The sequence below is a fragment of the Pseudomonas sp. HP_08 genome (genome assembly GCF_055284095.1).
The window spans coordinates 115,344-288,228 of the sequence record NZ_JBTOQC010000052.1 but is presented as its reverse complement, the minus strand read 5'-3'; the positions used below and the strand labels follow the sequence as shown (position 1 = coordinate 288,228).

Below are 172,885 nucleotides of genomic sequence, written 5' to 3'. Positions count from 1 at the left end.
ACTGATTGCCAGCCTGAGCGAACAAGGCTTCCCGGTGGTCGACCTGACCGATAACGAACTGGCCAAGCTGCATATCCGACACATGGTCGGCGGCCATTCGGAGCGGGTCAGCGATGAGCTGGTGCTGCGTTTCGAGTTTCCGGAGCGGCCGGGCGCGCTATTCAATTTCCTCAACAAGCTCGGCGGGCGCTGGACCATCTCGATGTTCCACTACCGCAACCACGGCGCGGCTGACGCTCGAGTGGTGGCCGGGCTGGTGGTGCCGCCAGAGGAGCGTCACCTCGTCGGTCAGGCGCTGGACGAAATCGGCTACCCGCATTGGGACGAGACGCAGAATCCGGCGTATCGTCTGTTTTTGGGCTGAGGCCAAAAGGGGCGTCACCATGAACCTTGTCATCGCACTGAAAACCTTGCATATCGCAGCCCTCCTGGCGCTGTTGCTCAGTGGCATCGGCCTTGCGGCCTGGCTGGTCAAGGGCCGGCACGCCGGGGACAAGGTTATCCACAGCCGCCTGCTGCAGCGCCCGCAACGCTGGGTCTGGGTGGCGATGGCGGTCTGTCTTGCGGTGCTGCCGTTCAGCGGCGGGCGGCTGGTTCACGAACTGGGCCTGTCGCTGGGTCAGACCTGGATTCTGTCCAGCAGCGTGCTCTATACCTTGGGGCTGATGGCCTGGGCCTGGCTGGTGATGCGCCTGTTCGCGCCGGTCGGCCGGGCCCGCTTCAGTCAGGTACTGGCCGGTGTCGCGGGGCTGTGCTTTGTCGCCATGGCGGTCTTGCTGGTGGCTCGGCCGGGCTGAAGGCTGTAATCAATCGCGCAGGCTAATCACCGGCCAGCCGCGTTGCTCGGCTTGCGCGCGCAGCTTAGGGTCCGGGTCGACGGCCACCGGGTGGTCGACCTGCTCCAGCAACGGCAAGTCGTTGAGCGAGTCGCTATAGAAGTAGCTGCCTTGCAGGGTGTAAGCATTTTCTTCGAGCCACAGGTTCAAGCGGGTGACCTTGCCTTCACGAAAACACGGGATACCGGTGGTGCGCCCGCTGTAGCGGCCGTCGAGCATTTCGCACTCGGTGGCCAGCAGGGTCTCGATGCCCAGCCGTTCGACGATCGGTGCAGTGACAAAACGGTTGGTGGCGGTGATCACCACCAGTTTGTCGCCGGCCTCGCGGTGTCTGGCGATCAGTTCCAGCGCCTTGGGCAAAATGATCGGTTCGATGCAGTCACGCATGAAATCGCTATGCCATTGCGCCAGCTGGGCCATGTCGGTACGGCCAAGGATTTGCAGGCTGAAATTCAGGTAATCGGTCAGGTTCAGGGTGCCAGCCAGGTAATCCTGATAGAACTCATCGTTGCGCGCCTTGTAGGTCACGCTGTCGAGAATGCCGCGCCGGCACAGGTAATCACCCCAGGCGTGATCGCTGTCGCCGCCCAGCAGGGTGTTGTCGAGGTCGAACAAGGCCAGGCGCATGCAGTTACTCACTGAAAAGATTGAAAAAGAGCGCAAGGGTACGAGCTTTTCACAAGACTTCATATAAGGTGTCAAGCCTCGTTGCTGCTTCACCGGGCTTTGTGGAACAATGCGTCAACATGCGTTTGCGAGGTTGTTGCCGTGATCGACCCCGATGGTTTCCGTCCTAATGTCGGGATTATTCTGACAAACGATTCTGGTCAGGTCCTATGGGCTCGGCGTATCAACCAAGATGCCTGGCAGTTTCCGCAGGGGGGTATCAACCCTCAGGAAACGCCGGAAGACGCGCTATACCGTGAATTGAATGAAGAAGTCGGTCTCGAGCGCCAGGACGTACAGATTCTTGCCTGTACCCGGGGCTGGTTGCGTTACCGCTTGCCGCAACGACTGGTGCGCACGCACAGTCAGCCGTTGTGCATTGGCCAAAAGCAGAAATGGTTTCTCCTGCGCCTGATTTCCAACGAGCAACGGGTGCGGATGGATTTGACCGGCAAACCGGAATTCGATGGCTGGCGTTGGGTCAGCTATTGGTATCCGTTGGGTCAGGTGGTGACATTCAAGCGCGAGGTTTATCGACGCGCCCTTAAAGAGCTTGCTCCGCGCCTGATGGCGCGTGACTGACACGGAGTTCGACCCCGAGCCATGCTCAATACGCTGCGCAAGATCGTCCAGGAAGTTAACTCCGCCAAGGATCTCAAGGCGGCGTTGGGCATTATTGTGTTGCGTGTCAAGGAGGCCATGGGCAGCCAGGTCTGCTCGGTCTATCTGCTCGACCCCGAGACCAACCGCTTTGTGCTGATGGCCTCCGAAGGCCTGAACAAGCGTTCGATCGGCAAGGTCAGCATGGCTCCCAACGAAGGCCTGGTCGGCCTGGTCGGTACCCGCGAAGAGCCGCTGAACCTCGAAGACGCCGCCACGCACCCGCGTTATCGCTACTTCGCCGAAACCGGTGAAGAACGCTACGCCTCATTCCTCGGCACCCCGATCATCCACCACCGCCGCGTGGTGGGCGTGCTGGTGATCCAGCAGAAAGAGCGCCGCCAGTTCGACGAAGGCGAAGAAGCCTTCCTGGTGACCATGAGCGCTCAGTTGGCGGGGGTTATCGCCCACGCCGAAGCCACCGGCTCGATTCGCGGCCTGGGTCGCCAGGGCAAGGGCATCCAGGAAGCCAAGTTCGTCGGCGTCGCCGGCTCCCCGGGCGCCGCAGTCGGCGTGGCGGTGGTCATGCTGCCGCCGGCCGACCTTGAGGTGGTGCCGGACAAGACCGTTACCGACATCGACGCAGAGCTGGCGCTGTTCCAGAACGCGCTCGAAGGTGTGCGCAACGACATGCGCAACCTGTCCAAGAAGCTGGCCACCCAGCTGCGCCCCGAAGAGCGCGCGTTGTTCGATGTCTATCTGATGATGCTCGACGATGCCTCGCTGGGCAGCGAAGTCACCAACGTCATCAAGACCGGCCAGTGGGCGCAGGGCGCCTTGCGCTCGGTGGTCACCGAACACGTCAACCGTTTCGAACTGATGGACGACGCCTACCTGCGCGAGCGCGCTTCGGACGTCAAGGACCTGGGCCGCCGCCTGCTGGCCTACCTGCAGGAAGCCCGGCAGCAAACCCTGGTCTATCCCGACAACACCATTCTGGTCAGCGAGGAACTGTCGCCGGTGATGCTCGGCGAAGTGCCCGAAGGCAAGCTGGTCGGCCTGGTCTCGGTGATGGGTTCGGGCAACTCCCACGTGGCGATTCTGGCCCGCGCCATGGGCATTCCCACGGTCATGGGCCTGGTCGACTTCCCGTATTCGAAGGTCGATGGCATCGAGCTGATCGTCGATGGCCATCATGGCGAGGTCTACACCAACCCCAGCGAGATCCTGCGCAAGCAGTTCAGCGTGGTGGTCGAAGAAGAACGCCAGCTGTCCCAGGACCTCGATGCCCTGCGCGAATTGCCGTGTGTCACGCTGGACGGCCATCGCATGCCGATGTGGGTCAACACCGGCTTGCTGGCCGACGTGGCCCGTGCCCAGCAGCGTGGCGCCGAAGGTGTCGGGCTGTACCGCACTGAAGTGCCATTCATGATCAACCAGCGCTTCCCCAGTGAAAAGGAACAGCTGGCCATCTACCGCGAGCAGCTGTCGGCCTTCCACCCGCTGCCGGTCACCATGCGCAGCCTAGACATCGGCGGCGACAAGGCGTTGTCGTATTTCCCGATCAAGGAAGAGAACCCGTTCCTGGGCTGGCGCGGCATTCGCGTGACCCTCGACCACCCGGAAATCTTCCTGGTCCAGACCCGCGCCATGCTCAAGGCCAGCGAAGGCCTGAACAACCTGCGCATCCTGCTGCCGATGATCTCCAGCACCCACGAGGTCGAAGAGGCCTTGCACCTGATCCACCGCGCCTGGGGCGAGGTGCGCGACGAAGGCGCCGATGTGCCGATGCCGCCGGTCGGCGTCATGATCGAGGTGCCGGCCGCCGTCTATCAGGCCCGCGACCTGGCCCGGCAGGTGGACTTTCTGTCGGTGGGCTCCAACGACCTGACCCAATACTTGCTGGCGGTAGACCGCAACAACCCGCGGGTTGCCGACCTCTACGACTATCTGCACCCGGCCGTGCTGCAAGCGCTGCAAAGCGTGGTGCGCGATGCCCATGCCGAAGGCAAGCCGATCAGCATCTGCGGTGAAATGGCCGGCGACCCGGCCGCTGCCGTGCTGTTGATGGCGATGGGTTTCGACAGCCTGTCGATGAACGCCACCAACCTGCCGAAAGTGAAGTGGATGCTGCGCCAGGTCAAACTGAGCATGGCCAAGGATTTGCTCGCCCAGTTGATGACCAACGACAACCCGCAAGTCATCAGCAGCTCGCTGCAACTGGCCCTGCGCAATCTGGGGCTGGCGCGGATGCTCAATCCAGGGTCTGTGAAAGGGCATTGATGCCCTTTAACCGCCAATATCCAGCGCAACCTCGCCCAGGCGCACACCGTTCGCGCCGAAACTGCGTTCGACCAACCGTTGGCGTCCGTCGGCCTCGACAATCAGCGCCGTGCTGGCCCGCGTGCCGTAATGGCCGCTGGCAATAAATACACTCGATAACAACGTCTCGGTCGCCAGGCCCACGCCGGTATCGGGCAGCTCGCCAATCGCTGCCTGATCGCCATCGCTCAACAGCTCGAGCAATGCCAGCGGCTGCGGATCGGCGACCTGCGCCGCCAAGGCAGCACGGGCCTTGCGCAGTTTCGGCCAGGGCGTATCAAGGCCGGCGTTGGATAATCCGTAGACACCTTCTTCAAACCGCCTCGGCAGCGCTTCAAGCGAATTCAGGTAATACAGCTCGCCGGGAATGCCCAGCAGCAGGTTGAAACCGGTGTAGTGCTGCGCGCGCTCTGCCACCTCGGCCATATACGCCTCGGGCGATTGCTCGCCGGCCAGAAAGGCCGCTACCAGCTCGCCCCGCGAGCGCGACCCCGGCGATTGCGCAGGGTCTCGAATATTGGTCAGCGCCGCAAAACGCCCGCTGGCCGTCACGCCCAGCCAAGTGCCGCCGGCCTCAAGATCGCGCCCGGCATACACCTGCGGCGCATCCGGCCACTGCGCCAGGGCTTGCGAAGGGCGGGCATAAAATTCGTCACGATTGGCCGCTACGATCAATGGCTGCGGGTGCCCAGGGCGCCAGGCGAACACGATCAGACACATGGGGTACTCCTTTAGAACATGAACTCTGCTTATCTTCGGTCAGTCGCGGCTAGAGCGCCAAGCCTCGCTCCGGTAACATGCGCCGCTGATCACGTTGCCGTACAGGCATCCCATTAAGGAGTCGCAATGCTGCCTTACCCGCAGATTGACCCGGTAGCGGTTTCCCTCGGCCCGCTGCAAATTCACTGGTACGGCCTGATGTATCTGGTCGGGATCGGAGGCGCCTGGTGGCTGGCCTCGCGCCGTTTGAACAGCTTTGATCCGACCTGGACCAAAGAAAAACTCTCCGACCTGATCTTCTGGCTGGCCATGGGCGTCATCGTCGGTGGACGCCTGGGTTATGTGCTGTTCTATGACCTGGCCGCTTATCTGGCCAATCCGCTGCTGATCTTCGAGGTCTGGAAAGGCGGCATGGCCTTCCACGGTGGCTTTGTCGGCGTGATGCTGGCTGCGTGGTGGTTCGGCCGGCGCAACGGCAAGAGCTTCTTCCAGATCATGGATTTTGTCGCCCCACTGGTGCCGATCGGCCTGGGCGCGGGGCGCATCGGCAACTTCATCAACGCCGAACTGTGGGGCAAGCCGAGCGACGTGCCATGGGCCATGGTCTTCCCGCCGTTCAGCGACCCTGCGCAACTGGCGCGGCACCCTTCGCAGCTGTACCAGTTCGCGCTGGAAGGCGTGGCGCTGTTCATCATCCTCAACCTGTTCGCGCGCAAACCGCGTCCGACCATGGCCGTTTCCGGGATGTTCGCGCTGTTCTACGGCATTTTCCGCTTCATCGTCGAGTTCGTGCGGGTGCCCGATGCCCAGCTGGGTTACCTGGCCTGGGGCTGGGTCACCATGGGCCAGATTCTCAGCCTGCCGATGATCATCGCGGGTCTGGCGCTGATCTGGCTGGCCTACAAACGCGCGCCGATCGCCAACAAGGCAGCGGTTTAATCCTGAAACGCCGGGCCACAAGCCCGGCGCGTTCAACGAAGCAGGTGATTTATGAAGCAATATCTGGAACTGGTCGCCCATGTGATCAAACACGGGACCTTGCAGGCCAACCGCACCGGGGTGAACACCATCAGTTTCCCCGGCGCGATGCTGCGCTACGATCTGCAGGAAGGCTTTCCGGCGATCACCACCCGGCGCATGGCGTTCAAATCGGCCATCGGCGAGCTGGTCGGCTTTCTGCGCGGGGTCAACAACGCGGCCGAGTTTCGCGCGCTGGGCTGCAAGGTCTGGGACCAGAACGCCAACGAAAACGCCCAGTGGCTGAATAACCCGTTCCGTCAGGGCGAAGATGACCTGGGCGAAATCTACGGCGTGCAATGGCGCAAGTGGCCGGCCTACAAGCGCATCCCGGCCAGCAACCAGGCCGCCATCGAGCGCACCCTGGCCCAGGGCTACCGGCAGATCGCCGAGTCCGAAGAAGACGGCCAGGCGTTCGTGGTGCTGTACAAGGCAATCGACCAGATTCGCCAGTGTGTCGACACCATCATCAACGACCCCGGCAGCCGCCGTATCCTGTTCCACGGCTGGAACTGTGCCCAGCTCGACGAGATGGCCCTGCCGCCGTGTCACCTGCTGTACCAGCTGCACCCCAACCCGCAGACCCGGGAAATTTCCCTGACCCTGTACATCCGCTCCAACGACCTGGGCCTGGGTACACCGTTCAACCTCACCGAGGGCGCCGCCCTGCTGAGCCTGATCGGCCGCCTGACCGGCTACACGCCGCGCTGGTTCACCTACTTCATCGGCGATGCCCACGTGTATGAAAACCACCTGGACATGCTCAACGAGCAGATGACCCGCGAGCCGTACCCATCGCCGAAGCTGGTGATTTCGGATCGCGTACCGGAGTTTGCCAAGACGGGTGTTTACCAGCCGGAGTGGCTGGAACTGATCGAACCATCGGACTTCAGCCTTGAAGGCTATCAGCACCACGCGCCACTGACCGCGCCGATGGCGGTTTAAAGGCACTGCACCAACCGCTGCGCCAGTGCCGACGCCTGTTCGGCACTGGCCACATTGGTAAACCCCATCACCAGTCCCTGCCGGGTTGCATCCCCCAGATACCACTGCGACAGCGGTTCTATCGATATCCCCAGCGCCTTGGCGCGTCGGGTGAATTCAATGTCGTCACCCTCGACCATCCCGGCCAGCACGTGCATGCCGCCGGCCTGCGGGTTGATCTGCAAGCGTTCGCCGAATGCCTGTTGCAGCGCTTCGACCAGCCACTGGCGCCGGCGCGCATACAGGTTGCGCATCTTGTTCAGGTGCCGGGCGAAATGGCCTTCGTTGAGAAATGCGCTGACGGTGGCCTGTAGCAACTGCGGGCAGTGGTTGTGCAGCCGGTCGGCCTGGCGGGCGAAGGCGTGGCTTTGTTCGGTCGGCACCACCAGATAGGCCAGGCGCAGGCCGGGGAACAGCACCTTGCTGAAGGTTCCGGTGTAGAGCACGCGGCCTTGTTGGTCGAGGCTCTTGAGCGCTGGCAGCGGTTTGCCTTGATAGCGGTATTCGCTGTCGTAGTCGTCCTCGATGATCCAGCTGTCGTTGCGCGTGGCCCAGTCCAGCAGTGCCAGCCGGCGTGGCAACGACAGCGACACGCCCAGCGGGCTCTGGTGCGTCGGTGTGACCACGGCAAAGCGCGCGTGCGGGGCGCGGCGGATGCCTTGTTCAACGTCCAGGCCCTGTTCATCCACAGGCACCGGAACCAGCTGCGCGCCGGCCTCCAGCAGGGCATTTCTGGCCATGAAATAGCCGGGCTCCTCCAGCCAGCAAGGGTCGCCGGGTTGCATCAGCGTGTGGCTGATCAGGTCCAGGCAGGCGCGGTAACCGGCGCAGACGAAGACCTGCTCGGCCCGGCAGGTGATCCCGCGAGAAATCCCCAGATAGGTGGCAATCGCCGCGCGTAAGGGCGCATAACCCTGCGGGTCGGGATACACCAGCCCTTCAAGCCCGGCCTGGCGCAACTGACGCCCGGCCAGGCGGGTCCAGAGCTTGCGTGGAAAGGCATCCAGCGCCGGCAGGCCCATCTGCAAGGCGTTCGGTAGCGTGCCGCGATGGCTGGACGCGAAGGTCTCGGCAACACTGCGCACGGCTGGTACCTGTGCAGCGACGGCCGGCAATTGCGGCGTGACAACCGTGCCGGCGGCGCCGCGGGCGAGCAGATAACCCTCGCCGATCAACAACTGATAAGCCGCCTCCACGGTGCCCCGCGACAGGTTCAGCTCTGCCGCCAGGGCGCGCACGGCTGGTACCCGGTCGCCGGGGCGCAGGCGGCCATCGGCGATGGACTCGCGAAAGCGCTGGTAAAGCTGGCGGTAAATCGGTGCCGGCTGGTCGCGGTCAAGCTCGAAGGGGATCAACATGGCCTGGTCATTTATGCATTTTTTGGCCCTGTAGCTTAGGTCATTGGCCGCCTAAAGTGAGCCATCTCTTCACGGCGGGCCACCTTATGTCCTACACCTTCCTGCACCTCGACAACCGGCAAGACCTGGCGGCCAGTTTCGAGCTGATGCGCGTCCTGCGACCGCACCTGGCCAGCGCTGACGTTTATGTCGAGCAACTGCTGCGCCAGAGCGGCCAGGGCTACCGTTTGCTGGCCGTACTGGACGATAAGAAAATCGTCGGCCTGGCCGGCTACCGCGAGCTGGAGAATCTGCTGTATGGGCGCTTTGTCTATGTCGACGATCTGGTGATCAGCCCCGCTCTGCAACGCAATGGCCTGGGCGCACAGTTACTCGATGCCGTGCGCCAAGAAGCATTGCAACGTGGTTGCCAACATCTGGTGCTGGACACCGGCCTGCACATGCCGCTGGCCCAGCGCTTCTATTTTCGTCAGGGCCTGCTGGCCCATGGCATGCACTTCACTGAACGGTTATCCACAAGGAGCGCGGCATGAACAAGGTCCTGCTGATCAATGCCAGCCCGCAAGGCCAGGCGTCCCATGCACAGCGTCTGACGCTGGAGCTGGTCACCACCTTGCGCCGGCAGCAACCGGATCTTGAGCTGATCGAGCGTGATCTGGGCGCGCAACCATTGCCGCCGCTTGACCTCGATTATGCCCGCGCCCTGACCACCGTCACGCCGTTCGACGCGCCGGTGTTCGATGTCTCCGAGCAACTGATTACCGAGCTGGAAAGCAGCGATGTACTGCTGATCGCCACGCCGATGCACAACTTCACCGTGCCGGCGGCGCTCAAGCTGTGGATCGATTATGTGCTGCGCATCCACCGCACCTTCAGCGCCGGCGCCGAAGGCAAGACCGGCCTGCTGCGTGACCGTCTGGTGTATGTGCTGGTCGGCTCCGGCGGTTTTCATCAGGGCGAGCGGGCGCGGCAGCCGGACTTTCTGACGTCCTACCTGCGCCATGTGCTCAATACCCTTGGTTTGTTCGACCTGCACTTCAGCTATCTACAAGGCCTGGTTTTCGGCGATGAAGCCGTCAGCCGCGCGCTCGACGATGCGCGCGCACGGCTGGCGCTGGAGCCACTGTTTCGTCATCTCGTTTGTCTTCCTGCAGGAGCTTCATCATGAGCCAACTCAGACTGCCATTTCCGTCGCTGTCGCCCGCCGCCTATCAAGGCCTGCTTGCCACCAACAAGGCGCTGACCGAAGGCCCGCTCGGCCTGGCGCTGCTGGAACTGGTGTTCTTGCGCGTCTCGCAAATCAACGGCTGCGCGTTCTGCCTGGGCAAGCACTCGCAAACCCTGCGCGAATGCGAAGTGCCGCAGGAAAAGCTCGATTGCCTGGCCGGTTGGCGCATCAGCGAACTGTTCGACGCGCGTGAGCGTGCCGCACTGGCGTGGGCCGAAACGCTGACGCATGTCAGCGACAAAGGTGCGCCCGATGAGCTGTACGAGCCGTTGAAGGCACACTTTTCCAATGCTGAAATCAGCGACCTGACGCTGGCCGTGTCGCTGATGAATGCCTTCAACCGGCTGGCGGTGGGGATGAAGCTCTGACCAGCATCAAGGCCGTTTGCCGATCTCGACCGTTTGTGCGGTCCAGGCCTTGACCTGTTCGCTCAACGACAGGCCCAGGCCTGGGCGGGTCGGCACCAGCATGCGCCCGTCGCGGGTTTCCAGGCGTTCGTTGAACAGCGGCTCCAGCCACTCGAAATGCTCCACCCACGGCTCGGTCGGGTAGGTCGCGGCCAGGTGCACATGCAGCTCCATGGCAAAGTGCGGGGCCATCATCACGCCGGCCTGTTCGGCCATGGCCGCGACTTTCAGAAACGGCGTGATGCCGCCGACCCGTGGCGCATCCGGCATCAGGTAGTCGGCACCGCGCAGGCGGATGAACTCGGCGTGCTCGGCAACGCTGGTGAGCATTTCGCCGGTGGCGATCGGCGTGTCGAACTGCTGCGCCAGGGCGGCGTGGCCTTCGGCGTCGTAACAGTCCAGCGGCTCTTCGATCCACACCAGGTTGTAGGCCTCGAACTGCCGGCACATGCGCTGCGCAGTCGGGCGGTCCCATTGCTGGTTGGCGTCGACCATCAGCGGAAAGTTATCCCCAAGGTGTTTGCGCACCGTGCTGACCCGCTGGATATCCACAGCACAATCGGGCTGGCCGACCTTGAGCTTGATGCCGCCGATGCCCTTTTCCCGCGACAGGTCGGTGTTCTTCATCAGTTGATCGAGCGGGGTGTGCAAAAAGCCGCCCGAGGTGTTGTAGCAACGCACCGAATCACGCTGCGCACCGAGCAGGCGGGCCAGCGACAGGTTGGCGCGCTTGGCTTTCAGGTCCCACAACGCGACGTCGAAGGCGCCGATGGCCTGGGTCGACAAGCCGCTGCGGCCCACCGACGCGCCGGCCCAGCAGAGTTTTGTCCACAGCTTGGCGATGTCGCTGGGGTTTTCACCGATCAGCGCCGGGGCGATTTCCTGGGCATGGGCAAACTGGCCGGGGCCGCCGGCACGTTTCGAGTAGCTGAAACCCAGGCCGCTGTGACCGTCGGTGGTCTGGATCTCGACGAACAGCATGGCGATTTCGGTCATCGGCTTTTGCCGGCCGGTCAGCACCTTGGCGTCGCTGATCGGGTTGGCCAGCGGCAGGAACACCGACGACACCTTGACCCAGGCAATACGGTCGTGGTCGGCGGATGGCGTGTCTTGTTGTTGTAGGGTCATGACGTTCTCCTTGAGGGTGTGGATAACTTTCAGTGCTTGAGAGCAGGCGATTCGGTCGAGAGGCTGGCTATTCCTGTTACTTCATCGAACTCCATGCGCTTGAGCGGGCCGACGATAAACAGGTAGGCGAAGGCGCCCAGCAGGCCCATGGCCGAGACATAGATCAGCGCCCAGTCGAAAGAGCCCTTGCTGACCAGTACGCCGATGGCGATGGGGGTGACGATGCTGGCGATGTTGCCGCAGAAGTTGAACATCGCGCCGCTGATGCCCATGGCTTGCTTGGGCGAGACATCGCCGACGATGCACCAGCCCAGGTTGCCGACGCCCTTGGCGAAGAAGGCGAGCGACATCACCGCAATCACCAGCACCACCGATTGGGTGTAGTTGGCGACCACGATGGCGCTGGACAGCAGCAGGCCGCAGATGATCGGGGTCTTGCGCGCGGCGGTCAGGCTGAAGCCTTTCTTGAGCATCCAGTCGGACCACACGCCGCCGACCATGCCGCCGATAAAGCCGGCCAGCGGTGGAATGGCGGCCACCAGGCCGACCTTGAGCATGGTCATGCCCTTGGCTTCGACCAGATAGGTCGGGAACCAGGTAAGGAAAAACCAGGTGATCGACGTCAGGCAGAACTGGCCCAGGTAAATGCCGAGCATCATCCGGTTGCCGCCGATGGCGCGAGCGCGCTGCCAGCTGAACGGGGTCTTGGTGTCGCCGATGCCGGGCATGCCGCCACCGGCTTCGATGTACTCGATTTCGGCGGCATTGACGCGCTTGTCCTTGCGCGGCTCGTGAACCATCTTGAACCACAGCAGGCCGACCAGAATGCCCGCCGCGCCGGTCCAGAAGAACACATGCTGCCAGCCAAAACTGTTCAGCAGCAGGACCATCAGCGGCGTGAAGGCGGCCAGGGCAAAGTACTGCGCCGACTGGAAGATCGCCGTGGCCAGGCCGCGCTCGTTACGCGGAAACCACATCACCGTCAGCCGGTTGTTGGCCGGAAAGGCCGGCGACTCGGCCACGCCCATCAGGAAGCGCAACACGAACAACGCCACGAACGCCGAGCTGAACAGATCGACATAACCCTGCAGGAAGGTCAGCGTCGACCAGACGATCAGGCTCACGCCCAACACCACACGCGAGCCGTAGCGGTCGAGAATGATGCCGCCCGGAATCTGCATGCTGGTGTACGCCCAACCGAACGCCGAGAAGGCGATGCCCATGGTCAGCGCATCGAAACCCAGGTCCGCGCGCATGGCGGGGGCAGCGATGGACAGCGTGGCGCGGTCGACATAGTTGAACACGGTGACGATGAAAATCATGGCCAGGATCAGGTAGCGCACGTTGGTCCTGGCGGCGGACGCAGTGGGTGAGGTCACGTTGTTGTTTTCCTTATTGTGATTTGATTGCGCAATCATTTTGCTCGGAAAAAAATCAGAGCACGGTGTTCTGCCGAGGACTCTGATGGCCCGAGCATACTATGATTGCGCAATCATTCAAGCGTCCGTTGGTCGCCATGACGGGTTTCGGCTTAAGTGGTCTGACGGTCGATAAGGCTGAATCCGCTGTCGATGCGCACCGGATCAAAGACGTTGTCGACAGAGTTAAAGCGGTTTAGCAGCGCCTTGGCGATGTGTTCACCGATCATCCGGCCGTCCACCCGCACCGTGGAAAGGGCGGGGTAAACCTGCGCTGCGCTGCTCAGGTCGCCAAAGCCCATCACGGCCAGATCCTGCGGTACACGCAGGCCACGGCTGGCGGCTTCGGCCAGTACGCCTTGGGCGATGGTGTCGGAACTGCACACCACCACCTCGGGTTGCGCGCCTTGATCGAGCAGTTGGCACAAGCCGTCGCGGCCGGTCTTGAGGGTGGCCGGCGGGGTCATGATTTGCACCGGCACCTCATCGATGCCATGGCTGGCAAGCGTACCGATCAGGCTGTTGCAACGCCGCAAGCCGCGAGGGTCGGCGAGGGTGATCACTGAAAAACGGCGGTAGTTGCGCTCCAGCAAATGCCGGGCAACGGCCTGGCCGACCTGCTCGTGAGAAAAGCCGACCAGCATGTCCAGCGGGTCGTCGGTCAGGTCCCAGGACTCGACCACTGGAATCCCCGACTGGGCCAGGCGCAGGCGGCTGGCTTCGGTGTGCAGCGTGCCGGTCAGCACGATGCCGTCCGGGCGGCGGCCGAGAATGGCTTCCAGCAGTTTTTCTTCCTGCTCGGGCGAATAACCGGTCAGGCCCAGCAAGGTCTGATAGCCGGCGTCGGTGAGGCGGTCCATCAGCGCCTGCACCGTGTCGGCAAAGATCGAGTTGGCGATGGTCGGCACAAAAATCGCCACCAGCCGGCTTTTATTGCTCGCCAGGCTGCCGGCCAGCATGTTCGACACATAACCGGTCTTGCGCACCGCCTCCATGACTTTCAGCCGGGTCTGCTCGGTGACCAGCTCCGGGCGGCTCAAGGCCCGCGACACGGTGATCGGCGAGACGCCGGCGACCTTGGCGACATCGATCAGGGTCAGGTGGGTGGCTTTGTGGCCGGGCTGTGACGGGTCTGCCTTGGCAGGTTTTTTCGGCATGAGAGGTCCGGGAATCTGGGGCAGTGCGGTGCGGCGGGGCGCAAATGTATCACGCGCCCGCCGCTGGATTCACTCAGTGTCCGTGGCTGCGGCCCACGTGCGAAGGCTCGCCTTCGGGCGGCGCGACGGCGCCGGTGACTTCCAGGCGTTCGAGGATTGCGCAATGCTCCGCGCCGTTGTCACCGCAACGCAGGCGCAGGTCGTGCAACTGCACTTGCAGGGCTTGCAGGCTGGCGACCCGTGCATCGACATGGGCAATGTGTTCATCGATCAGCGCGTTGACGCTTTCGCACTGGTCCTGCGGGCTGTCGCGCAGGTTCAGCAGGCGGCGGATTTCTTCGAGGGTCATGTCCAGGCTGCGGCAATTGCGGATAAACGTCAGGCGCTCGACGTGGGCCTGGGTATAAAGCCGGTAATTGCCTTCGCTGCGATGGGGAGCCGGCAGCAGTTTTTCGCGCTCGTAATAGCGCACGGTTTCGACCTGGGTGTCGGTCAATCTGGCCAGCTCACCAATCTTCATTGCAGAAACTCCGTCTTGAGTGCTTGACCCTATAGTGACTACAGGGTGTTCACTTGGCAATATCCAGAATCGGAGGACCGCACCATGAGCCAGTTCACTCGGCTTACGCCCAAGCAGGACGTTCACGACCACCACGCTCACAGTTGCTGCGGCTCGCATGACGAAGCCGCGCCTGCCGACGCGGTGCCCGCTGTAGTGACCTTCGACAGCGACGATGGCCAGGCACGCCTGAGCGAGTTCCGCATCGAGCAGATGGATTGCCCCACTGAGCAGACCCTGATCCAGAATCGCCTCGGCAAGCTGGCCGGTGTGCAGCGTCTGGAGTTCAACCTGCTGCAACGGCGCCTGGGCGTCTGGCATGCACTGCCCGACACTGCGCCGATTCGCGAGGCGATCGATTCGCTGGGCATGCAGGCGCAACCCCTGGAGGACGGCGTTGATCCGGCGCCTGCACCGGCGGCGAAAAAAAGCGGCTGGCAATTGCTGACCCTGTCCGGCCTGACCGCGCTGGGTTCTGAAGTGGTGCACTTCACGGCCGGTCCCGAATGGCTGGTCATGCTGCTGGCGTTTGTGTCGATCCTCAGTTGCGGCCTCGGCACCTACAAAAAGGGCTGGATCGCCCTGAAGAATCTGAACCTCAATATCAATGCGCTGATGAGCATCGCCGTGACCGGCGCCGTGTTGATCGGCCAGTGGCCGGAAGCGGCGATGGTGATGTTCCTGTTCACCGTGGCCGAACTGATCGAAGCCCGCTCGCTGGACCGGGCGCGCAATGCCATCAGCGGCCTGATGCAACTGACCCCCGAAGTGGCCACGGTGCGTCAGGCCGACGGCAGCTGGCTGGAGCAGCCGGTCAAACAGGTGGCGCTGGAAGCGGTGGTCCGGGTGCGGCCCGGCGAGCGCATCGCGCTGGATGGCGAAGTCGTTAGCGGACAATCCAGTGTCGATCAGGCGCCGATCACCGGCGAAAGCCTGCCGGTTGAGAAGTCTGTGGGCGACAAGGTGTTTGCCGGCACCATCAATCAGGCCGGTTCGCTGGAATACCGGGTCAGCGCCGCCGCTGGCCAGTCGACCCTGGCGCGCATCATCCATGCCGTGGAGCAGGCCCAGGGCGCGCGGGCACCGACCCAGCGTTTCGTCGATCAGTTTTCGCGCTACTACACGCCCGCCGTGTTCATTACCGCACTGGGCGTGGCATTGATTGCGCCGCTGTTCTTCGCTGGCACTTGGTTCGACTGGGTCTACCGCGCGCTGGTGTTGCTGGTGGTGGCGTGCCCGTGTGCGCTGGTGATTTCCACGCCGGTGAGCATCGTCAGCGGCCTGGCGGCGGCGGCGCGCAAGGGCATTCTGATCAAGGGCGGCGTGTACCTGGAAATGGGCCGCCAGCTCGACTATCTGGCCCTCGACAAGACCGGCACATTGACCCACGGCAAACCGGTGCAGACTGACTTTATTGCACTTAAAGAAGACCTGGTGAATACGCAGGCCCTTGCCGTCAGCCTCGCTGCACGCTCAGACCACCCGGTTTCCAAGGCCATTGCCCAGGCCGCCGATCCGCAGCAAGCGGTGCAGGTTGTGGATAACTTCGAGGCGCTGGGCGGGCGTGGCGTGGCCGGCGATATCGACGGGCGTCGCTACCATCTGGGCAACCATCGGCTGGTCGAGGAACTGGGCCTGTGTTCACCCGAGCTTGAAGCACGGCTCGATGCCCTGGAAAGCCAGGGCAAGACCGTGGTGCTGTTGCTCGATGACAGCGGCCCGCTGGCGCTGTTTGCCGTGGCCGATACGGTCAAGGAAAGCAGCCGCGAGGCCATTGCCCAGTTGCATGAGCTGGGTATCAAGACGCTGATGCTCACCGGCGACAACCCGCACACGGCGCGAGCGATTGCCGATCAGGTCGGCATCGATCAGGCGCAGGGCAACCTGTTGCCGACCGACAAGCTGCAAGCCATCGAAGCGTTGTATGCGCAAGGGCATCGGGTCGGCATGGTCGGTGACGGCATCAACGATGCGCCGGCACTGGCCCGTGCGGAAATCGGCTTTGCGATGGCGGCGGCCGGTACCGACACCGCCATTGAAACCGCCGATGTTGCGCTGATGGACGACGATCTGCGCAAGATCCCGGCGTTTATCCGCCTGTCACGCGACACCTCGGCAGTGCTGCGGCAGAACATTGCCCTGGCGCTGGTGACCAAGCTGTTCTTTCTGTGCCTTACCTTTGCCGGCATGGCGACCATGTGGATGGCGGTGTTCGCCGACATGGGCGTGAGCTTGCTGGTGGTGTTCAACGGCTTGCGGTTGCTCAAAAAGTAACCGCAATGGCATCGGTGCGGGGTTACCCACCGAACCGGTGTTTACCCCAGGTGATAAAGGTTTCCAGCAAGCGCTTTATCACCTCCTGCGTTGGCGCTGCCAAATCTGGCCGATAACGGAATGGCGCAAACTCTTCCATGTAATTGCTCTGCGCCAGTTCCAGCTGCACCGCGTGAATGTTGTTCGCCGGATCGCCGTAATGGCGGGTGATGTGCCCGCCCTTGAAGCGGCCGTTGAGCACATGGCTGTAGTCTTTCGCCTCGGCGCAGACCTGCTTCAGCTGTTCGGCCAGTTGCGCATCGCAGCTGGCGCCGTTGAAGGTGCCGAGGTTGAAGTCCGGCAACTGGCCGTCGAACAGGTGCGGCACATGTCCGCGAATCGAGTGGGCATCGAACAGCAGCGCATAGCCGAACTCATCGCGCAGGCGCTGCAGTTCATCGTGCAGGGTCTGGTGATACGGCGTCCAGATCTGCTGCAGATAGCGCGCCCGCTCGGCGGCATCGGGCGCCAGCTCGTCCTTGAACAATGGCACGCCGTCGAACAGGATCGAGGGAAACAGCCCGGTGGTCGCGCCGGCATACAGCGGCTGGTCATCGGAAGGCCTGTTCAGGTCGATGACGAAACGCGAATACTCGGCGGCCAGGGTGCTGGCGCCCAGTGCTTCGGCAAAGTCGTACAGGCGCGGCAGGTGCCAGTCGGTGTCCGGCAGACTCAGGGCTTCATCGACCAGCCCGGCTTCGACGGCGGGCGTCAGTTTCAGGCCCGCGTGCGGCATGCTGATCAGCAGCGGGATGCGCCCTTTGCTGAATGTCAGAACTTTATCCACAGTCTTCTCCTTGCTCAGAACGACGATTCGACGCCGTGGCGAATGATGCGTTTGTCCAGGTCGCCGCCCAGCCAGTAGGCCAGGTCCGCCGGCCGCTCGATGTCCCAGGCAACGAAGTCGGCGACCTTGCCCACCTCCAGCGAGCCATGGCTGGCGCCCAGTCCCAAGGCTTTGGCGGCATTGAAGGTAATGCCGGCCAGGGCTTCTTCGGGAGTCATGCGAAACAGCGTGCAGGCCATGTTGAGCATCAGGCGCAGCGACAGGCCAGGCGAGGTGCCGGGGTTCATGTCGGTGGCGATGGCGATGGCAACACCGTGTTTGCGCAAGGCGTCCATCGGCGGCAGCTGGGTTTCGCGCAGGAAGTAGTAGGCGCCCGGCAACAGCACCGCCACCGTGCCGGCCGCCGCCATGGCAATGGCGTCGTCTTCGGTCATGAACTCCAGATGGTCGGCAGACAGCGCCTGATAGCGCGCCGCCAGGCTGGAACCGCCCAGCGATGACAGCTGCTCGGCATGCAGCTTGACCGGCAGGCCCAGTTGCTGCGCGGCGATAAACACCCGTTCGACCTGTGCCGGAGAAAACGCCAGGTATTCACAGAAGGCATCCACCGCATCGACCAGGCCTTCGCGGGCCAGTGCCGGCAGCATCTCGGTGCAGATGTGCTCGATGTAGGCATCGCTGCGTTCAGTGAATTCCGGCGGCAGGGCGTGGGCCGCCAGGCAGGTGCTGCGCACGGTGACCGGCAGGGTATTGCCGAGCTGGCGAATGACCCGCAGCAGCTTGCGCTCGCTGTCCAGGTCCAGGCCGTAGCCGGACTTCATTTCGACCGTGGTCACGCCTTCCTTGAGCAAATGCCGCAGTCGCCGCTCGGCGCTGGTGTACAGCGTCTCGCTGCTGGCGGCGCGGGTGGCGCGCACGGTGCTGGCGATGCCGCCGCCGGCCGCGGCAATCTCGGCATAGCTGACGCCTTGCAGGCGCTGCTCGAATTCGCCGCTGCGATTGCCGCCGAAGACGATGTGGGTATGGCAGTCGATCAGCCCCGGCGTGACCCAGGCGCCGCCTAGGTCCACCGTGTGTTCGATGCCGCTCTCACTTAGGTCAGCCCTGGGACCGACCCAGTGAATCCGCTCTTCACAGGTCACGATGGCGGCCTCTTCGATGATCGAGTACGTGCCGTGTGCCATGGTTGCGATGTGACAGTTGTGCCAGAGCGTTTTCATTGGGTCTCCAACGTTGTTTTGGACGTTATTTTGGCCGGGTCAGGGCCTTGGGCCTGACCCAGATGTAGTAGGCAATCACCAGCAGCGCCACCCAGGCGGCGCCGACCAGCAAGGCGGTGCGGCTGGCCGGGAACCAGCCCAGCACGCCGAAGATAAACACCATGAAGACGATGGCCAGCGCCGGGCCCCACGGCCAGAACGGCACCGGGAATTGCAGCGTGCTGACCTCGTCTGCGCTCATCGAGCGGCGCATGGCCACTTGCGTGATCAGGATCATCAGCCACACCCACACCGTGGCGAAGGTCGCCACCGAGGCGATCAACAGGAACAGGTTGTCCGGGATCAGGTAGTTGAGCACCACGCCCGCCAGCAGGGTCACGCCCATGACCACGGCGGTCATCCACGGCACGCCCTGGCTCGACAGACGAGCGAAACCGGCCGGTGCCTGACCGTCCTTGGCCATGCCGTACATGATGCGTCCGGCGCCGAAGACATCGCTGTTGATGGCCGACACGGCGGCCGAGATCACCACGATATTGAGCACGGTCGCGGCCTGCGACAGGCCAAGATTGCTGAAAATCTGTACGAACGGGCTGCCCTGGGTACCGATCTGGGTCCACGGGAACAGGCACATCACCACGAACAGGGTCAGCACATAGAACAGCAGGATGCGCAGCGGCACGGCGTTGATCGCCGCCGGCAGGCTGCGTTTCGGGTCCTTGGCTTCGCCGGCGGTGATGCCGATGATTTCGATGCCGCCAAAGGCGAACATCACCACAGCCAGCGAGGCAATCAGCCCGCCGATACCATTGGGCATGAAGCCGCCATGCGCCCACAGGTTGCTGATGCCGATCGGCGTGTCGCTGCTGACGCTGCCCAGGCCGAACAGCATGATCCCGGCACCGCCGAGAATCATCGCGATGATCGCGCTGACCTTGAGCAGCGACAGCCAGAATTCGGCCTCACCGAAGACCTTGACGTTGCACAGGTTCAGGGCTGCGATGAAGAACACGATGCTCAGCACCCAGATCCAGCGCGGCACCTCGGGAAACCAGAAGCCCATGTACATGCCGAAGGCGGTGATGTCGGCCAGGCAGACGATGATCATCTCGAAGGCATAGGTCCAGCCCAGCACAAAGCCCGACAGCGGCCCCAGATAACGGCTGGCGTAATGGCTGAACGAGCCCGAGACCGGGTCGTGCACGGCCATCTCACCCAGGGCGCGCATGACCATGAACACCGCAGCGCCGCCGATCAGATAAGCCAGCAGTACGGCGGGGCCGGCCTGCTGGATGGCGGCGGCCGAGCCGTAGAACAGGCCTGTGCCGATGGCCGAGCCCAGGGCCATGAAGCGGATGTGGCGGGCGGATAACCCGCGTTTCAAACCATCTTGTGACGTCATTTCAGGTCCATTCATTACTGGTATGGCAAATGGCTGCGAGAAACACCTTCCTGCAACCATTGGCCATGACGGGCTCTGTCAGACGGGTTTAAGCGTCACAGGCTCGGCAGCAGATGGGCAGGAACCAACGGGTTCAGGCATGTCGAGGACAACAGCGCGATTGCAGCTTCGATGTCCGGTGCGAAAAAGCGGTCCTTTTCATAGGACGGCACCTTGCTGCGCAGGGTGGCGCGGGCTTGCTCCAGCACGGGCGAGGTTTTCAGCCCGTTGCGCAAGTCCAGACCCTGGCACGCAGCCAGCCATTCTACGGCAAGAATGCCGCGAACGTTTTCCGCCATTTCCCACAGCCGCTTGCCGGCCGCCGGTGCCATCGACACATGGTCTTCCTGGTTGGCCGAGGTCGGCAGGCTGTCGACGCTGTGCGGGTGGGACAGTGCCTTGTTTTCACTGGCCAGCGCGGCGGCGGTGACCTGGGCAATCATGAAGCCCGAGTTGACCCCGCCATTGGCCACCAGAAACGGCGGCAACTGCGACATGTGCTTGTCCATCATCAACGAAATACGCCGCTCGCTCAGCGAGCCGATCTCGGCAATCGCCAGCGCCAGGTTGTCGGCGGCCATGGCAACCGGTTCTGCGTGGAAGTTACCGCCAGAGATCACTTCGTTTTCGGCGGCGAACACCAGCGGGTTGTCGGACACCGCGTTGGCTTCGATCTGCAGCACCTCGGCGGCCTGGCGCATCTGGGTCAGGCAGGCGCCCATGACCTGGGGCTGGCAGCGCAGCGAGTAAGGGTCCTGGACCTTGTCGCAGTTGCGGTGCGACTCGGACACTTCGCTGCGCGGGCCAAGCAGGTCGCGGTAGCCGGCAGCCACATCGATCTGCCCGCGCTGGCCACGGGCGGCGTGAATGCGGGCATCGAACGGCGAGCGCGAGCCCAGCACCGCCTCGACGGTCAGCGAGCCACAGACCATGGCGCCGGCGAACAGATCTTCGGCCTCGAACAGGCCGCGCAAGGCAAAGGCGGTCGACACCTGGGTGCCGTTAAGCAGTGCCAGACCTTCCTTGGCCGCCAGCGTCAGCGGTTGCAGGCCGGCCACCGCCAGCGCCTCACGGGCTTCGAGCCACTGGCCTTTATGCCGCGCTTTGCCTTCGCCGAGCAGCACCAGCGACATATGCGCCAGGGGCGCCAGGTCGCCGGAGGCGCCCACCGAACCCTTGAGCGGAATGTGCGGGTAGACCTCGGCGTTGATCAGCGCGACCAGCGCGTCGATCACCAGCCTGCGGATACCGGAGAAACCCCGCGCCAGGCTGTTGACCTTGAGCACCATGATCAGGCGCACCAGCGCATCGTCCAGCGGCTGGCCGACGCCGGCGGCATGCGACAGCACCAGCGAGCGTTGCAGGTTCTCGAGGTCTTCGCTGGCAATGCGCGTCGAGGCCAGCAGGCCGAAACCGGTGTTGATGCCGTAGGCGGTACGGTTTTCGGCAAGAATCTTCTCGACGCAGGCCACGCTTTGCTCGATCTGCTGGTCGGCGCTGCGGTCCAGGGTCAGCTTCACTGGCTGACTGAGGAGGTTGCGCAGTTGCACCAGCGAGAGTTGGCCGGGAATCAGCTCCAGGGTGTGGGCAGTGGGGGTGTTCACGATGCGGTTACTCCTGTTTGACCCAGTGCTTGTGGCACCTGATCGGGTGTCGATTGGCAGTGTTGGTAAATGCGTTGCAGCGCAGCGGGCTGCCTGAGCAGGGCGGCGCTGCTGGCGATATCCGGGGCCAGCCAGCGGTCTTGAGCATAAGGCTCGACCCGCTCACGCAGCAGGCGCCAGGCCAGGCCGGTGCCTGCGCCGAAGCCTTGCGCCTGGAGAAATTCGAAGGCCTGGGCGGCGAGCAGGTACTCGATGGCCAGAATCTGGGTCGCGTTGGCCAGCACCTTGTGCAGTTTCAGGGCAGCGCTGGTGCCCAGGCTCAGGTGATCTTCCTGCAGGCCGGAGGTGACGTAGTTATCCACAACCGCCGGTTGTGCCAGCTGGCGGTTTTCGGCGCACAACGAGGCGGCGACGTACTGCACGATCATCATCCCCGAATTGACGCCCGGCGCGCTGACCAGAAAGGCCGGCAGGCCGCTGACCAACGGATTGATCAGCCGGTCCAGGCGGCGCTCGGCAATCGAGCCCAATTCTGCGACGGCGATGCTCAGCAGGTCGGCGGCCATGGCCACCGATTGCCCGTGGGGGTTGGCCTGGGACACCACCCGGTAAGCCTGCGGGGTGCCCAGCAGCAGCGGGTTGTCGGTGGCCGAGTTGAGTTCGGTCTCGATCTGCACAATGGCATGGGCCAGTTGATCGCGGCTGGCGCCATGCACCTGCGGAATCGAGCGGATGCTCAAGGCATCCTGTGTGCGAATGCCCTGGCTGGTCGCCAGCACTTCACTGCCGGCCAGCAAGGCGCGCAGGTTGCGACCCACCTGCTGCATGCCGGGATGTGGCTTGAGGCTGAGAATACTGTCGTCGAAGGCATCGAGCTGGCCGCGCAAGGCTTCGAAGGTCATGGCACCGATCACATCGGCCCACTGCGCCAGCTGTTCGGCATCGGCAATCGCCAGGCAGGCAAGGCCGGTCATGCACGGCGTGCCGTTGACCAGGCACAGCCCGTCCTTGGCACCCAGCTCCACCGGCGTCAGGCCTTCGGCTTCAAGCGCCTGGCTGGCGGCGACGATCTGCCCGCGATGGCTGACCTGGCCGACACCCAGCAGGGCAATGCCGACATGGGCCATATGGGTCAGATAACCCACAGAGCCCTGGGACGGCACGTGCGGGGTGATGCCATGGTTGAGCAGGGCCAGCAGGCCTTCGACCACCTGGCGATGCACACCGGAGTGGCCCTGGCTGTAATTGATGATCGCGGCACAGATGATCGCCCGGGTCTGCTCGTCGGCCAGCGCCGGGCCGACGCCGCAGGCATGGCTGAGCAGGGTATTGCGCGACAGCTGGCTGAGCTGGGCGTCTTGCAGCGACACATTGCACAGCGCGCCCAGGCCGGTGTTGACGCCATAGGCGCGTTCGCCGCTGGCGACGATGCGTTGCACGATGGCCTGGGCATTGTCGATGCGCGCCCAGGCGGCGGTCGACAGTGCCAATGGCGCACCGTCGCGGGCAACGGCCACCACGTCCTGCCAGGTAACCTGCGCCTCACCGATGAGAATCTGTTGTGCTCGCGGCATCGACCGTTGTCCTTACAGGGTTGCCACGCGCCGCTGCACGAAACGATCGACATAATCGTCAGCAGGCGAGTGGAGGATTTCTTTGGGAGTGCCGACCTGGATCAGCCGGCCATCCTTGAGGATCGCAATGCGGTTACCGATGCGCACCGCTTCATCGAGGTCATGCGTGATGAACACGATGGTCTTGTGCAGGGTCGATTGCAGTTCGAGCAACTGGTCCTGCATCTCGGTACGGATGAGCGGGTCGAGGGCGCTGAACGCCTCGTCCATCAGGATGATGTCGGTATCGGCCGCCAGTGCCCGGGCCAGGCCGACCCGCTGGCGCATGCCGCCTGACAGCTGGTGCGGGTATTTGCCCTCATAACCCTTGAGCCCGACGGTGGTGATCCAGTGCAGGGCGCGCTCCTTGCTGAACGCCTTGTCTTCGCCGCGCACTTTCAGGCCGTAGGCGACGTTGTCGAGTACGGTCTTGTGCGGCAGCAGGCCGAAACTCTGGAACACCATGCTGATCTTGCGCCGCCGAAACTCGCGCAGGGCTTCTGTGTCGTAGCGCAGGATGTCTTCGCCATCGACCAGAATCTCGCCACTGGTAGGATCGATCAGCCGGTTGAAATGGCGCACCAGCGTCGATTTGCCGGAGCCGGACAAGCCCATGATGACGAAGATTTCGCCGCTGGCGATGCTCAGCGACAGGTCGTTGACCCCGACCACGCAGCCGGTGTCGGCCAGAACCTGATCCTTGCTGCGGCCCTGACGAATCATGGCCAGGGCGGCGTCGGGACGGTTGCCGAAAATCTTGAAGACGTTGTTGATGACGATCTTGCTGGCAGGCTCGCTGATCATTTGTGTGCCTCATGCCGTGGCCGGCCATAGGCCTGAGTGATGCGGTCGATGACGACCGCGAGAATGACAATCGCCAGACCCGCTTCCAGCCCGCGACCCACGTTGAGGGTCTGGATACCGACCAGCACATCTTCGCCCAGGCCGCGGGCACCGATCATCGAGGCGATCACCACCATCGACAGGGCCATCATGGTGGTCTGGTTGATGCCGGCCATGATGCTTGGCAGGGCCAGGGGCAATTGCACGCCGAACAGTTGCTGCCAGCGATTGGCACCAAAGGCGTTGATCGCTTCCATGACTTCGCCGTCTACCTGGCGGATACCCAGGTCGGTCAGGCGGATCAGCGGCGGGGCGGCGTAGATCACCGTGGCGAAAATCGCCGGCACCTTGCCCAGGCCGAACAGCATCAGCACCGGGATCAGGTACACGAAGCTGGGCATGGTCTGCATGATGTCCAGCAGCGGCATCAGCACCGAGCGCAAGCGGTTGCTGCGCGCCGACAGGATGCCCAGCGGAATGCCGATCAGCACCGCGATCAACGTCGACACCAGCATCAGCGCCAGGGTCTGCATCAGCTTGTCCCAAAGCCCCACGGCGCCGACCAGAAACAGCAGGCCGACGATCACGGCGGTGGTGAAGACCTTACGCGTGGCATGCCAGGTAATCGCGCCGACAATCAGCAGCATCAGCCACCAGGGCGCCATGCGCAGCAGGCTTTCGAGGTTGACGATGGCCCAGAGCAGGGTGTCGGAAATGTGCCTGAACACATCGCCGTACTCGGTCACCAGAGAATCGACCCCGGCATTGACCCAGTCGGCGATGGAGAACGTAAAGCTTTCGGGGAACATAAGCGGCTCTCAACGTGGGAGTGGCCAGCCGGCCCGGCGCAATGGCCGGGCAGGCCTTGGATTACAGCGCTGCGTCGATCTTTTTCGCGGCGTCTTCGCTGACCCATGAGTGCCAGATTTGCGGATGTTCCTTGAGAAAGATCTTCGCCAGTTTAGGCGCTTCGATCCGTTCCTTGGCCATGCGGCCCAGGTTCTCGTTGAGCAGGTCGATCGGCAGGTTGACCTTCTCGAGCACCGCGATCAGCTCCGGCGCCTGTTCATTGAACGCTTTGGACACGCCGACCTTGATCTCGATGGTCTTGTTCACCCCGGCTTTCTCTTCCAGGCGCACCAGGTCAACCTGGCCCATCAGCGGCGTCGGTGACCAGTAATAGGTCAGGATCGGCTCGCCGCGCTTGTAGCTGGACAGGATCGCGGCATCCAGCGCAGGGCCCGTGCCGGGACGGAAGTTGGTGTAGCTGCTTTCCAGGCCGTAGCTCTTGAGCATTTCGCTGTTGTCCAGCTCGCAGGTCCAGCCGGCCGGGCAATTGTAGAAACGGCCCTTGCCCGGCTCTTCCTGATCCTTGAACACACTGGCGTAACGTGGCAGGTCGCTGACCGCCTTGAGATCGGGTGCTTTGGCTGGCAGCTTGCGCTTGGCATCGCCTTCGATCACATAGCGCGGCACATACCAGCCCTCGACCGCGCCGACCACCGGGGCGCCGATGCCCACGACCTTGCCGGCAGCGGCGGCCTTGTTCCAGACCTCGCTGCGCCCGACCCATTCCTCGGCGAACACCTGGATATCGTTGGTGCCCAGCGCGTTTTCCATGGCAATCGAGTTACCGGGCAGGGTATCGACCTTGCAGTCGTAACCCTTGTCCAGCACCACCTGCATGATTTCGGTCAGCAGCATGCCGCTTTCCCAGTTCAGGCCGGCGAACTTCACCGGCTTCCCCGATTCACACCAGCCTGCCGCCTGGCTCGCGCCTGCGCTGGCGAACAAACCTGTGACAACCAGCGTGCGCAGCAGGTTTTTCTTGATCTTCATTGTCGATGCTCCTAAGCCTCAAAAAGGATGACGGCAGTGCAAACAGGCATCCGGCCTGCGGACCTGTGGCGCCCTTCCCGGGCGCCGGTGCAACCTTCAGATCATCGGCAGGTTCAAGCCCTGCTCTTTGGCGCAATCGATAGCAATCTGGTAACCGGCATCGGCATGGCGCATGACGCCGGTGGCCGGGTCGTTATGCAATACGCGGGCAATGCGCGCAGCGGCCTCGTCGGTGCCGTCGCAGACAATGACCATGCCCGAATGCTGCGAGAAGCCCATGCCCACGCCGCCGCCGTGGTGCAGCGACACCCAGGTCGCGCCGCTGGCGGTGTTGAGCAGGGCGTTGAGCAGCGGCCAGTCGGAGACGGCATCGGAGCCGTCGCGCATGGCTTCGGTTTCGCGGTTGGGGCTGGACACCGAGCCGGAGTCCAGATGGTCGCGGCCAATGACCACCGGTGCCGACAGCTCGCCGCTGCGTACCATTTCGTTGAACGCCAGACCCAGCTTGGCGCGCTGGCCCAGGCCGACCCAGCAGATGCGCGCCGGCAAGCCCTGGAAGCTGATGCGCTCGCGGGCCATGTCGAGCCAGTTGTGCAGGTGCGCGTCGTCGGGGATCAGTTCCTTGACCTTGGCGTCGGTCTTGTAGATGTCCTGCGCATCGCCCGACAGCGCCGCCCAGCGGAACGGGCCGATGCCACGGCAGAACAGCGGGCGGATATAGGCCGGCACGAAGCCTGGGAAATCAAAGGCGTTGCTCACGCCCTCTTCCTTGGCCATCTGGCGAATGTTGTTGCCGTAGTCGAAGGTCGGTACGCCGGCCTTCTGGAAGGCCAGCATGGCCTCGACGTGTTCGGCCATCGACTGCTTGGCGGCCTTGACCACGGCAGCAGGTTCGCTGAGGGCGCGGGCGCGGTACTCGTCCCAGCTCCAGCCTTTGGGCAGGTAGCCATTGAGCGGGTCGTGGGCGCTGGTCTGGTCGGTGACCATGTCCGGGCGCACGCCACGGCGGACCATTTCGGGCAGCAGTTCGGCGGCGTTGCCGTGCAGGGCAATCGAGATCGCCTTGCCTTCGGCGGTGTAGCGGGCCAGGCGCGCCAGGGCGTCGTCGAGGTTGTCGGCCTGTTCGTCGACATAGCGGGTCTTGAGGCGAAAATCGATGCGGCTCTGCTGGCACTCGATGTTCAGCGAGCAGGCGCCGGCCAGGGTCGCGGCCAGCGGTTGCGCGCCGCCCATGCCGCCCAGGCCTGCAGTCAATACCCAGCGGCCCTTGAGGCTGCCGCCGTAATGCTGGCGCCCGGCTTCGACGAAGGTTTCATAGGTGCCCTGAACGATGCCCTGGCTGCCGATGTAGATCCAGCTGCCGGCGGTCATCTGGCCGTACATGGCCAGGCCCTTGGCATCCAGCTCGTTGAAGTGTTCCCAGTTGGCCCAGTGCGGCACCAGGTTGGAGTTGGCGATCAGCACCCGTGGCGCATTGCTGTGGGTCTTGAACACGCCGACCGGCTTGCCGGACTGCACCAGCAGGGTTTCGTCGTCTTCAAGATGGGTCAGGCTTTCGACGATCTTGTCGTAGCACTCCCAGTTGCGCGCCGCACGGCCGATGCCGCCGTAGACCACCAGTTCGTTGGGGTTCTCGGCCACTTCCGGGTCAAGGTTGTTCATCAGCATGCGCAGCGGGGCTTCGGTCAGCCAGCTCTTGGCGGTCAGTTGCGTACCACGGGCAGCGCGCACTTCAACGTCACGGTGGCGGGTCCAGTCTTGCGTGCGGTCCTGATTGTTCTGGGTCACAAGAAAATCCTCGGCGGTCGATCCAAACCAGCCCGCGACGGGGCGGGAAGCAGTGGGAGAGTAGTCAGGTTCAGACTGGCGGTAACAGGCGTAACCTGTGCACTCAGTTGAACACGTCTCTACTTGTACATACAAGCATATGCAATTGAAGGGCCAGTTGTAAATCAGACCACGAGGGTTTGCGGCAAAGCCCCGTATTCAAAGGGGATCGGCGAAAGAGAAGGGCAGACAAGCGAGAGGCGATAACGCGGTGATCGAGAGGGCGCGCATCGAATTGGGGCGTTGAGTAACAGAATGGTGCGCGTGATGTGTGGAGCGGCGCACCTTCTGTTCTGCAAGAAACCGGCTTAAATCACCTTCACGGCCCGGCCAATGAACTGGATCGGTCCGGTCGGTTTACCGGTCGGTGAGCCGGTCGGGTTTTCCAGGGTCAGCTCGAACAGCTGGTTAGGCTGCAAGGCGGGCAGTTGGTCCAGTGGCACGCGCAAGGTCTGGCCTGGTTTGACCAGGCCCAGCGAGACCGGGCCTTGCCAATCGTCGCCCTTGGTCCAGAACTCCAGCGCCTTGTCGCTCGGCACTTCGGTAACGCCCAGCGGAATCAGTTGAATCTGTTGCGTGTCGCGGGTCTGGATGACCCAGCCCGGCGCCTTGTCTTGTGGCGCTACCAGCACCACTAGATACGACGGCTGATCGACCGGCGGACGAATCAACAGCATCGTGCCCAGCACCAGCGAGGCTGCCAGGCCTGCGCCCGCCAGCCCGCGCCACAAGCCCAGGCTGTCGCGCCAGCGCCGTGCGCTGGAGATCGGTCGCACCGAATCCGGCAGGCTGCGCTCGATGCGTGTCCACAGGCTGGCCGAGGGTTGCACCGGTTCGGCCAGATCGGTCAGCGGCAGCAACCGTGCTTCCCAGGCATCGACTGCCGCCTGCAACGCCGGCTCAAGCGGCAGGCGCCGCTCGACCTCGGCGCGTTCGGCCGCCGATAAGGTGCCCAGCACATATTCGCCCGCCAGTTCATCGAGTTCGCGGTCGGGTGTTGTATTCAACCCATGCACTCCCGCAAGGCAGCCAGGCTGCGTTTGATCCAGGCTTTGACCGTGCCCAGTGGCGCGCCAACCTTCTGCGCGATCTGTTGATGCGTGTAACCGTCGACATAGGCCTGGCACACGCAGTGACGGCGTACCGGCTCCAGTTGGTCCAGGCAATGCTGCAAACGCCCGGGATTGACCTGCCAGTCGAAGGCATCGCTTGCGCCCTGCCAGCCTTCCAGCGTTGCAGCAGCCGAGGGTTCATCGTCTTCGGCCGGCACTTCGCGAGCGCTGTTGCGCACCTGGTTGAGGGCCAGATGGCGCGTAATGGTAAAGATCCAGCCCCGCGCCGAGCCGCGTTGCGCGTCGAAGCTGTGGGCCTGGGTCCAGACCTTGATAAAGGCGTCATGCACGATGTCTTCTGCCCGTGCCCGATCACGCACGATGCGCAGGACAACGCCCAGTAGCCGGGCGCTTTCCTGATGATAAAGACGCTGCAGGGCCTGGCGCTCGCCGCGCGCGCAGGCCTGGAGTGTGGCTTCGTAGTCGAACTGCGATTCGAATGAGGTCAAGTCAATCCGCCGTCAATGGATTACTGCGACCTCGATCGAGGCTGCCGCGCAGCAGCATAGCCTACTGGCAGCGCGGCATCATCGTCGTGAAACACAATCAGTTGCTGGACCAGAAAATGTAGTCGGCCTGGTACTTGACCACTTCCTTGGCGCCCTTGTTGCTCTCGCCGCAGGCGCTGCTCGGGGCCACGCCGCCTTTGAGGGCCGTGCGCTGGATGTGGGTCACGCCGGTCAGTACGCCCTTGCCTTCGGCCGGGTTGGCCTTGACCAGTTGATAAGGCAGGTTGCCAGCGCTGGACGGTGCCACGGCGAGCTGGGTGCCGGTCAGCTTCGAGCCGTCCTTGCTTTCCCAAGTGGCGGGCGGGCCGTAGTAGCTGCCGACGGCCTTGCCGCTGCGGTCATTGAGTACGGCTTTGGGGCCGACGAAGGTCCATTCCAGCTTATTGGCGTTGGCGGCGTTGACCTTGCATTCGTAGGTGATTTCACCCACGCCCGTGGTTTCCAGAGTGACCTTGTGGCCCGCCGGCACCCGCACGCTTTCGGGCAGATCGGCCTGGGCAAAGGCCGCCGGGGTCAGGCAGGCGAATGTCAGGGTGGTTGTAGCCAGGCAGAGCAAGCGTTTTGCGTTCATGCACATTTCTCCAGAAAGTTGGACCGCGCTCAGCAACTCATGGGCTGCTGTGAGGTACTACACGCGGGACAACGATCTGGATGCAGCTGATTGAAAATATTTTTTCAGCCCGTATTTTCAGCCCGGCTTATGCGCGCTGCGCAGCACCAGCATGCCGACGATGGCGGCCAGGAACGAGCCCATCAATACGCCGACCTTGACCTCGTCGATCAGGTGCGGCGCGCCGGGGAAAGCCAGGTTGCCGATGAACAGGCTCATGGTGAAACCGATGCCGCACAGGATCGCCACGCCATACAGTTGCAGCCAGTTGCTGGCTTGCGGCAACACCGCAAGGCCTGCACGAATCGCCAGCCAGGCTGCGAGAAACACGCCGATCTGCTTGCCGACGAACAGCCCCAGCGCCACGCCCAGCGGCACCGGGTCGATGAGGTTTTCGGCGGAAATGCCGGCCAGCGATACGCCGGCATTGGCAAAGCCGAAGATCGGCACGACGGCAAACGCCACCCAGCCGTGCAGTTTTTCTTCAAGGAACAACAGCGGCGAGCGCGCTTCGTCTTTCTCGCTGTTGAGCGGAATGCACAGCGCCAGCGCGACGCCGGCCAGTGTCGCGTGTACGCCGGACTTGAGCACCAGCACCCACAGCAGCGCGCCGAGCAGCAGGTAAGGCAGCAGGCGATTGACCTTCAGGCGGTTCATGACGATCAGCACCGCCAGAGTGGCGAAGGCGGCCAGCAGCATCGGGATGTTCAGGCCGCTGCTGTAGAACAGCGCGATGATGGTCACCGCGCCCAGGTCATCGAGGATTGCCAGGGCGGCGAGGAAGACTTTCAGCGAGGTCGGCACCCGTTTACCGAGCAGCGACAGCACGCCCAGGGCAAAGGCGATGTCGGTGGCCGCCGGAATCGCCCAGCCGCTCAGGGTCTGCGCGTTGCCCCAGTTGACCGCCAGATAGATCAGCGCCGGCACCAGCATGCCGCCCAGCGCAGCAAAGCCGGGCAGGGCGCGTTGCTCCCAGGTGGCCAGGCCGCCGGCCAGTACTTCGCGCTTGATCTCCAGGCCGACCATCAGAAAGAAGATCGCCATCAGCCCGTCGTTGATCCAAAGCTCCAGCGACAACCCCAGCCAGACCGTGTGCAGGGCGGCAAAGTAACTGTCGGCCAGCGGGCTGTTGGCGACGATCAGGGCCGCCAGCGCAGCCAGCATCAGAATGATGCCGCCAGCGGCCTCGGAGTGCAGAAAACTGGTCAGCAGGGCAATGGCGCGAGGGGATTCTTGGCGGGGGAACTGGCTCATGGGTTTCCTGAAAAGCGGTACAGCGCGAGCGTCAATGCTCGCCCAGGGCGGTGAGTTCGATCAGGCAGCAGCGGCTGGCGGCCGGCGCCTGTAGCTCGATGTCCAGCAGGTTGCCGGCGTTGTCGATGCGCAGGCAGTCATGATGGCCGAGAACATCCCAGGGCCCATCGTTGACGCTGCTGGCCAGTTGCTGGGCCGCGCTGAACAGCAGCAGTGTGCTGGCCGAGCTGAACAGGCGTTGCGGCTGGCGCACATCCAGCCAGTGCAGGCGGGCGGCAAAGCGCCGCGGATTATAGATCAGATTGAAATCACGGATCGGCCCACGCAACAATTTGCAATCGACCTGGCTGTCACCGCTGAAGGCCAGCGGATCGGAAGCCTGAAGAGGCCTGCTGTCCTTGCCGTCGACGGTCAGGATCATGCCGTTGCCTTGCAGCACGGTGATGATCCGCTGGTAGCCTGCGAACACCGAGAAGCTGCCGCTGGCTTCGATATCGGCAATCGACACGCGCCAGCCAAAACCGTCGAGCGCGTTGCCTGCGTCGCGGGTGATTTCTTCAGTGCTGCCGCCGCCGTTTTTCCAGGGCATGCGTGGGTAGTCGGCGGCGCGGAGCAGGGTCGTCTTGGTCAATTGCTGAAGCGTCCTTCCAGGCGGTGGCGGGAACCCGGGTGGATCAGCCGCGCGGCGGTGACCGGCTGGCGTCCTGACCAGGTACGACGGCGAATCAACAGGCACGGCTCGCCGGCCTCGATTTGCAGCAGCTTGCATTCATCGGCATCGGCCAGAATCGCCTCGACCACGTGCTCGCCTTCGGTCAACGGCGCGACCTGGGACAGGTAGGCGTAGGGCGTCTGGCGGGTGAAGTCTTGTTGCAGATAGTCGGGGGCGACCAGCGCGTTGACGAAGCGGTCCTCGATCTGCACGGCAATGTCGTTCTCGTAATGCACGATCAGCGAGTGAAAGACCTTCTGGCCCTCGCGCATGTCCAGCGCCACGGCGCGCTCGGAACCGGCCGGTTCTTCTTGCAAAAGGATCACCCGGCAGCTGTGGCGATGGCCACGGGCGGCGATCTCATCGGCGATGTTATGAACCTCGAACAGTGCCGACTGGGTCTTGGGCTCGGCCACAAACGTGCCGACACCCTGCATGCGCACCAGCAGGCCATCGGCGGTCAGCTCGCGCAGGGCGCGGTTGATGGTCATGCGGCTGAAGCCCAGCTCGGTGACCAGCTCACTCTCCGACGGTACGCGATGATGCGGCGGCCAGGTTCCGCTCTGGATCTGCTGGATGATCATCTGCTTGACCCGGGCGTACAGCGGCGCCGGACTTTCGCTCAGATGGGCAGTCAGCGGCGAGGTGGCGGGCGGGGTCGGCAAAGTGAAAGTCCTTGTGTGAGGATCGAAACAGCCACCACGCTAACCATTAACCCGGGGCGCGGCAAGTACGCCGGAGTTTACCGGCTGAGCAAACGCCTGTATATGTATATACAAGTGATTTCCCAATGAGGTGTTAAGTCGATGGCTGCCTATTTTGCCGAGTGTGCTTTGCTGCCAGAAGGGTGGGCCCGCGATGTGCGGCTTGAAGTCGACGCGCAAGGCGTATTGACCTCGATTCAGGCCAATGCTGCGCCCGAGGGCGCCGAGCGCCTGGCGGGTCCTGTGTTGCCAGGCATGCCCAATCTGCATTCGCATGCTTTCCAGCGGGCCATGGCGGGGCTGGCCGAGGTGGCCGGGCGACCGGACGACAGCTTCTGGACCTGGCGCGACCTCATGTACCGCCTGGTTGGCCAGATCAGCCCCGAGCAACTGGAAATCATCGCCCGCCAGCTGTACATCGAGATGCTCAAGGCCGGCTACACCTCGGTGGCCGAATTTCACTATGTGCACCACGACGTCAATGGCCAGCATTATGCCGACCCGGCCGAGCTTGCCTTGTGCATCAGCCGGGCGGCGCGCAGTGCCGGTATCGGCCTGACCCTGCTGCCGGTGCTTTACAGCCATTCAGGCTTTGGCGGCCAGGCGCCGAATTCCGGCCAGCGACGTTTTATCCACAGCACCGACAGTTATCTCGACCTGCAGGCGCGCCTGCACACCGCTCTGGCGCAGCAGCCGGCGCAGCGGCTCGGCCTGTGCTTTCACTCGCTGCGCGCGGTCACGCCCTGGCAGATCGACGAAGTGCTGGTGGCCGGCCACCGCCAGAGCCCGGTGCATATCCACATCGCCGAGCAACAGAAAGAAGTCGACGACTGTCTGGCCTGGAGTGGCCGGCGGCCTTTGCAGTGGCTGTTCGAGCATGCGCCGGTGGACCAGCGCTGGTGCCTGGTACACGCCACCCACGCCAATCCCGATGAAGTGCAGTTGATGGCGCAAAGCGGCGCGGTGGCCGGCTTGTGCCTGACCACCGAGGCCAATCTGGGCGACGGGATCTTTCCCGCCGTGGATTACCTGAGCCAGGGCGGACGCTGGGGCATTGGCTCGGACAGCCATGTGTCCCTGAGCGTGGTCGAGGAGCTGCGCTGGCTGGAATATGGCCAGCGCCTGCGTGACCAGCGCCGTAACCGTTTGTACCGCAGCGACCAGCCCATGGTCGGCCGCACGCTGTACGACGCCGCCCTTGCCGGTGGCGCGCAGGCGCTGGGCCAGCCGGTCGGGCGCCTTGCGGTCGGGCAGCGTGCCGACTGGCTGGTGCTTGATGGCCAGGACCCTTATGTGGCCAGTGCCACGCAGGATGCGATTCTCAACCGCTGGCTGTTTGCAGGCGGCGACCGGCAAGTGCGCGACGTGATGGTCAACGGCCAATGGGTGATCCGCGAAGGACACCACGCACAAGAACGCCAGAGCGCCGAGGCGTTCGGGCGGGTGTTGAAAGCGTTGTTGTAAGTGGCAAGGTGAGTGAAAGCGCAGTCGCCTATGGGGGGAATGCCTCTAGAGTGGCGATTGGCGTGCAACGAAAAAACCCACCGAAAGGTGGGTTTTAGTGAAGCTCTTTTTCATCTGTCCGTGGGGGGAGGTTTTCACCCGCGTTACCCTCGGCTAGTGAAGGCACTCTAAGGACAAGCAGTCGTGACGTCAATCAATAGCTCTCTGCCAGAGGCCGTCCTTCGGCGCCTGCTTTCTACCCCGCGGTTTGAAACCTATACCCAGGCCGCGCAGCGTGCGGGCTACCAGGCTGGAGATGCAGTTACGTTGTACGCCTGGAATGCCAGGGTTGCCGGCGCAATGCTCGCCCCCCTTCATCTCTGCGAGATTGCTATTCGCAATGCTGTAGCTGAAGCGCTTGAAATAGTGCACGGCCCGCGATGGCCCTGGATCCGTGGCTTTGAGGTGAGTCTGCCAAACCCGGGAAAAGGGTATTCGCAACGACAGGATTTAAACCTGACACGCAGTCGAGCCCAAACCACTGACAGGGTTGTCGTAGAACTCAAGTTTGCATTCTGGGAAAGCATGTTTACCAGCCGGCATGACAATCGGATCTGGAGTCCTCACTTGTTTACGGTGCTGCCAAACCTCGCATCTTCTCTAGCTGTGCCGACACATCGACTTCAGTTAGCGGCCGATTTAAAGGCCATTCGGTTGCTTCGTAATCGGATAGCGCACCACGAGCCGATATTCGTCCGTAATCTTGCAGATGACCTTGCGAAAGCCCATGCGCTTGTCGATGCACGCTGTCCGGCAACAGCCGCATGGCTAATAAGCGACACGACGGCAACGGCCGCGATACAGGCACGACCGTTTTAAGGCAATAACAAGCAGTTGCCATTTATCGCTAGCAGCGTTGTTTTCCACAGGCCTGCGTCAATCCTCAGCCGATCGGGATTGTTATCAACGGGCAATTTTCGAGTCCGGCGTACGCCAGATCAGGCGGCTGGTGTCGTAGCCTTGCTGGCGGGCGTTGCTGAGCATTTCCTGCTTGAGCCATTCCGGCACGGTCGGGGTGCGCGACAGCAGCCACAGATATTTGCGATTCGGGTTGCCGACCAGTGCGGTCTTGTAGTGCTCGTCGACGTGCAGCACCCAGTAATCGCCCTTGGCGACCCAGGGCAGCAGGCTGGTGAACCAGTTGTCGAACACCACCCACAGCTTGTCGGTCTTGCCCGGCACTTGCGGGGACGCGGTACCTTTGGCTTCTTGCCACTCGCCGTCCAGCGTGCGGCAGCGGTTGGTCACCGCGACATTGCCGTCGTCCTTCAGCGCGTAATGAGCTTCTGACTGGGCGCAATCGCGCTGAAAGTACAGCGGCAGACGCGCCAGTTCGTACCAGGTGCCCTGATAGCGTTTCAGGTCGATCTGGCCTGCGGTCTTGGGGTCGAGATTTTCGGCTGACTGAGCGAAGCCGATGACCAGAAAGCTTGCCAGCACTACAAGGGCAAAATTCAGCAGTCGGATCGCCATGCTTATTTCAGGCCTTGCCCGGAGAACATCACCACCTTGTCGCCCGCGTATTGCACGCTGATGAAGGTTTGTTCGTTGCCCCACGTACAGCTTGAAATGCCAAGGGCGCCTGAGCATTCGGTCGGGCTGCCGAGTAATTCATCGACCTGCCCTTTAGGCATGCCGGCCGACAGTTTCGAATAGTTTTCCTGGTTGATCTTGTTGCACGCGCCCAACAGCACAAGCGATGCCAGCAACGCTACGTAACGCAAAAACATGGGGTCAAGCTCCTGAAGGGATGACGCGGCGCAGCCTGATGAGGCTGTACCGAGAGCTTGGAGGCGTAAAAGTCGATCTGGTTCCCACCGCAGAAAAGGATTTCTCCTACAGCAGCTCTGCCGTCTAGAAGCCTGAGCCAGGCGTCTTGAGAAACTCGGTTTCTTCTGGCGTAGAGGCGCGGCCCAGAAGGGCATTGCGATGTGGAAAGCGCCCGAAACGGGCAATGATGCGCTGGTGGCGTTCGGCGTAATCCAGGCTTTGCCGGAAGTAGGCGCGCTCGCTGTCGGGCAGCAGCTGCACGAGGCCGGCAAAACAGGCGATGGCCCGATTCTGGTCGTCCAGGTCTTCGCTGTGTTCCAGCACCAGGTACACGAATGTGCGTTGCAGGGGTGTCAGTTGCAGGTCCAGCCCGGTGTGCAGGCCTTCGCGCAGCAGCGTTTGCGCACGGGCATCTCCGGCATAAGCCTGTGCGGTGTCGCGGTGGATCATGCGCGGCAACTGGTCGAGCAGCAGAATCAGCCCAAGCCAGCCTTGAGGGTGCGTGGCACAGTCCTGCAGGCCGCCCGCCAATGCGTTTTGCACCAGCACACCGAAGCGCTCGCGCGCCTCGGTGTCATTGGCTTCACGCTTGCCAAACCACAGCGCGCCCTTGGCCCTGGCCGCCTCGGCAGGCGATTCGGCCGGGCCGAACCACCAGAGCAGCAGCGGATCCCAGGGCGCGCTCATGATTCAGTCCTTGTGGTAGCCGGTGACGCGCTCGACTTCCTCTTTGGAGCCGAGGAAGACGGCCACGCGCTCGTGCAGGCCTTGCGGTTTCAGGTCCAGAATGCGCTCGCGACCGTTGGTCGACGCACCGCCCGCCTGCTCGACCAGGAACGACATCGGGTTGGCTTCGTACATCAGGCGCAGTTTGCCCGGCTTGGATGGCTCGCGGGCATCGCGCGGGTACATGAACAGGCCGCCACGGGTCAGGATGCGGTGTACATCGGCAACCATCGAGGCGATCCAGCGCATGTTGTAGTTCTTCTTCAGCGGGCCTTCTTCACCGGCCAGCAGTTCGTCCACGTAGCGCTTGACCGGGGCTTCCCAGTGACGCTGGTTGGACATGTTGATGGCAAATTCCTGGGTGGTCTCCGGAATGCTGATGTTTTCGTGGGTCAGCACGAAGCTGCCCATTTCACGGTCCAGAGTGAAGCCTTTGACGCCATCACCCAGGGTCAGGATCAGCATCGTTTGCGGGCCGTAGATCGCGTAACCGGCAGCCACCTGCTCGGTGCCTGGCTGCAGGAAGGCTTTTTCGTTGAGGCTTTCGTTCTGGCTCAGGTACTCGTTCGGGCAACGCAGAACCGAGAAGATGGTGCCGACTGACACGTTGACGTCGATGTTCGACGAACCGTCCAGTGGGTCGAATACCAGCAGGTAGGCGCCTTTAGGGTATTTGCCCGGGATCTGGTAGGCATTGTCCATTTCTTCGGACGCCATGCCGGCCAGGTGACCGCCCCATTCGTTGGCTTCGAGCAGGATTTCGTTGGAAATCACGTCGAGCTTCTTCTGTACTTCGCCCTGCACGTTCTCGGTGCCTTCACTGCCCAGCACGCCGCCAAGGGCGCCTTTGGATACCGCGTGGCTGATTTCCTTGCACGCACGGGCCACTACTTCGATCAGGAAACGCAGATCGGCAGGAGTGTTGTTGCTGCGGGTCTGCTCAATCAGATAGCGACTCAGGGTAACGCGGGACATGGATAGCTCCGAAAGGGGGGAGGGGAAAACCCGCGCAGTTTAGCGCGAGTCGCCGGTGAATACTGCCTTGTCAGACTGGGCATGGCCCATTTGAGTTCAGGCACCGGCTCAGCGTAGCTGCAAAAGGGCCGGATGATGGCGCCGTGTATCACGATCGCGGGCGCGAGGCGCGTAAGGTACTCCAGGCCATCCAGGCCAGCAGTACCGCGCCCAGAATCAGTATTGCCCACAGGCCCAGACGCTTGTAGTCCACAGGTGGCTCGCTCATTGGCAGCGGCGTCGCCAGGTTGGTGGTCGGCGGTGCCATGGGCTGGGCCTTGCTCAAGGTGGCCAGGGTCTGTGGATTGAGGTCGGGAATCAGCGTGCTCAGCGGCAGGTTGGCCGCCCTGGCGGTCGTGTTGCCCACGGCCAGTACGAACGGGCCTTTGTCCTTGGCCAGGAAAACGACCTGGGTGGCCTGCACGGCAAAGCGCAATTTAGGGGCTTTTTCGCCAAGGCCGCCGCCGCGTTCGTCGATTTCCAGCTTCAACTGACGCACCACCTGGCCGGCCAGTTGAATCTGGTCCTGCACCACTTCTTCGCCATTTTGCGGCAGGCGATACAGCAGGCTGCTGCCGATCATCTGCCAGGGCTGTGTTGCATCGAGCCGGCCATAAAGGATGCCGGGCGCCAGACTGTTAGGTTCATTGATGTCGATGACCACGCGCTGCAACGGCAGGCTGGCCGGCAGTTGCCAGACATACTGGCCGGGTTGTTCGACGTTGCCGCCCACCTGGCCCGACCAGGTCAACGGCAGCGCCGGGCTGTCCGGGCGGGCGCTGAATACATGGGCGGCGGTGAGGGTCGGCGCACCTTGCGGCGAGTGCCAGAGCAGGCGCAAATAGCGTGCGTTCAGGCCCGGCAGTCCGACTTCGCGCTGCTCGACAACCTCATCGGCGAACGACAGGCGCGCCACATGGCCTTCGCCCCAGGGCTGCCAGGTCTGCAAATCGTCGCTGGCCTCGATGGTGAATTGCTGAAAGCCGTCGCGCTCGGTGCTCCAGTCGATCAGCAGCTGTTCCAGCGGCGCCTGGACCGCGCTGGCATCGAGCAGCCAGCCGCGCAGCACTTCTTCACCGGCTTCGATGGCCACTTGCGGCTGGACCTCGATCACCGTGCCGTTGCTGGAGCGCTGGATACGAATGCCCGGTGCGCTTTCATCACTGTCGGCGGCGCTGTACAGCGGGAACCACTTGACCGCGACCGGCTCGGCTTCGGCCTCGACCTGCGCGGGCTCGCGGGCAAAGGCATAGGCCATGGCCTGGCCTTGAGCATTGAATACCCGCAGGTCGGCAAGGTCCGGCTGGCGAGCGTTGAGCTGCACCGCCAGCGGTAATTCGAGGCGGTACCACGGGCCTTCGCCGCTGAGGGTCAGCGGCGTCTGGCTGGCGAAGTCGGCCGGTTTGTCCTGGGCATGGGCAATCATCGCCGTCCAGGCCAGGCCCAGTACGGCAATTTTCATGATCAGCGGACGACTCAAGAACGATTCCTCACGATTTGGCTGGGCCCGGCTCTTCGCCCAATTGTATGACAGAAGATTTCGGCGGTAGTGGTGCGAAATATCCCACTACCAATAGCAATATGCCAACACCTATGAACGAAACAATCCGCGCCATGGAGCCCCGGTCGCTCAGTTCGACGAAGAACAGTTTGACCACCACCACGCCGATCAGCGCCGCACCCGCCAGCCACACCTCGCGCCTTGCCTTGAGATGCCCGCCGACCATCAGCGCCAGGGCCATCAGGGTCCAGGCGATGGAAAGGCTGGCCTGAACCGTCATCGAGTCCAGCAGCGCGCCGGTATTCCACGCCACGCCGCTCCAGTGATGAACGCTGCGCATGACCATCGCGGTCAGCAGGGCAAACAGCGAGGCGCCGGCCACCAGCCACACGGCCTGACGGGCTTGTACCGGGCTGGCGCCAAGCTGCGGCAAATAACGCTGCAACCACAGCAAGGTGCCGCCCAGCGCCAGCAACAGGCCGAGCTCCAGCGGGTTGAGCAGGGGTATATACGGCAACGGTTCGGCGCTGCCGTCGCTGACGATGTTGGCCAGCCAGAACCAGGCCAGCATCAATGCCGCCAAGGGCGCCGCCGCCCACAGTCGATACGCGCGCGGGTGCGTGGCCACCGGCCACGGCCATTCGCGCCGCGCCGCCATCGCCCACAGATACAGACTCGGCAGCAGTGCCCAGCCCAGCCAGCGCCAGGCATTGCGCTGTTCGGCCAGGTGCAGCAGGGCAAAGCGCAACTCTGTCGCCAGTACCCCGAGCAGCACCCAGCAGCCCAGTACATGCACGCCATCCACAATGTGCGCCGGCAGGCTCGGGGCCAGGCGGCGCAGGCTCAACAGGTGTACGGCGGCCACCAGCAGCCAGGCCAGCCAGCCGCCATGGGCAAAGGGGTGATAATCGCTGTCCAGCGCGCCGAGCAGCAACAGGGCGCTGGCCGGCATCAGTGTGCAGCACAGCAAGGCCATTGCCGGCCAGCGCAGGCGCAGGGCAAGCACACTCCACAGCGCCACGCTGAGGGCCGCCGCGAGCAACAGCCAGGTCAGTTGCCAGTCAGGCGACGCGAAGCGCAGCACCGCCAGGCTCAGCGACAGCGCCCACCAGAAACCACTCCAGGCCAGCAGCAGGTGGCCGAGCAGTTGCGGGTTGTTGCGCAGCGATTCCGGCCAGCGCTGGCAGCACCAGGCGCTGACCAGCCCGGCCAGCGCCAGGATCATCGGCGTCCAGAAGTCGCCATCGAGCTGCCAGGGCGAATAGCCGCTGTTCAGGGTCTCAAGGAACACCAGCCCGGCGGCCGCTTGCAGAAACAGGCCAAAGCCCCGCGCCAGGAGGCGTTGCTGGCGCAGGCCGAGCCAGAAGATCGCCGCCCCTTCGATGGCCCACGCGCTGGTGGTCCAGCGCGCATCCAGGCCCAGCGGAATCGCTAGCGAGGCAAACACCACGCCCAGTGCCAGGCAGGCCTCGACCAGCAGCGTGGCACGTTCACTGACCCGGCTGACCAGCAGGCGGGCAATGCCCATGTACAGCAGGCCCAGGGCCAGGGCGCTGAACGCCGCGCCAAACTCCATGTGTTCGACCAGCGCATATTGCAGGCCAAAACCCACCAGCGGTGTGCCGAACAGCAGGCTGCCGTCGACGTAATCGCCTTGTCTGGCGGTCCAGCGCAGCAGCGCTGCATGGCTGTTGTCGGCAGGCGCGCTGTCGGCCTCCTGCAGTTTGCGCCGGGCAAACAACAGGCCGATGGCCAGGTACATCAGGAAGAACAGCACCAGGAAGGGTTCGGTGCTCCAGAACAGTGCGGAGGTGTAGCTTTTCAGGCCCCAGGCGAAGCCGATGCCGAAGGTGCCGACAAAGCCGATCAGGTTCAGCAGGCGCCAGGCCTTGAACCAGGCGATGGCGAAAATACCGGCATTGAGCAGGGCGAAATAACTGAACAACGCGACATGACTGCCTTGCCCGGTCGAGGCCAGCAGCGGCGCGGCAAAACCGCCCAGCGTTGCCGCGCAGGCCAGCGCCAGCGAGTCCTGGGTCACGGCCAGAATGGCCGAGCAGGCCATGATGGCAACCAGCAAGCCGAAGCCCAGCGTCGGGTCGAGCAACGGGTGCAGTTTCATGGCAGCAAACACGGTCAGGTACAGCACGCCGATGCCGGCCCCTTGCACCATCAGGGCAAAACCCGGATTACGCCCGCGCAGCCACCAGCCCAGCCCCAACAGCGCCAGGGCGGCTGCGGCTACGCCGGTGTAGCGGGCTTCGATCGGTACGACCATGCCTTCGGTGGCATAGCGCAGCAAAAATGCCAGGCCGAGAAACAGCAACACCAGGCCGACGCGCAGCACCGTATTGCCGCCCAGCAGCCAGTCGCGCGCCGAGGCGACAGCCTGGTCGACGATGTTCGGTGCGGGTGGCGAGGGCTTTTGCGCAGGCGTTGGCGCAGGTGCTGGCGCCGCCTGTGGCGTCGGTGCCGGCGCGGGTTTCGCAGCCGGTGGCGGTGTGGCAGCAGAGGGTGCGGCTGGCAGGGTCCAGGTCAGTTCGGCCTCGGTGGCGGGCTGGTAGAAGGTGACCTTGGGGGGTGCCTTGGCCGGTGTTGCCGGCGCAGACGTTGCGGGATTTTTGGTGGTAGTGCTCTGAGTGACCGACTCCAGTTGTGCCAGGCGCTTTTGCAAGGCCTCGACCGTCTGCTGCGTGGCGCTTAATCGGTCGGCCTGTTGCTCGGCTTTGCGCGCCTGCGTCCTCAATTGCACCGCCTGCCAGGTCAACCAGCCGACGAGTGCGGTAATGATTGCAGTGAAGTCATTACTGAGCACGGCATAACCCAGCAGAAGCACTGCAGGTAACAGAACTAACCAGGGCACGTGACGACATCCTTTTCGAGCAGGCGGTAATTAGAGAGGGGAGTGTAACGGGGGTTGGACCGCGCGACGAGGAGATCGTCGCGCGGGAGGGTTATGGAATTTTCAGCCTCTTAATCCAGCGCTTTCCAGATTTCACCGGCGTATTCGCGGATGGTCCGGTCAGACGAGAACCAGCCCATGCGTGCGGTGTTGAGTACGGCCGAGCGCCACCATTTCTTGGAGTCGTGCCAGGTTTCCTCGACCTTGGCCTGGGCGTCCCAGTACGAGTCGAAGTCGGCGCACACCAGGAAGCGGTCATAGGCCAGCAACTGGTCGATCAGCCCCACATAACGGTTCGGATCGTCCGGCGAGAACACCCCGCCACGAATCGCCTGCAGCACATCGTTCAGGCGCCCGGAGGCGGCCACATCGGCATTGGCGCTGAAGTCGCCGGCGCGTTTGCGCGCTTCGACCTGTTGCGCGCTCATGCCGAAGATGAACATGTGCTCCAGCCCGATCTGCTCGCTCATTTCGACGTTGGCGCCGTCCAGCGTGCCGATGGTCAGCGCGCCATTAAGGCCGAACTTCATGTTGCTGGTGCCCGAGGCCTCAAGGCCGGCAGTGGAAATCTGCTCGGACAGGTCGGCCGCCGGAATGATGCTTTCCGCCAGGCTGACGTTGTAGTTGGGCAGGAACACCACCTTGAGCAGGCCGCGCACGGTCGGGTCGTTGTTGACGGTGCGGGCGATGTCGTTGGTCAGCTTGATGATCAGCTTGGCCGAGTGATAGCTGGCCGCCGCCTTGCCGGCAAAGATCTTCACCCGCGGTACCCAGTCGGTGCCGGGCTCGGCGCGAATCGCCTGGTACAGCGCCACGGTGTGGAACAGGTTGAGCAACTGGCGCTTGTACTCGTGGATCCGCTTGACCTGCACATCGAACATCGCCGCCGGGTTGACCACGATGCCCAGACGTTCCTGAATGATCGCTGCCAGGGCACGCTTGCTGTGCAGGCGCTGGTCGGCGAACTGTTTGCGGAACGAGCTTTTCTCGGCAAAGGGCTCCAGCTCGATCAGGCGGGTTTCATGGTTGTCCAGAATGTCTTCGCCCAGGCTCTCGACCAGCATCTTGGTCAGTTTGGGGTTGGACTGGAACAGCCAGCGGCGGAAGGTGATGCCGTTGGTTTTGTTGTTGATGCGCTCCGGGTACAGCTTGTGCAACTCGGCAAACACGGTCTTGCGCATCAGTTGCGTGTGCAGGGCCGACACGCCATTGACGCTGTGCGAGCCGAGGAACGCCAGGTTACCCATGCGCACGCGGCGGCCGTTGTCTTCCTCGATCAGGGAGACGGCGCGCAGCACCTCGAAATCGTGGATGCCCTTGGCGCGCAAGGTGTCGATGTGCTGGGCATTGATCAGGTAGATGATCTGCATGTGGCGCGGCAGCATGCGTTCCATCAGGCCTACCGACCAGGTTTCCAGCGCCTCGGGCAGCAAGGTGTGGTTGGTGTAGGCCAGGGTGCCGACGGTGATTTTCCAGGCCTGGTCCCAGGCGATGCCATGGGTGTCGATCAGCAGGCGCATCAGCTCGGCCACCGCGATCGAGGGGTGCGTGTCGTTCATCTGGATGGCCGCGTGCTCGGCCAGGTCGGTCAGGGTCGCGTGCATGTTCAGGTGGCGACGCAGCAGGTCCTGAAGGGACGCCGAGACGAAGAAATACTCCTGACGCAGGCGCAGTTCCTGGCCGGCCTCGGTGGCGTCGTTGGGGTACAGCACGCGAGAAATACTCTCGGCGCGCACGACCTCGGCCACTGCACCAAAATGGTCACCGGCATTGAAGCGTTCCAGATGCAGGTCGCCAACGGCCCGGGCGCGCCACAGGCGCAGGGTGTTGACGCTGGCACCGCGCCAGCCGACCACCGGGGTGTCGTAGGCGATGGCGCGTACGGTTTCGCCCGGACGCCAGATCTGGCTGGTTTCGCCGGCCTCGTTCTGCACGGTTTCGACATAGCCGCCAAAGCCGATCGGGTACACCACTTCAGGCCGCTCGAATTCCCACGGGTTGCCGAAGTCCAGCCAGTTTTCGGTCTGCTCCTGCTGCCAGCCGTCGACGACAGCCTGACGGAACAGGCCGTGTTCATAGCGAATGCCATAACCGTGAGCGGCGATGCCCAGGGTCGACATGCTTTCCATGAAGCACGCCGCCAGACGGCCCAGGCCGCCGTTGCCCAGCGCTGCGTCGGGTTCGAGCAGGCGAATGCGCTCGATGTCCACGCCCAGCTCGGTCATGGCCTCGCGGGCGATTTCCAGCAGGCCCAGGTTGCTCAGGCTGTCATACAGCAGCCGGCCGATCAGAAATTCCAGTGACAGGTAGTAGACCCGTTTCTTTACCTCACGATAAATCTGCCGGGTATGGTCCATCCAGTGTTCGACCATGTGGTCGCGGGCGGCCAGGGCAACGGCCTCGAACCAGTCATGCTCGAATGCATGGTCAGGGTCCTTGCCCACCGCATAAGTGAGTTTGGCAAGGACAGCGGCGCGAAATGCAGCCACTTCAGCGTCACGAACAAGGGGTTCCTGAGACATCGGTACGACCTCAAGTAGTCAGGCGAATGGAAAGAGGATCTTTAGACTGTAGGCGTGTCGCCGGTAATTTCCTGAAAAAATCGCAATGAGTCATGACACGCAACACGCTCTGACCCGATGCAGCCGTGCAGGTTCGCAGCTTCTGGCCTGGCAGCGTGCTTGCATCTATCGTTCCAGTCTGATGCTTGATGCACAGCATGCTGATTAATGATTTCGGGTTTATGATGCCGGCAATGGCTTTGCCGAACACGCCCACGAAACGGACCATGGAGCACCTATGCAGACTTTGTACCCGCAGATCAAACCTTATGCCCGGCACGATCTGGCCGTAGAAGCTCCGCATGTGCTCTACGTGGACGAAAGCGGCTCGCCGGACGGCTTGCCGGTAGTGTTCATTCATGGCGGACCGGGCGCGGGCTGCGATGCTCAAAGCCGCTGCTATTTCGACCCCAACCTGTACCGTATCGTGACCTTCGACCAGCGTGGCTGTGGTCGTTCGACCCCGCATGCCAGCCTTGAAAACAACACCACCTGGCACCTGATCGAAGACTTGGAGCGCATCCGCGAGCACCTGGGCATCGACAAATGGGTGTTGTTCGGCGGCTCGTGGGGCTCGACCCTGGCGCTGGCCTACGCCCAGGCTCATCCCGACCGAGTACACGCGCTGATCCTGCGGGGTGTGTTCTTGTGCCGTCCGCAAGAGATTCAATGGTTCTACCAGTGCGGCGCAAGCCGTCTGTTCCCCGATTACTGGCAGGATTTCCTGGCGCCGATCCCGGTCGAGGAACGCGACAACCTGCTGGCCGCCTACCATCGGCGCCTGACCGGTCCCGACCAGATCGCCCAGATGCATGCCGCCAAGGCCTGGTCGGGCTGGGAAGGCCGCACCGCAACGCTGCGTCCCAACCCGCAAGTGGTCGACCGCTTCTGCGAACCGCAACGCGCCTTGTCGATTGCCTGCATCGAAACCCATTACTTCGTCAACAATGCCTTCCTGGAAGACAACCAGCTGCTGCGTGACATGCACAAGATCGCGCACCTGCCGGCCATCATCGTGCATGGCCGCTATGACGTGATCTGCCCGCTGGACAACGCCTGGGACCTGCATCAGGCCTGGCCGGGCAGCGAGTTGCAGATCATCCGCGACGCCGGCCACTCGGCCGCCGAAACCGGCATCGCCGACGCGCTGGTGCGTGCCGCTGCACAAATCGCCGAAAACCTGCTCGACCTGTCGCCCGAAGAAGCGTGAACCAGGAAGCGGCATGAAAAAGGAAGTGGCATGAAAAAGGAAGTGGCATGAAAGGCTTGTTGCAGCGCGTGCGTGGCGCGCGTGTCGAAGTGGATGGTGAAGTGGTCGGTGCCATCGACCAGGGATTGCTGGTGTTGGTAGGCGTCGAGCCTCAAGACACGCCAGCCAGTGCCGATAAGTTGCTGCACAAGCTGCTTAACTACCGGGTGTTCAGCGATGCCGACGGCAAGATGAACCTGTCTTTGCGTGATGTAGAGGGTGGCTTGTTGCTGGTGTCGCAATTCACCCTGGCAGCCGACACCCGTAGCGGTATGCGCCCGAGCTTTTCAAAAGCGGCACCGCCATCGCTCGGCAAGGAAATGTTCGACTATCTTCTGAAACAGGCCCATGCCGCTCATCCGCAGGTGGCTGCGGGCCGTTTTGGTGCGGACATGCAAGTGCATCTGGTCAATGACGGCCCGGTGACCTTCCTGCTCGATACCTGATAAAGCCATTGGTTCCAGCATCCCTGTAGTCATTACGTACCAAGGCGATAAAAACTTTGTCACAGGTGATGCGTTGTCACGCGCGCTACAGGATAATCGCGCGCTAAATGGCCATTACGGATGGCCTGCCGGAGGGAAGTGCGCAGACGGTTCGGCATCGAGTTGGGGAATCATTAAGCCCTTTCGGAGTCCGAACAATGCTCGCCAACCGGCACTGGATAGCTGGCCGTTGGTTCTTTAATCTGTTTTTCGGCGAGGGTTGCTCGTGATTGTTAGTCCCTGTGATGCTCCAAAGACACCTGTCGCCCGGCTGCGTAATGCGCTGATGGCTAGCACTGCATTGGTCTGCCTTTTTGGCTCGGGCCAGTTGTGGGCATTCAATCTTGATGATGTGGCTGCAAGGGCAAAAGACCTGGCCGGGCAGAAGTTCGAGGCTCCCAGAAGCAACCTGCCTGGTGAATTCCGCGAGATGAAATTCGCGGACTACCAGAAAATCCGTTTCCGTGAAGACAAGGCCGAATGGGCGGGCGAAAAGACCCCGTTCAAACTGTCTTTCTATCACCAGGGCATGCATTTCGACACCCCGGTCAAGATCAACGAAGTCACCGCTACCACGGTCGACGAGATCAAGTACGACCCTGCGCGTTTCGACTTCGGTGAACTGAAGTTCGACCCCAAGGCCACTGAAAAACTCGGCTATGCGGGCTTCCGTGTCACTTACCCGATCAACAAGGACGACAAGCAAGACGAAATCATGACCATGCTGGGCGCGAGTTACTTCCGCGTTGTCGGCAAGGGGCAGGTTTACGGCTTGTCGGCCCGTGGCATGGCCATCGACACCGCCGTGCCTTCCGGTGAAGAATTCCCGCGCTTCAAGGAATTCTGGATCGAAAAACCCAATGCCGAAGACGGCCATCTGGTCATCTACGCACTGCTTGATTCGCCACGCGCCACCGGTGCCTACCAGTTCATCCTGCGTCCGGGCTCCGATACTCGCGTCGATGTGAAATCGCGCATGTACCTGCGTGACAAGGTCACCAAACTCGGCGTCGCGCCGCTGACCAGCATGTTCCTGTTCGGCACGCACCAGCCGCCACGTGTCCAGAACTACCGCCGTGAACTGCACGACTCCAGCGGCCTGTCGATTCAGGCAGCCAATGGTGAATGGCTGTGGCGTCCGCTGAACAACCCGCGTCACCTGTCGGTCAGCAGCTTCTCGGTTGAAAACCCGCGTGGTTTCGGCCTGCTGCAACGCGGCCGCGAGTTCAGCCAGTACGAAGACCTCGACGACCGTTACGACAAGCGCCCAAGCGCCTGGATCGAGCCGCGCGGCGACTGGGGTAAAGGTGTGGTCGAGCTGGTCGAGATTCCGACTGCCGATGAAACCAACGACAACATCGTGGCCTTCTGGAAGCCTGAAACCCTGCCTGCCGCTGGCGAGCCGGTGGATTTCAACTACCGCATCCACTGGACCATGGACGAAAACGCGATTCACTCGCCTGATCTGGGTTGGGTCAAGCAGACCCTGCGTTCGATTGGCGATGTGCGTCAGGCCAACCTGATTCGCCAGCCTGACGGCACCATGGCGTTCCTGGTCGACTTCGTCGGTCCCGTGCTGTCGGCGCTGCCGGAAGACAAGACCATCCGTAGCCAGGTGACCACCGATGAGAACACCGAGCTGGTCGAGAACACCCTGCGTTACAACCCGGTGACCAAAGGCTATCGCCTGAACCTGCGGATCAAGGTCAAGGACACCAGTCGCCCGATCGAAATGCGTGCCTACCTGCTGCGTGAAATCCCGGCCGAACCTGGCAAGGAACCTGCGCTGCTGGTCTCGGACGAGAAGAAAGCGCCGAACAAGCCTGCAACTCCGGGCGCGGTGAAAGACGAGAAAGCCGTGGCCAAGGCCGACGCGGTCAAAGTGGCCGAAGCGGGCAAGACTGACGCTGCCAAGGCTGAAGCCGCCAAGACTGACGCTGCCAAGCCAGAAGCGGGCAAGGCGCCAGTGGCTCAGGCTCCGGCCGATGCCGCCAAAGCCGACGCTGCCAAGCCTGAAGCCGGCAAGCCGGACGTGGCCAAGGCCGACGCTGGCAAAGATGCCAATGCGACCCAGCCGCCTGCAACCGAAGCTGCACCCACCCTTCCAGAGCCCGCCAAGACCTTGCAAGTCCTGACCGAGACCTGGAGCTATCAGTTGCCTAGCGATGAGTAATTCACAACCGGCGCCAGAGTCTCTGAACGAGTACCTGGCACATTTGCCCATGAGCGACGAGCAGCGGGCCGAACTGGCCAGCTGCTCCAGCTTCTCCGAACTGCACCAGCGCTTGTCGGCGCAGTCGGGCGCTTTGTCCACCGAGGCCGCCCAGGCTTCGGTGGGTACACGCCTGACCCTGGCCACCGCTGACGAATTGCGCGAAGCCGAAATGCTCGCCGTTGATGCCAGCGGCCGCATCTGCCTGAAGACCGCGCCGCCCATCCGCCGTACCCGCGTGGTGCCAGAGCCCTGGCGCACCAACATTCTGGTACGCGGCTGGCGCAGCCTGACCGGCAAGAGCAACCCGCCCAAGCCGGTCGACGACCTGCCGCGCGACTTGCCCAAGGCGCGCTGGCGCACCGTCGGTTCGATCCGTCGCTACATTTTGCTGGTGCTGATGCTGGGCCAGACCATCGTGGCCGGCTGGTACATGAAAGGCATTCTGCCGTATCAGGGCTGGTCGCTGGTTTCGCTGGACGAAATCACCCGCCAGACCTTTGTGCAGACTGCCATGCAAGTGCTGCCGTATGCCTTGCAGACCAGTATCCTGCTGCTGTTCGGCATTCTGTTCTGTTGGGTGTCGGCCGGTTTCTGGACCGCATTGATGGGCTTTCTGGAACTGATCACCGGGCGCGATAAATATCGTATCTCCGGCGCCAGTGCCGGCAACGAGCCCATCGAAGCGGGCGCCCGCACTGCGCTGGTCATGCCGATCTGCAACGAAGACGTGCCGCGTGTGTTCGCAGGCTTGCGCGCGACGTTTGAATCGGTGGCCGCCACTGGCGATCTGGACCGCTTCGATTTCTTCGTGCTCAGCGACACCAACGACACCGACATCGCCGTGGCCGAGCAGCAAGCTTGGCTGGACGTGTGCCGCGAGACCAATGGTTTCGGCAAGATCTTCTATCGTCGTCGTCGCCGTCGCGTAAAACGCAAAAGCGGCAACCTCGATGACTTCTGCCGCCGTTGGGGCAGCGACTACCGCTACATGGTCGTCCTCGATGCCGACAGCGTGATGAGCGGCGAGTGTCTGACCAGCCTGGTGCGCCTGATGGAAGCCACGCCAGACGCCGGCATCATCCAGACCGCGCCACGAGCGTCGGGCATGGACACGCTGTATGCGCGTCTGCAGCAGTTCGCTACGCGGGTCTACGGGCCGCTGTTCACCGCCGGCCTGCACTTCTGGCAACTGGGCGAATCGCACTATTGGGGCCACAACGCGATCATTCGCATGAAGCCGTTCATCGAGCACTGCGCCCTAGCGCCGTTGCCCGGTAAAGGCGCGTTCGCAGGTTCCATCCTGTCTCATGACTTCGTCGAAGCGGCCTTGATGCGCCGCGCCGGCTGGGGCGTGTGGATTGCCTATGACTTGCCGGGCAGCTACGAAGAACTGCCGCCCAACCTGCTGGACGAACTCAAGCGTGATCGTCGCTGGTGCCACGGCAACCTGATGAACTTCCGCCTGTTCCTGGTCAAGGGCATGCACCCGGTGCACCGTGCGGTGTTCCTCACCGGCGTGATGTCGTACCTGTCGGCGCCGTTGTGGTTCTTCTTCCTGGTGCTGTCGACCGCGCTATTGGCGGTCAACACACTGATGGAGCCGACCTACTTCCTGGAGCCGCGCCAGCTGTATCCGCTGTGGCCACAGTGGCACCCGGAAAAAGCCGTCGCACTGTTCTCGACCACCGTCGTGCTGTTGTTCCTGCCCAAGCTGCTCAGCGTGATCCTGATCTGGGCCAAGGGCGCTGTCGGCTTTGGTGGCAAGTTCAAGGTCACGGTGTCGATGTTCGTCGAAATGCTGTTCTCGATGCTGCTGGCACCGGTGCGCATGATCTTCCACACCCGCTTTGTACTCGCCGCCTTTTTGGGCTGGGCCGCGACCTGGAACTCGCCACAACGTGACGACGACTCCACGCCGTGGTCCGAGGCGGTCAAGCGCCATGGTCCGCAAACACTGCTGGGCATCGCCTGGACCCTGCTGGTGGCGTGGTTGAACCCAAGCTTCCTGTGGTGGCTGGCGCCGATCGTGGTGTCGTTGATGCTGTCGATTCCGGTGTCGGTGATCTCCAGCCGTACAGGTCTGGGCCTGAAGGCGCGTGACGAGAAGCTGTTCCTGATTCCCGAGGAATACGAAACGCCCAAAGAGCTGCAGTCCACCGATCAGTACACCCACGAAAACCGCTGGCATGCGCTTAACGACGGCTTTGTTCGCGCCGTGGTCGACCCGCAGCAGAACGCCCTGGCCTACGCCATGGCGACCTCGCGCCACCGCGTGGCGGCACCGATCGAAGCCTTGCGTGCCGAACGTATCGAACAGGCCCTCAAGGTCGGTCCCGAGAAGCTCGGCAACCATGAGCGGTTGATGCTGCTCAGCGACCCGGTGGCCCTGTCGCGCTTGCACGAGCAGGTCTGGAACCAGCGTCACCCCGAATGGCTGGCCGCCTGGCACGCCTCCATCGAGGCTGACCCGCATGCACCGCTGCTGCCCTTGCAGCCGGTGAATGCGCCGCCGGTGCCGCTACCGGCTTGATGCAACCTGCAAAAACGCCCCTGATTCAGGGGCGTTTTTGTTTGTGGCTCTGTCATGAGCGCAGGCACAGGTCACACCTTGAAGCGCCCCACCAACTCTTTCAAATGATTGCCCAGCCGCGCCAGCTCGACACTGGCGGTGGCCGTCTCTTCACTGGCCGCCGCGGTCTGCCCGGAGATATTGCGTACATTCACCACGCTGCGGTTGATCTGCTCGGCCACCGTGCTTTGCTGTTCGCTGGCGGTGGCGATCTGGCGGTTCATGTCCTGAATGCTGGCCACGGTGCGGGTGATCTGTTCCAGCGCGCTGCCGGCGCGGCGGCTCAGGTCCACGCTCTGGTTGGTCAGGCTGCGGCTGTTGTCCAGGGTCGTGGCCACTTGCTGGGTGCCGCTTTGCAGGGCCGCGATCAGCTCTTCGATTTCCTCGGTCGATTGCTGGGTGCGCTGTGCCAGGCTGCGCACCTCGTCGGCGACCACCGCAAAGCCGCGCCCGGCTTCACCGGCCCGTGCCGCTTCGATGGCGGCGTTGAGCGCCAGCAGGTTGGTTTGTTGGGACACCGACTTGATGACATCGAGCACGCCGACGATCTTGCCGCTTTCTTCCTTGAGACGGTTCATCGCCTGGGTCGAGTGGCGCATTTCGCCGGCCAGCTGCTCGATCTGGCCAATCGCTTCGCCGACCACCCGATCACCGTCGCGAGCCTGCTGGTCGGCGTGGGCTGCGGCCTGTGAGGCTTGCTGGGCATTGCTGGCGACCTGCAACACGGTGGCGGCCATCTGGTTGATGGCGGCGGCAACCTGATCGGTTTCCTCTTTCTGATTATTGACCCCGACGCTGGTCTGCTCGGTGACCGCCGACAGTTGCTCGGCGGCGCTGGCAATCTGCGTCACGCCGTCGCCGATGCCGTTGATAAGGCCGCGCAGGTTCACGGTCATGCTCTGGATACTGGCTTGCAACTGGCCCATCTCGTCGCGGCGCAGGCTGTGCAGGTCAAGGCTCAAATCGCCCTTGGCAATGCGCCCGGCCGCTGCCAGCGCCTGGCGCAGCGGGACGATGATCTGCCGGGTCATGATCCAGGCGGCCAGCAGCCCGAAAAATAGCGCCAGTGAGGCGACGCCGGTCAGGGTGCTGCGTGCCAGGCCTGCTTCGGTGTCGCGCAACGAGCCTTGCAGGCCGATCAGTTCGGCCACCGATTCGAGCATTTTGTCGCCCAGGGTTTCCATGCTTTCCTGGTTCTGCTCGACCTTGACCTGCGCCTCGCGAAACGCGCCCAGCGCTGTCTTGTACAGCTGCAGCGCGGCGTCGGCAGGTTTCAGTGCCTGCAGGTTGTCCTCGGCCTGATCCTCAGCGATCTGCGCAATTTCTTTCAGGGCTTCGTCGAGGGCCGCCATGGCGGCGGTTTCATCGTCCTGCTTGCCGGTAAAGGTGTAGGTCTGCACCTGAAAGCGCGCCAGCTGGATCTGCTGTTTGAGCTGCGAGAGGTTTGTGAACTCGTCCAGCCGGTCACTGTTGTCCTGTTCCTGACTGACGGCCTTGAGCACCTCGGCTTCTACCTGAGCGACCGCCTTGACCGCCACGGCTGCTTGCTGGTGCAGCGTATGTGCGGCTTCATCGCGCGCCTTGCGCTGTTGCGCCAGCTCGGCAAAGGTCTTTTCCAGGCTGGCAATCACACGGCTCTGCGCGTCCAGCAGCTCCAGGCTGCGCCGGTCCTCGACGTCCTTGCGCACAAGGTTCAGGTGTGTTTCCAGTTCGTTGAGGCGGTCTTCGACACGGCTGGCGCTTTGCGCTGTGTTCTCCTCGCGAAACAGAATGCGCTCGGCGCGCAGGTCCTTGGTCAGGTTGCTGAGTTGCGCGATGGCAGAGATCGACCCGGAGCGGTCGATCATGGTGTCCAGCCCGTACCAGCCGGTCAGGGTGATGGTCAGGGTCAACGACAGCACCAGGCCGAAGCCCAGCGCCAGTTTGAGCCTGATACTCAGGTTGTCGAGCGAGTGATTGATCCAGCGGAACATAGGGTTTCTCCTGCGCAGGGATAGCGTCATGAACGCATCGGCAGGAGCGGGCAGTGCGCGACCTGAATAGGTCGTAGGAGATTTCCGAGCGATTAGGCAAGGTGAAACAGGTCACACAATGGGCGCCGTGCGGCGCCCATCGGGCTCATCAAACGATAAAACGGCCCACCAGTGTTTGCAGGTGATTGCCCAGGCGCGCCAGTTCGACGCTGGAGGCGGCGGTTTCTTCGCTGGCCGCCGAGGTCTGTTGCGAGACATCGCGCACGTTGATCACGCTGCGGTTGATTTCTTCGGCGGTGGCGCTTTGCTGTTCGGCCGCCGCGGCGATCTGCTGGTTCATCGACTGGATGGCCGACACCGTGCGGGTGATGCTTTCCAGCGTGCCACCGGCGCGACGGGTCAGTTCGACACTGCTGTCGGTCAGGGCCAGGCTGTCGTCGATGATGTTCGAGACCTGCTGAGTACCGTTCTGCAGCCCGGCGATCAGCGCCTCGATCTCTTCGGTGGATTTCTGGGTGCGCTGCGCCAGGCTGCGCACCTCATCGGCCACCACGGCAAAGCCGCGCCCGGCTTCACCGGCGCGTGCCGCTTCGATGGCGGCGTTGAGGGCCAGCAGGTTGGTTTGCTGGGCCACCGACTTGATGACGTCCAGCACGCTGCCGATCTTGTCGCTTTCGCGCTTGAGTTCACCCATGGCGGCGGTGGAGTTGCCCATCGCGGCAGACAGTCGCTCGATCTGGCCGATGGCCTCGTTGACCACCCGGTCGCCTTCACGCGCCTGCTGGTCGGCGGCCAGTGCGGCTTCTGAAGCTTCTTCGGCGTTGCGCGCCACTTCCTGCACGGTGGCGGTCATTTCATGCATGGCGGTGGCCACCTGATCGGTCTCGACCCGCTGGCTGTTGACGCCGGCGCTGGTCTGCTCGGTGACCGCCGACAGTTCTTCGGCAGCGCTGGCGATCTGGGTCACGCCATCGCGGATGCCGCCCACCAGTTCGCGCAGGCTGACGGTCATGCGCTGGATACTGCCTTGCAGCGTGCCCAGTTCGTCCTTGCGGTTGATGTTCAGGTTATGGCTGAGATCGCCTGAAGCCACGCGCTCGACGGCCTTGAGTGTGTCCTGCAACGGGGTGGTGATTTGCCGGGTGATGATCCAGGCCGCCAGCACACTGAGCACCAGGGCCAGAAGGGTGGCCAGGCTGATGGTGAGGATGGCCTGGTTGCTGTCACTGTCGCGTCGGTCGTTCTGCTCTTTGATCAGATCGGCGTTGATTTTGATCAACAGCTCGCCCAGCGGCGTCATTCTGTCCTGCGCCGCTTTACCGGCGGCCTGGGCATCGCGGTACTGACCGACGGCGGCGCGATAGCCTTGCAGGCCGGCGAGTGCTGCCTGCAGGGTTGGCAGAAAATCAGCAGGAATGTCGCCGGCCAGTGAATTGATGCCGGTCATGGCTTCGTCGATGGCCGCGTTGGCGTTCTTTTCGAATTCGGCCCGGCCGCTGTAGGTATAACCGCGTACCTGGAAGCGCGCCTGCTGGAGCAGCTTGCTGACGCCAACAATGTTGTTGAACGCCAGGATGTCATCGTTCTTGAGCAGTTCGGCCTCAAGCTTGTTGATCTCGGCGACCGCCTTGTCGGCACTGTCGCCCATCAGGCTGCGCGTGCCTTCACGGGTTTCGATGGCCCGGGCCATGTCCGTGAACGCCACGCGATAGTCTTTGGCCGTCTGGATCTGTGTGTCCAGGCGCTGCTGGTTGACGGTGGTGCGCATCAGGCTCTTGGCTGTTTGCAGATCGGTTTCCAGCTGGTCCAGCGCCGTAGTCACGTTTTTGGCAGCTTCGGCATTGAACACCGCTTCATAGCGTTGGCGCTGGATACGCAGGTCCAGCGTCTGCTCGTTGACCTCATTGACGGCGTTCACCCGGTCGCCACGCTCGATCAGCGTCTGGATGCTGTTCCAGCCGGTGGCGCTGATGGCGAGTGTCATCAGCACCACCAGGCCGAAACCGAAGGCCAGTTTGCGACTGACGCTCGCGTTGGCGAGACTTTGGGTAATGGACATGAGGACTCCTTGCCGTGCAGGTGTTATACGAACCCTGTATATCGGCAAGAATCCTACAAGCTGAAGCGAATCAGGTGACCGATCGGTGACTAAAAAAGCCGCGCCAACAGCGCGGTGACGGCGGTTTCGACCCGCAGGATCCGCGCCCCGAGCTGCACCGGTTGCAGCCCGGCCTTGCCCAGCAATTCGACTTCGTAGGGAATCCAGCCGCCTTCCGGGCCGATGGCCAGGGTCACCGGCTGTTCGACGGCGCGCGGGCAGGCCGGAAAGTCGCCGGGATGGCCGACCAGGCCGAGCGTGTCCTGGGCCACGGCGGGCAGGTGGTCCTCGACAAACGGCTTGAAGCGCTTCTCGATCAGCACCTCGGGCAGCACGCTGTCGCGGGCCTGCTCCAGGCCCAGGATCAGGTTCTCGCGAATAGCCTCCGGTTGCAGAAACGGCGTCTGCCAGAAGCTTTTCTCGACCCGGTAGCTGTTCACCAGAATCAGGCGCGGCACGCCCATGGTTGCCACGGTCTGGAACACCCGGCGAAGCATTTTCGGCCGCGGCACGGCGAGGATCAGGGTCAGTGGCAGCTTGGCCGGCGGCGGGCTGTGCAGGACCACGCGCAGCTCGGCCTCGCGTGGCTCCAGGCGCAGCACCTCGGCTTCACCCAGCAGGCCGCCGATGCGACCGACCCGCAGGCTGTCGCCGACCTCGACCCGTTGCACCTCTTGCATGTGTTTCAGGCGCCGGTCGCGCAGCACCACCACATCAGGCGCGATGAAATCGGCCTCTTCAAGGAGCAGCAGGTTCACGGCAGCGGCGCTGGCGGCTGGTCGCGCTTGAGGTCGTCAGGGTGTTCGCCACGCTTGCTGATCAGGCTGCTGCACAGGATGCCCAGCTCGAACAACAACCACATCGGCACCGCCAGCAGGGTCTGCGAGAAGATGTCCGGCGGGGTGAGGATCATGCCGACCACAAAGCAGCCGATGATCACGTACGGGCGGATCTTCTTCAGGTACTTCACATCGACCACGCCGATCCACACCAGCAGCACCACGGCCACCGGGATTTCAAAGGCCACGCCGAAGGCGAAGAACAGGGTCATGACGAAGTCGAGGTAGCTGGCAATGTCGGTCATCATCGACACGCCTTCCGGGGTCACGCTGGCAAAGAAGTGGAAAATCAGCGGGAACACCAGAAAGTAGGCGAACGCCATGCCGGCATAGAACAGGATGATGCTCGACACCAGCAGCGGCACCGCGATGCGCTTTTCATGCTTGTACAGGCCCGGCGCAATAAAGCCCCAGACCTGATGCAGGATGATCGGCATGGAGGCGAACAGCGCGACCATCATGGTCAGCTTGAACGGCGTCAGAAACGGTGAGGCCACGTCGGTGGCAATCATCGTTGCGCCTTCAGGCAAATAGGCGCGCAGCGGGGCGGAGACCAGGGTGTAGATCTTCTGCGCAAAGTAGAACAGGCAGGCGAAGACCACAAACACCGCAGCCACGCAACGCAACAGGCGCGTGCGCAGTTCGGTCAGGTGCGAGACCAGCGGCATTGGCTGGTCGTTTTCCGGGATTTCAGCGCTCATGGGGCTCGCGGTGGCAATGACGGGTCAGTGAGGGCGGCGGGCTGAACGACGGCTGCAACCGGCCTTGGGGCCTTGTCCAGGCTCAGGCGCGGTTTGTCCGGCTCGGCAATGGCGTCGGGCGCGACAGGCTCAGGTTGCAGCTCGATCGGCTGTGGCGTCGGCTCGGCGGCAGGCGCATCGCGGTTCAGCACGTCTTCGTTGGGCGGCGAGAACAGCTTGCGGGCCTCTTCTTCCAGCGACAGGATGTGCTCGTTGTGCAGTTGCCGGCGAATCTCGTCGGCACCGATCTCACGTTCCACTTCCTGCTTGATGGCATTGAAGCTGCGCCGCAAGCGGCCTATCCACAAGCCTGCGGTACGCGCGGCACCCGGCAGGCGCTCGGGGCCGAGCACCAGCAGGGCGACCAGGCCGACCAGCAGCAGTTCGGAAAAGCTGATACCAAACATGGATCAGACCTGATCCTTGCGCACCGGCTCCTGAACCCGCTGCGCCTGGGCGTCGATGGTGTGCGGCGGCTCGGGTTGCGGGTTGTGCGCGGTGGTTTGCGCCGGTTGCGGTTGTGGCTGCGGTTGCGGCTGGGCGGCGGTGTCGGCCGGCTTTTCATCGTCGTTCATGGCCTTGCGAAAGCCCTTGATCGATTCGCCGACGTCACTGCCCAGGCCCTTGAGTTTCTTGGTGCCGAACACCAGCACCACGACAACCAGGATGACGATCCAGTGTTTCCAGTCAAAAATACCCATGAAGCAATCCTCTTGAGGTTCAGGCTCGAAATCAGGCTTGGCCTGTGGTCCGGGCAGCTTTTTCCGCATGACCGGACACGCCGACGCGGCGCTCCAGTTCGTCGAGCACAGCTTGTGGATGCAGGCCCAGGGCCGAGAGCATCACCATGCTGTGGAACCACAGGTCAGCGGTTTCATAGATGACATCGCTGAAGTCACCGCTGACGGCGGCGTCCTTGGCGGCAATGATGGTTTCAACCGACTCTTCGCCGACTTTTTCCAGGATCTTGTTCAGGCCCTTGTGATGCAGGCTGGCGACATACGAGCTGTCAGCCGCCGCGCCCTTGCGCGATTCCAGCACGGCGGCCAGGCGGGTCAGGGTGTCGGTCATGTTCAGTGTCCTGCTTGATAGATGGCGTCGGGGTCCTTGAGCACCGGGTCGACGGTTTTCCAGTCGCCGTTCTCGAAGACTCGATAGAAGCAGCTTTGCCGGCCAGTGTGGCAGGCGATGCCGCCCAGTTGCTCGACCATCAGGATGACGACGTCGGCATCGCAGTCCAGGCGCAGCTCGTGGAGTTTTTGCACGTGCCCGGATTCTTCGCCCTTGCGCCACAGTTTGCCGCGCGAACGCGACCAGTAGATGGCGCGGTTTTCGGCGGCGGTCAGGGCCAGCGCCTCGCGGTTCATCCAGGCCATCATCAATACGCGGCCGGTCTGGTAATCCTGAGCGATTGCAGGCACCAGACCGTCGCTGTTCCAGTGAATCTCGTCCAGCCAGTCTTTCATACTTACTCCGGCTGCCGGGGTTCTCGCCCGGCGGGTTTGACAGTGTGCCAGCGCCTTGGGCTGCTGGCTATCGACGAACGATCAGATACAACCCGGCTACCAGCATGATCCCGGCCGGCACACCGGTCAGCCCGGGCAGGGTGGTTCCTGCCGAGCTCAGGGCCCAGGTCTGGATCGCGCCACCGGTCAGCAACGCGGCGCCCAGCAGGCGCAAGGCCCAACTGTCGTTACGCTCGCGCCAGGGTTGCGGCGGGTCGTTGGCGTGCGGCTGCGAGAGGCGTTCAAGCAGGTCGCGGGTCATGCCGGCAATATGCGGTAACTGTTCTACCTGCGATTGCAGGTTGCCCAGCAGCGTCTTGGGGCTCACCCGGTCACGCATCCAGCGCTCCAGAAACGGTTGGGCGGTGCTCCACAGGTCCAGGTCGGGGTACAACTGACGGCCCAGGCCTTCGATGTTGAGCAGGGTTTTCTGCAGCAGCACCAGTTGTGGCTGCACTTCCATGTTGAAGCGTCGCGCGGTCTGGAACAGACGCATCAAGACCTGGCCGAAAGAAATATCCTTGAGCGGTTTCTCGAAGATCGGTTCGCACACCGTGCGGATAGCGGCCTCGAATTCGTTGAGTTTGGTTTCTGCCGGCACCCAGCCCGAATCGATGTGCAACTGCGCCACCCGGCGATAATCGCGCTTGAAGAAGGCAAACAGGTTACGGGCCAGATAATCCTGATCCTGCGGCGTCAGGCTGCCGACGATGCCGCAGTCGATGGCGATGTACTGCGGGGCCCAGGGCGTGACGGTACTGACGAAAATATTGCCCGGGTGCATGTCGGCGTGGAAGAAGCTGTCGCGAAACACCTGGGTGAAGAAGATCTCGACGCCGCGTTCGGCCAGCAGCTTCATGTCGGTGCGCTGGTCGGCCAGGGTCGCCAGATCGGTGACCTGAACGCCGTAGATGCGCTCCATCACCAGCACCTTGGGGCGGCACCAGTCCCAGTAAACCTGCGGCACGTACAGCAGGTCCGAGCCTTCGAAGTTACGCCGCAGTTGGCTGGAGTTGGCCGCTTCGCGCAGCAGGTCCAGCTCGTCGTAGATGGTCTTTTCGTAGTCGCTGACCACTTGCACCGGGTGCAACAGGCGCGCATCGGCCGACAGCCGCTCGGCGATTCGCGCCAGGATGAACAGCCAGGCCATGTCCTGGGTGATGATCGGGCGCAGGCCGGGACGTACGACCTTGACCACCACTTCTTCGCCGGTTTTCAGCCGCGCCGCATGCACTTGCGCCACCGAGGCCGAGGCCATTGGCTCGACATCGAAACGGCTGAAGACCTCGCTGATTTTCGCGCCCAGCTGCGACTCGATCAGTTGCACCGACAGTTGCGGGTCAAACGGCGGCACACGGTCCTGCAGCAGCATCAGCGCATCGGCGATGTCTTCGGGCAGCAGGTCGCGGCGGGTCGAGAGCAACTGACCGAACTTGATGAAAATCGGTCCCAGGTCCTGCAACGCCAGACGCAGGCGCGTGCCGCGATCCAGCTCGGAAGGCTTGCGCGGCAGCCAGCGCCACGGCAGCACAAAGCGCACCGCCAGCAGCCACCAGGGCAACGGCAGGGCGAACAGCAGGTCATCGAGGCGGTAACGGATTACGACACGCTGGATGCGAAACAGGCGGCGGACGGCAAGCAACTTCATTCGAGATCGCTATTGCTGGGTTTCAGGGAGTGGGAAAGGCGTGCAACCCGGGCTTCCAGACGTTCCAGATCGAGCTTGATCCGGTCCAGTTCGCTGAACTGCGCCTCGGCCTCATGTTTGCCGACCAGGGTGCGTGATTCTTCGCTCAGGTAGTCGGCCAGGTTCTGGCCCAGGCTGGCCATCGCGCTCCGGGTCCAGCGCGCGCGGCTGCGCAGGTGGCTGCCCAGCAACTGGCTGGCCACGGGGCCCAGCCAGCGCGACAACTCGTATTCCCAGTCCAGTTCAAGGTCCTGGAGAATGCCGGTCAGTTCCAGCAATACGCCGCTGTCGCCTTCAAGCTCGACCTCCGGGCCATGCAGCACGGCAGTCTTGTCCTTGCTCAGGGCCAGACGCAGCAGGCTGGCAGCCGGGGCACGCAGCGTGCAGTCGGTATCGCTGGCCCAGTCGGCGGCCAGGAACAGGCCTTCATCACTGGGCAGGATGAACAGCTTCAGGGCCGGGTCACGGCAATCGATGGCAATCACCGTGCCGGCCAGCGCACCCAGGCGCGGCAACGCGGTGCCGTCCATGCGCAGCACCCGGTTGATGCCGTGCTCGACACTGGCCAGCAAGCCTCGCAGCAGCATCAGGGCTTGATACCCCGGTGCAGGGCGACGATCCCGGAAGTCATGTTGTGATAGGTCACGCGGTCGAAACCGGCCTGAACCATCATCGACTTGAGGGTTTCCTGGTTGGGGTGCATGCGGATCGATTCGGCCAGGTAGCGGTAGCTTTCCGAGTCATTGGTGACCAGCTTGCCCATCAGCGGCATGAAGGCGAACGAGTAAGCGTCGTAGGCCTTGGACATGAAGGTGTTGGTCGGCTTGGAGAACTCCAGCACCAGCAGGCGACCGCCGGGCTTGAGCACGCGCAGCATCGAACGCAGGGCGTCTTCTTTGTGGGTCACGTTACGCAGGCCGAAAGCGATGGTCACGCAATCGAAATGGTTGTCCGGGAACGGCAGCTTTTCGGCGTCGGCCTGAACGAACTCGATATTGCCCGACACGCCTTTATCCAGCAGGCGGTCACGCCCGACCTTGAGCATCGAAGCGTTGATGTCGGCCAGTACCACATGGCCGGTCGGGCCGACCAGTTGCGAGAACTTGCGCGCCAGATCGCCCGTACCACCGGCAATGTCGAGCACCCGGTTGCCGGGCCGCACGCCCGACAACTCGATGGTGAAACGCTTCCAGAGCCGGTGCATGCCACCGGACAACAGGTCGTTCATCAAGTCGTATTTGGCGGCTACCGAGTGGAAAACCTCAGCGACCTTCTCCGCCTTCTGGCTTTCCGGCACATTTTTGTAGCCGAAGTGGGTGGTGGGTTCGGCATCGCTGCCTTTGCGCTGATCGGTCATATCGCTGTCACCGGAATAGAATGCCGCCATTCTAATCATCAGGGCTGGCTTTGTCTTGACAAGGCGCATGACAGGTAAAGGGGGCTTGCTATAGTGCCCTCAGGATTTACCTTCGAACGAGGACCATTGGCATGTCGAAAATCATCGTTGAGCGCCCGCATGAGCTGGGCCACGAGCAGGCCCGCGCCAAGGCCGAACATCTGGTGCAGAAACTGGCCGCCAAGTACGGCCTGGAACATGAATGGGACGGCGACACGGTATCGCTGCACGGCAAGGGCGCCAAGGGCCGTGTCGACGTCGAAGCAGCGCTGATCCGCGTCAGCATCGAACTGAATTTCTTCCTCTCGGCGATGAGCGGCACCATCAAGAGCGAGATCGAAAGAGTCCTCGACCGCGAACTCGCTTGACCGGTAGGAGCGCGCTTGTCCCGCGACCGAGTGCAAAGCGCTCGCAGAAATCCATGACGCGCTGAGAATACGACTGCTCACGCAGCCGGTCGCCGGCAAGCGGGCTCCTACAGGGCTCTTTAGGGTGTCGATTCTAATTTTTCCTTCTACTTTGGCTTTACTGTCCTCTGAAGGACGTTCTCTTCAACTATCAAGCGTGAGGTGAACCATGGCCAAAGTCAGTGTGAAAAGAAAGATCGAAGTCGACCTCGAACAGGACGGCAAGCTTGCTGAAGTCAAACAGTACGCCCGCAAGATCTGGCTGGCGGGCCTGGGGGTTTATTCCCGGGTCAATGAAGAAGGCAGCGAGTACGTCAAAGAGCTGATTCGTACCGGCGAGCGTGTCGAGAAGGACGCGAAAAAGGTCATCGACGAAAAGGTCGAGGCCGCCAACAGCGAGATCGATTCGATCAAGGGCGAAGCGTCCGAGGTCAAGAATCGCTTCGAAGCGCAACTGGACAGGATCGAAGGCCTGTTCGACCGGCGCATCGCCAAGGGCCTGCATCGTATCGGTATTCCGTCTAAACATGACGTTGAAGCACTCTCTGCTAAGCTCGATGAACTGACGGCATTGCTGGAACGCGTCGGGCCTCGAAAGCTCGAGCGCCCAGAGCCTAAAAAGCTCGCGCGCGTCGGGTCGGATCAATAAGGAGAGCAGGATGGCTGGCAAGAAAAAAACCGAAAAACAAAGCAGCTCCTGGATCGGCGAGATCGAGAAGTACTCTCGCCAGATCTGGTTGGCTGGGTTGGGCGCTTACTCCAAGATCAGCAATGACGGCAGTAAGCTTTTTGAAACGCTGGTGAAAGATGGCGAGCAGGCCGAGAAGCAGACCCAGGCTCAGGCCGAGCAGACGCTGGACGAGGTCAAGGACGGAATCAAGGCGGGCAAGTCCCGGGTTGGCGACGTCAAGGACCTGGCAATCGGCAAGTGGAACGAGCTTGAAGGCGCATTCGATAAACGCCTGAACAGCGCCATTTCACGCTTAGGCGTGCCGAGTCGCAACGAAGTCCAGACTCTGCACGACAAGGTCGATCAGTTGACGCGCAAGATCGAGCAACTGACGGGCGAAAAAGCCAGGCCGGTGACCTCCAGGGCTGCCGCGTCCAAACCGGCTGCCGGCAGCACGGCCAAGCCGTTGATCAAGGCCGCTGCGAAAACGGTCGCCAAGACCGCCGACAAGGTGGCCGACAAGGCCGCTGCCGCCAAGCCAGCGGTGAAAAAGGCCGCCGCCAAGCCGGTTGAAGCTGCCAGCAAGGCAGCGTCTGCAACGGCCAGCAAGGCCAAATCGATCGCCGCTTCTGCCGAAGCGAAACCCGCCAAAAAACCTGCGGCACGCAAGCCTGCCGCCAAACCGGCCGCGGCCAAGGCGCCCACCCGTACCAAGGCTGCGGCCAAGCCTGTAGCAGAGCCTGAATCTGCAGCGCCGGCGGCGTCTGCAACTGCGGCGCCTGCAGCAGACTCTGGCGCTTCCGCCAGCCAGTCCTGATTCAGGACGGGCAAGCCCGATCTGCTCCGGCAGATCGGGCGGTCTTATCGCTCAAGGCTCTTATTTTCCAAGCCTCTTACCCTTCAAGGCTCTTATCTTTCAAGGCGCTTATCCTTCAAGCCTCTTATCTTTCAAGATAGTGCAGCGCCAGTTGCTCGACGCTCTGGCGTGAAGGCGCGATCAAATGTGGCGCGACCAGCATCATGATCTGGTAGACCACCACCCGCACCTCGGCGTCACGGCCGAGAATGCGCTGGTAATCCAGCGAAAACAGCAGCGTCAATGTCACCTGTTCGACCAGATGCCCCAAGGCCTGGGTGTCGCTGATCAGTTGTCCCTGGGATTTGAGATGAGCCAGCAATGACGCCAACGTGCGCTTGAGCGCATTGAGCAGGTTGCGAATGCCGCGTGCCAGCTTGGGCAGGCGCCCGGACAGGTTCGACAGGTCCTGGAACAGAAAACGGTAATGCGCCAGCCGCTCGACGATCAGGTGCAGGAACAGCCAGTAATCCTCGGCATCCAGCCGCGCATGGGCCGGCGGGTCGAGCAGCGGTGCCAGCTCCGTCTGGAAACGTTCGAACAGGTTGAGAACCAAGGGCTCCTTGCCGTGGAAGTGGTAATAGAGATTGCCAGGGCTGATGCCCAGTTCGTTGGCGATTTCCAGGGTCGAGACGTTCGGCTCGCCATCGCGGTTGAACAGTTCCAGAGCACATTCGAGTATTCGGTCGCGGGTCTTCATCCAGCCCTCTAGCCAGGGTTTAAACGCGGGTGTCAGCCATTCATTCAGCGCACATGCACATAGGTGCCTGGCGCAGCCTCCATCGGTGGATAGGTGTCGTTGCCCAGGTTCATGCTGGTTTCACGCAGGGTGCCGGAACGCTCCTGAGCCCAGGCCAGCCAGGTTGGCCACCAACTGCCTTCCTGCACCTTGGCGTCGTAATACCAGGCGCGCGGGTCACTGCTGAGCTGGTTGCTTTCGACGAACGTGGCCTTGGGATTGCCCGGCGGGTTGAGGATGCTTTGCACATGCCCGCTGCTCGACAACACAAAGCGTCGCTCGCCGCCCAGTAGCAGGGTGGAGCGATACACCGCGTCCCAGGGCGTGATGTGATCGTTGATGCCGGCCACGCTGAAACTGTCGACCGTGACCTTTTGCAGGTCGATCGGTGTGCCGCACACTTCAAGGCCGCCGGGATGGCTCAGCGGGTTGTGCTTGAAAAAGTCCAGCAGGTCGCCGTGCAGGGCGGCGGTCAGGCGCGTGGTGTCGTTGTTCCAGTACAGGATATCGAAGGCCGGCGGCGCCTTGCCCAGCAGGTAGTTGTTGATCCAGTAATGCCAGATCAGATCATTGGGGCGCATCCAGGAAAATACCCGGTTCATCTCACTGCCTTCCAGCACGCCGCGCTGGTACGAGCGCCGCTTGGCCGCTTCCAGGGCTTCTTCATCGATGAACAGCGTGGCCGGGCTTTCGATCTGGCTGTCGAGCAGGCTGACCAGGTAAGTGGCGCTGGCCACCCGGCGCATCTGCCGCTTGGCCTGCAAGTGACCTTGCAGGGCGGCAACGGTCAGGCCGCCGGCGCAGGCACCCAGCAGGTTGACCTCGCGGGCGCCGGTGATTTCCCGGCAGACATTCATGGCCTGTTCGGCGGCTTCGACATAGCTGGACAGTCCCCACTCGCGATGGCGGACATCGGGGTTGCGCCAACTGATGACGAAGGTCTGCAGGCCGTTTTTCAGGGCGTACTGCACGAAGCTGTTGGCCGGGCTCAGGTCGAAGACATAGAACTTGTTGATCTGCGGCGGCACGATCAACAGCGGCCGGCTGTACTGCTTCTCGCTCATGGGCTTGTACTGGATCAGCTCCAGCAGTTCATTGCGAAACACCACCGCGCCTGCGGTGGTGGCCAGTGTCCGGCCGATCTCGAAGGCGTCTTTGGTGGTCTGACTGGGCAGGCCATTGTTGTGCAGCAGATCGCTGGCCATGTGGTTCAGGCCCTTGATCAGGCTGCTGCCACCGGAGTTGAACAGCTCTTTGATGGCCATCGGGTTGAGCAGGGTATTGGTGGGCGCCAGCGCATCGTTGATCAGGCTGAACAAAAAGTGTGCACGCGCCCGGTCGTCGCTGCTCAGGTCGCTGTCGTCGATCCAGTGCTTGAGCTGATGCTGCCAGCTCAGGTAGGCCTGCAAGCCGCGACGATACAGCGGGTTGAGGCTCCAGGCCGGGTCATTGAAGCGGCTGTCGCGAGGGTGGGGTGAATGCGGTGTTTCACCCAGGATCATCACCCGTCCCAGCTGGTTGCCCAGCGCCAGGGCATGACGGGCACTGCGCAACGGATGCCGCCAACCCTGGCTGGCCACATTGCGCAGGGTCGAGAGCAGGTCACGGCCGCGCAGGCCGGTAATAGCGCTTTGTGCATTGATGTAGGTGGCCGGGGTGGTCTCGGCATGCTTCACAGGTTTTTCTCGCATCTGGCAACACTCCTTCGTCAAGCCATCAGTGAAAACACGGGGCGCAGGGACGCTGCGTCGTTCTGCGCGATTCGACGATCCTGTCAGGGCGCACAGCGGGGTAGAGCGAATGGCCCCTCGTCAGAGGCGACCAGAATCAACGCGTGGTGGATGTGGGGTGCGGATGCATGACTGCACGCTGACGTTCCTGCTGCAGGAAGTTCATGATGATGGGCGCCACGGCTTCGGCCCGGGTAATCAGGAACAAGTGACCGTCATCAATTATGTGTAGCTGGGCATTGGGTATCCGCCAGGCCAATAGCCGCATATTTACCAGCGGAATCAGCGGGTCGTCGTCGCCCGCCAGCACCAGGGTCGGCTGGCGAATCTTGTGCAGCCAGTGGATGCTGGTCCAGCCCATGCCGGCAAACAGTTGCCAGTAGTATCCGAGCTTGCCGGACGAGCGAACCTTGGCGGCATGATTGGCCGCCAGGTGCGGGTCGCGGCGAAACGCACCGCCATAGATTTCCGGCGCAATGCGGATGACGTGTGAAGGCTGGATATAACGCCGCGGGCTGGCCATCAGCATCAACACCCGAGGCTTGCCCGGCACCATCACCATGCCCGCCGCCGTGGCCGCCAGCACCAGCTTCTTGCAGCGCTCCGGGTAATCGTGAGCGAACTGCTGGGCCAGCGCGCCGCCCCAGGAAACACCAATCGCATTGACCTGACCGTAGTCGAGGTAATCGAGCATGCGTGCGGCCAGTTTGGCCAGGCCCGGAAAACGGTACGGCCGCCTGGGCGTCGAAGAGCCGCCGACCCCCGGTACATCGAAGGCAATGACTTCCATGTCCGGGTCCAGCGCGTCGACGAACGGAAACACCAGTTCAAGGTTGGCGCCGATGCCGTTGAAGATCAGCAGCGGCGTCATGTGGCTCTTGCCGGGCCGTACGGCGGTACGAATGGTGTGGCCGTCCAGGTCAATGGAGCGAAATACAAACGGATGCGGCATGCCGGAGCCCTGTGGGTTAATACGCTGGAAAGCGGTCCTGCGCCTTTTCCAGACCGACCGAGGCATGGCCTCTTGCGTGTCAACGTGTGCGCAACGAGTGCGGCCAGTACTTCCCTGCTGCCCTGGCCGCGTCGTTTGAATAAAGCTTAGCGTTCGTGGACGTAGGTGCCCGGTGAGGCTTCGCCTGCCGGATACGCCTTGTTGCCCAGGCTGGAGGGTGCCTTTTTCAGCGTGCCAGAGCGCTCGCCGAGCCACGCCTGCCAATGCAGCCACCAGGAATCGGTGTGCTTGGTCGCATTTTCCTGCCAGGCGGTCGGCTCGGCCGGCAGCTCGCTGTTGGTCATGTAGCGCGCCTTGGGGTTGCCCGGCGGGTTGAGGATGCTCTGGATATGGCCACTGCTCGACAGCACGAACTCGGTCTTGCCACCAAACAGCCGCGCCGATTTGTAGCACGACAGCCAGGGCGTGATGTGGTCATTGGTGCCGGCCAGGCAGAACACATCGTTGGTGACCTGCTTGAGGTCGATCGAGGTTCCGCACACTTCCAGTGCATTGGGGCGGGTCAGCGGGTTGTTCTTGAACATCTCGATCAGGTCGCCATGAAACGCGGCCGGCAGGCGGGTGGTGTCGTTGTTCCAGAACAGAATGTCGAACGCCGGCGGCTGGTTGCCCAGCAGGTAATTGTTGACCCAGTAATTCCAGATCAGGTCGTTGGGGCGCATCCAGGCAAATACCTTGGCCATGTCGCGGCCTTCGAGTACACCGGCCTGGTAGGAGTGGCGCTTGGCCGTTTCGAGGGTCTGCTCGTCGACGAACAGTGCCACTTCGTTGTCCATGGTGGTGTCGAGCACGCTGACCATCAGGGTCATGGCGTTGATCTTTTTCTCGCCCAGCGCCGCGTAGTGACCCAGCAGCGCGGTGCAGGTAATGCCGCCGGAGCAGGCGCCGAGGATATTGAGATCCTTGCTGCCGGTGATCGCCGTGACCACATCCACCGCTTCCTTGAGCGCCTCGATGTAGGTCGACAGACCCCACTCGCGCTGCGCCTTGGTCGGGTTGCGCCAGCTGACAATGAACGTCTGTACCTTGCTGTTCAGGCAGAAGCGCGCCAGGCTTTTTTCCGGGCTCAGGTCGAAGACATAGAACTTGTTGATCTGCGGCGGGATCACCAGCAGCGGACGCTGGTAGACCTGCTCGGTGCCGGGCCTGTACTGGATGAGTTCCAGCACGTCATTGCGAAACACCACCGCGCCTTCGGTGGTGCCCAGGTTCTTGCCGACCTCGAAGGCGTCCATGTTGACCTGGCTGGGCATGCCGTTGTTGTGGACCAGGTCCTTGGCCAGGTGCGACAGGCCATCGAGCAGGCTCTTGCCGCCGGTTTCGAAGAAGCGTTTGATCGCTGCCGGGTTGGCCGCGCTATTGGTCGGCGCCATGGCTTCGGTCATCAGGTTGATGACGAAGTGGCCGCGGCTGATGTCTTGCGGGGTCAGATGGCTGCCGTCGAGCCAGTCATGCAGCTCTTTGCGCCAGGCCAGGTACACCCCCAGATAGCGGCGGTACAGCGGATTCTGGCTCCAGGCCGGGTCCTGAAAGCGGCGGTCGTCGCTGGTCGGCTGCAACGACGAGCTGCCGAGCATCACGTTTTTCAGTTCCACGCCCAAGTGGGCAACGTGTTTGATGCTGTGGATCGGGTGCCTGATCGCCAGGCGCATGACCATGCGCGCGGTGGTCAGTAAATCCTTGCGACGCAAGCCCACCACCGGGTTTAGCCCCAGCGTGTGTTCAGAAGCCTGGCGCGGCAATTCATCGTTGTTCTTGCTACTCATCTACGACGCTCCGTTGTCCTGAGGCGAGTACTGGCGAGTGATACAGGCGAGCGCCAGTACTACTGCTCGTTTGACCGATGATGGCGGGTTGGCCGTTTTCCAGGGCATGCCCGATGGCACGAAGGCGTCTGAACTGCTGCGCTTCAACCACGGCTGACTGGCATTGCCCCTTTTGCTGCTGCGTCGAAACGATGCAGTTAACTTGCCAGAATCCTTGGCTACACGAGATTGCAAAAAGCGTGCGGGCAGCGTTGTGCATACAGGCCGCTGCGCGGCACATTGAAACAAAAGCAATTAGAAACCGCTTACTAAAACGCCAAGCGGTGCGGGGAAGGATAGACGCTGTTTATGAAGCTGCTAGGACAAAGTGCCCAAGTGCCAGCTCAAAGCATCAGGCGCACGACATGCTCGTGCGGATCGCGGCTCTTGCCGGCTTTTTTCAGCTCCAGCAGATAATCGCTCCACAGAGCGTCCTGGCGCAGGCACAACTGGTACAGGTAGTCCCAGGTAAACAGGCCGCTGTCATGGCCATCGTCGAAGGTCAGCTTCAGGGCATATTGCCCGGCCGCCTCGACCTTGCTCAGGCCGACACCCAGCTTGCCGAACTGCAGGATGGGCTTGCCATGCCCCTGCACCTCGGCCGAAGGCGAATGCACACGCAAGAACTCGGCGGGCAAATGATAGTGCTCGTCGGGTGCGTACTTCAGCGTCAGGGTTTTCGAGGCTTTATGCAACTCGATGGCGGTGGGCAGCTTGTTCATGGTCCGTCTCTTGAGCCTGGCATTGTAGGAGCGCGCTTGCCCGCGACCGAGTGCGCAGCGCTCGCAAAATCTCGGAAACGCTGAAAATTTACGACTGCTAACGCAGCCGGTCGCGGTGGTCCGGCATTCCGGCAAGCGCGCTCCTACACGGGTTTAGAGAATGTAGCGCGACAGGTCTTCGTCGTCGGCCAGTTCGCCCAGATGGCTGTTGACGTAGTCGGTGTCGATGCTGATCGGCTGCGCATCGGGCAAGCCTGCCAGGTCACCGGCGCTGAACGACACTTCTTCAAGCAGGCGCTCGAGCAGGGTGTGCAGGCGGCGGGCGCCGATGTTTTCGGTTTTCTCGTTCACCTGCCAGGCGATTTCGGCCAGGCGCTTGATGCCGTCGGGCTTGAATTCGATGTCCAGGCCTTCGGTCTTGAGCAGCTCGCGGTATTGCTCGGTCAGCGACGCATGCGGCTCGCTGAGGATGCGCTCGAAGTCCTGTGGCGACAGGGCCTTGAGTTCGACGCGAATCGGCAGGCGGCCTTGCAGTTCCGGCACCAGGTCGCTCGGCTTGCTCAGGTGGAACGCGCCGGAGGCGATGAACAGAATGTGGTCGGTCTTGACCATGCCCAGCTTGGTGTTCACCGTGCAGCCTTCGATCAGCGGCAGCAGGTCGCGCTGCACGCCTTCACGCGAGACGTCCGCGCCGCCGACATTGCCGCGCTTGGCGACCTTGTCGATTTCGTCGATGAAGACGATGCCGTGTTGCTCGACCGCTTCCAGGGCCTTGGCCTTGAGCTCTTCGTCATTGACCAGGCGGCCGGCTTCTTCTTCACGCACCAGCTTGAGCGCTTCCTTGACCTTGAGCTTGCGCGACTTGCGTTTGCCCTTGCCCATGTTGGCGAACAGGTTCTGCAACTGGCTGGTCATTTCTTCCATGCCCGGCGGCGCAGAAATGTCGACGCCAACGGCTTCGCTGACTTCGATCTCGATTTCCTTGTCGTCCAGCTGGCCTTCGCGCAGGCGCTTGCGGAACAGCTGGCGGGTGTTGGAATCGCTGGTCGCAACCGGTTCTTCGTTGAAGCCACCGCGTGCCGGAGGCAGCAGGGCATCGAGAATGCGGTCTTCGGCGGCGTCTTCGGCGCGGTGGCGAACCTTGACGATCTCTTGCTCGCGCAGCAGCTTCATGGCGGCATCGGCCAGGTCACGAATGATCGACTCGACATCGCGGCCGACATAACCGACTTCGGTGAATTTGGTCGCTTCGACCTTGATGAACGGCGCGTTGGCCAGCTTGGCCAGGCGACGGGCGATTTCGGTCTTGCCGACACCGGTCGGGCCGATCATCAGAATGTTCTTGGGCGTGACTTCAACGCGCAGTTCTTCGGGCAGTTGCATGCGCCGCCAGCGGTTACGCAGGGCGATGGCGACGGCGCGCTTGGCGTCGTCCTGGCCAATGATGTGGCGGTTCAGTTCGTGGACGATTTCGCGGGGAGTCATGGACATGGTTATCAACGGTCCTCAGGTCAAATAGCCGCAGCGGCTTATTCGGCGAGGTCCTGCTCCTCAATGGTGATGTTGTGGTTGGTGAACACGCAAATATCGCCAGCGATGTGCAATGCGGTTTCAGCGATCTCGCGGGCCGACAGCTCGGTCTTCTGCAGCAGGGCGCGGGCGGCGGCCTGGGCGAAGGCGCCACCGGAGCCCATGGCGATCAGGCCGTCTTCTGGCTCCACGACATCGCCGTTGCCGGTGATGATCAGAGAGGCGTCCTTGTTGGCGACGGCCAGCATGGCCTCAAGGCGGCTAAGGGAGCGATCGGTACGCCAGTCCTTGGCCAGCTCGACGGCGGCACGAACCAGGTGGCCCTGATGCTTTTCCAGCTGGGCTTCGAAGCGTTCGAACAGCGTGAAGGCATCGGCGGTGGCGCCGGCAAAGCCTGCGATGACCTGACCGTGGTACAGGCGGCGCACTTTCTTGGCGTTGCCTTTCATCACGGTATTGCCCAGGGAAACCTGGCCGTCACCGGCCATGACGACTTTGCCGTGGCGGCGTACTGAAACGATGGTGGTCAAGGGAAGAGTCTCCACGCAGCGGGGCGAAAATGCCCAGATGGAGACAGATATGGGGCTCGCTTCAGCGAGTTTCAAGCTACAAGTTTTTAGCTGCAAGCCAGAAGCCGGCCGAGGTGGTCCGGCTTGCGCATAACGCTTCTGACTTGCGGCGGCCTTACCGCTGGCGCTGTTGTAACAACAGGTTGCTGAAACCGCCGCCGGCCAGTTGTTTCTGCGCGGTGGTCAACTGGTCACGGTTGCTGAACGGGCCGACCAGTACGCGGTACCAGGTTTCTTCCTTGACCGTGCCGGACTCCACCGTCGCGGTCTGGCCCAGCAGGATGATCTGCGCACGCACCTTCTCGGCATCTGCCTGCTTGCGGAACGAGCCCGCTTGCAGGAAGAACTGCGTCACCGGCGCAGGCTTGGTTGGCGTGGTGGCGACCGGTGGCGCGGGCGGCGGCGTCAGGCCACTCAAGGCCGCCTGGGCGCGGGCGGTGTCGATCTTCGCCGCCTGCTCCACGGTGACCGGCGCGACCGGGGCCACGGCAGGTGCAGGCGGAGTCTTCTCGGGCACGGCCTCTTTGGGCACGATGACTTCCGATTCCGGCAGCAGCGTGTAGAAATCGTACTTGGGCTTGACCGCCGCCGGGCTGGGCGGTGTCTTGTTCGCCTCGGCGATCTTGGCGGCGGCCTTGGCATCGGCTTTTTCGCGCTTGACGTCGCTGCCACCCGGCTCCAGTTTCATCAGAAAGACAATGAAGGCGCCGACCGTAAGGCCGACAGCCAACCATACCCATCCTGGGATCGGCTTCTTTGCCGGCGCCTGGTAACGACTGGCACCGCGCTTGGGAGCCGCTTTCTTTTTCGCCACTGCCAACTTACATACGCTCCAGAGTGTCCAGGCCCAGCAGATCCAGGCCTTGCTTGAGGGTGCGGCCGGTCAGGGCAGTCAGGCGCAGACGGCTCTGCTGCTGGTCCGGGTTTTGCGCACCAAGGATAGGGCAGTTTTCATAGAAGCTGGAAAACAGGCCCGCCAGATCATACACATAGGCACACAGTACGTGCGGTGTACCTTTTTCGGCAACTGTGTTGAGGACTTCGCCGAACTGCGCCAGGCGCGCGGCCAGCTCCAGCTCCTGGGCGGCTTCGAGCACGATGTGGCCGCTGCTGGCGTCGAACGGCGTACCGAGCTTGCGGAATACACCGGCAATGCGCGTGTAGGCATACAGCAGGTACGGTGCGGTGTTGCCTTCGAAGCTGATCATCTGGTCGAAGTTGAAGCTGTAGTCGCTGGTGCGGTGCTTGGACAGGTCGGCGTATTTCACCGCGCTGATGCCCACCGCTTTGGCGATGCCGCGCAACTCGGCCTCGGCCAGTTCCGGGTTCTTCTCCTTGACCAGGTCATAGGCGCGCACTTCGGCTTCGTCGAGCAGGTCGATCAGCTTCACCGTGCCGCCATCGCGGGTCTTGAACGGACGGCCGTCGGCGCCGTTCATGGTGCCGAAGCCCATGTGCTCCAGTTGCATGCCTTCGTGGGTGAAGCCTGCGCGGCGCGCCACTTCGAAGACTTGCTGGAAGTGCAGGGCCTGGCGCTGGTCGACGAAGTACAGCACGCGATCGGCGTGCAGCACCTTGCTGCGGTAGCGGATGGCGGCCAGGTCGGTGGTGGCATACAGATAGCCGCCACCGGCCTTTTGCACGATCACCGGCAACGGGGTGTCGTCGGCGGTGCGGAATTCTTCGAGGAACACGCACTTGGCGCCTTCGCTCTCGACCAGCAGGCCAGTGCTTGCCAGGTCGCTGACCACGTTGGCCAGGTCATCGTTGTAGGCGCTCTCGCCCTTGACGTCGGCCGGGGTCAGGTTGACGTTGAGGCGCTCGTAGGTTTTCTGGCAGTGCGACAGCGAGATCTCGTTGAAACGATTCCACAGGGCCAGGCACTCGGCATCGCCGGCCTGCAGCTTGACCACCAGCGCACGGGCGCGGTCGGCGAACTCGGGCGACTCGTCGAAACGCTGCTTGGCGGCGCGGTAGAAGTTTTCAAGGTCCGACAGCTCGTCGCTGGTGGTGGGCTTTTCCTGCAGGTAAGCCAGCAACATGCCGAACTGGGTGCCCCAGTCGCCGACGTGGTTCTGGCGGATCACGGTGTCGCCCAGCCAGGTCAGAACGTTGGCCACCGCATCGCCAATGATGGTCGAGCGCAGGTGGCCGACGTGCATTTCCTTGGCCAGGTTCGGTGCCGACAGGTCGACCACCACGCGCTGCGCTGGACCGCTGCGCAGTACCGACAACCGTTCGTCGGCCAGCGCGGCATCCAGGCGTGCGGCGAGGGCCTGAGTGTTCTGGAAGAAGTTCAGAAAGCCAGGACCTGCGATTTCGACCTTGCTGATCTGCTCGTCGGCAGGCAGGGCGGCGATCAGCTTTTCGGCCAGATCGCGCGGTTTAAGGCCCGCAGGCTTGGCGAGCATCATGGCGATGTTGCTGGCGAAATCGCCGTGGGTCTTGTCGCGCGCGTTCTCCACCTGAATCGCCGGCGTCAGCCCTGGCGGCAAGACGCCCTCGGTTTCGAGGCGGGTCAGGGCGTGTTGGATCAGCTGGCGAATGGTGTCTTTCATGAGGTTCTCTTCAACCGCAAGCGCGGTAGCGCCTGGATGCGCGGGTGGAAAAACTGCACATTATCCGTGGCCGGGGCGAGCTTGCCAACCTTGACGGTGTCAATACAAGTCGACCGGGTCCACATCCAGCGACCAGCGTACCTGACGGCCGCTGGGCAGTTGCTCGATGACCAGCAGCCAGGCGCTCAACAAACGGTGCAGTGGCGCGCGGGCATTAGCCTGCAACAGCAGCTGTGCGCGATAACGCCCGGCGCGCCGCTCCATGGGCGCCGGCACCGGGCCAAGCAGTTCGATGCTGCCGGGGCTGATGTGCTCCAGCAGGATTTCGGCCTCGGCACAGGCTTCGTCGAGAAACTGCTCGGCCTGGCCCGGCTTGTGCGCTTCGGCGCGCAGCAGTGCCAAGTGCGCAAACGGCGGCAGCCCGGCGGCGCGGCGTTCGCTCAGGGCTTGCTCGGCAAAGGCGAAGTAGCCTTGCTCGGTCAGCTGGATCAGCAGCGGATGGTCGGCCAGGTGGGTCTGGATGATGACCTTGCCGGGCTCTTCGGCGCGTCCTGCCCGGCCCGCCACCTGCACGATCAATTGCGCCATGCGTTCGCTGGCGCGGAAGTCCCCGGAGAACAGCCCGCCATCGGCGTCAAGGATCGACACCAGCGTCACCCGTGGAAAGTGGTGACCTTTGGCGAGCATCTGTGTGCCCACCAGAATGCACGGCTGGCCGCGCTGAATGGTGGTGAACAGTTGATTCATGGCGTCCTTGCGCGAGGTGCTGTCGCGGTCGACACGCAATACCGGGTAATCCGGAAACAGAATCCCCAGGCGCTCTTCGGCCCGTTCGGTGCCCGCGCCGATGGGGCGCAAATCCACCTTGGCGCACGACGGGCACTGGCGCGGCACGCGCTCGACATGCCCGCAGTGATGGCAACGCAGCTCGCCGGAGCGCTGGTGCACGGTCATGCGCGCGTCGCAGCGCGGGCAGCCCGACAGCCAGCCGCAGTCATGGCACAGCAGGGTCGGCGCAAAGCCGCGACGGTTGAGAAACACCAGCACCTGCTGGCCCGCCGCAAGCGTCTGCGCGATGGCCTGTTGCATGGGCCCGGAGATGCCGCTGTCCAGTGGCCGGCTCTTGACGTCCAGGCGCAGGAAGCGCGGCTGTTGCGCACCGCCGGCACGCTGGGTCAGGCGCAGCAGGCCGTAGCGGCCGGTGTAGGCGTTGTGCAGGCTTTCGAGCGACGGCGTGGCCGAACCGAGCACGATCGGGATATTTTCCTGGCGGGCGCGGACGATGGCCAGGTCGCGAGCGTGATAGCGCAGGCCTTCCTGCTGTTTATAGGAGCCGTCGTGCTCCTCGTCGATGATGATCAGGCCGGGGTTTTTCATCGGCGTAAACAGCGCCGAGCGCGTGCCGATGATGATGTCGGCATCGCCGTCGCGGGCGGCCAGCCAGTGATCGAGGCGTTCGCGGTCGTTGACCGCCGAGTGCAACAGCGCAATGCGTGCATTGAAGCGTTGCTCGAAGCGCGCCAGGGTCTGCGGGCCGAGGTTGATTTCCGGGATCAGCACCAGCGCCTGTTTGCCGGCTTCCAGCACCTGACGAATCAGTTGTAGATAGACCTCGGTCTTGCCGCTGCCGGTCACGCCGGCCAGCAGAAAGGCATGAAAACTGTCCATGCCGGCATGGATCGCCTCGCAGGCGGCGCTTTGCTCGGGGTTGAGCGGCAGCTCGGGCTGCGCCAGCCAGTGTTCATGACGCGCACCGGGCGCCTGGCTGCGCACTTCGACCTCTACCAGCCCTTTGGCCAGCAGCAGGTTGAGGCTGTCCTTGTTGAGCATCAGTTTGCCCAGCACCTGATGGGCCACGCCATGCGGGTGCTGGGCCAGGGTCGCCAGCGCCTCGCGCTGCTTGGGTGCGCGGGCAATGCGCGGGTCCTGCAGGCTGGCGCCGGGTGTCACTTGCCAGAAGCGCTCCTGACGCGGTTCAGCCAGTTCGCCCTGGCGCAGCAGCACCGGCAAGGCCCAGCTCAGGGTGTCGCCCAGGCTGTGCTGATAATACTGCGAGGTCCACAGGCACAGTTTGAACAGCGCAGGCGGCAGCGGCGTGTGCTCGTCGAGCAGGGCAATGGCCGGCCTGAGCTTGTCGGCCGGCACTTCGCTGTGGTCGCACACCTCGATCAGGATGCCGATCATTTCCCGGCGCCCGAACGGCACGCGCAGGCGCATGCCCGGCTGCAATGCAGCGCGGCTCACGCCGGCCGGGGCAAGGTAATCGAACAGGCGGCGCAAGGGCGAGGGCAGCGCAAGGCGCAAAATGACATCAGACACGCGGTGGCTTTCCCAAAGGGCTTTCCCTATATGACAAGCAGGCTGAACGAGCGGCGATCTTAGCAGACAGCCTGCCCGGGCTGACGACCGGCATGCGGGTCCATTTGCGTAATGGCAATTGTCTGGTAACATCCGCCGCCTATTTCGCGTGCGGTATCCGACAATAGTGTCGGGTGGCGGCTCGCAAGCCTGAGGAAGTTCCCATGAAAGCCGATATCCATCCAGTTTACGAGCCAATCGACGCCACCTGCAGCTGCGGTAACGTCATCAAGACCCGTTCCACTCTGACCAAGCCTCTGAGCCTGGACGTGTGCAACGAATGCCACCCGTTCTACACTGGCAAGCAGAAGACTCTGGACATCGGTGGTCGTGTTGACCGCTTCAAGTCCCGCTTTGGTGCTTTCGGCGCGCCGAAAACCAAGTAAGACCGGCTGCCACGGACTGCCCGACGGGCATCTCCAGGCTGCTAGAAAAGGCGCCCCTCGCGGGCGCCTTTTTCGTTTATGGACTATGGTCATCCGGCCACACACCAGACTCTTTGGGTGTGCTTTTGCGCAGGTGCGACATTAACTGTCCCACAATTGCAATCCCACCATCCGCCCTCTTGACAGCAGTGACTACCCAGTCTTGTGAGGATTCTGCATCTTGCGTATCCTCGGCGGTCCGTCTGTCCATAGAAAAAAGCGGAATCCTATAAAATGTCCGATCTGAAAACCGCTGCGCTCGAATACCATGCCAATCCTCGTCCAGGAAAGCTGAGTGTCGAGCTCACCAAGCCAACTGCTACTGCCCGTGACCTGTCCCTGGCCTACAGCCCCGGCGTTGCCGAACCTGTACGTGAAATCGCCCGCGATCCCGAGCTGGCTTACAAGTACACCGGCAAAGGCAACCTGGTAGCAGTCATTTCCGACGGTACCGCCATTCTGGGTCTTGGTGACCTGGGTCCTCTGGCTTCCAAGCCGGTCATGGAAGGCAAAGGGGTTCTGTTCAAGCGTTTCGCCGGTATTGACGTGTTCGACATCGAAGTCGACTCCGAAAGCCCGCAGGCCTTCATCGACACCGTCAAGCGCATCTCCATCACCTTCGGCGGCATCAACCTGGAAGACATCAAGGCACCCGAGTGCTTCGAGATCGAAAAGGCCCTGATCGAACAGTGCGACATCCCGGTGTTCCACGATGACCAGCACGGCACCGCGATCGTTACCGCAGCCGGCATGATCAACGCGCTGGAAATCGTTGGCAAAAGCCTCGACACCGCCAAAATCGTCTGCCTGGGCGCTGGCGCTGCGGCCATCTCCTGCATGAAGTTGCTGGTGAGCATGGGCGCGAAGATCGAAAACATTTTCATGATCGACCGCACCGGCGTTGTTCACTCCGGCCGTACCGACCTGAACCAGTACAAGGCTGTATTCGCGCACGCCACCGAAAAACGCACCCTCAGCGACGCGCTGGACGGTGCTGACGTATTCGTCGGCCTGTCGGGTCCGAACCTGCTGAGCGCTGAAAACCTCAAGCTGATGGCCAAAGACCCGATCGTCTTCGCCTGCTCGAACCCGGATCCTGAAATCGCTCCTGAGCTGGCCCACGCCACGCGCAACGACGTGATCATGGCCACCGGCCGTTCGGACTACCCGAACCAGGTCAACAACGTACTGGGCTTCCCGTTCATCTTCCGTGGTGCCCTGGACGTTCGCGCCAAGCGCATCAACGAAGAAATGAAAATCGCCGCGGCCAACGCCCTGAGCGAACTGGCCAAGCTGCCTGTGCCTCAGGAAGTCAGCGACGCCTACGGCGGCATCGAATTGAAATACGGCCGCGAATACATCATTCCAAAGCCACTGGACAGCCGCCTGCTGGGCGTGATCTCGGAAGCGGTAGCGAAAGCGGCCATCGAGAGCGGCGTTGCTACCCTGCCGTATCCGAAGCACTACCCGCTGACCAGCGTTGACGAAGTCTTCAACGGTTAAGGCCGCTGCAAGACCCAATAAAAAACCCCGGCCATTGGCCGGGGTTTTTTATTGGGCAAGCTGCAAGCGGCAAGTCAAAGCGGTACTGAGTCAGGCGCGACCTGCTTATGCTTGCCGCTTGTAGCTGCTTTAAAACAGGTCGATAGGTGCGGATTCATCCGCTGGCAGCGGGCTGCCGGGTACGCTGCCACCCAGTTCGTTGACGCTGGGCGGTGTGTCTTCGCTCTTGAACAGTTCGAAGAACGCATTGGGCGTGCTCGGCGTCGCGGCGCGGCCACTGATCGGGTCGACTCGCAGGCTGAGGATGCCGTCCGGCTCCGGTTGCTGATGCGGTGGCTTGTCCTTGAGCGCAGCGCTCATGTAGTCCATCCAGATCGGCAGCGACACCGTGCCGCCGAATTCATGGCGACCCAGGCTTTCTGGCTGGTCGAAACCGCTCCATACCGTGGTCACATAGTCGGCGTTGTAGCCGGAGAACCAGGCGTCCTTGGACTCGTTGGTGGTCCCGGTCTTGCCTGCGATGTCCGGACGGTTCATCGACAGTGCGCGGCGTGCGGTGCCGCGCTTGATGACGTCCTGAAGCATGCTGTTGAGGATATAGGTGGTACGGCTGTCGACCACGCGCTCGGCGACTGCCGGCGTCTGCGGTTCGCTGCCAGGTGCATTGGCGACGATGCCGGGTGTGTCGTGTACCGCGAAGGTTGCGGTATTCGGCGCCGCCTTGGCTTCGCTTGCCGGCACTGTCGGCGGGTTGGCGGCGAACAGCACCTGGCTGTCGCGGTTCTCGATGCTCTGGATCAGGTACGGGCTGATCTTGTAGCCGGCATTGGCGAAGGTGCTCCAGCCCGTGGCGATTTCCATCGGCGTCAGGGTCGCGGTGCCCAGGGCCAGCGACAGGTTGCGCGGCAGATCCTGTTTGGCGAAGCCGAAGCGGGTGATGTAGTCGATCGAGGTGTCGATGCCCAGTTGTTGCAGCAGGCGGATCGACACCAGGTTGCGCGACTTGTACAGCGCTTCACGCAGGCGGATAGGGCCCAGGAAGGTGCCGTTGTCGTTTTTCGGACGCCAGACCTTGTCGACGTACTCGTCGACAAACACGATCGGCGCATCGTTGACCAGGCTGGAGGCGGTGTAGCCGTTGTCCAGTGCGGCGCTGTACAGGAACGGCTTGAAGCTCGAACCCGGCTGACGCTTGGCCTGCATGGCGCGGTTGTAGTTGCTTTGCTCGAACGAGAAGCCGCCCACCAGCGCACGGATTGCGCCGTTGCGCGGATCAAGCGAGACCAGCGCGCTTTGCGCGGCGGGCACCTGGCTGAACTTCAGGCTACCGTCGGGCTGGCGCAGTACGCGGATCAGGTCGCCGACCTGGGCCACATCGCTTGTCTGGCGTGGCGTGGCGCCCATGCTGTTGGTGTTCTGGTACGGCCGGGCCCATTTCATGCTGGCCCAGTCGACGGCCTCTTCTTTCTCGCCGTTGCGGGTCAGGACGCGCAGGCCGGTCTTGTCGACCTGGGTGACAATGGCCGGCTCCAGACCGTTGATCGGACGTTGCTTGCCCAGTTCCTGAGCCCAGACGGCACGGGTCACGCCGGGGAAGCGGCTTTCAGGGCCACGGTAGCCGTGGCGCTGGTCGTATTCGATCAGGCCCTGGCGTACCGCGTTGTTGGCGTGTTCCTGCAGGTCGCTGGGGACCGTGGTGGTGACCCGGAAGCCTTCGGTGTAAGCCTCGCTGCCATAGCGACCGACCATTTCGGCGCGTGCCATCTCTGCAATATAAGGTGCGTACACTTCCGGGGTCGGCACGTGATAGCTGGCGTTCATCGGCTCGCCAAGCGCGGCCTGGTAGGCTGTCTGGTTGATCTTGCCCAGGTGATACATGCGCCCCAGAATCCAGTCGCGGCGCTCTTTGGCGCGCACCGGGTTGGCCAGCGGGTTGAAGCGCGACGGCGCCTTGGGCAGGCCTGCGATAGTGGCCATTTGTGCAAGACTGACGTCACGGATCGATTTGCCATAGTAGACTTGCGCGGCCGCTTCGATGCCGTAGGCACGGTTACCCAGGTAAATCTTGTTGACGTACAACTCCAGGATCTCGTCCTTGGTCAGTTGCCGTTCGATTTGCAGGGCCAGCAGGATCTCAGTGGTTTTACGGGAAAAGCTGCGCTCGCTGGTCAGGAAGAAGTTTTTTGCGACCTGCATGGTGATCGTGCTGCCGCCCGACTGGATATGCCCGCTCTTGACCAGCTCGCTGGCAGCGCGCACCAGGCCGGTGGGGTCGACGCCATAGTGGTTGGCGAAGTTGTCGTCTTCGGCCGCCAGCAGGGCATTGATGAAGTCGGTAGGGATTTCTGCGAAGCGCACCGGGGTGCGGCGCATTTCGCCAAACTCGGCGATCAGCTTGCCGTCGCTGCTGTAGACCCGTAGCGGGATCTGCAACTGAATGCTGCGCAGCGCTTCTACCGACGGCAGGTTAGGGCTCAGGTAGAGGAAGGCACCGCTCAGACCCAGCACAAGTGCACAGATCACCGCGACGATGGACCACCAGAAAAACTTCAGCAGGCGTATCAAGGCTTTTGGATTTCCAGAAAAAGAATGGGTGGGGCGCAGGCTTCAACAATTAAATACAGTTGCAAGCCTTTGGTGTTTAAAAAAGCGCCGGGCATTATAAGCATTTTTCGTGTCCGGGCGGGATTTGCGCTACTGTCAGGCAGTCGACAGCGCAGCTGGCCGTAAAACACTTCATAAGTGACGCAAAGGCATAGGAAATCAGGTTGTGTTCGAACTCTTCAGTAAGAAGGCCAACGCCCTTCTAGGGATCGATATTAGCTCCACATCGGTAAAGCTCCTTGAGTTGAGTCGTTCCGGTAACCGCTACAAGGTCGAGTCCTATGCGGTCGAACCGCTGCCTGCCAACGCCGTGGTCGAAAAGAACATTGCCGAGCTCGAAGGTGTCGGCCAGGCCCTGAGTCGCGTACTGGTCAAGGCCCGCACCTCGGTCAAGAGCGCTGCCGTGGCCGTGGCAGGTTCGGCGGTGATCACCAAGGTCATCGAAATGGACGCGGGCCTGTCGGATGACGACATGGAGAACCAGCTCAAGCTGGAGGCCGACCAGTACATTCCATACCCGCTGGAAGAGGTTGCCATCGACTTCGAAGTCCAGGGTTACTCGGCGCGCAACCCCGAGCGGGTCGATGTGCTGCTGGCTGCTTGCCGCAAGGAAAACGTCGAGGTTCGCGAGGCCGCCCTGGCCCTGGCCGGGCTGACGGCGCGCGTGGTCGACGTTGAAGCCTATGCGCTGGAACGCTCGTTCGGGCTGTTGTCGGCGCAACTGGGCAAGGGCCATGAAATGCTCACTGTCGCGGTGGTCGACATCGGCGCGACCATGACCACCCTGAGCGTGCTGCACCAAGGGCGCATTATCTACACCCGCGAGCAACTGTTCGGCGGCAAACAGCTGACCGAGGAAATCCAGCGGCGCTACGGTTTGTCGGTGGGTGAGGCGGGCCTGGCCAAGAAGCAGGGCGGCCTGCCCGACGATTACGTCAGCGAAGTGCTTGAGCCGTTCAAGGATGCGCTGGTGCAACAGGTGTCGCGTTCACTGCAGTTTTTCTTCGCCGCCGGCCAGTACAACGCGGTGGACTACATCATGCTGGCCGGTGGTTCGGCCTCGATTGCAGGCCTTGAGCACTTGATCCAGAAACGCCTCGGTATGCCGACCATGGTTGCCAACCCCTTTGCCGACATGGCGCTCAGCGCCAAGGTCAATGCCGGAGCGCTGGCCAGTGATGCACCGGCGCTGATGCTTGCCTGCGGCCTGGCGCTGAGGAGTTTCGACTGATGGCGCGGATCAACCTTCTTCCCTGGCGGGAACAGCAACGCGAAGAGCGCAAGAAGCGCTTTATCACCGCACTGGTCGGCGTACTGGTGGTGGCGGTGGGCATCGTCCTGCTGATCGACCAGACCCTTGGCCGGGCCATCACCCAGCAGACCGCGCGCAATACCTTCCTGCAAGGCGAACTGGTCCAGCTCGATGCGCGCATCAAGGAAATCAGCGAACTGAAGGCGCGGCGCAAGCAGTTGCTCGAACGGATGAAAATCATCCAGGACCTGCAAGGCAACCGGCCGATCATTGGCCGGGTGTTCGACCAGTTGGTGCGCACCTTGCCCGATGGCGTCTACTTCACCGATATCAAGATGCTCGACAATGTGATTGCGATCAACGGCATGGCCGAATCGAACAACCGGGTCTCCGACCTGATGCGTAACCTGGAGGCTTCCGACTGGCTGGAGGGGCCGGTTCTCAATGAGGTCAAGGCCAGCGCCGCGCCCGATCAGACCAACGCCTTTCAGTTGACCGTGCGCCAGACCCAGCCTGCCGTAGAGGGAGCCAAGCCATGAATGCTTCCGAATGGATGGAAAGCCTGCGCAAGGTCGATCTCGGCGAGCTGGACATGAACAACCTGGGGTCGTGGCCGGCTGCCGTCAAGGTCATCGCCTGCGCCCTGTTGATGGTTCTGGTGCTGGGATTCGGCTACTTCTTTTATATACAGGACCTCGAAGCGCAGCTCGACGGCGCCCGTGCCACCGAGGCGCAGCTCAAGGAGCAATACACCAGCAAGGCGTTCCAGGCCGCCAACCTGGAGCCCTACAAGAAGCAGATGGCCGAAATGGAAGACACCTTCGGCGCCCTGCTGCGCCAGTTGCCCAGCGACACCGAAGTACCGGGCCTGCTTGAAGACATCACCCGCACCGGCCTTGGCAGTGGCCTTGAGTTCGAAGAAATCAAGCTGTTGCCCGAGGCGGCGCAGCAGTTTTATATCGAGCTGCCGATACAGATCACGGTGCAGGGCGGTTATCACGATCTGGCGACGTTCGTCAGTGGCGTGGCCAGCCTGCCGCGCATCGTCACGCTGCACAATTTCGACATCAAGCCGGTCGACAAGAGCCCGGCGAAGCTGCGCATGAGCATCCTGGCCAAGACTTATCGCTACAACGATGAAGGGTTGAAGAAATGAGCGCGGCGCGTCTGATGTGCGTCAGCATGGTGCTGCTGGGGCTGAGCGGTTGTGGTGGCAGCGACGACTTTTCCGATTTGTCGACGTTCGTCGCAGAGGCCCGCTCGCGGCCGACCGGCACCATCGAGCCGTTGCCCAAGTTCAGGCCTTACGAGGCCTTTACCTATAACGCAGCCGGTTTGCGCAGCCCGTTTCAGCCGCCGGTCAAGATCGACCCGCTCAATCGCCAGAAAGGCTCGCGTGAAGTGCGGCCTGACGAAACCCGGGTCAAACAGTTTCTGGAAGGTTTTAATATCGAGTCGTTCGAGATGGTCGGAACCCTGGGCAACGATTCGGGTACATTTGCGCTGTTGCGCGGTGCCGGTGGGGTGCATCGCGTCAAGGTGGGCGATTATCTGGGTCGTAACCACGGCCGGATCGTGTCGGTCGGCGATCTGCAGGTCGATGTGATCGAAATAGTTCCTGATGGTGAGGGAGGCTGGCTTGAAAGGCCGCGTACGATCTCCCTCAATGAACGCTCATGAAGTGGGCAAGGCCAAGCATGCAAAACACCGCACAACGGAAATTGAACATGACCAGGATTCTCTCGATTATCAGCGTATCGCTATGGATGGCGATGGTGTCGCCGATTCTCCAGGCTGCCAATCTCAAGACCCTGGACGTTGCGAGCCTGCCCGGTGATCGCATCGAGTTGAAACTGTCGTTCGATGCTCCGGTGCCGGCGCCACGCGGCTACACCACCGACCAGCCGGCGCGCATCGCGCTCGACCTGCCGGGGGTCAGCAGCCAGCTGGCCAGCCGCAGTCGTGACCTGGGGGCGGGCAATGCGCGCAGCGTTGTGGTGGTCCAGGCGCAGGACCGCACGCGAGTGATCGTCAACCTGACCACGCTGGCGCCTTATAGCTCGCGGGTCGAAGGCAACAACCTGTTCGTGGTGATCGGCCAGGGCGCCGGCGCTGCCCAGGCTGCGCAGCCGAGCACCGCGCAAGGGGCGCCGCGTGTGGCGACACCCGTTGCCGCCCCTTCGCCTGCTGCGCGCGTTGCGCTACCGGCAGGTGTCAAGGCTGTACGTAATATCGACTTTCAACGCGGTGAACTGGGCGAGGGCAATATCCTCATCGACCTGAGCAGCGCCGGCATTGCGCCGGATATTCAGGAGCAGGGCGGCAAGATTCGCGTCGAGTTCGCCAAGACCCAGCTGCCCGATCCGCTGCGCGTGCGCCTGGACGTCAAGGACTTCGCCACGCCGGTGCAGTTCGTGACTGCAACGACCTCCGGCGACAAGGCCAGCATCAGCATCGAGGCCTCGGGCGCCTACGATTACTCGGCCTACCAGACCGAAAACCGCCTGACCATCAGCGTGCGCCCGCTGACCAACGCCGACCTGGAGCGCCGCGCCGCCGACAAGCCGGTGTACACCGGCGAAAAGCTCTCGCTCAACTTCCAGGACATCGACGTGCGTTCGGTGCTGCAACTGATCGCCGACTTCACCAACCTCAATCTGGTGGCCAGTGACACCGTGCAGGGCGGCATCACCTTGCGCCTGCAAAACGTGCCGTGGGATCAGGCGCTGGACCTGGTGCTCAAGACCAAGGGGCTGGATAAACGCAAGATCGGCAATGTCCTGCTGGTCGCACCGGCCGACGAGATTGCTGCCCGCGAGCGCCAGGAGCTGGAGTCGCAGAAGCAGATCTCCGAACTGGCCCCGCTGCGTCGCGAGCTGTTGCAGGTCAACTACGCCAAGGCCGCCGACATCGCCAAACTGTTCCAGTCGGTGACCAGCGCCGAGGCCAAGACTGAAGAGCGTGGCTCGATCACGGTCGACGATCGCACCAACAACATCATTGCCTACCAGACCCAGGATCGCCTGGACGAACTGCGGCGCATCGTCTCGCAGCTGGATATTCCGGTGCGCCAGGTGATGATCGAGGCGCGCATCGTCGAGGCCAACGTCGGTTACGACAAGGCGCTGGGCGTGCGCTGGGGCGGCAGCAGGACCAGCGGCAGTGGCAAATGGACCACTTACGGCCTGGACGACAATGGCGACGAAGCTGGCAATACCGGTAGCGACCTGACCCGTAACATACCGTTCGTCGATCTGGGCGCGGCTGACGCGACCTCCGGCATCGGCCTGGGCTTTGTGACCAACAACACTCTGATCGACCTTGAACTGAGTGCCATGGAGAAAACCGGCAACGGTGAAATCGTCTCCCAGCCCAAGGTCGTGACCTCCGACAAAGAGACCGCGAAAATCCTCAAGGGCACCGAGATTCCTTATCAGGAAGCCAGCTCCAGCGGCGCCACCAGCGTGAGTTTCAAAGAGGCTTCGCTGTCGCTGGAAGTGACCCCGCAGATCACGCCGGACAACCGGATCATCATGGAGGTCAAGGTCACCAAGGACGAACCCGATTACCTCAACGCCTTGAATGGCATACCGCCAATCAAGAAAAACGAGGTCAATGCCAAGGTGCTGATTTCCGACGGCGAGACCATTGTTATCGGCGGTGTGTTTTCCAACACGCAAAGTAAAGTTGTAGAAAAAGTGCCATTTCTTGGCGATGTGCCGTATGTTGGCCGCCTTTTTCGGCGTGACGTGGTGTCAGAGGCCAAGTCCGAACTGCTGGTCTTCCTCACACCGCGCATCATGAATAACCAGGCGATTGCTGTGAGTCGTTGATTCTGTGCGAAATCTAATACTTGTGGGGCCGATGGGCGCGGGTAAGAGCACTATCGGACGTTTGCTGGCCAAAGAACTGCGGCTTCCTTTCAAGGATTCCGACAAGGAAATCGAACAGCGTACCGGTGCCAATATCCCGTGGATCTTCGACAAGGAAGGCGAGCCTGGCTTTCGTGATCGCGAGCAGGCGGTGATCGAAGAGCTGTGCCTGGCCGATGGTCTGGTGCTGGCGACGGGCGGTGGTGCGGTGATGCGCGGCGAAAATCGCAAGGCGCTGCATGACGGCGGGCGTGTGGTATACCTGCACGCCTCGGTCGAGCAGCAGGTCAGCCGCACCGCCCGTGACCGCAATCGCCCTTTGCTGCGCACCGCCAATCCGGCCCAGGTCCTGTCTGACCTGTTGAGCCTTCGCGACCCGCTGTATCGGGAAATTGCCGATGTCATAATCGAAACCGATGAACGGCCGCCGCGAATGGTGGTTCTGGAGATTCTGGCCCGTCTGGCAGAGCTTCCGCCCCGTTAAAGCGTGGCGCAAAATGCGCTATCCTCGGCAACCTGCGAAACACAGTGGCGGCGTATGCGGTGCCCAATGCACGCACACCGTCCAACCGGTAATCAATGTGGGGACACATGCAGACACTTAAGGTCGAGCTTGGCGAGCGTAGTTATCCAATTCATATTGGCGAAGGTCTGCTGGATCAGCCCGAGCTGCTGACGCCGCACATCGTCGGACGCCAGGTGGCCATCGTGACCAATACGACGGTTGCCCCGCTTTATCTCGAGCGTCTGACCCGGACCCTGGCAGGCTACAAGGTGCTGCCGATCGTGCTGCCCGATGGCGAGGCGTTCAAGAACTGGGAAACCCTGCAGCTGATTTTCGACGGCCTGCTCGGTGCCCGGCATGACCGCCGCACCACCGTAATTGCCCTGGGCGGCGGCGTGATCGGCGACATGGCAGGCTTTGCCGCCGCCTGTTACCAGCGCGGCGTGAACTTCATCCAGATTCCGACCACCCTGCTGTCGCAGGTCGACTCCTCGGTGGGCGGCAAGACCGGCATCAACCATCCGCTGGGCAAAAACATGATTGGGGCTTTCTATCAGCCTTCGGTGGTTCTGATAGATACTCGCTCGCTGGTGACGCTGCCGGAGCGCGAGTTGTCGGCCGGCCTTGCCGAGGTCATCAAGTACGGCCTGATCTGCGACGAGCCGTTCCTGACCTGGCTTGAAGAAAACATCGAAGCGTTGCGCGGCCTGGACCAGGTTGCCCTGACGGCTGCCATCGAACGCTCCTGCGCGGCCAAGGCCCGCGTGGTGGGCGCCGATGAGCGCGAGTCGGGCATTCGCGCCACGCTGAACCTGGGCCATACGTTTGGCCACGCGATCGAAACCGAAATGGGGTATGGCGTCTGGCTGCATGGCGAGGCGGTGTCGGCCGGTATGGTCATGGCCCTGGAAATGTCCACGCGCCTGGGCTGGATCACCGCCAGCGCCCGGGATCGCGGTATTCGTTTGCTGTTGCGCGCCGGCTTGCCGGTGGTCCCGCCGGCGCAGATGAATGAAGCTCGGTTCATGGAGCACATGGCGGTCGACAAAAAAGTGATCGACGGCCGTTTGCGCCTGGTGCTTTTGAGCCAGCTAGGCGAAGCCGTCATTACCGACGACTATCCACGTGAAGTACTACAGGCCACCCTGGTTGCGGACTACAGCGCCCTGGTGGATCAGCTTAGAGGTTAATGGAAAGCCGATGACTAGTTTGCACGCCGACGAGGCCTTTCTCGGCCACTACCAGTTGAGTCATGACCCTTTTGCTGCACGGGTGCCGGGCTTCAAGTTCTTCCCGGCCCAGCGCAAGCCGGTGCTGGGGCAGCTTCATCACCTGGCGCGCTACAGCCAGTTGCTGCTGGCGGTGACCGGGCCTCAGGGCAGTGGCAAGACCTTGTTGCGTCAGGCGCTGGTCGCCAGCACCAACAAGCAATCGGTGCAAAGTGTCGTGATTTCGGCGCGTGGCGCCGGTGATGCGGCGGGCGTTCTGCAGCAGATGGCGCAAGCGCTGGGCCTTGCCCGTGCCGACTTGCAGGCCATCCTCAACCAGGTGGTGCAGCTGGCCCTGACCGGACAGGAAGTCTATGTTCTGGTCGACGATGCGGAACAACTCGACAATTCTGCGCTCGAAGCCCTGCTGGGGCTGTCTGTGGGTGTGCCTGAAGGCCATCCGCATGTGTTTCTGTTCGGCGAGGCTTCATTGCTCGATCGTCTCGATCAGGTGTGCGGTCAGTTGCCTGCCGGTGCTGAAGGTGAACGCTTTCATGTCATCGAGTTGCAGCCCTACAACGAAGATGAAACCCGTGAATACCTGGCACAACGCCTGGACGGCGCCGGGCAGGGCATTGCTCTGCTGAGCGCCGAACAGATCGCCGATATTCACGAACAGTCCGATGGCTGGCCTGGGATCATCAACCAGGTGGCCCGCGATTCAATGATCGAGGCGATGATCGCGAGTCGTTCCGCGGTCAAGCGTCCTAGTGTGGGGTTCAACATGCCGAAGAAACACATAGTGGCCCTTGGGGCCGTAGTGATCGCGGCGGTCGCGGCTGCAATACTGATTCCAGGCGGCAGCAAGACGCCTGCGCCGGGTCAGGCTCCAGCCAATGCTCAAGCCCAGCTACCGCTGGGGCAGGGCACGCCTTCCAATCAGCAATCCAATAACGGTGGCCCGGCCATCGAATTCGCCGGCAACTCCCAGCCAATGCCGTTGCCGCTGGTCGGAAACTCCCAGCCGGTGATGCGTGGTCCGCTGGCCGAAGCTGCAGGCTCCGGTGATGGCGATGAAGACAGCGTGCCGTCGGCTTCGCCCGCCCATCCGCCGACCGTGACTGCTGGCGCCGGAGCATCGGCCAGTACACCGGTTGCACAAGTGCCGCGTTCCTCCATCCAGCCGCCGGCGTCGGCTACCCAGGCGCCGGCCCAGCCTGCACAGCCAGCCCGGCCAACGCCTGCGCCTGCACCACAGACTCAGGTTGCCACGGCCAAGCCAGCCCCGGCCCCTGCGCCACAGACACAAGTGGCGACAGCCAAACCTGCGCCGACACCTGCTCCCGCGCCAGCTCCGGCGGCACCTGCTCCAGCCAAACCTGTTGCGACGGCCGCCAAGCCGGCAGCCGGTGGCACCTGGTATGGCAGCCAGGCGCCGGGTCGCTATGTCGTGCAGATTCTGGGCACCAGCTCCGAGGCCACGGCCCAGGCTTACATTGCCGAACAGGGTGGCGAGTACCGTTATTTCAAGAAAACCCTGCAGGGCAAACCGCTGTTTGTGGTGACTTACGGTAATTTTGCCGACCGCACCGCCGCACAAGAAGCCATCAAAAACTTGCCAGCCAAGGTCCAGGCTGGTAAACCTTGGCCTCGCACCGTCGCCAGCATCCAGCAAGAGCTGGGCGCCAGTCGCTGAAGTCTGTAGCGCAGCGGCTCTATACGAGCCGCTGACCTGACAACCCCGCTTCTCCCCCAAAAGGCGCACCACTTCACAGTGGCGTGCCTTTCGGTGTCTGTGCCCCTCTCCCTACCTTACGGCAGCCTCCGTGCCAAACATTGAAAATGTGTTTGACGTATCACACGTTGCCGCTTTAAAAGATTCATAAATGCGACATGCTATTTCACTTAATAGTCATTAAATTTGTGAGCTCTTAAGTCGCTGTGTACAATGGCCTCCGTTTTGCCTCTCCAAAGCCGGCGTACGTTCGGCGTGAAAGGTGGTTGGTTGATCAAGAATTTGCCTCTAACCCAGGCAGCCTGGTGAGAAAGTGTCTATGAAAGCAGGTCTGTACCATCCGGATGAATACAAGGCTAACTGTGGTTTCGGCCTGATCGCCCATATGCAGGGCGAGGCCAGTCATCACCTGTTGCAGACGGCCATGCAAGCCCTGACCTGCATGACCCACCGTGGCGGCATCAACGCCGACGGCAAGACCGGCGACGGTTGCGGCCTGTTGATCCAGAAGCCCGACCTGTTCCTGCGCGCGGTAGCCCGCGAGCAGTTTGCCGTCGACCTGCCGCGTCAGTACGCCGTGGGCATGGTGTTTTTCAACCAGGATGGCGACAAGGCCGCGATCGCGCGCGAAAACATGAACCGCGAAATCCTCGCCGAAGGCCTGCAACTGGTGGGCTGGCGCGAAGTGCCGATCGACACCAGCGTACTGGGCCGCCTGGCCCTGGAGCGCCTGCCGCGTATCGCGCAGGTGTTCATCGGCGGTGAAGGCCTGAGCGATCAGGAGTTCGCGGTCAAGCTGTTCAGCGCCCGTCGCCGCTCCTCGGTTGCCAACGCCCAGGATGCCGAGCACTACATCTGCAGCTTCTCGCACAAGACCATCATTTATAAGGGCCTGATGATGCCTGCCGACCTGGCAGCCTTCTATCCGGACCTGGGCGACGAGCGCCTGCAAACCGCGATCTGCGTGTTCCACCAGCGCTTCTCGACCAACACCATGCCCAAGTGGCCGCTGGCCCAGCCGTTCCGCCTGCTCGCGCACAACGGCGAGATCAACACCATCACCGGCAACCGTAACTGGGCCCAGGCGCGGCGCACCAAGTTCGCCAACGACCTGATGGACCTGGAAGAGCTCGGCCCGCTGGTCAACCGTGTCGGTTCCGACTCCTCCAGCATGGACAACATGCTCGAGCTGATGGTCACCGGCGGCATCGACCTGTTCCGTGGCGTGCGCATGATCATTCCGCCAGCGTGGCAGAACGTCGAGACCATGGACTCGGACCTGCGCGCCTTCTACGAATACAACTCCATGCACATGGAGCCGTGGGACGGCCCGGCCGGCGTGGTAATGACCGAAGGTCGCCACGCGGTCTGCCTGCTCGACCGCAACGGCCTGCGCCCGGCGCGCTGGGTCATGACCAAGAACGGCTACATCACCCTGGCGTCGGAAATCGGCGTGTGGGACTACACCCCTGAAGACGTGATCGCCAAGGGCCGCGTCGGCCCTGGCCAGATCTTTGCCGTCGACACCGAGACCGGCCAGGTGCTGGACACCGATGCCATCGACAACCGTCTCAAGTCGCGTCACCCGTACAAGCAATGGCTGCGCAAGAACGCCCTGCGCATCCAGGCGACCATGGAAGACAACGACCACGGTTCGGCCTTCTACAACCCCGAGCAGCTCAAGCAGTACATGAAAATGTACCAGGTCACCTTCGAGGAGCGTGACCAGGTGCTGCGCCCGCTGGGTGAGCAGGGCCAGGAAGCGGTCGGCTCCATGGGCGACGACACGCCGATGGCCGTGCTGTCGCGTCGTGTGCGCTCGCCTTACGATTATTTCCGCCAGCAGTTCGCGCAGGTCACCAACCCGCCGATCGACCCGCTGCGCGAAGCCATCGTCATGTCCCTGGAAATCTGCCTGGGCGCGGAGCGCAACATCTTCCAGGAATCGCCGGAGCACGCCTCGCGGGTGATCCTCAGCTCGCCGGTCATTTCCCCGGCCAAGTGGCGCTCGCTGATGAACCTGGACCGTCCAGGCTTCGAGCGCCAGATCATCGACCTGAACTACGACGAAAGCCTGGGCCTTGAAGCTGCGGTGCGTAACATCGCCGACCAGGCCGAAGAAGCCGTTCGTGCCGGTCGCACCCTGCTGGTCCTCACCGACCGCCACATCGCGCCGGGCAAGCTGCCGGTACACGCCTCGCTGGCGACCGGTGCCGTGCACCACCGCCTGACCGAACAGGGCCTGCGCTGCGACAGCAACATTCTGGTCGAAACCGCGACCGCCCGTGACCCGCACCACTACGCCGTGCTGCTCGGCTTCGGTGCCTCGGCGGTCTACCCGTTCCTGGCCTATGAAGTGCTGGGCGACCTGATCCGTACCGGTGAAGTGCTGGGCGACCTCTATGAGGTGTTCAAGAACTACCGCAAAGGCATCACCAAGGGCCTGCTCAAGATCCTCTCGAAGATGGGCATCTCGACCGTGGCCTCGTACCGTGGCGCGCAGTTGTTCGAGGCCATCGGCCTGTCCGAAGAAGTCTGCGACCTCAGCTTCCGTGGCGTACCGAGCCGCCTGAAAGGCGCACGCTTCGTCGACCTCGAGTCCGACCAGAAGCTGCTGGCCACCGAAGCCTGGAGCGCGCGCAAGCCGATCCAGCAAGGCGGCCTGCTCAAGTTCGTCTACGGCGGTGAATACCACGCCTACAACCCGGACGTGGTCAACACCCTGCAAGCCGCTGTGCAGCAGGGCAACTACGAGAAATTCAAGGAATACACGGCGCTGGTCGACCAGCGTCCGGTGTCGATGCTGCGCGACCTGCTCAAGGTCAAGACCCTTGAGCAGCCGCTGAGCCTGGATGAAATCGAACCGCTGCAGGCCATCCTCAAGCGCTTCGACTCGGCCGGTATCTCGCTGGGCGCACTGTCGCCAGAGGCTCACGAAGCGCTGGCCGAAGCCATGAACCGCCTGGGTGCGCGTTCCAACTCCGGTGAGGGCGGCGAAGACCCGTCGCGCTACGGCACCATCCGCAGCTCCAAGATCAAGCAGATCGCCACCGGCCGTTTCGGTGTCACCCCCGAATACCTGGTCAACGCCGATGTGCTGCAGATCAAGGTCGCCCAGGGCGCCAAGCCCGGTGAAGGCGGTCAATTGCCAGGCGGCAAGGTCAACGGCCTGATCGCCAAGCTGCGCTATGCCGTGCCCGGCGTGACCCTGATTTCGCCACCGCCGCACCACGACATCTACTCGATCGAAGACTTGTCGCAGCTGATTTTCGACCTCAAGCAGGTCAACCCGGCGGCGCTGGTGTCGGTCAAGCTGGTCGCTGAAGCCGGCGTCGGCACCATCGCCGCCGGTGTGGCCAAGGCCTATGCCGACCTGATCACCATCTCCGGCTACGACGGCGGCACCGGTGCTTCGCCGCTGACGTCGATCAAGTACGCCGGTTCCCCATGGGAACTGGGCCTGGCCGAAACCCACCAGACCCTGCGCGGCAACGACCTGCGCGGCAAGGTCAAGGTGCAGACCGACGGCGGCCTGAAAACCGGCCTCGACGTCATCAAGGCGGCCATCCTCGGCGCCGAGAGCTTCGGCTTCGGCACCGCGCCAATGATCGCCCTGGGCTGCAAGTACCTGCGCATCTGCCACCTGAACAACTGCGCCACCGGCGTGGCCACGCAGAACGACAAGCTGCGCAAGGATCACTACATCGGCACCGTCGACATGGTGATCAACTTCTTCACCTACATCGCTGAAGAAACCCGCGAGTGGCTGGCCCGCCTGGGCGTGCGTTCGCTGGAAGAGCTGATCGGCCGTACCGACCTGCTCGAAATCCTGCCGGGCGAGACCGAGCGCCAACAGCACCTGGACATGACGCCATTGCTGGGCAGCGACTACATTCCGGCCGACAAGCCGCAGTTCAGCCTGGTCGACCGTAACCCGCCGTTCGACAAGGGCCTGCTGGCCGAGAAAATGGTCGAGATGGCCAAGCCGGCCATCGAGGCCCTGAGCGGCGGCGAGTTCGAGCTGAACATCTGCAACTGCGACCGCTCCATCGGTGCGCGCATCTCGGGCGAAATCGCCAAGCTGCACGGCAACCAGGGCATGAACAAGGCGCCGATCACCTTCCGCTTCAAGGGCACTGCCGGTCAGAGCTTCGGGGTGTGGAACGCCGGCGGCCTGAACATGTATCTGGAAGGCGACGCCAACGACTACGTCGGTAAAGGCATGACCGCCGGCAAGCTGGTGATCGTTCCGCCAAAAGGCAGCCCGTTCAAGAGCCAGGAAAGCGCCATCGTCGGCAACACCTGCCTGTACGGCGCCACCGGCGGCAAACTGTTCGCGGCTGGCACGGCGGGCGAGCGCTTTGCGGTGCGTAACTCCGGTGCCCACACCGTGGTTGAAGGCACGGGCGACCATTGCTGCGAATACATGACCGGCGGTTTCGTCTGCGTACTGGGTAAAACCGGCTACAACTTCGGTTCCGGCATGACCGGTGGTTTCGCCTACGTTCTGGACCAGGACAACACCTTCGTTGACCGCGTGAACCATGAACTGGTCGAGATCCAGCGCATCAGCGGCGAAGCGATGGAGGCCTACCGCACCCATCTGCAAAGCGTGCTGAACGAGTACGTCGCCGAGACCGACAGTGAGTGGGGCCGCAACCTGGCCGAAAACCTGGACGACTACCTGCGCCGCTTCTGGCTGGTCAAGCCAAAGGCCGCCAGCCTCAAGTCGCTGCTGTCCAGCACCCGCGCCAACCCACAATAAGCAGCTCTAAGCTGCAAGCTTGAAGCTACAAGCTTGCAGCCGATTGCACTTGATTAGAACGTGATTCTTGCAGCTTGAAGCTCGAAGCTTGAAGCTGCCCTGAGGGGCAAAAAATGGCTGAACGTCTGAGTAATGACTTCCAGTTCCTTGATGTCGGACGTAAAGATCCGAAGAAGAAGCTGCTGCGTCAGCGCAAGAAAGAGTTCGTGGAAATCTACGAACCCTTCAAGCCCCAGCAGTCCGTCGACCAGGCTCACCGTTGCCTGGGGTGCGGTAACCCGTATTGCGAATGGAAGTGCCCGGTGCACAACTTCATTCCCAACTGGCTCAAGCTGGTGTCGGAAGGCAACATCCTGGCCGCCGCCGAGCTGTCGCACCAGACCAACACCCTGCCGGAAGTCTGCGGCCGCGTGTGCCCGCAAGACCGTCTGTGTGAAGGGGCCTGTACCCTGAACGACGGCTTTGGCGCCGTGACCATCGGCTCGGTCGAGAAGTACATCACCGACACCGCCTTCGCCATGGGCTGGCGCCCGGACATGTCGCGCGTGGTGCCGACCGGCAAGCGCGTGGCCATTATCGGTGCCGGTCCTGCGGGCCTGGGCTGCGCCGACGTCCTGGTGCGCAGCGGCGTGACGCCGGTGGTGTTCGACAAGAACCCGGAAATCGGTGGTCTGCTGACCTTCGGCATCCCCGAGTTCAAGCTGGAAAAGAGCGTGCTCAGCCACCGCCGTGAAGTCTTCACCGGCATGGGCATCGAGTTCCGCCTGAATATGGAAGTCGGCAAGGACGTGACCCTCGAGCAGTTGCTCGCCGAATACGATGCCGTGTTCATGGGCATGGGCACCTACACCTACATGAAGGGCGGCTTTGCCGGTGAAGATCTGCCAGGCGTTTACGATGCACTGGATTTCCTGATCGCCAACGTCAACCGCAACCTGGGCTTTGAAAAGGCCCCGGAAGACTTCATCGACATGAAGGGCAAGAAGGTCGTGGTTCTGGGCGGCGGCGACACCGCGATGGACTGCAACCGCACCTCGATCCGCCAGGGCGCCAAGGCCGTGACCTGTGCGTATCGTCGTGACGAAGAGAACATGCCCGGCTCGCGCAAAGAGGTGAAGAACGCCAAGGAAGAAGGCGTGAAATTCCTCTATAACCGTCAGCCCATCGCCATCGTCGGCGAGGACAAGGTCGAGGGCGTCAAAGTCGTCGAAACCCGTCTGGGCGAACCTGACGCCCGTGGCCGTCGCAGCCCCGAGCCGATTCCGGGTTCCGAAGAAATCATCCCGGCCGATGCCGTGGTCATCGCTTTCGGTTTTCGCCCAAGCCCTGCGCCATGGTTCGAGCAGTTCGACATCCGCACCGACAGCCAGGGCCGCGTCGTGGCGCCTGAACAAGGCAAGTTCAAGCACCAGACCAGCAACCCGAAAATCTTCGCCGGTGGTGACATGGTGCGCGGTTCCGACCTGGTCGTGACCGCCATCTTCGAAGGCCGCAACGCCGCCGAAGGCATCCTCGATTATCTGGGCGTCTGACGACGCCAACGGTAAGCGGTAAGCGACAAGCTTCAAGTTGTACGCGGTCGGCTTTATAGCTTGCCGCTTGAAGCTTGCCGCTCGAGGCTGCTTTAATGCCGGCACTTTTATTGCGGATGCCGACATGACTGCCCTGAAGAACGACCGTTTCCTTCGTGCCCTGCTCAAGCAACCCGTGGATGTGACGCCTGTCTGGATGATGCGCCAGGCCGGTCGCTATCTGCCGGAATACCGCGCCAGCCGTGCCAAGGCCGGCGATTTCATGAGCCTGTGCATGAACCCTGCGTTCGCCTGTGAAGTCACCCTGCAACCGCTTGAGCGTTATCCGCTGGACGCAGCCATCCTGTTCTCCGACATCCTGACCATTCCCGATGCCATGGGCCTGGGCCTGTATTTCGAGACCGGCGAAGGCCCGCGCTTCAAAAAGACCGTCAGCACCCTGGCCGACATTGAAGCCTTGCCGATCCCCGATCCGCACAAGGACCTGGGCTATGTGATGGACGCGGTCAGCACCATTCATCGCGAACTCAATGGCCGTGTACCGCTGATCGGTTTCTCCGGCAGCCCGTGGACCCTGGCTACTTATATGGTCGAGGGCGGCTCGTCCAAGGACTTCCGCAAGTCCAAGGCCATGCTCTACGAAAACCCGCACGCCATGCACCTGCTGCTCGACAAGCTGGCGCAGTCGGTTACCGCCTACCTCAACGGCCAGATCCGCGCCGGTGCCCAGGCCGTGCAGATTTTCGACAGCTGGGGCGGCAGCCTTTCGGCGGCGGCGTACCAGGAGTTCTCGCTGGCCTACATGCGCAAGATCGTCAGCGGCCTGATCCGCGAACACGATGGCCGCAAGGTGCCGGTCATCCTGTTCACCAAGGGTGGCGGACTGTGGCTGGAAAGCATCGCCGACGCCGGTGCCGACGCGCTGGGCCTGGACTGGACCTGCGACATCGGCCAGGCCCGCGCCCGGGTCGGTGACAAGGTCGCGCTGCAAGGCAACATGGACCCGACCGTGCTCTACGCCCGCCCCGAAGCCATCCGCCAGGAAGTGGGGCGCATTCTGGCCAGCTACGGGCATGGCACCGGCCATGTGTTCAACCTCGGTCACGGCATTACCCCGGAAGTCGACCCGGCGCATGCCGGTGCCTTCATCAACGCGGTGCATGAGTTGTCGGCGCAGTATCACGGCTGATCAGCATTGATAGTGTAAAAACGCCCGGCCTTCGCCGGGCGTTTTTATATCCTGCAAGGTTCCGGCAACTAACGTCGATGTTCGTGGGCTACTTCCTGCGTAGTTATCGGAAGTTTCCTCGCCCGCCTGAGGCGGCATCCTACACATATAAATTCTCGTTTACATAGACTTTGGTCATTCGTCAGCGGCGCTGTTAACGGCGTCAACAAGAGTGTCATGCGGGTACGGTGTGGCAGGGCAACGAGCCCATGACAACAACCCCATAACAACCCCGATGACAAAACCAATGTGCCGGAACTAAACGGGATAAATGAATAATGTCGCAACCGACCTTGAACTCGACAAGGGTATCTTCCCTTACGTTTGTTGTTGCACTAATGGCTGCGCAACAGGCCGCAGCACACGGTTATCTGAGCGATCCACCTTCACGCGCCTTTGCTTGCCAGAAGGGCCTGAACAAAGACTGCGGCGCCGCGCAATACGAACCGCAGAGCGTCGGTGAAACGGCCAAGGGCTTTCCGGCGACCGGTGTGCCGGACGGCAAGATTGCCAGCGGGGCGCTGTCGCAATTCGCCGCCCTGGATATTCAGTCGGCCACCCGCTGGCACCAGACCGAAATCAAGGACCGTACGATCAGCTTCGCCTGGTACTACAAAGCCACTCACCCGGCGACCAAGTATGAATACTTCATCACGCAAAACGGCTGGAACCCTAACGCCGTTCTGGCACGCGAGGCATTCGAGCTGACCCCGTTCTGCGTGGTCGACGCCGGCGGCCGCTTGCCGACCGACCAGGCGCAGGGCAGCGAAGGGCCGGGCCGTGAAAAACACACGTGCCAGATACCCGATGACCGCAGCGGCCATCACGTCATTCTGGGCATCTGGACCGTTCACGACACACCGGGCGCCTTTCACGATGTGGTCGATGTGAACATCGTCGCGGACACCGGAAACCCCGATGGCTGGCGCCCTGTCGGCAACATTACGCCGCGCGATGATTTGTGGGTGGGCGACAAGGTCACGGCCCGGGCGCTGACCGCCGAGGGTGAAAGTGCAGAGTTGAGTTCGCAGCTCATCATCGCCAGCGAAGAAGACGGCAAGGCGCAGAACTGGTCGTTCAGGCTGGCCGGGCAAATCAACGCCGCCCAGACGCTGGTGCGCGCCGGTGTACGCGGCGAGGACGGCACCATCGAGCCTGTGCGCGGCGCCAACAACCTATACGCCAAGGCCGAAAGCGGTGTTAACCGCTACGAATTGCAGATAGAGCTGGTCGACGATACGCAGGCCGAACTGAGTATTCAGACGATTCCTGACACCCTGGAACTGGTCAAGGGCCGGGGCATGTTGCCGCTGACCGTGGCCAGCAACCGCGACATGGACATCGAGGCGACGGTTTTCGATGCCAGCAACAAGGCAGTGGGTGCGGTGACACACAGCATGGACGCCGGCAGTGCCACGCTGAACATCGGCCTGCTCAGTGAGCCGGGCAGGCACCAGCTCAAGCTGATTGGCGTCACGCGCGATGGCCGGACCACGCGCCAGGCGCTCCAGGCCCTGGAAGTGACCGGTGAAGGCGGCGGCCAGCCCTACGATGCGATTTATCCACAGGGCATCGAAACCTATGTGGCCGGCACGACCGTGTTGCAGCCTGAAGACGGTAAAGTCTACGAGTGCAAGCCATTCCCGGCTTCGGGCTGGTGTACGATCAACGCGCATCACTATAAACCGGGCACCGGTACTCACTGGCAAGATGCCTGGCTCCTCAAGTAATAAACCGCCTGAAACTTTGAATGGTCCGGCAGGGCCGTTCGAAGTTGTCAGGCAATTGGAATTTATCGCATGACGTTGTCCACTCCTTATTCCCGAGTGCAGATCTATCTGCATTGGTTATCGGCTGCCGTTATTTTATGGACGCTGATCAGCGGAAGTTCTGTTCTGGTACTTGATCTACCCGCCTCATTGAAAAAAGACCTGACCGCTTTCAATGTGTCACTGACCGCAGCGTTCATTCCCTTTTTCATCTTGAGGTGCTGCCTGGCTATCCGGCGGGCTGCGCGTGCAGCGCCTTGTTCGAAAACCCTGCAACAGTGGCTGGCGCTTATCGCGCACGGCGCACTCTATGCCGTGACCGCTGTGGTGCTGGGCAGCGGTGTCCTGATGATGGGTCAGGGCTTCAGCGTGTTTGGCCTTGTTCACATTGATCCGCTGCTGACCTCGCCTGCGTACCTGACGCGGTTCGCCCGGCTGCATATCGGCAGTTGTGTGGTTCTGGCGGCCCTGATCGCGTTGCACATCGCGGCGGTGATCAAGCACCAGTGGGCGGGCACTCCGGTGATAGGCCGCATGTGGCGTTGAACATTCACCCAGGCGGGCTGTGGTGCCTGTTACTGGCGCTGACCCTGGGCCATGGCGTTTACCTGTGGCTGGACGAAAGGCGCTATCGCCAGGCATTGGCGCCGCTGCCTGCACTCAAGAACGCTGCGACGCCGTCGCCGCCGCTGTTGGCGGCGCCTGACCCCGGTGCCTTGCTGATCGTTCTGGGCTTTGAGGCACACGAGGCGCCGAGGCCAAGTACGGACTCGGCCGTGCTGAGCGGCATTTTCGCCGCCAGCACCGGTGAGTCCCGGGCGCTGTTGGCGGTGGCCGGCAGCCAGCGCAGTTATGGCGTAGGCGAACGTTTACCCAGCGGCAGCGTGTTGCGCCGCATCGAGGCCGACCGGGTGCTGTTGTGGCGCAATGGCCGTGAGGAAGTCTTGCCACTGGCCGGCCCCGCAGCGCCGATAGCCAGGGCTGCTGGCCTGCCTGCGCAATCGACTCACTTACACCTGCGACCCACGGTCGCCACCAAGGTAAAAGATGAATAGCTCTGCCAGTGTTGCCCGCTGCAAACGGCTGATCTGCTGCGTTTTGCTCTGCTGCGCGGCATGCGGCAGCAGTCGGGCGGCGGACACGGTGCCCCAGTGGCAACTGGCAATGAACGATGCCGAGTTGCGTGATGTGGTGCGCGAAATGTCCTCGATTCTGGGCGCGACCGTGGTGCTCGATCCTCGGGTGCAAGGGCGTATCACCGTGATGTCGGATCAGGCGCTGGACCGCGAAGGCGTGCGCCGGCTGTTCTATTCGGTGCTGGACGCGCATAACTTCACGGTCATCGACGAAGGTGAACGCATTCTGATCACCCCGGCGACAGACGCCAGGACACGCGCCAGCCAGGTCGACAACGGCACCGCGCAGAACGGCCAGTTCGTCACCGACGTCATCGCCCTGAACCACAGTGTTGCCGCCGACCTGGCGGCGTTATTGCGGCCATTGGTGTCAGCCAACGGCTATGTCGGCCCGTCAGCCTCAAGCAACGCGCTGGTGGTCACCGATACCGCCGGCAACGTACGGCGTATCGCCGCGCTGATCGCCCGTCTCGATTCCGGCCACAAAAGTGGCCACAGCGTGGTGAGCTTGCGCCACGGGCTGGCGCAAGCGTTGGCCCGGGTGCTGGAGCAATCGCTCGGCAAGCAAGGGCTCGACGCTGGCAACCTGGTGATTGCCGATGTGCGCAATAACCGTCTGGTGCTGGTCGGCAATGCGCCAACGCGCCAGCGCCTTGAGCGGTTGGCCAGGGACCTGGACACGCCGGCCTCGGCCAATGCCGATAACTCGCGGGTCATCCGCCTGCGCCACAGCGATGCCCGGCAGTTGGCCGAGGTGCTTGATGCGCTGGCGCCTGCCCCGACGCAGGAGCACGAGAAGGGCGCCGCCTCGGCCAGCCAGGCGCTGGTCAAGTCCGACGACAGCCAGAACGCGCTGGTGTTGATCGCAGAGCCTGCGCAACTGCGCACGCTGGAGAGCGTTGTCGAGCAGCTTGACCGGCCGCGCTCACAGGTGTTGATTCATGCGGCGATCATCGAGGTGTCTGGCGATATCGGCAATGCGCTGGGTGTGCAATGGGGCGCACACACCGGCAGCCTGCTGGGGGCGATCAATTTTCCCGGTGCCGGCGTCAGCCTGTCGGGCGACGATTTCAAGGTGCCCGACGGTGCCGTACTGCGCGTGGGCGGCGACCGTTTCGGGGTGCTGATCAACGCGCTGGCCAGCGACACCCGCAACAATGTGTTGTCCACACCCAGCCTGCTGACCCTGGATAACCAGGAGGCAGAGATTCTCGTCGGCCAGAACGTGCCGTTCAAAAGCGGCTCTTACCAGACTCCCGGCAGCGGCTCGGAAAACCCCTATACCACCGTCACCCGTCAGGATATCGGCATCAAGCTGAAGATCCGGCCGCACATCAATGACGGTGACACGCTGCGTCTTGAGGTCGAGCAGGAAAACTCCGAGATCGCCAGTTCGGTCGAGGGCCTCAATGACCTCATCACCAACAAGCGCGCCCTCAAAAGCACGATTCTGGCCGACGACGGGCAGATCATCGTCATCGGCGGGTTGATCAAGGACAGTGTGCGCAGTCGTGAAAGCGGTGTGCCGCTGTTGCGCAGCATTCCCTGGCTGGGCGCCCTGTTTCGCTGGAGCAGCGAGACCCGCGAGAAAACCAACCTGATGATTTTCCTGCGCCCGACCATCGTGCGCGGCAAGCAAGACCTTGGCGAGGTGACCCAGGCGCGCTACCGGTTGATGCGTGAACTGGGCCGCGACGAAAACCGCACAAACCCGCTGTGGCTGCCCGCCGAAGCCGGGCACCTGTTCGACGCGCGCCGCGAGGCCCCGGTGGACGGGTTGTTCAAGCGCGCAGGCGAGCAGCCATGAATCAGTTGCTGCCATTCGGCTTCGCCCGCCGGTTCGGGGTGCTTTGCGAAGCGGCCGACGGACAGGCGACGCTGTCGATCCGCGCCGACACACCGCTCAGCGCCCTGTCGGAGGCGCAACGCCTGCTGGGCCGCCGCGAGATGGCCTGGCAAGTGCTGGATGCCGCGCAGTTTGCCAGCCACCTGGCCTGCGTTTACAGCGATGGCCAGAGCGCCGCCGAGGACGTTGCCCAAGGCCTGGACGATGAACTCGACCTGCTGCAGATCGCCGGGCAGGTGCCGCAGACCGCCGACCTGCTGGAGCAGGAAGGCGATGCACCGATCATCCGCCTGATCAATGCCTTGCTCAGCGAGGCGGTGCGCGAAAAGGCCTCGGACGTGCATCTGGAGACCTTCGAGCACAGCCTGTCGGTGCGCATTCGCGTCGATGGCCAGTTGCGCGAAGTGCTCAGGCCGCGCCGCGAACTGGCCAACCTGCTGGTGTCGCGGCTCAAGGTCATGTCGCGGCTGGACATCGCTGAAAAGCGCGTGCCGCAGGATGGCCGTATGGCCTTGCGGCTGGCCGGGCACGAGGTCGATGTGCGGGTGTCGACATTGCCCTGCGCGCATGGCGAGCGGGTGGTGCTGCGTTTGCTCGACAAGCGCAGGGCCGGCCTGGACCTGCAACAACTGGGCATGGCGCCGGACACCCTGGCGCAGTTCGAGCAGATTCTGGCCCGGCCCCACGGCATCTTTCTGGTCACCGGCCCCACCGGCTCGGGCAAGACCACCAGCCTGTATGCCGCCCTGACCCGGCTCAATGACCAGACCCGCAATATCCTCACCGTCGAAGACCCGGTCGAGTATCACCTGCCGGGCATCGGCCAGACGCCGGTCAACCCGAAAGTGCAGATGACCTTCGCGCGTGGCCTGCGTGCGATTCTGCGCCAGGACCCCGATGTGGTGATGATCGGTGAGATCCGCGACCGCGAAACGTCGCAGATTGCCGTACAGGCCTCCTTGACCGGGCATCTGGTGCTCTCGACCCTGCACACCAACAGCGCGGTGGGCGCGGTCACCCGCTTGCTGGACATGGGTGTGGACGCCTATCTGCTGGCGTCTTCGTTGCTGGGCGTGCTGGCGCAGCGTCTTGTGCGCACGCTGTGCGAGCAATGCAAAACCGCGTATGTCGCCGATCAGGCCGCCTGCCGGCGTCTGGGCCTGGACGTCGCGCAGTCACCGCAGCTGTTCAGGGCTCAGGGCTGCGAGCATTGCCGGCAAGGTTATCGCGGGCGCATCGGCCTCTATGAATTGATCAGCATCACGCCGCAACTGGCCGGCATGATCCATAACGCGGCCGGCGAGCCCGAGCTGGTCAGCGAAGCCAGAACCACTTCGCGCAGCCTGTTTCAGGACGGCCTTCGCCTGGTGCTCGCCGGCCGCACCAGCCTCGATGAACTGCTGCGCGTCAGCCTTCAGGACTGAAGCATGAGGCTATTCGACTATCAGGCTCAGGATGGCGCAGGTCGTCGCTGCCGCGGCCAGCAACAAGCGCAAAGCCCGCGTCACGCCCGGCAACTGCTGCGCGAGCGAGGCCTGTTGCCGAGCGCAATCACCCCGGCAGCGGGGCAGGTTCGTCCCGGCAAGGGCGGCACGTCGGGGCAACGCTTGCGCGCCGGCGAGCTGACCTTGTTGACCCTGCAACTGTCGACCCTGATCCAGGCCGGCCTGCCGCTTGAAGAGGCCTTGCAGGCGGTGGCGGCGCAAAGTGAAAAGCGCCGCGTCAGCCACTTGGTGACGGCGGTGCGGACCCGCATCACCGAAGGCTACGACCTGGCCTCGGCACTGGCGATGTTCCCGCGCGCCTTTCCGGCCCTGTTTCGCGCCACCATCGCCGCCGGTGAGCGCAGTGGCCATCTCGGCCAGGTGCTTGAACAGTTGGCGCACTACACCGAGGCGCGCCAGCAGTCGCGGCAGAAGATTCAGCTGGCGCTGGTCTACCCGGCGATTCTGCTTTGCGCATCACTGGCCATCGTCGGCTTTCTGCTCGGCTATGTGGTGCCGGATGTGATCAAGGTGTTCGTCGACAGCGGTCAGCCATTGCCGCTGCTGACCGAGGGCCTGCTGATGCTCAGTGGCGCGCTGCGCCGTTATGGCCTGGTGCTGCTGGCGCTGCTGATCGGCCTTGTGCTGTCGGGCCGTTGGGCGCTGAGCCGGCCGGCGTTGCGCTGGCATTTTCATCACGGGCTGCTGCGCTTGCCGATGCTGGGGCGCGTGCTCAAGGCCATGGAAGCTGCACGTTTTGCCAGCACCCTGGCGATCCTGGGCAAGAGCGCCGTGCCGCTGGTCGATGCGCTGCACATCGCTGCGCAAGTGATCGGCAGCCTGCCGATTCGCGCACGCATGCAAGACGTAGCGCGTCGTGTCCGTGAGGGCGAAACCCTGACCCGCAGCCTTGAACAGGGCGGTGATATCCCGCCGCTGATGCTGCACATGATCGCCAGCGGCGAGCGCGCCGGCGAGCTCGACCGCCTGCTCGAGCGCGCCGCTCGGCAACAGGAAAAGACCCTGGCGGCCAGCATCGTGCTGCTGGTCAGCCTGTTCGAGCCGGCGATGCTGGTGATCATGGGCGCCGTGGTGCTGCTGATCGTCATGGCCATCCTGATGCCGATTCTTAACCTCAATCAACTGGTGGGCTAAGCCTGTGACAACCCTTGAACAACACCGGCAACGCGGTTTTACCCTGATCGAAATCATGGTCGTGATGGTGATCATCGGCGTGCTGGGCGCGCTGGTGGTCCCGCAATTCATGAGCCGCCCGGACCAGGCCAAGGTCACCGCCGCGCGCACCGATATTCAGGCCCTGAGCACGGCGCTGGAAATGTACCGGCTCGACAACTTCAGCTACCCCTCGACCCGGCAAGGGCTGGAGGCACTGGTCAAACGGCCTGCCGGTACGCCGCCGGCAAAAAACTGGAACCCGCGGGGTTACCTGAAAAGCCTGCCCGCCGATCCCTGGGGCACGCCGTATCACTACCTGAGCCCAGGCACCGACGGTGCGCCGTTCGACCTGTATTCCTGGGGCGCGGACGGGGCGCCCGGCGGTGAGGACTTTGCCGCCGATATCAGCAACCGGGTCGCTGAATGATGCCCTTGCGTGGCCGCGGCTTCACCTTGCTGGAGCTGCTGGTGGTCATGGTTCTGGTTGGCGTATTGCTGGCGCTGGTCATGCCGGTTTTCGACGCCGGCCCCGCCCGGCAGGCGCGCCAGCAGGCCCGCGAGCTGCTCGGCCTGATCGAGCAACTGCGTGACGATGCACTGACCCAGGGGCAAGAGTACGGCCTGCACTTCGATGCGCACGGTTACCGGCTGATGACCTGGCAAGGCGCCGAGTGGCGAGTGCAGGCGAGCTATCGTTTGCCCGACGGGTTGCGCTTTCGTCTGGAGCTTGAAGGCCAGCCGCTGCGCCTGAACGAGCGGGCGCTCGCGCCGCAATTGCTGATTCTCAGCAGCGACCGGATCAGCGCCTTCACGCTGCACTACGAAACGATGCACGAGCACTGGCTGAGTCTTTCCAGCGACGGCCTGAGTGCCGTGACGATCAATGAACACTGAGCGCGGCTTCACCTTGCTCGAGGTGATGGTGGCGCTGGCGGTGTTCGCCGTATTGGCGGTTGCCGTGTTGTCGGCCTGCCAGTTTGTCTTGAACCAGAGCGGCGCATTGCGCGAGCGCCTGTTTGCCGGCTGGCTGGCGGATAACCAGTTGAGCGAGCTGCGCCTGCAACCACCGGCGGTGGGGCAGCAGCGGATGACGCGCACGTTAGGCGGGCAATCCTGGACCCTGCTCCAGCAGGTTGAACGCGAGCGCGAAGGCGGGTTTCTCAGTGTCGAGATCGAGGTGCTGCGCGCCGCGGATTCCGCCAGCGTCTACCGCACCCGCAGCTGGATCGCCGTGCCTGCCCAGGCCATGCAGCCATGAGTCGCCAGCGCGGTTTCACCCTGCTGGAGCTCCTCGTCAGCCTGGCCATCTTCACCCTGCTTGGCCTGGCCAGTGTGCGCTTGTTTGACGGTGTGTTCCGGGTTCAGGAGCAGATCCGCCAGCAAGAGCACAGCCTGCGTGAGCTGCGCCGGGCGGTAGCGGTTATCGAGCGTGATGCATGGCAGATCGTCGCCCCGGCGAGCGGGCAACCGCTGCTGCTGCGCCAGGGTGTGTTGAACCTGCGCCGTGGCAACTGGCGCAACCCGATGCGGCTGGCGCGCGGTGAGCGGCAGGAAGTCAGTTATGTGCTCGAACAGGCAACGCTATGGCGTTACAGCCGCAGCCTTGAGCTGCCGGGGATACACAAGCAGAAGCTGTTGAGCGACGTGCGCAGCCTGCAGTGGCGGCTGTATGACGATCAGGGCGGCTGGCGCAACGAGGCTGCAGGCGAGCGTTCCGCGCGGCCGCGTGCGCTGGAATTGAACCTGTCGTTCGGCGCGTTCGAGCAGATTCGCCGGGTCATCTTGCTGGCCGACGGGTCATGAGCCGCACCGGCCAGCGCGGTGTGGCGCTGCTCAGTGTGTTGCTGGTCACCAGCCTGGTGTTGCTGGTGGTAGGCGGCCTGCTGCGCAGTCACCGGCTGACACTGCAAGGCACCGCCCGGCAGCTGCATCAGTTGCACCTGCGCCAGGCCGCGCTGGTGGCCGAAAACCGGGCAGCGCAATGGTTGCAGGAGATTGACCCGCAACACGGCCGCACACTCCATCCGGGCCAGGACTGGGCACGCCAGCCCGGGCACTTTCAACTGCCGGATCTAAAGGTCCGGCTGACGATCGAAGACCTCGGCGGGCGCTTCAACCTGAGCCGCCTGGCCGTGCCTGAGCAGACGGACGACATCAGCGCGAAACGCTGGTCGCGGCTGCTGGCGAGCCTGGACATTCCTGACTTCGACCTGTCGGCCCTGAACGGCGCCATCCTCACCGACGCCGCGCAGCTGCAACGGATCCCGTCACTGCAAGGCGAGCACTTGCAGCGCCTGTTGCCCTGGGTCGCGGTACTGCCGCGCCAGGCGGCCCTGAACATCAATACCGCCCCGGAACAGGTGCTGGCCAGCCTGGAAAACATGACGCCGGCCACTGCCCGCGCCGTGGTCAGCCAGCGGCCTGCACAGGGTTGGGCCGACATAGAAACCTTCATCCACGCCCCCGCTGTACGAGGGCTGGGCATTTCCAGCCATGGCCTGGACGTGAACAGCCGCTGGTTCAGGGTCACAGTGGACATCAGTGTCGCCAACAGCCAGCTACGACTGGTCAGCGATCTGGAGCGTATCGCCAACACCCGGCGTACGCGGGTCATTCAACGCCGCCTGCTGGCACCGACCGAGAGTTCGTCCCCATGAACCGCTGGCTTTACTTCACTCCTGAAGGCATTGATGCCGCGCCCAACGACTGGCCGGTGATGCATGGCGCCCCCGGCGTTGCGAACGCCCGTTGCACGCTGCTTGAGGCCGGGCCCTTGCTGCACGGGCAGGCCGTGCAGGTGATCTTGCCGATGGAGCTTTGCAGCTGGGTGCGCAGTGCGCCCTGGCCGGGCCGCAGAAAACCCCGCGCACAAGCCCTGGCCTATGCAATCGAGGAGCATCTGGGCGAAGAGCTTGAAGGTGTACACATCGCCATCGGCAGCCCCGACGGCGAGCGCCGTTACCCCATGCTGATCATCGCCAGGCCGGTGCTGCACGCCCTGTTGAGTGCGCTGCAAGAGGCCGGTCTCCAGGTCGCCAGCGTGCGGGTCGACGCCGACCTGTTGCCCGGCGATCAACCCTGCGGCGTGTGGTGGGCCGGGCGCTGGCTACTCGGTGGCGCGCTGGACTGCCGGCTGGCGCTGTCGGCCCAGGCACTCGATTGCGCACGATTGCATCTGCCGGACGCGATCAACTGGCAGGACCGGCATTGCCTCGCGGGTGACATCGACGTCGGCGCCTTGCTCAGCCACGACGGTGGCCACGCGATCAACCTGCTGCAAGGCGAGTTTCGCCCTGCCCAACGGCGTTGGCGCTGGCAACCCTGGCTGCTCACGCTTGCTTGCCTGTTCATGCTGTCGTGGGGCTTTACCCTGGTGCGCAGCCACAACCTTGAGGCGCGCGCCGCCGACCTGTACGCGCAAAGCCTGCAGCGCTTTCGCACGTTGTACCCGGAGCAGACGCGCATCGTCGATCTGTCGGCGCAACTCAAGACCCTGCAAGGCAAAGACCCGCAACAACGCGGGGCAATGACGGATTTGCTGCAACGGGTGGATGAGCTGATCGGCGGCAGCGGTGTTCAGGTGCAGCGAATCGAATTCGATGCAGCCCAGGGCTGGAGAATGAGCATTCGCGCCGGCAACTTCAGCGAACTGGAACGCCTGCGCGAACGCAGCCAGCAGAGCGGCGTGCCAATCAGCCTGGACAGCGCCAGCAAAGACCGCGACGGCGTGCAGGCCTTATTGATCCTCCCGGCGAGGGCTTCCTGATGGCAAACATGCAATGGCCGCCGGCCCTGGCGCAACTGGCGCAACGACTGAGCCGGCGTAACCTGCGAATGCTGATCATGCTCGCCGCCTGCCTGCTCGCCGTGCTGCTGCTCAAGGGCCTGTGGCAACCGGCGCAGCAGCGCCTGCAACAGGCCGAGCGTGTCTATCAGCAACGCCTGCAACTCGCGACGCAACTGCAACAGGCCCGGCCTGCGCAGCCGTCACCGTCCGGCCAGCCACTGCCCGGCCGCTTGAGCGACAACGCCAGCGCCGCAGGCCTTGAACTGCTACAGATGCAAAGCGAGCACCAAGGCCTGAGCATGACCCTCAAGGGCGAAGCCCGCGCGCTGCTCGGCTGGCTGATCAAAGCCGAACACGAAGGCGCACGGATGCAGTCCTTGACCCTGGAAAAACAGGACGAGCAACTGCACCTCAGAGTGGTGTGGGGGCTTGATTCGTCAGGAGGCTGAGGGTGTCGGGAAAGGAGGCAACAGTTGTTCTGCGTAACCCTGCTCATCAAACCAGTTGCCCTTGTGATGGCCGCAATGCAAAGGGTTGCCCGGTTTGGTTTCACGCAGGCAGGATGCATGAAGATTGGCATGCTCCAGCGCCAGTTCGGGGTAATGCTCCTGGGGCCTGAAGTGCTCGATATGGCTGCTCTCCAGCGTTATCGCCTGTCCACAGTAACAGCAGAAGAAGTTCTGCTCTTGCAGCAGGCTGCGATGCAGTTCGCGCTTTTCCGGGTGCTGCAAGTCAGGGTAGACAGGTGTCCAGTCGGCATTGGCTTGTTCTTTCCATCGGCTGAAGGAAGCGGGCTCAGTTCCTTTGATAATCCGCTTCATCGGCCAATGATCTCCTTGCGCCTGATCAGGGCTTCGGCCCCTGCAAACTCGGGTAAGTCCGGGGCTATGTCTTTCAGGGCCTGAAGTTTTTGCCGGGCCTGTTCAAGGTCATTGTCTTCCAGGGTAGAGAACAGCTCGTTCAGCAACTCTTCAATTTCCGGTGCGCGCTGTGGTACGCCCATTACCGCTTCAAGCACGCTGCTGGAATCGAGCCCGTAAGTGACCCTTGGGTGCGAGCCTTCACCATCCTGCAGCAGGATGACTTGTTCGGGTTTCAGGCTGCCGATGATTTGTGGCGAGTGACTGGCCGCAATGAATTGAATCCTGGGAAAGGCTTTTTGCAGGGCGGGAGCAATGCTGCGTTGCCAGCCTGGATGCAGGTGAATGTCCAGCTCGTCGATGATGATAACGCCCGTGGTTTTTGTTAACGCATCTTTGCCCAGGTGCGGGTTAAGCAGAAACATGCGGCGGGCAATATCGGCAAACAGCGCGATCATTCCGCGTTGCCCATCGCTGAGGTCGTTAAACGGGATTGTCTTGTCTTCAAGGTTGACGATCAGACTGCGCAGGTCCATGTCGTACTCGATGCTCTTGAACGGCAGGGCGCACTGGATCGCCGAGTTGAGCCATTCAAGTTCGTCGCTGAATTTATCCAGAGAGGGTTTTCGCGATATTTTTTGCAGGCGCTCGAGCGTTTTACCGATCAGCCAGTTTTCAAAGTCTTTCAGATTGGCAGCCGCATCAAACCATTGCCTGTACGCATCCAGCCTGGAAGGCTTTTCTTGTGCCGCCTGTTCCACGCGAGCTTCATTCGTCGACCAGCGGCGATTGGCCTGATAAAACGCCACGACTGCAAGGTCTACAGGCAGGCTTGGATCCAGCGTCTTTAGTTGCTCTTGAAGTCTTTGATTAATTGAAACGCTGTAACTTGGATTTGGAGTGTTACGTTCCAGCGATATCTTCCAATCGGGAAAGTCGAAGGCTGCGCCTTGCGCTTTAAGCGTGAGAGGGTAACTACGTTCAAAGCGGAATTGGCTGTCGAAGTCGACAATTGAAAATCGCACGTCTACTTCAGATAGCAGTGAGCTACGAATACCCAGCGAATCCATGAAGTTCTTGAAACTCGCCGCCACCCCTTTCAACAACGACGTCTTTCCGCTGCCATTAACCCCCACCACCAGATTGAACCCCGGCTGAAAGTCGAAATGAGCATCTTCGTAGCAACGAAAATTCTGCAGATGGAGGTGGTCGAGGCGCATGGCGGTTTTCCTTACCAGGTCAGGCGGATGCGCCAGTGTACCTGAGTCACTAATCCTTCCCACTCAACGGCTGCAACCGCGCCAGTCGCCACGCCACGCCCAGCGCCAGCAGCAGCAACAAGCCGATAAACAGCACGATTCCGTTCCAGCCCGCGTGGTGCCAGAACACGCCGCCGCCGGTGCCGGCCACGCTGGAGCCGACGTAGTAGCAGAACAGGTACAGCGAGGCGGCCTGGCCACGGGCGCGGGTGGCGCGGCGGCCGACCCAGCTGCTGGCCACGGTGTGGGCGCCGAAGAAACCGAAGGTGAAGATCAGCACGCCGATCATCACCACGGCCAGCGGTGTGAACAGGGTCAGGCTTAAGCCCGCCAGCATCAGTACGATGACGGCCCACAGCACTCTGCGCCGGCCGAGGGTGTCGGCCAGGCCGCCGATTTTCGCCGAGCTGTAGATACCCGACAGGTAGACCACCGAAAGCAGCCCGACCACGGCCTGGCTGAGGTTGTACGGTGCTTCCAGAAAGCGGTAGGCAATGTAGTTGAACAGGGTGACCGAGGCGCCCATGAGCAGAAAGCCCGCGAGAAACAGCAGCGGCAGGCCGGGGTCACGAAACTGCACGACAAAGCCTTCCAGCAGGCTGCGCGGGTGCAGCGAGCGCGGGCGGAAGTTGCGTGACTCGGGCAGGATGCGCCAGAACACTGCGGCTGCGATCAGCGCCAGGCTACCGATCACCAGCAGGGCGACGTGCCAGTTCACGTAATCGATCAATACCCCGAGGATCAGCCGCCCGGACATACCGCCCACGGCACTGCCGGCGATGTACAAGCCCATCGCCAGGCCCAGATGGGTGGGATGGATCTCTTCGCTCAGGTAAGTCATCGCCACCGCCGCCAGGCCGCTCAGCGACAGGCCCACCAGCGCCCGGGTCGCCAGCAGGGTTTCCCAGCTGGGCATCAGCGCGCTAGCCAGTGTGGCGATGGCTGCGCAGAACATCGCCAGCACCATCACCGACTTGCGCCCCAGGCGGTCGGAAATGGGGCCGGTGATCAGCAGGCCGATGGCGAGCATGAACGTCGAAATGGACAGCACCAGGCTGGTTTGCGTCGGGCTGATGGCAAACTCCTGAGACAGCCTCGGCATCATCGGCTGCACGCAATAGAGCAAGGCGAAGGTCGCAAAACCACCGGCGAACAGCGCCAGTGCCGTGCGCTTGAACTGCGGCGTGCCCTTTTCGATATAGCTGATGACATCGGCTGGGCGCAGGGGGCTTTCGGGCGTCAGGGTTTCGGTGGCAAGCGGCGCTGGTGCAGGATTCACGGCGGACCTCGGGGTGCGACAAACTGGCATGGAAAAAAGCATATAGCCCGCTAATGATTCAATCCAATATATTGTTCGACCTGTTTGATAGGTTTTGCGACTTGATCGAGGCTTTATGGAATTGCGCCATCTGCGGTACTTCATTGCCGTTGCCGAAGAGCTGCACTTTGGCCGCGCCGCGCAGGCGCTGGGCATTTCCCAGCCGCCGCTGAGCCAGCAGATCCAGGCGCTGGAGCAGGAACTGGGCGCGCGGTTATTCGAGCGTACCAATCGTCGGGTCGAGCTGAGCGAGGCCGGGCGCCTGTTTCTCGATGAGGCGCGTCTGGTGCTGGCGCAGGTCGACAAGGCCGCCGATGTGGCGCGGCGTGCGCAGTTGGGCGAACTCGGTGAGCTGAAGATCGGCTTTACCGCCTCGGCGCCGTTTATTTCCAGCATCCCCAAGGCGATCTTCAACTTTCGCCAGGCTTACCCGGCCGTGCATCTGGCCCTGCAGGAAATGATCAGCCAGGACGTGGTCGAGCGGCTGGAGGCCGGCAGCATGCACGTGGGCATCATGCGCCCGCTGCCGTTGCCCGATTCGCTGGTGGCCATCGAGATCCTGCGTGACCCATTGGTGGCGTATATGCGCGCCGACCATCCGCTGGCGCTGCGCAGTGAAGACGGCGTACACATGGCCGATCTGGCCCATGAACCGTTCGTGTTCTTCCCGCGCACCTACGGCAGTGGTTTGTACGCGCAAGTGATGAGCCTGGCGCGGGCAGCGGGTTTCAATCCGTTGATCACCCAGGAAGCAGGAGAACCGATGACGATTATCGGCCTGGTGGCGGCGGGGCTGGGAGTGACGATATTGCCGGCGTCGTACCAGCGGGTGCGCATCGAAGGCGTGGCCTTTCGCACCTTGCTCGACCCCGGCGCCACCAGCCCGATCTGGCTGGTACGGCGCAAGGACGAACAATCACCGATGGCCAACGCCTTCTTCGAGCTGGCCACTGCGTAGGAGCGAGCGTAAAGCTCGCGAAGAGGCCAGCATATTCAACATATTCAGTGACTGATAGTCAGCATTCGCGAGCTCTACGCTCGGTCCTACGGGGCTGTGTGTCAGTTTATTTTGCTGAGGTCGCCTTTCAGCGCGACACCCGCCACGAACGCGCCGGCGTGGCATTCGAAGTTCACCGGGTCCTTGCGCTCGATCTTCTTGTAATAGCTGGCGATGTTGGTCACGGCGTTGGCGCCGGCGCCCTTGGCCGCTTCGTTCAATTGCAGGATGGCCGATTGCAGCACCCATTCGCAGGCTTCAGGGTCGCTTTTGTTGAAGGCGTTGGTCTTCTTGTTGGTGACCGCGTTGGGGCTGACCACGGTGACCTTGCCGCGCGGGGTGACGCCCGCCAGGTAGAACCTGACGCTGCCGTCGAGCTTGCCTTCCTGGGTCATCTGCTGAACCACCTTGTCGAAGGGCAACAGCAGCATGGTGTCACGCGCCTGGCTGATGCCGGGCAGTACACTCAGGGCAATCGCAGCGCCTGCGATCCAGGATTTCATCTTCATCTGGTCCATCTCCTTGAAGTTCGGGTCTCAGACCCAGCGACGGAAAATCAACGACGTGTTGACCCCGCCAAATGCGAAATTGTTGTTCATCACGAATTCGTTGCTCATCACCCGCGGCTCGCCGCTCAGGTAATCCAGCGCGCCGCACTGCGGGTCGACCGCGCTCAGGTTGAGCGTGTGAATGTAGCGGTCGCGGTTGAGCATTTCGATGCTGAACCATGACTCAAGTGCCCCGCAGGCGCCCAATGTGTGGCCCAGAAAGCTTTTTTGTGAGCTGATCGGCATTCTTGCGCCGAACAGCTCGCTGGTGGCCAGGGTTTCGGCGATGTCGCCCTGCTCGGTGGCGGTGCCGTGGCCGTTGACATAGCCGATGGCGTCAGGCGCCAGGTTGGCGTCCTGCAAGGCCAGTTCCATGGCGCGGCGCATGGTCACCTGCTCGGGGCGGGTGCTGTGCGCGCCGTCGGCATTGCTGCCGAAACCGACGATTTCCGCGTGAATGCGCGCGCCTCGGGCCAGCGCGTGTTCGAGCTCTTCCAGCACCAGCATGCCGCCGCCTTCACCGATCACCAGGCCGTCGCGGCCGGCGTCGTACGGGCTCGGGCTGGTGTGCGGTGCGTCGTTTTTCAGGCTGGTGGCATACAGCGCATCGAACACCATCGCCTCGGTCGGGCACAGCTCTTCGGCGCCGCCGGCGAGCATCAGCGGCAGGCGGCCGAACTTGATGGCTTCATAGGCATAGCCGATGCCCTGGCTGCCGCTGGTGCAGGCGCTGGAGGTCGGAATCAAACGCCCGGTCAGGCCGAAGAAGATGCTGATATTGGCCGCCGTGGTGTGCGGCATCATGCGCACATACGAGTTGGCATTCAGGCCGTCGGCCACCGAGTTGAGCAGCATGTTGCCGAATGCCTTGATGTCTTCGGTGCTGCCGGTCGAGGAGCCGCAGGCGGTGCCCATGCGCCCGTCGCGGATGATCGGGTCATCGAGCAGGCCTGCGTCACGCAAGGCTTGCTCGGAGGCGGCCACGGCCAGGCGCGACACGCGGCCCATGCTGCGCAATTGCTTGCGGGTCCAGTACGTGGGCACGGCGAAGTCGTCGATGGGCCCGGCCAGCCGCGTGTTGAGTTCGCCGAAACGGTCCCACTCGCTCATGTAGCGAATACCGCTGCGGTTGGCGCTGAAGTTCGCCTCGATGCTGGCCCAGTCGCTGCCCAGGGAGGTGATGCCGGCCATGCCGGTAACGACCACACGTTTCATCAGCACAGGCCTCCGTTGACGGCCAGCACCTGGCGGGTGATGTAGCCGGCTTCGGCCGACATCAGGAAATTCACCGCGCCGGCGACTTCTTCGGGCGTGCCCATGCGTTGCGCGGGGATCATCTTCATCAGTTCTTCGACCGGCACGTTTTCATCGAGCATCGCGGTGTCGATCAAGCCGGGGGCGACGCAGTTGACGGTGATCTTGCGCTTGGCCAGCTCGATGGCCAGCGCCTTGGCCGCGCCGATCAGGCCGGCCTTGGAGGCGCTGTAGTTGACCTGGCCACGGTTGCCGATCAGCCCCGACACCGAGGTGATGCAGACGATGCGCCCGGCGGCGCGGCGGCGAATCATCGGCATGGTCAGCGGGTGCAGGACGTTATAGAAACCGTCGAGGTTGGTGCGCAGCACGATGTCCCAGTCGTCCTCGCTGAGGGCCGGAAAGGCGCCGTCGCGGGTCAGCCCTGCGTTGAGCACCACGCCGTAATAGGCGCCGTGGGTTTCGACGTCTTGCTCCAGCACCGTGCGGCAGGCTTCGCGGTCCGAGACATCGAATTGCAGCACGCGGGCCTGGCGGCCCAGGGCGAGGATTTCGGCCTGCACGGCTTCGGCTTCTGCCCGGCCGCTGCGGCAGTGCAGCACCAGATCAAAACCTGCCTGTGCCAGGCGCAGGGCAATGGCCCGGCCGATGCCACGGCTGGAGCCTGTGACCAGGATCGAATCAGTCATGTGTGGCGTCCTCGTTCAGATAATCGGCGGCGTTGGGCGGGCAATACACGCTCAGGCGGGCGAACGCTTCAAGGTTCGGGCCAGCGATGCGGCATTCGAACACGCCCATGCCGTTGTCGTCCTGCAAGGTGCGCAGGGCGTGAATGTTCAACTCGCTGCCCGCCGGAAACTGTTCGACATCGCATTCGTACTTGCGCGTGCCCAGCAGAAACCCGAGCTGCACCGGCTCGCCACGCTGGCGCGCCTGGCAGCCGGCAAAGGCGGCGACGCTCTGCGCCATCAGCTCGATGCCGACCCAGGCCGGCAGGTGGCCGTCGGCGTTGTTGAGCAGGCCATCGGGGCGCACGGTCACGCGGGTCTGGATCGTGTCGTCGTCGAACGCCAGTACCTGATCGATGAGGATCATGTCGGCCGCGTGGGGAATCAGTTCGGCAACCGGCCAGGCGATCATGCGGCGTCTCCGATAATCAGGCTGATGTTATTGCCGCCGAAGGCAAACGAGTTGCTCATCAGGCGGCGCGGGGTGGCGTCGGGCAGGCGCGTCTGCGGCCCGGCCCAGCGCAGGGCGGGCAATTGCGGGTCGGCCTCGGCGTCCCAGACATGCGGCGGCAGTGCCCGTCGCGGATTATCGGGGCTCAGGCTCAACCAGCAAAATGCCGCTTCCAGCGCGCCGGCCGCACCCAGTGTGTGGCCGCTCAAAGGTTTGGTCGACGAGCACGGCACGCCATGCGGAAACAGCGCCTGCACCGCCAGGCTTTCCATCGCGTCATTGTGTTGCGTGGCGGTGCCGTGCAGGTTCAGGTAGTCGATCTGCTCAGGCGTCAGGTGGGCATTGTGCAGGGCACGCTGCATGGCTTCACGCGCGCCGCGGCCGGTAGGCTCTGGCGCAGAAATATGGTGGGCATCGCTGCTGGCGCCGGCGCCAAGCAGGGCAATCGAATGCTCGCCGCTGGCCTCGCGGGTCATCAGAAACAGCACCGCCGCTTCGCCGATATTGATCCCGTCGCGGTTGCGCGAGAACGGGTTGCAGCGTTGTTTCGACACCGCTTCCAAAGCGTTGAAGCCGTTAAGCGTCAGTTTGCACAAACTGTCGACGCCGCCGCACAACACCGCATCGCACAAGCCCAGGTCCAGGGCACGGCGGGCGCTGAGCAAGGCGCGGGCGCTGGAGGTGCAGGCGGTGGAAATCACGTAGGCGGGGCCGCTTAGGTTCAGCCACTGCGCGAGAAAACTGGCCGGTGCGCCGAGTTCCTGCTGGCGGTAGTCGTAATGCTCGGGGAAGGTCTGGTCGCGCAGCCAGGTGCCCATGCTGCGGCTGGCCTCATCGATGCCCGAGGTGCTGGTGCCGAGGATCACCCCGACCCGGTCGGCGCCGTAACGGGCGATGGCAGCGCGGATCGGCGTTTCGATCTGCACGGCGGCGGCCAGCAGCAGGCGGTTATTGCGGCTGTGGGCGCCCATCTCCGGCGGAATCGGCGGCAGCTCGCCGTGAATCGCGCCGACCGGCAGGCTGAGTCCTGCGACCCAGCCGCTTTCGTTCTGCATGCCGCTGCTGTCGCCGGCAAACAGTTTGCGGGCCACCGCGCTGCGGCTGTTGCCCAGCGCGCAGACCAGGCCCAGATCATTGAGATAGGCGGTCATGGCGCGTTTCCGTTGTCCAGTGGGGTGATGTGATAACGCAGGCCCTGCGGCAGGCTCAGGGTGAACACGCGCGGGGTGCGGTAGTCCACGACCCAGCGCGAATCCAGCCGGCGTTGCAGGCCTTGCTGTTGGGCTGCCGGGTAACGGCTGGCCAGTTCGCTGTCCGGGGTCAGGGCGAACAACAGCGCGGCAAACAGCTCGCGTGCTTCGGGGTTGGGCGGCAGCAAGCCGTCGGCCTGCCATTTACCGTCGATCAGGCGCTGGCGGGCCTGCGGAATGCCCAGCGGGTCCATCATCGACCAGCGCAGTGCGGCGTCTTCCTGCTGGATGATCAGCAGCCAGTCCTGTTGTTGCGCCGCTTGTTCACGTTGCACATGCAACTGTTGCGGCAAGGGCAGCGTCGGCAGCCCGGCCACGGGCAAGGGCGCCTGGCTGGCGCACCCGGCGAGCAGCAACAGGCTCAGCCATAACACGCGAATCATACGGCGCCACTCGCCAGCGGCTTGCGCGCCACCGCATTGACCAGGGTTTCTTCACGCTGGCCGAACGGCTTGGGCTTGCGCAGTTTCAGGCGCTCCAGCAGGCCGAAGTCCTGGCTGCGGCTCCACCACAAATACGGGTACGAAACGTTGGCCTCGGTGAACTGCAAGCCCTGGCCACGCAGCATGTCGAGGTACTGCGCCGCGCTTTTCTGCACGTGCATCGGGTGGCGGAACAGCCAGCGGATCACCCAGGTGTCGATATAGGCTTCGGTGGACTCGGCAAACAGCAGGTAACCGCCGGGCTTGAGCACCCGGTAGAACTCGGCCAGTGCCTGTTCCTGCTCGACCAGATGGTGAAAGGTCTGGTGGCAGAACAGCAAGTCGACACTGGCATCGGCCACCTGCAACGACGCGCAGTCGCTGCCGATCAACTCGACGTTGAGCCCCAGGCGCGTGGCTTCGGCACGGCTCAGTTCGAGGCTGTGCGGGTCGGCATCCACGCCGATGATGCGCGTGGGCTTGAACACTTCGTTCAGGTAGCGGAACGATTTGCCCTGGCCACAACCGGCGTCGAGCAGCACGGCGTTGTCCGGCAACGGCTCGCTGAACAGCCCGCGCAGGTCGTTGATCGCCACGCGCAGCACATGGTGCTGCCAGGTATGGCTGCGCAGGAACCAGAAGCCGAAGCGGGTTTCTTCGACATAGCTGTCGCTCAGGAACGGCCCGCTCATGAGGCCTCGCTCGCGCAGATTTCCGCCAGCATGCGCAGGCGGCGCTTGGGCTCGCTGACAAACGGGTTACGCAGGTCCCAGGCGTAGCCGGCGAGGATCGAGCAGATCATCGCGCGGATCTCTGGCTGCGCGTCCTTGTAGAAAATCACGTCCTGAAAGCTGCTGTCGTACCAGCCTTCGACATAGGCGCGGAAGGTGTCGACGCCGCGCTTGAGCGGCACGGCAAAGTCGTTTTCCCAGTCGACGCTTTCACCGCGCAACTGCCGGTCCAAGAGGCCTGCGGCCATGCTCGCCGAGCGCATGGCGATGGTCACGCCCGAAGAGAACACCGGGTCGAGAAATTCGGCGGCATTGCCCAGCAAGGCAAAGCCGTTACCGTGCAGCGATTTGACGTTGGCCGCATAGCCGCCGATGGTCCGCGCCGGGGTGTCCCACACGGCATTTTCCAGCACTTTGCTCAGGCTCGGTGTTTCAGCGACGAAGGCTTTCAGGCAGGCGTCCAGGTCGTCGGGCTTGCCCTTGAAGCGCTCGGCGCTGGCGACCACGCCGATCGAGCAACGGCCGTTGCTGAACGGGATCGACCAGAACCACACGTCGCGGTGCTGCGGGTGAATGGTGACAAGAATCTTGTCACGGTCGAAAGGCGGGCTCTGGATATGGTCTTCGACATGGGTGAACACCGCCTGGCGCAGCGGGAAGTCCGACGGTGCTTCAAGGTCGAGCAGGCGCGGCAACACGCGGCCATAGCCGCTGGCATCCAGCACGAAACCGGCTTGCACGGCGTACTCGCTGCCGTCTTCACGGCGCACCTGCAATTGCGGCTGCGCGCTGTTGAAGTCGACGCTGACGATTTCGTGCCGGTAGCGGATCTCGACGCCTTGCAGGGCGGCCTGATCGGCCAGCAACTGGTCGAAGCTGGCGCGTTGCACCTGGAAGGTGGTCGGCTTGCCTTTGCTGAAGGTGTCGCCGAAATCGAAGTCGCTGTACTCATCGCCCCAGGCAAAGGCGGCGCCGTTCTTCAACTGAAAGCCCGCCGCTTGCACGGCTTCGAGCATGCCGGCTTCTTCGACGAAATCCAGGCAGTGCGCCAACAGGCTTTCGCCGATGGAAAAACGCGGGAACGCCTGGCGCTCGATGACTAGCACATCGTGGCCCTTGCGCTTGAGCAAGGCGGCGGCAATCGCGCCGGCAGGTCCTGCGCCGATGACCACGACCGCACGATGTTCCTTATCAATGATTGGCACAGGAGTTCCTTACCGGTTTTTCGGTGGCAGTGACGAATGAAAGATTTTTGCGGCCCAGCCCGACCAGCGCCGGCATCAGCGTGGCCAGCAGGCTCATCAGCATCAGCGCCAGATAAAGGGCGGCGCTGATCAGTTGCTGTTGCAGCAGCATATTCAGAAAGACGATTTCGCTGAGGCCGCGAATGTTCAGCAGCACGCTTTCGCGCCAGCGGCTGGCGCCGGGAAACGACGGCGGCGCCCAGCGCAGGCCGAGCCAGTTACCCAATAGCTTGGCGCCGATCGGCACGGCGATCAGGGCCGCCAGTTGCAGACTGTCCAGCGCGCCAAGGGCGGTGTGTACGTTGATCTGCACCAGGCCAAACGTCAGCAGCAGCGGCACGGCCAGATAATTCTGCAGGGCGCGCAACACGTCAGGCTTGATCGGCAGCACCCAGGCTTGCTTGAGCCGCGCCATGCACAGCAGGTAACCGATGCCGAAGATCAGCGCGTTGAGCCGGTAATGCTCGGCCACCACCAGCAGGGCGAAAAAGCCCAGGCTGTAGACCAGCGGTTGACGGATGCGCAGCAGGCGCAACAGCAGCGGCGTGCAGGCCATCAGCAGCGGCAGCAACAGGCTGCTCAGGTGCAGGCTGCCCTGGGCCAGCGCGAACAGGCTCCAGCAGGTCAGGTCGATGATGATCGCGGCCTGCACCAGCCGGTGCGTGGCCTCAAGCGGGTAGCCGATGTGCTTGAGGTACAGGTACAACACCGGGATCGCGGTAATCGCAAACACCAGGCCCACGGCCAGGTCGCTGAGCCAGGCTTGCTCCGGCAGCAGCCACAGCGTGCAGGCCAGGCCGCCGGCAAACGGCACCAGAAAACTCGGCACCGCAATCTTCAGGCTCTGGCGGTCCAGGCGCACCTCGATCACATCGCTGAGGATATGCCCCAGCACCAGCGCAAACGCGAGGCTGTACAAGGTCTTGAGCCACACCGGCGCAATCAGTTGCGCGCCGCTGAGTTGCCAGTGCGGCTCGATCCACAGCAGCATCAACAGCGGCAGGCCGAAGGTGGCCAGCAGCAACTGGCTGACAATCGGAATCAGCCCCAGCCGGCTGCCGATCCAGGTGGCGCCGGCAAACGCCAGCAGGGCCATGAGCCAGAACAGCAGGATCATCATGCGTGAGCCTCAACTGGTTTGAGGTGGCGTGGGCTGGCCCACGGCGCGAGCAGAAAGCTGAACACCAGCCCGAGGCTGACCGACAGCCCGAAGTTGCTGATCGCCGGCGTCTGCGACAGCGCCAGCAGGCCGAACGACAGCCAGGTGGTGACGGCAGCCAGTAAAGTGCCGAGCAAACTGACCGCGGCACCGCCGACTTGTTCGCGCATGAGGATCGCGTAATCGACGCTGATCGCCGTCACCAGCAGCAGGCCGAACAGGCTGAACAGGGTCAGCGGCTGGCCCAGCCAGCCCAGGCACGCCAGGCTGCACAGCGCCGCCAGCAACGGCAGGGCAACGATGCGCAGCGCACCGCCCAGGCCAAAGGGCGCGATCAACAGCGCGACGATCAGCACGCACGACAACAGCTTGAGTTCGGCGGCGCTGACCTGGGTCTGGGCGAACACACCGTTCAGCGCGCCAAGACGGTCGACCAGTTGCACGCCGGGCAGATCCTTGGCCTGGGCGTGCAACAGGGCCGGGTTATTCAGACCTTGCAGGCTGACGATGGCGGCCACGCCGTTGTCGTTGCGGCCTAACCACAGCGTGCGCCACGGTTCGCTGACCGGACCTTTCAGCGCCTGATCGATGTCTTGTGTCGGCAACGCCTGCAACTGGCGCCGTTCGTTATTCAAGGTGTCGGCGGTCACGCCCAGCGCCAGCAGCGGTTGCCAGTGCTCAGGCAGCTTTTCAAGAGCGGCGCGCACGGCCTGTTGCTCGTCGGGCGCGGCCAGCAACTGGTTAAGCGCCATATAGCCGCGCAGCGTTTTCTCGCTGACCAGCGTGTCGAGGCGTTGGGTCAGGGCGTTCTGGCGTTCGAGCAATTGCTGCTCGTTGGCGCCGCGAATCAGGAAGAACTGGCTGGTTGGCTGGTAGCCGGTGATGCGCGCAATCGCCTGGGCTTCGTCGGTCAATGCCGGTGGCGCCGAGACCCACTGGCGAATGTCGTTGCGAGTGGTCAGTTGCCACAGGCCGGCGGCGCAGAAAGCCATCAGCAGCACCAGCAACACCGGTGTATTGATCTTCGCCAGCAGCGCTTCGCGCCAGTCGAGCAGGCGCTGGGCGACCTGCAACGGCCAGTGCGCCGGGCGCAGTTCAACCCTGGCGAGCAAGGCCGGCAGCAGACACACCGACGCCAGCCAGGCGCCGATCAGCCCGGCGGCGGAGAACGCCGCGATTTGTGTCAGCGCCGGAAACGGCGTCCACGCCAGCGCCAGGTAACCGATGCAACTGGTGATCAGGCTCAAGCGAAGGCCCGGCAAGGTCAGGCGCAGCGCCGGCCAGCTGCGCCATGGCTTGAGCGTCCAGCTCTTGGACAAATAGTGCAGCGGGTAATCCACCGCCACGCCGATCAGGCTGGAGCCCAGCACCAGCGTCATCACATGCAGACGGCCGAAAATCGCCACGCAGGCCACCGCGCCGAACAGCATGCCGACCAGCACCGGCACAAACGCCAGCAACACCCGCCAGCGCCGGAACGCCAGCAACAACAGCAACAGAATCCCCGCTGTGGCGCCGCCGCCGACCCAGGTGATTTCCTGACTGGCCTGCTTCTGGCCGGCCGCGGCGTACAGCAAGCCGCTGGCGGCCAGCAACCGGCCGTTATCCTGGGCGGCCTGCTCGCGGGCCGTGGCCAGCAAAGCGGCTACCTGAGTTGGCAGGTGCATATCGAAGGCATCGTTGGCGGTGCGCACGCGCAGCAGCGCCCATTGCAGGCCATCGGCCTGAGCGATCAGCGCGCCGCTGGTCAGGTCCGGCTCGACCGAGCCGGTGCGCGGCAGGGCGTTCTGGATGCGCCCGGTCAGGCCCAGCCAGTCGTTCTGATTGTTCACCAGGCTGAAGCCGGCAAACGGGTCGAACAGGCTTTGCACGCGCTGTTCGATAAACGCCTGCGGCTGCTCGATCAACTGCTTGCGATCGGCGGCGGGCAGCATCGCCAGCCGGCCTTGCAGCAATTGCTCGCGCAGTGCCGGCAGGTCGGCTTGCAGGTTCCACTGCACCTTCTCGAACAGCCCGCTGGCTTGCCATTGTTCGGCCAGGCGCTGGGTCAGCTTGATGGCGTGTTCACGCTCGGCATGCCCGACCAGCACCAGCATTTCGCGGTTCAGCGGTTCTTGCATGCGCTGTTCGGCGCGCAGCTCCAGCGGGTCGGGACGGCTGCCGGGCACCAGTTCCATGAGGTTGGCCGACAACGGCGGGCCGTCACGCCACTGCCAGGCGGCCAGCGCCATGACTGCCAGCAGAATCAGCAGGAACAGGCGCGGCAAGCGCCGCTCAGCGCGTGAAGTCATCACGTCGGGCATCGCTGAGCGCAGGTACGCTGTGGCTGTCGATCATGTTCAGCACGGTGCTGTCGCCCTGGGTTTCCAGCAGCTCGATGCGCTGCACCAGCTCGCCGCCGTCGATATTGATCTGGCGGAACACCTGTTGCAGCAGCAGCGAGCGCGGGGTCAGGGTCAGTTTCCAGGCCTGGGCGTCGCCGCTCAGTTGCAGCTCGAAATCGCGTTGCAGGCCACTGCTGTCGCCTTGCAGTACGGCGAGAAACAGGCGGTTCTGCTCGGCGCCGGCGCTCTTGCCCGGCAGCAATTGCCAGCCCTGAGCCTGACCTTGAGTCTGGCGCCGGGCGATGCCGGCCGTGGTGATGCGGTAGTCCTGTTTCAGCGGCGTTTCCAGCAGCCACAGCAGGCCGAACTCGCGCGCCAGCACGAAATTGCCGGTGCTGATCAGCGGCTGCGGCAAGGCGCGCAGGTGTTTTTCCTGGCTGAAACGGCCCTCGACCACCACAGGTTTCGCCAGTTGGGCGCTGAGCTGTTGCAGGTCGAAGGCGTTTGCCATTGAGGATGCGCAAAGCAAGGCCAGGGTGAACAACAGACGCTTCATGGCAAGGCCTTCTGCACGGCGTCGGTAAACGCCTTGGGGGAGGCCAGTTGCATCTCGCGAGTGGCGACGTCGACGGCGACCTGCACGGTGCTGGCGCGGGTCATGCGTTCGCCGGTGGCGGCGTCGCTGATCAGGTAGTTGATCTTCAGGCGGTTCTCCCATTCGACCAGGCTGGCGCGCACGATCAGCTTCTGGCCGAACACCGCGCCGCGCACATAGCGCAGTTGCAGGTCGATCACCGGCCAGCCGTAGCCGGAGTCGAGCATCTGCATGTAGTTGTGGCCGATGTGGTCGAGCAGCGCGCAACGCGCCACTTCGAGGTATTTGACGTAGTGGCCGTGCCAGACGATGTTCATCATGTCGACATCGAAAAACGGCACGACGATTTCGGTGTCGACGTCAATCAGGCCCTTACTGCGCATGCAACCTCCAGTGGCGGTCAGCGATGCGTTGCAGGCACAGGCGCAGCTCGCCCTCCAGGCCACGGTCGTCGATGACCGGGGCAAAGTCTTCGCTCAGTTGCGTGTGCATGGCGGCGAGGGCTGGCGGCAGCGGGCGCGCATCGGCTTGCTGGCTGCGCAGCCACAGGCCCTGGTTGGCGGCGATCAGGGTGGCGGCGGCGACCTGTTCGGTCAGCTCCAGCACGCGAATCGCGTCGCGGGCGGCGATGGTGCCCATGCTCACCTTGTCCTGGTTATGGCACTCGGTGGAACGCGAGAACACGCTGGCCGGCATGGTGTTTTTCAGCGCTTCGGCAGTCCAGGCGCTGGCGCCGATCTGCACCGCCTTGAAGCCGTGGTTGATCATCGCCCGTTCGGCGCTGGCGCCCGACAGGTTACTCGGCAGGCCGTGGTTGTAACGCACATCCACCAGCAGCGCGAGCTGGCGGTCGAGCAGGTCGGCGACGTTGGCCACCAGGGTCTTGAGGCTGTCCATGGCAAAGGCGATGTGCCCGCCATAAAAGTGCCCGCCGTGCAGCACGCGCTCTTCGTCACCGTCGATGATCGGGTTGTCGTTGGCGCTGTTCAGTTCGGTCTCGATGAACGAGCGCAGCCAGCCCAGGCTGTCGGCCAGCACGCCCAGTACATGCGGCGCGCAACGCAGCGAATAACGGTCTTGCAGGCGATGCAGCGGCGCGGTCGGCGCGTCGATCGCCAGGTCCTGACGCAGCCAGGCGGCAACCTGGGTCTGGCCGGGGTGCGGCTTGGCGGCAAACAGGCGCTCGTCGAAATGCTCGGGGTTGCCTTGCAGGGCCACGACATTCATCGCGGTGATGCGGGTGGCCAGTTGCAGCAGGTAATCGGCGCGGGCAAAGGCCAGGCAGGCAATGCCGGTCATCACCGCCGTGCCGTTCATCAAGGCCAGCGCCTCTTTGGGGCGCAGCACCAGCGGCTCCCAGCCCAGCTCGCGATGCACATCCATAGACTGCCGGCGTTCGCCGCGATACAGCACCTCACGCTCGCCCGACAAGGTCGCGGCCACGTAAGACAGCGGGGTCAGGTCGCCGCTGGCGCCCACCGAGCCCTCTTCAGGAATCAGCGGCAGCACATCGTGTTCGATAAAGGCCTGCAAGCGTTCCAGCAGTTCGATCCGCACCCCCGACACGCCGTGGCACAGCGACTGCAAGCGCGCCGACAGCACTGCGCGGGTGGCGCGCTCATCGAGCAGCTTGCCCAGCCCGCAACCATGAAAGGTGTACAAATGCCGGGGCAACGCTTCGACGTGCTGCAACGGTACGGCCACCACGCATGAGTCGCCGTAGCCGGTGGTGACCCCGTAGATCACGCCTTCCTTGTCCAGCAGCGAGTCGAGAAACTGCGCGCCGCGGGCAATCCGTGCGCGGTACTCGGCGTCGGCTTGCAGGGCGGCAGGTGCCTGGCGATTGGCGACCGCCAGCACCTGTTCGATGCTCAGCGGCTGGGCGCCAAAGGTCACGGTGTCGGGAACTTGATGCGTCATCGGGGCTGTCATCGATGTTTCCAGAAAGGATAGAAATTGAACCACTGCTGCGGGGCTTGCAGGCAGTAGTGCGCCAGACGTTCGGCGTAGCGCGCGGCCCAGTGGGCGATCACCTCGGCGCGGTCGCTGCGGCGCCATTGCACCGCGTCGGTGAAGGGTTCGAGGATCACTCGATAGCCCTGCGCGTCCTTGAGGCAGAAAAACAGGTTCACCGGGCACTTGAGCAGCCCGGCCAGCAGCCACGGGCCTTGCGGCAGGGCGGCCGGCGCGCCGAGAAAGTCGACCTGCACATGACGCCCGCCATGCAGCGGCACGCGGTCGCCGGCAATCGCCAGCCATTCGCCGTCGTCCAGGCGCTGGCTCAGTTGCAGCATGATCGCAGGGTCCAGCTCGCTGACCTGCACCAGCCGCAGGTTGGTCGCACCGGCTTCGCCCAGCAGGCGGTTGAAGCGCTCGGCGTGCTTGGTGTGCACCAGCACGTTCATGGTCACCTTCTCGCCCAGCTCGGCCAGCGCCCGGCAGACTTCGAGATTGCCCAGGTGCGCACCGACCAGCAGCTGCCCGCGCGCGCCGCGCAACTGGGTACGCAAGCCGGCCGGGTCGACGATGCGGATCTGCTCGATGCGCAGCTTGCCGTTCCATACATCCAGCTTGTCGAGCAGGGCTTCGGCAAACGCCATGAACTGACGGAATACCTTTGCGGTGGTGGGCCGCAGCTCAGGCCGGCCGCTCCACTGCGCCAGGCGCTGCTGGTACTCATGGATGCTGCGCCGCGCGGTGCGGCCGAAGATAAAGAAATACAGCACGATGCCGTACAACACCGGGCTGAGCAGGCGCCGGCCGAGCACGCGCACCGCCCAGGCGGTGAGCTTCATCAGCATGAAACTGCCGCGCTCTTCGCGATCGGCCCAGTGCTTCTGGTCTGGCGGCGCGCTCATGGCTGCAGCCTTTTCGGTGGCGAAACCTTGCGCCATAGCAGCACCGGCAGGCGCAGCAGCATGCCGAAGAACAGCTTGGTGTGCATGGTCGAGATCAGCGCGTTGTCATGAAACAGGCGAAAGTGCGACAGGCCGTCCTGCGGGTAATGCACCTTGGTGGGCAGCCAGCGCATCGGCTGGCCGCGCCACGACAGGCGCACCAGAATCTCGGTGTCGAAATCCATGCGTCGGCCCAGATTGACCTTCTCGATCAGTCTGAGCACCGGCGCCAGCGGATAGACCCGAAAGCCGCACATCGAGTCGCGGATGTGCAACGACAAGGTGTTGATCCACACCCATACGTGGGTCAGGTAGCGCGCATACAACCGACTCTTGGGCACGCTGGCATCGTATTGCGGGTAGCCGCAGATCAGCGCCTGCGGGTGCTGGCGCGACTGGTCAAGGAAGCGGCTGATATCGCTGAGGTCATGCTGGCCGTCGGCATCGACCTGCAAGGCATGGCTGAAGCCCAGTTGCGCGGCTTCACGAAAGCCGGCCATCACCGCGCCGCCCTTGCCCTGATTGACCGGCAGGCGGATCAGGTACACGCCCTCTGCCGTGGCCAGTTGCTGCAATACCTGTGCACACGCCGGGCTGCTGGCGTCGTCGACCAGCACGCACGGCAGGCCGGCGTCGCGCAGGGCCTTGACCACATGCGGCACGGCACGCTCGTGATCGAACACCGGGATGACCGCGCAAGGCTTATGCATGAGCGGTCTCCAGTGTCGGGTTTTCAAGCAGCAGCCGGCCGCTGGAGCAGGGCGCCTGTTGCTGGTTGTGGTAGGCGAAATACAGTTTGCCGCGCTGTGCATCGAAACGCAGGGTCAGGTTCAGGCGGTCGCCGGGGCGCACCAGTTGCTGGAACTTGAGCACTTCCATGCCGGCAAAGCGCGGCGGAATATCCAGCAAGCGCTGGCCCAGTTGCATGGCCCAGTCGACCTGCACCACGCCGGGCAGCACCGGCACCTTGGGAAAGTGCCCGCTGAAACAGGCAAGGTCCGGTGGCACTTGCAGTTCAAGGTGCAAGGTATCGTCCAGGGTGCGCTGGCCGAGCAATTCCGGGCCTTTGCCGCGCGGCGCGGTGAGCAGGGCTTCGACCTGGGACTGCGGCAGTTTGCCTTGTGCGGTGAGCGGCAGCTGCAACAGCAGCCGCCAGCGACGCGGCAGGGCCAGCGGCTCGCAATGGCCGCGCAGGTGCTGGCGCAGGGTTTCGGTCAGCGCGCGCCGGCCCTGATTGCGCAAAGCATGCAGGCCACTGTCGCTGAGTACCACCAAGGCGCCCAGCGAGGCGCGGCGCTCTTGCACCACGCCCAGCCGCGCTTCGCTGACCCAGGCATGGCTGGCCAGGGCTTGCTCCAGCGAGGGCAGGGAAATACGTTTTTCTTCCAGCTTGACGATGCGGTCCAGGCGACCGAGCAAGGCAAAGCGCCCGTCGGCCTCGAAGCGCGCGGCGTCGGCGGTCTGCTCGACGTGGTCGGGCGGCAGGTAGGTCGAGCGGACCTGCAAGGCGCCTTCGCTGTCCTGCGCCAACTGCACGCCGTCAAAGGCTTGCCACAGCGGCTGGCCCTGGCGCCAGGCGATGCCGCCGGTTTCCGAGCTGCCGAAGATTTCCGTGGGCCATTGACCCAGACGCTGTTGCAGGCTGAGGGCTGCGTCTTCGGGCAGGGCGCCGCCGGAAGAAAACACCCTGCGCACCGCGCTCAAGGCCGGCCAGTCGAGGTTGTCGCCCATGCGCTTGAGCAGCGCGGGGCTGGCGACCCAGGCAAACGCCGGGTGCTCGCCGCTGGCGCGTTGCAGGTCTTCGGGGAAGGGCAATTGCCGACGTACCCACGGCCGTCCGGCGCACAACGGCCACAGCACCCGGAACAGCAAGCCGTAGATATGCTGGGCCGCGACGCTGCCGATGATGCAGGCATTGCCCAGTTCTGCGCCCCAGAGGTTTTCCAGGCCGCGCACTTCGTTGTCGAGCTGGCGCAAACGCTTGTCGATGCGCTTGGGCTCGCCGCTGGAGCCTGAAGTACACAGGCTCAGCCGGCATTCGTCGAGGTCCAGCGCGGCGGGCGGCAACGGTTCGGCAAACAGCTCGCGCAGTTGCACATCGCCCGGTTGCTCGCTGAGCCACAGGTCGACCTGTGGGTTCCAGCGTTCGCGGGTCTGCGCTTGCAGGTCGGCGGGCAGCAACACGCTGACGCCGGCGCGCCAGGCGGCAAACAGCGCAATGGCCAGGTCGCCGGCATCGTCCAGGTGGATAGCCAGACGCTGCACGCCCCGCGCCTGCAGGCCGGCGGCGGCGCTCAGCGCCTGTTCGCAGAATTGCGCGTGGCTCAGCGCCGGCTGCGGGCACAGCAGCCGGTTAGGGCTGGCATCGAGCAGCAGGTGTTCAAGGTTCAACCAGTTCATGTCGTTCATTTTTTTATGCGCCGCCTCTGACACGCCGGCGGACAGTCCATTCGCCTGCGAACAGCAGGCCCATCAATCCATAGGAAATCAGCCCGGTGTACAGCGCCCACCAGTGCAGCGGCGCCCACAGCGTCAGGCTGGTGGCGATCAGGCCGTTAGCGAGAAAAAAAGCGCACCACACCCAGGTCACCTGGCGTGTGTAGCGAATCGCAACCTCAGGTAATTCGGGATCGCTCAGCCGCGCCATACGCTCGACGATCGGCATGCCATGCATCAGGCTGGCACCGAACAGGCAGAGCATGAAGGCGCTGATCAGCACCGGGTACCAGCGCAGCAGCACCGGGCTGTCGAGCAGCGCCAGCAACAGGCAGAACGTCAGGGCTACCAGCGCCATCGCCAGGCTGCCGGAGCGTCGTTCGCCGGTCAGGGCACGGGCCAGCCACAGGCTGCCGAGCAGCAAGGCGAATTGCCAGGGGGCGAAATGCTCCATGCCGGCGTACACGGCAAACGGATAGAGCACACCGACCAGTACCAGCAGCAGCCCGACCAGCCGCTTCATGCGGCGCTGTTGACCAGCCGGTAGACCGCTTCGACCACGTCATTGACCGTACGCACCGACTTGAATTCATCGGCGGCGATCTTTTTCCCGGTCTTGCGTTTGATGTGATCGATCAGGTCGACGGCGTCGATGCTGTCGATTTCCAGGTCCTGGTACAGGTTGGCGTCCAGGGTGACGCGCTCGGGCTCGATCTCGAACAGCTCGACCAGGGCGCTGCGCAGGGTTTCGAAGATGTCTTCACGGGTTTGCATGATCAATCCTCAGGCCGGCTGTCGGGCGCTGACGAAGGCCGCGAGGCTGTCGACGCTGGTGAAATGCGAACGGGTATCCTTGGCCTCGGCATCGATCTTGATGCCGTAGCGTTTCTGGATGGCCAGGCCCAGCTCCAGGGCGTCGACCGAGTCCAGGCCCAGGCCTTCGCCGAACAGGATCTGGTCGTTGCCGATGTCCTGGGTGCCGATGTCTTCGAGCCCCAGCGAGTCGATGATCAGTTGCTTAATGTCCTGGTGTAGATCGCTCATCTGCGGCGAGCTCCTTGATGAAATAGTCATGCAGGTAATCGTTGAGTTTGCGCGACGCCAGTGGCGCCGGGCCAAGCACGGCAAAGCTGTCGGGGTCGATGTCGGCCCCCACGGTGAGGCAAAAATGCACGCGGCGTTGCGGAATGCGGTACCAGGGCTCGGCCTTGGTCAGGGTGGTGGGGCTGACCCTGATGGTCACCGGCGTGATCATCCGTGCGCCGCGCAGGGCAATGGCGGCGGCGCCGCGGTGAAAGGCCGGCGCCTTGCCCGGTGTGGTGCGCGTGCCTTCGGGAAAGATGATCAGGGTCTGGCCCGATTTCAGGCCGTCCACGGTCATGTCGAGCATGTCCATGCTGCCGTCGTTGCTGACATAGCCTGCGGTGCGCACCGGGCCACGGGTGCAAGGGTTGTCCCAGAGGCTGCGCTTGACCACGCAATTGGCGTCGCGCACCAGGCCGATCAGGAACACCACATCGATCAGCGAAGGGTGATTGGCAATGATCATCTGCCCGGGACGGCCGAGCTTTTCGGCGCCGCGCACTTCATAGGTGAGCACGCCCATGCGCGCCATCAAGCGGATAAACAGCCAGAACAGCCGGCTGATGGTACGTCGCGCGCGGCGCTGATGGCTGGCCTTGTCGCCCGGCAGGCAGGCCAGCAGCGGAAAAATCAACAGGCGCAGGCACAGCCCGCCGATGCCGAACAGGGCAAAGCTGATCGCAGTGGCCAGCAGGCGCCAGTAATAGGCGTCGCGGGGCTTGTTCAGTGATTGCGTTGCCAGTTCCATAAACGCTTGTTCCACGGATGTTGGCAGGCGGATTGCCCGGTATTGAGCGCCAGCAGCAGGTTCAGCGCGTGGGGCCAGTCAGGGCCTTCGATATCCTGTGCGTCGCTGCTCAAGGTCAGTTGCCAGTCGGTGCCGGGTGTCAGCAGCAGGCCGACGGCATAAGGAAAGGGCACATCGTCGATCCACTGGGCGTAGGCGTGCGGCGGCTGTTCTTCGGTGACCACCAGCAGCACCGCAGGCGCGCCCTCGGCCAGCAGCGTTGCCGCTTCGAAGACGCCATGCTCCAGGCCATCGCCGGCCGCCGCCAGTGCGGTCATTTCACTGGTGGAACCGCGCATGATCGACCACAGTCCAATCACCGCGTTATGCACGGAAAGGCTGAATTGGGTGGGTGACAACGGCTCATCGGCGGCCAGGTCACGCAGGATGTCGAAGGTGCGCGGCGTTTCACCGTGGCGTGAGACAAATACCAGCGGCAGTTGCTCGTAACCTTCTGCCAGCGGCCAGCCCACGGCAAACGCCATGCGTGCCATGCGCCCGAGACGCCGGCGTTGCATTGCCGGCAAAAACGAGACATCCGGGGCTTCGTCGCTGGCTGCCAGCAGCGTCGGATTCCGGCTCCACTGGCGCCAGTCATCGACGCTTGCCAGGCCAGGAGCCCAGGCACGCCATTGTGCGATGTTGAACGTGATCAAAGATTTTCTTCCCGCCCCTGCGGGCTGACTACTTCGTACCGTGAATACCGGAACGACACCGACCTTGGCGTGACTTTTGACCGAGTGCGCGCATTATCCTGATGGGGGTGGTTGGTAGCAAATTTGTTACACATTATCTGTGTACCGCTTCTCTGTTTCCGACTGAAGGCGGTGTCATAACAGTTATATGGCCATGATCGAGTCAGGTTTGGCAGGTAATACACAAAACTGTCATGTACATCGCCTAGACTCGATAGGTTTGGCTGGCCAGACTGGTCCGTTTCAGCTTTATTACCTATCAGGGAGGTCAACTCATGCGTCGCGTGGTGTTCAATCAGAAGGGCGGTGTGGGTAAATCCAGCATCGCTTGCAATCTGGCGGCGGTCAGTGCCAATGAGGGCTATAGGACACTGTTAATCGATCTTGATTCCCAAGCCAACTCAACTCAGTACCTCACCGGGCTTACCGGCGACGATATTCCGATGGGCATCGCCGAGTTTTTCAAGAACACGCTGTCTTCGGCGCCGTTCGCCCGCAAGAACCATGTTGATATCTACGAAACGCCGTACGACAACCTGCATGTGGTCACCGCCACCGCAGAACTGGCCGAATTGCAGCCCAAGCTTGAGGCCAAGCACAAGATCAACAAACTGCGCAAACTGCTCGATTCGCTGGATGAAGACTACGAGCGCATCTACATCGACACGCCACCGGCACTGAATTTCTATGCCGTCTCGGCCCTGATTGCCGCCCACAAGGTGTTGATCCCTTTCGACTGCGACAGTTTTTCCCGTCAGGCCCTGTATGGCCTGATCCGCGAGCTTGAAGACCTCAAGGAAGACCACAACGAGGACTTGCAGGTCGAAGGCATCATCGTCAACCAGTTCCAGCCCCGCGCCAGCCTGCCACAGCAGATGCTCAACGAACTGATTGCCGAGGGCCTGCCGGTACTGCCGGTGTACCTCAATGCCTCGGTCAAGATGCGCGAGTCGCATCAGGTCAACCTGCCGCTGGTGCATCTGGACCCCCGACACAAGCTGACCCAACAGTTTGTTGAACTGCACCATTACCTGGAAACCCACGCGCAGGACTGATCAGGCAACAGGACGGAACAGCCTCGAATTGAACGTTCCGTCCTTGATGGACAGGGTCAGTCGCTCGGCATTCTTGCGCGCCGACTCGGCCAGATCGTCCGGGATGCCAATGGTCGCCTCCATGTCGGCCTTGAAGTGCTCCTGGGAAGCGCTGACGCAATTGCTGCCCGGCTTGCAGCCGCATTGCACCTGATGCCCGTGCGTGGCCACGGCAACCTGGTCGTCGACCCAGGTCGGATTGCCCTGCGCAATAAACCCTACGCGCTTGCACACCGGGCACCACACCGGATCACCCATGCGCGCCACCCGGCGCAGATCGATTACCTCGGCGGCGGAGGCAGCCAATACGAAACCGCCGGTGGTGGTGGAATCGCCTTCCCTGACTAAAAATGGCATGGCACTGCTTCCTCTGTGGGTTGGAGACGCGAATGCTAGGTTGAAACACTCGGCTCGGGGGCGCGCTTGAGCGTTTAAGGACGATTCCTACGGAAGAATCAGACAAAGGTGCATGTGTGAGCGCCGTTGTGGAGTATTCGTATTTATTTATCGAGAAAGTATCTTTCCGGATGTGTCGTTGGTTTGCGTATTTATATCCCTGGATAGCCTTTTGGGTAGGGAGATTTGTTGATTATTTGTCGGGAATCAAACTCGCAATTTATTACATTCAATTCATGTTGTGATTAATCCGCTTGAGTAGAGTTGCCGGCTTTGTTTTGCGGATAAATGTATATAGCCGGCGAACCCTGGGCAGGGCATCACTGCAAGGTTTGTTATGACGAGTCGTTAAAAGAAAAACGGCGCAAGGAGGTCGAGCAGTTTCGTAAAGACCAATACGTTATTCGCCCGGTCAAGACACAAGCACCAAAGCCCTTGCCAGAGGCTGCGCCTGCACCTGCACCGGTTATCAAGATCGAGGGCTGCATATTCGCCAAGTCGCGTCTGTTGCCCGATGCGATTACCGACTACCGGAGTCCCAACGGATTTGTACCGACCGAGAGCCTGAGGCGTTACGGCAATCACGCTTTTAACCCTGACCTCTATCATGGCGTGGGATGAGGTTGAGTGCTTTTGCTTTGTCTATGATGTATTGCCCGAGCAGCTTATAAAAATAGCGCAGCGCTGCTCTATAACATTCCCCAATGACCTGAATTACCAGTTGAGTTCTTATCTTTGATTTTCATTATATGGAGCGTTTTCGGTCTTGGGCGCACCGCTGCCGTACGGGTAATGTCGATCAGTTAAGACGGTTTTCGCCGATATTTCGTCTGGCGCCGAATTCGTAGCATTGAGTCGGATCGCCGCCCGGTAGCTCGCGAAAGGGCCCGTAAAATCAGCACATTTGCGGAGGCTGTACCTCAGTGTTCGCGAGCTAGTGCTCACTCCTACGAGGCCTTGTTGTTCTTGACTGACGACGGCTGACGCCGCCGGTCGTCGGTATGCCGATCAGAACAGAGCACGCTCCCGCAGGGCCAGGCCTCACGACGAACAACTAATCTCCAGATGCTTGCCCCAATCCGGCGGCCGCCTCGCATACCCCTCCATCCCCGCCTGCTCATTGAACGGATCACTCAACACCCGGTGCAAGCGCCGCACTTCTTCATAATCGCCTTGCTCCGCCGCCTGAATGGCGTTCTGCGCCAGGTAATTGCGCAGTACATACAGCGGATTGACCGCATGCATGCGCGCCCGTCGTTCCTGCTCTGTCCCGTCATCCTGCCGGGCAATGCGCGCCAGATACCGCTCGCCCCAGGCATCGAAGCCCTTGATATCGATAAAGTCGTCGCGCAAGCGGCGTATGGCATCGGCAGCGGGTTGGTCGCCCAGTTGGCGGAAGAACAGGTGATAGTCGACGCCGCCGGTCTGCATCAGTTGCAGCAGTTGGCTGACCAGTTGCGCATCGTCGTCTTCGGCGTTGGTCAGGCCCAGACGGCGCCGCATCAAATCATCGTAGTGGGCCTGGTACAGCGGCAGAAACAGGCCAATGGCCTCGCGCAGGGCTTCGACACTGATGAGCGGTGTCAGCGCCTGGGCCAGTGCGCTGAGGTTCCACTGCGCGATCGGCACCTGATTGCTATAGGAGTAGCGGCCTTCGTGATCGGAGTGGTTGCAGATGAAGTTCTGGTCGAAGTCGTCGAGAAAGGCGAATGGCCCGAAATCGAAGGTAATGCCCAGGATCGACATGTTGTCGGTGTTCATCACGCCGTGGCAGAAGCCGTGGGCCTGCCATTTGGCGATCAGTTCGGCATTGCGCTCGACGATCTCGGTGAACATCGCCAGCCACGGCTCGGCTTGGTCCAGGCACTGCGGGTAGTGATTGGCCAGCACGTATTCGCCCAGCGCTTTCAGCTGTTCAGGCTGCTGGGTGTAGTAGAAATACTCGAAGCTGCCAAAGCGCACATGGCTCTGCGCCAGGCGCAGGACCATCGCCGCGCGTTCCTGCTTTTCGCGCCACACCGGGGTGCTGGAGCCGATGACGCAGGCCGCCCGGCTGGTGGGGATGCCCAACGCATGCAGCGCTTCGGAGGCCAGGAATTCGCGGATCGATGAACGCAGCACGGCGCGGCCGTCGCCCATGCGCGAAAAGGGGGTTTGCCCGGCGCCCTTGAGGTGCAGGTCCCACGTTTCGCCCGCTTCGTTGCGCACCTCGCCCAGCAGCACGCCGCGCCCGTCACCCAGGCGTGGGGTGTAGCCGCCAAACTGATGGCCGGAATAGACCATGGCCCGCGGATCGGCCTCGGCCCATAGCTTGTGGCCGCTGAATACATCGACGAACAGCGGTTGTTCGGCTTGCGCCGGGTCGAGGTCGAGCAACGCCAGGGCCGACTCGCTGGCCACGACCAGGCGCGGCTCGTCGATGGGCTCGGGCAGTACCGAGGTGGAAAACGCATCGCCCAGGCGGGCAAAGCGGTTGTCGAAGTCGAGTTCGTCGAGGGCGTTCAATGCGGCCTCCAGTTAGCGGTTCAGGCTGCGCTCGAAGGCGGCCAGCACGGTACGTTCCGATTGCACCAGATAGGTTTCGAGCATGCGTGTTGCTTCGTCTGCCCGTCCTTCTTCCAGCGTGCGCAGAATGGCGGCATTCATATCGACATAGGGTGAATGCAGGAATTCCGGGTTTTTCAGCAGGCCGAACGCCAGGCGCAACTCGGCAGAGATCTGCCCGTAAAACGTGACCAGCCGTGAGCTGTCGGCCAGTTCGACGATGCCGCGATGAAAACGCATGTTGGCGGTGCCCAGCCCGACCCAGTCCTTGTCTTCGCGGGCACGCAGGCCGGCCTCGACCGCTTCGCGCATGTGCACGGCGCCGGGGTGTTGAGGGTAGCCCTGGCTGATGGCCTTGCACTCGATGAAGCGGCGAATACGGTAGATGTCGATGATCGACGCCATGTCGGGCACCGCGACGCTGACGCCGCGATTGGGCTCGTGCTTGAGCAGCCCTTCCTGGGTCAGCACCCTGAACGCTTCTCTCAAGGTGTTACGCGAAATCTGCAGGCTCTCGGCCAGCGCGGCTTCGGACAGGCGTTGGCCGGGCACCAATTGGCCGTCGACCAGCATTCTGCGCATTTCCTGGGTGATGGATTCTCCAAGCGTGCGGGGCAGTGGAGGAGAAGCGTCGTTCATTGAAGGATCCAGAAATAAGAAAAGCCGTGCCGATGTTCCCTGAGCGCTTCACCAGTAGCAAGGGCCAAGGCCCCATCCTGCTTCATCAGGTAGCATCGATGGGTTGAAGGGTAACAATTTGGTGCAAATCATCAGGCTATCCATATAGGATTGTTCAACAATAAATCCTTTGTTTATCTACACGTTGATGGCGATGAATGGCCATTGGCATGCTCATTGCTGAGGGAAGTCATCCCCCACCGCAGGAATAATGCCGTGACACAGACCACCAGTGAGTTCACAAAGGCGCGGCGATCGTCTCTGATCGCCGCGATGTTCATGATGGCCACCTCGGCCATCGGCCCTGGGTTTCTGACCCAGACGGCTACCTTTACCGCGACCCTCGGCGCTGCGTTTGCCTTTGGCATCCTGGCCTCGATCCTCATCGACTTCGTTGTGCAACTGAATGTCTGGCGCATCGTTACATTGACCCGCATGCGTGCTTCGGACCTTGCCAATGCGGCCATTCCGGGCAGCGGCTATCTGTTGGCGGTGCTGGTGATTGCCGGCGGTCTGGTGTTCAGCCTGGGCAACATGGCGGGCGCAGGCCTGGGCCTTAATGCCCTGACCGGCATTGACCCCATGCTGGGTGGTGCGCTGAGTGCGCTGCTGGCGATCGGTATCTTTTCGTCGCACCGGGCCGGCGTGGCGATGGACCGCATCATGATCGTGCTCGGGGTGTTGAAGATTTCCCTGATCATGTTCGCCGCCTTCGCGTCGCATCCGCCATTGGGTGAAGCGCTGCGTCAGTCGGTATGGCCTGACTTCATCGACTTTGCCTCGATTACCACCATCGTCGGCGGCACTGTCGGCGGCTACATCACCTATGCCGGTGCGCACCGCCTGCTTGACCGTGGCACGGTCGGGGTGGAAAACATCGACGCGGTCACCAAGGCGGCCCTAAGCGGGATTCTGGTCACCGGTATTGCCCGCTATGTGCTGTTCCTGGCGATTCTTGGCGTGGTTGCCAGCGGCGTGGTCATCGATGTTTCCGGCAAGGGCGCCAACCCTGCCGGCCAGGCCTTTGGCGCCGCTGCCGGTCAATTCGGCATGATGATGTTCGGTCTGGTGTTGTGGGCAGCCGGTATCAGCAGCATGATCGGCGCGTCTTACACCTCGATGTCGTTTATTACCGTGTTCTCGAAAAAGATCACCGAGCGGGCGCGTAACCTGGCCACCGTGGGCTTTATTGTCATCGCGCTGATCGCCTATCTGATCCTCGGCAAGCCGCCGGCGGCCCTGCTGGTCTTCGCCGGTGGTTTCAACGGGCTTATCCTGCCACTGGGCCTGAGTATCTTCATGTATGTGGGCTGGCGCCGGTCCGACCTCATGGGCGGTTACCACTACCCGCGCTGGCTGCTGGTGCTGGGCGTGCTGACGTGCCTGTTGTCGTGGTTCATGGCGTTCAAGTCGGCCCGTGCCATTTTTGCCTTTATCGGCGCTGCCTGATCAAACAGATTCAAACGGAGACCTGACTATGCGTGCCATCGACCTCAACAGTGACCTGGGCGAAAGTTTCGGCGCCTGGAGCATGGGCGACGATACGGCGATTCTTGAAGTCGTCAGCAGTGCCAACGTTGCCTGCGGTTTTCATGCCGGCGACCCGGCCGGTATCCTGCGCACCCTCAAAGCGGCTGCCGCCCGTGGCGTGGCCATCGGTGCCCATGTGGCCTACCCGGACCTGGTCGGGTTCGGGCGGCGCAACATGGACGTCCCGGCCGAACAACTGACCGCCGATGTGATTTACCAGATCGGTGCCCTGCAAGGGCTGGCACGCAGCGTCGGGACGCGGGTGAGCTATGTCAAACCGCACGGCGCGCTGTACAACACCATCGCCGGCGAGCCGAAACAGGCCGCGGCGGTCATCGAAGCGCTGCTGCTGCTTGATCCTGCATTGAAGCTGGTGTGCCTGGCCAATTCGCCGTTGCTCGGCTGGGCCCGTGAAGCCGGTCTGTCATGCGTGGCCGAGGCCTTCGCCGACCGCGCCTACACCCACTCAGGCACGCTGGTGTCGCGCTCGCGGCCCGGCGCGGTGCTGCACGATGCCGGACTGATCGCCAAGCGCATGCTGCGCCTGGTCAACGAAGGCGTCATCGAGTCTGTCGACGGCCGCGTGATCGAACTGCAGGCCGATTCGATCTGCGTGCATGGCGACAGCCCCGATGCAGTCACCATCGCCCGCACCCTTAAGGACGACCTGCAAGCAGCCGGCGTGACGATCCGTGCCTTCACTCAGGAGCAGCCTGCATGAGCGCACTTGAGCAAGCCCGCCAGGCCGCTGCCGTGGCGCGTGCCCGCTACCGGGCCGGCGAGGCTGAACCCACCGCCGGCATCGCGCCGGGCCTGACCCAGGCCAACATGATCTCGCTGCCGCGTGAATGGGCTTACGACTTTCTGCTGTTCGCCCAGCGCAACCCGCAGGCATGCCCGCTGCTGGATGTCACCGAGCCTGGCAGCTACACCACGTTTCTGGCCGAAGCGGCCGACCTGCGCACCGACCTGCCGCTGTACCGGGTATGGCGCGACGGCAAACTGGTCGAAGAGCTGCACGACGGCACGCCACTGTGGGCGCAGCACACCGATCTGTGACGTTTCTGATCGGTTGCAGCTTCACTTTCGAGACCGATCTGGTGAAGGCCGGCATCGATGTGCGGCACATTAGCCAGGGCTGCAATGTGCCGATGTACCGCAGCAACCGCCAGTGCCGGCCTGCCGGTCGCCTGCAAGGCGAAATGGTCGTGTCGATGCGTCCCGTTCCGGCCAGCCGGGTGGCGGACGCGGTAAAGATCACCGCACGTTATCCCAGCGTACACGGCGCGCCAGTGCATATCGGTGAGCCTGAACGCCTGGGTATCAAGGACCTGGCGCAGCCTGATTTTGGTGATGCGGTGTCGATCAACCCCGGTGAAATTCCGGTGTTCTGGGCCTGTGGTGTCACACCTCAAGCGGTGGTCATGGCTTCTCGCGTACCCTTTGCCATCACTCACGCGCCGGGGCACATGTTCATCACCGACATCCCTGACAGCGATTACCACGTATAGGAGAGGATCATGCGTTTCTATCCGGTCAGCCTGGACGCACTCCTGGTTGAATTGGCGAACCTGGACGAGACCCTTGCCCTGTTCGACTCATTGCAGCAAACACCGATTGCCGGTGTGCAGGAGATCGTCCCGGCGGCGCGGACCTTGCTGGTCAGTTTTCGTCCGGGTGCTGTCAGCCGCGAGGTACTGGCCGCGCAGATTGCCGCGCGCGATCTGACGGGCAAGGTTCGTCAGGCGGGCAAGCTGATCGAAATTCCGGTGCACTACAACGGCGAAGACCTCGACGATGTCGCCCGCGAGCTGGGCATCAGCGTCGACGAAGTGATCAAGCGCCACACCGGCAGCGACTACGACGTGGCCTTCTGCGGCTTTGCGCCGGGCTTTGCCTACCTCAGTGGCGGCGCAGGCTTTGTAGTGCCACGGCGCAGCACCCCGCGCACGCGCATTCCGGCCGGTGCCGTGGCGCTGGCCGGTGGCTTCAGCGGCGTTTATCCACAGGCCAGCCCCGGCGGCTGGCAGATCATCGGCATCACGCCGCTGAAAATGTGGGACCTGGCGCGCGACGAGCCAGCGCTGTTCCAGCCCGGTTACCGCGTGCGCTTTTGCGACGCCGGGCCATTGCCGGCCGCCGGGCTGACAGTCGCTGCGCCGCAGCGTCCGGTGGTGTCCGAGGTGACGGAGCCGTATCTGGACGTTGTTTCGCCGGGCCTGCAAACCCTGCTGCAAGACCTTGGGCGTCCGGGCCGTGCCGGCGAAGGCGTGTCGGCGTCCGGGGCGATGGATCGCGGTGCATTGCGCGCCGCCAACCGCGCGGTCGGCAACGATCCGGCAACCGCTGGCCTGGAAGTGCTGATGGGCGGCCTGAGCCTGACCTGCCACGCGCAGACCGTGGCCGCCGTCACTGGCGCCAAGGTGCCTGTCGAGGTGCGCACCGCTGAAGGCCGGTTGCTGCGGCCTGCGCTGTACGCGCCCTTTACCTTGCAGCACGGCGACCAGTTGAGCCTCGGCGCACCGACGGCCGGCCTGCGCAGTTATCTGGCCATCCGTGGCGGCTTTGCGATAACGCCGGTGTTGGGCAGCCTGTCCACCGACACCCTGGCGCAGGTCGGCCCTGCGCCATTGGCGGCCGGTGACCGTCTGGGCCTGCAACCGGCGCCGGGCGGTCTGGCGGTGTCGATCGATGAACAACCGGCATTTGCCATGCCGCAGCGTGACCAGGTGATCACGCTGGATGTGGTCATGGGCCCGCGCAGCGACTGGTTCACACCAGAGGCGCAGGCGCTGCTGGGGCAACAGACCTGGCAGGTGACACCGCAATCGAACCGCATCGGCATCCGCCTCGCCGGCGAGCAATCGCTGACCCGCGCCATCGACGGCGAACTGCCCAGCGAAGGCACCGTGGTCGGCGCCATTCAGGTCCCGCCCAGCGGCCAGCCGGTCCTGTTCCTGGCCGATCACCCGTTGACCGGCGGTTACCCGGTGATCGGCGTGGTCGCTCCGTACCACCTGGACCTGGCCGGGCAGATTCCGGTCAACGCGCGTATTCGCTTCAATCCGCTGAGTGCCTTCGAGCAAGTGCTGCCAGCCTCTTCAGACGAGATCAAGAAAAAATGAAAAAGGTTCTGATTGCCAACCGTGGTGAAATCGCTGTGCGTATCGCGCGTGCCTGCCGCGACTACGGCGTGGGTTCGGTGGCGGTGTACGCCGATGGCGATATCGATGCCCTGCACGTGCGCGTGGCCGATGAAGCCTGGGCACTGGACGGCGAGCGTTCCAGCGACACCTACCTGAACATCGAAAAACTGCTGGCCGTGGCAGCGCGTGCCGGCGCCGATGCGGTTCACCCGGGTTATGGCTTTCTGTCCGAACGTGCCGACTTTGCCCGCGCCGTGATCGATGCCGGCCTGACCTGGATCGGCCCGGACCCGAGCACCATCGATGCGCTGGGCGACAAGGTCCAGGCCCGTCACATCGCCCTGAAAGTCGGCGCGCCACTGGTGGCCGGCACCGCTGACCCGGTCAAGGACGCCAGCGAGGTGATCGCTTTTGCCGAGCAGCACGGCTTGCCGATTGCCATCAAGGCGGCCTTCGGTGGCGGTGGCCGTGGCCTGAAAGTGGTCTGGCAGATGGAAGAAATCACCGAGCTGTACGAGTCGGCCGTGCGTGAAGCCGTCGCCGCCTTCGGTCGTGGCGAGTGCTTCCTTGAGCGCTTCCTGCACCGTCCACGGCACATCGAGGCGCAGATCATCGCTGACCGGCATGGCCGCGTGGTCGTGGTCGGCACCCGTGACTGTTCGTTGCAGCGCCGCAACCAGAAGCTGATCGAAGAAGCGCCTGCGCCGTTCCTGGACGATGCCTTGCGCCAGCGCATTCACGAATCGGCCCGTGCCATCTGCGCCGAGGCCGGTTATGTCGGCGCCGGCACCGTGGAGTTTTTGCTCAGCGGCGACGGCACCCTGTCGTTCCTGGAAGTGAACACCCGCTTGCAGGTCGAGCACCCGGTCACCGAAGAAACCAGCGGCATCGACCTGGTGATCGAGCAACTAAGGGTTGCCGAAGGCCTGCCGCTGTCGTTCCAGGACACCCCGGTGCCACGCGGTCACAGCTTCGAGTTCCGCATCAACGCCGAAGACGCCGGCAACGGTTTTCTGCCGACGCCGGGCCTGATCGAACAGTTCCGCGCGCCGTCCGGGCCCGGTGTACGGCTCGACACCGGTGTGGTCGAAGGCTCGCGCGTGTCGCCCAATTTCGACTCGATGATCGCCAAGCTGATTGTCACCGGCGCCACCCGTGAACAAGCGATCAGCCGCGCCCGCCGTGCGCTGGCCGAGTTCCAGGTGCAAGGCGTGGCCACCGTGCTGCCGTTCCATCAGGCGGTGATGAACCATGACGACTTTACCGCTGCCGGCACATTTGCCGTGCACACCCGCTGGATCGAGACCGATTTTGCCGAGAAGGTCACCATCGCCCCGCGCAGCAGCACGGCGGCGGACCCTGAAGTGCTGCGCACCTTCATCGAGATCGACGGCAAGCGTCACGAGCTTGGCTTGCCGGCAGCCCTGTTGCGCGGCCTGAGCCTGAACCAGGCCGATAACAGCCGCGACACGGTGGCCGTGGCCGAAGCGGTCGACCCACAGGCGGTGGCTTGCCCGGTCGCCGGCAACCTGCACGCCTGGGTGGTCGAAGACGGCGCGGCGGTCGAAGCCGGACAAGTCATTGCCGTCATGGAATCCATGAAAATGGAAACGTCGATTCTGGCGCCGTGTGCCGGGAAGTTGAATATCAAGGAACAACCCGGTCATTACTTTGAAGCCAAGGTTGTGATTGGTCGTATTAAAGTTTAATTCGTTCACGTTCGCTCTTTCGTAATACCAGCGTGCCACGGGGTTAATACCCCGATGGCCGCCGGCTGCCTGCCAATAACTAAAAACGCTGTCGATTGAATCTGCCATTCTCAGGAGCTAATTGAATGTCGATGAACAAGACTGTTGCAGTCGCGTGCGCGTGTGCCTCACTTTCTGTATTTTCACTGGATGCCTCGGCCGACTTTATTGCCGATAGCAAGGCTGGTGTGGAATTGCGTAACTTCTATTTCAACCGCGACTTTCGCAATGGCCCACCCACCGCGCAACGTGATCATGCCGCCGAATGGGCACAAGGCGCGTTGCTCAAGTTCGAGTCGGGTTACACCGCCGGCACTCTGGGCCTGGGGCTCGATGCACTGGGCATGCTTGGGGTCAAACTCGACGGTGGCGACGGCTCCGGTGGCACCGGCCTGCTGCCGGCCGACCTGAGTTCGCGCAATGGCCGTGGCTCGCAGGACGAATACGCCAAGCTGGGCCTGACCGCCAAGGCAAAAATCTCCGAGACCGTGCTCAAGGTCGGCTCGCTGGCGTTCCGCACGCCGGTGGTGTCGAGCAACGACACGCGCCTGCTGCCGGCAACCTTCGAAGGCGCGCTGCTCAGTTCAAGGGATATCGACAAGCTGACGCTGCAAGGCGGCAAGCTGACGCAGATCAAGTTCAACAGCTCTTCGAACTATCAGGACTTCACCGGCAACCGGATTGGCGGCGTCAGTGACGAGTTCCTGTTCGGTGGCGGTACGTACGCTTTTAACAAGGCGCTGAGTGTCAGTGCGTATTATGGCAATCTGGAAGATGTCTACCGTCAGTACTTTGGTGGCGTTGTTTATGACATACCGCTTACCGATAAACAGTCGCTGAAGTTTGATCTGCGTTATTCGAAAAGTACCGAAGATGGCAACTTCCGCCGCCTGGATAACCGTGCGGCGAACGGTCTGGTGGCGTACACGCTGGGCGGCAATGTCTTCACGGCCGCGTACCAGCGCATGAGTGGCGATGACCCGTTCCCTTATATCGCCAACAGTGACCCGTACCTGGTCAACTTTGTGCAAATCAACGACTTTGCCAACATCGAAGAGCGTTCGTGGCAGGTGCGTTACGACTACAACTTTGCCGCCCTGAGCGTTCCCGGCCTGACCTTCATGAGCCGCTATGTCAGCGGCGACAACGTGCTGGTCGCGGGCAGCAACAGCGGCAAGGAATGGGAGCGCAACACCGACCTCGGTTATGTGGTGCAAAGCGGCGCGCTGAAGAACGTCGGCATCAAGGTGCGCAATGCCACCGTGCGCTCGACCTTCGGCAATGACCTGGACGAAACCCGCCTGATCCTGAGTTACACCCTGGCGCTCTGGTAACAGCAGCCGGCCGGGCGCCGCCCGGCCGTACGGTCCCCGAAACGATCAAATACGAGGAAGCCGGATGAAACCTCTCGGGTTCAACCAGAAGATATTACTGAGTGCCTCGCTGGTGATCATGCTGGTGTTCGGTGTGTTTTGCGCCGTCAACGATGTTCGCTTGCGCCATGACACCCTGCAGCGCATCGAGCACAGCACGCGCAATCTGGCGGGGGCGATGGCTCACGATATCCAGAGCTGGCTGGATGGCCGGCTGTTGCTGGTCAAGGGCATGGCCGAGCTGATCGGCCGTGACTCATACCCGGAGCCTGTGCCTGCGCGTTTGCTTGAAACACTGCGCACGCCCGTACTGCAAGACACCTTTGTCGCCAGTTATGTGGGCACCCGCGAGGGCGCCTTTCATATCGAGCCGCCCCGGCAGATGCCGGCCGATTACGACAGTCGCCAGCGGCCCTGGTACAAGGACGCCATCGAGACGGGCGCGGTGATGACCGAGCCGTATGTCGGCGTGGGGATCGATTACCGGGTCATCAGCCAGGCGGTGCCGATTCGCTCCGGCGCGCAGGTTCTGGGCGTGTTGGGCGTCAACCTGAGCATCGAGACCATCGCCAGGACCCTCAATGCCCAGGCATTCGAGGGCCGTGGCTATGCGTTTCTGGTGAACAAGGACGGCAAGATCCTGGTTCATCCGGACAAGGCCATGATCGGCAAGAGCCTGACGGACCTGTTCATGGGCCAGGCTCCGGCGCTGACCGATCGCTTGAGCGAAGCCACAGCAGCCGATGGTGAGAAGCTGGCGCTGTTCATGCCCATCAAGGGCCTGCCTTCGCAGAACTGGTACATCGGCATCGCGCTCGACAAGCCGGTGGCGCTGGCCAGCCTGGCCGGGTTCCGCCAGTCGGCGATCATCGCCACGGTTATTGCGGTGCTGGTGACCTTGTTGCTGTTGGGGCTGGCGCTGCGCCTGTTGATGAGGCCGCTGCACCAGATCAGCCAGGCCATGCAGGACATCGCCCAGGGCGAAGGCGATCTGACGCGGCGGCTGACGATTGCCTCGCAGGATGAATTTGGTCAGTTGGCGCAGGGCTTCAATCGCTTCGTTGATCGCTTGCATGCCTCGATCACCGAGGTGTCATCGACCACCAGCACCTTAAAGCAGGCCACCCGCAGCGTCCTTGGCGCGTCCAACTCCTCGGTTGAAAAGGCTCGCAGCCAGGCCGGCTACACCACCAGCATCGCCGCCGCTATCGAAGAACTCGGGGCGACGGCGCAGAACATTGCCGGCAGCGCCTCGGCAGCCTCCAGAGAAGCGTCCGAGGCCCGCGCGCAGGTCAGTTCAAGCTGCGCGCTGGTCGAGGACACCGTGAGTACGATGCGCAGCCTGCAAGGCAATATCGAAACCACACGCACGCAGATCGAAGACCTCAATGCCCGCAGCTCGAACATCGGCAAGGTGCTGGAAGTGATTTCGGCGGTGTCGGCCAAGACCAACCTGCTGGCCTTGAACGCAGCCATCGAGGCGGCGCGGGCCGGTGATGCCGGGCGCGGCTTTGCGGTGGTGGCTGATGAGGTCAGAAGCCTGGCCCATCACACCCAGGAGGCCACCGAGGAGATCCGCGTGGTTATCGAGGCGCTGCAACAAGGCGCCACCCAGGCGGCGCAGACCATGCTGGTCAGCCATGAAATGGGCAGCCGCAGCGTGGCGGTGGCCACCGAGGCGGGCGCCAGTCTGCAGGCCGTGGTGTCGCGCATCGGCCAGATCGACGACGTCAACCTGACCGTGGCGGCCGCGACCGAAGAGCAATCGACGGCCGTGGAGCAACTCAACCGCGATGTGCATGAAATCAGCCGCCTGAACGAACACAGCACCGACAACCTGGCCGCGACACTGCAAGCCTGCGCACAACTGGACATCGAAGCCGGGAAGCTGGGCGCGATCGTCGATACGTTCAGGTTGTGAGGTTCAGTCCAGCTTCACCTCTGGCGGTTCCGGCACGTCCTTGGGGGTGACCGGGGACTTGTCGATGCCGACTTTGGCCGGTGCAGGTTCGTGCCCGGCAGGCTCGATGGGCACCAGCTTGAGTTCGCCGCCATGGATGTTCTTCAGGTAAACCTCCATCTGCCGGAACGAGATGTTGATCTTCTGTTTCTTGAACTCGCGGTTGATGAACCGGTTGATCTCGTCGAGTACCGGGTTGCGGTCGCCCAGGTCGCGTACGTGCATTCGCAGTTCGTGGTCCAGGGTGCTTTCGCCGAAATTGAGGAAGTACACGATCGGCTCCGGTTCCTTGAGCACTCGCGGGTTCTCGCGCGCCGCTTGCAGCAGCAGCGAGCGCACCAGGTCCAGGTCCGAGCCGTAGTCGACGCCCAGCTTGAGGGTCACGCGGGTCACGGTGTCGGTCAGCGACCAGTTGATGAGCTGGCCGGTGATGAACGTCTTGTTCGGGACAATGATGTCCTTGCGGTCGAAATCGGTGATGGTCGTGGCGCGGATGCGGATCTTGCTGACCGTGCCCGACAGGTTGCCGATGGTGATGGTGTCGCCGATGCGCACCGGGCGCTCGAACAGGATCATGATCCCGGAAATGAAGTTGGCGAAGATCTCCTGCATGCCGAAACCCAGGCCCACCGACAGCGCCGCGACCAGCCATTGCAGCTTGTCCCAGCTGACCCCGAGCGTCGACAGGGTGGTGACAAAGCCGACGCCGGCAATCGTGTAGGACAGCAGCGTGGTGGTGGCATAGGCGCTGCCTTGCGCCAGGCTCAGGCGCGACAGCACGAACACCTCAAGCAAGCCGGGCAGGTTGCGCGCCAGTACAAAAGTGATGACCACGATGACCAGCGCGCCGAGCAGATCGCCCAGGCTGATCGGCACCATGCTCATGTTGGCGCCGGTGCCGCTGGTGTATTCGTAGAGGGTGACGTTATCCAGATACGAGAACACCGTGATCAGGTCGGCCCAGACCCAGTACATCGCGCCAACGAACATCGCCAGCAAGGCCAGGCGGATCAGGCGCAGCGATTGCTGGTTGACCTGCTCGATGTCCAGCTTGGGTTCTTCGATGGGCGCATCGCTGTCGCCGTTGTCGCGTGCGGCCTGACGCTTGGCCAGCGCGCGCTGATATGCCAGGCGCCGCGCCGCAACGTTCAGGCCGCGTATGAAGGTGGCTTCGACCACCAGCCACAGCAACAGCAGGTACAGCGTGTCGATCAGCCGGTCGGTGAGTTTCAGTGCGGTGTAGTAGTAGCCGAAGCACACCGCCACAAACAGCGCGGCCGGCAGTGCGGTGAAGGCCAGCCCCAGCGCCTTGCGAAACAGCGAGGCATTGTGATGCGTGGGGCTTGCCAGCAGCAGGCGGCCCAGCAGCAGGGCCATCAGCGCATAGCAACTGAGCACCACGCCGATGCCCAGCACATCGTCGGCCAGTGCCGCCGGTTGATGCTCGGCCACCGCGACCACCGCCACCAGTGCCAGCACCACCAGGCCCAGGCGACGAATCCAGCCGCGCAGGAATGCGACCTGCACCGGCTCCCAGCGAAAGTGCAATTGCGCGACGCCGTCCGGCGCCAGCACGCGGTAGGCGGTGTAGAACATCAGCCAGGTCAGGCCGACTTCCTGCAGGGCCAGGCCCAGGTTGGCGTTCTGGCCACGCGCATCGATTTGCAGGGCATAGCCGCACAAGGCCAGCGCCAGCGCCACGGGCATGGCCAGGAGGATATTGATCAGCAGCGCCAGCGGCGTCCGCCACTGGTTATCGCGGCGGAAGTGGCCGATGTCGGCATGCAGCTGGGTGAGCTTGGCGTACAGCGCCTTGCGCCGCCAGGTCAGCACGCCGATCAGCAGCAACAGCGGCAAGAACAACAGTGGCCGCTGGGTCAGCCCTTCGGACAGCTCGCTCAGGCTCGACGACCAGGGCAGGGTGGCGATCTGCTTTTGCAGACGCGGGCCTATGCCCTGAAACCATTCCAGGTCCAGCGGCTTGTTGCTGGGGATCCAGAACATCTGCTCGTCGAGGGTCGCGCGCAGGCTGATGGCGGTGCTGATCAGCTGTTTCTGGTTCAGTTGCAGGGTGATCGATTCATTGAGCATCGCCGCCAGCAGGCGATTAAGGCGCTCGTGCAGGTCGCTACGGGTCACCGCCAGGTCCATCAGCGTGCGGCGCAGCGCCGGGGTGATTTCTTCGGCGGGCTCGGTGGCCAGCAGCCGGTCGACATACGCCAGCGGCGTGCCCATCTGCTCGCGTTGCTGGTTGAGCTCGAACTGGTAGAGGCGGATATCGGCGATTTCATCGGCCAGGTTGCGGTCCAGTTGCAGGTGCGGCAGCGACTGTTTTTGCTTGTAGAGAATCTTCGACAACAACAGGCTGCCGCTCAGGACATTGATCTGCTCGTCGAGGGCTTGATCGGTCTGCGTCAGGTTATCCAGTTGCTGCTTGGTCTTGAGGTTGCTCTGGGTCAGCTCGTTGAGGCGGTCAGTGCCACGCAGCAAATAGTCGGACAGCTTGAGGTTGCCCGCACTTTCGGTGGCCAGCAGGCTGCTGCCGCCGGATTTCTGCGCTTCCAGGGCGAGCTCTTCAACGGTCTTTTGCGACTGGGTACGGCGCTTGTCGTTGATCAGGGTCTGCAGGTCCTGGATTTCCTGATCCTGACGCTGGACCTTTTCGCTCAGCAGATCGTGCTGGCTGTTGCCCAGGTCCTGCAACTGGCTGTTGCCGGCCAGTTCCTGGCGGCGCAGCAGGCTGATGGCGTTCAGCGAGGCGAGTTCGGCGTTGTACAGGTTGCGCTGATCGGCACTGAGCGTCTTGCCGCCTTCCTTGCCGGCCTTGAGGATCGTATTGATCTGCTGGGTGCGGGTCTGGTTGTTGCTGATCTCGCTTTGCGCCCGCTCCGGGCGGGTCTGGGCGGTGAGGATCAGGCTGTTGGCGTCGTTCAGGGCTTTCTGCAAATCACTCTGCTGGGTGCTGCGCTCGCTGAGCAATTGCTCAAGCTGCGGCACGTCCAGTTTTGCGTAACGCTGGGCCACCGGGATGATCTGGGCGGCCTTCAGGCGCTCCAGCTCGCGCTGGTTTTCCTGCACCTGCCTGGGCGCCTGGTCCAGCTGCTGTTTGAGGGCCGCGAGCTTTTGCTGGCTGTCTTCCTGGCTGGAAAGCAGGTTCAGGGTTTGTTCGAGCACCTGCTGCAGGGCCTTCTGATCGGCTTCTGGCAGCTTGCGGTCAGCGATCTTGTCCAGGCTTTGCTGAACACTGTCCCGGTTCGGTGGGTCGGCGGCCAGCGCCGTCATTGAGGTACTGAGGCACAGGCCGAGAACGGCGGCCGCCAGAAAGGCACGCAAGGAATACATAGACACCGATCGTTTGCAGGAAAGTAGGAGCGCGCTTGCCCGCGACCGAGTGCGCTAGCGCTCGAAAATTCTATGAAACGCTGAAGATTCATGACTGCTAACGCAGCCGGTCGCGGTGGTCCGGCATTCCGGCAGAGCGCGCTCCTACCAGAGTGTAGGGCCGATATTACAGGAACAGTGCTGGCCCCGGTCGGCTGCCTTCGGGGAATTTGACGCCGACCTTGAGGATTTTGTTCCCGTCCATCACCGCCACGGTCCACAGCGTGCCGTTCCACTCGATCTGGTCGCCGACGATCACCGCGCCACGGTTTTTCTGCACGATGAACTGGCCCAGCGGCATGTCCGGGCTCAGCCCGTCGAGCTTGAGGCCGTACAGCGCGGCCACATCACCCAGGTGCGCATCGCCTTCGAGCACGAAGTCGCCGAAGAAGCGCAGGTCCTGGCCGCGTTGCGGCGCCTGGCTGAACAGTTTGCCCAGTGCCGGCAGGTCATGTTCATGGCCGATCACGCACAGCAGGTCACCGACTTCCAGCGTGGTGCTACCGGAAGGGTGCAGCAGTTGCTGACCCCGGAACAGCGCGGCGATGCGCGTGCCTTCAGGCATTTTCAGTTCGCGCAGGGCGGCGCCGATGCACCACTTTTCCGCGCCCAGGCGGTAGACGAACAGCTCCCACTCGCTGGTGATGTGCACTTCCAGCGCCGAACGCGACACCGGCGCCGGGTCTGGCGGTACGGTGACCTTGAGCAGTTTGGCCATCCACGGCAGGCTGGTGCCTTGCAGCAGCAGCGAGACCAGCACGATGAAGAACGCCAGGTTGAAATACAGCTGCGCATTGGGCAGCCCGGCCATCAGCGGGAACACCGCGAGAATGATCGGCACCGCGCCGCGCAGGCCGACCCAGGCGATAAATGCTTTTTCGCGGCCATGAAAGGCCTTGAACGGCAGCAGGCCGACCAGCACCGACAGCGGCCGTGCGACCAGAATCATCCACAGGGCAAGGCCCAGCGCCGGTATCGCGATGGGCAGCAGGTCGTGCGGGGTGACCAGCAGGCCCAGCACCAGGAACATGCCGATCTGCGCCAGCCAGGCCATGCCGTCGAGCATGTGCAGAATGCCGTGGCGGCTGCGGATCGGGCGGTTGCCCAGCACCAGGCCGAACAGGTAGATGGCCAGAAAGCCGCTGCCGTGGATGGCGTTGGTCAGGGCAAAGATTGCCAGGCCGCCGGCGATCACCAGAATCGGGTACAGGCCGGCGGCCAGGTTGATGCGGTTGACCAGTTGCAGCACCAGCCAGCCGCCGCCCAGGCCCATCAGCCCGCCGATGCCGAACTCCTGAATCAAGTGGCCAAGCAGGCCCCAGTGCAGACCGGTCTGGCCGCTGGCGAGCATGCCGATCAGGGTCACGGTGAGAAACACCGCCATGGGGTCGTTGCTGCCCGACTCGATTTCCAGGCTGGCGGTGACCCGTTCGTTGAGGCCCTTGCCGCCCAGCAGCGAGAACACCGCCGCGGCATCGGTGGAGCCGACGATGGCGCCGATCAGCAGGCCTTGCATCAGGGTCAGGTCGAACAGCCAGGAAGCCACCATGCCGGTCAGCACGGTAGTAATCAGCACGCCGACGGTGGCCAGCGACAGCGCCGGCCATAATGCGACCCGGAAGCTGCTGACCCGCGTGCGCAAGCCGCCATCGAGCAGAATCACCGCCAGGGCCAGGTTGCCGATCAGGTAGGCGGCCGCGTAGTCATTGAAGATGATCCCGCCGCCGTCGACGCCGGCGACCATGCCGACCGCCAGGATGATCACCAGAATCGGGATGCCCAGGCGCGAAGACAGCGAGCTGACCAGGATGCTCGCCCCGACCAACACCGCGCCGATCAGGAACAGGTTGTTGATGGTCGTGGCATCCAAGGGCGGTACTCCAGGTCAGGCAAATTGAGAAGCGTCGGTGCTGGCACTTGACCATGCACCGCGCGTGCCAAGCGATTTAACCTGTTGAATTGGCTGGCTGTCAAAGGCTTGTCTGTCTATCAAGTGGCAAACAGGCTGTATGCCGGTTGTTTCAGCCGTGGCCTAAATAATTAACACCTCACGGGCAGGTCGGTCTGCTCACGTACATGGTTCTCTCAATCAAGGAGCAAACCATGACGTTGCCGCCCGTATTTCTTCCGTCTGACGCCACTGATCGCCGCTATGTCTCTGAGGAAGCACTGCTCAAACAAAAAGCGCTGCGTTTCATGCAGGACTATCCCGACGCCTACACCATGGCCTGGTCCGCCGCCCGCAAGCTGATGCGCGAGCTGACCGGCAAGACGCTCAACCCCGACACGGTCTGGTGGCACCGCTTCGGCAGTGCATCGAACAGCTCGCGCTCTTTCACCGGCTGGCAGCATGCCGGCACGCCGGTGGAGTCGATGACCCTGGTCGAGCTGGTGATGCGCCGCTTCAACGCCCGCGATCAGGATGCCTCCGACGAGTTACAGGTCTACGGTGGCTTTTATACCGATGGCCCGCAGCACGGCACCTATGACGACCGCAACGAAGTCGCCATCTTGCCGCAGACCGTGCTGGCAAGATTCTGGACATTGAATTTCGCCGGCCTTTTCCAGCAGCGCGTCGATAGCTTCTGGAGCGCTCACGCAGAGACCTTCTGTGAACTGGCCAGGGCGCGTTTTCTGGCGCTGGCCGGCCTGGCAGCGCGCGATGGCGACCTGTCGCTGGGCGACTTGCACCGGCTTGCTCGGGTAGCGACCCCCGATTTGCAGTCGGCCAACGCTAATGAACTACCGCCAGCCAGCCAGGCAGGTTTGCACGCTATCAGCGTGCGCAGCTTCGATATTGCAGGATTGGAGTCCAGCCAGATCATGCGTCTGGTCGAGGCGAGTGGCCGGCAAACCCTTTATGTGCCCGGCATGACCCCGGCATTTCATTGCTGTGAAAGTGAGCGGGACGTGTATGAATGGGTTCGCCGGCAACTGGCTGACGAGTCGTTGCGCAAAGGCTTTGAGGCGTTGTTCCTGCGCTCGCCGGTGGCCCGCGAAGAACACGGCGCGGCCTTGAGTGCGGCACTCGACCAGATCCGTGATCAGGCGTTTGGTGCTGACGGCAACCGCATCGACACCGCGACCCTGTCGTTGATCAATCAGCACGATCAAGCCATTGCCGGTGATGCGTTCGAGCATTTTCGCAGTGTTGCCCGGCAGGAAATGCAAGCGCTCGCGCATGAACTGACATCCAACGGCGATCTGCGCAAGCAGCTGTGGATCGGCTATTTCAATGTCTTTCTCAGGCTCTTTGGCCCGGCAGCGGTGTTCGCCTGGCCGCTGGCACTGGTGATAGTCGGGGCGGGTATTGCCAATATCGGCCTGAACATCGATCAGGCGATCAATGCCAGCCGCGCCCGGCAACGCAAGGCCGGGGTCATCGGCGCCATCCTCAATTCGATCTTCGTGCTGTTCAACCTGCCATTGCTTGCCGATGCCGTACCTGCCTTGCGTGCGACGCTCTCGGGCGCACCGGCCGCGCAACGCCTGATCGGGGCCGTGCAGGATGCCGACAGCGGGGAGTGGACTGCGCTGCAAGACCTCAATGACGGGCCGTTGACCACCGGCGAAGGCCTGATGCAGGGCATTGAGCGCAGCGCCAATGGCGATACCTGGATCATGCTCGGTGAAACGGCGCGCCGGGTGCGCTACAGCTCGGCGCTCAAGGCCTGGCTGGTGATCGACCCGCTCAACCCGTTCGCCTTCGATGGCTCGACGGCGGTGCGTCTCAATGCGCAAGGCCAATGGGAAACGCTACCGGCGTTACGCCTCAGCGGTGGCCGCCCGATGCAGGTGCCAGGCGTTAGCGATGCGAACGTGGCGCCTTACCCGACGGTGCAGTCATCATTCTGGGATGTGTATATGAGATTGAACTCCGTAGAGGAGGAGCGCTTGTCCGACCTGGCCCTGGAGCGGCAACAGGCGGTGATCAATGTGCATGAGATGAGCGCGACCGATGAAATCAAGGCCGGTACCGGCAGTGATGAAGTGCTGGTCGATGCGTCCGGGGATGAATACCGCGTCTTCAAAACGGTGCAGGGCCGTTATGTCGGCGGGCGTGTGAACTATTACACCGAGCACGAGCATGACTTCAATCAGTACCTGCGCACCGGCATTGTCAGGGTCGATGATCAGGTCCGCATGATCGAAGAGCTGGCCGACGACTTGAGCATAATCGGCTACAACAATCACGTCACTCTGTACCGTGGCGGCAGCAGCGCCCGTGGCACGTCGGGCCTCACCTTTCGCAGCGGCCAGATCAAGGCCGGCGATGTGCTGGTCAATACCGATTTCACCTCGTTCAGTGAAAACCCGTATGTCACCCGCGCGTTCGCCAGCAGCCAGGCGGGCGCGCCATCGTATGGGTTCGACAGGGCGATCCGCTTCGATGATACCTCTATCGTCTTCGAATTACCGGCCGGGCAGTACCTCAGCGCCACACCCATCGCGCCCTTTTCCCAGGAGGACGAAGAGGCCGAATCGCTGTTTGCGCCCGGGCATTACTTCATGGTGCACAGCATTCAGGAGGTCACCGGTGCTCAGTACCGGTTCATCAAGGTGCAGATCCGCGAAGTGCCGGCGTCCCAGGCGGGCAACCGGCTGTATGAGATGCGCACCGGCAATGTGTTTAGCCGTGACGATTACGCGGCGCGTCTGGGGCAGGCCGGGCAGGCATTGGTGAACCGGTTTTTTCCGCTGCCTGCCAGTCATTGACGCTTCGGTAGAGGACTTCACTGCCTCACAAGGTTGCGCGCACCGCCTTGAGTCGTGCGAGCAACTGGCCCAGATAGCCTGATTGCAACAGCTTGCGCAGATGCCCGTTGAGGAAACGGTCAAGGCGCAAGTGGGCAATCAGCAGCTTTCTGAGTTGCGCAGCGTCTGCGGTCAGCAGCGGCGCGTGATTGGCAGAGCTCAGTGCCCCGTCAGGAAACTCCTTGATCCAGTCGAACGGTGCCATGAAATCGGTCGCGTAAACCGCTTCGATAAACAGTGACAGGTCAATGTCCGGCTGGGCGCTGGACGCATTGGGGGCGTACTTGAGAATAACGTCAACGGCGTCTTTGGACGGTGTGGCGAGCGTGACCATGACCAATCCTCACAAATGGGAATATTGAATGTCGGTGGTGTTCGGCAGCGTTTCATGCGACCAGACCTCAGTGATCACTGTTGGCACCACATTCAGATCGACTTTATAGATCGCATGATTCATCTTGAAATCGAACAGCACTTCGTCTTCATTGGGAAAATACGAAAGAACATCAATGTCCTTGCCAATTGAACTGTTGATGATCAGCCGATAATCGCCCGACCACACACCGTTTCTTCGCGAGGTACTGGTGTATGACGCTTCCTGGGCAACGGCGCCGACGGCGTAAAGTTCTTCTATGCCCGGAAAGGCAAACAAATAGCGATACACCGGTGTTTGCGTGACCCGAAACTTCTTCATTTGCGCCAGCCCGGTACTCAGGGCTTCGAGAGTGGCGTGAAAGTAAGCATGTTGCGGGCTGGTGACATCATCGGCCCGCAACAGGCCATTCAAATAGGCATACAGCGCTTTGGTGTATTGATGGACCATGGTGTATTGCCGCTCGGTCAGACCGACTTCCTCGGGAGATACGGCGGCTTTCAGCGGGCTGCGGTCAAACAGAGGCCAGGCTTTTTTGATCTGTTCGATCTCGTCCAGCACACCTGCCGGCGCCAGTGGCGGGACCAGATAGCGGGCCTTGAGGGTCTGGAATTCCTGGGCGATGCTGCTGGCCATATCGTCGGGGACGACAATGCTGACCAGGCTCCAGGACGCACGCGCTGCAAGGCTTGCGGCGGTAAACACGCTTACCCTGAGCATGACCAGGGCGTCATTGTTGTCGTCGTGTGTGCCCATGATGCCCAGTGCCAGCGTCGACGCCGTGTCGTTGCCGGCAAACAGCCGCAGCGCCTGAAAGACTTGCCAGGTCTTGCGCGCCGCTTCGTCGGGGATGGCCTGCGGTTCGAAAACCACCAGGCGCTTGAAAAAGCGGCCCTGCTGAACGCTTGAAATCCAGCAGGGCAGCAGCGGCCTGAAATCCATTTCACAGGTGCTTTCCAGCACCTTGACAGACACGCCGATAGCATCCAGTTCTGCTACAAAGCCGCCTTGTTTCGGGCTGTAGTTGCCGGGCTGGCAGTCGATCAATAAATAATCGACAGACAGTTCGGCCGGCTCGGTTATAAGCAGGCCGCTGGACAATGTTATTTCACGAAGATCAGCCCCGATGTGATCAACCGTGATCGTATTCAGCAGTTCCATGAGCATTCTCTTGAGGTGGCTTGATGTAGGGTCAGGCAATCATCTTGAGAACGGGGCGTCAACTGACAGAAATGATAGTGTTGTTAGGCTACTACTTGAATAAGGGTTCGCTAAACAGCGTGTTCATGTGCAAGGAAAGTGTTGAATAAACTAAGTATTAACTGTTTAAACCGGGCATGAAAAAAGAGGGCCGAAGCCCTCTTTTCAGTTAGCGCTTATTGATCAACCAATGGTCATCAGGCTCGCATTGCCGCCAGCAGCGGCAGTGTTGACGCTCAAGGCGCGTTCGATCACCAGGCGTTCCAGGGCAATGCCGGTGTCGCCGTAGGGCAAGCCATGCACGCCGACGATGGCGCCGCCGCGTTGCGCCACTTGCTGGCAGACGCCGCGCAGCTGGTCGCTGTCGCCGTGATGCAGCACGGCATCGAAGTGCACCTCGTCGCGGTTCCAGTCGGCGACCAGTTGCAGGCGCTCCTGAATGTCGCGCGGCAGACGGTTGCGCAGGGCGCGGGTGGTGTCGGCCTCGACCCAGACCGCGCGGCTGCCGACGGCCAGTACGGCTGCCAGTTGCGCCAGCAGGTCACCTTCGTCGTCGGCCAGGCACAGCACCTGGTCGCGCGGCAGGATGGTGTAGGTGTTGCGCTCACCGGTCGGGCCTGCCAGGGAACGGCTGATGCCGCTTTGCGATTGCGCCGCAAACTGCTCGCACAGCGTGACCAGCTCGGTGCGCTGCTGACTGGCCGCCCAGGCCTTGAAGGCGTGCAGCGGTTGCAGCAGGGCATCGCGTAGGCGGGTGTCGGGTGCCAGGCGGGCATCGGCGGCGCTGAACGATTTGGCAATCGCGTCGTGCGGGCGAGTGCTGAGCAGGCGGTACAGGTACAGCGGGCCGCCGGCTTTGGGGCCGGTGCCCGACAGGCCTTCGCCGCCGAACGGTTGCACGCCGACCACGGCGCCGACGATGTTGCGGTTCACGTACAGGTTGCCGGCATGCGCCTTGTCGATGACCTTGGCGATGGTTTCGTCGATGCGGGTGTGCACGCCCAGGGTCAGGCCATAACCGGAAGCGTTGATCTGCTCGATCAGCGAATCCAGGTCTTTACGGGCGTAGCGCACCACGTGCAGCACGGGACCGAAGATCTCGCGTTGCAGTTCGTCGAAGCTTTCCAGCTCGATCAGGGTCGGCATCACGAAGGTGCCGCGCTTGATTTCGGCGGTGTCGGCCAGCGCCATCTGGTACACGGTGCGGCCTTTGTCGCGCATGGCCTGGATGTGCTTCTCGATGCCGGCCTTGGCTTCGGCGTCGATCACCGGACCAATGTCGACATTCAGGCGCTCGGGGTTGCCCAGGCGGCTTTCGGCCATGGCGCCCTTGAGCATTTCCAGCACGCGGTCGGCGGAGTCTTCCTGCAGGCACAGGACGCGCAGGGCCGAGCAGCGCTGGCCGGCGCTGTCGAAGGCCGACGACACCACGTCAATGACCACTTGCTCGGTGAGCGCCGAGGAGTCGACGATCATCGCGTTCTGGCCACCGGTTTCGGCGATCAGCGGAATCGGTCGACCCTGAGCGTCCAGGCGACCGGCGACATTGCGTTGCAGCAGGCGCGCGACTTCGGTGGAACCGGTGAACATCACGCCCTTGACGCGCTCGTCACCGACCAGGCCGGCACCGACGGTTTCGCCACGGCCCGGCAGCAACTGCACCACGCCCTCGGGAATGCCGGCTTCGAGCAGCAAGCGCACGGCTTGTGCCGCGATCAGCGGGGTTTGTTCGGCCGGCTTGGCCAGCACCGGGTTACCGGCGGCGAGGGCCGCGGCCACCTGACCGCTGAAGATCGCCAGCGGGAAGTTCCACGGGCTGATGCACACCACAGGGCCCAGCGGGCGGTGCGCGTCGTTGCTGAATTCAGTGCGCGCCTGCACCGCGTAATAACGCAGGAAGTCGACCGCTTCGCGGACTTCGGCGATGGCGTTCAGGTAGGTCTTGCCGGCTTCGCGGACCAGCAGGCCCATCAGCGGCTGGATCTCGCCTTCCATCAGGTCGGCGGCACGCTCCAGAATCGCGGCACGTTCGGCGGGCGGCGTGGCCTGCCAGATCGGGCCGGCGCTCATGGCGCACTGGATCGCGTTATTGACGTCGGCGACCGTGGCTTCCTGCACATGGCCGACCACGTCACGGTGATCGGACGGGTTAAGCACGGCGGCCGGGGTTTCCTTGCTCGACTCGCAGCCCAGCAGCGGCACGGCTTTCCAGTCGTTGTTGGCGCTGGCCAGCAACGCTGAAGACAACGACGCCAGACGGTGTTCGTTGGCCATGTCGATGCCGCTGGAGTTGGCGCGTTCGCGGCCATACAGGTCGCGCGGGTGTGGAATGCGCGGGTGCGGCAGGCCACAGCTGCCTTCCTGGGTGGCCATGCGCTCGATGCTGCTGACCGGGTCAGCCACCAGTTCCTGGATCGAGATCGACTGGTCGGCGATGCGGTTGACGAACGAGGTGTTGGCGCCGTTTTCCAGCAGGCGACGTACCAGGTAAGCCAGCAGTGTTTCGTGGGTGCCGACCGGTGCATACACGCGGCACGGACGGTTCAGCTTGCCATCGGCCACCTTGCCCACCACTTGCTCGTACAGCGGTTCGCCCATGCCGTGCAGGCACTGGAACTCGTACTGGCCGGGGTAATAGTTCTGCCCGGCAATGTGGTAGATGGCCGACAGGGTGTGGGCGTTGTGCGTGGCGAATTGCGGGTAGATGACTTCCGGGGCGGCCAGCAGTTTGCGCGCGCAGGCGATGTACGACACGTCGGTGTACACCTTGCGGGTGTAGACCGGGTAGCCTTCCAGGCCGTCGAGCTGGGCGCGTTTGATCTCGCTGTCCCAGTAGGCGCCTTTTACCAGGCGGATCATCAGGCGATGGCGGCTGCGGCGCGCCAGGTCGATGACATAGTCGATCACATACGGGCAACGCTTCTGGTAAGCCTGGATGACAAAGCCGATGCCGTTCCAGCCGGCCAGTTGCGGCTCGAAGCACAGACGCTCCAGCAGGTCGAGCGACAGCTCCAGGCGATCGGCTTCTTCGGCGTCGATGTTCAGGCCGATGTCGTATTGCTTGGCCAGCACAGTCAGTGCCAGCAGGCGCGGGTACAGCTCTTCCATCACCCGCTCGTACTGGGCGCGGCTGTAGCGTGGGTGCAGGGCCGACAGCTTGATCGAGATGCCCGGGCCTTCATAGATGCCGCGGCCGTTGGACGCCTTGCCGATCGAATGAATCGCCTGCTCGTAAGAGGCCAGGTATTTCTGCGCGTCGTGCTCGGTCAGTGCCGCTTCGCCGAGCATGTCGTAGGAATAGCGGAAGCCCTTGGCTTCGAACTTGCTGGCGTTGGCCAGCGCTTCGCCGATGGTTTCGCCGGTGACGAACTGCTCGCCCATCAGGCGCATGGCCATGTCGACGCCCTTGCGGATCATCGGCTCGCCGCTCTTGCCGATGATGCGGCTCAGGGAGGAGGTCAGGCCGGTTTCGTTGTGGGTCGAGACCAGCTTGCCGGTCAGCAACAGGCCCCAGGTCGCAGCGTTGACGAACAGCGACGGGCTGTTGCCCAGGTGCGGTTGCCAGTTGCCGTTGCTGATCTTGTCGCGAATCAATGCGTCGCGGGTGCCCTTGTCGGGGATGCGCAGCAGCGCTTCGGCCAGGCACATCAGGGCCACGCCTTCCTGCGACGACAGCGAGAATTCCTGCAGCAGGCCCTGAACGATACCGGCACGACCGCCAGCGCTCTTCTGGTTGCGCAGCTTGTCGGCAATCGAGGCTGCCAGCTTGTGGGTGGCATCGGCCAGTGGCGCAGGCAGGCGTGCCTGGTCCAGCAGCATCGGCACCACCTCAGGCTCGGGACGGCGGTAAGCCGAGGTGATCGCGGCGCGCAGGACCGATTGCGGCAGGATACTTTCAGCGAATTCGAGAAAATTCTGGTGACCGGCATCGCTTGGCAGCTCGCCACGGTCGTCGCCGTCCTTGCTGTGATGGCCATTGAGTTCCAGCAGGGTTGCACCACTCTCCAGCTTTTCCAGGTAATTGAAGATCGCCTGCTTGATGACCCAGTGCGGGGTACGGTCAATGGTCTGCGCGGCTGCTTTCAATCGCTCGCGGGTCGGGTCGTCGAGTTTCACGCCCAGAGTGGTGGTGGCCATGTTTTATCCTCTTTGTCGCCACTGTGAATGTGGCATTTGGCTGTGTGCGCAGATTAGCCGGGCGCACAGCGGGGTGCAACCTAGTGCAACCCAAATTGTTTCAATCTTTACACTCCCGATACGAGCTGTTCCGTTGAGCGGTGTTAAGTGCATGATTCTGGTGCTATTTGCCGCGAAGCTTGTACCAACTGCACACAAATCGGGCTTTTTTGCAGGGTAACCCTGCATCTGTGATGTGGTGCAACTGTGCGGGTAAAAGTGGTTGCACCTTGATCGTCATGTTTAATAGGATGCCCGGCGTCGGTGCAACCTTAACGACGAGGGCTGCTTGCGAGGGCCTTCAGTCAGCATGGCGTCCGGGCTTCAGGTGCCGGACGTTGAATAAAAACAATGCCAAGGCAGAACACATGAGTTTCACTAACCCCACCCTGATCACCTTTGTGATCTATATCGCCGCCATGGTCCTGATCGGCTTTATGGCCTATCGCTCGACCAATAACCTTTCTGACTACATTCTGGGCGGACGCAGCCTGGGCAGCGTGGTCACCGCGCTATCGGCCGGTGCCTCGGACATGAGCGGCTGGCTGCTGATGGGCCTGCCGGGCGCCATCTATATGTCGGGCCTGTCGGAAAGCTGGATCGCCATCGGCCTGATCATCGGTGCCTACCTGAACTGGCTGTTTGTCGCCGGTCGCCTGCGCGTCCACACCGAGTACAACGGCGATGCGCTGACCCTGCCGGACTATTTCAGCAGTCGCCTCGAAGATAAAAGCGGCGCCCTGCGCATTATTTCGGCGATCGTGATCCTGATTTTCTTCACCATCTATTGCGCCTCCGGCATCGTCGCCGGTGCCCGTCTGTTTGAAAGCACCTTTGGCATGTCGTACGAAACCGCGCTGTGGGCCGGTGCGGCGGCGACCATCGCCTACACCTTCGTCGGTGGTTTCCTGGCGGTGAGCTGGACCGACACCGTGCAGGCCTCGCTGATGATCTTTGCCCTGATCCTCACGCCAATCTTTGTCGTGCTGGCCACCGGCGGCGTCGATCCGGCCTTCCTGGCCATCGAAGCGCAGATTCCGGGCAGCTTCGACATGTTCAAGAACACCACCTTCATCGGCATCGTTTCGCTGCTGGCCTGGGGCCTGGGCTATTTCGGCCAGCCGCATATCCTGGCGCGCTTCATGGCCGCCGATTCGGCCAAGTCGATTGCCAGCGCCCGTCGTATCTCGATGGCCTGGATGATCCTGTGCCTGGGCGGCGCGGTGGCGGTGGGCTTCTTCGGTATCGCCTATTTCTCGGCCAACCCGGACATCGCCGGTCCCGTGACCGAGAACCCGGAGCGGATCTTCATCGAGTCGTCCAAGCTGCTGTTCAACCCATGGGTGGCCGGTGTGCTGCTGTCGGCCATCCTGGCGGCAGTGATGAGCACCTTGAGCTGCCAGTTGCTGGTGTGCTCCAGCGCCCTGACCGAAGACTTCTACAAAGCCTACCTGCGCAAGAGTGCCTCGCAGGTCGAACTGGTCTGGGTCGGCCGCGCGATGGTGCTGCTGGTGGCGGTGATCGCCATCCTGCTGGCCTCCGATCCGAACAACCGCGTGCTGGGCCTGGTCAGTTACGCCTGGGCCGGCTTCGGTGCAGCCTTCGGCCCGGTCGTGCTGCTGTCGCTGCTGTGGAAGGGCATGACCCGCAACGGCGCACTGGCCGGTGTGGTGGTCGGTGCGGTGACCGTGGTGCTGTGGAAGCAGTTCACCACCATCGGCCTGTACGAAATCGTGCCGGGCTTTATCCTGGCGACCCTGGCCATCGTGCTGTTCAGCCTGACCGGCGAGAAGCCTTCGGCCGCCATGCGCGAGCGTTTCGACATCGCCGACAAGGCCTACAAGGACGCCGTGCGCTGATCCTTGTCTGACCGGCCATGGCCCGCCCGTCGAGTGACGCGCGGGCCATTTTTTTGTTTACCGGGATGAACCCGATGGACGTTTAAAGATCTCGACCGTTAGTCGGCTAAAGCCTACTTTTGGCATGGCAATGCGCCTGCGCTCTTATCCTTTTTCTCAGGCAGGTCTAGAGTTGGTGTCAACTTGATGACATGTGTCCTTGCGTCATCCTTACGACTTACAAGAGATACGGCATGGAATGCGCGCAAGACAAGCCAGGTGACGGCGCTTCGGTGCTTCTGGTGGTCGATGATTACCCCGAGAACCTGGTCACCATGCGCGCAGTCCTGCAGCGGGCCGACCGCTGCATTGTGACCGCCAGCTCCGGGTTCGAGGCACTCAGTGTGCTGCTGGAGCGTGATGTCGACCTGGTGCTGCTCGACGTACAGATGCCCGGCATGGACGGTTTCGAGGTCGCGCGGTTGATGCGCGGCAGCCAGCGCACCCGCCTGACCCCGATCATCTTTCTCACCGCCAACGAGCAAAGCCAGGAAGCGGTGCACAAGGGCTATGCCAGCGGCGCTGTCGATTATCTGTTCAAGCCCTTCGATCCCAATGTCCTCAAGCCCAAGGTCCAGGCCTTGCTGGAGCAGCAGCGCAACCGCCGCGCCCTGCAAAAGCTGACCCAGGAGCTGGACGCGGCGCGGGCGTTCAACGAGTCGGTGTTGTCCAACGTCGCCGAAGGCATCCTGGTGGTCGACGAGAACGGCATCGTGCGCTTCGCCAATCCGGCGATCTGCCGCTTGCTCGACAGCACCGAACAACAGCTGCAGGGTTCGGCGCTGCTCGATCATGTCTGCCAGCCGCAGGCCGGTCACTGGCTGGAGTCCGGTTTTCATAACTGGTACCGGCGTGGCGAAATCTGGCGGGTTCACGACGCGACGCTCAATACCCGCACCGGCGGCCAGTTGCCGGTGACCTTTTCCAGTGCGCCGCTGCCGGCCGAGCAGAAAGCCATGGTACTGAGCATCCTCGACATGTCGGTCGAGCGTGACCTGTACCGGCAGCTGGAGCAGCAAGCAGTAACCGACGCGCTGACCGGCCTGCTGAATCGTCGCGGCCTGTACAAGGCGGTGCAGAGCATGTTGCAGCGCAATCAGCGGGCTGAAAAATGCCTGGCGGTGCTGTACCTGGACCTGGACGGTTTCAAGATGATCAACGATTCGCTGGGCCACGAAGCCGGCGATGAGGTGCTGCTGTGGGTGGCCGGGCAGTTGCGCGAATGCATGCGCCCTTATGATGTGCTGGCGCGCATCGGCGGTGACGAGTTCGCCGTGGTGATCGAAGGCCTGGAAAACCCGGAACAGGCCGCCAAGATCGCCGAAAAGATTATCGAACGGGTTGCCGTGCGCCGCCATGTCAACGGCATCGATGCCACGCTGGGCGTCAGCATCGGCATCGCCACCCATCCCGAATGTGGCAGTGACCTCGACAGCTTGCTGCGCATCGCCGATACCGCCATGTACGAGGCCAAGCGCGCCGGCCGCCAGCAGTACCGTTTCTATGACCCGAACATGAACGGTCGCGCCCGTTCGCGCTTGATGCTTGAAGAAAGCGTGCGCAGTGCCATCGACAATGAGCAGTTCTCGGTGCTCTACCAGCCTCAGGTGCACCTCGCCGATGGCCGGCTGCGCGGCTTTGAGGCCATCCTGCACTGGCAGCACCCGGTGGTCGGCGATGTGCCGCGTGACTTGTTCATGCCGCTGCTTGAAGAATCGCGGCTGATCAACCGGCTGGGTGGCTGGATGTTCGATCAGGGCGCCCGGCAGCGCCAGCTCTGGAGCCCGGCGTTCGACGCCGATCTGGTGGTGAGCGTGGGCATCAGCTCAGCGCAGTTCTGCCTGCCGAACCTGGCCTGTGAACTGCAGCGCGCCCTGGAGCGCCACGGTTTGTGTCCGGGGCAGCTTGAGGTCGAGATCAGCGAACGCTCGCTGGTGCACAACCTGGCTCACAGCCACAAGCAATTGCGCCAGTTGCACGACATCGGCGTGCGCGTGGCGCTGGACGACTTCGGGGTTGGCGACTGTTCGCTGGCGCATTTGCGCACCCTTGAGCTCGACACGCTGAAAATCGACCGGCACTTTATCGCCACCTTGCTCGACTCGCCGCGCGATGCGGCGCTGGCGCACAGCATCATCGAGCTGGCGCGCAACCTGGGCATGCTGGTGATGGCCGATGGCGTTAGCGGCGTCGAGCAATACCAGTGGCTGGCGGCTCACGGTTGCCAGTTGATTCAAGGGCCGCTGGTGGCCGCCGCCATGGACGTCGCCCAGGCCACGGGCATGACCCGGCAGTGGAGCGGGCCGGGTTTGAAGGTGGTGTGAGTGGTGTAGACTGGCCGCTTTTCGATGCGCGTGTGTCCCGACCTTGTCCAGCCCGTTACCGCTCAAGTACCTGCAAGCCTATCCGCCTGCCCTGCAGGATCAGGTCCGCCAGTTGATTGCCCAGGACCGACTGGGCGACTACCTGCAAAAACGCTATCCCGAGCGCCACGCCATCCAGAGCGACAAGGCGCTGTATGCCTTTGCCCTGGAGCTGAAAAACCAGCACCTGCGCAATGCCCCGCCGATCGACAAGGTGTTGTTCGATAACCGTCTCGACCTGACCCACCGTGCGCTGGGCCTGCACACCACGGTGTCGCGGGTGCAAGGCGGCAAACTCAAGGCCAAGAAAGAAATTCGCGTGGCCTCCTTGTTCAAGGAAGCAGCGCCGCAATTTCTGAGCATGATCGTGGTGCACGAACTGGCACACTTCAAGGAAACCGAGCACAACAAGGCGTTCTACAAACTGTGCGAACACATGCTGCCCGGTTATCACCAGCTGGAATTCGATTTGCGCGTGTACCTGACCTGGCGTGACATGCCCCTAAAAACCGCATAACCGTAGGAGCGCGCTTGCCCGCGACCGAGTGCGCTAGCGCTCGCAAAATTTCGGAAACGCCACAAATTTACGACTGCTAACGCAGCCGGTCGCGGGCAAGCGCGCTCCTACGGCAGCAGGTACAGTTCACTATGCAAGTCAGCAAAACCAAAAGCAGTTTCTACCGTCGTCTGTATGTGGCCTGGCTGATCGACAGCGGGCAGGCCCGCAGTGTGCCCGCGCTGGAGGCGGCCACCGGCATGCCGCGGCGTACCGCGCAGGACACGATCGCGGCGTTGGCCGATCTGGACATCGTCTGTGAGTTCGAGCAGCGCGACGGCGCGCGTAATCATGCCGGCGATTACCGCGTGCATGACTGGGGCGCCATCGACAAGGCCTGGATCGAGCGCAATCTGGCGACCATCAAGGGCGTGCTGGGCTATCCGTAAGGGCTACCCGTAAGCCGGTTATTCCAGGTCGCGACGCATGCCGATGTGCGGGATGTTGTCTTCCAGGTAGGTTTCGCCCACCGGATCAAAGCCGTAGCGGCTGTAATAGCCCTGCAAATGCGCCTGCGCCGACAGATAGATTGGCTGGTCGGGCCATTTGCGCTCGGCATGTTCCAGCGCCTGCACCATCAGTTCGTGGCCCAGGCCCATCTTGCGGATCGCCGGTGCCGTCACCACGCGACCGATGGTCACGTCGCCGCCCTGCTGGATCGGGTCCAGCAGGCGCAGATAGGCCACCAGCTGGTCATTTTGCCAGCCCATCAGGTGGCAGGTGTCGCCCGTCAGGTCCAGACCGTCGACGTCCAGGTAAGCGCATTGCTGCTCGACCACGAATACCTCGGCCCGCAGGCGCAGAACGGCATAGAGCTGTTCGATGCTCAGGTCGGTATGGTGTTTGCAGATCCATTTGATAGACATGTCGCTGACTCGGAGGGAAACCTGAGCGGATTCTAAACTCATCGGGCTGTATTCCCAATAAAACCCTCTATCGCCTGCCACTTTGCACGTGACGCAGGCCGGGGAACGCTTGGGCCCGTCCATTCGTCTGAGTGGATTGGTAGCATCGATGGGTTTCTACCAAACGCTGTGTCGAGTATCGATGAGTTGATCGGAAGCATTCCGGGCAACGAGCCAGATCAGGAACGTGCGCATGCAGCGATGGATTCAAGTCATAGGGATCATGGGGTGCTTGTGGGTGGCCCAGGGCAACGCAGCAGAGCGGCTGCGGCTGGTGGCCGACCCTTGGGCGCCGTTCACCGACTCGGCGCTGCTCAATGGCGGGCTGGCCACCGACATTGTCAGCACCGCGCTGGCAAGGGCCGGCTATGTCACGGTGTACCAGCAATTGCCTTGGGCACGCGCGATGCTCGGGCTGGCCGAAGGGCGCCATGACGTATTGATCAATGCCTGGTACAGCGAAGAGCGCACCAGGATCGGGCAGTTTTCCGACGCCTATCTGCTCAACCGGATTCTTTTTCTCAAGCGCAAGAATGAGCCTGTCGATGACTGGAGCCTGTCGCTGCTGCGTCAGTACAGCATCGGCGTGGTGCGCGGCTACGCCTATACCCCGACCTTCGACAACGACAGGCGACTGCTTAAAGTGCCGGTGCAGAACTTCTCGATGGCCGCGCGCATGCTGGCCGCAGGGCGCATCGACCTGACCCTGGAAGACGAACTGGTCGCGCGTCATAACCTGGCGCTGGAAGATAAGGAGGTGCGCGAGGCCATTGAGTTTCTGCCGCAGCCGTTGAGCGAGAACGGCCTGCACATTCTGGTCAGCCTCAAGCACCCCGAACATGACTTGATCGTGCAGCGCTTCGACGCCGCCATCGCCGCCATGCGCGCCGACGGCAGTTATGAGGCGCTGTTCAGGCGACACGGCTTTTAGGCGACCTGCGCGGGCTCCGGCTGCTTGATCAAGTGCGCCGCCAGGGTACGCAAGGGCGCCAGCTGGCGGCAGATCAGCGCCAGTTGGGTCTGCACCAGACGCTGGCTTTCTTCCAGCTCGTCAGGAATCTGCTCCAGTTCATTGGCCAGCGCTTCCTCGGCATCGCTTTGCACTGCCACCGGCTGGCGTTCGGCCAGGCAGCGGGCGATGTCGTCGATGCTGGCGGCCAGGGTTGCGCCCGCGCCGTCGATCAATTGTTCATGCACGGTCGGTGGCAGCAGCGTGTCGCGGTGTGCGCCCAGGCCCGACAAATAGCTCAGCAAGGTGTGCGACAGCACCAGAAAGCGAAAGCCCACGTCTGCCTCTTTACGGAAGTGCCCAGGCTCCTTGAGCATGTTGGCCAGTGTCGTGGACAGCGCCGCATCGGCGTTGTGAGCGTTGCGTCGCGCCAGCCGGTAGGCCAGATCGTCGCTTTTGCCGTTGGCGTACTGCTGCATGATCTGGCGCAGGTACAGGCTGTTGCACGACAGGGTATTGGCCAGCACCTTGTTCAGGCGTCGGCCCTGCCAGTCGGGCAGGAACAGAAACACGGCAAGGCCGGCGATCAGGCTGCCCAGCAGGGTGTCGAGCAGTCGCGGCAGCAACAGCCCGTAGCCGTCGCCGACCTGATTGAAACAGAACAGCACCATCACCGTGATCGCCGCCGTCGACAGCGTATAGCGGGTGGTGCGGTTGACGAAGAACACCACGCCGGCCAGCACCGCGCACATCGATTGCAGGATCGGGTTGGTGACCAGGCCAAACAGCGCCCAGCCGGCGATCAGGCCGATGGCGGTGCCGATGATCCGCTGGCCGAGCTTGATCCGCGTGGCGCCATAGCTGGGCTGGCAGACAAATACCGTGGTCAGGATGATCCAGTAGCCATTGACCGGGTGAATCAGGTGCACCATCGCGTAGCCGACCGTCAGCGCCAGCGGCAGGCGCAGGGCATGGCGAAACAGCAGCGAGGTCGGGGTCAGTTGCTGGCGCAGGCGGTTCCAGAAATCCTTGAGGGTGCGTGGCGAGCGGTCCAGCAGGCTGCTGTCGCTGGCATCGGCCAGGGCATCGGGGTTGCTGGCGTCCTTGATCAGGCGGTCGAGGGTTTCCAGGTTGGCCGCCAGCGCACGCAGCGAGCGCAACAGGCTGCGCCAGGCCGGGTTGCTCTGCACGCGCAAGTGTTCGAGCGAGGCGCGCAGGTCTTCCATGGCCTCGGCGAAATTGGCGTGGTACACGAACGGCTGGCGCATCTGGATCGACTCGGACAGCGCCTGGCAGGCCGAACCTTGCTGGCGCAGCAGGCGCTGGCAGCGAAACAGCACATCGCTGTGGAAGAACGCCTCGGTCAACGAGTTGTAAGGGTAATGCGAGGAGCTGGCGCGCTCGTGGATGTCCTGGGCGATGAAGTACAGCTTCAGGTAGCGGCTGACCTTGGAGCCCGGCCGGCCGCTGCCGACCCGGTGCAGAATAATCTCTTTGGTCGCGTTGAGCGCCGCCACCACCCGGCCATTCTGCTGGGCCAGTTCCAGGCGCCGCGCTTCGACATCAAGGGTACGAATCGGCTCGAACAGGCTCGACTTGAGCTTCAGGTACTGCCCCAGTTCACGAAACAGCCGGGCCAGCGCCTGCTGCACCGGCTGGTTGGAAAACAGCATCTGCCACAGCACCGACAGCAGCCCGTACCAGGCGGCGCCGGCGACCAGCAGCATCGGTTCGTGCCAGAAATCCAGCACCTCGCCGCCGCGCTGGTCGACGCCGATCATGGTGTACACCGACAGAATCAGCGTGCCGTAGGCGATGGCGCCATAGCGTTCGCCCAGCGCCCCGAGCATGGTCAGGCAAAAGCTTGCCAGCGCCAGGGCAATGGCAAAGATCCACGGGTAAGGAAACAGCAGCTCGACCGACAGCGCCGCGACGGTGAAGCACACCAGTGTCACCGCCAGCGCATTGAGGCGGCCTTGCCAGTTATCGTCGGTCTCGGCCAGGGCGCAGGCGATAATCCCCAGGAACAGAGGAATCAGCAGGCCCATCTCGTTCTGATACCAGCACAGCGCCATGCTGCCGGTCAGGGCAATGAACACCCGGATGCTGTAGCTGAACTTGTCCTGAGCCCATAAGCGCCGGAGCGTGTGACGAAGGGATTTCGATGCCATGAATGCGCTGACAACCTTTTCGCGATTGAACGGGCAGGAGGAATATGTACAGCGCTTGAGTGGCGCTGTACACCGGCAAAGCAAGATTTATTCCGGCGGCAAAAGTTCTACGCGCCTGCCCGTTACACGTATTGCGCCGCCGCATAGCCCGAGGCCCAGGCCCACTGAAAGTTGAAGCCGCCCAGGTGGCCGGTCACATCCAGCACTTCGCCGATGAAGTACAGCCCCGGTGACTTCAGCGACTCCATGGTCTTGGACGACACTTCGCGGGTATCGATGCCGCCCAGCGTGACCTCGGCGGTGCGATAACCTTCGGTGCCGGCCGGCACCACGTGCCAGTCCGCGAGTTTTTCAGCGATGGCCGCCAGTTCCGCGTGGGTGTACTGCTTCAGCGGTCTGGAGGTGAACCAGTGCTCGGCGAGCAGGGTGGCCATCTTCTTGGTGAAAATCTCGCCCAGCAGGGTTTTCAGTTCGCTGTTGGGGCGCTCGGCCTGTTGCTGCTTGAGCCATTCATGCGCGTCGTGGTCGGGCAGCAGGTTGATGTGCAGCGTGTCGCCCGGTTGCCAGAACGACGAAATCTGCAACATCGCCGGCCCGCTCAGGCCGCGGTGGGTAAACAGCAGGTTCTCGCGGAACGCGCTGTCGTTGCAGCTCACCAGACAATCCACCGAAGTACCCGACAGCTCGGTACACAGCGCCTTGAGCTGGTCGGTGATGGTGAACGGCACCAGGCCTGCGCGGGTCGGCAACAGGGTATGGCCGAACTGCTGGCCGACCTGATAACCGAACCCGGTCGCGCCCAGCGTCGGAATCGACAGCCCGCCACTGGCAATCACCAGCGAGGTGCAGTCCAGCGTGCCCAGCGTGGTGTGCAGGCGATAGCCGCTGTCGGTCTTCTCGATACCTTGCACCGAGGTGTCCATGTGCAGGCTGGCGCCGGCGTCGCGGCAGTGGTCCAGCAACATCTCGAGGATGTCGCTGGCCTTGTTGTCGCAGAACAGCTGGCCGAGCTTTTTCTCGTGATAGGGCACGCCGTGCTTGGCGACCATCGCGATGAAATCCCACTGGGTATAACGCGCCAGCGCCGACTTGCAGAAGTGCGGGTTATGCGACAGGAAGTTGGCCGGCTCCGTGTACATATTGGTGAAGTTGCAGCGCCCGCCACCGGACATCAGAATCTTTTTGCCAGGCTTGTTGGCGTGGTCGATGACCATCACCCGCCGACCGCGCGCAGCGGCGGTCAGCGCACACATCAAACCGGCAGCGCCGGCGCCGATAATTACAACGTCAGTAGCGGGCACACCACAATCCTCAGGGCTCGGGGAAATAAAAAAGTCAGAGGATGCGCACGCGCAGCGATTTGCCTTTGATCTTGCCCTTGCTCAGGCGGTCCAGGGCTTGCTGGGCGATGGCGTGTTCCACGGCCACATACGACTGGAAATCGAAGATCGCGATCTTGCCCACTTGCGCGCCCGGAATGCCGGCGTCGCCGGTCAGGGCGCCCAGGATATCGCCGGGGCGCAGTTTTTCCTTGCGGCCCGAGGCGATACACAGCGTGGTCATCGCCGGTTGCAGGCGCGCACCGCCCTTGGTGCTCAGGGCGTCGTATTGCTGCCAGTTCAGCGGCGCCTGTTGCCGCGACTCGATGGCGCGCGCGCGGGCGCTTTCCGGTGGTGCGACCAGGCTGATCGCCACGCCTTTCTCACCGGCACGCCCGGTACGGCCGACGCGGTGAATGTGGATTTCAGAGTCGCGCGCCAGCTCGACGTTGATCACCATGTCCAGCGCATCGATGTCCAGGCCGCGGGCGGCGACATCGGTGGCCACCAGCACCGAGGTGCTGCGGTTGGCGAACATCGCCAGCACCTGGTCACGGTCGCGCTGCTCCAGGTCGCCATGCAGGGCCACGGCCGACATGCCCTTGGCGGTCAGGTGATCGACCACTTCCTGCACCTGCTGCTTGGTGAAGCAGAAGGCCACGGCCGAGGCCGGCTGGAAGTGATTGAGCACACGAACCACGGCCTCAAGACGTTGCTCAGGGGCGATTTCGTAGAAGATCTGCTGGATCTGGCTGTCGGCGTGCAGGGTCTGCACCTTGACGATCTGCGGGTCGCGCATGAACTTGGCGGCCAGTTGCTTGATGCCGGCCGGGTACGTGGCCGAGAACAGCAGGGTCTGGCGGCGCTCCGGGGTCTGGCTGACGATGTCGGTGATGGCGTCGACAAAGCCCATGTCGAGCATGCGGTCGGCTTCATCAAGTACCAGCGTGTTGACGCCGTCGAGCACCAGCGAACCCTTGCGCAGGTGCTGCTGGATACGCCCCGGTGTGCCGACGATGATATGCGCGCCGTGTTCCAGCGAGCCGATCTGTGGGCCGAACGGTACGCCGCCACACAGGGTCAGCACCTTGATGTTGTCTTCGGCACGCGCCAGGCGGCGGATTTCCTTGGCCACCTGGTCGGCCAGTTCGCGCGTCGGGCACATGATCAGTGCCTGACAGCCGAAAAAGCGCGGGTTGATCGGGTTGAGCAGACCGATACCGAAGGCGGCGGTTTTGCCGCTGCCGGTCTGGGCCTGGGCAATCAGGTCCATGCCCTTGAGGATCACCGGCAGGCCCTGCGCCTGGATCGGCGTCATTTCGGCGTACCCCAGCGACTCAAGGTTGGCCAACATGGCAGCGGACAGGGGCAAGGTGTTGAAAGCGGTTTGTGTCACGACGGTGAACCTGCAAGACAAAATGCTGCGCAGTGTATCAGGTCGCGCAGCCTCGTGGATTGCCGCCCGGTCGCTCCTACGACTTGGCTTTCTCGCGTGCCGGCAATTGCAGGAAGATTCCCGCCGCCAGCACCGACATCACCCCGACACTGAGGAAGGTCAGCTGGAACGCGCCCAGGACGCTGCTGGCCTCACCGTCCGTGGCGTTGGTAAATCCGCCCAGCAGCGCCGCCGCGCAGGCCACGCCCAGGCTCAGGGCCAGTTGCGCGACCACCGACAGCAAGCTGTTGCCGCTGGCGGCGCTGGCGTCGTCCAGGTCGATGAGGGTCACGGTGTTCATCGCCGTGAACTGCAACGAGTTCACCGCGCCCAGCAGCGCCAGGTGCACCAGCAAGACCCAATACGGTGTTTGCGCATCGACCAGCGCCAGGCTGGCCAGCAGTATGCCGAGCAGCAGGGTGTTGCCGGTCAGGATCACCCGGTAACCCAGTGCGTCGATCAGCCAGCGGGCGATGCCCTTGGCGAACATCCCGGCGGCGGCCAGCGGCAGCATGCTCATGCCCGCCTGCGACGGCGAATACCCCAGCGCCACTTGCAGCAGCAATGGCAGCAGAAACGGCAGTGCGCCGCTGCCCAGGCGTGAGAACAGGTTGCCGAGAATGCCTACCGCAAAGGTGCGGGTGCGAAACAGGCTGGGCGCAAACAGCGGCGACTCCACGTGGCCTGCGCGCAGCCAGTAGGCCGCCAGGCAGCCCATGCCGGCGAACAGCAACAGCACCACGCGCAACGGCGACAGGTGCAGTTCGCTCAGGCCTTCAAGGGCGATGGTGATCAGCAGCATCGAGGCGCCAAACAGCAAGAAGCCGACACTGTCGAAGCGTGTGCGGCCGCCACCGGCAATGTCCGGAATAAAGTGATGCACCGCATAGCAACCCAGAATGCCGACCGGAATATTGAGCAGGAAGATCCAGTGCCAGCTCATGTACTCGACCATCCAGCCGCCCACCGTCGGGCCCAACAGCGGGCCGAGCAGGCCGGGCACGGTGATGAAACCCATGATCCGTACCAGTTCCGAACGCGGGTAGGCGCGCAGCACGATCAGCCGGCCGATCGGCAGCATCAGCGCACCGCCCAGGCCCTGGATGATCCGCGCGCCGACCAGCATGTCGAGCGACCACGACACCGCACACAGCAAGGAACCGACGCTGAACAGCAGGATGGCGCTGAAGAAGATCCGCTTGATCCCGAAGCGGTCGGCGATCCAGCCCGAGGCCGGGATCAGCAAGGCGATGGTCAGCATGTAGGCGATCACCACCGACTGCATGCGCAGCGGGTCTTCCTGCAGCGAGTGGGCCATCGACGGCAGTGCCGTGTTGAGGATGGTCCCGTCCAGGCTTTGCATGAAGAAGGCGATGGCAATTACCCAAGGCATCCAGCGCAGGGTTTTCTCGTCCAGCTGAGGTGTCGAAGTCGTCATGCGGTTGGCTATAGCGTCAAGGTCAGGCGGTTGATCAGGGCACCGGGCAACCGGGTCGAGGCTGTCTGGCGCTGCTCGTAGGTGCTGGTCGACAGGATCAGCTCGCGTTCGCGGGTCAATGCTTCGAGCTGTTCACCGAGCAGGCTGTAGGCGCT

General features: G+C 62.8%; 149 protein-coding genes and 4 pseudogenes (1 of these 153 running past the window's edge). 61 read left to right on the top strand and 92 right to left on the bottom strand.

The window, feature by feature from the left end; genetic code table 11:
- Window positions 1–364, top strand: a pseudogene (locus ACYAS9_RS29065) (hypothetical protein); the annotation flags it as partial.
- 19 nt (window positions 365–383) lie between these two features.
- On the top strand, window positions 384–797 hold the full coding sequence (locus ACYAS9_RS29060) for a DUF2269 family protein (protein WP_463571949.1): 414 nt from the start codon (window positions 384–386) through the stop codon (window positions 795–797).
- Window positions 798–806: 9 nt separating this feature from the next.
- Here ACYAS9_RS29060 and ACYAS9_RS29055 read toward each other — a convergent pair whose 3' ends face one another.
- On the bottom strand, window positions 807–1,463 hold the full coding sequence (locus tag ACYAS9_RS29055; RefSeq protein WP_463571948.1) for a histidinol-phosphatase: 657 nt from the start codon (window positions 1,461–1,463) through the stop codon (window positions 807–809).
- 141 nt (window positions 1,464–1,604) lie between these two features.
- Here ACYAS9_RS29055 and ACYAS9_RS29050 point away from each other — a divergent pair, with 141 nt between their 5' ends.
- A complete protein-coding gene (locus ACYAS9_RS29050) occupies window positions 1,605–2,084 on the top strand; it encodes an RNA pyrophosphohydrolase (RefSeq protein WP_056840452.1) in 480 nt (159 codons plus the stop codon).
- A gap of 21 nt (window positions 2,085–2,105) precedes the next feature.
- Window positions 2,106–4,385: a phosphoenolpyruvate--protein phosphotransferase gene (gene ptsP, locus ACYAS9_RS29045; protein ID WP_463571947.1), complete on the top strand. Its 2,280-nt coding sequence runs from the start codon at window positions 2,106–2,108 to the stop codon at window positions 4,383–4,385.
- A 6-nt stretch (window positions 4,386–4,391) separates the two neighbouring features.
- Here ptsP and ACYAS9_RS29040 read toward each other — a convergent pair whose 3' ends face one another.
- On the bottom strand, window positions 4,392–5,144 hold the full coding sequence (locus ACYAS9_RS29040; protein ID WP_463571946.1) for an NRDE family protein: 753 nt from the start codon (window positions 5,142–5,144) through the stop codon (window positions 4,392–4,394).
- Window positions 5,145–5,270: 126 nt separating this feature from the next.
- On the opposite strand from ACYAS9_RS29040, the gene lgt reads away from it, so the two are divergent.
- Together lgt and ACYAS9_RS29030 are read left to right on the top strand one after the other, a co-directional pair.
- A complete protein-coding gene (gene lgt / locus ACYAS9_RS29035; RefSeq protein WP_463571945.1) occupies window positions 5,271–6,083 on the top strand; it encodes a prolipoprotein diacylglyceryl transferase in 813 nt (270 codons plus the stop codon).
- A 51-nt stretch (window positions 6,084–6,134) separates the two neighbouring features.
- Window positions 6,135–7,106: a thymidylate synthase gene (locus ACYAS9_RS29030; protein WP_463571944.1), complete on the top strand. Its 972-nt coding sequence runs from the start codon at window positions 6,135–6,137 to the stop codon at window positions 7,104–7,106.
- Here ACYAS9_RS29030 and pdxR read toward each other — a convergent pair.
- Complete coding sequence (gene pdxR / locus ACYAS9_RS29025; protein ID WP_463571943.1) at window positions 7,103–8,503, bottom strand: MocR-like pyridoxine biosynthesis transcription factor PdxR; 1,401 nt, start codon at window positions 8,501–8,503, stop codon at window positions 7,103–7,105. The genes ACYAS9_RS29030 and pdxR overlap by 4 nt on opposite strands.
- An 86-nt stretch (window positions 8,504–8,589) precedes the next feature.
- On the opposite strand from pdxR, the gene ACYAS9_RS29020 reads away from it, so the two are divergent.
- Genes ACYAS9_RS29020 through ACYAS9_RS29010 form a run of 3 tightly spaced genes read left to right on the top strand, consistent with a single transcriptional unit; the run spans window position 8,590 to window position 10,099 of the window.
- Entirely contained in the window at window positions 8,590–9,036 is a 447-nt protein-coding gene (locus tag ACYAS9_RS29020) for a GNAT family N-acetyltransferase (protein ID WP_463571942.1), read from the top strand.
- Window positions 9,033–9,671: an FMN-dependent NADH-azoreductase gene (locus ACYAS9_RS29015; RefSeq protein ID WP_463571941.1), complete on the top strand. Its 639-nt coding sequence runs from the start codon at window positions 9,033–9,035 to the stop codon at window positions 9,669–9,671. Before ACYAS9_RS29020 ends, ACYAS9_RS29015 begins: the two co-directional genes overlap by 4 nt.
- Window positions 9,668–10,099: a carboxymuconolactone decarboxylase family protein gene (locus ACYAS9_RS29010; protein WP_463571940.1), complete on the top strand. Its 432-nt coding sequence runs from the start codon at window positions 9,668–9,670 to the stop codon at window positions 10,097–10,099. The genes ACYAS9_RS29015 and ACYAS9_RS29010 overlap by 4 nt, the downstream gene beginning before the upstream one ends.
- A gap of 6 nt (window positions 10,100–10,105) precedes the next feature.
- Here ACYAS9_RS29010 and ACYAS9_RS29005 read toward each other — a convergent pair whose 3' ends face one another.
- The 4 genes from ACYAS9_RS29005 to cadR form a co-directional block, all read right to left on the bottom strand.
- On the bottom strand, window positions 10,106–11,266 hold the full coding sequence (locus tag ACYAS9_RS29005) for an L-talarate/galactarate dehydratase (RefSeq protein ID WP_463571939.1): 1,161 nt from the start codon (window positions 11,264–11,266) through the stop codon (window positions 10,106–10,108).
- Between the two features lie 29 nt (window positions 11,267–11,295).
- Window positions 11,296–12,588 (bottom strand): MFS transporter, encoded by a 1,293-nt coding sequence (locus ACYAS9_RS29000; protein WP_463571957.1) that lies wholly within the window; start codon window positions 12,586–12,588, stop codon window positions 11,296–11,298.
- A gap of 209 nt (window positions 12,589–12,797) precedes the next feature.
- Window positions 12,798–13,841, bottom strand: a complete 1,044-nt coding sequence (locus ACYAS9_RS28995; protein ID WP_463571938.1) for a LacI family DNA-binding transcriptional regulator — start codon at window positions 13,839–13,841, stop codon at window positions 12,798–12,800.
- A 73-nt stretch (window positions 13,842–13,914) separates the two neighbouring features.
- Window positions 13,915–14,361: a Cd(II)/Pb(II)-responsive transcriptional regulator gene (gene cadR / locus ACYAS9_RS28990; protein ID WP_463571937.1), complete on the bottom strand. Its 447-nt coding sequence runs from the start codon at window positions 14,359–14,361 to the stop codon at window positions 13,915–13,917.
- A gap of 84 nt (window positions 14,362–14,445) precedes the next feature.
- Between cadR and ACYAS9_RS28985 the strand changes: the two genes are divergently transcribed.
- Complete coding sequence (locus ACYAS9_RS28985) at window positions 14,446–16,674, top strand: heavy metal translocating P-type ATPase (RefSeq protein ID WP_463571936.1); 2,229 nt, start codon at window positions 14,446–14,448, stop codon at window positions 16,672–16,674.
- Between the two features lie 22 nt (window positions 16,675–16,696).
- Here ACYAS9_RS28985 and hutG read toward each other — a convergent pair whose 3' ends face one another.
- The 15 genes from hutG to hutC form a co-directional block, all read right to left on the bottom strand.
- Window positions 16,697–17,500, bottom strand: a complete 804-nt coding sequence (hutG, locus tag ACYAS9_RS28980; protein ID WP_463571935.1) for an N-formylglutamate deformylase — start codon at window positions 17,498–17,500, stop codon at window positions 16,697–16,699.
- A 14-nt stretch (window positions 17,501–17,514) separates the two neighbouring features.
- On the bottom strand, window positions 17,515–18,720 hold the full coding sequence (hutI, locus tag ACYAS9_RS28975) for an imidazolonepropionase (protein WP_463571934.1): 1,206 nt from the start codon (window positions 18,718–18,720) through the stop codon (window positions 17,515–17,517).
- 25 nt (window positions 18,721–18,745) lie between these two features.
- Window positions 18,746–20,122 carry an amino acid permease gene (locus tag ACYAS9_RS28970; protein ID WP_463571933.1) on the bottom strand — a complete coding sequence of 459 codons (1,377 nt, stop codon included), beginning with the start codon at window positions 20,120–20,122 and terminating at the stop codon, window positions 18,746–18,748.
- Window positions 20,123–20,217: 95 nt separating this feature from the next.
- On the bottom strand, window positions 20,218–21,765 hold the full coding sequence (hutH, locus tag ACYAS9_RS28965; protein ID WP_463571932.1) for a histidine ammonia-lyase: 1,548 nt from the start codon (window positions 21,763–21,765) through the stop codon (window positions 20,218–20,220).
- Window positions 21,762–23,339 (bottom strand): HAL/PAL/TAL family ammonia-lyase, encoded by a 1,578-nt coding sequence (locus tag ACYAS9_RS28960; protein ID WP_463571931.1) that lies wholly within the window; start codon window positions 23,337–23,339, stop codon window positions 21,762–21,764. Before ACYAS9_RS28960 ends, hutH begins: the two co-directional genes overlap by 4 nt.
- Before the next feature lie 12 nt (window positions 23,340–23,351).
- Entirely contained in the window at window positions 23,352–24,182 is an 831-nt protein-coding gene (locus tag ACYAS9_RS28955; RefSeq protein ID WP_463571930.1) for a quaternary amine ABC transporter ATP-binding protein, read from the bottom strand.
- A complete protein-coding gene (locus tag ACYAS9_RS28950) occupies window positions 24,179–25,030 on the bottom strand; it encodes an ABC transporter permease (RefSeq protein WP_463571929.1) in 852 nt (283 codons plus the stop codon). Before ACYAS9_RS28950 ends, ACYAS9_RS28955 begins: the two co-directional genes overlap by 4 nt.
- Before the next feature lie 61 nt (window positions 25,031–25,091).
- Complete coding sequence (locus tag ACYAS9_RS28945; protein WP_463571928.1) at window positions 25,092–26,060, bottom strand: ABC transporter substrate-binding protein; 969 nt, start codon at window positions 26,058–26,060, stop codon at window positions 25,092–25,094.
- Between the two features lie 96 nt (window positions 26,061–26,156).
- Window positions 26,157–27,848, bottom strand: coding sequence for a urocanate hydratase (gene hutU, locus ACYAS9_RS28940; RefSeq protein ID WP_463571927.1), 1,692 nt, complete (start codon window positions 27,846–27,848; stop codon window positions 26,157–26,159).
- 347 nt (window positions 27,849–28,195) lie between these two features.
- A complete protein-coding gene (locus tag ACYAS9_RS28935; protein ID WP_463571926.1) occupies window positions 28,196–28,894 on the bottom strand; it encodes an anti-sigma factor in 699 nt (232 codons plus the stop codon).
- Window positions 28,891–29,448 carry a sigma-70 family RNA polymerase sigma factor gene (locus tag ACYAS9_RS28930; RefSeq protein ID WP_463571925.1) on the bottom strand — a complete coding sequence of 186 codons (558 nt, stop codon included), beginning with the start codon at window positions 29,446–29,448 and terminating at the stop codon, window positions 28,891–28,893. The genes ACYAS9_RS28935 and ACYAS9_RS28930 overlap by 4 nt, the downstream gene beginning before the upstream one ends.
- A 97-nt stretch (window positions 29,449–29,545) precedes the next feature.
- Window positions 29,546–30,079 carry a DUF3455 domain-containing protein gene (locus ACYAS9_RS28925; RefSeq protein ID WP_463571924.1) on the bottom strand — a complete coding sequence of 178 codons (534 nt, stop codon included), beginning with the start codon at window positions 30,077–30,079 and terminating at the stop codon, window positions 29,546–29,548.
- Between the two features lie 117 nt (window positions 30,080–30,196).
- Window positions 30,197–31,372 (bottom strand): Na+/H+ antiporter NhaA, encoded by a 1,176-nt coding sequence (nhaA, locus tag ACYAS9_RS28920; protein ID WP_463571923.1) that lies wholly within the window; start codon window positions 31,370–31,372, stop codon window positions 30,197–30,199.
- A 31-nt stretch (window positions 31,373–31,403) separates the two neighbouring features.
- Complete coding sequence (locus ACYAS9_RS28915; RefSeq protein WP_463571922.1) at window positions 31,404–32,003, bottom strand: HutD/Ves family protein; 600 nt, start codon at window positions 32,001–32,003, stop codon at window positions 31,404–31,406.
- Window positions 32,000–32,749, bottom strand: coding sequence for a histidine utilization repressor (gene hutC, locus ACYAS9_RS28910; RefSeq protein WP_463571921.1), 750 nt, complete (start codon window positions 32,747–32,749; stop codon window positions 32,000–32,002). The genes ACYAS9_RS28915 and hutC overlap by 4 nt, the downstream gene beginning before the upstream one ends.
- 141 nt (window positions 32,750–32,890) lie before the next feature.
- Here hutC and ACYAS9_RS28905 point away from each other — a divergent pair, with 141 nt between their 5' ends.
- Window positions 32,891–34,252: a formimidoylglutamate deiminase gene (locus ACYAS9_RS28905; protein ID WP_463571920.1), complete on the top strand. Its 1,362-nt coding sequence runs from the start codon at window positions 32,891–32,893 to the stop codon at window positions 34,250–34,252.
- 183 nt (window positions 34,253–34,435) lie between these two features.
- A complete protein-coding gene (locus tag ACYAS9_RS28900; protein ID WP_463571919.1) occupies window positions 34,436–35,110 on the top strand; it encodes a hypothetical protein in 675 nt (224 codons plus the stop codon).
- An 84-nt stretch (window positions 35,111–35,194) separates the two neighbouring features.
- Here ACYAS9_RS28900 and ACYAS9_RS28895 read toward each other — a convergent pair whose 3' ends face one another.
- The 8 genes from ACYAS9_RS28895 to ACYAS9_RS28860 form a co-directional block, all read right to left on the bottom strand.
- Window positions 35,195–35,764, bottom strand: coding sequence for a lipocalin family protein (locus ACYAS9_RS28895; RefSeq protein ID WP_463571918.1), 570 nt, complete (start codon window positions 35,762–35,764; stop codon window positions 35,195–35,197).
- A gap of 2 nt (window positions 35,765–35,766) precedes the next feature.
- Complete coding sequence (gene bamE, locus ACYAS9_RS28890; protein WP_463571917.1) at window positions 35,767–36,021, bottom strand: outer membrane protein assembly factor BamE domain-containing protein; 255 nt, start codon at window positions 36,019–36,021, stop codon at window positions 35,767–35,769.
- Between the two features lie 124 nt (window positions 36,022–36,145).
- Complete coding sequence (locus ACYAS9_RS28885; protein ID WP_463571916.1) at window positions 36,146–36,748, bottom strand: DUF924 family protein; 603 nt, start codon at window positions 36,746–36,748, stop codon at window positions 36,146–36,148.
- Window positions 36,749–36,751: 3 nt separating this feature from the next.
- The gene (locus ACYAS9_RS28880; protein ID WP_463571915.1) at window positions 36,752–37,762 is read right to left on the bottom strand and encodes a class 1 fructose-bisphosphatase; all 1,011 of its coding nucleotides are present in this window, start codon (window positions 37,760–37,762) and stop codon (window positions 36,752–36,754) included.
- A 148-nt stretch (window positions 37,763–37,910) separates the two neighbouring features.
- Window positions 37,911–39,263: a DUF3999 domain-containing protein gene (locus tag ACYAS9_RS28875; protein WP_463571956.1), complete on the bottom strand. Its 1,353-nt coding sequence runs from the start codon at window positions 39,261–39,263 to the stop codon at window positions 37,911–37,913.
- A gap of 28 nt (window positions 39,264–39,291) precedes the next feature.
- Window positions 39,292–42,165 carry a DUF2339 domain-containing protein gene (locus ACYAS9_RS28870; RefSeq protein ID WP_463571914.1) on the bottom strand — a complete coding sequence of 958 codons (2,874 nt, stop codon included), beginning with the start codon at window positions 42,163–42,165 and terminating at the stop codon, window positions 39,292–39,294.
- Window positions 42,166–42,275: 110 nt separating this feature from the next.
- Window positions 42,276–44,726: a glycogen/starch/alpha-glucan phosphorylase gene (locus ACYAS9_RS28865; RefSeq protein WP_463571913.1), complete on the bottom strand. Its 2,451-nt coding sequence runs from the start codon at window positions 44,724–44,726 to the stop codon at window positions 42,276–42,278.
- Window positions 44,727–44,736: 10 nt separating this feature from the next.
- Window positions 44,737–44,994, bottom strand: coding sequence for a hypothetical protein (locus ACYAS9_RS28860; RefSeq protein ID WP_463571912.1), 258 nt, complete (start codon window positions 44,992–44,994; stop codon window positions 44,737–44,739).
- Between the two features lie 9 nt (window positions 44,995–45,003).
- Between ACYAS9_RS28860 and pip the strand changes: the two genes are divergently transcribed.
- From pip to mdoH, 4 genes are all read left to right on the top strand, one after another.
- A complete protein-coding gene (gene pip / locus ACYAS9_RS28855) occupies window positions 45,004–45,975 on the top strand; it encodes a prolyl aminopeptidase (RefSeq protein WP_463571911.1) in 972 nt (323 codons plus the stop codon).
- Between the two features lie 47 nt (window positions 45,976–46,022).
- On the top strand, window positions 46,023–46,460 hold the full coding sequence (dtd, locus tag ACYAS9_RS28850; RefSeq protein ID WP_463571910.1) for a D-aminoacyl-tRNA deacylase: 438 nt from the start codon (window positions 46,023–46,025) through the stop codon (window positions 46,458–46,460).
- Window positions 46,461–46,725: 265 nt separating this feature from the next.
- Window positions 46,726–48,672 (top strand): glucan biosynthesis protein G, encoded by a 1,947-nt coding sequence (locus tag ACYAS9_RS28845; RefSeq protein WP_463571909.1) that lies wholly within the window; start codon window positions 46,726–46,728, stop codon window positions 48,670–48,672.
- Window positions 48,665–51,244 (top strand): glucans biosynthesis glucosyltransferase MdoH, encoded by a 2,580-nt coding sequence (gene mdoH, locus ACYAS9_RS28840; RefSeq protein WP_463571908.1) that lies wholly within the window; start codon window positions 48,665–48,667, stop codon window positions 51,242–51,244. Before ACYAS9_RS28845 ends, mdoH begins: the two co-directional genes overlap by 8 nt.
- A gap of 71 nt (window positions 51,245–51,315) precedes the next feature.
- Here mdoH and ACYAS9_RS28835 read toward each other — a convergent pair whose 3' ends face one another.
- The 13 genes and pseudogenes from ACYAS9_RS28835 to ubiE form a co-directional block, all read right to left on the bottom strand.
- Window positions 51,316–52,179 (bottom strand): methyl-accepting chemotaxis protein, encoded by an 864-nt coding sequence (locus ACYAS9_RS28835; RefSeq protein WP_463571955.1) that lies wholly within the window; start codon window positions 52,177–52,179, stop codon window positions 51,316–51,318.
- A pseudogene (locus ACYAS9_RS28830) lies at window positions 52,174–53,130 on the bottom strand (methyl-accepting chemotaxis protein); the annotation flags it as partial. The pseudogene ACYAS9_RS28830 and the gene ACYAS9_RS28835, both read right to left, overlap by 6 nt.
- Window positions 53,131–53,404: 274 nt before the next feature.
- Window positions 53,405–54,118 carry a methyl-accepting chemotaxis protein gene (locus ACYAS9_RS28825; RefSeq protein ID WP_463571954.1) on the bottom strand — a complete coding sequence of 238 codons (714 nt, stop codon included), beginning with the start codon at window positions 54,116–54,118 and terminating at the stop codon, window positions 53,405–53,407.
- Window positions 54,119–54,259: 141 nt separating this feature from the next.
- Window positions 54,260–55,240, bottom strand: a pseudogene (locus ACYAS9_RS28820) (methyl-accepting chemotaxis protein); the annotation flags it as partial.
- Between the two features lie 164 nt (window positions 55,241–55,404).
- Window positions 55,405–56,112 (bottom strand): 16S rRNA (uracil(1498)-N(3))-methyltransferase, encoded by a 708-nt coding sequence (locus ACYAS9_RS28815; RefSeq protein WP_463571907.1) that lies wholly within the window; start codon window positions 56,110–56,112, stop codon window positions 55,405–55,407.
- Window positions 56,109–56,894 carry a twin-arginine translocase subunit TatC gene (tatC, locus tag ACYAS9_RS28810; RefSeq protein WP_463571906.1) on the bottom strand — a complete coding sequence of 262 codons (786 nt, stop codon included), beginning with the start codon at window positions 56,892–56,894 and terminating at the stop codon, window positions 56,109–56,111. Before tatC ends, ACYAS9_RS28815 begins: the two co-directional genes overlap by 4 nt.
- A complete protein-coding gene (gene tatB / locus ACYAS9_RS28805) occupies window positions 56,891–57,340 on the bottom strand; it encodes a Sec-independent protein translocase protein TatB (RefSeq protein WP_463571905.1) in 450 nt (149 codons plus the stop codon). Before tatB ends, tatC begins: the two co-directional genes overlap by 4 nt.
- Before the next feature lie 3 nt (window positions 57,341–57,343).
- Window positions 57,344–57,634, bottom strand: a complete 291-nt coding sequence (locus ACYAS9_RS28800) for a twin-arginine translocase TatA/TatE family subunit (RefSeq protein ID WP_463571904.1) — start codon at window positions 57,632–57,634, stop codon at window positions 57,344–57,346.
- Window positions 57,635–57,665: 31 nt separating this feature from the next.
- Entirely contained in the window at window positions 57,666–58,004 is a 339-nt protein-coding gene (locus tag ACYAS9_RS28795) for a phosphoribosyl-ATP diphosphatase (protein WP_463571903.1), read from the bottom strand.
- Window positions 58,005–58,006: 2 nt separating this feature from the next.
- A complete protein-coding gene (gene hisI / locus ACYAS9_RS28790) occupies window positions 58,007–58,399 on the bottom strand; it encodes a phosphoribosyl-AMP cyclohydrolase (protein WP_463571902.1) in 393 nt (130 codons plus the stop codon).
- Between the two features lie 67 nt (window positions 58,400–58,466).
- Complete coding sequence (gene ubiB, locus ACYAS9_RS28785) at window positions 58,467–60,086, bottom strand: ubiquinone biosynthesis regulatory protein kinase UbiB (RefSeq protein WP_463571901.1); 1,620 nt, start codon at window positions 60,084–60,086, stop codon at window positions 58,467–58,469.
- Window positions 60,083–60,712: a ubiquinone biosynthesis accessory factor UbiJ gene (locus ACYAS9_RS28780; protein ID WP_463571900.1), complete on the bottom strand. Its 630-nt coding sequence runs from the start codon at window positions 60,710–60,712 to the stop codon at window positions 60,083–60,085. Before ACYAS9_RS28780 ends, ubiB begins: the two co-directional genes overlap by 4 nt.
- Entirely contained in the window at window positions 60,712–61,482 is a 771-nt protein-coding gene (ubiE, locus tag ACYAS9_RS28775; protein WP_459746822.1) for a bifunctional demethylmenaquinone methyltransferase/2-methoxy-6-polyprenyl-1,4-benzoquinol methylase UbiE, read from the bottom strand. The genes ACYAS9_RS28780 and ubiE overlap by 1 nt, the downstream gene beginning before the upstream one ends.
- 131 nt (window positions 61,483–61,613) lie before the next feature.
- Between ubiE and ACYAS9_RS28770 the strand changes: the two genes are divergently transcribed.
- The 3 genes from ACYAS9_RS28770 (at window position 61,614) to ACYAS9_RS28760 (ending at window position 63,415) form a co-directional block, all read left to right on the top strand.
- The gene (locus tag ACYAS9_RS28770; RefSeq protein WP_463571899.1) at window positions 61,614–61,889 is read left to right on the top strand and encodes a polyhydroxyalkanoic acid system family protein; all 276 of its coding nucleotides are present in this window, start codon (window positions 61,614–61,616) and stop codon (window positions 61,887–61,889) included.
- A 208-nt stretch (window positions 61,890–62,097) separates the two neighbouring features.
- Window positions 62,098–62,577 (top strand): phasin family protein, encoded by a 480-nt coding sequence (locus ACYAS9_RS28765; RefSeq protein ID WP_463571898.1) that lies wholly within the window; start codon window positions 62,098–62,100, stop codon window positions 62,575–62,577.
- Window positions 62,578–62,587: 10 nt separating this feature from the next.
- Window positions 62,588–63,415: a phasin family protein gene (locus ACYAS9_RS28760; protein WP_463571897.1), complete on the top strand. Its 828-nt coding sequence runs from the start codon at window positions 62,588–62,590 to the stop codon at window positions 63,413–63,415.
- A 124-nt stretch (window positions 63,416–63,539) separates the two neighbouring features.
- On the opposite strand, the gene ACYAS9_RS28755 is transcribed toward ACYAS9_RS28760, so the two are convergent.
- From ACYAS9_RS28755 to ACYAS9_RS28710, 10 genes are all read right to left on the bottom strand, one after another.
- Entirely contained in the window at window positions 63,540–64,154 is a 615-nt protein-coding gene (locus tag ACYAS9_RS28755) for a TetR/AcrR family transcriptional regulator (RefSeq protein WP_463571896.1), read from the bottom strand.
- 44 nt (window positions 64,155–64,198) lie between these two features.
- Entirely contained in the window at window positions 64,199–65,884 is a 1,686-nt protein-coding gene (gene phaC, locus ACYAS9_RS28750) for a class II poly(R)-hydroxyalkanoic acid synthase (RefSeq protein ID WP_463571895.1), read from the bottom strand.
- A gap of 136 nt (window positions 65,885–66,020) precedes the next feature.
- Window positions 66,021–66,875: a poly(3-hydroxyalkanoate) depolymerase gene (gene phaZ / locus ACYAS9_RS28745; RefSeq protein WP_463571894.1), complete on the bottom strand. Its 855-nt coding sequence runs from the start codon at window positions 66,873–66,875 to the stop codon at window positions 66,021–66,023.
- A 146-nt stretch (window positions 66,876–67,021) separates the two neighbouring features.
- Window positions 67,022–68,701 (bottom strand): class II poly(R)-hydroxyalkanoic acid synthase, encoded by a 1,680-nt coding sequence (phaC, locus tag ACYAS9_RS28740; protein WP_463571893.1) that lies wholly within the window; start codon window positions 68,699–68,701, stop codon window positions 67,022–67,024.
- Window positions 68,702–69,084: 383 nt separating this feature from the next.
- Window positions 69,085–69,462, bottom strand: coding sequence for a gamma-butyrobetaine hydroxylase family protein (locus ACYAS9_RS28735; RefSeq protein WP_463571892.1), 378 nt, complete (start codon window positions 69,460–69,462; stop codon window positions 69,085–69,087).
- A gap of 153 nt (window positions 69,463–69,615) precedes the next feature.
- Window positions 69,616–70,953, bottom strand: a complete 1,338-nt coding sequence (gene hslU, locus ACYAS9_RS28730) for an HslU--HslV peptidase ATPase subunit (RefSeq protein WP_463571891.1) — start codon at window positions 70,951–70,953, stop codon at window positions 69,616–69,618.
- A gap of 38 nt (window positions 70,954–70,991) precedes the next feature.
- Window positions 70,992–71,522 (bottom strand): ATP-dependent protease subunit HslV, encoded by a 531-nt coding sequence (gene hslV / locus ACYAS9_RS28725; RefSeq protein ID WP_463571890.1) that lies wholly within the window; start codon window positions 71,520–71,522, stop codon window positions 70,992–70,994.
- Between the two features lie 154 nt (window positions 71,523–71,676).
- A complete protein-coding gene (locus tag ACYAS9_RS28720) occupies window positions 71,677–72,381 on the bottom strand; it encodes an SPOR domain-containing protein (protein ID WP_463571889.1) in 705 nt (234 codons plus the stop codon).
- Between the two features lies 1 nt (window position 72,382).
- Entirely contained in the window at window positions 72,383–74,119 is a 1,737-nt protein-coding gene (gene argS, locus ACYAS9_RS28715) for an arginine--tRNA ligase (RefSeq protein WP_463571888.1), read from the bottom strand.
- Window positions 74,120–74,218: 99 nt separating this feature from the next.
- Window positions 74,219–76,438, bottom strand: coding sequence for a primosomal protein N' (locus tag ACYAS9_RS28710; RefSeq protein ID WP_463571887.1), 2,220 nt, complete (start codon window positions 76,436–76,438; stop codon window positions 74,219–74,221).
- A gap of 203 nt (window positions 76,439–76,641) precedes the next feature.
- On the opposite strand from ACYAS9_RS28710, the gene rpmE reads away from it, so the two are divergent.
- Together rpmE and ACYAS9_RS28700 are read left to right on the top strand one after the other, a co-directional pair.
- On the top strand, window positions 76,642–76,863 hold the full coding sequence (rpmE, locus tag ACYAS9_RS28705) for a 50S ribosomal protein L31 (RefSeq protein WP_056841321.1): 222 nt from the start codon (window positions 76,642–76,644) through the stop codon (window positions 76,861–76,863).
- Between the two features lie 273 nt (window positions 76,864–77,136).
- Window positions 77,137–78,405 carry a malic enzyme-like NAD(P)-binding protein gene (locus ACYAS9_RS28700; protein ID WP_463571886.1) on the top strand — a complete coding sequence of 423 codons (1,269 nt, stop codon included), beginning with the start codon at window positions 77,137–77,139 and terminating at the stop codon, window positions 78,403–78,405.
- 129 nt (window positions 78,406–78,534) lie between these two features.
- On the opposite strand, the gene ACYAS9_RS28695 is transcribed toward ACYAS9_RS28700, so the two are convergent.
- The gene (locus ACYAS9_RS28695) at window positions 78,535–80,967 is read right to left on the bottom strand and encodes a penicillin-binding protein 1A (protein WP_463571953.1); all 2,433 of its coding nucleotides are present in this window, start codon (window positions 80,965–80,967) and stop codon (window positions 78,535–78,537) included.
- 208 nt (window positions 80,968–81,175) lie between these two features.
- Here ACYAS9_RS28695 and ACYAS9_RS28690 point away from each other — a divergent pair, with 208 nt between their 5' ends.
- The 24 genes from ACYAS9_RS28690 (at window position 81,176) to gspM (ending at window position 108,753) form a co-directional block, all read left to right on the top strand.
- Window positions 81,176–82,240, top strand: coding sequence for a pilus assembly protein PilM (locus ACYAS9_RS28690; RefSeq protein WP_463571885.1), 1,065 nt, complete (start codon window positions 81,176–81,178; stop codon window positions 82,238–82,240).
- The gene (locus ACYAS9_RS28685; RefSeq protein WP_463571884.1) at window positions 82,240–82,800 is read left to right on the top strand and encodes a PilN domain-containing protein; all 561 of its coding nucleotides are present in this window, start codon (window positions 82,240–82,242) and stop codon (window positions 82,798–82,800) included. The genes ACYAS9_RS28690 and ACYAS9_RS28685 overlap by 1 nt, the downstream gene beginning before the upstream one ends.
- Complete coding sequence (pilO, locus tag ACYAS9_RS28680; RefSeq protein ID WP_463571883.1) at window positions 82,797–83,417, top strand: type 4a pilus biogenesis protein PilO; 621 nt, start codon at window positions 82,797–82,799, stop codon at window positions 83,415–83,417. The genes ACYAS9_RS28685 and pilO overlap by 4 nt, the downstream gene beginning before the upstream one ends.
- Window positions 83,414–83,941 carry a pilus assembly protein PilP gene (locus ACYAS9_RS28675; protein ID WP_463571882.1) on the top strand — a complete coding sequence of 176 codons (528 nt, stop codon included), beginning with the start codon at window positions 83,414–83,416 and terminating at the stop codon, window positions 83,939–83,941. Before pilO ends, ACYAS9_RS28675 begins: the two co-directional genes overlap by 4 nt.
- 47 nt (window positions 83,942–83,988) lie before the next feature.
- Window positions 83,989–86,094, top strand: a complete 2,106-nt coding sequence (pilQ, locus tag ACYAS9_RS28670; protein ID WP_463571881.1) for a type IV pilus secretin PilQ — start codon at window positions 83,989–83,991, stop codon at window positions 86,092–86,094.
- A 4-nt stretch (window positions 86,095–86,098) separates the two neighbouring features.
- A complete protein-coding gene (gene aroK / locus ACYAS9_RS28665; protein WP_463571880.1) occupies window positions 86,099–86,617 on the top strand; it encodes a shikimate kinase AroK in 519 nt (172 codons plus the stop codon).
- Between the two features lie 107 nt (window positions 86,618–86,724).
- Window positions 86,725–87,828 (top strand): 3-dehydroquinate synthase, encoded by a 1,104-nt coding sequence (aroB, locus tag ACYAS9_RS28660; protein ID WP_463571879.1) that lies wholly within the window; start codon window positions 86,725–86,727, stop codon window positions 87,826–87,828.
- Between the two features lie 10 nt (window positions 87,829–87,838).
- Window positions 87,839–89,542, top strand: a complete 1,704-nt coding sequence (locus tag ACYAS9_RS28655) for an AAA family ATPase (protein ID WP_463571878.1) — start codon at window positions 87,839–87,841, stop codon at window positions 89,540–89,542.
- A gap of 358 nt (window positions 89,543–89,900) precedes the next feature.
- Complete coding sequence (gene gltB, locus ACYAS9_RS28650; RefSeq protein ID WP_463571877.1) at window positions 89,901–94,346, top strand: glutamate synthase large subunit; 4,446 nt, start codon at window positions 89,901–89,903, stop codon at window positions 94,344–94,346.
- 113 nt (window positions 94,347–94,459) lie between these two features.
- Window positions 94,460–95,878, top strand: coding sequence for an FAD-dependent oxidoreductase (locus ACYAS9_RS28645; RefSeq protein WP_459746787.1), 1,419 nt, complete (start codon window positions 94,460–94,462; stop codon window positions 95,876–95,878).
- A 124-nt stretch (window positions 95,879–96,002) separates the two neighbouring features.
- Window positions 96,003–97,067 carry a uroporphyrinogen decarboxylase gene (hemE, locus tag ACYAS9_RS28640; RefSeq protein WP_463571876.1) on the top strand — a complete coding sequence of 355 codons (1,065 nt, stop codon included), beginning with the start codon at window positions 96,003–96,005 and terminating at the stop codon, window positions 97,065–97,067.
- 317 nt (window positions 97,068–97,384) lie between these two features.
- Window positions 97,385–98,836, top strand: a complete 1,452-nt coding sequence (gene gbpA / locus ACYAS9_RS28635) for an N-acetylglucosamine-binding protein GbpA (protein WP_463571875.1) — start codon at window positions 97,385–97,387, stop codon at window positions 98,834–98,836.
- Between the two features lie 96 nt (window positions 98,837–98,932).
- Entirely contained in the window at window positions 98,933–99,421 is a 489-nt protein-coding gene (locus tag ACYAS9_RS28630) for a cytochrome b/b6 domain-containing protein (RefSeq protein ID WP_463571874.1), read from the top strand.
- Window positions 99,418–99,930: a type II secretion system protein N gene (locus tag ACYAS9_RS28625; protein ID WP_463571873.1), complete on the top strand. Its 513-nt coding sequence runs from the start codon at window positions 99,418–99,420 to the stop codon at window positions 99,928–99,930. The genes ACYAS9_RS28630 and ACYAS9_RS28625 overlap by 4 nt, the downstream gene beginning before the upstream one ends.
- Window positions 99,923–101,818: a type II secretion system secretin GspD gene (gene gspD / locus ACYAS9_RS28620; RefSeq protein WP_463571872.1), complete on the top strand. Its 1,896-nt coding sequence runs from the start codon at window positions 99,923–99,925 to the stop codon at window positions 101,816–101,818. Before ACYAS9_RS28625 ends, gspD begins: the two co-directional genes overlap by 8 nt.
- On the top strand, window positions 101,815–103,281 hold the full coding sequence (gspE, locus tag ACYAS9_RS28615) for a type II secretion system ATPase GspE (RefSeq protein ID WP_463571871.1): 1,467 nt from the start codon (window positions 101,815–101,817) through the stop codon (window positions 103,279–103,281). The genes gspD and gspE overlap by 4 nt, the downstream gene beginning before the upstream one ends.
- A gap of 3 nt (window positions 103,282–103,284) precedes the next feature.
- A complete protein-coding gene (gene gspF / locus ACYAS9_RS28610) occupies window positions 103,285–104,496 on the top strand; it encodes a type II secretion system inner membrane protein GspF (protein WP_463571870.1) in 1,212 nt (403 codons plus the stop codon).
- A gap of 4 nt (window positions 104,497–104,500) precedes the next feature.
- Window positions 104,501–104,944 (top strand): type II secretion system major pseudopilin GspG, encoded by a 444-nt coding sequence (gene gspG, locus ACYAS9_RS28605; RefSeq protein ID WP_463571869.1) that lies wholly within the window; start codon window positions 104,501–104,503, stop codon window positions 104,942–104,944.
- Complete coding sequence (gspH, locus tag ACYAS9_RS28600) at window positions 104,941–105,411, top strand: type II secretion system minor pseudopilin GspH (RefSeq protein ID WP_463571868.1); 471 nt, start codon at window positions 104,941–104,943, stop codon at window positions 105,409–105,411. Before gspG ends, gspH begins: the two co-directional genes overlap by 4 nt.
- Entirely contained in the window at window positions 105,401–105,775 is a 375-nt protein-coding gene (gene gspI / locus ACYAS9_RS28595) for a type II secretion system minor pseudopilin GspI (RefSeq protein ID WP_463571867.1), read from the top strand. Before gspH ends, gspI begins: the two co-directional genes overlap by 11 nt.
- Window positions 105,772–106,320, top strand: coding sequence for a type II secretion system protein GspJ (locus ACYAS9_RS28590; RefSeq protein WP_463571866.1), 549 nt, complete (start codon window positions 105,772–105,774; stop codon window positions 106,318–106,320). Before gspI ends, ACYAS9_RS28590 begins: the two co-directional genes overlap by 4 nt.
- Complete coding sequence (locus tag ACYAS9_RS28585; RefSeq protein WP_463571865.1) at window positions 106,317–107,174, top strand: type II secretion system minor pseudopilin; 858 nt, start codon at window positions 106,317–106,319, stop codon at window positions 107,172–107,174. The genes ACYAS9_RS28590 and ACYAS9_RS28585 overlap by 4 nt, the downstream gene beginning before the upstream one ends.
- The gene (gene gspL, locus ACYAS9_RS28580) at window positions 107,171–108,283 is read left to right on the top strand and encodes a type II secretion system protein GspL (RefSeq protein WP_463571864.1); all 1,113 of its coding nucleotides are present in this window, start codon (window positions 107,171–107,173) and stop codon (window positions 108,281–108,283) included. Before ACYAS9_RS28585 ends, gspL begins: the two co-directional genes overlap by 4 nt.
- Window positions 108,283–108,753: a type II secretion system protein GspM gene (gene gspM / locus ACYAS9_RS28575; RefSeq protein ID WP_463571863.1), complete on the top strand. Its 471-nt coding sequence runs from the start codon at window positions 108,283–108,285 to the stop codon at window positions 108,751–108,753. The genes gspL and gspM overlap by 1 nt, the downstream gene beginning before the upstream one ends.
- On the opposite strand, the gene ACYAS9_RS28570 is transcribed toward gspM, so the two are convergent.
- From ACYAS9_RS28570 to ACYAS9_RS28560, 3 genes are read right to left on the bottom strand one after another with little or no spacing between them, the layout of a single operon-like run.
- Complete coding sequence (locus ACYAS9_RS28570) at window positions 108,742–109,125, bottom strand: retron system putative HNH endonuclease (RefSeq protein WP_463571862.1); 384 nt, start codon at window positions 109,123–109,125, stop codon at window positions 108,742–108,744. The two genes, gspM and ACYAS9_RS28570, sit on opposite strands and share 12 nt — an antisense overlap.
- Window positions 109,122–110,384 carry an AAA family ATPase gene (locus tag ACYAS9_RS28565; RefSeq protein ID WP_463571861.1) on the bottom strand — a complete coding sequence of 421 codons (1,263 nt, stop codon included), beginning with the start codon at window positions 110,382–110,384 and terminating at the stop codon, window positions 109,122–109,124. The genes ACYAS9_RS28570 and ACYAS9_RS28565 overlap by 4 nt, the downstream gene beginning before the upstream one ends.
- 49 nt (window positions 110,385–110,433) lie before the next feature.
- A complete protein-coding gene (locus ACYAS9_RS28560) occupies window positions 110,434–111,702 on the bottom strand; it encodes an MFS transporter (protein WP_463571860.1) in 1,269 nt (422 codons plus the stop codon).
- Between the two features lie 115 nt (window positions 111,703–111,817).
- Between ACYAS9_RS28560 and ACYAS9_RS28555 the strand changes: the two genes are divergently transcribed.
- Window positions 111,818–112,699 carry a LysR family transcriptional regulator gene (locus tag ACYAS9_RS28555; protein WP_463571859.1) on the top strand — a complete coding sequence of 294 codons (882 nt, stop codon included), beginning with the start codon at window positions 111,818–111,820 and terminating at the stop codon, window positions 112,697–112,699.
- Window positions 112,700–112,800: 101 nt separating this feature from the next.
- On the opposite strand, the gene ACYAS9_RS28550 is transcribed toward ACYAS9_RS28555, so the two are convergent.
- The 21 genes from ACYAS9_RS28550 to ACYAS9_RS28450 are packed head-to-tail and all read right to left on the bottom strand — an operon-like array spanning window position 112,801 to window position 131,303.
- Entirely contained in the window at window positions 112,801–113,247 is a 447-nt protein-coding gene (locus ACYAS9_RS28550) for an excinuclease (RefSeq protein ID WP_463571858.1), read from the bottom strand.
- A 27-nt stretch (window positions 113,248–113,274) separates the two neighbouring features.
- A complete protein-coding gene (locus ACYAS9_RS28545; protein WP_463571857.1) occupies window positions 113,275–114,501 on the bottom strand; it encodes a beta-ketoacyl-ACP synthase in 1,227 nt (408 codons plus the stop codon).
- Window positions 114,501–115,229 carry a 3-oxoacyl-ACP reductase FabG gene (fabG, locus tag ACYAS9_RS28540; RefSeq protein WP_463571856.1) on the bottom strand — a complete coding sequence of 243 codons (729 nt, stop codon included), beginning with the start codon at window positions 115,227–115,229 and terminating at the stop codon, window positions 114,501–114,503. Before fabG ends, ACYAS9_RS28545 begins: the two co-directional genes overlap by 1 nt.
- Window positions 115,222–115,680 carry an ApeP family dehydratase gene (locus tag ACYAS9_RS28535; RefSeq protein ID WP_463571855.1) on the bottom strand — a complete coding sequence of 153 codons (459 nt, stop codon included), beginning with the start codon at window positions 115,678–115,680 and terminating at the stop codon, window positions 115,222–115,224. The genes fabG and ACYAS9_RS28535 overlap by 8 nt, the downstream gene beginning before the upstream one ends.
- Entirely contained in the window at window positions 115,677–116,870 is a 1,194-nt protein-coding gene (locus ACYAS9_RS28530; protein ID WP_463571854.1) for a beta-ketoacyl-[acyl-carrier-protein] synthase family protein, read from the bottom strand. Before ACYAS9_RS28530 ends, ACYAS9_RS28535 begins: the two co-directional genes overlap by 4 nt.
- On the bottom strand, window positions 116,867–117,352 hold the full coding sequence (locus tag ACYAS9_RS28525; RefSeq protein WP_463571853.1) for a hypothetical protein: 486 nt from the start codon (window positions 117,350–117,352) through the stop codon (window positions 116,867–116,869). Before ACYAS9_RS28525 ends, ACYAS9_RS28530 begins: the two co-directional genes overlap by 4 nt.
- Window positions 117,349–118,083, bottom strand: a complete 735-nt coding sequence (locus tag ACYAS9_RS28520) for a class I SAM-dependent methyltransferase (RefSeq protein WP_463571852.1) — start codon at window positions 118,081–118,083, stop codon at window positions 117,349–117,351. The genes ACYAS9_RS28525 and ACYAS9_RS28520 overlap by 4 nt, the downstream gene beginning before the upstream one ends.
- The gene (locus ACYAS9_RS28515; protein WP_463571851.1) at window positions 118,080–119,327 is read right to left on the bottom strand and encodes an NAD(P)/FAD-dependent oxidoreductase; all 1,248 of its coding nucleotides are present in this window, start codon (window positions 119,325–119,327) and stop codon (window positions 118,080–118,082) included. Before ACYAS9_RS28515 ends, ACYAS9_RS28520 begins: the two co-directional genes overlap by 4 nt.
- A complete protein-coding gene (locus tag ACYAS9_RS28510; RefSeq protein WP_463571850.1) occupies window positions 119,314–120,486 on the bottom strand; it encodes a sodium:proton antiporter in 1,173 nt (390 codons plus the stop codon). Before ACYAS9_RS28510 ends, ACYAS9_RS28515 begins: the two co-directional genes overlap by 14 nt.
- A complete protein-coding gene (locus ACYAS9_RS28505) occupies window positions 120,483–122,816 on the bottom strand; it encodes an MMPL family transporter (protein WP_463571849.1) in 2,334 nt (777 codons plus the stop codon). Before ACYAS9_RS28505 ends, ACYAS9_RS28510 begins: the two co-directional genes overlap by 4 nt.
- Window positions 122,800–123,405: an outer membrane lipoprotein carrier protein LolA gene (locus ACYAS9_RS28500; protein ID WP_463571848.1), complete on the bottom strand. Its 606-nt coding sequence runs from the start codon at window positions 123,403–123,405 to the stop codon at window positions 122,800–122,802. The genes ACYAS9_RS28505 and ACYAS9_RS28500 overlap by 17 nt, the downstream gene beginning before the upstream one ends.
- The gene (locus ACYAS9_RS28495; protein ID WP_463571847.1) at window positions 123,402–123,827 is read right to left on the bottom strand and encodes an acyl-CoA thioesterase; all 426 of its coding nucleotides are present in this window, start codon (window positions 123,825–123,827) and stop codon (window positions 123,402–123,404) included. The genes ACYAS9_RS28500 and ACYAS9_RS28495 overlap by 4 nt, the downstream gene beginning before the upstream one ends.
- Window positions 123,817–125,364 (bottom strand): HAL/PAL/TAL family ammonia-lyase, encoded by a 1,548-nt coding sequence (locus tag ACYAS9_RS28490; protein ID WP_463571846.1) that lies wholly within the window; start codon window positions 125,362–125,364, stop codon window positions 123,817–123,819. The genes ACYAS9_RS28495 and ACYAS9_RS28490 overlap by 11 nt, the downstream gene beginning before the upstream one ends.
- An 8-nt stretch (window positions 125,365–125,372) precedes the next feature.
- A complete protein-coding gene (locus tag ACYAS9_RS28485) occupies window positions 125,373–126,302 on the bottom strand; it encodes an LpxL/LpxP family acyltransferase (protein ID WP_463571845.1) in 930 nt (309 codons plus the stop codon).
- Complete coding sequence (locus ACYAS9_RS28480) at window positions 126,299–127,051, bottom strand: glycosyltransferase family 2 protein (RefSeq protein ID WP_463571844.1); 753 nt, start codon at window positions 127,049–127,051, stop codon at window positions 126,299–126,301. Before ACYAS9_RS28480 ends, ACYAS9_RS28485 begins: the two co-directional genes overlap by 4 nt.
- A complete protein-coding gene (locus tag ACYAS9_RS28475) occupies window positions 127,044–128,741 on the bottom strand; it encodes an AMP-binding protein (protein WP_463571843.1) in 1,698 nt (565 codons plus the stop codon). The genes ACYAS9_RS28480 and ACYAS9_RS28475 overlap by 8 nt, the downstream gene beginning before the upstream one ends.
- A 13-nt stretch (window positions 128,742–128,754) precedes the next feature.
- The gene (locus ACYAS9_RS28470; protein ID WP_463571842.1) at window positions 128,755–129,300 is read right to left on the bottom strand and encodes a COG4648 family protein; all 546 of its coding nucleotides are present in this window, start codon (window positions 129,298–129,300) and stop codon (window positions 128,755–128,757) included.
- Window positions 129,297–129,551, bottom strand: coding sequence for an acyl carrier protein (locus tag ACYAS9_RS28465; RefSeq protein ID WP_459746675.1), 255 nt, complete (start codon window positions 129,549–129,551; stop codon window positions 129,297–129,299). The genes ACYAS9_RS28470 and ACYAS9_RS28465 overlap by 4 nt, the downstream gene beginning before the upstream one ends.
- Window positions 129,552–129,560: 9 nt before the next feature.
- Window positions 129,561–129,821, bottom strand: coding sequence for a phosphopantetheine-binding protein (locus ACYAS9_RS28460; RefSeq protein WP_463571841.1), 261 nt, complete (start codon window positions 129,819–129,821; stop codon window positions 129,561–129,563).
- Window positions 129,796–130,608 (bottom strand): lysophospholipid acyltransferase family protein, encoded by an 813-nt coding sequence (locus ACYAS9_RS28455; RefSeq protein WP_463571840.1) that lies wholly within the window; start codon window positions 130,606–130,608, stop codon window positions 129,796–129,798. The genes ACYAS9_RS28460 and ACYAS9_RS28455 overlap by 26 nt, the downstream gene beginning before the upstream one ends.
- The gene (locus ACYAS9_RS28450) at window positions 130,584–131,303 is read right to left on the bottom strand and encodes a beta-ketoacyl synthase chain length factor (protein WP_463571839.1); all 720 of its coding nucleotides are present in this window, start codon (window positions 131,301–131,303) and stop codon (window positions 130,584–130,586) included. Before ACYAS9_RS28450 ends, ACYAS9_RS28455 begins: the two co-directional genes overlap by 25 nt.
- A gap of 314 nt (window positions 131,304–131,617) precedes the next feature.
- Between ACYAS9_RS28450 and ACYAS9_RS28445 the strand changes: the two genes are divergently transcribed.
- The gene (locus tag ACYAS9_RS28445) at window positions 131,618–132,397 is read left to right on the top strand and encodes a ParA family protein (protein WP_463571838.1); all 780 of its coding nucleotides are present in this window, start codon (window positions 131,618–131,620) and stop codon (window positions 132,395–132,397) included.
- Here ACYAS9_RS28445 and ACYAS9_RS28440 read toward each other — a convergent pair whose 3' ends face one another.
- Window positions 132,398–132,793, bottom strand: coding sequence for a PAAR domain-containing protein (locus ACYAS9_RS28440; RefSeq protein WP_463571837.1), 396 nt, complete (start codon window positions 132,791–132,793; stop codon window positions 132,398–132,400).
- Window positions 132,794–133,120: 327 nt separating this feature from the next.
- On the opposite strand from ACYAS9_RS28440, the gene ACYAS9_RS28435 reads away from it, so the two are divergent.
- Entirely contained in the window at window positions 133,121–133,453 is a 333-nt protein-coding gene (locus ACYAS9_RS28435; RefSeq protein ID WP_463571836.1) for a hypothetical protein, read from the top strand.
- 420 nt (window positions 133,454–133,873) lie between these two features.
- On the opposite strand, the gene selO is transcribed toward ACYAS9_RS28435, so the two are convergent.
- Both selO and ACYAS9_RS28425 read right to left on the bottom strand, forming a co-directional pair.
- Window positions 133,874–135,337: a protein adenylyltransferase SelO gene (gene selO, locus ACYAS9_RS28430; protein ID WP_463571835.1), complete on the bottom strand. Its 1,464-nt coding sequence runs from the start codon at window positions 135,335–135,337 to the stop codon at window positions 133,874–133,876.
- Between the two features lie 12 nt (window positions 135,338–135,349).
- Window positions 135,350–136,015, bottom strand: coding sequence for a GntR family transcriptional regulator (locus ACYAS9_RS28425; RefSeq protein WP_463571834.1), 666 nt, complete (start codon window positions 136,013–136,015; stop codon window positions 135,350–135,352).
- Between the two features lie 255 nt (window positions 136,016–136,270).
- Here ACYAS9_RS28425 and ACYAS9_RS28420 point away from each other — a divergent pair, with 255 nt between their 5' ends.
- From ACYAS9_RS28420 to ACYAS9_RS28390, 7 genes and pseudogenes are all read left to right on the top strand, one after another.
- Window positions 136,271–137,503, top strand: a complete 1,233-nt coding sequence (locus tag ACYAS9_RS28420) for an NRAMP family divalent metal transporter (RefSeq protein WP_463571833.1) — start codon at window positions 136,271–136,273, stop codon at window positions 137,501–137,503.
- 28 nt (window positions 137,504–137,531) lie between these two features.
- Complete coding sequence (locus ACYAS9_RS28415) at window positions 137,532–138,305, top strand: LamB/YcsF family protein (protein ID WP_463571832.1); 774 nt, start codon at window positions 137,532–137,534, stop codon at window positions 138,303–138,305.
- Window positions 138,302–139,095 (top strand): annotated as a pseudogene (locus tag ACYAS9_RS28410) (putative hydro-lyase). The gene ACYAS9_RS28415 and the pseudogene ACYAS9_RS28410 overlap by 4 nt, the downstream one beginning before the upstream one ends.
- Before the next feature lie 9 nt (window positions 139,096–139,104).
- The gene (locus ACYAS9_RS28405; RefSeq protein WP_463571831.1) at window positions 139,105–140,709 is read left to right on the top strand and encodes a 5-oxoprolinase subunit B/C family protein; all 1,605 of its coding nucleotides are present in this window, start codon (window positions 139,105–139,107) and stop codon (window positions 140,707–140,709) included.
- Complete coding sequence (locus tag ACYAS9_RS28400; protein ID WP_463571830.1) at window positions 140,706–142,439, top strand: acetyl/propionyl/methylcrotonyl-CoA carboxylase subunit alpha; 1,734 nt, start codon at window positions 140,706–140,708, stop codon at window positions 142,437–142,439. The genes ACYAS9_RS28405 and ACYAS9_RS28400 overlap by 4 nt, the downstream gene beginning before the upstream one ends.
- 125 nt (window positions 142,440–142,564) lie before the next feature.
- On the top strand, window positions 142,565–143,812 hold the full coding sequence (locus ACYAS9_RS28395) for an OprD family porin (RefSeq protein WP_463571829.1): 1,248 nt from the start codon (window positions 142,565–142,567) through the stop codon (window positions 143,810–143,812).
- 64 nt (window positions 143,813–143,876) lie between these two features.
- Window positions 143,877–145,772, top strand: a complete 1,896-nt coding sequence (locus tag ACYAS9_RS28390; protein WP_463571828.1) for a methyl-accepting chemotaxis protein — start codon at window positions 143,877–143,879, stop codon at window positions 145,770–145,772.
- A 3-nt stretch (window positions 145,773–145,775) separates the two neighbouring features.
- Here the strand turns inward: ACYAS9_RS28390 and mscK are convergent, their stop codons facing one another.
- Both mscK and ACYAS9_RS28380 read right to left on the bottom strand, forming a co-directional pair.
- Window positions 145,776–149,153, bottom strand: a complete 3,378-nt coding sequence (mscK, locus tag ACYAS9_RS28385) for a mechanosensitive channel MscK (protein WP_463571827.1) — start codon at window positions 149,151–149,153, stop codon at window positions 145,776–145,778.
- 166 nt (window positions 149,154–149,319) lie between these two features.
- Complete coding sequence (locus ACYAS9_RS28380; protein WP_463571826.1) at window positions 149,320–151,062, bottom strand: potassium/proton antiporter; 1,743 nt, start codon at window positions 151,060–151,062, stop codon at window positions 149,320–149,322.
- 233 nt (window positions 151,063–151,295) lie between these two features.
- On the opposite strand from ACYAS9_RS28380, the gene ACYAS9_RS28375 reads away from it, so the two are divergent.
- Entirely contained in the window at window positions 151,296–153,908 is a 2,613-nt protein-coding gene (locus ACYAS9_RS28375) for a dermonecrotic toxin domain-containing protein (protein ID WP_463571825.1), read from the top strand.
- Between the two features lie 25 nt (window positions 153,909–153,933).
- Here ACYAS9_RS28375 and ACYAS9_RS28370 read toward each other — a convergent pair whose 3' ends face one another.
- The 3 genes from ACYAS9_RS28370 to putA all read right to left on the bottom strand — a co-directional run bounded on the left by ACYAS9_RS28370 (window position 153,934) and on the right by putA (window position 159,657).
- Window positions 153,934–154,281: a DUF6508 domain-containing protein gene (locus tag ACYAS9_RS28370; protein ID WP_463571824.1), complete on the bottom strand. Its 348-nt coding sequence runs from the start codon at window positions 154,279–154,281 to the stop codon at window positions 153,934–153,936.
- A gap of 9 nt (window positions 154,282–154,290) precedes the next feature.
- Entirely contained in the window at window positions 154,291–155,481 is a 1,191-nt protein-coding gene (locus ACYAS9_RS28365) for an ADP-ribosyltransferase (RefSeq protein ID WP_463571823.1), read from the bottom strand.
- 222 nt (window positions 155,482–155,703) lie between these two features.
- Window positions 155,704–159,657 carry a trifunctional transcriptional regulator/proline dehydrogenase/L-glutamate gamma-semialdehyde dehydrogenase gene (gene putA / locus ACYAS9_RS28360; protein WP_463571822.1) on the bottom strand — a complete coding sequence of 1,318 codons (3,954 nt, stop codon included), beginning with the start codon at window positions 159,655–159,657 and terminating at the stop codon, window positions 155,704–155,706.
- A gap of 407 nt (window positions 159,658–160,064) precedes the next feature.
- Here putA and putP point away from each other — a divergent pair, with 407 nt between their 5' ends.
- The 4 genes from putP to ACYAS9_RS28340 all read left to right on the top strand — a co-directional run bounded on the left by putP (window position 160,065) and on the right by ACYAS9_RS28340 (window position 164,902).
- Window positions 160,065–161,555, top strand: coding sequence for a sodium/proline symporter PutP (gene putP, locus ACYAS9_RS28355; RefSeq protein WP_463571821.1), 1,491 nt, complete (start codon window positions 160,065–160,067; stop codon window positions 161,553–161,555).
- A 233-nt stretch (window positions 161,556–161,788) separates the two neighbouring features.
- Window positions 161,789–163,918, top strand: a complete 2,130-nt coding sequence (locus tag ACYAS9_RS28350) for a putative bifunctional diguanylate cyclase/phosphodiesterase (protein WP_463571820.1) — start codon at window positions 161,789–161,791, stop codon at window positions 163,916–163,918.
- A 43-nt stretch (window positions 163,919–163,961) separates the two neighbouring features.
- Window positions 163,962–164,474, top strand: coding sequence for a YgjP-like metallopeptidase domain-containing protein (locus ACYAS9_RS28345; RefSeq protein ID WP_463571819.1), 513 nt, complete (start codon window positions 163,962–163,964; stop codon window positions 164,472–164,474).
- 131 nt (window positions 164,475–164,605) lie between these two features.
- Window positions 164,606–164,902 carry a winged helix-turn-helix domain-containing protein gene (locus ACYAS9_RS28340; protein ID WP_463571818.1) on the top strand — a complete coding sequence of 99 codons (297 nt, stop codon included), beginning with the start codon at window positions 164,606–164,608 and terminating at the stop codon, window positions 164,900–164,902.
- 18 nt (window positions 164,903–164,920) lie between these two features.
- Here ACYAS9_RS28340 and ACYAS9_RS28335 read toward each other — a convergent pair whose 3' ends face one another.
- Window positions 164,921–165,379, bottom strand: a complete 459-nt coding sequence (locus tag ACYAS9_RS28335) for a GNAT family N-acetyltransferase (RefSeq protein ID WP_463571817.1) — start codon at window positions 165,377–165,379, stop codon at window positions 164,921–164,923.
- Window positions 165,380–165,611: 232 nt separating this feature from the next.
- Between ACYAS9_RS28335 and ACYAS9_RS28330 the strand changes: the two genes are divergently transcribed.
- Window positions 165,612–166,349, top strand: coding sequence for a substrate-binding periplasmic protein (locus ACYAS9_RS28330; RefSeq protein WP_463571816.1), 738 nt, complete (start codon window positions 165,612–165,614; stop codon window positions 166,347–166,349).
- Here the strand turns inward: ACYAS9_RS28330 and yccS are convergent.
- The 5 genes from yccS to ACYAS9_RS28305 all read right to left on the bottom strand — a co-directional run.
- Window positions 166,346–168,538 (bottom strand): YccS family putative transporter, encoded by a 2,193-nt coding sequence (yccS, locus tag ACYAS9_RS28325; RefSeq protein WP_463571815.1) that lies wholly within the window; start codon window positions 168,536–168,538, stop codon window positions 166,346–166,348. The genes ACYAS9_RS28330 and yccS overlap by 4 nt on opposite strands.
- A 122-nt stretch (window positions 168,539–168,660) precedes the next feature.
- On the bottom strand, window positions 168,661–169,839 hold the full coding sequence (locus ACYAS9_RS28320) for a BaiN/RdsA family NAD(P)/FAD-dependent oxidoreductase (protein WP_463571814.1): 1,179 nt from the start codon (window positions 169,837–169,839) through the stop codon (window positions 168,661–168,663).
- A gap of 34 nt (window positions 169,840–169,873) precedes the next feature.
- A complete protein-coding gene (gene dbpA, locus ACYAS9_RS28315; RefSeq protein ID WP_463571813.1) occupies window positions 169,874–171,253 on the bottom strand; it encodes an ATP-dependent RNA helicase DbpA in 1,380 nt (459 codons plus the stop codon).
- Between the two features lie 76 nt (window positions 171,254–171,329).
- Window positions 171,330–172,730: a multidrug transporter subunit MdtD gene (mdtD, locus tag ACYAS9_RS28310; RefSeq protein WP_463571812.1), complete on the bottom strand. Its 1,401-nt coding sequence runs from the start codon at window positions 172,728–172,730 to the stop codon at window positions 171,330–171,332.
- Between the two features lie 8 nt (window positions 172,731–172,738).
- Window positions 172,739–172,885, bottom strand: partial view of a TldD/PmbA family protein gene (locus ACYAS9_RS28305; RefSeq protein WP_463571811.1) — the end only. 1,179 nt of this gene lie beyond the right edge of the window; the window shows 147 of its 1,326 coding nt (coding positions 1,180–1,326); the start codon falls outside the window, past its right edge — the gene reads right to left on this strand; it ends in the stop codon at window positions 172,739–172,741.

Excerpts from the sequence above, each read along its gene's own strand:
- ACYAS9_RS29060 (WP_463571949.1), top strand. The coding sequence starts at position 384 with ATGAACCTTGTCATCGCACTGAAAACCTTGCATATCGCAGCCCTCCTG.
- ACYAS9_RS29055 (WP_463571948.1), bottom strand. The coding sequence starts at position 1,463 with ATGCGCCTGGCCTTGTTCGACCTCGACAACACCCTGCTGGGCGGCGAC.
- ptsP (WP_463571947.1), top strand. The coding sequence starts at position 2,106 with ATGCTCAATACGCTGCGCAAGATCGTCCAGGAAGTTAACTCCGCCAAG.
- ACYAS9_RS29040 (WP_463571946.1), bottom strand. The coding sequence starts at position 5,144 with ATGTGTCTGATCGTGTTCGCCTGGCGCCCTGGGCACCCGCAGCCATTG.
- lgt (WP_463571945.1), top strand. The coding sequence starts at position 5,271 with ATGCTGCCTTACCCGCAGATTGACCCGGTAGCGGTTTCCCTCGGCCCG.
- ACYAS9_RS29030 (WP_463571944.1), top strand. The coding sequence starts at position 6,135 with ATGAAGCAATATCTGGAACTGGTCGCCCATGTGATCAAACACGGGACC.
- pdxR (WP_463571943.1), bottom strand. The coding sequence starts at position 8,503 with ATGTTGATCCCCTTCGAGCTTGACCGCGACCAGCCGGCACCGATTTAC.
- ACYAS9_RS29020 (WP_463571942.1), top strand. The coding sequence starts at position 8,590 with ATGTCCTACACCTTCCTGCACCTCGACAACCGGCAAGACCTGGCGGCC.
- ACYAS9_RS29015 (WP_463571941.1), top strand. The coding sequence starts at position 9,033 with ATGAACAAGGTCCTGCTGATCAATGCCAGCCCGCAAGGCCAGGCGTCC.
- ACYAS9_RS29010 (WP_463571940.1), top strand. The coding sequence starts at position 9,668 with ATGAGCCAACTCAGACTGCCATTTCCGTCGCTGTCGCCCGCCGCCTAT.
- ACYAS9_RS29005 (WP_463571939.1), bottom strand. The coding sequence starts at position 11,266 with ATGACCCTACAACAACAAGACACGCCATCCGCCGACCACGACCGTATT.
- ACYAS9_RS29000 (WP_463571957.1), bottom strand. The coding sequence starts at position 12,588 with ATGATTTTCATCGTCACCGTGTTCAACTATGTCGACCGCGCCACGCTG.
- ACYAS9_RS28995 (WP_463571938.1), bottom strand. The coding sequence starts at position 13,841 with ATGCCGAAAAAACCTGCCAAGGCAGACCCGTCACAGCCCGGCCACAAA.
- cadR (WP_463571937.1), bottom strand. The coding sequence starts at position 14,361 with ATGAAGATTGGTGAGCTGGCCAGATTGACCGACACCCAGGTCGAAACC.
- ACYAS9_RS28985 (WP_463571936.1), top strand. The coding sequence starts at position 14,446 with ATGAGCCAGTTCACTCGGCTTACGCCCAAGCAGGACGTTCACGACCAC.
- hutI (WP_463571934.1), bottom strand. The coding sequence starts at position 18,720 with ATGAAAACGCTCTGGCACAACTGTCACATCGCAACCATGGCACACGGC.
- ACYAS9_RS28970 (WP_463571933.1), bottom strand. The coding sequence starts at position 20,122 with ATGACGTCACAAGATGGTTTGAAACGCGGGTTATCCGCCCGCCACATC.
- ACYAS9_RS28960 (WP_463571931.1), bottom strand. The coding sequence starts at position 23,339 with ATGCCGCGAGCACAACAGATTCTCATCGGTGAGGCGCAGGTTACCTGG.
- ACYAS9_RS28955 (WP_463571930.1), bottom strand. The coding sequence starts at position 24,182 with ATGATCAGCGAGCCTGCCAGCAAGATCGTCATCAACAACGTCTTCAAG.
- ACYAS9_RS28950 (WP_463571929.1), bottom strand. The coding sequence starts at position 25,030 with ATGTTCCCCGAAAGCTTTACGTTCTCCATCGCCGACTGGGTCAATGCC.
- ACYAS9_RS28945 (WP_463571928.1), bottom strand. The coding sequence starts at position 26,060 with ATGAAGATCAAGAAAAACCTGCTGCGCACGCTGGTTGTCACAGGTTTG.
- ACYAS9_RS28925 (WP_463571924.1), bottom strand. The coding sequence starts at position 30,079 with ATGAACGCAAAACGCTTGCTCTGCCTGGCTACAACCACCCTGACATTC.
- nhaA (WP_463571923.1), bottom strand. The coding sequence starts at position 31,372 with ATGAGCCAGTTCCCCCGCCAAGAATCCCCTCGCGCCATTGCCCTGCTG.
- ACYAS9_RS28905 (WP_463571920.1), top strand. The coding sequence starts at position 32,891 with ATGGCTGCCTATTTTGCCGAGTGTGCTTTGCTGCCAGAAGGGTGGGCC.
- ACYAS9_RS28895 (WP_463571918.1), bottom strand. The coding sequence starts at position 35,764 with ATGGCGATCCGACTGCTGAATTTTGCCCTTGTAGTGCTGGCAAGCTTT.
- bamE (WP_463571917.1), bottom strand. The coding sequence starts at position 36,021 with ATGTTTTTGCGTTACGTAGCGTTGCTGGCATCGCTTGTGCTGTTGGGC.
- ACYAS9_RS28885 (WP_463571916.1), bottom strand. The coding sequence starts at position 36,748 with ATGAGCGCGCCCTGGGATCCGCTGCTGCTCTGGTGGTTCGGCCCGGCC.
- ACYAS9_RS28880 (WP_463571915.1), bottom strand. The coding sequence starts at position 37,762 with ATGTCCCGCGTTACCCTGAGTCGCTATCTGATTGAGCAGACCCGCAGC.
- ACYAS9_RS28875 (WP_463571956.1), bottom strand. The coding sequence starts at position 39,263 with ATGAAAATTGCCGTACTGGGCCTGGCCTGGACGGCGATGATTGCCCAT.
- ACYAS9_RS28865 (WP_463571913.1), bottom strand. The coding sequence starts at position 44,726 with ATGTCTCAGGAACCCCTTGTTCGTGACGCTGAAGTGGCTGCATTTCGC.
- ACYAS9_RS28860 (WP_463571912.1), bottom strand. The coding sequence starts at position 44,994 with ATGGTCCGTTTCGTGGGCGTGTTCGGCAAAGCCATTGCCGGCATCATA.
- pip (WP_463571911.1), top strand. The coding sequence starts at position 45,004 with ATGCAGACTTTGTACCCGCAGATCAAACCTTATGCCCGGCACGATCTG.
- dtd (WP_463571910.1), top strand. The coding sequence starts at position 46,023 with ATGAAAGGCTTGTTGCAGCGCGTGCGTGGCGCGCGTGTCGAAGTGGAT.
- mdoH (WP_463571908.1), top strand. The coding sequence starts at position 48,665 with ATGAGTAATTCACAACCGGCGCCAGAGTCTCTGAACGAGTACCTGGCA.
- ACYAS9_RS28835 (WP_463571955.1), bottom strand. The coding sequence starts at position 52,179 with ATGACCGTGAACCTGCGCGGCCTTATCAACGGCATCGGCGACGGCGTG.
- ACYAS9_RS28825 (WP_463571954.1), bottom strand. The coding sequence starts at position 54,118 with ATGCATGAAATGACCGCCACCGTGCAGGAAGTGGCGCGCAACGCCGAA.
- tatC (WP_463571906.1), bottom strand. The coding sequence starts at position 56,894 with ATGAGCGCTGAAATCCCGGAAAACGACCAGCCAATGCCGCTGGTCTCG.
- tatB (WP_463571905.1), bottom strand. The coding sequence starts at position 57,340 with ATGTTTGGTATCAGCTTTTCCGAACTGCTGCTGGTCGGCCTGGTCGCC.
- ACYAS9_RS28800 (WP_463571904.1), bottom strand. The coding sequence starts at position 57,634 with ATGGGTATTTTTGACTGGAAACACTGGATCGTCATCCTGGTTGTCGTG.
- ACYAS9_RS28795 (WP_463571903.1), bottom strand. The coding sequence starts at position 58,004 with ATGACCGACACCCTGACCCGCCTGGCCGCCGTGCTGGAATCGCGCAAG.
- hisI (WP_463571902.1), bottom strand. The coding sequence starts at position 58,399 with ATGAAAGACTGGCTGGACGAGATTCACTGGAACAGCGACGGTCTGGTG.
- ubiB (WP_463571901.1), bottom strand. The coding sequence starts at position 60,086 with ATGAAGTTGCTTGCCGTCCGCCGCCTGTTTCGCATCCAGCGTGTCGTA.
- ACYAS9_RS28780 (WP_463571900.1), bottom strand. The coding sequence starts at position 60,712 with ATGCTGCTGCGAGGCTTGCTGGCCAGTGTCGAGCACGGCATCAACCGG.
- ubiE (WP_459746822.1), bottom strand. The coding sequence starts at position 61,482 with ATGACCGATCAGCGCAAAGGCAGCGATGCCGAACCCACCACCCACTTC.
- ACYAS9_RS28770 (WP_463571899.1), top strand. The coding sequence starts at position 61,614 with ATGTCGAAAATCATCGTTGAGCGCCCGCATGAGCTGGGCCACGAGCAG.
- ACYAS9_RS28765 (WP_463571898.1), top strand. The coding sequence starts at position 62,098 with ATGGCCAAAGTCAGTGTGAAAAGAAAGATCGAAGTCGACCTCGAACAG.
- ACYAS9_RS28760 (WP_463571897.1), top strand. The coding sequence starts at position 62,588 with ATGGCTGGCAAGAAAAAAACCGAAAAACAAAGCAGCTCCTGGATCGGC.
- ACYAS9_RS28755 (WP_463571896.1), bottom strand. The coding sequence starts at position 64,154 with ATGAAGACCCGCGACCGAATACTCGAATGTGCTCTGGAACTGTTCAAC.
- phaC (WP_463571895.1), bottom strand. The coding sequence starts at position 65,884 with ATGCGAGAAAAACCTGTGAAGCATGCCGAGACCACCCCGGCCACCTAC.
- phaZ (WP_463571894.1), bottom strand. The coding sequence starts at position 66,875 with ATGCCGCATCCGTTTGTATTTCGCTCCATTGACCTGGACGGCCACACC.
- phaC (WP_463571893.1), bottom strand. The coding sequence starts at position 68,701 with ATGAGTAGCAAGAACAACGATGAATTGCCGCGCCAGGCTTCTGAACAC.
- ACYAS9_RS28735 (WP_463571892.1), bottom strand. The coding sequence starts at position 69,462 with ATGAACAAGCTGCCCACCGCCATCGAGTTGCATAAAGCCTCGAAAACC.
- hslU (WP_463571891.1), bottom strand. The coding sequence starts at position 70,953 with ATGTCCATGACTCCCCGCGAAATCGTCCACGAACTGAACCGCCACATC.
- argS (WP_463571888.1), bottom strand. The coding sequence starts at position 74,119 with ATGAAAGACACCATTCGCCAGCTGATCCAACACGCCCTGACCCGCCTC.
- rpmE (WP_056841321.1), top strand. The coding sequence starts at position 76,642 with ATGAAAGCCGATATCCATCCAGTTTACGAGCCAATCGACGCCACCTGC.
- ACYAS9_RS28700 (WP_463571886.1), top strand. The coding sequence starts at position 77,137 with ATGTCCGATCTGAAAACCGCTGCGCTCGAATACCATGCCAATCCTCGT.
- ACYAS9_RS28685 (WP_463571884.1), top strand. The coding sequence starts at position 82,240 with ATGGCGCGGATCAACCTTCTTCCCTGGCGGGAACAGCAACGCGAAGAG.
- pilO (WP_463571883.1), top strand. The coding sequence starts at position 82,797 with ATGAATGCTTCCGAATGGATGGAAAGCCTGCGCAAGGTCGATCTCGGC.
- ACYAS9_RS28675 (WP_463571882.1), top strand. The coding sequence starts at position 83,414 with ATGAGCGCGGCGCGTCTGATGTGCGTCAGCATGGTGCTGCTGGGGCTG.
- pilQ (WP_463571881.1), top strand. The coding sequence starts at position 83,989 with ATGACCAGGATTCTCTCGATTATCAGCGTATCGCTATGGATGGCGATG.
- aroB (WP_463571879.1), top strand. The coding sequence starts at position 86,725 with ATGCAGACACTTAAGGTCGAGCTTGGCGAGCGTAGTTATCCAATTCAT.
- ACYAS9_RS28655 (WP_463571878.1), top strand. The coding sequence starts at position 87,839 with ATGACTAGTTTGCACGCCGACGAGGCCTTTCTCGGCCACTACCAGTTG.
- gltB (WP_463571877.1), top strand. The coding sequence starts at position 89,901 with ATGAAAGCAGGTCTGTACCATCCGGATGAATACAAGGCTAACTGTGGT.
- ACYAS9_RS28645 (WP_459746787.1), top strand. The coding sequence starts at position 94,460 with ATGGCTGAACGTCTGAGTAATGACTTCCAGTTCCTTGATGTCGGACGT.
- hemE (WP_463571876.1), top strand. The coding sequence starts at position 96,003 with ATGACTGCCCTGAAGAACGACCGTTTCCTTCGTGCCCTGCTCAAGCAA.
- gbpA (WP_463571875.1), top strand. The coding sequence starts at position 97,385 with ATGTCGCAACCGACCTTGAACTCGACAAGGGTATCTTCCCTTACGTTT.
- gspD (WP_463571872.1), top strand. The coding sequence starts at position 99,923 with ATGAATAGCTCTGCCAGTGTTGCCCGCTGCAAACGGCTGATCTGCTGC.
- gspE (WP_463571871.1), top strand. The coding sequence starts at position 101,815 with ATGAATCAGTTGCTGCCATTCGGCTTCGCCCGCCGGTTCGGGGTGCTT.
- gspF (WP_463571870.1), top strand. The coding sequence starts at position 103,285 with ATGAGGCTATTCGACTATCAGGCTCAGGATGGCGCAGGTCGTCGCTGC.
- gspH (WP_463571868.1), top strand. The coding sequence starts at position 104,941 with ATGATGCCCTTGCGTGGCCGCGGCTTCACCTTGCTGGAGCTGCTGGTG.
- gspI (WP_463571867.1), top strand. The coding sequence starts at position 105,401 with ATGAACACTGAGCGCGGCTTCACCTTGCTCGAGGTGATGGTGGCGCTG.
- ACYAS9_RS28590 (WP_463571866.1), top strand. The coding sequence starts at position 105,772 with ATGAGTCGCCAGCGCGGTTTCACCCTGCTGGAGCTCCTCGTCAGCCTG.
- ACYAS9_RS28585 (WP_463571865.1), top strand. The coding sequence starts at position 106,317 with ATGAGCCGCACCGGCCAGCGCGGTGTGGCGCTGCTCAGTGTGTTGCTG.
- gspL (WP_463571864.1), top strand. The coding sequence starts at position 107,171 with ATGAACCGCTGGCTTTACTTCACTCCTGAAGGCATTGATGCCGCGCCC.
- gspM (WP_463571863.1), top strand. The coding sequence starts at position 108,283 with ATGGCAAACATGCAATGGCCGCCGGCCCTGGCGCAACTGGCGCAACGA.
- ACYAS9_RS28570 (WP_463571862.1), bottom strand. The coding sequence starts at position 109,125 with ATGAAGCGGATTATCAAAGGAACTGAGCCCGCTTCCTTCAGCCGATGG.
- ACYAS9_RS28565 (WP_463571861.1), bottom strand. The coding sequence starts at position 110,384 with ATGCGCCTCGACCACCTCCATCTGCAGAATTTTCGTTGCTACGAAGAT.
- ACYAS9_RS28555 (WP_463571859.1), top strand. The coding sequence starts at position 111,818 with ATGGAATTGCGCCATCTGCGGTACTTCATTGCCGTTGCCGAAGAGCTG.
- ACYAS9_RS28550 (WP_463571858.1), bottom strand. The coding sequence starts at position 113,247 with ATGAAGATGAAATCCTGGATCGCAGGCGCTGCGATTGCCCTGAGTGTA.
- ACYAS9_RS28545 (WP_463571857.1), bottom strand. The coding sequence starts at position 114,501 with ATGAAACGTGTGGTCGTTACCGGCATGGCCGGCATCACCTCCCTGGGC.
- fabG (WP_463571856.1), bottom strand. The coding sequence starts at position 115,229 with ATGACTGATTCGATCCTGGTCACAGGCTCCAGCCGTGGCATCGGCCGG.
- ACYAS9_RS28535 (WP_463571855.1), bottom strand. The coding sequence starts at position 115,680 with ATGATCGCCTGGCCGGTTGCCGAACTGATTCCCCACGCGGCCGACATG.
- ACYAS9_RS28530 (WP_463571854.1), bottom strand. The coding sequence starts at position 116,870 with ATGACCGCCTATCTCAATGATCTGGGCCTGGTCTGCGCGCTGGGCAAC.
- ACYAS9_RS28525 (WP_463571853.1), bottom strand. The coding sequence starts at position 117,352 with ATGATTCGCGTGTTATGGCTGAGCCTGTTGCTGCTCGCCGGGTGCGCC.
- ACYAS9_RS28520 (WP_463571852.1), bottom strand. The coding sequence starts at position 118,083 with ATGAGCGGGCCGTTCCTGAGCGACAGCTATGTCGAAGAAACCCGCTTC.
- ACYAS9_RS28510 (WP_463571850.1), bottom strand. The coding sequence starts at position 120,486 with ATGATGATCCTGCTGTTCTGGCTCATGGCCCTGCTGGCGTTTGCCGGC.
- ACYAS9_RS28505 (WP_463571849.1), bottom strand. The coding sequence starts at position 122,816 with ATGACTTCACGCGCTGAGCGGCGCTTGCCGCGCCTGTTCCTGCTGATT.
- ACYAS9_RS28500 (WP_463571848.1), bottom strand. The coding sequence starts at position 123,405 with ATGAAGCGTCTGTTGTTCACCCTGGCCTTGCTTTGCGCATCCTCAATG.
- ACYAS9_RS28495 (WP_463571847.1), bottom strand. The coding sequence starts at position 123,827 with ATGCGCAGTAAGGGCCTGATTGACGTCGACACCGAAATCGTCGTGCCG.
- ACYAS9_RS28490 (WP_463571846.1), bottom strand. The coding sequence starts at position 125,364 with ATGACGCATCAAGTTCCCGACACCGTGACCTTTGGCGCCCAGCCGCTG.
- ACYAS9_RS28485 (WP_463571845.1), bottom strand. The coding sequence starts at position 126,302 with ATGAGCGCGCCGCCAGACCAGAAGCACTGGGCCGATCGCGAAGAGCGC.
- ACYAS9_RS28480 (WP_463571844.1), bottom strand. The coding sequence starts at position 127,051 with ATGCATAAGCCTTGCGCGGTCATCCCGGTGTTCGATCACGAGCGTGCC.
- ACYAS9_RS28475 (WP_463571843.1), bottom strand. The coding sequence starts at position 128,741 with ATGAACTGGTTGAACCTTGAACACCTGCTGCTCGATGCCAGCCCTAAC.
- ACYAS9_RS28470 (WP_463571842.1), bottom strand. The coding sequence starts at position 129,300 with ATGAAGCGGCTGGTCGGGCTGCTGCTGGTACTGGTCGGTGTGCTCTAT.
- ACYAS9_RS28465 (WP_459746675.1), bottom strand. The coding sequence starts at position 129,551 with ATGCAAACCCGTGAAGACATCTTCGAAACCCTGCGCAGCGCCCTGGTC.
- ACYAS9_RS28460 (WP_463571841.1), bottom strand. The coding sequence starts at position 129,821 with ATGAGCGATCTACACCAGGACATTAAGCAACTGATCATCGACTCGCTG.
- ACYAS9_RS28455 (WP_463571840.1), bottom strand. The coding sequence starts at position 130,608 with ATGGAACTGGCAACGCAATCACTGAACAAGCCCCGCGACGCCTATTAC.
- ACYAS9_RS28445 (WP_463571838.1), top strand. The coding sequence starts at position 131,618 with ATGCGTCGCGTGGTGTTCAATCAGAAGGGCGGTGTGGGTAAATCCAGC.
- ACYAS9_RS28440 (WP_463571837.1), bottom strand. The coding sequence starts at position 132,793 with ATGCCATTTTTAGTCAGGGAAGGCGATTCCACCACCACCGGCGGTTTC.
- ACYAS9_RS28435 (WP_463571836.1), top strand. The coding sequence starts at position 133,121 with ATGTATATAGCCGGCGAACCCTGGGCAGGGCATCACTGCAAGGTTTGT.
- ACYAS9_RS28425 (WP_463571834.1), bottom strand. The coding sequence starts at position 136,015 with ATGAACGACGCTTCTCCTCCACTGCCCCGCACGCTTGGAGAATCCATC.
- ACYAS9_RS28415 (WP_463571832.1), top strand. The coding sequence starts at position 137,532 with ATGCGTGCCATCGACCTCAACAGTGACCTGGGCGAAAGTTTCGGCGCC.
- ACYAS9_RS28405 (WP_463571831.1), top strand. The coding sequence starts at position 139,105 with ATGCGTTTCTATCCGGTCAGCCTGGACGCACTCCTGGTTGAATTGGCG.
- ACYAS9_RS28400 (WP_463571830.1), top strand. The coding sequence starts at position 140,706 with ATGAAAAAGGTTCTGATTGCCAACCGTGGTGAAATCGCTGTGCGTATC.
- ACYAS9_RS28395 (WP_463571829.1), top strand. The coding sequence starts at position 142,565 with ATGTCGATGAACAAGACTGTTGCAGTCGCGTGCGCGTGTGCCTCACTT.
- ACYAS9_RS28390 (WP_463571828.1), top strand. The coding sequence starts at position 143,877 with ATGAAACCTCTCGGGTTCAACCAGAAGATATTACTGAGTGCCTCGCTG.
- mscK (WP_463571827.1), bottom strand. The coding sequence starts at position 149,153 with ATGTATTCCTTGCGTGCCTTTCTGGCGGCCGCCGTTCTCGGCCTGTGC.
- ACYAS9_RS28375 (WP_463571825.1), top strand. The coding sequence starts at position 151,296 with ATGACGTTGCCGCCCGTATTTCTTCCGTCTGACGCCACTGATCGCCGC.
- ACYAS9_RS28370 (WP_463571824.1), bottom strand. The coding sequence starts at position 154,281 with ATGGTCACGCTCGCCACACCGTCCAAAGACGCCGTTGACGTTATTCTC.
- ACYAS9_RS28365 (WP_463571823.1), bottom strand. The coding sequence starts at position 155,481 with ATGGAACTGCTGAATACGATCACGGTTGATCACATCGGGGCTGATCTT.
- putA (WP_463571822.1), bottom strand. The coding sequence starts at position 159,657 with ATGGCCACCACCACTCTGGGCGTGAAACTCGACGACCCGACCCGCGAG.
- putP (WP_463571821.1), top strand. The coding sequence starts at position 160,065 with ATGAGTTTCACTAACCCCACCCTGATCACCTTTGTGATCTATATCGCC.
- ACYAS9_RS28350 (WP_463571820.1), top strand. The coding sequence starts at position 161,789 with ATGGAATGCGCGCAAGACAAGCCAGGTGACGGCGCTTCGGTGCTTCTG.
- ACYAS9_RS28340 (WP_463571818.1), top strand. The coding sequence starts at position 164,606 with ATGCAAGTCAGCAAAACCAAAAGCAGTTTCTACCGTCGTCTGTATGTG.
- ACYAS9_RS28335 (WP_463571817.1), bottom strand. The coding sequence starts at position 165,379 with ATGTCTATCAAATGGATCTGCAAACACCATACCGACCTGAGCATCGAA.
- ACYAS9_RS28330 (WP_463571816.1), top strand. The coding sequence starts at position 165,612 with ATGCAGCGATGGATTCAAGTCATAGGGATCATGGGGTGCTTGTGGGTG.
- yccS (WP_463571815.1), bottom strand. The coding sequence starts at position 168,538 with ATGGCATCGAAATCCCTTCGTCACACGCTCCGGCGCTTATGGGCTCAG.
- mdtD (WP_463571812.1), bottom strand. The coding sequence starts at position 172,730 with ATGACGACTTCGACACCTCAGCTGGACGAGAAAACCCTGCGCTGGATG.